Here is a 230,686-nt window from a genome sequence, read left to right as displayed (position 1 = left end):
TTGAAGGCGAGGAAACGCAGTCAAACGGAACTAAAAAATTAATCTTGTATTATCCGTATTACAGAAGTACAAATGCGAGCAGTTTAAAAGTAAGACATTTCTATGAGCCAAAATGGTTTACTGCAAGAGACAGAACGGCTTGGAATACAGCAAATGCTTCTAGAAAAGCATCAACTTTTGTGTATCATCCTTGGGGAGAATATTCTGCAGAACATACTTTGATTAAAAACTTAGATTGTTATACGATCCCAGTAAAAAAGTTTGATGATCCAGAATTAACGACGCCATCAAGTACTGGTCCGGTAAGTACAAGAGATATTATTCTTTCTAGACTGGGAGAAACCTATTTAGTAGCGGCTGAAGCTTATCTTAAAGCTGGAAATCCAGGAACAGGTTTAGATCGTTTAAACGAAGTTAGAAGAAGAGCCGGAGTAGCAAATGCAACTTTAGCACAATTTAATATCGATTACATATTAGACGAAAGAGGCAGAGAATTACTTGGTGAATACCACCGCTGGTTCGACTTAAAGCGTACAGGAACACTTGTAGCAAGAGCTTCGGCTTATAATTATAAAATTAAAGAAGCAAATTTTGTTGGTATAGATGGCAAGCTTAAAATCTTAAGACCTATTCCACAAACGGTTTTAGATTTAAACCAAAATAAAGATTTTCCTCAAAATCCTGGTTATTAGTAATTTGATAGTTTTTTGAGTTTTTTGAAGCGGTTAAAAAGGAGTTTAACGAATGTTGAACTCCTTTCTTAACTGAAAAGTTATAAGGTAAATGAAAAAAAGTAAATTAATTGTAGCATTGTTCTTTTATGTTATTGCTAGCGCATTGCCAGCAGTATAAGGTAGATACGTCTTATACCATTAAAACTACTTACGAAAAATTAATTAAGAAGTTTCCCTTTATAACAATTCCAGAAATTAAACCAAACGCAGACGTTCAAGAAAAGTTTGATCTGGTTTACCATCAGGAAAAAGAAAGAATTTTGCATTTCGATGCATTTATTAATACAAAAAAGAAAAAGAATCCAGCCGTAATTATGATTCACGGCGGCGGATGGAGATCTGGAAACAAAGGGCAGATGCAGTTTTTAGGAAAAGAAATTGCGACAAAAGGTTATTCTTGTTTTGCTATTGAATACAGATTATCATTAGAAGCAAAATATCCGACAGGCGTTGTTGATGTCAAAAATGCAATCAAATTTATAAAAGACAATGCGGTTAAATTAAATGTAGATCCAAACAAAATTGCTGTTTTAGGCTGTTCTTCGGGAGGGCAAATGGCGACTTTGATTGGTACAACAAATAAGAATCCGTTGTTTGAAGATCCATTATTTAAAAGTAAATCTTCTTCAAAAGTAAATGCGATAATTGATGTAGATGGGGTTTTAGCATTCAAGCATCCAGAATCATCAGAGGGAGATATGGTCGCGTTTTGGTTGGGCGGGAAATCAGATGAAATTCCAGAAAACTGGAAAAATGCTTCTGCTTTAACCCATACCGATAAAAATACACCGCCAACTTTGTACATCTGCGAGCAGTATTCCAAGATTCCACGCAGGACGCGACGATATGATTAAAATTTTGGATGAGAATAAAATCTATAATGAGGTACATACAATTTCAGATTCACCTCATTCATTTTGGTTTTACGAGCCTTGGTTTGGACAGACGATTTCGTACACAGTGCGATTTTTAGATAAAATTTTTAAGTAATTTAGAATAAAAATGAAACCAATATAACCTATGCGTATATCTCTTTCTAAAAAGATTAATCTTAAAACCGTAATTATTTTACTGCTTGTTTTCGGCGGAAAAAGTATTGCTCAGAATCAAAACGATTCAGAAAAAGCTGTAATTCCATACGAATTAAAATGGTCGGAAAGAACAGCACTTACCATTTTAAATAAATATCCGCAGGCTTGGCAACTGGACGGAAATGATAAACCGAAATGGGATTATAAAATGGGATTTGTATTGTCTGGTTTTGAAAAATTATATCAAAAAACCAACGATAAAAAATACCTGAATTATATAAAAGATTATGTCGATGGAATGATTGACAGCACCGGAAATATTAAGAAATATGATATCAAAGAATACAATATCGATTATTTAAATCCAGGAAAACTGCTGTTCAATTTGTATGATATTACAAAAGATTCACGCTATTTTCAAATCATAGGAAAATTGAGAAATCAGCTGGAAAGTCAGCCTCGAACGCCGAGCTGCGGCTTTTGGCACAAACAGATTTATCCCAATCAAATGTGGATTGACGGTTTGTATATGGCAGAACCTTTTTACACACAATTTACAGTGAAGTACGAAAAAGGAAAAAGCTTAGACGATATTGCAAAGCAGTTTGAATTGGTTCAAAATCATTTTGTAGACAAAAAAACAGGTTTAGTTTATCAGGCTTGGGACGAAAGTAAAGAAATTGGCTGGGCAGATAAACAAATGGGCACTTCGCCAACTATTTGGGGACGCGGCATTGGCTGGTACATGGTGGCGCTGGTGGAAACTTTAGATTATTTTCCGAAATCACATCCAAAATATAAAGTTTTGGTGGGGTATTTGAATCAGATTTCAAAAAATGTAAATCAGTACAAAAGTGAATCTGGACTGTGGTATCAAGTAGCAGATAAATCAGAAATATATGGGAATTATGTTGAGCCATCTGCTTCGGGAATGATTATTTATGCTTTTGCAAAAGGAGCTAATAAAGGCTATTTAGCAGGAAGTTATAAATCGGCGACCAAAAAATCTTTTGACAGTTTTGTAAAAGAATTTGTAAAAGTAGATAAAAAAGGAGAAGTAAATATTTTGAATGTTTCGTCGAATGTTGGTTTAGGAGGAAAACCTTTTCGCGACGGAACCAACCAATATTACCTTATGGCAAAACCAAAAGAAAATGGCGCAATAGGCATTGGAGCATTTTTATTGGTCGCAATAGAATTAGAAAAATAAAAGAATTTAAATATATTTTGAAATGAAAAACACTAGAAAGCACAGTTATTTGATGTCAGTTTTGATGATCTGCGTTATGACCATTACAAGTTGTAAAGTAACCTCTCAAGAACCGGCAAAAAAAGATATTGTAATTGCAAAGAACGCGAAGTGGTCTGATAAAATGGCTTTAACCTTGATGAAACGCCATACAGAAGGATATATGCTGGATGATGCTAAAAAACCAAAATGGGATTATGTACACGCTCTAGTTCTTCATTCTATCGAAGAATTATACAAAAAAAATCCAGATCCAAGATATAAAGCTTACGTAAGAGGTTATGTAGACGAGTTGGTTCAGGCTGATGGAAGTATTAAAACATACGAATTCGACAAATTCAATATCGATTTAGTACTGCCGGGACGTTTGCTTTTTGATGTTTATGCTCAATCAAAAGAAGATAAATACTTAAAAGCAATGCAGTTAATCCGTAAGCAAATTGCAGAACAGCCAAGAACAGCAAGCGGCGGATTCTGGCACAAACAAATCTATCCAAATCAAATGTGGTTAGACGGTTTGTATATGGGAGAACCATTTTACGCGCAGTATACAATGACATTTGAAAACGGAAAAAGCTTTGATGATATCGCAAAACAATTTGAGTTGATTCAGCTTCACGCTACAGATCCAAAAACAGGATTATTGTACCACGGATGGGACGAAAGCAAACAAATGCCTTGGGCAGATAAAGAAACAGGAAATTCTCCAAACTTTTGGTCTAGATCTTTAGGATGGTACGCAATGGCTTTGGTTGATGTTTTAGATTATATGCCGAAAGATCATCCAAAACAAAAAGAATTGGTAAAATATTTAAACAATGTATCTGAGGCTTTACTTAAATTTCAAGATAAATCGGGCTTGTGGTATCAGGTTACAGACAAAGTTGATGGAAAAGGAAATTATTTAGAAGCTTCAGGTTCGGCTATGTTTGCTTATTCTTTTGCGAAAGGAGCGAACAAAGGATATTTACCAGCTAAATTTAAAAAAGCCGCCAACAAAGCTTTTGACGGATTAACGAAAGTTTTAATCAAAAAAGTAGACGAAGACGGCAGCATTACCCTGACAAATTGTCGCCAGGTTGCTGGTTTAGGCGGCAATCCATATCGTGATGGTTCTTATGACTATTATGTAAACGAAAGAAAAAAAGACAACGATCCTAAAGCAACTGGTCCTTTTATTTTGGCGACTTTGGAGTTGAATAGATAATTTTTAATGGTTAATGGTTAATTGTTAATTGTTAATTGTTAATTGTTAATGGTTAATTGTGAATGGTTGATTGTCAATTGTTAATGGTTGGTTGTTGAAGGTTGATTGTTAATGATTGATTGTTAATGGTTGATTGTTAATGGTTGATTGTTAATGGTTGAAGGTTGAAGGTTGATTGTTAATGGTTATTTATTAATTATTAATTGTTTAAATTGAATGTTGCACTGGTCTTCCTGAGCGAAGTCGAAGGATGGTAACTTAATTTACTCGCTATAGAAACCCGACAGGTTTTTAAAAACCTGTCAGGTTTAACGAAACGAAGAACGAGACGAAAATTATTTCTCGGAAGTGAGAAAAAACTAAAACGTGTTAGGTCTTTAAAAAGAAATTTACTTGCTATACAAACCTGACAGGTTTTAAAAACCTGTCAGGTTTAACGAAACGAAGAACGAGACGAAAATTATTTTTCGGAAGTTAGAAAAAACTAAAACTTGTTAGGTCTTTAAAAAGAAATTTACTCGCTATAGAAACCCGACAGGTTTTAAAAACCTGTCGGGTTTAATTAAATAAGAAATTGTTATTAAAATGAAAAATATAAAAATTATTCTTTTTCTTCTTTCCATTTTTTCTTTTGAGAAGAATACTGCACAAGTCTGGGTGCCTGATAATGGAGATGGAACGTATACAAATCCTATTATTCATGCCGATTATTCAGATCCGGATGTTGTTCGCGCAGGCGATGATTATTATATGACAGCTTCCTCTTTTAATTGTATTCCGGGATTACCTATTTTACATTCTAAAGATTTAATAAACTGGAAAATTATTGGCCACGCACTTGTGAAACAGTCGCCGTTTGAAACGTACAATAAAGTACAACACGGAAATGGAGTTTGGGCGCCGAGCATTAATTATCATAACAACGAATTTTATATTTATTACCCAGATCCAGATTTCGGAATTTATATGATCAAAGCCAAAAAAGCAGAAGGACCGTGGTCTGAACCGCTTTTGGTAAAAGCAGGAGTTGGTTTAATAGATCCGAGTCCGCTTTGGGATACTGATGGTAAAGCGTACTTGGTTCATGCTTTTGCAGGAAGTCGTGCTCAGATTAAGAGTTTATTAGTCGTTTGTACTATGAATTCAGAAGGTACTGTGGTGAATAATGACGAAGTAATGGTAATTGACGGACATGATGGCGAGGGAACAATCGAGGGACCAAAATTTTACAAACGCAATAATTATTACTACATCTTTGCGCCAGCGGGCGGAGTACCAACGGGATGGCAGACAATCATGCGATCTAAAAATGTTTTTGGCCCTTATGAAAAGAAAAAGGTCTTAGAACAAGGATCAACTGCTGTCAACGGGCCGCACCAAGGTTCGTGGGTACAGACGCAGACGGGTGAAGATTGGTTTTTCCATTTTCAGGATAAAGGAGCATACGGACGAATTGTGCATTTACAGCCCATGAAGTGGGAAAATGACTGGCCGGTTATGGGGCAGGATTTTGATAAAAACGGAATTGGCGAACCTGTTACAACTTATAAAAAGCCAAATGTTGGAAAAAAATATCCAATAGAAACTCCCGCAGAATCAGATGAATTTAATTCACCAAAATTAGGTTTACAATGGCAGTGGCAGGCAAACAAACAAATCAACTTTGGTTTTCCAACAAGTTTGGGTTATCTCAATTTGTTTTGCAATACAACCACTAAAAATATTTTTAATGCTCCAAATTTACTGCTTCAAAAATTCCCGGCTGAAGAATTTACAGCAACAACAAAACTTACTTTTAATCCCAGATTAAACGGGGAATCAACTGGTCTCATTATTATGGGATTGGATTATAGTTACTTGTGTTTTAAAAATGAAAACGGGAAATTATATCTGAATCAGAAAACGGGAACTTTTGACAAAACCATTTCAGAAACAGAAACGAAACCAATAGTAATTGAAAATAATACGATTTATTTAAGAGTACAAATTAAAAAAGGAGGAATCTGCAGTTTCTTCTACAGTTTAGACGATAAAAATTACCAAGCGATAGGAAAAGATTTTACAGCAAAGGAAGGAAGATGGATTGGAGCAAAAGTTGGACTTTTTGCTTTAGGGGAAGAAGTGAAAAACGATTCTGGAAATGCGACTTTTGATTGGTTTAGAATAACAAAATAAAAGAGCAGAAAAACGACTTTTATTGATTTTTTGAAAAAAAAGGCTTTCATAAATCGCGTGTATTAAATGAATTTTAAAAAATAATAGTAAGATACATTTTCAATAGAGAAAGTGATTAAAAATACATTGCAAATGATTTTTCTTACAAATTATGCTTTTAAATTTTTGAATACACGGTTTTAGACAAGTTTCAAATTATACCTTACGAATTAAAACACATTAAAATGATTCGATTAAAAAATACAGCTTTAGTTTTTTTGTTCTTTCTGAGTGTCGGACTTACAGCTCAAAACACTTATAAAAGCTGGTCTGAAATTATTCGAAAGAGTGATGCCTCTTGGTTTGCTTCGGCGGAAGCCAAAAGAATTGCCGAAAATGTTTTGTTGTACCAAAGAGATATTGGAGGGTGGCCAAAAAATATTCAGATGCAAGCAAGAGTTAACAGATAAGCAAAAGAAAGATTTAACGGCGCTTAAAAAAACGGCTGAAGAAACCACTACAGATAATGGAGCAACTTGTCAGGAAATGCTTTTCATGTCAAAAATGTATGCTCAGGTAAAAGACGAGCGCTATAAGGACTCTTTTTTAAAAGGATTAAATTATTTACTTGAAGCACAATATGCAAACGGCGGCTGGCCTCAGTTTTATCCCTTAAAAAAAGGATATTACACGCATATAACGTACAATGACGATTCGATGGTTAATATTCTAAATGTAATAAAAGCCGTGGCAGATGAAACGGATTATTACAGCATTAAACCTTCAAAAGAAATTGTAGAAAAATCTAAAAAAGCATTTTATAAAGGAATTGACTGTATTTTAAAAACGCAATACAAACAAAATGGTGTTTTAACAGTCTGGTGCGCGCTGACATGACGAAGTTACACTCGCGCCGGCAAATGCAAGAGCTTTTGAACTGGCTTCTTTAAGCGGTTATGAATCTGCCAAAATTGTATTGCTTTTAATGTCTCTTGAAAAGCCTTCACCAGAAATTGTTACTGCTGTAAAGAGTGCTGTGGCTTGGTTTGAAAAAACAAAAATTACCAATTTAGAAGAAAAAAGAGTGCAGAATGATGCGGGGAAAATTATAGATAAAAAGATGATTCCTGCCACAAATGCGACGACCACTTTGGGCTAGATTTATGGACTTGGAAACCAACGAACCATTCTTTTGCGATCGTGACGGAATCAAGAAAAAATCATTGGATCAAATTGGTTCAGAAAGACGAAACGGCTATTCTTGGTATACTGAAGCACCAAAAGAAGTTTTAAAAAAATTTCCAGACTGGGCAGTAAAAAACGGTACAAAAGCAGGTGCCACAGAAAAGAAAAATGTTACTTTAATTACGGTTGCACAAGACGGATCTGGAGACTTTACCAAAATTCAGGATGCCGTTTATGCTTGTCCGGCGTTTCCGTATGAGAAAGTTACTATAATGGTAAAAAACGGAACTTACAACGAAAAAGTCCGAATTCCAGAATGGAACACCAATGTTATTTTGAAAGGCGAAAGCAAAGAAAATACCATAATTACTTTTGATGATAACTTCTCCAAAATTGCTTTAGGACGAAACAGCACCTTTTTATACCTATACACTTTTGGTAGAAGGAGATGATTTCGCAAGCATCTAACCTAACGATTAAAAATACTTCAGGCGAACGCGGTCAGGCAATTGCATTATCCGTTGTGGCAAATCGCGCTAAAATTTCAAATTGTAATCTTTTAGGAAATCAGGACACTTTGTATATTTCTGGAAAAGACGCCAAACAGTATTTTAAAGACTGTTATATTGAAGGAACAACCGATTTCATTTTCGGAAGTGCGACAGCATTGCTTGAAAATTGTGTCATTCACAGCATTAAAAGTTCTTACATTACTGTCGCTTCGACACCAGAAGGAACTCCTTTTGGGTTTGTTTTTAAAAACTGTAAACTCACTGCAAACCCTGAAGCAAAAGATGTTTATCTGGGCAGACCTTGGCGTATTTATGCTAAAACAGTTTACATTAATTGCGAAATGGGCAGTCAGATTAAACCTGAAGGCTGGGAAAATTGGTCAAAACCAGAAGCAGAAAAAAACGCTTTTTATGCAGAGTACAATTGTACAGGTGCTGGTTTTCAACCTACAAAAAGAGTAAGCTGGTCCCATCAGCTTTCTAAGAAAGAAGCGGGAAAATATACAATAGAAAATATTCTTAAAGATAAGACAGCAAATTGGTATTCAAATTAGTTCAGCAAAAAACAGTATTCATGAAATTAAAATATATCTTTTTTTTATTGCTTTCGTGGGCATCATTTTCGCAGAACAATGATTTCCCTTCAAGCAGATTAGATTCGATTGTAAAAAGAATTCAGTCGCCGGTAATTCCTGCCTATCAGATAAATGTAGCGAAACTGGGTGCCAAAGGCGACTCTGTTACCGATAACAAAAAGGTTTTTGATAAAGCGATGGCATTGTGCAAAAAAAATAACGGCGGAACCATTATCGTACCCAAAGGAATTTATAAAATTAATGGACCAATTCACTTTGTCAGCAATGTCAATTTGAAAATAGAGAAAGGCGCAAAAATTAAATTCAGCGATAATCCAAAAGACTATCTGCCTTTGGTTTTAACAAGCTGGGAAGGAACAATGCTCTACAATTACAGTCCGTTAATTTATGCCAATAACTGCACCAATATTGCCCTTACCGGAGAAGGAACAATTGATGGAGAAGGCGGTAAAATTTGGAAAACATTTAAGGCAAAAGAAGGAGAAGGCAAAAATCGCACGTACGAAATGAATCATAACAATACTCCAATTGCAGAAAGAAAATTTGGAGAAGGTTATTTCTTAAGACCGCAGATGATCCAGTTTTTTAATTGCAAGAATGTTTTAGTAGAAAATGTTCGAATTGAAAACTCTCCATTTTGGTGTCTGCATCTTTTAAAATCTCAAAGTATTACAGTGCGAGGAATCAGTTACAAATCCTTAAATCATAACAATGACGGAATTGACCCTGAGTATGCAAAAGATGTTTTAATAGAAAATGTAACCTTTAATAATGGCGATGACAATGTTGCCATAAAAGCAGGAAGAGATCACGAAGGAAGAGCAAACACAGCTACTCCGAGCGAAAATATAGTAATTAGAAATTGCAATTTTAAAGGACTTCACGGTGTCGTAATTGGCAGTGAAATGTCTGCAGGAGTTCAGAATGTTTTTGTTGAAAATTGTAAAACAGCGGGTTATTTAAAAAGGGGAATTTATTTAAAAACCAATGCCGATAGGGGAGGGTATATCAAAAATATATTTGTAAACAATATTCAATTAGACGAAGTAGAAGACTGTATTTACATTACGGCAAATTATCACGGAGAAGGCAAAGGTTTTCAATCGGATATATCAAATGTATATTTTTCGAATATTACCTGCAGACAAAGCATCAGAATCTGGAATTGTAATTCAGGGATTCCCAGATAAAAAAATCAGAAACATAACTTTAAAAAATATCGAAATCAAATCGGCAAAAAACGCATTATCCAATGAAAATGCAGAAAACGTTTTAATGACAGATGTATTTATAGGTCAGAGAGCGACAGTGCCTTCTGCGGTTTCGAAAAAATAGGTTTTTTTTGGAGGTGCAGAGGTTCAGAGGGGCAAAGGTTCAAAGTGCAGAGGTTCAGAGGGACAAAGGTTTAAAGGTTCAGATTGTACTGTAGAGACGCACAGCAGTGCGTCTCCGCAAAGAGAATCCACAAAAATTTGTTCCTGTAGACTCTCAAAGGTTCAAAGGTGCAGAGGTGCAGAGGAACAGAGGTTCCTAGTAACAAAGGTTTAAAGGTTTAAAGGTTCAGATTGTACTGTAGAGACGCACAGCAGTGCGTCTCCGCAAAGAGAATCCACAAAACAATTAAAAATTAAAAATTAAAAATTAACAATTTATAATTGACAATTAACAATTATCACAATCAACCAGAAATGAAAAAATATATCGTTCTAACGTTTCTAATCTCCTCCATTTGTTTCGCACAAAAAACTACCCTATACACTATAGGCGATTCTACAATGGCAAGTAAAAAAGATCCGGAGCGTAATCCAGAACATGGGTGGGCACAGGTATTGCGTACCATTTTTTAAAGATAATATTGTAGTGGTCAACAAAGCCGTAAATGGCAGGAGCACCAAAAGTTTTATCAATGAAAAACGCTGGGATTCAATTTACAATAAACTAAAAAAAGGAGATTACGTATTTATCGAATTCGGACATAACGATGAAAAAATAGAAGATTCTACCCGATATACAAATCCGCATACCGCTTATAGGTATAATTTAATTCGATTTGTAAAAGAAAGCAGAGCAAAAGGAGCTGTTCCAGTTTTATTGACTTCGATTGCCAGACGTAATTTTAATGAAAAGGGAGTTTTAGTTCCTACACATGGTGATTATCCTTTAGAAACCAGATTAGTCGCGCATGAATATAATGTCCCATTTATCGATTTAGAATATTATACAGAGCTTTTAGAGCAGTCATACGGACCAGAAAAATCGAAACAGTCGCATTTACATTTTAAAGCAGGTGAAAATGCTTTTTACGATAAAGAAAAAGCAGATGATACCCATTTGTCACTATTGGGAGCCAAAAGCATTGCCCAAATAGTTATCGAGCAGTTAAAAACTTCCAATGATACAGCTTTGGAAAATCTTAAAAAAGGAATTAAATAAAAAAACAAAAATAAAATCCCTCAAACATAAACTTTAAAATCATAAGATAATTTTCAATTTAATCAGTGAATTATCATTTGAATATTGCATTGCTGTTGGATTTCCTAATTTTTAGGTTTTTAATATTTTAACAATTTTAAAAGTGAGAAATCTTATTCTCACTTTTTTTTACAATAGTTTTTTTTACCTCCATTTATAAAAAAAAGAATATTTATTGATCAAGGTAATTAAATCTTTACATGTAAGCTTTAGTGAATTAATGAGGATTATATTTTTTGATTTACTTAAAAAAATACCTTAAAATGTAAGTAATAAAACTTTTACCGGCACTTCTAGAATCAATTTCGGTAGAACTTTGTACACTCAAATAAAGTATAGAATATATTGTATTTTGCTGATTGCTAGTGTTTTGTTTTGTGGCTTTGAAGTAAAAAATTTATTGATGCTCTATTTTGAAATAACGAAAAAAGAAATTGATAATTAAAATGCTATGAAAAATAAATTACTTCCTTTACTATTCGTCTTAGGTAGTTATTCGGCTTATTCTCAAGCGGTAATAGGCAAGGTAGAGGTAAATCCTTCTGCTCAATTAGAGGTTTATGCAAATGACAAAGGAATTTTGATTCCTCAAGTCCCATTAACGGGAAGTACAGATCGTACAACTATTAAAAATAGAAATACAAACAGTTTATTGGTTTTTAATACGGCGACTGTTTCAGATGTAACACCAGGTTACTATTATTGGTATATTGACAGATGGTGTAGAATTGCAATTTCCAGTGATATAGGTACTGGAAACGGTATTACTAGTACAAATGTTAATCCTGCTGGAGATTTGATTATTACATATACAGATGGAACTACTATTAATGCTGGTCATGTAAAAGGAGATAAGGGAGAACCAGGTTTGTCTGGAAAGGATGGAAAAGGTATTGCTTCTTCTATTGTTGATGCTTCTGGACATCTTATTATTACCTATACAGACAATACTACTTCAGATTTGGGAGTAATAAAAGGTATTGACGGTACTAATGGAAAAGATGGAAGAGGTGTAACCAGTATGACTATTGATGGGGACAGCCACCTTATAATCAAATACACTGACGGTACTACTGCAGATCTTGGAAAAATAAAAGGTATCGATGGGAACCAAGGACCACAAGGTTTAATTGGAGCACAAGGACCAACAGGAGCACAGGGAGCAACGGGAGCTGTTAATATCGGGCATATTAAGATCGCTTATTAACAGATCGATGTCACTATTTTTTAAAACTTCTATTGCCTCATTTACAGATGAAGCTTTATAAGTACGATAATTAAAAGTCTTCAATTGTCTTTGAACCAAATCCAGCATATCATTATTGTCATCTACAACAAGTATATTTTCTTTTTTTAAAATTCATTTTGTTTTACAGTAAAGGGATTCTAATTATAAAAATAGTCCCGTTCGGAATGTTATTTTCTATTTGTATTTCGCCATTATGATTCTTGATTATTCCGTGAACGACACTCAGGCCTAATCCGCAACCGTAACTTACAGGTTTAGTCGAGAAAAAAGGCTCAAATATTTTTTTCTTTTATATTTTCTGGAATACCAGTTCCCTGATCCTCAATTCTTAGAAATAAATTAAAACCATCATGATCCACTATGATCCTAATTGTGCTCTTTTCTGGAGAAGCATATATAGCATTTATAAGTAAATTAAATAAAACTTGAGTGATTTGAACAGAGTCAAGTTTAACTGCTATATTTTCATTTGTAAAAACCAATTCATGTTTGATTCCCTTTTTTTGAAAGTTTGATTTTAGAAATGACAAAGCAAAAAGAATAATCGGTTTTATTTCCTGTAATTCTAGTTTGTGCAGCATTTCACAAGAAAAAAAACATTAATTTTTTGACAATCTCCCTCGAGTAAATAACAGAATTTATTACAATTGAAATATCTGAATCGATATCAGGATCCTTATTTTGTTCCTTAATCAATTCTGCAAAACCCAATATATTGCCCAATGGCGTATTCAGTTCATGAGCAATTCCGGCTGTCATTTCACCAAGAAGCGTAAGGCGCTCCATGCGTTCTATTGTTCTTCTCAGTGCGGCTTTCTTTTCTAATGTCTGGTACTTTTCAATATAATTTCCAATTTCTATTGCAATAGTATCAAGGAGTTTCTGTTCGTCTTCTTGAAAATCGTCCTGTATATATTTTCTGGAAGGATAATTAACCTTAATATGACCACAATCTTGATCCTTAATTTTTATAACGCTAGATTGAAAAACGCTGGGCTCGCTTTTTTCTGAGGTAGAAAGATGATAATTTAGAATATGAATTTCTACAACCGCATCTAAATTATAACACCAGGCATTTTTTGTGCTTACAATAATTTCATAAAGGGTTTGAATATGTATAGAATTGGATTTAGAAATGATTTTAGAGATTTCATAAAGACAACTAAGCTCCTTAATTTTTTCTTTCAGTTTTTCTTCCGTTAACTGCCTGTTCATTGTAAGAAAATATTTGTTTATATTTTAAATTAAATTCAAAAGTAAATAAATATTTCAGACTTAATAATAAAAGAACGTTAATTGTTAACTATTTGAAAATAAAATAAATACATTAAGTTTTAAAGTCTTATAGTGTTATTTTTTTGTCTTTTTGAGGCAGATTTTATAAGTTGTTTGTTTAAAAAAATCAGTAAAAAAGCGAGATAATTTTTATAATTTATTTTTAACGATTTTTAGCAGTAATAAAGTCTTATTTTGATAGTTTAAAAACTTTTAAGTCTATCAAATGAAATGATGTTGGAATACTTTTGCTCTTGAGTAATACCCAAGAAAACAAAAATAATTATGACATCTGCTAATTTTCTATTAGAGTTTCAATTAAATATCTCCGAAATAAAACAACTCAACAAAATGTATTTTAAGCACTTGTTTAAAGAGCGAATTGTATTTTGCATGCTTACGCTTTTGACATTTGTAGTTTGTATTGATTTTATTCTAGAAACAGATTTCTTGCAGTGGTTAATAAGCAGTCTTGTTTTAGTTGTAGCTTTTATAATACTTCAATTCTTTTGTATTAATACTATTTCGGATATGGTTTTTCAATTGTCGAAAAGGTTATTAAAGTTTGATAAATTTCACCGTAAATACAAATTAACATTTACGTATTCTGATATTTGTGTTCACTCGCCATTGGGAGCATTAACTCATAAATGGACAAAAATTGAAAAGGTAATTTCGACAAAAGACGGCTTGTTTCTCTATGTAAAAGAAAGAAACAATTATATTATTTCTATTTCTAAAAAAAGAATACCATTGCCGTAAAATAGAAGAACTGCTCGCATTTATTGAGAGTAATATCACTACAGTTACTAAGATTTGATTAGAAAAAAAAACCTTATTCTGTTTATTTTCTGGCATTTTGGGGCTAATAATAATTTTTTAGCAATCTAATTTTGTTATAGCTTTTAAAACTAAGGAAATGCAGAAAGAACGAGTGTTGGTGCGGGATAATAAAGGAGTCTTCTTAAAAATGTTTAAAAGAAAGCTTAAAGATGAATTTGAATTTCATGAAAAACTTTTTTTGATCATAGCGAAAAGGAGGTAAAACCTTATGACCGAATTGTGTATGTAGTTTACAGTAAAGAGGAACTGCTTGGTTTTTTACAGGAAAATAAGAGACCTAATGTTCTAGTTTGTTTATTTAATAAACAGTTTTATGCAAGTTTGGCATTCTTGGACGTAATTAACAACTTGATTTTGTTTGATGAGTCAAAAACAAGCCGTGAAATTTTTAAAGAATTGAAAACATTTTTTAAAAAGAAACTGGATTTTACAAATGAGAAAGTTTCGCTATCAGAATTGCAAATGCCTAATGTAAAATCTCAGGAATATTACAAGGCGATGTATTTTTTAATGTAATTTATTTATTTTTTTATATTTTTTCGTGCATATACTTTTTAATTAAAGACTTGGTTAAAGAGTTATGCCTTTTGATGCAGGATAAAAGTTGTTCGTTATCCTGCATTTTTTTTTTGATAATACTGAAGTTATCCAGCTAAAGTTTTTATATAATTAAGTGTTGTATTAACAATTAAAAAAACTTAAATTGTTCTTTTTAAATAAAGAATAAGAAAGAATGAAAAAAACAGTGTTATTTTATCTTCCGATTACTTTAATAACAGCTTTTTTTACAAGTTGTAAAGTTTCTCAAAATGTTTCAGAAAAAGCTATTGTTCTGAAAAACACTAGTTCTCTGGCTTTATCTCAAAAAGCAATTGCAATAAAAAGAGAAAATATCGGTAATAGGACTAAAGGAACTTTTCCAATATTACTTTTTAAAACAGATACAATTCCAGCACAAACAAATGATCTTAATGGTGATGGAAAATGGGATGAAATCTTTTTTACAACTGATTTTTCGCCAAAGGAAGAAAAGAATGTTCAGTTAAAATGGTCAGAAACAGATCCGAAATTTACAGTTAAAACAAGTGTGCGATTCGGAAAAAGAGAAGCCGAAAACCTGCCTGTTCATCCAGATACAATAGAGGTTTTAATGGCCGATCAAGTATATAAAAAATTAGGCTATCAAAAATACCAGACAGATGGGCCGACTTGGGAAAATGATAAAGTAGGTTTTAGACATTATCTCGATGGAAGAAATTCTAAAGATGTTTTTGGAAAAAAACTTCCAGGCATAACGCCGGAAAATGTAGGTATAAACAGTAAAGGCGCCGTTGAAGATAATTACCATGTAATGTACGATTGGGGAAGAGATATTTTTCCTGTTGGAAACTCCGCTGGTCTGGGAGCTTATGCTTTATTGATCGACAACAAAATTAACAGACTCGGAATTTTATTAAATGATACCATTAATAATGTTGAAAAAACAACTTTCAAAATTGTATCTGAAGGACCTGTAAATTCTGTTTTGAGTTATCATTATGAAAACTGGAAAGCCTCAGGAAATTTATATCAGGTGCAGGAAACAGCTTCTATCTGGCCGGGAATGTACGGTTATAAAAACACAGTTTCCATAAACGGTATTAAAGGAAAAGAAACTTTTCTGGCGACTATTTCTAATTTGAATAATAAAAATCCGCTTCAGGTAATCGAATCTGGAGACTGGGTATGTTTGATCCAGCACGATTATTTAACCTATGAGCGCCAATGGATCTTGGGAACCGCGATATTAGTTCCAAAAAATTTATATCAAGGGTATATCGAAGCACCAAAAACGGGACAATTGACAGATTCCTATTTAGCAAAATTAACGGTTGAAAATAATAAGGAAATTAGTTATTATTCCGTCGCGACTTGGGAGTTGAGCGCCGATAAAGGTTTTAATGATTCGAAATTTTTTACCAATTATGTAACGAATCTGGCCAAACAGCTTTCGGCTAAAATAGAAGTTCAAGTTAGATAAATTACACATTAACAGCTGTTGCGGAATGAAAAAGATCCTTATCATTTTATGTTTTATTGGAAATACGCATTTTTCTTTTTCACAACAGCAGACAAATACATTTCCTGACGGAACTCCTATTGAAAAATGGTTTAAAAACGATACAAAACTAAAATTAAAAGATTTAGGAAACCAATATACAATTACCAATTTTGGAGTTAAAAACGATAGTACTATAGTCCAGACCCAAGCTCTACAAGCCGTTATTGATAAAGCAGGGGCGGGCGGAGGCGGCGTAATCGTGATTCCGAAAGGCGTTTTTTTGAGCGGGGCTTTATTTTTTAAACCAAAGACGGTTTTATATTTAGAAAAAGGCGCTGTTTTAAAAGGATCTGATGATATTGCTGATTATCCAATACTGCCTTCGCGAATGGAAGGGCAGAATTTAGATTATTTTCCCGCTTTGATAAATGCATACGGCGTAGATTATTTTTCTATTTCCGGCCACGGCACAATTAACGGAAACGGAAAAAAGTTTTGGGAAGCTTTCTGGAAAAGACGAAGTGAAAATCCAGAATGTACCAATCTAGAAGTTTCAAGGCCAAGATTAATTTTTGTATGGAACTCGAACAACGTTCAATTTCAAGATGTGAAATTGATAAATTCTGGTTTTTGGACGAATCATTTTTATAAATGTACTAATATTAAACTTTTAGGACTTTATGTTTTTTCACCGCATATCGAAATCAAAGCTCCAAGCACCGATGCAGTCGATCTTGATGTCTGCGAAAATGTTTTAATAAAAGACTGTTATATGTCTGTAAATGATGATGCGGTTGCTTTAAAAGGCGGAAAAGGTCCGTATGCAGATCAGGATAAAAATAACGGTCCAAACAAAAATATTATAATTGAAGGGTGCACTTTTGGCTTTTGTCATTCGGCTTTGACGAATGGAAGCGAAGCCATTCACAATCGAAATGTTATATTTCGAAATAGTAAAATTGAAGGCGCTTCTCGTTTACTTTGGTTAAAAATGCGACCAGACACACCGCGCCGATATGAATATATTTTGGTTGAGAATATAAAAGGAGAAGCCGAAACTTGTCTGGCGGTTTTTGCGTGGAGGCAGTTTTATGATTTAAAAGGACGTCCAGATATTCCTTTGTCTTACGGAGATCATATTACTTTAAGGAATATTAAGCTTAAATGCACTAATTTTTACGGCGTAGAAAAAGATCCAAATGTTCGTTTGAGTAATTTCAAATTTGAAAACTTGACCATAGAAACATCCAAAACAAAGATCGATAAAACGATTATAGACGGCCTGATTTTAAAAAATGTCTACATGAATAAGAGTCTAATTGAGTAATTTTTTCCGTTGTTGAGTAATTTTCCCACTGTTTAACGCATAGAATAGAGCATACTCAGTCGCGTTTTGTATTATTTTTTTTTATGTCTTGAATAGTTTGCAGAAAGCTCAAAAATGATCTTTGTAAATTTGTTTTTAAAATAAGTATTTGATTGTTAATGGTTTGTGTTTGTTGGTTTTTTTGAAAAAGAATAAGTCAATTTATTGTAAAGAAAATGAATGAAAAACTGCATTAAATTTAACAGCAATTTTGTTGTAACTATCACACAAACTTTTATTTTTGTGGCTTAATTTAACAATATATAAGCATGAAAGATTTATTAGTAAAAATCAACGCCGAAATTGACGCATTTAAAGCAGAAGCTGAATCTTTAACTGAAAAAGGAATTAAAGCAAGCAGGTCCAAGAGCACGTAAAGCTACTTTAGAAATTGAAAAACTTTTAAAAGAGTTCAGAAAAGTTTCTATCGAAGAATCAAAAAAATAATACAATTAAAACCTCGTCAATTGACGAGGTTTTTTTTGGTTTTTAACCGCAGTTCAAAAAGAATTGCGCGATGATCGCGCCGTTTTTTTTGTTCTCTTATTATTGATTATAAAAATAAGTTTGAATCTACTATATCGAAGTGAAGTTGCGTATAGTTTGTCATCCTGAGGAACGAAGACACGAGCGATAGCGAACTGGCGAAGCAATCACACTAGAAGCTCCGCAATCTAAGCCGCCAATCTTTGTAGAGTTCCGCGTGTGATCCTTCGTTCCTCAGGATGACAAAAATAAGTTTGAATCTACTATATCGAAGTGAAGTTGCGTATAGTCTGTCGTTCCTCCTTTAGGATGACAAAAATAAGTTTGAATCTACTATATCGAAGTGAAGTTGCGTATAGTTTGTCGTTCCTCCTTTAGGATGACAAAAATAAGTGTGAATCTACTGTATCGAAGTGAAGTGTGTATAGTTTGTCATCCTGAGGAACGAAGGATCACACTAGAAGCTCCGCAATCTAAGCCGCTAATCTTTGTAGAGTTCCGAGTGTGATCCTTCGTTCCTCAGGATGACAAAAATAAGTTTGAATCTACTATATCGAAGTGAAGTTGCGTATAGTTTGTCGTTCCTCCTTTAGGATGACAAAAATAAGTGTGAATCTACTATAACGACGTGAAGTTGCATCTGGTTTGTCATCCTGAGGAAAGAAGACACGAGCGATAGCGAACTGGCGAAGCAATCACACTAGAAGCTCCGCAATCTAAGCCGCCAATCGTTGTAGATTTCCGCGTGTGATCCTTCTTTCCTCAGGATGACAAAAATAAGTGATCCTTCGTTCCTTAGGATGACAAGATTGCGCTAAAGAAATGCAGACTTTGGCCCTTTGATCCTCTGAACCTTTGTACCTCTATATAGAATTTCTATCAATAAAATTAAAAGGAACTTTTACCTGACCTTTTTCTTTCTGTAAAATCATTCTGGCGACCGTTTCTCCCATAATATTAAAATCGGTAGACATTACCGTAATGCCTAATAATTCCTTTAGAGGAGTATCGTTATAAGAAATCACGCCGATATCTTTTCCTAAAACAAATTCCTCATCTCGAATCTGTTTCATTAAATTCACCAAATCCGATTCTTCGATCGTGATAAAGAGATCCCCTTTTTTAAGGATCATATCATCGTAAACCTCGCTTAGAATTTCAAAATTAATTTCGTGCTCGACGCAGAATTTTCTAAATCCGTGTAAAATTCTTCTGGGATATGGATAAACCGCTTTATCAGGATAAACCAAAATAAGTCGTTTGTATTTCGATATTTTCGAAAGGCCTTCTTTTAAAGCGTTGTAAATATCATTTTCAAAATCTTGATAAATCTTAATGACATCTTCGCCGGTTCCTAATTTAATATTATCCAAAACCACCAGTTTTTCCTGTGGAATATTTTTAATCGCATTTACGACTTCATCCGTAAAACTTAAATGTTTTAGTTCTTCAGTTTTAAAATGGGTTGTAATAACGTAATAATCATAAGCACCATCATACTTATCTAAGATGTTCAAAAACAAAGTTTCGTCGCAATGATAAATTTGCAGATCAACATGTGCATTGGCGCCGAGCGTATTGATGAAAGAACTGTAGGTCTTCATTTTATACGAACTCAATTTATTGGTTAGAAACAAGATATTTACTTTAGATTCCAGTTTCGTTCTGGTAATATAGTAGCCCTTGCCTCTGATAGAAGAAATAATTTTTCGCTCTTTTAAAATATTATAAGCCTTTTCGACAGTGTCTCGGGACATATAAAATTCTTCACTAAAACTATTTATTGAGGGAATCTTTTGATTGATTTTTAAATTTCCGTTGGCGATGTTTTGTAGAATAGAGTCAACAATTTGTTTGTATTTTGGAACCCTTGAATCTTCGTCTATTTTAATTAGTTTAATCATGATTGTGTCTGGAAATTTGTTTCATATTTCAACGAAACCAATTTTTAATTCTAATTTTTCTTCAATTTCTCTTCTAAAAAGTGAACTAAACTATTGTTCCACACTTTACGTGCCAAAAAGAGAATTTGTTAAGGCTTGTAATACTTTTTTTATAATTTTTGAATTTTGTTCCGATTGAGGATTCAATAATTACGAAATCGATTGCTAAAATAGCCATTTTAAATTTATTTATCCAATAATTACAAAGCCTTATTTATAATTATCCTTAGTTTTAACATAAAAACACTAGAACCATAAAGGATAGTACAGGATAGTTTTGTTTTTTACATTCTATTATTTTACAAAACCAAACTTACTATCAAAAACTAACCTTAAACTAAAAATTATTAAATGGAATCATTATTAGGAATCATTTTTCATTCTATCGGAGGATTTTCTTCGGGTAGTTTTTATATGCCTTTTAAGAAAGTAAAAGACTGGGCTTGGGAAAGCTATTGGCTGGTAGGAGGATTTTTCTCTTGGCTGATTGTGCCGCCAATTGCAGCAGTACTTGACGATTCCAAATTTTGCCGAAATTATCGCATCAGCTTCTCCATCAATAAAAGCATTCACTTATTCAATGGGATTAATCTGGGGAATTGGTGGTTTGACTTATGGTTTGGGAGTTCGTTACTTAGGAATGTCTTTAGGGAATTCAATTACTTTAGGATTTTGTTCTGCATTTGGAGCTTTAGTTCCGTCCATTTATTATGATTTTGTTCCAACAGAAGGTAAAATTTCATTTTCTGATATGCTTACTAATACTGGCGGTCAGATCGTTTTATTAGGAGTTGTGGTATATCTTATAGGAATTGCTATTTCTGGAAAAGCGGGAATGCTTAAGGAGCAGGATTTTGCTACAGGTCATGAAGATAAGGATAAAGACTTCAATTTAGTTAAAGGTTTAATTGTAGCTGTGATTTCAGGAATTTTAAGCTCTTTTTTCAATTACGGAATCGAAGCTGGAAAACCTATGGCAGAGCAAGCTGTAATAACGGGATCTAATCCGTTATTTCAAAACAATGTGACTTATGTTGTTTTGCTTTGGGGAGGTCTTACAACGAACTTTATCTGGTGTCTTTATTTGAATTTTAAAAATAAAACAATTAAAAATTACACCGACAAATCTACTCCAATAACAAAGAATGTTTTGTTTTCTGCACTGGCTGGAACCATGTGGTTTTTACAGTTTTTCTTTTACGGAATGGGAGAAAGCAAACTAGGAAATGGTGCCAGCTCATGGATTTTACACATGGCAACCATTATTTTAACAGCAAACTTTTGGGGATTTTATTTGAAGGAATGGAAAGGAGTTTCTAAAAAAACATTAAGAACTTTTTTCTGGGGAATCGGGCTGATAATGCTTGCAATCGTTTTGGTAGGAATTGGTAACTCACTATAAATAAATACAAGAAATAATACAAATAGTATATGTCGAATACAAACACAATTAATATGAATTTTAAGCATGTAAGCTACCTTTGGGATGATGCTAAAGCGAAGCATTAGCAGGAGATGAAGTGGCGCTTTTTATTTATCGTTCTAACTTGTTAGGAGCTGATTTAAGATTGACCAACTACGGAGGTGGAAATACTTCTGTAAAAATTACTGATAAAGATCCTTTAACGGGAGAATCTTCTGAAGTAATGTGGATTAAAGGTTCTGGCGGTGATATTGGAACATTGACAAAATCAGGTTGTGCGACTTTGTATTTAGACAGACTTCGTAACTTGGAAAATGTGTACAGAGGAATTGAATTTGAAGACGAAATGGTAGAATTATTCAACCACTGTATCTTTGATTTGGCTTCAAAAGCACCTTCTATCGATACGCCTCTGCACGGTTTTCTTCCGTTCAAACATATCGATCACTTGCATCCGGATGCTCGCTATTGCGATCGCCGCGGCAAAAGATGGAAAAAAAATTACAGAAGAGTTATTTAACGGAGAAATTGGCTGGGTGGGCTGGCGGCGTCCAGGTTTCGATCTTGGTCTTCAGTTAAGAACTTGTTTAGAAGAAGCGACAAAAAACGGTAAAAAATTACGCGGAATCATGTTAGGTTCTCACGGATTGTTTACTTGGGGTGATACTGCATTCGAAAGTTATATCAATACCTTAGAAGTAATTGAAAAATGCGCTTCTTATTTAGAAGATAATTACGGAAAAAAACGTCCAGTATTTGGAGGTCAAAAAATAGAAAGTCTTCCAGAAGCAGACCGTAAATTGAAAGCGGCAAAAGTGGCTCCGATTTTAAGAGGTTTCTGTTCTTCAGAGCGTCAGATGATTGGACATTATACAGATGATGCAAGAGTTTTAGAGTTCATTAATTCTAATGATCTTTCAAAATTAGCACCATTAGGAACATCTTGTCCAGATCACTTTTTAAGAACTAAGATCAGCCCGCTGGTTTTAGAATTAGATCCAAACGAAGATTTATCAGACGTTGATGCGATCAAAGCAAAATTAAAACCTGCTTTTGAAGCATACCGTGCCATGTACAAAGAATATTACAATGCATGTAAAAAATCAAATTCACCAGCAATGCGTGATCCAAATCCAGTAGTAATTTTATATCCTGGAGTTGGTATGTTCACTTTTGCTAAAGATAAAACAATGGCGCGTTTAGCATCTGAATATTATGTGAATGCAGTAAACGTAATGAAAGGTGCTGAAGCCGTTTCAGAATACACTTCATTGCCGCACCAAGAAGCTTTTGATATTGAATATTGGTTATTGGAAGAAGCTAAATTACAGCGTATGCCAAAACCAAAAGCATTGTCTGGAAGAGTGGCTTTAATCACAGGTTCTGCAGGAGGAATTGGTAAAGCTATTGCTAAAAAATTCGCTCAAGAAGGTGCCTGCGTTGTAATTAATGATATTAACGAAGAGCGTTTAGAAGGCGCCGCTGAATTTACTAAGGCTTTTGGTAAGGATGCAGTTTCCAGCACTTTATTAAATGTAACTGATGAAGTTAGTACAGAAAAAGCATTAGACGAAGCTTCTCTGGCTTTTGGCGGAGTTGATATTATTGTAAATAATGCCGGAATTAGTATCTCAAAATCTATTGCAGAACATACTTTAGATGAGTGGGATAGATTATACGATATCTTGGTTAAAGGACAATTTATTGTTTCTAAAGCGGGAATCGAAGTAATGCGCAAACAAGGTTTTGGCGGAGATATTGTAAATATCGTTTCTAAAAATGCTGTTGTTGCAGGTCCGAATAATCCTGGTTATGGTTCGGCTAAAGCCGCACAGGCGCATTTAACACGTTTAATGGTCGCCGAATTAGGAGCTGATAAAATTCGTGTAAATACAGTAAACCCTGATGCCGTAATTTCAGACTCAAATATTTGGTCTGGAGGATGGGCAGAAGGTCGTGCAAAAGCATACGGAATTACAGTTGAAGAACTTCCGGCTTACTATGCAAAACGTACGTTATTAAATGAAATCATATTACCTGATGATATCGCTAACGCTTGTTATGCTTTTGTTGGAGGTTTACTTGGTAAATCTACAGGAAATGCCTTAAACGTAGACGGCGACGTTGCCATGGGCTTTTATAGATAAAGATTGTTTAAGTTTTTTATATAAGTTTGTTTAAGCAAAAGTGGTTTTTTGTGGTCTAGCGTTCGATTCTTTCGAACGTTAGATTTTTTTAGCATATAACAGTTTGTTTTAAATAAAGAAAACTTAACAAAAAAGTGAAGTAAAACAAGAGTTTAAACGATGTTAAATTTATAAGTTGAAAGAAATTAAACACATAGAATCATAGATTTTTTATTAAGATTAAAAGTTTAAAAAAAATCACTTGTGATTAACACATAGCTATGTGTGTTAATGCAAGTGAAACGCCTTTGAAGATTAAGATGAGCCTATGATTCTATGTGTTAAAAAAATATATTGACCATATAAAATTTATATATTGTAACTCTATTAAAATACCAATAACTATGCTAATCGGATCAAACCACATTGAATCTCATAACGAGGATTTATTAAAAAAACACCAAAATAAATTAGTTTTTACAGCATCGGAAATAAATGATACAGAAGCAATTATTCAAAAATTAATCGATTTTCAAATTGCAATTCCGTCTTGGGCTTTAGGAACAGGAGGAACAAGATTCGGGCGTTTTGCTGGCGATGGAGAACCTCGTTCAATAGAAGAAAAAATTGAAGATGTAGGGTTGCTTCATGCTTTAAACAATGCTTCGGGAGCTATTTCACTTCATATTCCGTGGGATATTCCAACAAATTACAATTCTATAAAAGCACTTGCGAGACAGCACGGATTAAAATTTGATGCCATGAACTCGAATACGTTTCAAGATCAGGCAGATGCTTCAAATTCATACAGATACGGTTCTTTACAAAACGTAAATAAAGCAGTTCGCAAACAGGCAATTGCACACAACATAGAAGTTATCCAACACGGAATCGAATTAGGATCTGAATCGCTTACAATTTGGTTAGCAGATGGTTCTAATTTTCCTGGACAATTGAACTTCAGAAAAGCATATCAAAATACATTAGAAAGTTTAGAAGAAATCTACGATGCATTACCTTCAAACTGGAAATTATTTTTAGAGTATAAATGTGCTGAGCCTAACTTTTATTCTACGACTGTAGCAGATTGGGGGCAGTCTTATTCGTATGTTAAAAAGTTAGGCGACAAAGCGCAGACTTTGGTCGATTTAGGACATCATTTACCAAATGCAAATATTGAGCAGATTGTTTCTTTATTATTGATGGAAAACAAATTAGGCGGATTCCACTTTAATGATTCCAAATACGGTGATGACGATTTAACGGCTGGAGCATTAAAACCATATCAATTGTTCTTGATTTTTAATGAATTGGTTGAAGGAATGGATGCAAGAGGAATGAATCACGCCAAAGATTTAGGCTGGATGATTGATGCTTCTCATAACATTAAAGATCCTTTAGAAGATTTATTGCAGTCTGTTGAAGCAATTATGATTGCTTATGCACAGGCACTTTCTGTTGACAGAAAAGCATTAGAAAAAGTGCAGGAAGAGAATGATGTTGTAAAAGCACAGGAAATTTTGCAAAATGCATTCCGTACAGACGTACGTGCGTTAGTAGCAGAAGCTCGTCTTCGTTCTGGTGCGACATTGAATCCGGCGACATTATATCGTTCGCTTCAGGTTAGAGAAAATCTAATTGGTGAGAGAGGTCTAAAAACAATGGCAACGGGATTATAATTATAAATTATTAATTGTTAATTATAAATTAGGAGTGATAAGTTAATGCCAATGTTGTTTATATATTGGTTGTTTAAAAAAGACTTAACATAATCATGATTCTGCAATCCAAAATTAACAATTGATAATTAACAATTTACAATTAAAAAAATGAATGTAGTTGCGATTTTTGATATTGGTAAAACAAACAAGAAGGTTTTTTTATTTAACGAAAATTATAAAATTGTCTGGGAGAAATCAGTAAATCTGGAAGAGACCAAAGACGAGGACGGTTTTCCGTGTGAAGATATCGAAGTACTGAAAAAATGGATTTTAGATCGATTATCTGAAATAAAAGAGCTGACAGATTATGTTTTAAAAGCAATCAATTTTAGCACTTACGGAGCCAGTTTTGTTTACATTGACGAAAACGGAAAAGTTTTAACTCCTCTGTATAATTATCTTAAAGATTATCCAGAGGAATTAAAATCCGATTTTTATACCAAATACAAAGGAGAAAAAAAGTTTGCTGTTAAAACAGCTTCTCCAGTTTTAGGCAGTTTGAATTCGGGAATGCAGATTTACCGATTGAAAGAAGAACAGCCTGAATTATTCGAAAAAGTAAAATACTGCCTGCATTTACCGCAGTTTTTAAGTTTTCTTTTAACGAATGAAGCTTACGCCGATATTACAAGTATTGGCTGTCATACCAATTTGTGGAATTTCAAAAAAATGAAATACCATAAATGGCTCAAACAAGAAAATATTTCGGATAAAATTCCGCCAATCCACTTTGGTAAAGATGTAATCCTAAATGGCGATAAACTTGCTGTTGGTGTTGGTCTTCATGATAGTTCATCTGCCATTATTCCATACACAATTAATTTTACAGAACCTTTTGTCTTATTGTCGACAGGGACTTGGAGTATTTCCTTAAATCCGTTCAACAATAAAGCTTTAACTTTTGAAGAACTGCAAAACGATTGCCTTTGTTATATGCAATACACAGAGAAACCTGTAAAAGCCGCACGTCTTTTTGCTGGAAACGAACATGAAGTACAGACAAAACGTTTAGCGCAAGCATTTTAATGTTCCGGTAGATTCATACAAGGAAGTCTATTTTGATAAAAAAATTGTAGCCAATTTAAGGGCGCTTAATTTTCAGATTATATATCCTAAAAAGTATGATTTCGATATTCTAAAAGAATGTCCTTTTCAGAAAAAGAGATTTATCTTATTATAAAGATTACGAAACAGCTTATCATCAATTAATGCTGGATTTGGTAGAACAGCAGGTATTTTCGACCAATCTGGTAATTCATAACAGCCCTGTAAAAAAGATTTTTGTGGACGGCGGTTTTAGTAAAAATTCCATTTACATGAATTTGCTTGCAGAAGCTTTTCCAGATGTAGAAGTGTATGCGGCTCGATGGCGCAGGCAAGTGCATTGGGCGCAGCATTGGCAATTCATCAAAACTGGAATCCAAAACCAATTCAGAACGATTTAATTGACTTGAAATTCTATAAACATTAGGTAAAAACGGTCTGTATGTTGTAAATTTGCTGAGAAACGTAATTTTTACATTTTACAGTACACGCCTAATGAACAACACACTAAATACTACAATATGAAAATTGGACTTTTTATACCTTGTTATGTCGACCAATTTTACCCAAAAGTAGGAATCGCAACCTACGAATTACTTCAAAAATTAGGCTGTGACGTGCAGTTCCCAATGGGACAAACCTGTCGCGGACAACCAATGGCAAACAGCGGTTATGCACATTTAACAAAAGGATGTGATGCCAATTTTATTGCCAATTTTTCTGGATTTGATTATATCGTTTGTCCTTCTGGAAGCTGTGTTTTACATGTGAAAGACCATTTGCACGACGAAAAACAAGAAGATAAAGCAACAGCTATTCGAAATACGGTTTATGAACTTACCGAGTTTATAACCGACATTTTAAAGATCGACCATATTGACGGAAGATTTCCTTTTAAAGTAGGAATGCACGTTAGTTGCCACGGACAGCGCGACTTAAAGCTTTCGCAGATGTCTGAATTGAACGCACCTTTTTTCTCTAAACCAGAACAATTACTGCACGGTATTAAAGATCTTGATTTGGTTGCTTTGACTAGAAAAGATGAATGTCGCGGTTTTGGCGGAACGTTCTGCGTGACAGAAGAAGCTATTTCTGTAAAAATGGGGCAAGATCGTATTAAAGATCACGAAAGCCATGACGTGGATTATATTACAGGCGGCATGATATGTCTTGTTTAATGCATTTAGAAGGTATTTTAAAAGACAAAAAAGCCGAATCAAGACGATCCATATTGCTGAAATATTAAATTCACTCGAAAACTAATAATAAATGTTGAGTATAAAATTTAACCGCAAAGTGCGCAAAGTTTTATGCAATGTTTGCAAAGCTAATTTTTATCCTTGCGCACTTTGCGTTTTTTCTTTGCGCACTTTGCGGTTAAATAGATCATTATAAACATTTCAAAATTGACTTTTAAATAATTAAAAATGTCATCAGAAAAAATAATACCGCACAGCGAAGCCGCAACAAAGTTTAACAAAGATGTAGAACGTGTCAATTGGCACGATGAAACTCTTTGGTTTGTTCGTGCGAAAAGAGATAAATCGGCACACCAGATTGAAGATTGGGAACTGCTTCGTGAAACCGCTTCACAAATCAAACAAAATGTATTATCTAATATTCACGATTATTTAGTTGAATTTGAAGCTAATGCTGAAAGAAACGGCATAATTGTGCATTGGGCGACTCGATGCCAAAGAGCATAACGAAATAGTGCATTCGATCATGGCAAAACATGATGTAAAGCAGATGGTAAAATCTAAGTCGATGCTTACAGAGGAATGTCATTTAAATGATTATTTAGCCGAAAAAGGAATAGAAGTAATCGATTCTGATTTAGGAGAATATATTGTACAGCTTCGTAAAGAACCGCCAAGTCATATTGTACTTCCGGCAATTCACCTAAAAAAAGAAGATGTAAGTGAAACATTTCACGAACATTTAGGTACAGAAAAAGGAAATTTCAATCCGCAGTATTTAACAGAATCTGCACGTCATAGTTTGAGAAATACCTTCCTAACTAGAAAAGTAGCTTTAACTGGAGTTAATTTTGCTGTTGCAGAAACGGGAGAATTTGTGGTTTGTACCAACGAGGGAAATGCTGATATGGGTGCGCATTTAGCCGACGTTCACATTGCGTGTATGGGATTCGAAAAATTGATTCCGAAAAGAGAACATTTAGGTGTTTTCTTAAGATTATTAGCCAGAAGTGCAACAGGACAACCTATAACAACTTTTTCAAGCCATTTCAAGAAACCAAGAGAGGGACAAGAAATGCACATCGTAATTGTAGACAATGGAAGAAGTACACAATTAGGAAGAGAGGATTTTAGAAACTCTTTAAAATGCATTCAGTCGCGGTGCCTGCATGAATACCTGCCCAGTTTACAGACGTAGCGGCTACCATAGTTATCATAATGCGGTTGCGGGGCCAATTGGTTCTATTTTGGCACCAAATTTAGACATGAGCAAAAATGCCGATCTGCCTTTTGCCAGTACGCTCTGCGGATCTTGTACCAATGTTTGTCCTGTAAAAATTGACATTCACGATCAATTGTACAAATGGCGTCAGGTTTTGGTTAAAGAAGGACATACGCCAGCGGCAAAAACAGTGGCAATGAAAACAATGTCCACAGTTTTGGCAAATCCAACCGTTTTTAACATTGCTGGAAAATCAGGAAGATTTGTGATGAAGAATATTCCAGGAATGGTCAACAATAAGATGAATAAATGGTATGATCAGCGTGAAATGCCAGAAGTTCCGGAAGAATCTTTTAGAGAATGGTATAAGAAAAATTCAAAGGAATCTAAAGACAAAAAGAATGAGTAGTAAAGCCGAAATTTTAAAAAAATAAAACTGAATCAGCCTGATTTGGTTTCAGAACTGCCAGATTTAAAACTTTTAGGTTCAGAACAATTTGATGTGTTAGAAACTTATAAAACGGTATTAAAAGGAATTGGAGGCGATTCAGTTGAGGTTGCTGATTATACCGAAATCATCAATTATATAAAATCCAATTACAATCTAGATAAAAGATTGATTACAACTCTTCCGGAACTTTCAGAAATTGCTTCGTTAGATTGGAAAACCGTTGACCCGCATTCACTGCAAGATGTGGAATTAACGGTTATAAAAGCATATTTTGGAGTAGCAGAAAACAGCGGTCTCTGGGTAACGGATGCTATTTTAGGACAGCGAGTTGCTCCTTTTATTGCGCAGTATTTAGCGATTATTGTTCATAAAAATGACATAGTTCCAACAATGCGACAAGCTTATGACAGAATTGGAAATCAGGAATATGGTTTCGGAACTTTTATTGCTGGTCCGTCAAAAACAGCAGATATTGAACAATCTTTGGTTTTGGGAGCCCACGGCGCAAGAGGATTGATTGTATTTTTATTGGATTAAAAGTGTTTTTCTAAAAATAAAAAAATAGAATTAAATTACATACTTAGAGACTATTTCTTTTAAAAGAAAATAGTCTCTTTTTTTTATTTAAAATTGCGCTTAAAAAAAACATAAAATTCTTCTTGATAAATTTATGTGAAAAAAAAATATAAATATTTGATTGTTAGTATTTTAAATTTTATTATTTTTACATCTCATAATTAAAGATATTATTTTTTGACATTTCTTTAATTTTTAAAGCCTTTAATTACAATTGTTTATCAGAAGTACAAGGTACCCGATTTACATGCCCAAAAAATTGTATACCCCAATTTCACTTTTTTATCTAGCCCTTTCTTAATTCTCAGCCTTTAAAATTTTAGTACTGAATGTTGACACTATTTTTATTCAAAAATAGCGCCGTCGCTTTACTATGTATTTTATTTCCCTTTTTCTCTTAAAATTGTTTTACGAACTTAATAGTTAAATTTTATGAAGAATAAATTACTCTTTTTAGTTTTATTGATCGTTAATTGTAAAGCTTATTCTCAGGTTGGTATTGGAACTCCTATGCCAAACTCCTCTTCACAGTTAGAAGTAACCGCATCGAATAAAGGTGTGCTGATTCCAAGAATAAGTTTAACCAGCTCTACGGATGCGGTCACAATTGCAAGCGGTAATGTAAATAGCTTATTAGTATTTAATACTGCGACTATTTCGGATATTAAACCAGGTTATTATTACTGGTATGATAACAAATGGAACAGAATTGTTGTTTCGAATGAAATAACGGCGACTCCCGGTACGGTTATTTATAATCCCACGACACAGCAATTTACTTATGTTGATGGGACTGGAACAACACAAATAATTGATTTTAGCCAAATTGTAAAATCAAATGAAACTATAACTACATTAAATAAAAATGCGTCAAATAATGGGCAGTACATCTATACAAGTGAAAATGCAACAACCACAACTATAGATGTTGTTGGAGATGTAATCAACAACGCTTCTACGGTACTAAATAATCCTGCTTTTGTTACGGAGCTGACCAATATTATTAAATCGAATGAGACACTTACGAGTTTAGTTTATGATGGAGTGGCAAATACATTAACTTATACAGATGAAAAGGCAGTTTCAACAACGGTTAATTTATTAGATTTAGTAGGAAATGCCGAAACTCAAACCACATTAGTTTATGATCCGACAGCCAAAACCTTAACTTATAACGGTGAAAGTGGTACTCCTACAATAATTAATTTACTTGATCTGGTGGGAGATGCAGAGACCATTACAACAATATCACCAGTTGTAATTACAGGAAATACCATTGCCACTTATACTAATGAATCAGGAGGAACTCCCACAGAAATTAAAGAAACTGCTACCACATTGACACAAAATGTTGCGACAGGTGCAATAACGTATAATAATGAAACAGGAATTGGCACTATTGCCCAAGTGAGAAGTGTAGATTCGGGAAATATCTTAACTATAGGAACAGATGGAGGCGCATTATTAACTCCATCTTCCATAACAAATGCTACTACTGTTTCAAATGCTTCAGCAGTAAATACGGCAACGGTTACAGTAAATGGAATTACCAGTACAGGAGCTCCAATTATAAACAGCAATGAAATTTCACTCACAGGATCAAGTTTAACTTCAACCGTAAACGGAGTTGCAAGTACGGCTTTGGATTTAGCGCCTGTGATTTCTGCGAGCAACGACAAATACATTAAGCCTTTCAGGTAATACTTTAACTTCTGATGTAAATGGGGTCTCGTCAACTTCAGATGCAGTTGGAAGTGTATCTAATGCTTCAGCAGTAAATACGGCAACGGTTACAGTAAATGGAATTACCAGTACAGGAGCTCCAATTATAAACAGCAATGAAATTTCACTCACAGGATCAAGCTTAACTTCTACCGTAAACGGGGTGGCAAGTACCGCTTTGGACTTAGCACCAGTTATTTCTGCAACGAACTACAAATACGTTAAGCCTTTCAGGCAATACTTTAACTTCTGATGTAAATGGGGTCTCGTCAACTTCAGATGCAGTTGGAAGTGTATCTAATGCTTCAGTAGTAAATACTGCAACGGTGACTGTAAATGGAATTACCAGTACAGGAGCTCCAATTATAAACAGCAATGAAATTTCACTCACAGGATCGAGCTTAACTTCAACCGTAAACGGAGTGGCAAGTACCGCTTTGGACTTAGCACCAGTTATTTCTGCGAGCAACTACAAATACATTAAGCCTTTCAGGTAATACTTTAACTTCTGATGTAAATGGGGTATCTTCAACTTCAGATGCAGTTGGTAGTGTTTCTAACGCATCAGTAGTAAATACTGCAACGGTTACTGTAAATGGAATTACCAGTACAGGAGCTCCAATTATAAATAGCAATGAAATTTCACTCACAGGATCAAGTTTAACTTCAACAGTAAACGGAGTGGCAAGTACAGCTTTGGATTTAACGTCTGCCATTTCTGCGGCGACTACAAATGATTTAACAGCAGTAAACGGAAATCTAATATCAACAGTAAACGGAGTCGGGTCGACTCCTGCTGTTCCAATTTTAGTAACAGCAGATAATGGATTAACAGCGACAAACGGAAATGTGCAATTGGGAGGAGCGCTGACAAGTCCGACAACAATTATAACTGATCCAACAAATACTTTATCTATTCAAGGATTGACGTTTGGAAATCCTCTTGATGATGTTATTGTTATAGATCAATTTGGACTATTAAGATCACTTCCTTCAAAAGAATTTAATATGAATAATTGGAGTATAAATGGAAACATGAACATTCAGTCTTCGTTTCAATTTTTAGGAACACTAGACGATGCTGATTTAGTTTTTAGAAGAAATAATATTGTGTCTGGAAAATTAGAAATCAATAATACTTCTTTCGGAGTTAATTCGTTAAATGGACCTTCTCCCGGATTTAATAATGTAGCCATTGGAACATCTGCACTTGTCGCCAATAATGGTGGTGCCCACAATACTGTAATGGGTTTTTCAGCTATGGAAGCTAATACAAATGGTTCCGAAAATACGGCAGTAGGTTTTAATTCTTTATATTCTAATACCATTGGAGGTCAAAATACCGGTTTTGGTGATTGGTCACTTTATAATAATTTAGATGGAAATAGAAATACAGCTCTTGGTTATTATGCTGGTGCTCTTGTGACAGGCGGAGATAATATTACTTTAGTTGGAGCTTTTGCAGAAAGTGCAAGTGGTTTAAGTTATGCTACTGCTATAGGATCAGGAGCATATGTAGCGACTAGTAACAGTTTGGTCTTGGGAAATATTGAAGATATAAAGGTAGGAATTGGGACTGATTCACCAACAAACGCTTTTCATGTAAAACTGCCTGTACAGCAAGTTGGTTTAGATCCTATTCGTTTTGAAGGTTTACAGCCAAGCACCTCAAGCAGTGATTTAACGGTTGTTATAGATGCAACAGGAGTTTTAAAAACTAAAGCTGTGGTTACTGGAATTAGATCAATTTCTGGAGATTACGCATTTACTCCAGATGATTACACAATTATAGCCAGAAATCTAACAAATGATATTACCATTACACTTCCTGATCCTGCGCTGAATACTGGCAGAATTTTAATAATCAACCAATTTAATTTAGTAAAACCAGATACCTCGCCTCTTGTTATTAATTTTAATGTACCTGTAATTTATTCAGATACGGAAGCATTTCCATACATCTCTACAAGTATTTTTGGAGGTCCTAGAGGACAAAGTGTGAAAATTACATTGCAGTCTGATGGAGTTGATTGGTATGTAGTGAGTTATACTATATGATTGGATAAGCGCAGATCAATTTTAAAAAAATAATTTAAAAGATTATGAAGAAGATCTATATAAAAATAAGTATAACATCAATGTTTTTTATTGGTGATCTCACGGCACAAACAGTCAATGTTGGAGATCTATCTATCTTAAATAATACTGATTTTTCAACGCTGTTCAATTTTGAGAATACAGCAGATGGAGATGTGATAAATGACGGAAGATTCTATGCGTATGCTAACTTTAAAAATGATGGTCTGGTTACTTTTACAAATACAGACAATGGAACGACTTTTTTTACAGGAACACAAATTCAGTTAATAGAAGGTTCCCAAAATGCGCACTTTCAAAATATTGTTTTTGATAATACATCGGCAATTGCCCCTTTTCATTTAAATACGATAATTAATGTGGGTAAAAATGCATCATTTAAAAACGGAATTGTAGATGCCGAAAGTTTTAATGGTAAAATGATTTTTGAAGAAAATGCATTTCATTCTGATGCCAGTAATCTTAGTTTTGTTGATGGAAAAGTAGAGAATCTGGGGAATTTAAAATTTGAATTTCCTATTGGAGACGATGTTTATTTCAGACCCTCAATACACGACAAAGCAGACGATTCTCAAAACATTTATACCACGCAGTATCAGTTTAAAAATGCTGGATCTGCTCATCCGTATACGAGTAAGGAAGAAGGAATTATTTCAATTGATGAAATGGAATATTGGAACTTAACTCAGGATCAGGGAACCGAAAAAATTGTATTAAGCCTTACTTTAGATGCCAATACAACTCCAGCCTTGTTTTTTCAGGAAGATGCAGATACAGAACTTGCTATAGTTCGCTGGGACAATACAACATCAAAATGGATTAACGAAAAAGGGGTAACGACAGATTTATTAACTGGCGCAGACTATACAAAAATGGTCACAACCCAAGTAAGCGGTTACGGAATTTTTACCATTGCAATAGTGGAAAAAGCCAATCCAGAACCACCCGGAGATTTGGAAATTTTCAATGCCCTTTCTCCAAATGGAGACGGTATAAACGATAGTTTTCATATAAAGGGAATAGTTAATTATCCAGATAACAGAGTAGAAATTTACAACCGCTGGGGTATAAAAGTTTATGACGCGCAGTCTTATAATGAAAGCGATGTTATGTTTAAAGGATATTCTGATGGACGTGGAACTGTAAAAAGAAGCGAAGGTCTTCCAGCAGGAACTTATTTTTATATTTTAAAATATGTAAAAGATTCGAAAACAATAGAGAAAACAGGATATCTCTATATTAGTAATGATAATTAAAGAAAGCTTTATCACTTTGCATAAAAAAAACGAGACTATTTAAGTCTCGTTTTTTACTTTTTATTTTGAATTTATGTTGTCTGATCGTCTGTTGTGGCATCCGGAGCATTTGATTTTACAGATGCAATTCCGTTGTCTCTTGCAGAAGTGCTTTCATACATTTCACTTGAACCAATGATTTGGCCGTTTCCAGCTTTTAAAGTAAAATAAGGTTTTCCGCTTTTAGATTCCTCTTTGCTGTAACGACTGTCATCCTGCGAGTTTGTTTTTACAGAATCAATTCCGTTTTTACATCCATCTTTTGAAGCATAACCTTCACTTGTTAAAATTGTCTGGCCATTACCAGCTTTTAAATTGAATTGAAATTCCCCGTTGGTTCTTTTAGTAATTACAAATTTTCCCATGTAGTTTTTTATTAAAGTTAGGTAATAATTTATTTTTGATAATTATAAAAATACAAAACTTAGTAATACAAATCATACATCAATTTGAAAAAATCATTACCTAAACAATAAAAAAAATAGCATAAGTATTTATAAAAGAGTCTTTTCTGAAAACTAATTATATCCCTAAACGAAAATCAGAAACACTTTTTTCTTCCAGACTAATTTCTTCAAAAATACTTTGAGTTCCTTTATCTACGGGACATTGCGTACTGATTCCCGTCCAGATTTCTTGTGGATAATTGTTTTTATATAAACGCACCATCTGCCAGTTTTTCTTATCAAGAGAATAATAACTCGCAACAGTTTTAGTATCAGATGAAATTTTCATATAAACAGAAGGCTCTTTTACAACATCATGATTGTTATCATCAGAAGTTCCCATCGTGCGTACCGTTACCATTCTGTGATTACCTCTTTCGTCTTGTTCAAAACAAAACTTCTGGTATAAATTATCATTCGCATAAATATATAATACACCAGCATTATACAATCCTTTGGCTGTAAATTCAGGAGTAACTTTCGCTGTAAGCGTAAAAGGTTTTGTATTGTCTATTTTAGATAAAAGCATTGGCGCAGTAGTATTAGATAATTTTCCGTCTGGGTCTGAGAAATAATCTGATTTTTCGCCTGCTTTAAAGACAATTTTTTCACCTGCCTCAGTTTTTATAAGTGTGTCGGCACCATTAACCGCTTTTGTAAAGTGAATTCCCGATAATTTAATATCGCAAGGCGAACCATTTACAAATGCTGAATCTGTTTTAGTATTTAGTGCACTCGTCGTTTTTGCTGTTTCATTTTTAGAATTACAGCTGATCAATAAAGATAGGCTTAGGATAACAATTGATTTGTCAAAAAATGTTTTCATAAATTATTTTTTTGGGATAGAAAGTGATATTTTTAGTTTTCCAAAAATAGAATTGCTTTTAAAAATGGGCAATACGTAAAATTAACCAATTACATTTTCTAAATGCCACAGAATCTCTCCATCGAAAATCAATTAATGACTACGTTTTTAGAACAAAAATTTGAAATAGGAGAATCGAATGATATAGAAATGTACAAGCAGTTTGTAAGTAATTATGTAAAGATTGAACAATGTGTGGCTGTTTTGTCTGATTTTCGATCGGACTGCAGTTATATTTATGCAGGAAGTTTTGGTTCTGTTTTTGGACTTCCAAACGAAAATTCGGAAATTGATTCTGCTTTTGAAGATTGCATTTTTACCAAAATCAATCCAGATGATTTGGTCGAACGTCATGCATTAGAACTTCATTTTTATCAATTCTTAAAAGAAATTTCTCAAGAAGAATATAGTAATTACAGTACTTTCAGTCGTCTTAGAATGAGAGATTCAATCGAAAAAAGTACTTATATTAATCATCGTACCATTTATCTCAAAACCTTTAACAACGGGAGTATTTCTCTGGCGTTATGCCTGTATCTGCCATCTACAGATTTACAGCCTCGAACTGGTATCGATGGCAAAATTATCAATATCCAAACAGGTGAAGTAATTGAATCCGATAAATATAAAAAGCATGCAGAAAATATACTTTCAAAAAGAGAACTGGAAGTACTAAATAGCGTAGCAAAAGGAAACAAAAGCGAACAAATTGCCGGCGAAATGAATATTTCAGTTTATACCGTTAGACGCCACAGACAGAATATTATAGAAAAACTAAAAGTTACCAATACAGCAGAAGCAGTTCAAACTGCTTTTGTCATTGGAATTATATCCATTTAAATACGTGATCTCTTTTTATTAATTTGTATTTTTATAATAGATTACACAAAATACATCAACGCCAATTTTGTTGATGCAAATTATTTATGAAAGAAATCAGCCAAATACTTAAAGCATATTCAAAGGCAAAATTATCAGGAAAGAAAACAGCTTTGGCCACAGTCGTTAAAGTTGAAGGATCATCTTATCGGCGACCCGGCGCACGCATGCTTGTAACTGAAGATGGTGAACTTACAGGCGCTATCAGCGGAGGCTGTCTGGAAGGAGATGCACTTCGAAAAGCACTTCTTTCTATTCATCAAAAGCAAAATAAACTGATTACTTACAATACCAGTAATGAAGATGATGCTGAAGTCGGTTTACAGCTTGGATGCAACGGAATTGTACATATTCTGTTTGAATTTATTGAAGATGCCGTTGAGAATAATCCAATTCAGCTTTTACAGCAATTAGAATTAGAAAGAAAAGAAGCCGTAATAGTTACCGTTTTTTTCCCTAAAAAGAAATGCTTTTCAGATGGGAACAACATTGTTTTTTAGAAAAGACAGTCCGATTTTAAATCATAATAATGAAGTTTTGAGTTTAATTTCAGATGTAAAAGAAGTTTTGGAAACCAAAATATCTGTCGTAAAAAAACTGCGAGCAGGAAAATGATAATGAAGCTTTAATCGAATATATAAAACCGCCAATTTCGCTCGTTATTGCAGGTGCAGGAAATGATGTACAGCCTTTAGTACAAATGGCATCCATTTTAGGGTGGAAAATTACTGTTGGTGAAGGCCGAATTGCCCATGCATCAACAAAGCGCTTTCCTAAAGCAGATCAGGTGTTTACTGCAAAATCCGAACAATTTTTAGAAAATATTACAGTAGATAATCAAACCTATTTTGTTTTGATGACGCACAATTACAAATACGATTTGGGAGTTCTAAAATTACTATTAGAAACAAATTGTCAATATATTGGAATTTTAGGTCCAAAATCAAAACTAAATCGAATGCTGGATGATCTGGAAAAGGAAGGGATTTACGTAAATGAAGAACAGCTGAAAAGAATTTACAGCCCAGTAGGATTAGATGTTGGTGCCGAAACAGCAGAAGAAATAGCACTTTCAATTGTGTCTGAAATTAAAGCATTTTCTACCGAAAGATTTGGTACTTCTTTAAAATATAAAGCGGGAAAAATTCACGACGAAATCGAGTATGAAAAATAAATTTCAAGATAAAACAGGAATTGTCATTTTAGTCGCAGGAAATTCATCACGACTTGGCAGACCAAAACAGTTGTTAGAATATAAAGAATCAACACTTTTAAAAAATACGATTTCAGAAGCTCTAAATGTTCCAAATTCATTTGTAATAGTCGTAACAGGCGCAAACAATCAAAAGATCGAAAAAGAGCTTGATTCTCTCGCAATTACATTATGTTACAATGAAGATTGGGAAATTGGAATGTCATCTTCAATCGTAAAAGGATTAAGAGAAATATTGCATTTAAACCCAGATTCTGAAAAATGTATTTTTGCAGTTTGTGACCAGCCTTTTGTTACGAGTTCAATATTTGAAAATCTTATAACCGAATATCATAAAACCCAAAAAGGAATTGTCGCTTCAGCTTATTCTGAAACCTTAGGAACTCCGGTTTTATTTCATAAAAAATATTTCAATGAATTGTTGGATTTGAAAGGGCAGGAAGGAGCGAAAAAAATCATTAAAAAATATTTAGAAGATACAGTTTCAGTTCCTTTTGCAAAAGGCAATATTGATATTGATACGGAAGAAGATTATACTAAGTTGATTTCTTGATTTTAAGGTTTTAAGGTTTTAAGGTTTAAAGGGACAAAGGGACAGAGGGACAAAGGTGTGCAGAGGTTCAAATATTTTTATATTTCGCTCCGCTGGAGCTATTTAACTTTGGCTATTTTTGTTTCTATAAATATAACGCCCTCCTAGGGCTTGGTTAAACTCTTTTTTGAATTATTAAATAAAGCTTTTCCAAGCTTTGGTTGTAAATTCCTTTAGGAGTGATATATTTATAGTTTCTATAAATATCACCCTTCTAGTGCTTGGCTAAAACTTTTTTTAAATTTATTAAATAAAGCTTTTTCAAGCTTTGGTTGTAAACTCCTTTAGGAATGATATATATTTATAGTTTCTATAAATATATCACTCTTCTAGGCTTGGCTAAAACTCTTTTTAAATCATTAAATAAAGCTTTTTCAAACTTTGGTCGTAAACTCCTTTAGAGTGTAATATTTATAGTTTCTATAATATAATACCCTTCTAGGGCTTGGCTAAAACTCTTTTTTAAATTATTAAATAAAGCTTTTTCAAGCTTTGGTTGTAAACTCCTTTAGGAGTGTAATATTTATAGTTTCTATAATATAATACCCTTCTAGGGCTTGGCTAAAACTCTTTTTTAAATTATTAAATAAAGCTTTTTCAAGCTTTGGTTGTAAATTCCTTTAGGAGTGATATATTTATAGTTTTTATAATATAATACCCTTCTAGGGCTTAGCTAAAACTCTTTTTAAATTTATTAAATAAAGCTTTTTCAAGCTTTGGTAGCAAACTCCTTTAGGAGTGTAATATTTATAGAATAGGTTAAGATTTTTATTTCTAAGCCCCATCGGGGCGATATCTTACTACGGATTAAAGTTTTATACCATAATTGCAAAAAATAAAAAAATTGCTCCCGAAGCATCGGGACGGTGTCTTTGCGAGATTATTTCGTAAAAACAAAACAAATAAAACTTAGTGCCCTAGCGCCTTTGCCGCAAATTCACCAGCCAAAGCCAAAACCCGCTCAACAGCAATCTCAATTTCCTCCAAAGTTGTAAAACGCCCCAGACTAAAACGAATCGAACTCAAAGCCTCTTCATCAGATAATCCCATCGCTTTTAAAACATGAGATGGTTCAGAAGTTACCGCCGAGCACGAAGCCCCATTTGAAACCGAAATATTCCCCAAACCCATAATTAAATGCTCTGAATTTACATTTGGAAAACAGATATTTGTAGTATTATAAATTCGGTTTTCTGTATTTCCGTTTAAAAAAGAACCCTCAAATTGAAGTAAACCAACTTCTAATGTATTGCGTAATAGTTCGACTCTATTTTTATCTTCTTCTAATTGATTTAAAGCAATTTCAGATGCTTTACCTAAACCAATAATTCCAGTCACGTTCAATGTACCAGTCGCGTAATTTACGCTGCTGTCCGTCGCCTGTAATTTGTGGAAGAAGTTTTAATTTGGCTTTCGCCGAAATATACAAAGCCCCAATTCCTTTTGGACCGTAAAATTTATGTGCAGAAAGGGCTAAAAGGTCAATTCCCAAAGTTTTAACGTCAATTGGAATTTTTCCAGCGAACTTGCGTAGCATCACATAAAAAAAGTACATTTTGGGCTTTAAGTATTTTAGAAATCTCACTGATATTTTGTAAGACGCCAGTTTCATTATTAGAAAACATTCCGATGAAAACCAGTGTTTTATCTGTTATTGCTTCATTTAAAAGATTAAGGTCTAAAAGTCCGTCTTTAGCGACTGGTAAATACGTTATTTCAAAACCAATGCGCTCCATAAACTGGCAGGTTTCGAGTACAGCTTTGTGTTCAGTAGCAACAGTTACAATATGTTTTCGATCCTGATCAGCCAGACCTTTAATTGCTAAATTAATTGCTTCTGTCGCACCCGATGTAAAGGTTATTTCTTCTGCATCAGCATTAATTAAATTAGCGGTTTGCCAGGATGCATTTTCCACAGCTTCATTTACGGTTAATCCGGCAATGTGCTGACTTGTAGAATTGGCATAAAGATCAGAAAAATAAGGAAGCATAGCTTCAAGAACCCGCTCATCAATACGAGTTGTTGCATTATTATCCAGATAAATATTTTGATTTTGAAACATAATTTTGACTTGATTTAGTAAAAATACAAATAAAAAAATAAGAACTCAATCCGATTTACTTAACCGCAAAGCACGCAAGTTTTTTATATTTTGAAATTTATATAAAGGCAAAGTTCACAAAGCTGTACTTGACAAAGCTTTGCGAATTTTGTGTTTTTAATCACGACTAAAGATTAAAAACTTTAGCGCCTTTTCGGTAAAAACTCAACGAAATCATAATAATTCTAAATAACGATGATGTTTGAATTTTATAACTTTTTGTGAATTAAGATGGTTAAATTTGTTAGAATCCCCAAGTGATTTTGCTAATTTAAAAGATAGACTGAATGGCTTCTAAGAAAACAAATCCGAATAAAGTAACTCCGGAAGACTCAAATTCCCGCCGTGACTTTATAAAAAAATCAGGACTTTTTACCGCTCTCGCCTTGACACCGCCGTCACTGGTAATGGCATCCGAGAATAAATGGGACGAAAAAATAGCGGAATATTTAGAGACAGTACCGCTTTCTATTGAAGTAAATGGTAAAAAGCACAATCTTAACATCGAACCCAGAACAACTTTGCTGGATCTGTTAAGAGAGCAATTGCAACTTACTGGAACTAAAAAAGGCTGTGACCACGGTCAGTGCGGTGCTTGTACAGTTCATGTAAATGGAACTAGAATTTTATCTTGCTTGTCTTTGGCATCCATGCGGCAAAATGCGCAGGTTACCACAATTGAAGGACTTTCAAATGGAAAAAAACTTCACCCAATGCAGGAAGCTTTTATCAAACATGATGGTTTCCAGTGCGGCTATTGTACTCCAGGACAAATCATGTCTGGGATTGCCTGCATAAAAGAAGGGCATGCTAACAGCAGAGAAGAAATAAGTGAATATATGAGCGGTAATATTTGCAGATGCGGTGCGTATCACAATATTGTTGATGCTATAACTGAAGTTAAGGAAGGAGGAAAGGAATTATGAAAAACTTTCAGATAATTAGAGCTTTATCAGCATCTTCTGCTGTTTCAAATATAAAAAAAGAAAGTGATGCCATGTTTATTGCCGGCGGCACAAACTTGGTCGATTTAATGAAAAAGAATGTGGTCGCTCCAGATAAACTGGTCGATATTACGGCTTTGGATTTAAAACAAATTGAATTTTTAAAAGGAAAAGTTTCAATAGGTGCATTGGCAAAAAATAGTCAGGTTGCCGAAGATGCTTCCATCAAAGAAAAACATCCTTTGCTGGCTTTGGCTTTAGCGACCGGAGCGTCGCAACAAATACGACATATGGCAACGGTTGGAGGTAATATCGTTGCAGCCGAACACGTTGTTCTTATTTCTACAACACCGATATGCCCTGCAATAAACGCGTTCCGAAAAGTGGGCGCGGAGCTATTGGAGGAGCAAATAGAATGCACGCTGTTTTTGGAGCTTCAGAAAGTCGCATTGCAGTTCACCCAAGTGATATGTGTGTGGCGCTTGTCGCATTAGATGCCACTGTTTTGGTGGAAGGACCAAAAGGAAAACGACAAATTAAATTCACAGATTTTCATACTCTTCCAGGGAATACACCAGAAAAAGACAATACCCTAGAAAATAAAGAATTAATTACTTCAGTTGAAATTCCGGATAATAATTTTACTAAAAATGTCCATTATCTAAAAGTCCGAGATAGAAGCAGTTATGCATTTGCATTGGTTTCTGTTGCTGTGGCTTTAGATTTGAAAAATAATAAGATCAATGATGTCAGACTCGCTATGGGCGGTGTGGCACATAAACCATGGCGATTAACTGAGGCTGAAGAATTTCTGAAAGGAAAAACAATTTCAGAAGAATTATTCAAACAAGCGACACATTTATCGATGAGAGACGCAAGAGGATACGGTGACAATGATTTTAAATTGACACTTGGAGCCAATGCCATAACAGAAGCACTTACAATAGCGAGCATCAAAATAATTAGAATTATGAGCAAGACAAGTAATATTAATAGAGTTGACGGATTTGCTAAAGTAACAGGTTCTGCAACATATTCTGCCGAATACAAAACGCCTGGAGTTGTATATGCCTGTTTGGTTGGAAGTACAATTGCCAAAGGAAGAATCAAAACCATTGATACTAAAAAAGCAGAATGGGCGCCGGGAGTTTTGGCTGTCATTACGCATTTAAATGTAGATAAACCTTCTGGGTATCAAAAAGCAAAAGACAAAAATAATTTTGGTCAGTCGCGCAGATTTTTAAAGATGATTCGGTATTGTATTACGATCAGCCAATTGCGTTGGTTATTGCCGATACTTTCGAGAGAATGCAGTACGCAGACAAGTTTAATTAAAGCCGATTATTTAAAAGAAGAACATTCGACTGAACTTAAAAAAGCGGCAGATAAAGAGAAAAAAGTCGAGACCGATAAAGGAAATGATTACCATCGCGGGGAACATGACGGTTATAAAAATGCAGAAGTAGTTTTAGAAGCCGAATATACTATTCCAACTGAAGTTCATAACCCAATGGAACTAGCAAATATTATAGCAAAATGGGACGGAAATAAACCGACTTTATATACCAAAAGTCAAGGTGTTGAAGGAACGCGTAAAAGTGTTGCCGGAGTTTTTGGAGTGCCAATTGAAGATGTTGAGGTTCACTCCGAATATCTTGGTGGTGCATTTGGAATGGGATTGCACACTTGGCCGTATGAAATTGCCGCTTTAATTGGTGCAAAGAAATTGAATAAACCTGTAAAATTAGTTTTGCATCGCGAGCAGATGTTTACAAACGTTGGCTTTAGACCTTACACGATTCAGAAAATGGGTCTGGGCGCTACAAAAGCTGGAAAATTAACGGGTTTAACGCATGAAGCCGTTGCAATGACTTCTAGCTATGAGGATTTCATGGAAGGAACTGTAAACATGTCACGATTTATTTATGATTGTGCCAATGTTTCAACACGTTACAGAATTGTTCCTCTAGATACTTGTACACCAATTTGGATGCGTGGCCCGGGAGAAGCGACAGGTTCTTTTGCCTTAGAATCGGCTATGGATGAATTGGCGCATAAATTAAATATGGATCCGATTGAGTTTCGAAAATTAAATTATGCCGAAAAAGATCTGGAACAAAATAAACCGTGGAGCAGTAAATATCTTTTAGAATGTTACGAAGGCGGCATGGAACGCATTGGCTGGAAAAACCGTAAAAATAAACCAGGATCAGTTAAAGAAGGCGAGTGGCTTGTGGGCTACGGAATGGGAACAGGAACTTTTGGTTCTTATAGAAATCCAACTTCTGTAAAAGCTAAATTTTTGCCCGATGGGAATTTAGTACTGCAATGCAGTGTAAATGACATGGGGCCTGGAACAGCAACTATGATGACAGCAATTGGTGCCGAAATAACCGGAATTCCATCAGAAAATGTTATTATCGAAATGGGAAAAAGTGGCTTACCAAAAGGGCCAACACAGGGAGGATCGGCAACGACTTCATCTGTAGGTTCTGCGGTTCATGATTCTTGTAATTTGCTAATAAGTAAACTATTAGGTTTAGCTGTAGAAAATCCTGCATTTAAAGGAACTGCGATTACAGATTTATCTTTTTCGAATGGGTTGATATCTTCTAAAAAAGACAAATCCAAAACCCTAACTTTGACTTCTTTATTGAGCACAAATAAATTAGACGGATTAGAAGTAGAAAATTTATCAAAAGGAACTGAAGAGGCTAAGAAATATTCGATTTATTCGTTTTCAGTTCATTTTGTAAAAGTATTAGTGAATCCGAATTTGGGAAAAATAAGACTGGCGCATGTGGTCTCCTGTGCAGATATTGGAACGGTTATCAACCAAAAAACATCTGCTGGACAAATGTACGGCGGTGCTGTAGGCGGAATGGGAATGGGACTAATGGAAGCTTTAGAAATCGATCATCGTTTCGGCCGTCCGATAAACAACAATTTTGCTGATTATCATGTTCCCGTAAATGCGGATATTGAAAAACAAGAAGTTTTCTTCGTTAATAAAAAAGATCCAATCAGCAACCCAATGGGAACAAAGGGATTAGGAGAAACAGCTTTGGTTGGAATGGCACCTGCAATTGCAAATGCGGTTTTCAATGCAACCGGAAAACGTGTACGAGATTTACCAATTACGCTGGATAAAATTATAGAAACCGTTAAGGCTTAGGCTTAAAAACAATTACAAAAATCCCTTTGAAAATAAGATTTTAAAGGGATTTTTTTGTTATAAAGATATCTTGCAAAGTTATAAAGATATCTTGCAAAAGAGACGAGAGATAAAGTTTTTTTGCGTGATAAAGCTTTGAGATCTTGCGTAAATCTCCTCTTTGCTGTTAAATAAAAAAAATCGCAAAGCTTAAAAAACTTTGCGACTTTGTGCCTTCGTGGCATATATCATTAAAACTTATTTAATCGTAATTGGCAATTCAACTGTCGTTTTATCCCATCCAATAACAAGATTTGTTACAGAACCTTGAGTTGTAAAAGCAATTGATAAAGCTTCTATAGGAGTAGAAACTGCTTTAACAGGAACAGAAACTCTTACAACATCTTTACTTTCATCGTAAGCATATCCACCCCATAAATCCAATTCCTTATTGATAATGATCGTCCATTTATCTTTTTCAGGAATAGCAAATAAACTATAGTATCCAGCAGGAATATTTTTACCGCCAATTGTTACTGCTTTGTAGAATTTGATTTCTGTATTTTCGTTAGCACCAACTCTCCACACTTCTCCAAACTTTACGATGTCACCAAAAATCGTACGTCCCTTTGCAGAAGGTCTTGCGTAAGTAACTTTTACAACTGGATTTGGATTATCTGTTTTTTTGAATTTAACAGCTTTGTTTGGGAAATAAGAAATATCAACCGGACTTGCATCAAGCGGAGCAAATTTTACTACGTCCTGTGCTTGAACGGTAAAAGCGACCGAACAAAGTAACTGCCAATAAACTAAATTTTTTCATAGGATTACAATTTTTAGAATTACTACAAAGTAAGTTAATAATGAAGAAAAATCATATAATTACAGTTTGTTTTTTGTTAATGAATTGATAATGGTCTGCTCAATCTGCCACCTGAATGATAGCGAGCAGGCGAAGCAAATCTGTAAAAAAAACTTTCCGCCTTAGCGTCTTCGTGGCAAAACAACTTATAAAGATCGCTTAATCCCTAATTCAAGCCCGCGCAGTTCTGCTAAACCTCTTAAACGGCCAATGGCAGAATACCCTGGATTTGTTTTTTTCTTTAAATCGTCTAACATTTGGTGTCCGTGATCTGGGCGCATTGGCAGTTTGGTATTGTTTCTTTTCTCCACTTCCAAAATCGCTTTTACGACTTCATACATATCAACATCGCCTTCCAAATGATTGGCTTCGTAGAAACTTCCTTCTTCATCCCTCTGCGTACTTCTTAAATGAATAAAATTCATTTTATCCCCGTGACGTCTTACAATGCCGGGCAAATCGTTATCAGCACGAACGCCGTAAGAACCTGTACACATTGTAAATCCGTTTGATTTTGAAGGCGCCGCATTCATTAATTCGATTAAATCTTCTTCGGTGCTTACAACTCTTGGTAAACCTAAAATAGGGTAGGGTGGATCGTCAGGATGAATAGCCATCAAAACACCTTTACTTTCGGCAACTGGAATAATTTCCTTTAAAAAGAAGAAAAGATTATCTTTTAAAGTTTGTCTGTCAATATGATTGTAAGCACTTAATGTAACTAAGAAATCTTCAACTGTGTATGCTTCTTCTGCACCCGGAAGTCCTGCCAGAATATTTCGTCGCAATTTTATTTTATCTTCATCATTCAAAGCTTCAAAATAGCTTTTTGCTTTTTGAGTCTGTTCAGCAGAATATTCTTTGTCAGCGCCAGGTCTTTTTAAAATAAACAATTCAAACGCCGCAAATGCATTGATGTCAAAACGAAGTGCTTTTGAACCGTCTTCAACCGTGTACGACAAATCGGTTCTTGACCAGTCTAAAACCGGCATAAAATTGTAACACACACATTTGATACCGCATAAAGCCAGATTACGAATGCTTTCTTTATAATTTTCAATGTATTGAAGATAATTTCCAGTTTGCTTTTTAATGTCTTCATGAACTGGAATACTTTCTACAACCGACCAAGTTAAACCTGAAGCACCTTTTTTAGGATCGCCGTCTTCGTGTTCAATTTCTACTTTTCGTTTAATAATTTCGTCAATGCTCCAAACTTCTCCATTTGGAATATGATGTAATGCTGTTACAATTCCAGTTGCGCCGGTTTGCTTAATATCTTGTAAAGAAACGGGGTCATTTGGTCCGAACCATCTTAATGTTTGTTCCATTTTATTTGTTTTTGTTTTGATTTCCTGCAAGGTTTTCAAAACCTTGTAGGTTTAAATTACACATCTAGATAACTAAAAATAATACCTACAAGGTTTTGAAAACCTTGCAGGAGAGATCGTAACTAAAAAATTAAATGCTAGTTGCGGCAAATCCGCCGTCAACTTTTAAGATTGTTCCCGTAACGAATTTCGACATGTCGCCGCATAAAAATAAAAGAGCGCCGTCGATATCTTCTGGTGTTCCAAATCTTCCCATTGGCGTGTGGTCGATAATTTTTTCACCTCTTGGAGTCAGTTTTCCTTCTGGAGTTAATAATAAAGCTCTGTTTTGTTCTCCAATAAAGAAACCTGGGGAAATAGCATTTACACGAATTCCTTCGCCATATTTTTGTGCTAATTCAACTGCCATCCATTGTGTAAAGTTGTCAATAGCCGCTTTTGAAGCAGAATAACCTACAACTCTCGTTAAAGGTCTTTGCGCCGATGCAGATGAAATATTAATGATGTTTCCTGATTTTTGTTTTGCAAAAAGTGCTTGCAAAAACCTGTGTAGGAAGCATGGTTCCAATGATATTCAAATCGACAACTTTTTGCAAATCATCTGTTTTCATATCATAAACTGCTTGATCCGGCTGAATTGTCGCCCCCGGCATATTTCCGCCTGTCGCATTAATTAAGATATCCAGTCGGCCATATTTTTCAGCGATGAAATCTTTTGCTTTTTCTAATTCTTCTTTGTTTAAAACATTGGCTTGAATAGCAAATGCCTGTCCGCCGTTAGCTTCTATGTTTTTTACTGTTTTCTCTGCTTTCTCAAGTGATTGTGAAACGATTCCGACAATAACGCCTTGTTTTGCCAAAACGTTTGCAAAGTTGCTCCCTAATACTCCTGCACCACCTGTAATAAGTGCAATCTTTCCTTTTAAATTGAATATTGAATCCATTTATTAATTTATTTTAAAATTCAATACTTTAAATTCCAAATTCCAATTTGAAAAATAAGGTATTTATACTATTTGTTTTTTGAAATTCCAATATTTGAAATTCCAAATTCCAATATTTGAAATTCCAATTTAGAAATAAAAATCCATATGTGTTTGATTCTTCGCTTTTGGAATTTGGAATTTAAAATTTGGACTTTCACTTTCTGATGTTATCAATTAATTCTAAAACTCTTACGGTTTCTTTTTCGATTGTGTCGTAAGCTTCATAATCCATTACTTTTTTACTGATTAATTTGCTTCCCATTCCAACTGCAGAAACCCCAGCATTAAACCAAGTTTCAATACTTTGACGAGTAGTGTCTACACCTCCGGTTGGCATAAAAATTAGGTTTGGAAAAATATCTTTGATACCGCTCATAAAATCAGGTCCTAAAATATTTCCAGGGAAAAGCTTAATAAATTTTACTCCGGCGTTTTCAGCAGTAATAATTTCTGTTGGAGTCATACATCCTGGAGCGTACAAAACTTCTTTACCAATTAGGAATGAAGCAACTTCAGGAACGAAACCCGGACTTATAAAAAAATCAGCTCCAGCTAAAAAATAAGTTTCTGCCTGAGCTAAGTTTTTGATGGTGCCAATTCCTAATAACATTCCCGGCATTTCAGCATTTCTAATTTCAATTAATTTCTTAAAGTTGGAAAGCGCTTCTGGACCTCTGCTGGTATATTCGACAGCTCGTATGCCGCTATTATAAAGTGTTTTTAAAACAGCAATACTTTTCGATTCATCTGCATTAAAATATAAAGGAAGCATTCCTTGTTTTAGAATCACTTCTATCGAATTTTGAATAGTACTCATGACTTATATTTTTACTTTAATTACAATCTTTTTCAATTCTCCTTCACCAATCATTGCTGTGTGTACATCCTCTGGAAATAATATGGCAAATTGTTTTTCCTGCATTTGAAAAAACGTATCTGGTGCATCATGAAAAAAGCGAACATCTCGTTCGTCGCTGTAATCGCCATTTGGATTTACACATTTTTCCCTTGGTTTCCAGGCAAAAGTTTCTGGTCCTTTGATTGAAATCTGAATGTCAATATTTTTATCATGGCATTCAAATCCTTTAACGGCTTCTTCTTTTGTATTTCCCTGTCCGACAATTACAATTAGTTTTAAACCTTCACCAATTTCAAATGTGCCTTCTTCAAGGTTTGCAATATCAGTTTGATTTACATATTCGAATGCTTTTTTAAAGTTCGGATGCAGGCCGTAGTATTTTGTCGCATTATGGAGTGAATCTAGTATCATCTCGTTAGATAGTATTTTGGTTTTTAATAGTGTTTTTTAGTTGATTAACAGAAAAAAAGAATTGTTTTTTTACTGTTATGTGTATATTTGCGTGTGCGTACACGGTACTTTACAAATGTATGTAAAATGAAGTGTAAAACAACTTATTTTTGATAAAATAAATTAATTTTACAGCACTGCTTTTATTTTTTTAACTTAAAAACAATCAATATCATAACAATTAAAAAAATTGCCGAATTAGCGAATGTTTCGCCGGGAACAGTTGATAGAATTATACACAAGCGCGGGCAGGTGGCGCAGGAAACTGTGGATAAGGTCAATGCAATAATTGAAGAGTTTGGTTATAAACGAAATATACTGGCAAGTAATCTGGCTTTAAATAAGAAATTTCATTTTGCTGTTTTTCTTCCAAAATCAGAAACTTTAGAATATTGGAAAAGTCAGGTTGATGGAATCGAAAAAGCGACTGTTGAGTTTAGTAAATTCGGAATAGTCTTAGATTATTTTTTCTACGATTATAATCTTACATCTTTTAAAGAATCTTCGCAAAAAGTATTAGAATTTGATTGCGACGGACTTTTATTTGCACCCATTTTTTATGAAGATTCTATTCGTTTTTTGAATGAATATCAAAAGAAAAATATTCCAGTTGTCATGATCGACTCCAATATTGCCGAAGGGAATGATCACGCGTATGTGGGACAGGATGCTTTTCAAAGCGGTTATTTGGCTGGAAGGTTAATTAGTTTTGCAGTAAAAAATGAAAGACAGGTTTTGATTTTTAAAATTACAAGAGAAATTGAAAGTACATCGGTTTATTTACAGCGTATCGACGGATTTTATTCTTATTTTAAAGATCATAACGAACTGACTAATTTTAAATTTTCTGAAGTTACTTTAAAAGATTCTAGAATCGATCAGTTGAGTTTGGAAATGTTTTCTGGCGTAAGCGACATTTTTGTTCCAAATTCAAGAGCTTATATAGTTGCTGAATTTTTAGAAAAAAATAATATAAAAGGCGTTCGAATCATTGGTTTTGATTTGCTGAAAGAAAATATTGAATATTTAAACAAAGGCATAATCGATTTTTTAATTAACCAAAGACCCGAAGACCAAGGTTATATGGGGATTAATTATTTATATAAAAAGCTGGTTTTACAAGAAGATGTTGAAAGCACCAATTATATTCCGCTTGAAATTATTTTAAAGGAGAACTATTTTCCTGTGAGGAGATAAAATTTTTTACGCAGTTTTTTTGATTATAAATTACGATCTCAATATTTTTACATAGCCCGCGGTTTCAACCGTGGGAGACGAAAGAGCAATGATGCATTGTGTTCTCACGTTTGAAACCACGGGAGACGAATCTGCGATGATGCATTGGGTTCCCACGGTTGAAACCGCGGGAGACGAAAGAGCAATGATGCATTGTGTTCTAGCGGTTGAAACCACGGGAAACAAATCTACGATGATGCATTGCGTTCCCGCGGTTGAAACCACGGGAGACGAACAAGCGATGATGCATTGCGTTCCCATGGTTGAAACCGCGAGAGACGAATCTGCGATGATGCATTGCGTTCCCACGGTTGAAACCGCGAGAGACGAATCTGCGATGATGCATTGCGTTCCCACGGTTGAAACCGCGGGCTATATTTTATAATCAATTCTTAATTTTTACAATCAACGGATTATTAATTTTCTCAGCAAAAGAGGTTAAATAATTTTCCCATTCTTGTTTGGTTTGGAACGGACTTCCTTTTTTCCATCCAAAACCAACATAATAAACAGCCTTATTGTTTTTAACAGAGATGTTTCCATAAAGATTACTTAAATCTTTTTCATCGGTTACATAATTGTCAAAACTAATTAATGAACCTTTTGGAGCCACTAGGCCTAAACCAATTTCAGAATCATCAATTGGTTCCCAATAACTTAGCCATCCTTTTTTAAGATTTGTACCAATCGTGCCTTTTTTGTCGTGAAGTGTCAATCCCGCGACAATAGTTTTAGTTCCTGTTATATTGATTTCGAAACGTGAAAGCTGACTTCCATAATCCAGACTAATTAATTTCGATTCGGTTATTTTATTGCCTTGAGCATCCCAGTCGGCGTAGGTTAAAATACAACTGGTTCTAATTGGTCCATTTGTTATGGTTTTCCAACTGATAAAATTTTTAGAAAAATAATATTTTCCATCAACATTTACAGCAATTCCGCCCACTCCGCGACTGTCGCCTACGTGAAAATTATCCAAACCTTCTCCCGTATCTTTATGATACGTTCCAGTTCCGTTTGTAGCTTTTTCGTACCATTTATTAATAATTGGATAATCGACTCTTTTTAGCCATGCGTCAATACCACTGGTTAAAGTGCCGCCTGGAATATTGTCTTCTACCATTTTTTGTGCGACAGGGCCGTATGTTCTAAAAGCTACCTTATTATTTTCCCACGTATAATCATCCGTTCTTTCAGGAACAAATCTCGAATAGCAATTGATTGTTTTTGATGCCGAAGTATTTGTTCCACCTATAACTTGAAAATCCTGTTTGGAAGAAGCTTTTATTTTTGGCTGAAACAAAAGAACATCCATAATTCCGTCACCATCATTGTCTACTGTTTGTGTTTCTAAATAGGAGTTTGAACTTAAATCTTTTACAGCATAATCTTCCAGTTTTGCATTAGAATTTAAGCCGAGCGTTTTTTTAGTTAATTCAATAGTTTCAAATTCTCTGTCAATCGACAAATTATTAGAAATCGTAATGATTTTATTTTGCGAAATAGCGACTAAATTACCTGCAAGAATGGCGAGGAATAAAATATGTTTTTTCAAAATGTAGTGTTTTAATATTTTATATGTGGGTTTGATAGTATTCCATAAAAGTACAAATCGAAAATTAAATGAAAATACAAATAAGGTGTAATTCTGTACGGAAGCTTGTAAATCAGAAAGAAAACTTTAGAAAAAGAATAGATTATTTTTTCGTAAATTTCAATACTTGGCTTTTGTGCAAGTAAGAATTGTAATTAAATGAAAATCAACAAAAATGGTTAAATGTATTATTTTCGATTGTGATGGAGTTTTAGTCGATACAGAAAAAATAGGCAACGGAATATTGCTTGAAATGGCATCGGAGCACGGATTCAAAATGGAAATTGAAGATGCTTATCGCAGTTTTAACGGCCGTAATTTAAAAGATTGTTTTAGACATATTGAAGAAGCAATTGATCAAAAACTTCCTGAAAATTTTGAAACAGAATACCGTCAAAAAAGTTTTGAAGCTTTCAAAACGCAGGTTAAACCTATGGAAGGCGTGGTTGAATTTATAGAAAAATTAAAAATCCCATATTGCGTAGCTTCCAGCGGCCCCGAAGATAAAATTAGATTGAATCTCGAGGTTGCGGGATTGTTAGATAAATTTGAAAATAAAATATTTAGTTCCTATCAAATCAAGAGCTGGAAACCAGATCCAGGAATATTTCTGCATGCCGCAAAAGAAATGGGTTTTGATGTAAAAGATTGTGTCGTTTTAGAAGACAGTAAAGCTGGAGTAATAGCAGGCGTTAGCGGTGGCTTTAAAGTGTATGGTTTTGCAAATGGTTTCAATAACGAAGATTTAGAAGAAGAAGGCGCGGTACTTTTTCATACCTATGAGGAATTATACGCTTTACTTAATTTTTAGCGTACACAAATATTATCTTTCGATAACAATAGGATAAACACAAGTTGTATTAGAATCGATAAAATTGCATTTCTATTTTTAGAATATAAAATTATAAATCGCCCATTTCTATACCTTAAACTATTTATGCGAACGAGAGTTATTTTATTATTGAATATATGTACCGTTTTTCTTTTTTCTATTTCTTCGATTAGCGCGCAGAAAAAACAAAATTTAAACGGAACACAAGTTGCTTTTTTATCCGATGTTCATTTGCAGGATTTGTTTGGAGAATTCTCAGATTCAGATTATCGAGGCGTTCTAAACCCTAAGACAGGACAATATACATTAGTGCGAACAATGTCGTCGCGACTTCATTCTACCCGAATTTTTAACGAAAATTATTTTGCTTTTTTAGCAGAGCATTAGAAGATATCGCAAAGCGAAAAATCAAATACGTGGCACTTCCGGGTGATTATACAGATGATGGTCAGCCCATTCACGTTCGCGGATTAGCCAGAATTTTAGAACAATACAGTAAAAAGTACGGAATAGAATTTTTTATTACGACAGGAAATCACGATCCAGTCGGCCCTTTTGCACAGGAATCGGGTAAAGAAGATTTTTTAGGAAAAGAAGGTAAAAGTCAGCCCATTTATAGCAAAGAAGGCATGTATAGGCCAAATTTAAACATAGAACAGCCTGTTGTTGTAACGGCCGATATTGCTAAAATGGGTTATTTGGGAATAACGGACAATCTTAAAGATTATGGTTTTTATCCGAATAAGAAATATAAATTCTGGGCAACTCCTTTTTCAAAATATACCAATGAAAATTACAGTTTTGATAAAGCTTCAGAAAGCGCTTTATTAACTAATCGTATTTATGAAGTGGCACCAGGTTATCAAGTTCCAGATGTAAGCTATGTCGTAGAACCAATTGACGGACTTTGGTTAATGGCTATTGACGGGAATGTTTACATCCCAAAGAAAAATGATGGAGATCCAAAAGATTCCAAAAGTTATTCTGAAGCAAGTACGGGCTATAATAATGTGCTTTCAAACAAAAAACATTTAATTAAATGGGTCGAAGAGATTTCGGCTCAAGCCAAAAAACAAGGAAAAACTTTAGTTGCCTTCAGCCATTTTCCTATGATTGATTTTAATGATGACGCTTCCGCAGAAATAAAAGAACTATTAGGCCCTAATAAATGGCAGTTAAACAGAGTTCCAGTTGAGGAAGTGGCGCAGGTTTTTGCAGATGCTGGATTGCAGATTCATTTTGGCGGACACATGCATATTAACGATACAGGAGTGCGTACGACAGAAAAAGGAAACACTTTAGTAAACATTCAAACGCCGTCGCTTGCCGCTTACATTCCTGCCTATAAATTACTTACGCTAAAAAAAGATAATGTAGTCGATATTCAAACTATTACAATCGACGAAGTTCCAAGATACGATGAACTTTTCGATTTGTATAAAATGGAATATCAATTTTTAGAAAGTCAGAACTCCAAAGATATTTGGAATATCGACATTTTGAAAACGAAAAATTACCACGATTTTACCGATTTTCATTTGAAAGAATTAGTCCGTCTTAGATTTTTAAAAGACGATTGGCCTTCTGCTTTCAAGGATTTTATTCTAAACGTTTCTGCTCAGGATTTATTGGTTTTAGCAAACATACAATCTAGCCAAGATTTTGATTTTATCTTAAAACACAAAAGTCAATTTGAAAAAGAATGGAAAATAGCAGAAGAAAAAGCGACAGCGATTTTAAAGAAAAGCAATCTCAAAAAAGAAGATCTTAATTGGACAGGAAATGATCTTTTAATTGACTTTTATCGTTTTAGAAGTGCTGATGAACTGGCTCTTGCCGATGTTTCAGAAAAGAGAGTGAAGACTTATCAAGTTTTATCAAAATTGATTTTAGATTTAAAAGAGGAGACTTCTAAACCTTTGCAAAAACAAATGAAATTGTTCTTTATTATCTTCAATAAATTCATGCACGAAGTTCCTGCAGATCATTTTACTGTTGATTTGAAGACTGGAAAGGTCAACCGAAAATAAGGCTGATCAATTGGGCGTGCCACCACCCTATAAGAGGGCAAAAATATTTTGCGCTTATACGCCCTCTTATCGTGATGCTGTCGGGCTATTCGCACCACGGCGGCGGTTTGTCGCTATCCCTCACGCAAGCAAGAATCACAAGAAAATTTCGAAATTTATTTTTCAAAAAAATAAAGAAGTAAAAATTGAATGATAATCAATGAATTATATAAAAATGAATTTTATCGGACTTAAAAAACTATAAGAAACAAATGATAAAATATAATATCTAACTGCTGTATAATCAGTATATTTGAGTTGGATTTTTAAGTTTTACGTTAAGATTTTTCTTAAAATAAAAATAAAATCGAAACAAATATTAAAATAACTCAAATAAGTATTACACATTATGATACATCAAATAGATACTACAGATAATATTGTTGCCTTTAGAGCATTGGCAGAAGTAACAAAAGAAGATTTCTTAACAGCAGTTGTTCCCGCTGTTGAGCATTTGGTTAAGCAGATAAACGAAATTAATTTTTTATTGGTTTTGGACACAGATATTAAAAACTTTACGGCAGGAGCTTGGCTTGAAGATGCACTTCTCGGATTAAAACATTTGGGAAAATGGAATCGAGCGACAATAGTTACAGATACAGAAGAAATTATATCTTTTACAAACGGATTTAGTTATATCGTTCCAGGAGAATTTCGCGGTTACAAAAAAATAGAATTTAATAAAGCTTTAAATTGGGTAGAAGGTAATATTTCTTAATTTGAGCAAATTCAGGACATAAAAAAAGAGCACTACTAGTGCTCTTTTTTTATGATATGAGATTGATTTTTAGTGATTGTATTCAATCCCACTGCTAGATTTAGCATCAATTTTATCTTTACTAACCTGATTGAACTTTTTATAGCAAGCTGATACTATTATAGGCAGTGCAATACTTCCTACAACTGCACTAGCTTTTGTATGACCTGTTTTTTTTAGAACTGCAGAAGCTAAAAGTGCACCAACTCCTGCGCATAACATTTGTTTAACCGAAATATTAGGAGATTGACTCTCTGGTGTAATTCCGTGCAATAATGGATCTATGAAATTTAAATTCTCCATGATAATAATTTGTTTAGTTATACTTTTTAATTTTATTCTTTTTCGATTTCAGTTTCACTTTCGATTTTCTCGATTTCAACTTTTTCCTTTTTAATTGCCTGACGTAATAAAGCAAAAAGGCTCATATAGACGTTTGCCATAAAAACCAGAGAAAACCCTGCCAAAATATAGCCCCGCCAATCATTTAACAAAAGTTTATAATCACAAAGAATCAAAAATGCGATTGTGACATAATGGCTAAAACAATACTCACAGGTAAAGAGATAGAAGAACTTTCTAGTTACTAAAAATCTGTCATTTTTAGAACGTCTGACACACCATTCGTGCGGTTCTCTAAAAATCTCTTCGTGTGTTACAGTCCAGCTGATGCATGCAATTGGAATTGCTAAAACAAAAAGCCAGACAATTTGAGTTGCTATAGTCATAAATGATTCTTTTTATAAACCTCTATAAGCCAATTATCTTTTATTCTCTAGGATGATTTTCTGGATAATGCTCTGCATCAAAATCATCAAGTTCTTCTTCGTTGTCTAGATCACCGTCCTTTTCGACATCATTTTCCAAATCTAATTCAGGATCGTATTCATCGTTCAAATCACTTTCCGTGTCATCATTAGTAATGGCATCATCTTCATTGATAATTCTTTCCTCATTCGGAATATTTTCAGCCTTTACAGTTTCCTGATCAGTAACGTCTTCGATGAAGTCGTTGTTACCAATATATTCTTCTTGATATTTATACGGATCTTCTGCAAGCGCATAGTTATCATTGTCAACTGGTGTATTTTGTTCGTAAACGTCGGGATCACTTTGTCCAAACTCTACATTATCTCTTTTAAGCTCTTGTTTGTATTCATCTTCAACTGAATAAGTTCCATCTACAAGAGTATTTTGATCTATATAATCAGGGTCAAATTGACCATAATCATGGTTTTTTTGCTTTTCCATAATACTATTTTTTAGATTATTATTTTTTGCCTCGGAGTTCATAATATCAATATCTGCCCTTAATTTAATTCTTGCTTAGCATTAAAGGCTTTGACATTTTTACATGTTTTACAAATTTAACGAGGACATACAAAAAACTCCTTACAAGAAAATTAATTATAGTCGCATAATTAACAGTTACTTATAATATAATAATTATAAGAAATCATGTAAGATCAGCATTCAGCAAACAGTTTATTTTTGATCTATAAAGGTTTAATCAAAATCTAAATCATATGGCATCTGAGAAAGTTACCGCCTGCTGTCAAGCTCTAATAACAAATAATTTGACTATTTCATTTGCAGAAAGTGCTTCTGCTGGAAAAATGTGTTATGAGTTTTCGACCGTTTTTAATTCCGGACGAATATTAATAGGAGGGATGGTCTGCTATCATTCTTCAATGAAAGAAGACTTACTGCATATTCCTTGGGGAACTATAGAAAAGTACAGCGCAGAATCTGCAGAAGTTACACAACTAATGGCACAGAATTTTTATCGATATATCAATTCAGATATTTGTGTCGGTTTAACGGGACTTACCACGCCCGGCGGAAGCGAGACTGAAGAAAAACCCGTAGGAACTATTTTTATCCATATTATATTTTCAGATAAAGAAATAGCAAGACGTTTCGAATTTGATGGAAATCAAGAAAGTATAATAAATCAGGCAATTGATGCCGTCGCTGAATTGATTTTAGAAGAGATTTAAAATTTTGTAATTATACACACAAAGCCACAATGTTTATTCATTATGGCTTTTTTTTTGGATAAAACGATTTGACTTAAAATGATATTTTAATGGCTTTTATGAGATATGTGAATTATTCAGTTAATAGAAATTTGCTGTAATTCAATTATGTTCTATCGGAAAATTTTATTAATGGAAATTATTTTTTATCGTTCTATAAAAAGCGTTTGATATATTATGGCCAACACCTATACACAAATACACGTACAATTTGTTTTTGCAGTAAAGTACAGAAAAGCATTAATTGCAAATGAATGGAAAGATAGATTGCATAAATACATAACTGGTATTGTTCAATCAAATCATCATAAAATGATTTGTATAAATAGTATGCCAGATCACATTCATATTTTTATAGGTATGCGTCCAACACAATCTATTTCGTCTCTAATTCAAAATATTAAAACAGAGACTAGTAAATGGATTAAAGAAGAGAAATTGTCCAAAGGATTTGCCTGGCAAGAAGGATATGGCGCTTTTTCGTATTCCAGAAGCCATGTTCCGAATGTAATTCGATATATCCAAAATCAAGAAGAACATCATAAAAAAGAAACATTTTTGGAAGAATATCAAAAACAGTTAAAAGCATTTGAAATAGAATATGATCTTCAATATATTTTTAAAGAGCCAATTTTATAATCCCAAACGTCCCTACGGGACGAAACGAAAAAAAACATTTTTTTTTCTACCAATGAGATGTTCCTATGGAACATGTTTTTGGTTTAATTGTTTTTTAGAAGAACAGGAAATTAATACGAGGATTCTATTTTAAGCAATATTAATAATTGTTCCGTAGGAACATCTCATTGGTAGAAAATTGAATATTTATCCGTTTTTTCGTTCCGTTGGAACGTTTGAATTATTAATTATTTAAATGTCAATAAATTAAAAACAATCAATTTTGTAAACCAAACGTCCCTACGGGACGAAACGAAAAAAAACATTTTTTTTTCTACCAATGAGATGTTCCTATGGAACATGTTTTTGGTTTAATTTTTTTTTAGAAGAAGAGGAAATTAATACGATGATTCTATTTTAAGCAATATTAATAATTGTTCCGTAGGAACATTTCATTGGTAGAAAATTGAATATTTATCCGTTTTTTCGTTCCGTAGGAACGTTTGAATTATTAATTATTTAATGTAATAAATTAAAAACAATCAATTTTGTAAACCAAACGCCCTGCGGGACGACAAAAAAAAACGTTGTTTTTTTTCTACCGACAAAATGTTCCTATGAAACATATTTTTATTTTTTAATTGTTGTTAAATAAATAGAATAACAGGAAATTAATACGAGGATTCTATTTTAAGCAATATTAATAATTGTTCCTTAGGAACATTTAATTGGTAGAAAATTGAATATTTATCCGTTTTTGTCGTTCCGTAGGAACGTTTGAATTATTTAAATGACAATAATTAAAAACAATCATTTTGTTAACCAAACGACCTTATGAGACGAAACAAAACCTATGAGATGTTCCTATCTAACAGAAATTACTATCTAAAATCACTTTTTAATATAAAGCGTTCCGTTTTTTATAGACGTTTTATTTAGTTTCCCCTTTTCGTATAATTCTTCTAGAATAATTTTTGCATCATTAACAGAAATATCGTGGATTACAGCATACTCTTTTGGCGCCAGCGTAGGATATATTTCGAACACGGCTAAGGTATTTGTATTTGAAATGTTTTTCTTTTTAGCTTCTGGAAATAAAGCTAACAAAGCATTTTCATAAGAAGCATAAGGCTTAGATCCGTAAACGGTTAATTTGTTATTGTGTGCATCAGCGAAAAACAAAGTTGGAAAACCTCTTACTGCAAGAGTTTTTCCATAATTTAAATCTTCTTGAAAGAGTTTTTTGGCATCACCATCATAGTCAGCTTTTACCTTTTCTATATCAAGTTTAGCAATTTTCGCGACTTCGGCGATGTTTTCCCATTTTGCTATGTTTTTCTTTTCGAGATATAATTTTTCGCGAAGGATTCTCATGAATTTTACCGCCTTTTCTTCACTCTGGATTTGTGTCGCTTTGAAAGCTATACATGACGGATAAGAAGAATCTAACGGATCTTCAAGCCAGACATCTCCATCAATCGGCATTTCATAATGTAAACTAGCTTCATTCCAATGATGTGCGACGTCAGAGGGTTTACTAATGCCGCCGCTGTTGTAACTCCAATCTGGAAGCAGACCGCCCATTCTGTACTCAATGTCAAAATAATCGCCATATTCCAGTTTTAGTTTTCTAAGCTGTGGTTCAATTCCCCAACAAGAGGAACAAATAGGATCTGTGTAATAAATAATTTTTATTGGTTTATTTTCGGCTAAAATAGTGGACGTTTCAATAGATTTTTCACTTATAGGCATTTCACACGTCCCAGTTACAGGATGGCACAATAATGGATTTGTTTGATTTTTACTCATTTTTGAATTCGTTTGCGATTGACAGCTTGTGCTGTAAATCAAGATTAACAACAGCGACAGTATTTTCATAGACGTTTTATGCACTCTCGAAATTTAAATTTCTTACAAATTTCCTTTGAATTTTGTAACGAGTCAATTAGTCAAGAAAACATGACTAGAAAATAATTCAAACTTTAATGAATTATTATTTTTATAAAAAGTTAGAAATCGATTTATAAAGTAATTGCAATCTTACAATTAATTATGTATTTTCACATTTGATAAAAATTTAAAAGCCTCAAATGAATTATATCCAAAAGATTAAACGCCTTTACGATCTTTCTGAAAACAAAAACTACGGATTTTCAGAAAATCAAATTCTTACTCTTGAGAAAAAACTCGACATAGAACTTCCCATAAAATTTAAAGAATATTATTTAGAATTAGGTATAGAAGAAAATCTTAATTATAGCTTTAATAGACTTTTAAAGCCTGAAAATGAAGTCGGATTTTCAGATGATGGCTTTCTTGTTTTTTATGAAGAACATCAAAACGCGGCTTTCTGGGGAATTAAAAAAAGAAGATTTACTACAGGATAATCCGCCAATCTATGGCAATTATGATACTATTGAAAAATCGCATTGGGAAATTGAAACTTTATCAATTGAAAACTTCTTTTTATTGATGGCTGTTTTTAATGGGACTTTGGGTGGACTTCCATATAATGGAAACTATTTTGGAGAAGTAGAGCCAGAAATTGTAAATTTTATTGCAAAGCAAATTATACTCTAATTCCTGAAATCAGTAAAGAAAATCAAAAAGTTTATACCGATCAATTTTACGATGTAATTAGTCTTTCTTTCGATAAAGATACTAATTGCAGTGGTGCTTTTATCGGAACCAGTAATCAAGAACGTTTTGATTCTATTCTGGAGCAGTTGGATATCGATTGGTCCTATCTTTCCTATGATGATGATGAAGATCATAATGAAGAGCGACTCTAATAAACTTTTTTTGAGTTGAAGAAAAAAATAAATAAAGTTGACTATAAAATTAAACCAAATGATACAACAGACATTTGATATTATTGAACTTCGTCCTGGAACAAAACATTACTATGGAGACAGTTTAGAAATGCCGGATATATTATTAGAAGATGGTTTGCTGGTGAAAGCGGGCACGATTGATATTCCTATAGGACATTCCCGTTACGGCGGACCAATTGCAGATCTTCCAAAAGATTTTGAATATCCAAAAGATTTACGTTTTGCGACTCAGTTGGATTTGAAGAAAATTGCACCGCATGATCCATCTGGACTTTTACCTAAAACGGGACATCTATTCTTTTTTGCCGATATAATAAAAGATAAAGGTATGGTTGTATATGCCGATGTTGAAAACGATGAATTGGTAAGAGTAGTAAAAGATCATGAAGATCATTTTTTTGAGGGAGTTTTGATAAAAGAAGTTTTTGTCGCAACAGAAAAACTTTCTAGTCGTTACCGACAGCCTGAAGATGATTACGAGGAAGATGATGCCAATGAAGATGGAGTATTATGGGACTATTTTCAGGGAAGTGAAACTTCCAAGATTTTCGGAATTTTTACACATTGCCAGTTACACGAAGAAGAAATATTAGAAATTGTTAATTCTAATAAAGTAGTATTACTGCAAATTGGAGAAAACGGATTTAATGAAGAAGGTGTATTTAGTGTATTAATTGACGAGGAGGATCTTAAGGAACTAAATTTTAATAATTGTAGTTTTTACTGGGGACAATCTTAAATACGAAAAGCTAACGTTATGATTAAAGATTTAGGTTACGGTTATAAGATCATCGATAATAGTTTTATACTTTTTTATGAGAGTGAAGTCTTTAAGAAATTTTATAAAATTATCGACTTCGAGAATTTTAAGATTATTGCAAATAATGCTGAAACAGTTGATGATTATGCTTCTACGATTTATTTCGCAGATAAAAATCATATTTATTTACAGAGTGCATTTTGTAGTTTCTGTATTTTAGAAAATGCAGATCCAAAAGATTTTAAGGTTATTGATATTGATAAGGGATATGTTTTTTCAAATGGAAATTATTACCGCCATAATGATCAAATGCCTTTTGATTGGAGTAAAGCCAAGTACTTAAATGATTATTATGCTGAGGTTGATAACAAATTATATTTTGCAGATGTAAATTTGGTTGAGAATGTTAAGATCGACTCATTTACTATTCCTTATCCAGAACGTATTGGAAATCTAGGAATGGATAAAAATTATGTATTCTTTAAAGGGAAAATAATTCCCGACGCAAATCCAAAAACTTTTAAGATTTTGGAAGGTTGTCTGAATGGAACATATTATTTGGAATGTGATAATGCTTTTTATGCTAAAGATGATAAACTTGCTTATTTTGTGAGAACCATCAGCAATGAGGTAAAGGTTATCAAAAGCAAAAGTCTGAATGATTTTCATTTTAAAGTGATAGACGAAAGAGGTTATGCATTCGATAACGAATACAGCTATTATATGGGGAAAAGAAGCAAACTCTAATTAAAACTAAATTGCATGGCTTTATACAAATTTGAAGAAGTATTAAACGATTTGATGGATTATTTCATTTTAGGAGATCCCGATTATCTATTGCAGTATAAGATAGAAAATAATTTACCCGATGATTTGTTAACAGAATTCACTACAGAGGAAACAGGAGAGGAGGTTGTGGAAGAAGGTGTAATTGTACCAATTATAGGAGTTGAAAATCATCCCTATACAGTTTATTTTAATTTGTCTGATGAAATACCTGAATTATTAAAACCAGAAAATCAAGTACGGCATCAACGTGACGGATATTGTTTAAAAGTAGTAAATAACAGAATTTATCTATTTACAATGCCGTATTTAAGAGATTTTACAGAAGCTAAAGTTGAAGCTTTAAAGAAATTTAAACAGACAGAAATTAATTTGGCAAACGGCTGGTATTCAGTTGTCATTTTAGCAGGTTTAACCAAACAAAAGGTAGAAATAGAAACAGTTTCAGGAGAAATTAAAGAATTTGAAAGTATGGAACCAACTTTTGAATTTATATTAAAACCTGCTGTAGAAAAACCATCTTATAATGCCGATTTTACCTATCCTTTTAAAGTTGAAATATAGATAAAGATTAATATGAAAATGTATATTTTAATTAAACAGGACACTCCAGATAAACTGGTGCCTGTAATAACAGCGCATGCTTCATTAGCGTGTTTCAGAAAATTTGAACACAATGACAATATGCAGATCTGGATAAATGGAATATTTAAGAAAGTGGTCTGTATTGTTTCTGAAAAAGAATTTATAAATGCACAGAAAGAAATGGATAATATTGTATTAACAGAATCTTCATTAGAAAACAGAGAAGTTTGTATTGCATTTGTGCCTCGGGAAGAATATCCTAAAATGTTTAAGTTTTTTAAGATGTGGACACCACAGGATAATTTGTAATTGTAAACTTTTTGTGTCTCAAAAAACTCCATTAAACTTTTATTAACAAAAAGTAAGATTTCATTATTTTATATTTGTAAGGCACAAATTAATCCTAAAGCGTTGTAGCTCATGAAAATCAAGTCTTTTCTTTATATATTTCTATTTAGTATTTTTTTCCGTTTCAGGGTTTAGCCAGAATGTAAAGCTTTTAACTATCGATCAGTTAAATGAGAGAATTCAAAACGGAAAAGACAGTACTTATGTGGTCAATTTTTGGGCAACTTGGTGCGCTCCATGTATAAAAGAGTTACCTCATTTTGAAAAACTAAGTGCAGAAAATAAATCAGATAAACTGGCTGTTTTATTGGTAAGCCTTGATTTTAAATCAAAACTGACTTCAAACGTAATTCCATTTGTGAAAAAGAAAAATTTAAAAAACCAAGTTTTTCTATTAAACGAAAGCAGTCCGCAAGAATTTATTGACCGAATAGATCCAAGCTGGTCAGGAAGTATTCCAGCCACGCTTTTCATTAAGGGCGACAAGCGAAAATTTGTTGAAAGTGAATTTACATACGAACAATTAGTAACTGAATATAAAAAACTATAAATCCGTAAACCATGAAAAAAATAATCTTATTAGTAGCATTGGCATTTTCTGCCTTTCTTTCTCAGGCGCAAAATGCAGTAACCTTAAAAGCAGGGGATAAAGCACCAGATTTTAAACTAAAAAATGTAGACAACAAAGAAGTTTCTTTTGGAACTTTCAAAGATGCGAAAGGTTTTATTGTTGTTTTCACTTGTAATACATGTCCGTATGCAATTGGTTACGAACAAAGAATTATTGATTTAGATAAAAAATTCAGACCGCAGGGATATCCTGTAATTGCAATTAATCCAAACGATCCTGAAGCTTCTACAGCAGATACTTTTGCTAAAATGCAGGATTTGGCAAAAGATAAAAAATATCCTTTCCCATATTTATTTGACCCAGGACAAAAAATTACAGACGAGTATGGAGCAAAACGCACACCGCATGTATTTATCGTTTCTAAAACGGCAAAAGGAAATGTTGTAGAGTACGTTGGAGCAATCGACAATGATCCAGAAGGAAATAAAGCAGACAAAGTAAAATATGCTGAGGAGGTTATTGCTTCTCTAAAAAGTGGCCAAAAACCAGCAGTTACACAAACTAAAGAAATTGGCTGTACTGTAAAAAGAAAAGCAAAAGCTTAAAAAATATGTTTTTAAAGTTTCAGGTTTAAAGTTTCAAGTTGCTCACTTAACGTCTAAACTGAAACTTGAAACCAGAAACAAAATAATTCATTAAAATACGAAACGCCCCAATTGGGGCGTTTTTTGGCATGTATAATGAACAAGTTTACTTAATTCTGTTTTTTATCAATCTTGTAAAGTCTTCCTTGATCGGTTACGGCGTATAATGCTTCATCTTTTCCTTGTGTAATATCTCTAAATCTTTGACCTTCTCCGGCCAATAATCTTTCTTCTCCAGCCACTTTATTGTCTTTAATTGCTAAACGAACAATATGTGACCCGCTTAAAGAACCTATAAAAAGATTATTCTGCCATTCAGGAACACGGTTTCCTGCATAAAATGTCATACCACTTGGCGAAACAACTGGATCCCAATAATAAACTGGCTGTTCCATTCCAGTCTGTTGTGTAATACCATCGCCAATTTTGGCTCCTCCATATTCAATTCCGTACGTAATAGTTGGCCATCCGTAGTTTGCTCCAGCAGTAATTCTGTTAAGTTCGTCACCGCCTCTTGGTCCATGTTCACTCTGCCATAATTCTCCAGTTGTTGGATGAATAGCCAATCCCTGCGGATTTCTATGTCCAATAGTGTATAATTCTGGTAAAGATCCCGTTTGTGTAAATGCTGGATTTCCAGAAGCGACTTGACCTCCAGTTGTAATACGTACAATTTTACCCAAACTGCTGGTTACAGCCTGCGCAAGCGGACGTGTTTGCAAAACAGATCTTTCGCCAATACTTACAAATAAATTTCCACTTTTGTCAAATAAAACACGGCTTCCGTAGTGAAGTGTACTGCTGTTTGGCGTGTTAGAACGATAAATTACGGTTACATTTTCAATTGCGGCATCGTTATTTGCCAGTCTTCCTTTAGCGACAGCGGTAATATTACCACCAGCAACAGCTTCAGAAAATGTCCAATAAATCATTCGGTTTGTTTCAAAAGCAGGATCGAGGCAAATACCAAGTAAACCACCTTGATCTGCTGGATTTACTGCTGGTACTCCTGTTAAGGCAGTACTAATTACTCCAGCTTGGGTGACAATTTTTATGTTACCTGCTTTTTCTGTTACTAAAAGACGACCGTCAGGAAGATAGGCAACTCCCCAAGGAGCGCTTAAACCGTTGGTGATAACTTTAGATTCAATTTCTGTTGTAGTTTGAATGCTTCCTGCGCGTGTTTGTCCAGAAAATGCGGGAGTGTAAGTTGTATTTGCTGTACCAGTTTCTACAGGCGGACCAGTTGGTCCAACGTTGGTATCATCATCATTATCATTGTTGGAACAGTCGCTTAAAGCTAAAATTCCAGCAAGAAGAAAAATACTTTTTTTGATTATCATAATGCTTCATTTTAATGGTTAGAAAATAATTTTTGCATTATCCCAAACACATCAAAAGAGAATATTTTTTAAAGAGAATTACTAAATAAAGAGGTTTGCTTTAAGAGTAATTCTCCAGTTTTATTTTCAATTAAGATTGCCTAAATGCTAACGCCATTTTTATGAAGCAAAATAATTTCAGAATAGAAATTAAACTTCTTTTGGAAAAGCATCTAGTGGGACATGCACTATTTTTAACGGAAAAACGCTTGCAAAATATTGCTGGTAAGAATTAGATTGTTTTTTATTTGTAGAAAATTTAACAATCTAATTGTAAAATTTAGTAAGTGGGAAGTCCCGCTTTTAAAGGAATTTTTATAGACTTTTTAGTTTCTTCATGAAAATTGGAAAAACTTCATTTAATTCGTCAAAAAGAGGATTTTTTCGATTTTTTAATTTGATTTCGCTGAATAATTTTAATCCCAAAGCAAATTGAACAGCCTCTGATTGATCGGCAAAAATGTTCTTTTCTTTGATTTTTTCAATGATATTAAAAATTTCATCGTGATTGTCAAATTCGATTCCTAGTTCTTTTGCAGGCTCAGTTTCGCCATTTGCATATTGCTTAAGACTTAATGTCAAGTAATATTTGTTTGATCTTTTTTCCATTTTTTTTATAATTATAATTTTATTTAAGCCATTTATCTACAACTATTTTAAAGGCTTCTTTGTATTGCTCGCCAACGGTAATTTCTATTTTATCTATAAAAATTGAATTTTTACTAATAGCGCTGATCTTATCGAGAGAAACGATAAAAGAACGGTGAACGCGCATGAATTTTGAAGACGGAAGTTTTTCCTCCAAAGCTTTAAGTGAAATAAGGGATAATAGAGCTTTTTGAGAATCTTCAAGATGTACTTTTACATAATCTTTCAAACTTTCGATATAGCAAATATCTTTTAGTGAAATTCGCACCCATTGATATTCCACTTTTAAGAAGATAAATTCATCATCGGTCGCGATGTTTTGAAACTGATTATTAGCTTCTTCAGATAATTGTAGAACCTTGCTGGATGCACGCAGAAATTCTTCGTAGCTAAAAGGTTTTAAAAGATAATCAACTGCATTTACTTTGTAACCTTCAATTGCGTAATGATTGTAAGCAGTTGTAAAAATGATTTTTGGTAATGGCCCAGCTTGATCTTGTATAAGTCTGGCAAGTTCCATTCCCGTTAAATTGGGCATATTAATGTCTAAAAAGACGATATCTGGTTTCGTTTCCCGAATGACGCCCATAGCTTCTACAGCATTGTCACAGGAAGAAATTAATTCTAAAAAAGGAGTCTGTTGTATAAACGTTTCTACGAGTTTTAAAGCCAGCGGTTCATCATCTACTGCTATACATTTTAATATGGTCATTGCTCTAAAGTTATTTTCAATTTAATTTTATATGTTCCGTGATCGGTAACTCCAAACGTAATAATATGATGATTTGGATAAATCAAATGCAATCTTCGTTTGGTATTTGTTAAACCAATTCCGCCTTCATCAGAAACTTTTGTTTTTTCGAAGAAAGTATTTTCTACTTCAAATTCAAGCTCAGTATCTTTTTGTGAAAGTTTAATGTGTATTTCGCTTTTATCAGTGGCATGAACCCCATGTTTAAAAGCATTTTCTACTAAAGGTAATAATAACATTGGAACAATTGGGTAGTCGTGCAGTTTTTCAGGGATTTCTGTAGTAATAGTCAATTTCCTGTTGGCGCGAAGTTTCATTAAAGCAATAAAATCTTTTAGAAATTCTACTTCTTTTAATAAAGTTGTTCTTTCTCCTTCGGTACTGTACAGTAAGTATCGCATCATACGGCTTAAAGTATGCAGTGCATTTCTAGAATCTTCTATATCAGTATAAGTAAGCGAATAAATACTATTAAGTGAATTGAAGAAAAAATGCGGATTAATCTGTGCTTTCAGCATCGCTAATTCTGCCACTGTTTTATCTTGTTCCAATTTTTGTTTGTGCTGTGCGGCTTTCTGCCAATATTGCAAGCATTGCCCAGCTGGTACTTATTCCTAAAACCAAAAGCGTAAGGGTAAAAACGTAATTATCGAAATAAGGATTTCTGTATTTTGTAAAACCAATTGCCTTACTAATTTGATTGTGAAGATCTGTTTGAGAAGTATAAAAATAGGCAATTATCTGCATGCTGAAAATCGCTGAAAATGCCCAAAATAAAAATAGCGATGTATTGTCTTTAATGATGGTTTTAGGGACAATGATTTTTGCTGTGGAATAAAAAACAACAATCAGTAAAAATAGTATAATGCTCTGCCAAAGCCAAAATGCTGACGGAAGCACTACATTCCAAGTTAGGGGAATATAAAACAGCATAAGATACCCTAGTAAAAACCATCCCAGTATGTGTAATCCGGTAAATAAATAGGGTCTAAAGAAGGTTGGTGTCATTGCAATTTGTGATTTTAATGGCAATATTACAGTTTATTTGAACGTAAATTTTGAGCAATCGCCCAATGCGGATTCAGAGTCTCTAAAAAGCATTTTAGAGCCGATAAGTCAAAAATTAAACACTTGTTTAATATTTTAAAAAAACCATCGGTTGTGAACGTACCTTTATCGATTATTTTTTACTCTTCGTCTATTTGAAATTTTTTGCTTGTTATATTTTACTTATTTTGTATTCATATAATCGATAATTACACATTTTTCACAATGAATAAGCAATCATTTTTAAGTATTCTCGCAAGCATCAATTATTATCGCTTCATGCGGTAAAAATGATAAATCGGCTCAGGCCAGCGGCGCACCACAGATAAAAGAGTATAAGACTGTGACATTACAGCCGGAATCAGCTACATTAAACAGCGATTTTCCAGCTAGTATTCAAGGACAGCAAAATATAGAAATCCGTCCAAGAGTTGAAGGATACATTGATAAAATTTTTGTAGATGAAGGAGCAGTTGTAAAAGCTGGACAGCCTTTATTTAAAATCAGTGCTCCAGAATATGAGCGACAAGTAAGAACGGCTACAGCTAGTATTAAAAGTGCTCAAGCAGATTTAAGCGCCGCTAAATTGGCTGTAAATAAAGTAAAACCTTTGGTTGAAAAAGGAATCATCAGTAAATACGATTTAGAATCGGCACAATATACTTATGAGTCGGCTCAGGCAAATTTAGCACAAGCAAATGTCGCTTTAGTAAATGCTAAAACCAATTTAGGATATACAACCGTTACAAGTCCAGTAAACGGAGTTGTAGGTTCAATTCCATTTCGTTTAGGAAGTTTGGTAAGTTCTAATACAGCAGATCCTTTAACAACAGTTTCAAGTATTGGAAATGTTTATGCTTACTTCGCAATGAACGAAAAAATGCTTTTGAACTTTACTCAAAACAATACTACAGGAGCATCTCTAGCACAAAAAATCAAAAGTATGCCGGCAGTTTCTTTATTGCTTTCTGATGGATCAACTTATGATGAAAAAGGGCATATCGAAACCGTAAACGGATTGATTAATACAGAGACAGGTTCTGTTAATATTAGAGCTCGTTTTCCAAATTCAAAAGGAATTATCAGAAGCGGAAGCGACACAACAGTTCGTATCCCAACTGATGTGAAAGATGCTATAATTGTACCGCAAAGTGCCACTTTTGAACTTCAGGATAAAATTTTCGCTGTAGTTTTAGGAAAAGACGGAAAAACAAGAAATGCTAATATTACGATCCTTGACAATTCAGCAGGAAATTATTACGTAGTAACAGAAGGCTTAAAAGCAGGAGACGAAATTGTATTAGAAGGAGTAGCTTCTTTAAAAGAAGGAAGTGAGATTAAAGCTCAAAATCAAAAACCAGAAACGGTTTATGCTGACTTAAAATAAAAAAAATGTTTAAAAAATTTATACAAAGACCTGTACTCTCGACGGTAATATCTGTTATTATTGTCATTTTAGGTGTTTTAGGCCTAATTGAGTTACCTATTTCTCAATATCCAGATATTGCACCGCCAACCGTAAACGTGGCGGCAAGTTATACAGGAGCCAATGCAGATGTGGTACTAAAAAGTATTGTAATTCCGTTGGAAGAGCAGATTAATGGTGTAGAAAACATGACTTACATGACTTCTACAGCAACTAATGATGGTAACGCTTCTATCAAAATTTTCTTTAAAGTAGGAACAAATCCAGATTTAGCGGCTGGTAAACGTTCAAAACAGGGTTTCTAGAGCAACAAGTTTATTGCCGGTTGAGGTAACTCAGGCGGGTGTTACAGTAACCAAGAGTCAGAGTAGTAACTTGTTGATTTTCTCTTTATACAGTGATGACAAAGCTTACGATCAGACGTTTCTTCAAAATTATGCTAAAATCAACCTTGTACCGCAGATTCAGCGTGTAGTTGGGGTGGGAGACGTAACCGTATTTGGTGCAAAAGATTACTCTATGAGAATTTGGCTGAAACCAGACATAATGCGACAATACAAATTGATTCCAAGCGATATTTCGGTCGCTTTGGCAGAGCAGAATATCGAAGCGACACCAGGTAAATTTGGTGAAAACGGAGATCAAGCTTTTCAATATGTAATTAAATACAAAGGTCGTTTAACAAGTGCACAGGAATTTGAGGATATTGTTATCAAATCTGTTGGAAATGGGCAAATGCTTCGTCTTAAAGATGTTGCTAAAGTTGAGTTAGGATCTTTGAGTTATTCATCAACGATTAAAACAAATGGAGTAGAATCGGCGACGATGGCAATCAGCCAGACTCCTGGATCTAATGCACGTGACGTAATTATCAATTCTAAAAAGTTGATTGAAGAAGCGACAAAGAGTTTTCCAAAAGGAATGAAATATACCATTATGGTGGATGTCAACGAAAATTTGGATGCCTCTATTGAAAAAGTAATTCACACCTTGATCGAAGCCTTTATATTAGTTTTCATCGTGGTATTTATTTTCCTTCAGGATTTTAGATCAACATTAATTCCAGCTATTGCGGTTCCAGTTGCGATTGTAGGAACATTTTTCTTCCTGAATTTATTCGGATTTACCATTAACTTATTGACACTTTTTGCGATGGTTCTAGCCATTGGTATTGTGGTCGATGATGCAATTGTCGTCGTCGAGGCCGTTCACGCGAAACTCGATACTGGTTATAAATCGGCTAAAAAAGCGACTATTCATGCAATGGACGAAATTTCAGGAGCAATTATTTCGATTACATTAGTAATGGTCGCGGTATTTATTCCAGTAACTTTTATTACAGGTTCAACAGGGGTTTTCTATAAACAGTTTGGTATTACACTGGCAGTTGCGATTATTCTTTCGGCAGTAAATGCCTTGACGCTGAGTCCAGCTTTGTGTGCGCTTTTACTAAAACCGCATGCAGACGATCATAAACATAAAAGTTATTTACAGCGTTTTTATACCTCATTTAACGTTGCATTTGATAATGTAACCGAAAGATACAAACGTTCAGTAAGTTTCCTTTCTGTAAAAAAATGGATTGTATTAGCTTCGATTTTGATCGCTGGTTTGGCCTTATTTTATATGATGAAAACTACGCCGTCTGCTTTCGTTCCTTCGGAAGATCAGGGAACTGTCTTTGCTAACATTAGTTTACCGCCATCAGCTTCTATGGAACGTTCTGATATAATGGCTAAAAAAGTAGACAGTATTGCGAAGACTATTCCAGGAGTTAGAAATACACTTCGTATTGTGGGGCAGAACTTTACAGCAGGTGCGGGTAGTGCCTACAGTATGGTTATTGTGAAGTTATACCCTTGGGATCAGCGTGATTTAAGTGTTGATGACGTAATTGGACAGCTTTTCGCTAAAACAAGCGGTATTCGTGAGGCTAGTATATTCTTTATTTCGCCTCCAACCATTCAAGGTTTTGGTCAAAGTGGTGGATTTGAATTTCAATTACAGGATAAAGGAGGACATAGTACAGCTGAGTTCTTTAAAGTAAATAACGAATTCCTTGCAAAACTGGCAGAACGTCCAGAAATACAATACGCGACAACGCCATTTAATCCTGGATTCCCTCAGTATATGATGGATATTAATTTAGCGAAAGCGAAAGATGCAGGAGTTTCTGTAAACACGATTTTGTCAACCATGCAGGGTTATTATGGTGGATTGTATGCTTCGAATTTCAACAAATTCGGAAAGCAATACCGTGTAATGATTCAGGCGACACCAGAGTTTAGAACAAATACACAAGGATTAAATAAAATATTTGTTCGTAATAGTGCAGGAAATATGGCGCCAATTACCGAGTTTGTAAAAATGACGAGAGTTTTTGGACCAGAATCTATTTCGAGATTTAACTTATTTACGTCTATTGCAATTACAGGAGCACCAAAACCAGGTTACAGTTCTGGAGATGCTATTAAAGCTATTCAGGAAGTTGCCGCAGAAAATCTGCCGGCAGGTTATGGTTATGAATTCTCTGGATTAACACGTGAGGAATTAGCTTCTGGAAGTGAAACGATTTTCATTTTTATTTTGTGTTTGGTTTTCGTTTACTTCTTATTAAGTGCTCAATACGAAAGTTATATTCTTCCGTTTGCGGTATTATTCTCCATTCCGTTTGGATTGGCTGGAGCGTATTTGTTCTCGATTATTTTCAAATTGAATAGTAATATCTATTTACAGATTTCCTTAATCATGTTGATTGGACTTCTTGCCAAGAACGGTATTTTGATTGTCGAATTTGCTTTGGACAGAAGACGTAAAGGTCTGCCCGTTGTACAAGCAAGCAATCGAAGGAGCCGTAGCACGTTTACGTCCAATTTTGATGACCTCTTTTGCCTTTATTTTAGGACTTGTTCCGTTGATGTTTGCTTCTGGAGCAGGTGCAGTTGGAAACAAATCGATTGGTACTGGAGCCGTAGGAGGTATGTTAATTGGAACCATTTTAGGAGTATTCGTTATTCCGGTTCTATTTATCATATTCCAAAATTTACAGGAAAAAATAAGCGGTCCCGCAAAGGATGGTTATGACGACGACGATGATGATGACGAGGAAATTCATTTATTAGAAGCTCATAAAGAGTAAAATTTAATTAAAAACAGAGATGACGAATAGTTCAAATAAATATATTCTTATGGTAATCACAGCCGCACTTTTAAGTGCGTGCTCGATTACCAAAAAGTACGAACGCCCAACTACACTCTCGACAGATAAGCTTTATCGTGATGAGGTTTCTACCGATTCAACTACGATTGCTAATATGCCGTGGCAGAGTGTTTTTAAAGATCAAAAACTAAATGCATTAATTCAGAAAGGTTTAGATCAAAATCTTAACCTGAAAAATGCCATTGAGAATATTGTGCAGGCACGAGCTTCTTTACGTCAAAGTAAATTAGCCTATTATCCAACATTACAATTGGATGCAAATGCAACACATACGAAGCAATCTGAAGCTGGACTTAACTTTCCTCCGGGAATTAATATCAATACCTTAACGACAACGTATAAGTTAGGTTTAAGTACTTCTTGGGAAGCTGATATTTGGGGAAAACTAAGCAGTTCTAAAAGAGCGGCTTTGGCATCTTATTTAGCAACAGATGCGGCAAAACAGGCAGTTCAAACACAATTAATTTCAGATATTGCTAACAATTATTTTTTATTGTTGTCGTACGATGAATCATTAAAAATCACGAAAGAAACATTAGAAAGCCGTATCAAAAACGTGGAAACAATTAAAGCTTTAAAAGAAGGCGCAATTGTTACAGGTGCTCGCGGTTGTTCAAAGTGAAGCAAACCAACATGCAACTGAAGTTTTAATTCCAGATTTGAAGCAAAGCATTCGTGAAACGGAAAATGCTCTAAATATTTTATTAGGACAAGCTCCAGGACCAATTGACAGAGGTGAAATTGGAACACAGGTTATTCCAGAAACTCTTGCTGTTGGAGTACCTTCTCAACTGTTGGAAAATCGTCCAGATGTCCGTCAAGCGGAATTTAATTTCAGAGTGGCTTTTGAATCAACAAATTTGGCAAAAACTTATTTTTATCCAAGTTTAACTCTTACTGCAAGCGACGGATTCTCGAATTTAGAGTTGAAAGACTTTTTTACCAATTCGATTTTTTACTCTATAATTGGAGGTTTAACGCGACCCATTTTTAATCAGGGGTTGAATAAAATGAGATTGACAACGGCACAGTCACAACAATTACAGGCTTATAATAATTTCCAGCAAAGTCTTTTAATCGCTGGTCAGGAAGTTTCAAACGCCTTGTATTCGTATCAAATGGCAGTTGAAAAAGAAGACTCAAGACAAAAACAAATTGATGCTTTAGAAAAAGCGGTTGATTTTACACAACAGCTTTTGGAATATAGCTCGGCTACGAATTATACAGATGTATTGACTTCAGAGCAAAATCTTTTGACAGCACAATTAAACGGAATCAATGATAATCTTCAAAAACTGCAAGCTTTAGTTAATTTATACAGAGCTTTAGGTGGAGGATGGAAATAAAATGATCTGATTTTTTGAAAAAATGGCCGTTTGTCGTTATAATTGTGTCTTTGGTCTAAATAATATTTAGTATCCATAAATTATATATAATTTTGGACAATAAGATAAATAATCGAATTCACATTTATAGGCGATAAAGTTCCACAACATCAAATTAGATGATCGCTTGATTTTTAATAAAAACATGACTAAAAAAGCCTCAGAAATGAGGCTTTTTTTTATATAATGTATATCGGTTGAAAAGTACTATTCGTCGATTAGTTTTACCATTCTGTATAATGAATGCGCTAACCTTAAATATTGGCATTACTTTAGATTCATATATACTAAATTAATATTTAAGATCTAAAAACATGAAAAAGTTAGTATTTGCCTCAGTGCTCTTTATGAGTGTATTTTTCGCCCATGCGCAAGTGTCCGTTAATGTAAATATTGGAACTCCGCCAAACTGGGGACCACAAGGTTACGATGACAGCAGATATTATTACCTGCCAGATATCGATGTGTATTATGACGTAAATCAAAGTTCCTTTATCTACGATAATGGAGGAAAATGGATCAGAGAAAAAAGACTTCCTTCACGATACAGACAATATGATTTGTATTCAGGTTACAAAGTTGTTTTGACTGATTATAGAGGAGATTCTCCATACTCCTATCATACCAAACACAGAGCAAGTTATCCAAAAGGTTATCATGGAAAACCTCAAAAAAACAGAGGAGAAAAACCAGTAAAAAATGCTAAACCAAAAGGACAGCAAAAGCAGGATAATAAAAATAATAACAAAGGAAATAAAAACTCCAAACAACAGTCAGACAAAAACTACGATCATTCTAATGGCAAACACCGTTAGTCCTTAAACATGACTAAAAAAAAACGCCTCCAATTTTGAGGCGTTTTTGATTTTATCAAGGATTTCCAGCGGGACGTTATATTTAAAGAAGCGCATTTTTCACAACATAAATGCCTCAGCGAGGCGAAATATATCAAGTGTATACAAATAATATATTCAAATATAGCCCACGGTTTTAACCGTGGGAATCGTGTGGGGATAATGATTCATCTTATAAGAGCATTATATCGCTCCTCTGGAGCTTTGTTTCATTGTGTGTATTTTGTTTCTAGAAATATCACGCTCCTCTGGAGCTTTATTTCATTGTGTGTAATTTTATTGGCTATAAACATTACGTTCTGCTGGAGCTTTAAAATAAAGTCCCAGAGGGATGTTATATTTATAGAAGCGCATTTCTCGCAACATAAAAGCCTCAGAGAGGCGAAATATATTATGTGTATTTTGTTGTCTACAAATATTACGCTCCTATGGAGCTTTATTTCATTGTGTCTTATTTTATTGGCTATAAACATTACGCTCTGCTGGAGCTTTAAAAGAAAGTCCCCGAGGGACGTTATATTTATAGAAGAGCATTTTCTCACAACATAAAGCCTGTGAAAGGCGAAATATATCAAGTGTATACAAAATAATATATTCAAAACATAGCCCGCGGTTTCAACCGTTGGAAACGTAGCGAAATGTTTATAGAAATGCATTTTCTCGCAAAATAAAAACCTCAGAGAGGCGAAATATATCTAACGCACACAAAGTAATATATTCAAATATAGCCCACGGTTTTAACCGTAGGAAGCGTGTGGGGATAATAATTCATCTTATAAGAGCATTATATCGCTCCTCTGGAGCTTTATTTCGTAGTGTATATTTTGTTGGCTACAAATATCACGCTCCTATGAAGCTTTATTTCATTGTGTCCTATTTTTGGCTATAAACATTACGCTCTGCTGGAGCTTTAAAATAAAGTCCTAGAGGGACGTTATATTTATAGAAGCGCATTTTCTCAAAACATAAAAGCCTCAGAGAGGCGAAATATATCTAACATATACAAAATAATATATTTGAATAGCCCACGTTTAAAACCGTGGGAAACGTTTAGCGATACTATTTTTATGACATCAAATCCCAATAAAAAAAGGAGGTTATCTCATTTTGAGAAAACCTCCTTTTAACTATAAAACTGAATTTCTTATTCAGAAACTGCTTTTACTTTGTGACCAAAAGCCCCGAAAGAAAGAATAATCAAAAAGCAAACGAGCGGAATAATATATCCTGATTGAATATCATCATGATTCATATCGATTAAAGTTCCCATTCCATAAGGAATAATTGCTCCTCCAACAATCGACATTACCAGCCACGAAGAGCCTGTTTCCGTATTCGATTTTAAGCCTTTAATACCCAATGAAAAAATAGTTGGAAACATAATAGACATAAAAAATCCGATTCCTCCAAGCGCATAAATAACAACGATTCCAGAGCCATAAATAGCAACTAAACAAAGTATAGCACTCATTACGCAATAGATAGAAAGGAGTACATAATCTTTTACAAAACGTAAAAAGAATGTACCAATAAAACGTCCCGCCATAAAAAGGAAACCATAGATTCCTAAGTAGTATCCAGCCGTTTTTTCGTCTAATCCGGCACCTTGCTGTGCTATACGAATAAAGAAACTAGTAATACAAACCTGTGCACCAACATAAAAAAATTGAGCAACAACGCCCCAGCTTAAATGTCTGAATTTTAAAACAGAGAAAAAACCAGGTTTAATTTCCGCTTCTGTATGAGTTGTTTTCATGGAAGGCAATTGCACAAAGTAGAAAACAATAGCAACAAGAACCAATATACTTCCTAATACGATGTAAGGCATTTTTACAGATGCTCGCCTCACCTAATAAATAAGTCGCTTTTTCTGCCTCAGGCATTGCCGCCATTTGCTCTGGTGTATGATTTGTTCCAGAAAGAATAAAAAGCGAACCAACAATAGGAGCAACCATTGCGACTAATCCGTTGAAAGATGCTCGCTAAATTCAGTCGTTTTGAAGAAGATTCTGCTGGCCCTAATATCGCCGCGTACGGATTCGCACTGGTTTCTAAAATAGTCAAACCACATCCAATTACAAATAAAGCAAATAAGAATAATTCGTACGTTCTGGTGTTAGCCGCAGGCACAAATAAAAAGGCTCCAACAGCAAATACTAAAAGTCCCGTAATAATACTGTTTTTATAGCCAAATCTTTTAATCAGCATCCCCGCAGGAATTGCCATTATAAAATAAGCAAAGAAAACAGAGGTATCAATTAAAGTAGATTGGCGATTGTTTAATTCGCAAGCTTTTTTTAAGTGCGGAATCAAAACAGAATCTAAATTATGGGCCATTCCCCAAAGAAAAAATAGGCAGGTAACGAGAATAAAAGGCAAAAGATATTGATTTCCCTTTCCGCCTTCTGTCGGCACTTCATGTTGATCGCCGGCTTGGTTTGTAATTTGCATTGTTTAGATAGTTTTTTGAGTTATTTTTTTAGGTTCAGAGGTACAAAGGGACAAAGGCTCAAAGTGAAGAAACCTCTGTCCCTTTGCACCTTTGAACCTTTGTCCCTTGAAGAAAAATCATTTTTTCTTTACCAAAAGTAAATGGTCACATACCAAAACGACTTCACCGCGTTGGTTAATGATTTCTACATGTTCAGTTACGGTTCCCATTTCAGGGTTTTTAGCTTCTCCTTTTTCGGAGATAGTTATTTCAGAGTGAATAGTATCGCCAATATGAACTGGTTTTACAAAACGCATTTTGTCGTATCCTCTAGAAAAAGCTTCAGGATTTATTTCTGATGCAGTCAAGCCGATTCCGATGCTGAAAACCATGGTTCCGTGTGCAATTCTTTGTCCAAATGGCTGTGTTTTACACCATTCTTCATCCATGTGGTGCGGAAAGAAATCGCCAGTATGTCCGGCATGAACCACAAAGTCAGTTTCTGTGATTGTTCTTCCTAAAGTTACTCGTTTGTCGTAGATTTTATAATCTTCGAAAAAAGTCGATTTAAAATACATATTCTTGATATTTTTTTACCGGCCTTACTCTTAAATAAATGTCAAAATTACGTTTGTTTGAAGAAGGCTTAAATTTATTTTTTTTGGTTTTGAAATATAGTGTTTTAATTACACTTCATCAAAAGAAATACCTCCATTTTTACTGCTGATGTAGCAGGCCTCTACAACTTTCATTGTTCCTAAAACATCTTGGACGCTGGCAGATAATGTGGAGTCAGAACCTTCCTTGTAGCGCATCAGATTTGACATTGCCCCAATAAATGCTTCTGGAAACCAAGAACCTTCCAGTTTAACTTCGGTCCATTCGTATTCCTTTTCGTTATCTTTTTTTGCCAAAGCATATTCAAAAACGTCCGGAAGACCGTCAGGATAGTTCATTAATAAGCCCATTTTTGCTCGAATTGCGCCTTTTGTTCCTTCCCATTTGATATAACTTTCTTCATGTTTTGGTCCAAAATGATGATCGTGATTCGTATTGATAACAACATGCAGATCTTCCGCATAATCTAGTATAATTGTCGATCTGCTTGAAGATAATTTTTTAAGCGGATGTTTAGCCGTTTTCGCCATTACACCTTTCGGGTTTCCTAAGAAAGAACGAATACAATCGATATAATGTACACTATGAAAAAGAATTTCCAATCTTGGATGTTCTTTAATTAAAGGAAATAATTCCCAAGGTGTATTTACGGTAACTTTGAATTCTAAATCATAGAGTTGACCAATAATTCCCTCGTTTATTAAATAACGGGCGAGCACTTACAAATGAAGCAAATCGCAGTTGAAAGTTGATTGCGGCAACCAGATTTTTTCTTTCGCAAACTTCTACAATCTCGCGTGCTTGAGTCAAATCATTTCCCATTGGTTTCTGAATCAAAACCGCGACACCGTCAGGCAATTGTTCTAAAATTTCAATGTATTGATCAGGTAAAACGGTAATATCGTAAACTGCATTCGAAGGCGCATTTTTAACGGCATCTGCAACACTTTCAAAAACATGATCAATTTTGAATTGTTTCTGTAAATCGTATGCTTTTGAGATCGTTCTGTTGGTAATACCAAAAACTTTAAAACCAGCCATTTCATAAGCAGGAAGGTGCGCATCTTTTACAATACCACTTGCTCCAATAATTACAATTGGCTGTTCTGTTTGGGGAAGTAAAGGTTTATATTGAATATTCATTTGTTGTATATTTATAAATTAAGCCTGCCAAGTTTAATTTTTGACAGAGCCATGTAATGTTGTTCCTTGACTTAATTTTCTTATTTTTTTCTGAGTTTCTTCTAAAAGTGTTTCAGACGAAATATCAGTTTCAATGGCTTTTAAAACTACGCCGTCAATAAGTTCAGCTACTTTTGGCCAGATTGGGGTTTGGGGTAATGTAAATGCATTTTCATGAAGCATTTCCAGTTTATGATAAAATGGAATTAAAGTATTGATTTCTTCGTCTTTCCAAGTCGATTTCCTGCATCCAATACCGCCTTCCTTGGTTAATAATTTATCACTTTCGGGAGTAGTTGCAAAACGTAAAAAATCATAAGCCAGTTTTTTGTGTTTGCTTCCTGAACCAATGGTGTAAAGCCAATATACATTCAAAGAAGCTGTTTTATGACCAGGATCAGATGGGAGGGAAGTGATGTCAATTTTTCCTTTCACTTTCGATTCTTCAATTACTTCTGCCATCGAAGCAAATCCAAACCAATTTATGGCCATTGCCGCTTGTCCTTCGGCGAAAGCCAGACCCGCTTCAACGGAACCAAATTCTCTCGATTTTGGATGAACAGCAGTTGCATCATTGACCATTTTTCTGTAAAAATCCAATGCTTTTATTGTCGCTTCATTATGAATGTCAATCTGATTTTTTTTGTTTAACAAAGAACCGCCTCTTGTCCATAATTGCAGACAAAAGTCAAAAACCATATTATGTCCGTCTGGATAATTGGCAAAGACAGAACCGTATAAATTTTGTTCGGGACGATTAAAAAATGTGGCAATTTCTGCGAATTCCTGCCACGTTTTTGGTGTAGAAAGTTCGTAACCAAACTGTTTTTTAAAATTCTCTTTTTCCGTTTCGTTTTCGAATAAATCTTTTCGATAAATCAGACATTCTGGGCCGTCATGAAATGGAAGTCCGAAAATGCCATTACTTAGTTTTTGTAAATGCAAAAGCGATTTATGCCATCCGAAAGGATAGTTTTCGGGTGGATTTTCTCCAATTAAGGAAAATAAATTAAGAACCGCATTTTCGTTTACAGCATCAAAAATCCAATCGGTGTTGATATGGGCAATGTCCCATTTTCCTTCTTTTAAACCTTTTTCGGAAATTGTAGTTTCGTATAAATCATGAAGTTCCAACGGAATCATTTCTGCTTCAATTTTTATATTGTTTTGAAGAGAAAATGCATCCCACAATTTTTGAAGTGTACTTTCGAACGGATCGAATTTTCGAACGGCGATTCTAATTTTTTCCATCAGTTAATAAATTCTTTAATAATTTTTTCGTTGTCCTGACCTAATTTTGGAGAGCCTTTTTCAGAAGTCAGATATTCACCGTCAATTTTTATCGGACAGCGTGTTGTTTTATAAGTGTAACCGTCAAGCATTTCAACTTGCTTGCGTAAAATTCAAAACCTTAAAACCATCTTCTTCAAATAATTGCTGATAGTTTAAAACTCCCGCACACCAAATATCTGCTGGTTCTAAAATATCCAGCCAGAATTGGGTTTCCTGCGTTTGTAAATGATCGGCAAGAATATTTTTTATTTCGTCTCTAAGTGTAAATTTATTTTCAGGAAATTGTAATAAAGCATCACATTTTAGTAGAGAAGCCAAAACAGGAATAGAGCCCATCGCTAGCGCTAAATAACCATTTTGCGTTTTGTAAATTCCGTATGGTGCACCCAGATAAGCGTGTGCGTTGTTGGTTTTGGTTCGAACAGGAAGTTCTCCGCCGTCATTAAAATAGGTTGTAATAGTCTCAAATTGAAAATCAAAAGCCGATTCGAGCATACTAACCTGAATTTGTGCGCCAATATTATGAGTTGCTTTTCTGTACAATGCGACCAAAATTCCTTGCGCTAAATGTGCTCCGGCAAGCATGTCTACAATCGATAATCCCATTGGTACGGGACCGTCTTCCTGATTACCGCTTAACCACGTTAATGCTGTTAAAGACTGCAAAAGCAAATCCTGCCCCGGTAAATCTTTTAAATCTGGATGTTCTCCAAAACCTGAAATCGAAGCGTAAATCACATTTGGATTTATACTTTTAACTTCATCATAACTCAAACCGATGCGTTCCATGACGCCGGGTCTGAAATTGTGCATGACAACATCAGCTTTGGCTAATAATTTTTTTAGTTTTTGAAGTTCCTCTGGCTGTTTAAAATCAATAGCAAAAGATTCTTTGTTTCTGTTGATGGTATGAAAAACAGAGGATTCGCCATTCATAATCAAATCAGAAGTATATAAAGTACGGCAGATATCTCCCGTTCCTGGTTTTTCTATTTTTATCACACGCGCTCCCAAGTCTGCCAGACGCAAACTCGCCGACGGACCCGAAAGAAACTGACTGAAATCTACAATTAAATAATCTTCTAATGGTTTCATGTTGTGTTTAACCGTTTTATCGTTTATTTGTTTAACCGTTAATTCGTCGATTTGTTTAATACGATTAAACGATTAAACAAATAAACGATTCAACAATCTAGCTAATAAACTCTTTATGTATATTCAAATTGTCTTGTCCAACTTTTGGCGCCGCTTTTTCACTTAACAGAATTTCTCCATCCAATTGAATCGGACTTCTTGTGGTAACCAAAGTTTCGCCTTCGCTATTTTTTACAGTTTGTTTCAGCTGTAATTCATTTACAAAAGGCTGATTATCTAAATCTTCGTAATTAAAAACTTTACCGCACCAAATGCCTTCTTTTTGCAATACTTCAATCCAATAATCAGAAGATTGGGTTTTTATTTTTTCGCTCAAAATCGTTCTGATTTCATCTCGTTTTTCAAACCAAAGATGTTTATCTGCATATTGATTTAAGTTTAAACCTAATGCTTTTCCGATAAAAATCAAATCGCCCATCGCAAGAGACAAATAGCCGTCTTGTGTTTGGTAAACGCCATAAGGAGCACTCAAAAAAGCATGTGCACTTCCGTTAATATCTCCTCTTTCAGGAAGCTGTCCCCCGTCATTTAGAAAAGAAGTAATCGCTTCAAATTGTACATCGAGTATAGATTCTAACAAGCTGACTTCTACCAAAACTCCTTTTTTAGTTTTAGCTCTTTTTAAAAGTGCTTGCTAAAATTCCCTGTACAAAATGATTCCCGCACATTAAATCGGCAACAGCCAAACCAAAAGGAACTGGGCCTTGGCTTTTGCGTCCACTCAGCCAGCTTAATCCAGAAAGCGATTGTAATAACAAATCTTGTCCCGGTTTTTTGGCCCACGGACCTTCATTACCGTAACCTGTTATGGTTCCGTATATAATCTGCGGATTAATAGAAAGTGAATTTTCAAAATCTAATCCGATTTTTTCCATCACTCCAGGTCTGAAATTATGTGTCATAATATCCGCCTTTTCGATTAGTTTTTTAATCAAAACTAAATCGTCAGGATTTTTTAAATCGGTCTGCAAAAGACTCTTTATTTCTGTTTATGGTATGAAAAAGTAAACTGCTGTCATCGACAAATAAATCTTTAATACTCAATTGTCTGCAGGCTTCACCTTTAACTGGACGTTCGATTTTGATAACGCGCGCTCCCAAATCGGCTAGTTTTAAACCAGCCGAAGGTCCTGCTAAAAACTGGCAGAATTCCAGAACAATTAATCCTTCTAAAGGTCTCATATCGTTTGAATTTTTAGAGATTCCGCATAAAGCGAATTCATTTCTTCCAATACTTTTAATTCGTCTCCGCCTTTCATCAAATAATTACGAACCACATCACCTGCGTGATCTTGAAAGTACATATGTCCGTAATATCTCGGACGAAGGAAAGCGCGTTCTAGAGCTGGCAAAGTATTTTTGAAGTAATCATGCGTTACGCCATTGATTCTCTCACTTTTCCAAGCTTGTAAATGTCCAGGCTGACCGCCATTATCGGTATAAATATTTTGTTGTACTTGAGATGAACCTGTAAATTCGGCATATTTTATCGCTTCTTCAATATGCTCGCTGAATGAAGAAACAGCTAATCCAGTTCCTCCCAAAGAAGAAATCATTGGATTGTTATTCAATTTTACTAAGTCATAAAAATGTAAAAGGTTCTGGCTGTAGCCGATGCGAGAATAATTTGAATAACCGTAAGCAAAAGGGCAATAGGCAATTTCGTCTGAATTGACCATTGCTTCATAAACTTGAATAGGATTTCTGTTAAAGTTTGTAGGATCAATCAACTGCGCCAGTTCTCTAAACATTTGAAGTGCTTTGATTCCTGTCGTTTCAGAAATCACTTTTTCTTCAGAAAGAAAAGGAGCTTCGCCTAAACTACAGCAAAACATATAAAAACTCATCAAAACATCCACCGGAATTCCAGCAAAAGCTACTAAGCCTTTTTTAGCTAATGCTAATAAATCATCGTAGGTTTTTGGAACTTCTAAATTATTTTTTTCCAAAAGATCCAAGCGTGCAGACGCAACCGGAGTTGCGAGCATCGATAGGAAGCGCCCATAATTTGTCGTGAAAAACATAACTTCCGTACGATTTTCCAACAGTATTTATTTCTTGATCTTTAATATATTCGGTTGATAAATAATCAGATAACGGAAGAATCGCTTTAGTCTGCGCTCCAAATCCTGTCCAAGGATGATCAATTACCAATAAATCAAATCTTTTGGCTAAGTCTTCGATAGAAGCATCTGCAAATTCTTGTAAACTTCTTTTCTCCCAAGAAATTTCAACATCAGGATGTAATTCAGTAAAGCGTCGCGATGTGGCAACCATAGGAAGCAGACCTCTTGTGTGGTTCCAAGTTATGCCTTTTAATTTTATCATTTTGTATAGGAATTTTGGGTAGTGAAATCGTTTGAAATAATAAATGTAAAATTTACAATTACAAAAGTAGAAATAAGATTTAAATGCACAAGAAATCCTTTCTTTTTAAGAAATCTTTTTTACATAAATCGATAATTAGTGATATAATTTTTACAAACCGTCTAAAAAATGTTATAAAATTTAAAGTTTAGTCATTTTAAGAACAGGAAAACGAAATATATCTCGAATATTAATTTTTAAAAAGTATTTTTGTAATTGTATTTTTTACATTTATTAATTTTGCTTTGGTATTTTGATGAATTTCGAAATTAAAAAAAGCAGAATTGCAAGCAATGATATACAGTTGATGAACTGATTTCATTATAAAAAATAAACTAACAACTAAAAATATACGATATGAAATTAATACGTTTTGGAGAAATCGGAAAAGAAAAACCTGGAGTTTTAATTGGAGAAAAGAGATTTGACGTTTCTTCGATTGTAACCGATTTTAACGAAAGTTTTTTTGAAAATAACGGATTAGAGAAATTACAAAAAGCATTGGAAAGCAATCCAGTTTTACCAGAAGTAGATGCTTCTGTACGTTTAGGATCTCCAGTGTCAAGACCTTCAAAAATAATCTGCATTGGTTTAAATTACATTGACCATTGCAAAGAAACAAATGCTCCGATTCCGACTGAACCTATAATTTTCTTTAAATCGACAACTTCTTTATGCGGACCCGATGACGATTTGATTATTCCAAAAAACAGTGAAAAAACAGACTGGGAAGTGGAGTTGGCTTTTGTTGTTGGAAAAAAAGCAAGTTATGTAGAAGAAGGTGAAGCTTTGGATTATGTAGCGGGTTATGCTTTGTTAAACGATTACAGCGAAAGAGCTTTTCAGTTAGAGCGCGACGGGCAATGGGCAAAAGGAAAAGGAAGTGATACGTTTGCACCTCTTGGACCATTTTTGGCTACAAAAGACGAAATCGAAGATGTTGATAATTTAAAGATGTGGCTGACTGTAAATGGTAAAAAATACCAAGACAGTAATACTTTAAATTTAGTTTTCAAAATTCCTTATTTGGTGCATTATTTAAGTCAGTTTATGACTTTGCTTCCTGGCGATATTATCAGCACAGGAACGCCTCCGGGAGTTGGATTAGGCATAAAACCAGATCCTATTTATATTAAAGCCGGCGATGTTGTGGAACTTGGAATCGAAGGTTTAGGAACAAGTAAACAAAAGGCTGTAACATATCAAAAAGTAATATAACGATCTGTTATTGTACTAACGAATGGTGACGCGGATAAAAGGATTATTTCGTAAAAACGCGGATTAGAACGGATTTTATATTTAAGAAAATTAATGAAAAATCCGTTCTAATCCGTGTCTTCGCGATAGCCAATCTGTATCATCTGCGTCTAATTAGAAATTTAAACGAAACGAAAAATGAAATATATTGTTTGCGAAAAGCCTCAGGAATTTCTATTGAAAGAAACTAGTATTCCAGAACCAAAAGAAGGCGAAGTTTTATTAAAAATTAAAAGAATCGGAATCTGCGGAACTGATATTCACGCTTTCGGTGGTACACAGCCGTATTTTGAATATCCAAGAATTTTGGGGCACGAATTGGCGGCAGAATATGTAAAAGGAAATGCGACAGGTTTTAAACCGGGAGATAAAGTGACTTTTATTCCGTATTTCAACTGCGGAAAATGTGTTGCCTGCAGAAACGGATTGACAAACTGCTGTGTAAATATTAAAGTTTTCGGAGTTCACATTGACGGCGGAATGGCAGAATATGTCTCAATTCCTGAACAATATTTACTGCACGGTCAAGGTTTGGATTATGATGAATTGGCTTTGGTAGAGCCTTTGGCAATTGCAAGCGCACGGAGTTAGAAGAGCGGCTGTAAAGCCAACTGATACGGTTTTGGTAATGGGTGCTGGACCAATCGGAATTGGTCTGATTCAGTTTGCTAAAATCGCTGGAGCAAAAGTAATCGTAATGGATATTAACGATTACAGATTGAATTTCTGTAAAACAGAACTAAAGGCGGACGAAACGATTAATCCGCTAAACGATGATGTTGCTCAAAAATTAGCCGAACTGACAAATGGCGATATGGCAAACGTAGTAATTGATGCGACTGGAAATCAGAAAGTAATGAACAGCGCTTTTAACTATATTTCGCATGGCGGAAGATTTGTTTTGGTTGGACTTCAAAAAGGAGAATTGAGTTTTAGTCATCCTGATTTCCACAAAAGAGAATCGACTTTAATGAGCAGTAGAAATGCGACAATCGAGGATTTTGAATATGTAATGAAATGTTTGAAAGAAGGTAAAATCGATCCGAAGAAGTATATCACGCACAGAACAAGTTTTTCTGAAATGATAACTGATTTTGGAAAACTAATTGATCCTAAAAACAATGTGATTAAAGCGTTAATTGAAATAGACTAAAAGTATTATAATAAAGTTTGTCATCCTTGACAAAAATGCTGAATAAATATTAAACACATAGAAACATAGATTTTAATGTGTGTAAAAGAGAATAAAAAAGAAACTAGTTTCTTAACACATAGCTATGTGTGTTAATGCAAGTGAAACGTCTTTTAAACGGTTTTAAAATCTAGGATTCTATGTGTTTAAAAGATCTAACTACTACTAAACTTTAATACCCACAAAAAATGGATTTAAACTTAAAAAATAAAATAGTTGTTGTTTCTGGTTCGGCTGGAAAAGAAGGCAGTATTGGAGAAACAATCGTTAACAGATTGGCAGATGAAGGTGCCATTCCGGTTTTAGTTGACAGAAATGCAAGAGGTTTCGAATATGTGGAAAGACTTCAAAAAAGAGGCGTTAATTCCTTATTTGTACAGTCTGATGTAACCGATCCTACTGCAATAGAAAATGCTGTAAAAGTAATCGCGACTAAATACGGTAGAATCGACGCTATAATTAATAATGTTGGTGTAAATGACGGCGCAGGTTTAGAATCAAGCTACGAGGATTTTATGAACTCACTGAAATTGAATGTTGTTAGTTACTTTTTAATGGCTAAGTATACACTGCCATATTTAAAAGAATCAAAAGGAAATATTTTAAATATCGGTTCGAAAGTGGCGTTAACAGGGCAGGGCGGAACTTCAGGTTACGCGTACTGCGAAAGGCGGCGTTTTGGGTTTAACTAGAGAATGGGCAGTAGATTTGATTCAGTACGGAATTCGTTCCAACGCGATTATTATTGCCGAAAGTTATACTCCCGCATACGAAGATTGGATTAAAACACTGCCAGACGGCGAAACTGTGTTGAATAAAATCAACAAAAGTATTCCGCTGGAAAGCCGAATGACTAAAACAGAGGAAATTGCAGATACAGCACTTTTTATTATTTCCGAAAAATCATCGCATACTACAGGACAATTTGTTTTTGTGGATGGAGGTTACGTACATTTAGACCGCGCTTTAATCAGCGATGTTAATTAAAAAGATATGAGTAAAAGAATTGATTCCCATCAGCATTTTTGGAAGTTTGATCCCGTTCGAGACAGCTGGATTGACGAAACGATGCAGAATATTCAAAGAGATTTTCTTCCAGAAGATTTAGAGCCTTTATTAAATGTCAATGGATTTGACGGATGTGTGGCAGTGCAGGCAAGCCAGACTGAAGAAGAAACACATTTTTTATTGGATTTAGCTTCAAAAAATGACTTTATCAAAGGCGTTGTAGGCTGGGTTGATTTGAGAAGTGAAAATATTGAAGAACGTTTGATTTTTTTTTCAAGTCAGAAAAAACTGAAAGGTTTTAGACATGTTGTTCAAGGTGAGCCAGATGATTTTATGTACGATGAGGCTTTCCGAAGAGGAATTAAAGCTTTAAAAGCATTTAATTATACTTATGATATATTAATTTTTGAACGTCAATTGCCAGCGACAATAAGTTTAGTTGAAGATTTTCCAGACCAAAAATTTGTGATTGATCATATCGCAAAACCAGACATCAAATCAGAAACTATTTTTTCTTGGAAAAGCGGCATTGAAGAAATTGCAAAACACGACAACGTTTGGTGTAAAATCTCAGGAATGGTTACAGAAGCCGATTGGAAAAACTGGAAGCCAGAAGATTTAAAACCGTACTTAGATGTCATTTTTGAAAATTTCTCTGTTGATAAATTAATGTACGGTTCAGATTGGCCAGTTCTTAATGTTGCTTCTGATTATAACGAGGTTGTAAAAACTTTAGAAGATTATATTTCGAAATTTTCAAAAGAAGATCAAGATAAAATTTGGTTTGAAAATGCGAATCACTTTTATAATTTAAATAAATAACATTTAATTTTGGAACATAAAAAAAAGCGTGAATTTAATGATTCACGCTTTTTTTATTCCCGCTCTTTGTCAAAGTTCAAAACTTTGACAAAGATTTTTTCTCACAAAGTTGTCAAACATAGCCCGTGGTTTCAACCACGGGAACACAAACGAAACGTGACAATATTGCGTCCCCGTGGTTGAAACCAACTATGTTTTTAAATTTGGGATTAAAACTTAACTGCTTTCTTAGAAACACTTTTATCAATAATCGTCGTCTTAGCAAAATTTACAGAAGAACCGCTTAAATCAATATTTTTACTCGCCTGACCGTTGATTGTAATTGTGTTAGAAGAACCTGAATTGAACTCGATATTTTTCAAAGAAAGGTTTTGTGTATTATAAATTTCAAAAGCATTTTTAGCCTCAATATCCAATTGAGCATTGCTGATTTTAATTCCGTTAGCATCAATTATAGAAAAGCCTTTTTGAGCTTTTGCTATCAAGTTGGAAATTTCAATATTTTCTAAATTCATTTCAGGAAGACCTTGTAAGAATACTGCTTGCTGCGCGCCTTTAATCGTAATGTTTTTGATTGAAATGTTTTTAAATTGAGGTGTTTCTTCATTCACAGGAACCAATTTTGTGGTTACTGTATTACCGCCTTCAGCAAGGGTTTCAGCAATAGATTTTCCGCCATAATACAAATCAAAAGAAATAGCTTGCGACGGAATATCAGTCATAAAAATATCCGAGATATAAATGTTTTCTACAACGCCACCGCGTCCGCGCGTGCTTTTAAAACGAAGTCCAACATCAGTTCCCATAAAAGTACAGTTGGAAACATGCAGGTTTTTTACACCGCCAGACATTTCGCTTCCCACCGTTACGCCACCATGACCGTGATACACGATATTGTTTTTTACAATGATATTTTCGCAGGGAACACCTCTGTCGCGACCGTCTTTGTCTTTTCCGGATTTAATACAAATTGCATCGTCACCCACATCAAAACTAGAATTTTCGATAATCACATTTTTGCAGGATTCCACATCAAGACCATCGCCGTTTTGAGAAAACCAAGGATTGCGAACCGTTATATTTCGAACAATTAAATCCTCAATCATCAATGGATGAATATTCCAAGCAGGTGAATTTTGAAAAACAGGGCCGTCAAATAAAACTCTTTTACTATTTTGAATGCTCACCAAAACCGGACGAAGGAAATCATGAATAGCTTCAAAATCTTCTTTCGTTTTTAAATCAGGACGAACGTTTTGATCTGCACCTTTAGAGCCTTTTAAATATTGTTCAGAAGGATACCAACTGTCTTTTTTCTCATTTAAAACTCCACCAGAAGCTACAAATTTCTTCCATTGTTCATCGGTCAGTTTACTTTTTTTAACCTGTCTCCAAGCTTCACCTGAACCATCCCAAACACCATTTCCGGTAAAAGCTACATTCTCCAAATTTTTACCATAAATAGGAGAGATACAGCGCCAAGTATTCAAACCTTCAAAACTGGTTTCAATAATTGGGTATAAAGTTTTATCTGTAGAAAACTTAATTAACGCTCCAGTTTGAGCATGAAGTTCAATATTGCTTTTTAGAATGATTGGTCCTGTTAACCAGATTCCCGGCGGAATAATTAATTTTCCACCTCCTTTTTTAGAAAGAGCATCTAGGGCATCTGCAAAAGCTTTTGTATTCAAAACATAACCGCCATTTACAGCGCCAAAGTCTTTTAAATTTACGCTGTTCTGTGGAATAGCAGGTTCTTTGACTTCAGCCATTTTAAATTCAATATTCTTGTACGTATCATTAGATTTTTGAGCAGAAGTTGTATGGAAAAAGCTAAACGCGAGACACGTAAGAGCAATAAATAAAAGGTTAATTCGGTTAGTTTTCATTCTAATTGTATTATAGTTAAGTAATTTTTGGAATTCGCTATTTGATGCTAAGTCGATTTTTTATATGTTAATTTTTTATTTGATGAGTAAAAAATATTCCTATTAAATTTTAATTCAATAATGTAATCGATTACACAAATCTATTAAAAAAATAGTATTGAACATCAATTTTAATTGGTTTATCACAGATTTTTTATGAATTTAACTTTTTCAGCTTTTCAAAAAACGCATTGTTATCAGGGAATTTTCGTTGCAAAAGGAATCTTTAGTAGCGATAGCAGGAGGGTACAGGATGCCTGAGATTTTATATTCTTTTAAATTGTCCCAATTATTTGTAAAAAGTGTTAAAAATACATTTATTTGTAAATTTAATACTGTTTTAAATTAATCCCTCGTAATTTTATCCTAAGAAAAAAATCAATACTATAAATAATGCGTTTAATTCCTTTCAACAAATTACTAGTTGTTTTTCTAATGGCATTCACAGTATTTTCAGCAGATCTTTGCTGAAATTTGGGTGTCGCCGTCTGGAAACGATTCCAACCTCGGAACAAAATCAAATCCGCTGGCAACGGTTCAAATGGCAATGCGAAAAGCCAGAGAACTTCGCCGATTAAAAGATGCATCTATAAAAGACGGAATCCGAATTATGGTAATGAACGGAACGTATTATTTAAACGAACCTTTATTTGTTAGGCCAGAGGATTCTGGAACTGCCGACAGCCCGACAACAATTGAAGCCGATGTAAATGCAAAACCAATTATAAGCGGTGGAATTGAAATCAAAAACTGGAAAAAGGTTGGTGTTTTAAATGGCAAAAAAGGAACTTTTTGGGTTGCCGATGCACCTCAAAAAGCAGGTTCGCTGATCAATTACAGACAATTGTGGGTAAACGGAAAGAAAGCCGTGAGAGCTAAAAATACAGCAGGAAATACAATGGACAGGATTTTATCATGGGATCATCAATCGCAGACCTGCTGGATTCCTTTTAAAGATAAGTCGGTTAAGTTTGAGCCTGGAATGGAAATGTTTATCGTACAATGGTGGTCGATTGCCAATCTTCGAATTAAAAATATCGAAGTACAAAAAGACAGCGCCCGACTTTCGTTTGAAGAACCAGAAAGCCGGATTCAAAGTGAACATCCTTGGCCTGCTCCGTGGATTTCTAAAAACAATGGAAATTCTGCTTTTCATTTAAACAATGCTATTTCATTATTGAACGAACCTGGAGAATGGTTTTTGGATAAAAAAAATGCTAAAATCTATTATATTCCGAGAACTGGAGAAGATATTAATTCGGTAAAAATTACAGCTCCGGTTTTAGAAAATCTGGTTGAAGTAAAAGGAACGATAGATTCGCCTGTAAGTCATTTTAGATTTAAAGGAATTTCGTTTCAGTACAGCAACTGGCTTCGTCCTTCAGAGCAAGGGCATGTGCCTTTACAATCGGGTATGTATTTATTAGACGCTTACAAATTAAAGCGACCGGGAACGCCAAATCAGGCGAGTTTAGAAAATCAGGCTTGGGTTGGGAGACCTCGTCTCAGCGGTCGAAGTAAATTATTCTAATAATATTCAGTTTGAATCGTGTCGTTTTGAGCATTTGTCTTCGACAGGTTTAGACTTAAATAAAGGAACGAATCACAATACCGTAAAAGGAAATTTATTTAAAGACATAGGCGGAAGTGCCATCAATGTCGGCATTTTCTCTGAAGAAGCTTTTGAAGCGCATTTGCCTTTGATTATAAAAGACGAAAGAGAAATGTGTTCGGATGAAGTAATTGCTGATAATTTAATTACCAATGTAACCAATGAAGATTGGGGAACTTTAGGAATCAGCGCTGGCTTTGTTCGAAATATTACCATTGAACACAACGAAATTTCGGATGTATCGTATTCTGGAATGGCAATGGGATGGGGATGGACGCACACGCCAAACGTGATGCAGAACAATAAAATTCTAGCGAATAAAATTCATCATTATGCGAAACATTTACATGATGTTGCCGGAATTTATACGCTTTCGGCACAACCCAACAGCCGAATCGAAGAAAATTACATTGATAAAGTTTACAATAGTCCGTATGCACACGATCCGTTTTTATGGTTGTACTTGTATACAGATGAAGGAAGTGAAGGTTTTACCATTAAAAACAATTGGATTGCCGAAAAAGAAAATCCTAAAAAATCATAATGGTCCAAAAGGAAATATCTGGGAACATAACGATCCATATGTAAGCACGAAAATTAAAGATGCAGCCGGAATTCGAGCGCCTTATGCTGCTTTAGAAAAAGAAGTTGTAATTGATGAAAAATGGGGATTGCAGGAAATGCCAAAACCGTATGCAATTGAACTGATAGGTTCTGATTTTGATCTCGAAAAAATAAAGTCGACGTTAACGGGTTTTAGAATTGTTGGGCAGGAATTGTACCAATGGAAAAATCATTTGGTGATTTACGGAAAAATGAATCAGCCGGAAAGAACAAAGCGAAAACTAGCGGGAGCTTTTCCTTCTTTAGAAATAAAAATTTACGATAATCTGGTTTACGATTTCCAAAACTTCGAAAGATGTAAAGATTCTAAACCAGCCTCAGATTGGGAAAATGTAGTTTTGACTGCCAATTTACCTGCTGATGAAAAACTGCAAAAAGAATATGTAGATTATCATACGACACAATTTGAAAAATGGCCTGAAGTAGCAAAAGGTTTCTGTAATGCCGATTTTCAACAATTGCAGGTTTTCAAAAAAGACAGACAATTAATCTTGGTTATCAGTATTCCGAAAGGAGAAAATCTGGATAAGCTAAATCCGAAAACAACACAAAACAATCCGCGTGTAGACGAATGGAACGCTTTAATGAAAAAATACCAAACCGGAATTGAAGGCGCAAAACCAGATGAAACCTGGATTTTCTTGAATAAAGTGAGTGTAGAGGAGAAAAAATAGAACAAAGAAAAAAGAGCAAAGAAAAAAGAGCAAAGAAAAAATCTAAATCTGCTCAATCTGCCTAATCTGCGTGAGAAAAAACAAAACTAATCTCAAAGAAGATTTCGGAATAATCTAAAATCTAAAATCAACAATCTAAAATAACCACACCAATGTTAAAAATAGCCATTCTGGGACTTGGAGAAGGACGAAGCACAATGTCGGTCGCCATAGAAAGTTCAAAATTAGAGCTTGTGAAAATATGCGACAGAAACGAAGATTTGTGTAAACAGAGAGCAAAAGAGTTCGATTTTCATTCGTATACAACCAATTACGAAGATCTATTAAACGATAGTTCAATTGATATTATTGCCATCTATACACCGGATCACCTGCACGCGCGACGATGTTAAACAAGCTTTGTTGCACGGAAAACACGTTGTTTGTACAAAACCTTTTATTGATGATCTTTCTGATGCCAAAGAACTACTAGAATTAAGTGCTAAAACGGGTAAGAAAGTTTTCATTGGTCAAAGTTCTCGTTTTTTCGAACCTGCAAAAAGACAAAGAGCTGATTTTGAAGCCGGTTTAATTGGAGATTTAATTACCATTGAAGCGCAATATCATGCCGATCACAGATGGTTTTTAAAGAAAGAATGGTCGCTTTTGCAATCATTTAAATGGCTGTACGGAGGTTTGAGTCATCCTGTGGATTTCATTAGATGGTATCTTCCAAATATTCAGGAAGTAATGGGGTACGGAATGATCAGCAGTAACGGACAAAATGCGGGATTGAAAAACGAAGACACCATGCATTTTATCTTTAAAGCTACCGACGGCAGAATTGCCAGAGTAAGCGGTGTATACACTTCGCCGACTCAGCCGGCGCAAAGAGACAGCGGCATGAGCACGATTCTAAGAGCAACAGAAGGTGCAAGTCAGGCAGATTATCACGAATTGCGTTACGCCGTTACAGATAAAACGGGTGAAGAAAAAGTGATTACTTGGGGTGACAGCACTTTAAAATATTATTTCCGTTTTGAAGGACAAAGTCATCACGGCGGTGAATATCAGAATTATTTAGAATATTTTGTGGATAGCATTGAGCAAGGTTTCGAGGCTTACCCAAACATGGAAGAAGGAATTGGAACTGTGGCTTTATTGCAGGCAATGGACAAATCACTGCAAACTGGAATGCCGGTTAAAATCGCCGATATTCTTAACGAATACGGACTATGAACAGCATCTACGATAAATTAACGACGCTCGATTTTATAATTGTAGCGGTTTATTTGGTGACTTTATTAGTCATTGGTTATGTGGTAAGCGTGAAGCAGAGCAAAAAAAACGAAACATTATTTTTAGCTTCTAACTCCTTGAGCTGGTACAGTATCGGATTTAATATGTGGGGAACCAATGTTGGTCCTTCATCATTATTGGCCTTTGCAAGTATTGGTTACGCAACCGGAATTGTGGCTGGAAATTTTGAGTGGTATGCTTTTGTGTTTTTACTGCTTTTGGCGATGGTTTTTGCACCCAAATATATTGCGAGTAAAGTAAGTACAATGCCCGAATATATGGGGAAACGCTACGGCGACAGTACGCAGAATATTCTGGCTTGGTATGCTATGGTAAAAATTTTGGTAAGCTGGTTGTCTTTGGGATTATTCAGTGGGGGCGTTTTAGTGCGTCAGATTTTGGGAATTCCGATGTGGCAGAGCGTTACGGTTTTAGTAATTTTTTCAGGAATATTTACCTTTGCCGGAGGATTAAAAGCGATTGCAAAAGTCAATGTTTTTCAGATGATTCTGCTGATTGTAGTTTCGCTGACGCTTTCTTATTTAGGTTTGCAAAAACTGGGCGGAATAGATGTTTTAATTGCGAAAACACCTTCTAATTTTTGGAATTTAGTTCGTCCTTCAGACGATGCCCATTATCCGTGGCCTGCTATTTTATTAGGATATCCGGTTGTCGCAGTTGCATTTTTCTGTACCGATCAATCGATGGTGCAGAGTGTTTTGGGAGCTAAAAATCTGGAACAGGGACAATTGGGCGTGAACTTTATTGGTTGGTTAAAAGTAATGGCTCTGCCGTTGTTTATTCTTCCTGGAATTTTATGTTATGCATTATATCCAGAATTAGGAAGCAATTCAGACTTAGCTTATATGACAATGGTTACCAACTTATTTCCAAGTGGAATGAATGGTTTAGTAATCTGTGTAATGATTGCAGTTTTGGTAGGAACAATTGGTTCTTCTCTTAATGCTTTAAGCACCGTTTTTACGAATGATATTTACGTAAAGAAAATCAACCCAAATGCGACTATTAAAGATCAAATTAAAATTGGGCGTTTAACAATTGCTTGCTGGATGTGTTTTTGCGATTCTGATTGCTGTTGCAATTGACAATATTAAAGGGCAAAATCTATTTAATATTTTTCAGGCTGTTTTAGGATTCTTAGCGCCATCTTTATCGGTTGTGTTTTTGCTGAGTGTTTTTTGGAAACGCACTACCAAAAAAAGCTGTAAACGCTACGCTTTCTTGGGGTTCTGCGTTTAGTTTATTCGTTGGAGTTCTGTATTTATGGATTTTTCCTGCCGATAAATATCCGGTTTGGCCTCACTTTTTGTTAATCTCATTTTACATTTTTGCTGTGCTTTTAATTGCAGCAGTTATTATTTCTTTAACTGATAAAAATCCTGAAGTTAATTTTTCAGATGAAACGGATATTCCTAAAACTAGTAAAAAGGTAAAGCTTTTGTTTGGTTTGTTGGGATTGACGATTTTGGTTTTGTATTTGGTTTTCAATGGAAATTAATTAGAAACATAAAAATATTCAAACATAGCCCGTGGTTTCAACCACGGGACGCAATATATGTAATATTCCGTTTATCAAAATTCGTTTCCCGTGGTTGAAACCACGGGCTATGTTTTTAAAAAGATTGCAAATAAAGCAAGGCTATTTTATTAGTTGCCTCCAGTTTTAACTGGAGGTATATGTAAAAAGAATAGAAAAAGGCTTTAGCCAAATTGTAGATATTTGGCTAAAGCCTTTTGAGCTTTACATTATATTTCATCCAGCTAAAGCTTGACGCAATTATTTAATAAATCTTTGCGTCTTAGCGACTTTGTGGCATTAAAAATTACTCAACCTTCTTTTTCTTCTCCAAATTAGGCAAGAACCCAGTAATAATCCCAATTAAAGGCAGAAAAGCACAAATCTTAAATACATACTCAATACTCGTTTCGTCAGCAATTTTCCCTAAAATAGCAGACCCTAAACCACCCATTCCAAAAGCAAATCCGAAGAAAAGACCCGCTACAAGTCCGACTTTTCCGGGCATTAATTCAGTTGCATAAACCAGAATCGCTGAGAATGCCGAAGAAAGAATCAATCCGATTACTACAGACAAAGTTCCAACCCAAAATAAAGAAACATACGGAAGTAACATAGTGAAAGGAGCAACCCCAAGAATCGAAACCCAGATTACATATTTTCTTCCGTATCGGTCTCCAATTGGTCCTCCAATCAAAGTTCCTGCGACAACAGCACCCGAGAATAAGAATAAATATACTTGTGATTGTTGAATCGTAATATGAAATTTATCTATAAGAAAGAAAGTATAATAACTGGTAATGCTACTCATATAGAAATACTTAGAGAAAATCAAAACTAATAAAATGATCAACGAAGCAATTACCCTGTTTTTAGACAAATGATGCGTTTCGATTTGGTGAGAAGCTTTATTGGCATTTCTTTCAGATAAATGTGCAGTGTACCAAATTGCAATTTTATACAAAGCAAAAACTCCGACTAGCGCAATAATACAAAACCAAGCGATATAAGATTGTCCGTGCGGAATAACGATAAATGCCGCTAATAAAGGCCCGACAGCACTTCCTGCATTTCCTCCTAATTGGAAGATAGACTGCGCCAAACCTTTTTTTCCACCTGAGGCTAAATGTGCTACTCTAGATGATTCTGGATGAAAAATCGAAGATCCAATTCCGATTAAACTTACTGATAATAATAGATAAGTAAAGCTTGAAGCAATCGAAACCAAGAAAAGTCCAGTCATTGTAAAACACATACCGACAATCAGCGAATATGGTTTTGAATTTTTGTCTGTATACATTCCTACAAACGGCTGTAAAATTGAAGCTACGATTTGGTACGTAAAAGTGATGATTCCGATTTGAGAAAAACTCAAGTTAAAATTTTCTTTTAACAGCGGATAAATTGATGGTACAACAGCTTGTAAAAGATCATTAATTAAATGAGAAAAACTTATGATAAATAAGATCGAATAAGTGGTTTTTTTAAGTATGTCAGGATTTGCTTTAATAGTGTCCATGAAATATTTTTTGATTTTAAAATTAGGTTTAAAAACAACAGCTGTATTATTTTTTGCAAAGATTAAAAGAATAGTAATGTCAGAATTGCTATATTTGGACAATGAATAACCAGATTCGGACATATCGAATAGCACAGGAGCACGGATACAAAATAGATCCATCAATACCTATTATTGGATATACCGAAATGGTAACCAATGAAATGTGTATCTCGCATTCACATCCCAGAGGTCAGCTTATTTATGCGACGCGTGGTGTAATGAATGTCGTAGTAGGAAATCATATTTGGGTGGTTAATCCGTTACAGGGCCTTTGGCTTCCGGGCGGAGTAGAGCATCAGGTCACTTTTCAGAAAGACGTTAATTATTACAGCGTGTTTATCGATCCCTCTGCAATGGGAGGATTACCTATAAACAGCTTTTCTTTTGATATTCCGATGTTCTTAAAACAGCTGATTTTTAAAATTATTTCTTTCGGGACAGAAGGAAATCTTACAGCTTCGCAAGGCAGAATTATTGAAGTTTTTCTGGACGAATTGGCCCTAATTGAACCAAGTGCAACTTTTCTTCCAACAACCAATCACGAAAGATTACAAAAAGTAGTGGAACTTTTAATGAGCGATGTTGCCAGTAAAAACACGATAGATCATTACGCAGAAATATCTTTTATGAGTACCCGAACTTTATCCCGATTATTCATTAAAGAACTCGGAATGAATTTCAGCGACTGGCGTACGCGATTAAAATTATTAGAAGCCATAAAACGTCTTGGCGAAAAACAATCAATCAAAGAAATTGCCTTTAATCTAGGCTACGAAACTACAAGCGCTTTTATCTATATGTTTAAGAAGCATTTAGGCAAAACACCTTCTAATTATATTTTAGAAGATGAAAATGATTCGGAAAAGATGATTGCATAAATCACAAAAAAAAATTAGAACGCTGATAAAACAGATTTACTTCGTAAAGACACGGATTGACACGGATTTTTTGTTTTGATTCTTCTATAGCTTTGTCAAAGTTTTGAACTTTGACAAAGCTTGTTGCGTTAATATAATTATAATAAGTGTAAATCAGCGTCTTTACAAAGTAAATCCGTTTCATAAGCGTCCATAAAATTCAAACATCATTTTTTTTAGTACTAAAAAAATGATAAGCCATAATTTTTCCCTTAAAAAATTATCAAAAAATACTATTTTTTATGAAATAGCAGGATAGTGCAGGTTGTGAAATGTAAAGATAACACTTATCTTTAGTCCCAAAATAAATTAACTATGCTAAACCGCTTTTCAATTTTTAAGATTTTCCTTGTCTGTTGTACTTTATTTTTTTCTGCCTGCCTATTTGCTCAGGAAAAGCCAAAAGAAGGGACATGGATCTGGTATCCAGGTGATTTTGAAGTTTGGTTGAGCAATAAAATGCAGGTAAGACGCACAGAACGCGAAGCAGTATTTCCACCGCTTTGGCAATATTACAGTCCGTATGCCTTGGTAACTTTTCAAACAGAAGTAGATATTCCGGAACCAGACGACGTAAAAATCTACTCAGAAGGACCTTTTCAATTACTTTTAGATGGTGTTCAAATTTACGGACAGCCTAAATCAATAAAAATTCCTTCTGGAAAACACAAAATTTCATTTAAAGTATACAATCAAGAAGTACTGCCTGCGATTTATATTAATGGAAAATATGTAAAATCTGATGCATACTGGAAAGTAACCAATGAAGATAAACTTTGGATCGATGAAACTGGAAAAGCACAACAATCTGGTACACCTTGGGTTCCCGTGGGTTCTTGGAATTTTAATTCACCAGAAAATAAACCTTCTGAGTTTAAACTGACAACCAAACCTTTGAGTGCCAAAAAAACAGAAAAAATAGGAAATGGAGAGCTGGTAGATTTTGGTAAAGAAACTTTTGGTTATATTAAAATTCACGGTTTAAAAGGAAAAGGTAAAGTAGCACTTTATTATGGCGAATCTCGTGAAGAAGCTTTGGATTCTGCCAGATGCGAAACTTTAGATCATTTATCTTTTGATGGAAACCAGTCTCAAACCTATACACACGACGGATCGAAAGCATTTCGCTATGTTCAGGTACAAACTGATGCAACAGTAAAATACGATTCGATTTCGATGCTTTATGAATATTTACCATTAGATTATCGTGGAGCTTTCAAATCTTCGGATGAACAATTGAATAAAATTTGGGATGTGTCGGCATATACGATGCATTTAACAACTCGCGAATTTTTTATAGACGGAATAAAACGCGACCGTTGGGTTTGGTCTGGCGATGCTTATCAAAGTTATTTAATGAATTATTATTTATTCTTTGATTCGGCTTCTGTAGAACGAACGCTTTTAGCCCTTCGCGGAAAAGATCCTGTAACGGCTCACGTAAACATTATAATGGATTATTCGCTCTATTGGTTTGTAGGAGTTTACGATTACTACTTACATACAGGCGATACCAAATTCATCAAAACTTTTTATCCAAGAATGAAATCACTTATGGATTTCTGTTTAGAAAGAAGAAACAAAAACGGATTCCTTGAACCTTTAGAAGGCGATTGGGTTTTTATTGATTGGGCAGACGGATTACCAAAAACCGGCGAGGTTAGTTTTGAGCAAATGCTTTTAGCGAGAAGTTTAGAAGCTATGGAGGTTAGTGCTAAAATTGCAGGTGAAAGTGAGGATCAAAAACAATATCAAAAATTAGGGGATGATTTAAAAGCGAAATTATTTGAGGTGTTTTGGGATAAAAAAGAAAACGTCATGAAACACCAGCGCATCGACGGTAAAATGCAAAATATTGTAACCAGATATGCTAATATGTTCGGTATTTTTTTTAATTATTTTACTGAAGAACAAAAACAAAGTGTAAAAAATAAAGTGTTACTGAATAAAGATGTTCTTCAAATCACAACACCTTACATGCGTTTTTACGAGTTGGAAGCCTTGTGTGCTATGGGCGAACAGAATTATGTTTTAAAAGAAATGAAAGATTATTGGGGCGGAATGCTGAATGAGGGCGCTACATCTTTCTGGGAAGAATACAATCCAAACAAAAAAGGAACAGAGCATTTAACTATGTACGGACGCCCTTACGGGAAAAGTCTCTGCCACGCTTGGGGAGCCAGTCCGATTTATTTATTAGGAAAATATTATTTGGGTGTAAAACCAACCGCACCAGGATATACTGAATATGAAATCAAACCGAATCTTGGAGGTTTAAAATGGATGGAAGGAAAAGTACCAACTCCAAACGGTGAAGTTTCATTGTACTGCAGTACCAAAGAAATTAAGGTAAAAGCAGGTGAAGGAGAAGGAAAATTGATTATTGAAAGTGCCAGCAAACCAAAAACAAACTCAGGAACGATTACGGAGTTATCGAAGAATAAATATCAGCTGATTGTAAAACCGAATGTGGAATATAAAGTGAGTTATAGGGCTTTTTAGTAATTAGTTCTTAGTTCTTAGTGATTAGCCCTTAGTCCTTAGTGATTAGTCGTTAGTGATTAGTTTAGTTCTTAGTGATTAATTTAGTTCTTAGTGATTAGCAGTTAATTTATAAACGTCTAGTTTTTCATTCCTGACTGAAAGGAGGAATCACACGCGTAACCACAAAGATTGTCACGTGAGTTTTGTCATTTCTACGAAGGAGAAATCTCCACAAGTAGCTCCACACAGAATGTCGCCAATCTTTGTAGAGTTTCTAATGAAGATTTCTCCTTCGTAGAAATGACAAGATTGAAGAAATTCTGAAGTCAATAAAAAATAAAAAACCAATGTTATCAAAAAATAAAAAATACAATTTTAAATTAAAAACTGCTTTCGTAATGCTGTTGATTTTCTGCATTCAAGTATCAGCACAAACTACCGCTTGGAAACCAGCATCTTTTGAAGTTGTAAAATCAAATTACAAAACATTCAAAACCACGCAATACGCTCATGTTTTTTCAGGAAGCAAACATAATATTGTTCGGTTAGCTCCCGAATTAGAAGGTTTACAAGGAATCGAACTTCCTTTGGATAAATATAAAAACGGAACAAATTCACCTTTACAGTTAAAGTTTAAAGATAATGTTCAGGTATTAATTGGCGTTTTTCAGGAAAAAGGAAATCCCGAATATCTTCAATTTAATAATTCGGCGAAAGCCAAATTAATATTAGAAAATGGGATAACAATTACAGGTTTGCCTCCCGTGAATGTGTATGCGATTTCCTATTCAAAAGGAACTCAAACTATAAATCCTGGAAAAGGTTTATTTACAGTTTTAGGAGTTGGAAAAGAAAATCAGCAATTAACTTTTAGAAACGCAGAACTTCCAGACGGAAAACTGTGGAACCCAACTTTTATTGTTGAAGGATTTTCAGATGAAAAACCTCTTTTTGAAATTATTGGTGGCGAAAATAAACCGGTTATTGATGAAGGAATGTCTGGAACAGAAGGAATTCAGGGAGGATTTGAAGGTGGACGCGTGGTAAAAGTAGGTGATACGTATCATATGTTTCCAACGGAGAGAGCGGGCGAAATTGGTGTAGATTATTATTACGATCGTGTGAAGACAAAAATTGGACACTGGACAAGTAAAGATGCCATTACTTGGAAAAGAGAATCCACAATTTATCAGGCAAGCGGAACTTATGCCGTAACTGAAGATGATAACCCGATGAATGACCGCCGTGCCGCAATTTGGTCGTATATGCCGGTTTTTAACGAAAAGGCAAACAAATGGTACGGCTATTATTTGGCTTATACGGTGAGTAAAGAAATAGAACCAAATCATTCTTTTGGAAGAATCTGGAGATGTGAATCTACCGTAGAAGGAATTAACGGAATTGGTGGCCCTTATAAAGATATGGGAATTATTATGGAGCCAGGATTAGATTCTCAGCCTTGGGAAGGACGTCAGGGTGTAGCTTCATTTTTTCCATATAAAGTCGGCGATAAATATTTCGGATTCTACAGCGGAGCATATCCGTTTAATTCCTGGGCAGATTATCCGAAGAAATCAGGAAAAGGCTGGTTTGTAGCTCTAGCCGAATCCAAAAGTTTAGAAGGTCCATGGCAAAGAATGAACAAAGGTTTAGAACCAATTAAGACAATGCATCCGCAGTTTGTAGAAAATCCAATTGTAAGTCAATTACCAAACGGAATGTATATCGCGATTTTCGACGGAGGACCAGACGGCTGGGGACATCATTTACCCAATATGATTGCGTATTCATTATCTGCAGACGGCGTTAAATGGTCAGAAGCAAGATATTTACCGATAGAAACCAAAGTTAATAAATGGTGGGATATTATGAGAACGCCATTGTGCTTAATCCCAGAAGGAAACGATGTTTACACAATTGTGTATAACGCCATCGACTTGAAGAGAAGATTTCATCCAACAGGAATGGTAAAAGTAAAACTGAATAAAGATGTAATGGAAACAAGATTATCAGAATTGAAAAAATAAATTAAAGTTTCCCGCAGATTTTGCAGATTTTAGCTGATTCACGCAGATAAAAATCAATTAATAATCTGCTTAAATCTGCAAAATCTGCGTGAAATAAAAAAACTTAGAGCCTTAGCGCCTTCGTGGCAAAAAACATAAAAATGAAAATTAAATACCTAATCCTAAGCATTTCAGCACTTGCCATAACCAGCTGTGCAACCAAATACAAGAAAAGAGAAATTACGGAAACCGTAATGCAGGAGATTTACGAAGAAATCAAAACACCTTATAAATACGGTTTAGTAATGGTTCCGACAGACAACTCCTATAAAATGGATTGCCCAAGTGTGTTTAGAAAAGACGGAAAATGGTATATGACGTATTTAATTTACGATGGAAGAGGTTATGAAACTTGGTTAGCAGAAAGTGACAACCTTTTAGATTGGAAATATTTAGGAAAAGTAATGTCTTTCTCAGAAAACGAAAAACATTGGGATGTTAATCAAAAAGCGGGATACATTTCGTTACAAGACCCAACTTGGGGCGGAAGCTACGAATGGGCAAAATACGAAGATAAATATTGGATGAGTTATTTTGGAGGAGATAGTAAAGGTTACGAAGCAGGAGTTTTATCAATCGGAATGGCGTATACAAAAGAAGCACCAACAAAACCACACGAATTTCAAAGATTAGAAAATCCAGTTTTAACACCAAAAGACAAAGACGCTAAATGGTGGGACAATAGTACGATGTACAAAAACAGTGTGATTCGTGATAAAGATAAGTTGACAGGACACAATTTTATCATGTACTACAATGCTCGTGGAGATAGCATAAATCCTGCTAAAGGTGCAGAGCGTATTGCTATGGCGGTATCGAATGATATGAAAAAATGGGAGCGTTATGGCGATAAACCTTTAATAAATCATCATAAAGGAATTTCTGGAGATGCCTATATTCAGCGAATTAATGATACTTGGGTAATGTTTTATTTTGGAGCTTTTTGGACGGGTTGGAATCAAGGTGCGTTTAACCGTTTTGCAGTTTCGAATGATTTAGTAAACTGGACAGATTGGAAAGGCGACGATTTGATTAAATCATCTGAACCTTATGATGATATGTTTGCGCATAAATCATTTGTCGTAAAACATGATGGCGTTGTATATCATTTTTACTGCGCTGTAAACAAAGCCGAACAAAGAGGAATTGCCGTTGCAACTTCGAAAGACATAGGAACAAGTAAATTGAATTTTGTGGCACCGCCGGAGAAGGTTATGAAGTAGTTATGAGTTATGAGATACACTTAAGACTCTTTATAAAAATGATAATATTTGACAAAAGAGACTCCGTTAGGAGGCACTGGTCGGTAGAAGAAGCGAAATTAATACGCATTTATGTTCCGTAGGAACATCTGAAACAACAACAATGAAATACAATATAAAATCAATGTTTAAGTCAAATCACATTCAGCAATTTTTCAACTTTCGACTTTCGACTTTCGACTTTTTGACTGTAATTTTACTATTTACAACTTACACGAACGCCCAATCCGTAACAGGAGAACCAGCTGGTATTCCAGAATTACACAAAAAATACCAATTTGCACCATGGGAAGACCCAACGGTTACAAGCATCAACAGACAGCCTTCAAGGGCGACCGCATATTCATATACAAGTATTGAAGACGCCTTAAAAGGCGACAGAACCAAAAGCCGAATCCAAATGCTCAACGGCGATTGGGATTTTAAATATGCCATAAATTTAAAAGAAGCGAATAAAGATTTTTACAAGTCAAAAGTGTCGGCTTGGGATAAAATAGAAGTTCCGTCAAACTGGGAAATGAAAGGTTATGACAATCCAATTTACAAAAGTGCCGTTTATCCGTTCCGACCAATAAATCCGCCTTATATCCCAAAAGATTACAACGGAGTAGGTTCTTATCAGCGTAGTTTTACCGTTCCTGCAAACTGGAAAGATATGACCGTTACGCTTCATTTTGGAGCCGTAAGCTCAGGATTTCAGGTTTGGTTAAACGGAGAATTTTTAGGTTATGGCGAAGACAGTTTTCTGCCGTCAGAATTTGATATTACACCCTATTTAAAAGAAGGCGAAAATGTAGTTTCGGTTCAGGTAATCCGCTGGGCAGATGGTTCTTATTTAGAAGATCAGGATCACTGGCGTGTAAGCGGTATCCAGCGTGAAGTTTTTATTATGGCAGAGCCAAAATTACGCATTCAGGATTTCTTTGTTCAAACCAAATTAGACAAACAATACACAGATGCGATTTTCAAACTACGTCCGAAAGTGGAGAATTTGACTGGAGAAAAAATCAAAGATTATACAATGAATGTTCAGTTGTACGATGCCAATAATACGGCAATGTTCAAAGAACCGCTTCAGAGACCAGTAATCGATTTAATCAACGAAAGTTATCCTCGTTTGGATAATGTACGTTTTGGGTTTTTTCAGGAAACTATCAAAAATCCGAAGAAATGGAGTTCAGAAGAGCCGAATTTATACACAATGGTTCTTTCCATAAAAGATAAAAATGGCAACGTTACCGATGCAAAAAGCTGTAAAGTAGGTTTCCGCTCGATTGAATTCTCAAAAGAAAACGGAAAAATGCTCATCAACGGAAAAGAAACTTATGTATATGGAGTCAATCGTCACGATCATCATCCAACAAGAGGAAAAGCCGTTACGAGAGAAGACATCAAACAAGATATAACAACGATTAAGAAGTTCAATTTCAACTTTATACGTACAAGCCACTATCCAAACGATCCTTACTTCTATGAATTATGCGATCAATACGGAATCATGGTTATGGACGAAGCCAATCAGGAAACACACGGAATTGGCGGTAAATTAAGCAACGATCCGCTTTGGACAAATGCTTACATGGAGCGCATGACCCGAATGGTCGAAAGAGATAAAAACCATCCGTCGGTCGTGATGTGGAGTTTAGGAAACGAAGGCGGAAAAGGACCCAATCACGCGGCAATGTCGGGCTGGGTTCACGATTTCGATATTACACGTCCCGTACATTACGAACCGGCGCAGGGAAATGCAAAATTAGATGGATATATCGATCCGCTTGATCCGGGATATCCAAAAACAATCGATCACGCTTACAGATTTGAAAATCCGCAGGATGATTCTTATGTAGATATGGTCAGCCGTTTTTATCCGGGTGTTTTCACACCTAAATTTTTAGTCGATCAAAAGAAAGATACACGACCAATTATTTTTGTGGAATATTCTCATGCGATGGGAAATTCAGTTGGAAATTTAAAAGAATTATGGGATGAATTCCGTTCACTTCCACGAGTTATCGGAGGCTGTATTTGGGAATTTAAAGATCAGGGATTAGTTAAATTTGACTCAAGATCAGGTCAGGAATATTTCGCACACGGAGGAGATTTTGGCGAAAAATACCATGATGGAAACTTCAATACAAAAGGAATTGTAGATTCTAACGGAAAACCAAAAGGATCAATTTTTGAGAATAAATGGGTGTATCAGCCCGCGATTTCGACTTTAAACGGAAATCAGTTAGAAATTAAAAATCGCCAGTCGGTTAAATCATTAGAAGATTATATTCCGGTTTTAAAAGTTTTGGAAAACGGAAACGTGATTAAAACACAGATTTTAAAACCCTTAAAAGTAGAAGCAGGACAATCAACAACATTAGATATCAGTTCTTATCTTCCAAAAATGAAAGCTGATGCCGAATATATTTTAAATATAGAATTTCAGCTTTCAAAAGAGGAACTTTGGGCTTCAAAGGGTTACGCTGTCGCGGAAGATCAGTTTCTGCTGAAAAAGAAAGAAACGGTTTCTCCTGAATCCAAAAAAGAAATTGTAAACGTTTCAGAATCAGATTCAGATTTTAAAATCAAAGGAAAAACTTTCGATGTTACTATCAGCAAAACAAACGGAGCTTTGAGTTCTTATATTTTTAACGGAGAAGAACAAGTTTTTGCTCCGTTGCTTCCAAACTTCGTAAGACCGCTTACGGATAACGATAAAAGAGGATGGAAATCACAAAAAGTACTGAAACAATGGTACAAAGCAAAACCAAAATTGGTCAACATTAAAATAGACAAATCAGCTTCGGAAATTAAAATTACAAGCGATTACGAAATTATAAAAGACAGCGCGAGCGTAAACGTAGTGTACAAGATTTTACCAAACGGATTGATAAAAGTAGATTACAGTTTAAAAGCTTCAAACAAACTGCCAAACATTCCAAAAATCGGAATGCAGATGGGCGTTCAAAGAAAATTCGACCAGATTTCGTGGTACGGAAAAGGAGAATTAGAAAATTACAATGACAGAAGTTTCGGCTCGTTTGTGGGGAAATATTCGCTTCCAATTAATGATTTTATCGAGCATTACGTAAAGCCGCAGGAAAACGGAAATCGCTGTGATGTAAGATGGATGGCACTGACAACACCACAAAAAAACAACGGAATTTTGGTTGTAAACGATTCAAAAGTTCTAAGCATGAGCGCATGGCCATACACACAGGAAAACCTAAGCGCGACAACACATACATACGAGTTAAAAGATCCTGGATTTTTAACCGTAAATATTGATTTAGTTCAAATGGGAGTGGGAGGGAACGACAGTTGGACATCAGTCGCACAGCCATTAGAGCAATATCAAATTAAATCGGGAGATTATGAATATAGTTTTTATTTAGTGCCTTTCAGCGGTTCAAAAAATGAATTAGAAAATAACTTGAAGAAATTCAAATATTAAGTTACGATCTATCCTAACAGGTTTCCAAAACCTGTTAGGTATTTTTCGTTTAAGAGAATCAAAAATCAAAAATTAGAAATTAAAAATAAAAGAAACTCGACAAAATTAAAGATTCAATATCAAACATAGCCCGAGGTTTCAACCTCGGGAAACGTATTGTAATAATTGAAATGACAGGGAAATTTCCTAAGTCAGCAAAATCTGCGTGAAAATTTACTCTCGCAGATTTGGCAGATCAGGCAGAATATCAAACATAGCCCAAGGTTTCAACCTCGGGGAACGTATCGAATAATCGCGCTACGTCCAAATGGTTGAAAGCATTGGCTATGTTTTAGAATGAAAAATTAACCTACAGGTCTTTAAAACCTGTTAGATTTTTGTGTTAAAAGTATAGTATAAGTATAGTTTGTCAATTTCGACAAAGGAAGAATCACCCACAAAACTCCGCACAGATAATCGCCAATCTTTGTCGAGTTGCTAGTGTGATCCTTCCTTCGTCAGGATGACAGAAAGAAGAAAACAAACAAAAATAAAATGTTTAACAAACAACACCTTTTCCTTTTTAAAATGGACTTTCGACTTTTGTCTTTAAGACTTTCGACTGTCTTGTTTTTCCTCTTTGCAGGATTCGTTTCCGCACAGGAAATCCATAAAAAAGAAAATGCCTTTTTTCAGCCAACCAAAGAATCCTCAAAACCGTGGACATATTGGTATTGGATGAAAAGTGCCTATTCTAAAGAAGGCATTACCGCCGATTTAGAAGCGATGAAAAGAGTTGGGATCGAAGGTGCGTATTTAATGACGATAAAAGGTCCAGATAACCCGCCATTGATAAATCCGCCGATTTTACAGTTGAGCAAAGAATTTTGGGATTTGGTGCGTTGGGCTTTAGTGGAAGCAGATCGAGTAGGCGTAAAAATTGGTTTTCATCCCGCCGATGGTTTTGCCGTTGCCGGAGGACCTTGGATTAGCCCTGAAATGTCAATGCAAAAAGTAGTTTGGAAAGATACAATCGTAAGCGGAAATAGTTTTAAAAACTTAAAATTAGCCATTCCAAATCATTATAAAGATTATTATAAAGACATTGCGACGTTTGCCATTCCTGTAAAAGAAAGTTTTATAACTTCGGATAAAAAACGTCCAAAAATTATATCAACAAATCCGGAATCTGATGCGACTATTTTAAGTTCAGCAGAGAAAGATGGACAATTTAGAATGCCGAAAAAAGGCTGGATTCAATATGAATTTGAGGAACCATTTTTGTGTAAATCCATTCAAATAGAAACCAAAGGAAATAACTATCAGGCGCATCGTTTACTAATTGAAGTGAGTGACGATGGAAAAAATTTCAAAAGTTTAGGACGATTAACAACGCCACGTCACGGCTGGCAGGATGTCGATGCTTTTTATACCCACAGCATTGTTCCCACAAAAGCGAAATATTTCCGTTTTGTTTATGATCCCGAAGGAACAGAACCAGGCGCAGAAGATCTTGATCCTGCAAAATGGAATCAGGGCTTAAAAGTAGCCAAAATCTATTTGTCAAACGAACCTTTGATCGACAATTATCAGGGAAAATCGGGAGCGATATGGCGTTTAAGTCCGCAAGTAACCGAAAAGGAAATCAGTTCTGCAGATTGTATCGATCCTTCAAAAATGGTTAATGTTTCAAAGTTTGTTGATGCAGACGGCGTTTTAAACTGGAAAGCCTCCGCGAAAGCGAATTGGAGAATTATCCGTTTTGGTCATACTTCTACAGGTCACGAGAATGCTACAGCAGGTGCGGGAAGAGGTTTAGAAGTAGACAAATTCAATAAAGAGGCGATTCGCTTTCAACTCGATCATTGGTTTGGCGAAATGCTTCGTGTTGCTGGTCCGGAATTGGCTTCAAAAGTGGTTAAAATACTGCATATGGACAGTTGGGAATGCGGCGACCAAAACTGGTCGCCTGTTTTTAGAAACGAATTCAAAACCAGAAGAGGTTACGATATTGTAGATTATCTGCCGGTTATGGCGGGAATTCCGGTAAAAGATATTCAGACTTCTGAGAAAGTTTTATACGATGTTAGAAAGACGATTTCAGAATTGGTGGCCGATAATTTCTTCGGAACGCTGAGACAAATTGCGGATGATGCGAATGTAAAATTCAGTTCAGAAAATGTGGCTCCAACGATGATGAGCGACGGACTTTTGCATTTTAAATATATTGATTATCCAAGCGGTGAATTTTGGCTGAAAAGCCCAACACACGACAAACCTAACGATATGTTAGACGCCATTTCTGGCGGACATATTTATGGAAAAGATATTATTCAGGCAGAAGCTTTTACGGCTTTAAAAATGGATTGGGACGAACATCCGGGAAATCTAAAAGTGATTGCCGATAGAAATTATGCTCTTGGAATTAACCGTTTTTTCTATCACGTTTTTGTACATAATCCGTGGCTGGACAGAAAACCCGGAATGACTTTAGACGGAATTGGAACGTATTTTCAAAGGGACCAGACTTGGTGGGATCCTGGAAAAGCGTGGTTTGAATATTGTCAAAGAGTGCAGTTTCAGTTACAAAAAGGAAAACCGGTTATAGATTTGGCTGTTTTTATTGGCGAAGATTTGCCTTCTCGTTCAGTGCTACCGGATCGTTTGGTGCCTTTTATTCCGAATGTTTTTGGAAAAGAAAGAATTGAAAGCGAAGCGATTCGTTTAAAAAACGAAGGACAGCCAAGTGCTAAAATGCCAAAAGAAGTATCGTATTCTAAAAATTTAACCGATTTATCAGAATGGATTAATGCGATGAATGGTTATCAGTACGATTCCTTTAATTCAGATGTTTTGATTAACCGTGCGAAATTCGAAAACGGAAAAATATCTTTTGGAGGCGGAATCGAATACGGCACTTTATTGTTTCCGGGCAGTAATAAAATGGCACCAAATAAGTTGCTTTCTTTGGCTTCCGCCGAAAAAATACTGCGACTAGTAAAAGATGGAGCAACAATTTTTGTGGATGAAAAACCAAATTTACAGCCCGGTTTACAATCAAATGAAGATTTCAAAAAATGGCAGAATGTTGTCGATGAAATTTGGAAAAATTCAAATGCATCAACTTGGAAAATAGGAAAAGGAACGGTTATTAAATTACCTTATTTAGAGAATGATTTTGCTTCAATTGGAATCACGCAGGATGTTTATTTTCCAAATTTAAACAGAGCAGATTCTGAAACAATTGCATGGACACACCGCAAATCGGAAACAGAAGATCTTTACTTTATTTCGAATCAAAAAGGAGAAAAAAGATCGTTCGAAGCTTCGTTTAGAATGGCTGGAAAAATTCCGGTTTGGTATAATCCCGTAACCGATAAAACTTCGGATTTGTCCAATTGGAAAATGCAAAATGGCAGGACAATTGTTTCGATTAATTTAGAGGAAAACGAATCTGGTTTTGTAATTTTTAAGGATAAAACTGAAATGATTACTGTGGAAGTAAATCTGAATAAAACGGAATTTGAAACCGTGCAGACTTTAGATGAAAACTGGGAAGTGCAATTTAATCCTGAATATAAAGGTCCAAAAGAAATGGTGAAAATCAATAAATTGTTTGATTGGAGCACTTCTGAAAATGAACAAATTAAATACTATTCGGGAACTGCAGTTTATAAAAAAGAGTTTGTGTGGAAAGGAAAAAATAGCGATAAAATCTGGCTTGATTTAGGTGAAATCGCCAATATTGCCGAAATCAAAATCAACGGAAAAGATTGCGGTTCGCTCTGGACTTTCCCTTATAAAAGCGATATTTCTCAAGCCTTGAAAAAAGGGAAAAACACAATCGAAATCAAGATCACAAATACATGGAGAAATCGTTTAATGGGCGATCAAAAACTGCCGAAAGAAGAAAGATCAACTTGGACAAATGCGAGCTATAGATTAGAAGGAGAACCGTTGTTGACAGCGGGATTATTGGGGCCGGTTGTACTAGTGAAAGAAAAGAACAAATAATTTTTTTGCCACAGATTATAGGATTACGAAGATTATTAATAATGTGACAAAATAAAGAAAACCATTGCTTCCACCTTCAGCTGGAGATTTCAAAAGATAACAAGATATTGGCTTAAGCCTAAAAGTTAGTTTGGCTAAAGCCTGAGAAATTGAAAAATTATAACCTCCAGCTTTAGCTGGAGATTTCAAAAGATAACAAGATATGGGCTTAAGTCTAAAAGTTAGTTTGGCTAAAGCCTAAGAAATTGAAAAATTATAACCTTCGGCTAAAGCTGGAGGCAATTAAAATAAAAATTGCCACAGATTAAAGGATTCTTGTGACAAAGTAGACAAATCAATTGCCTCCAGCTTTAGTTGGAGGTTTAGAAAGTAGATAAGTATTGGGCTTTAGCCAAACTATTTTTTTTGCTAAAGTATTATGAGTGGAAAAATTTTATGAACTCCAGTTAAAACTGGAGGCAATTAAAAAAATATATCGCTCCGCTGGAGCTTTTGTATATTGTTATTCTATAAATATCTCGTCCCTCTGGGACTTGCATAAAAGTTCTAGAAGAGCAGAATATTTATTAAAAAGAAATTTAAAAACATGTATTTTTTTTAAAGAATATATGTCATTAGACAAGATAAAAAAGCTCTGTAAGAGCGAAATGTTTATAGAAAATAATAGTACGAGAGCAGTTAAGCTCCAGAGGAGCGACACATCTTTTGAGAATTTAAAGAATAAAAAAAATGAAGAATTTTAAACACATTTTAGTTATTGTAATTACATTTTTAGCAAGCCTTCAAATCAATGCCAAAATCAAACTGCCCGCATTGTTTACAGACAATATGATGTTACAGCAAAAATCAAACGCACCAATTTGGGGCTGGGCAGAGAAGAACGCAAATATTGCCATAAAAACGTCTTGGGATGCTAAAACCTATAAGGTAAAAGCAGACAATTCCGGTAAATGGAAAACAGAATTGCAGACCCCATCATTTGGCGGACCATTTACAATTGAAGTTTCAGAAGGAAACGAAAAAGTTACTATTAAAAATGTTTTAATTGGCGAAGTCTGGCTTTGTTCCGGACAATCGAATATGGAAATGCCTTTAAAAGGATTTCAGGGTCAGCCCGTTAAAGACGGAAACGAAATCATTATAAAATCAACCAATAAAAACATTCGATTAATTACAATTCCGCGTGCGACGGTTTTGGAACCTTTACAAGATTTTGAAGGAAAGTGGGAAGTTGCGTCTCCAAAATCTACGGCTAATTTTAGCGCAACAGCTTGGTATTTTGGTTCGCTTTTGCAGGAAGTTTTAGATGTTCCGATTGGTTTGATTCATGTTTCTTACGGCGGTTCAAGCATGGAAGCGTGGATGAATCAGGAAATGCTAAAAGATTTTGCAAGCGCTAAAATTCCGACTACAAAAGAAGAATTAGCTAAAGATCCAAATCGTGTGCCAACGACTTTGTTTAACGGAATGCTTTCGCCTGTAATTGGTTACGGAATCAAAGGCTGTATTTGGTATCAGGGAGAATCCAATTATGAAAGGGCTTCTGAATATACCACTTTGATGAAAAAAATGGTATCAAGCTGGAGAGCTTTATGGAAACAAGGAGATTTTCCATTTTACTATGCGCAGATTGCACCGTTTAATTATGCTTCTTTTCATCCAAAAGACTATTTGGAGAAATACAATTCTGCTTATTTGAGAGAGGCGCAGTTTAAGGCCTCGACAGCAATTCCGAATTCAGGAATGGCTGTTTTAATGGATGTTGGCGAAGAAAACAATATTCATCCAATGGATAAAGAAAAAGGTGGAAATAGATTGGCATTTCAGGCTTTGGCCAAAACATACGGAATTGAAGGTTTCGAATTCGAAAGTCCGAAATACAAATCGATGGAAATAAAAGACGGTTCGGTTACGGTTTCTTTTGATGATGTCGCTAACGGAATTACCTCTTATGATAAAGAAGTTATGGGCTTTGAATTGGCTGGAGAAGATAAAGTTTTTTATCCGGCGAAAACGGTTGTAAGAAGAAAATCAGTGGTTTTGACTTCGGATAAAGTAAAGAATCCAGTTGCTATTCGTTATTTATGGAAAGATTTCGCAAAAGCGGAATTATTTAGTGCAGGAGGATTGCCGGTTTCTTCATTTAGAACGGATGAGTGGTAGGAGTACAAAAGAATACGATGTTTTGTCATTCTGAGGAACGAAGAATCACACAAGTTGATCGACAAAGTTTGGTGTCTTCGATTGCGGAGTTTCTAGTGTGATTCTTCGTTCCTCAGAATGACAAACAACACTAAAAATAAATAAAATTGAAATACATAAAATACATATTGCTCTTCACGACGCTTTGCCTTAAAGCCCAAATTCCCGCGCTTGATAATTACAATCAGGTTTGGAAAACGCAAAGCCAAAATTCATCAGAATCTATGCCTTTGGGCGGTGGTGATATTGGTATGAATGTGTGGGTAGAAAATGGAGATTTATATTTTTATTTTTCGAGAAGCGGTACTTTTGATGAACATAATACTTTATTGAAATTAGGTCGGGTAAAAGTGACTTTGAGTCCGAATCCTTTTGCCAGAAAAGAAGGTTTTCATCAGGAATTAAAATTGAAAGACGGGTACCTTTTAGTTGGGCAAAATGATACTAAAATCAAACTTTGGGTTGATATTTATAAACCGATAATCCATTTAGATTTAGAAAGTAAAACTTCACTTAAAATGACTGCTTCTTATGAAAGCTGGCGTTATAAAAACCGCGATTCAAAAGGAAAAGCCAATAATGCCAATTCTTATAAATGGGCACCTCAAGGAGAGATTATTACGTATAAAGATTCGATTTCATTTGAAAACAACGGCATAAAATTCTATCACAGAAACAGAGAAAATACCGTTTTTGACGTCGCTGTAAAACAACAAAAAATGGAATCGGTTAAGGAACAAATGCTGAACCCGATCGCGAATCTAACTTTCGGCGGATTTATGACGGGAGATAATCTAAAAGCAGACGGAACGTATTTAGGAAAATACCAGTCGACCGATTTTAAAGGCTTTACTTTATCTAGTATAAAACCATCCAAAAAACATTCATTACAGCTTTATTTAAATACCAGTCAATCGGATTTAAATACTTGGAATAATGATTTGAAAAAACAAATTTTATCTAATAAGAACACTTCAAAACAAGCAGAAAAAAACGCTATAAAGTGGTGGAATAGTTTCTGGGAACGCAGTTTTATTTTTACGCATAAAAATCAATCGGTCGCCAAAGATTCGGTGTATCAAATTGGGCAGAATTACCAATTATTCCGTTATATATTAGGTTGTAATGCATACGGGAAATATCCAACGAAATTCAATGGCGGACTTTTTACCTTTGATCCCGTTTTTACCAATCCTGATTTAGATTTTACGCCTGATTTCAGAAATTGGGGCGGAGGGACCATGACGGCTCAAAACCAGCGATTGGTTTATTTTCCGATGGTAAAAAGCGGTGATTTTGATATGATGAAATCGCAATTGGATTATTATTTGAGTTTACAGAAAAATGCTGAATTAAGAAGCAAAGTTTATTGGAATCATAACGGTGCCTCTTTTACAGAACAATTAGAAAATTTCGCCCTGCCTAATCCTGCAGAATACGAATGGAAACGTCCCGCAGATTACGATCCTGGAATGGAATACAATGCTTGGCTGGAATACGAATGGGACACGGTTTTGGAATTCTGCCAAATGATGCTTGCAACAGAAAGAATATGCGGGAGAAGATATTCAGAAATACAATTCGTTTATCGTTAGGCGCCTTCGTTTTTTTGATGAACATTATCAATATCTAGCAAAACAGCGAGGAAGAAAAGCGTTAGACGGAAATGGAAAATTAGTTTTATATCCGGGTTCTGGTGCAGAGACTTATAAAATGGCGAATAATGCAAATAGTACGGTTTCGGCTTTACAAGTTATTACAGAAGACCTTTTAAACCTTTCTAATAATCAATTGTCAAAAGAAGACATTGAATATTTAAAAGCATTTCAAACTAGAATTCCGCCTTTAAACTTCGGACAGATTGAAAATCATAAAGTTTTGGTTCCAGCTAAAACTTGGGAAAGAGTTAATAATTCGGAATTGCCGCAATTGTATCCCGTTTATCCATGGGGTATTTACGGCATTGGAAAACCAGATCTTGAAACGGCTTTAAATACTTGGAAATACGATCCAGATGCTTTAAAATTTAGAAGTCATATTGGCTGGAAACAGGATAATATTTTCGCCGCTCGTTTGGGTTTAACAGAGGAAGCGACGAAATACAATACATTAAAAATGGCAAATTCAGAACGTCGTTTCCCTGCCTTTTGGGGACCAGGATTTGACTGGGTTCCAGATCACAATTGGGGCGGATCCGGAATGATTGGCATGCAGGAAATGCTTTTGCAGGAAAGTGATGGGAAAATTTATCTTTTTCCAGCTTGGCCAAAAGACTGGAACGTTCATTTTAAATTACACGCAAAACAAAATACGACCGTTGAAGGAGAATTGGTAAACGGTGAATTGAAAGTTTTAAAAGTAATTCCGGAAGAAAGAAAAAAAGACATTATAAATCTGTTAGGAAAATCTGAAACAGAAAAAACGAAATTAAATTAAACCAAAATGGTAAAGAAATTAATGGGTTCTTTGGCTCTTGCAATGCTTTTAAATGCAAATGCACAAGCTCAGAATACTGAAAAACAAGTAGTAAAAGTGGACTTTGACTTTTTTCAAAGAAGACTGGAAGAAGTTCATGATCCGAGTTATGATTCATGGGTGATTAACGAAGGAAAAGAAGATTCTAAATCTTTCAATAACGTGTCGTTTAAGCTGAAAGGAAACTTCACTTCAAAATGGTATAAAGTCGGAATGAGCGCACCTCATTATAACAGATTAGGAAGCGATGGTTTAGTTACGGCTGAAAATTTAGAATTAAAAATAAGCGGATTAAAAGCGGGAAAACATACGCTTTTGACTTTTCATAATGCTTTTGATGTGATTACGGGAAAAACCTATTCTCCAATCAAAATCTTTGTCAACGGAAAGCTTCAGGAAACGGTAAATGCCAGCCAGAGAGCCAATGCTAAAATTGATGCAACAATGGCGTACATTACTTTTAATGCTGAAAAAGGCAAAGATGTAATCGTTCGTTTTGAGATTGACCCAACTTCAAATCCTGATGTAATTAAACAAATTGTGGTTAACGGTTTTGAAATCGATACACCAAATTTAATGAATCAGGCGCGTACTCCTGAACCAGGAAATCGTAATGAACATGTTGAAGTAAATAAAACTTTGACTTTAAAGTGGGACGCTCCAAAGAGTGTTGCCGCACATAATTTGTATTTTGGAGAAGACGCGCGACTGTAGAAAAAGCAACCGAATCTTCTAAAGAATTTAAAGGAAAACTAATTGATAAAAACTTCAATGTTTCCGATTTATACAGTGGAACCACTTATTATTGGAGAGTGGATGAAGTTGATAGCAAAGGCGAAATAACTTCAGGAAATGTCTGGTCGTTTAAACCAGCGCAATTGGCTTTTCCGGGAGCAGAAGGTTACGGCCGTTATGCTGTTGGAGGACGCGACGGGAAGGTAATTGAAGTTACGAATTTGAATGATGACGGACCAGGAAGTCTACGAGATGCGATTAATCAGGAAATAGGGCCAAGAACGATTGTTTTTACTGTTTCGGGAAATATAAAACTGGCTTCGAGATTGGTGGCAAATCAGCCTTATATAACTATTGCGGGACAAACGGCTCCTGGTGAAGGAATTACAATTACGAGAGCGCCAATTGGTTTGACTGGAAATGATGGAGTTGTTCGATTTTTAAAAGTTAGAATTGGAGGCGGAAGAACATTTGACGGAATGGGATTAACTGGTGCAGATTACAGCATTATTGATCACTGCTCGATCAGCTGGACAATCGATGAATCGTTTAGTTCACGCGGCGCTCATCACATTACATTACAGCGAACTTTAATTTCAGAAGCCTTAAATGTCGCTGGACACGGTAAGTACGAAGCTGGAAAAATGCACGGTTATCTCTGCGACAATTGGCGGCGATATCGGAAGTTTTCATCATAACTTATTGGCTCACAATTACGGACGTAACTGGAGTATTGGCGGTGGTTTAAGCGGTGACGGATTCTATACTGGAAGATTGGATATCACTAATAATGTGGTGTACAATTGGGGTAAAAGAACTACAGACGGTGGTGCAAACGAGGTGAATTTTGTAAATAATTTCTATAAACCAGGTGCTTCAACAGCGATTTTCGTGGCTTTAAATGCTCAGCATGAAGGTGTTGGAAAAGGAATGCGGCGCTATTATTTTGATGGAAATGTTATGCCGGGTTATTTTGATGAAAAATCTCAGGATAAAGGAAGAAAATTTACTACCACAAATAAAGAGAAAGTAGAGTATGAAACTTTTGTTGATAAACCATTTTTTCCATCATATGTAGCAACGCAATCAGCGAAAGCGGCTTATAAAAGTGTACTTTCAGATGTTGGGGCAAATCAGCCGTTTTTTGACAAACACGATAACCGAATTATCGGCGAAACTTTAAAAGGAACTTTTACTTATAAAGGAAGCAAAAGCGGTTTGGGCGGTATGATTGATAATGAAGAAGATGCAGGAGGATGGCCAAACTTTGCTTCGGAAACTCGTCCGGCTGATTGGGATACAGATCATGACGGACTGCCAAACTGGTGGGAGATAGCTGTCGGTTTAAACGAAAATTCAGCGAGCAGGAGATTTTTCAGATGCGAATCAGGATATAGATAAAGACGGATTTACGCGACTGGATAATTACTTAGACTGGCTGGCACAGCCTCATTATTTTGTGAATTCAGGAGATAAAAAAGTTTTAAATGTAGGAGATTTTTTCAAAGGATATGAAAACAAACCCGTTTATACTTTCTCTGATCTTAAAAATGGAAAAGCAGTTTTAAAAGGTAAAGAAATTCAGTTTACAACGGTTGAAAAAGGTTTCGCTTCTTTCGTACTAACAGTAAAAGATGCGGAAGGAGATTCAATGAGTAGAACCATTAATTTCTTTATTAAATAAAAATAAGGTTTCACGCAGATTTGTGCTGATTTAGGCAGATCTGCGCAGATTTTAAAGAATAAAAATCAATAAAACATCTGCCAAAATCTGCTCAATCTGCGTGAAAAAAATAGACTGCAGATTAGGAGATTATAATAGATTAAAGAAAAAAAATAAATCAGCGCAATCTGCTAAATCTGCGAGAAAAATTTAAACTCTCGCAGATTTGGCAGATCAGGCAGATAAAATTAATTCAAAATGAAAAAGAGCATAATCATATCATCTTTATTGCTGTCAACTGTAATCTTTGCTCAGAACAAAGGTTTAGTTGCCAATTCAGAAAGCCCGTATGCGAAATTGCAAAGCGTAGGACTGCAAGATGTAAAATGGACAAACGGTTTTTGGAAAGAACAATTTGATGTAGAAACCAAAAATACACTGCCGTATATGTGGGATTTGTATCATAACGATAAGATCTCACATGCATATAAAAACTTCGAAATCGCCGCAGGTATAAGCAAAGGCGTTTTCAAAGGACCTTCTTTTCATGATGGTGATTTCTACAAGATTTTTGAAGGAATGGCGACAACTTACGCCGTTACGAAGGATAAAAAACTAGATCAGGAAATGGATAAAGCCATTGCGCTTTTCGCGAAAGTACAGCGTAAAGACGGTTATATTCATACACCAGTTTTAATTGATGAGCGCTGGGGAACTTTAGGTCCTGAAGAAGTAAAAAAGCAATTGGGTTTTGAGAAATACAATATGGGACATTTAATGACTGTCGCCTGTATTCATTATCGCGCAACCGGAAAAACGAATTTCCTAAATATAGCAAAAGGAGTTGCTGATTTCTTATATGATTTCTACAAAAAAGCCTCACCAGAATTGGCACGAAATGCCATTTGTCCGTCGCATTATATGGGAATTGTCGAAATGTACAGAACGACCAAAAATCCAAAATACCTGGAATTAGCCAATAATTTAATTGATATTCGCGGGACTACAAATGATGGAACTGATGACAATCAGGATAGAATTCCGTTTAGACAACAGACTACCGCAATGGGTCACGCCGTAAGAGCAAATTACTTATATGCTGGAGTTGCCGATTTATACGCAGAAACAGGAGAAAAGAAATTATTGGACAATTTAGAATCCATTTGGGATGATGTAACGTATCGTAAAATGTATATTACTGGAGCATGCGGTTCTTTATATGATGGAGTTTCACCAGACGGAACTTCTTATGATCCAGCAGTTGTGCAGAAAATTCATCAGGCATACGGAAGACCATTTCAATTGCCAAATGCAACGGCGCATACAGAAACGTGTGCAAATATTGGAAATGTTTTATGGAATTGGAGAATGCTTCAAATTACAGGCGATGCCAAATATGCTGATATTGTGGAGCTGGCTCTTTACAATAGTGTTCTTTCGGGAATGGATTTAGAAGGAGAAAAATTCCTTTATAACAATCCGCTGAATGTTTCTAACGATCTGCCGTTTCACCAACGTTGGGGAAATGAGCGTGAAGGCTACATTGCTTTATCAAATTGCTGTGCGCCAAACGTAACCAGAACCGTTGCCGAAGTTGGAAATTATGCTTACAATCTTTCAAAGGAAGGTTTGTATGTGAATTTATACGGAAGCAATCAATTGAAAACAAAATCTTTAAACGGAGAAGAAATCGAAATCGAACAGCAGACGAACTATCCTTGGGATGGAAAAATAACGTTGAAAATTGTAAAAGCGCCAAAAGATTTACAAAATTTCTTTTTAAGAATTCCGGGCTGGAGTCAGAATGCTTCGGTTTCAATTAATAATACCAGTATTAATGATAAGATTGTTTCTGGTTCTTATTTAACAGTAAACCGTAAATGGAAAAAAGGAGATGTGATTGAATTAAATCTCCCAATGCCGGTTGAGTTGATGCAGGCAAATCCATTGGTTGAAGAAGTTAAAAATCAGGTTGCTGTAAAAAGAGGACCGTTAGTGTATTGCTTAGAATCCGATCAGCTTCCTGCAAATACAAGTGTAAACGATGTCATTTTAAATCTAAATTCAAACTTTAAAACTGATTTTACAGAATTAAAAAACAGAAAATTTGTAACGATTGAAGCGAGTTCAACAATTGCAGGTGATAATTCTTGGAACAAAACACTTTACAAACCAATTTCTGTAAAAGATGGAAAATCGATAAACGTAAAATTGATTCCGTATTTTGCATGGGGAAATAAAGGAAAAGGAGAGATGACAGTTTGGTTGTCGCATTAAATTTTGCACGCGGATGAGACGGATTGCCCTTGGCAAAACGCGGATTAAAGCGGATTTTTAAATTTTGAAAAAGCGACCAACCAGCTAGTTTGTCATTCTGGAACGAAGAATCGCACACGTAACTCGACAAAGATTGGCGATTTAGATTGCGGAGTTTCTAGTGTGATCTTTCCTTCGTCAAGATGACAAAACAAGATGAACAAATAAATTGAAAAACACATGAAATATATCCTAACCTTATTTTTAATAACAACAATTTCCCTTTCAGCCCAAACGCTCGATAACAAATTAGCTTTAACCGTTGCACAAGATGGTTCGGGAGATTTCAAAACCATTCAGGAAGCGATAAACAACGTGAAAGACAATGCAGAAAAACGAGTTGTAATCACTATAAAGCCAGGGAAATATGTTGAAAAATTAGAGATTCCGTCTTCTAAAACCTTTATCACTTTAAAAGGATTAGACAGAAATAAAACCATTATTTCGTTTGATGATTATTCCGGAAGCCACTTCGGGAAGCTGATCCATCTGGCAAAAAAGCATTCGGAACTGGAACTTCTTATTCTTTTTTAATTAAAGGAAATGACTGTACGCTCGAAAATCTTACTGTCGAAAATACCGCAGGAAGAGTAGGACAAGCCGTTGCTCTGCATATTAAGAGTGATAGAGTTGTAGTTAAAAATTGCAATATATTAGGAAATCAGGATACGCTTTATTTATCAGGAAATACCCGTACTTATTTTGAAAACTGTTTCATCAACGGTACAACCGATTTTATATTTGGTGCTCGCGACCGCTTATTTCAATAAATGTACTATCGAGAGTTTAAGCAATTCTTATATTACGGCGACTTCAACGCCGCAAGGTCAGGCTTATGGTTTTGTTTTTACAGATTGTAAACTTACTGCAAAAGATAAAACGGTTGACAAAGTATTTTTGGGAAGACCTTGGCGACCTTATGCACAAACGGTTTTCATCAATACAGATATTGGTTCGCATATTATTCCGGAAGGCTGGAACGCATGGATCGATACCAGATTTCCTGATAAAGATAAAACTGCATATTACGCAGAATTTGGCGACAAAGGTTTGAGTTCGAAAGATCTATCTCAACGAGTTTCATGGTCGCATCAATTAAAAAAAGATGATATAAAAAAATACGATAAAGATTTAGTTTTGAACGGATGGAATCCAAATAAATAAAATCAAAGGCTATGAATAAGTTTAGAATTTTCGGAATCGGATTGTGCTCCATTTTAGTATTGGGCGCCTTTAGTTTTAAATCAAAAGTGACGACTATTTATTTAATTGGAGACTCAACAGTTGCCGATTATTCGTTAGAAGAAAATTATCAAACTAAAAAATTTCCGCAAGTGGGCTGGGGACAGGTTTTTCAGCCTTTCTTTCAAAAGGATAGTTTGAAGCTGGTTAAGAATATTTTGGGTAATGCTAAAGAAGTCAAAATCGATGACCGCGCAAAAGGCGGCAGAAGTACCAGAACATTTTTTCAGGAAGGACGATGGTCTTCTGTTTACAACTCTCTTCAAAAAGGTGATGTTGTAATGATGCAGTTTGGGCACAATGATGCTTCTGTGGAAAAAACAGAACGTTATGTAAATATTGAAGGTTACAAAGAGTTTCTGCGTCTTTTTATAAATCAAACTAAAGAAAAAGGTGCGGTGCCAATTGTTTTAACTCCAGTTGCAAGGAATTATCCATGGAAAGACGGAAAACTTACGAACGTACATGGCGACTATCCTCAGGCGACAATTGCTGTTGCAAAAGAATTGCATGTAAAGTATATTGATTTGAATGAACTTTCAATGACCTTCTTTTCTTCCAAAGGACAAGATTATGTAACTACGAACTATTTTATGAATTTTGAACCCGGAAAGTTTCCTGCATTTCCTGACGGGCAAAAAGATAATACCCATTTTCAAAAAGAAGGTGGAGTTGAAGTGGCAAGCTTAGTTTTTGATGCAATGAAAAAATTGTAGCTTAAACAAAACTATATATAAATTAACAAAAAGTCCGCTAATTGGTCCCTTGGTCTAACATTAGCGGGCTTTTTTTAGTGTCTGCTATTTCTTGAATTGAAGTTAAAAATAACTTTTGAATTTTTGTTAATCAGAATTTACTTTTAAAAATATTTTTTTTCAAAAAAAATATTCAGAATTTTTTAAAATCTGTCCTGCTTTCATTTTGTAAGTTTTTTAGTTGAAAAACCACACTCTTTTTGCTGTTTTACTCTAACGTTTTCGTTAAATTTTGGATTTTATAAAAACTTCTTTATCAGATACCATAGTTAGAAGTTTTGCAGAATAAATAATAGATATTTATTTTTGATAAATATCCTGTAGTTTTTTTGTGAAAATGGGAATGTAAATTTTGTTTTAAGCAAACAATTCTCTAAAATATTTAGTTACTTATATTTTTTCCATTCATTTTTTATTAATATTGTTTTTTTAGTGTCTTTTTTTTAAGAATATACGATTAAAACAGGATAGAGCAGGACGGTTGTAATGCAAGCATCGTTATATTTTTTGGAATACAAAAAATAAATGTGTTTTAAACATTTAATAAAATAGTTTAAGAATTATTTAAATAAAATTTTATTATAATTAAGACATGTTTAAAACATGACTAACTAACATTAATAACCTAACCAAAAAAACATTTATGAAACAAGCACTTATAAAAAGATGTAGTTTTCTTTTGTTTACATTGATGAGTGTTCTGAGTTATGCTCAAAACTCAAGTAATCAAGTTACAGTAACGGGAACTGTTACCGATAATGTATCAGGTCTTCTTCCTGGTGTTAATGTAACTGAGAAATCTACAAAGAATACAGTTACAACAGATTTTAATGGTAAGTATCAAATTTCGGTAAAACCAGGTGCAACTTTGGTGTTTTCATTTATCGGAATGAAAAAATCAGAGATTCCTGTAAATGGCCGTACTACGGTTGATGCTAAATTAGCGGAAGATTCTAATGTATTAGATGACATTGTAGTTGTAGCATACGGTACTCAGAAAAAAAATAATGTTACAGGAGCGATTGTTACTTTAAAACCAGAAGAGTTTCAAGATTTACCAGTATCAAATTTATCTGAAGCATTGAGAGGTTTGACTCCAGGTGTAAGCGTATCAGGAGGTGCAGGTCGTCCAGGTGATGCGGCAACTCTTCAAATACGTCAAACATTTGGGTTTTCAAAGGATGGAAATTCAAATATTCCTTTGGTAGTTATTGATGATATGGTGCAAATTGATCCTCAAAATGGAAAACCTACTTTGGAAACATTTAATCAATTAGATCCTTCAGAAATTGAAAGCATGACAATCTTAAAAGATGGTTCTGCAAGCAATTTATGGTTCAAGAGCTTCACAAGGTGCAATTATAGTAAAAACTAAAAGAGGGAAATCTGGGAAACCAAAGTTTACTTACTATAGTCAATTTTCAATTAATGATGCTGTAAGTCATAGTAAAACAATGAATGCTTATGAGCATGGAATTTGGAAAAATAGATTTTTGAATTCAAACTTAGAGGCTGATCAATCTAAATATTTTTCTGTCGCAGAGCTTGAACAAATGAAAGGTTTAAATTATGATTGGCTTAAAGAAGCTTGGAAACCTGCTACGCAGCAAAGACAGTCTCTTTCTGCAAGTGGAGGAACTGAAAAAGCAACTTATTTTGCAGGTATCACATACTTTGATCAAGGACCTAACTTAGGAGAACAAGATTATAAAAAATGGAATTTCAGAACAGGAACAAATATCAAGATCTCTCAGGATTTAGAATTTTCTGCTTCCGTTTCGGCTATTACAACTGATGTAAATAAATCATTTTCAAAGGCTTCGGCAAACTTAAACGATAGTAGTTTTGGTTCATTAGCAGGTGGAGAGCAGGCAGATTATGCTTATTTATTACATATGCCAAAATACATTCCATGGCAAACTACTGTAAATGGAAAAGACTATTGGATGTCTCCTTTTCCGCGTACAGATCGTAACTTAGGAAGTGCAAACTCTAATACTACTATTGCAGGATGGAACTATTTTGCAGGTTTAGATGCTGGAAAACAAATAGAAGAGCAATTTTCATATAATGTGAATTTGTCTTTGGAATATAAGTCGCCATTTGTAAAAGGTTTAAGCGTAAAAGGAAGTTTTGCAAGAAGCCAATCTAGCAGTTACACAGAGCAGTATCAATTGCCTTATGATTTAGCTAGAATTACAAATCATCATTTAGCCGATAATCACTTAGAGAATCCAAATTCAATATATGCTATCGATACCAATATCCGTGGTTCTAGAGTTTACTACACGACAGATATGGATAAATTGATTCAGGCTAACTTTTTTGCAACATACGCTAGAACTTTTGGAAATCATAATGTATCTGCTATGTTTGGTTATGAGCAATCAGAAGCATGGAACAAAAATGTTCGTTTAGCTTACGAAGGAACTTCAAAAGATTATTTAGGAAACAGTACTACTGCTGGACCAATAAGTACAAATTCACAAGCTGTAAAAGTAGAGTCGGGAACACAGTCTTATTTAGGACGTTTAAACTATAGCTTTAAAGACAAATATCTTGTTGAGTTTATATTTAGAAGTGATGCTTCTACTAAATTTGCGCCACAAAATTACTGGGGCTTTTTCCCAGGTGCTCAATTAGGATGGGTTGTAACCAAAGAAGATTGGTTTACTGAGAATGTTTCTTGGATCAATAATTTGAAATTACGTTATTCAATTGGAAAAACAGGTAAGGACAATATTGACTATTGGAGATGGCTTCAGTTCTATGAGCCATTGCCAGACAAAGGAGCTCAATTTGGATCGAATGGAGGTCTTCTAGGAGGCGGAATTACACCACGTCCAAATCCAAATGAAAATGTACATTGGGATACTACTATCAAAAATAACGTTGGTATAGATATTGGAGTCCTAAAAAACAGATTACAGCTTACTGCTGATTTTTATTACGATAAATCTACAGAGATGTTGATTGGACTGGCTGGTGAAGCAGGTACTCCAATTACTGTTGGTGGAGGTTTTGCAGAGGTGAACTATGCGACTATTGATGCGTGGGGAACTGAATTTAGTTTAAATTGGAATGATAAAATAAAAGATAATTTTAGCTACAATGTAGGAGTCAATTTTGGATTCTCAAATAATGAAGTTAAAAAATACCCTGATCTTGCAAGAACTGATGCAAATACTAATATTACAACGGTTGGAGCTTCTACATTTTTCCCAGTATGGGGATTCAATACTTGGAAACAAACTTCAACAGGTGACGGTATTTTAAGAACAGATGAAGATGTAGCGAATTACTGGAACTATTTAACAGAAAGAGCTACAGGCGCAGGAGGTGTTCCTTCTTACATGGGTATCAATAACGTAACGGCTATGCGTAAAGGAATGCTGGCTTATGAAGATACGGCAGGTGTTTATAATGCTTCAACAGGAACTCAAGCAGGAGCTGATGGTAGAATTATGAGAAATGAAGATTATGTTAAGATGGCCAACAATAATAGAACTTATGGTTTTACAACTAACATGGGTTTCAAATATAAATCAGTTTATTTCAAAACACAGATTCAAACTTCATGGGGAGGTTACAATGCACTTGATTTAGTAAAACAAGGTACTGCATCTGCTCATAATGACTGGGCTCACGAATCTTTCTGGACAGACATGTATGATGCTACTGATAATCCTAACGGTAAATATCCTAATATGGCACAACAAGATTATATTTTTGCTCCATCTGATTTTTGGCAAATGAATACTTTTAGATGTGTAATTAGAAATATGACTTTCGGATTTGAACTTCCAAAAGAGGCGATGAAACAACTAAATATTCAAAAAGCTACTTTAGGAATAACAGGTAATAACCTTTGGGATTTATATAATCCTTATCCAGATCATTATAGAAATATGTATGATGATTCAGCTTCTAGATATCCAACTCTTAGAACTTGGTCAATTAATTTGAATGTATCATTCTAATTTTAATTAAAAACAATTATGAAAGCAAAATTTTGTACATATATAACAATGATTCTTCTAATGGTATTAGGAGTTTCATGCAGTGATGACTTTTTAGAAGACAAAAAACAGTATAAATATTACGATGAAGAATTCTTTAAAAGTGAAGAACGAGTTAATTGGTATGTAAACAATTTATATTACGATTTTTTTGATGCCTATAAAACACCAACTGCAATAGTTGTAGGCTCTTATACAACTACTCAGACTTCTTACACAGAAGAAATAGGAGGTATTTCTACCATGATTAATCCAAATATAACTTTGGAAAATGCGGTGGATGGATCAGGTTATTTCGGAAAAACATTAGTTGAAAACCCTTCTAATGATCCTTATAACAGAATTAGAGATATTAATGTGATGTTGGAAAGAATTGATGTAGATGGAGCTAATTTGAGTCAGACATTTCGTGATCAGATTAAAGGGCAGATGTATTATTTACGCGCTCTTCAATATTTCGATTTAATGCGTACTTATGGAGGTGTTCCAATCATTACAACTGTTCAGACTCCTTCTAAAGATGATCCAGCAATTAAAATACCAAGAGCAACAGTAACGGAACTAGTTACTCAAATTACAGCTGATTTTGATTTAGCGACAAGTTTATTACCAAGCAGATGGCCGGCAACAGATTATGGTCGTTTTACGAAAGGCGCGACTTTAGCTCAAAAATCACGTGTTTTATTAACCTATGCAAGCCCATTATTTAATAAAGGCTGGGATTCATCAACTGCGCGTTGGGATGCGACATTAGCGGCTGGGATTAGCGGCTGAAGCAGAATTAACTTCAGCAGGACATGGTTTATACGGAGCTAATGCAAGAGATTGGGAAAGAATGTTTTATATTAATGATAACTCATTCAATTCAGAAGCTATTGCGATTAAACTTTTAGCAAGTAGCACTACTGTAGCAACTTCTTTACAGTCAAATAGCTCTTGGGAGAGATCAATTCGTTTGGCAAGCCAAGGCGGACAAGGAAGTGGTGGAGTTAAAGCTCCTAAAAGTATGATTGACTTATTTCCTATGGCAAATGGAAAACGACCAACAGTCGCGAATAATTATAATTCATTCTTATTTTTTAGAGATCGCGATCCACGTTTTTACAGAACTTTTGGTTTTTCAGGAAGCTACTGGCCTTACAATAATAGTTTAACTTCAGTCGCAGACGACCTACTGTTTGGGCATATCGTTGGTCAACGAATGCTACTACTGGTGTAGCTTTTAGTACAGGTAATGATGTATCGAGCCCTGCTTTTATTCGTAAAATGTCAAGTCCTACAGTAAGTAATGCATCGAACTTTCAAATTTCAGGAACAGATATTATGGAATATCGTTTTGCTGAGTTACTATTGAACATTGCAGAATGTTATGCCTGCAAAAGGAGATATTGGTAATACGGTTAATTATTTAGGACAAATTCGTAGACGTGTCGGAATTCCAGCGAGCAGATAATTACGGAATAGGTTTATTGGCAGACAAATATGCGGCTCTAGAAGCATGTTTATACGAGCGTAGAGTTGAGTTAGCTTATGAAGGAAAACGTTTTTGGGATGTTCAAAGATGGATGCTTTACAGTGACGATTCTTCACTTAATGATGCAACAAATACTAAACTTGGTATTCCGCAATTAAACGGAACACAGCGTATTGGGAATTATTTACATTATAAAAACGGAACTAGTCCTGCAGGTACAGATCCTTTAGCAGCAGACTCGTGCTTCTATATCTGTAGATCCAGATGCAGACAAACTTTCAAACTCAAATTACTGCTTTAGCAACTTTTTATACTAATAATTTTGAATTGCGTTCTCCTCCAACACCTATGGATAATGTTAGTAATGTAGCTACTCCAATTTCATGGAGATCAAATTATTACATTATGGGACTTAATCAGAGTGCTTTGGTTAACAATCCTTGGTTAACACAAACTATCGGTTGGAAAGATGGGAATGGAGCGGCAGGAAGTTACATTTATCAAGAATAGAATAATCATATAAGAAGAATAATTATAGAACTTTTCACCTGTATTCGTCAAAAGATACAGGTGATTTGTTTAAACAGAATTACCAAAATCAAGAATTAACATGAAAAATTCCGCATTATTTATCACAGCTCTGGTTTTTTTAGGAAGTGCAAAATGTTTTGCCCAATATCCAAAGATAAGTCCAGAAGTTCAAGCGCAGGAAAAAGCAATTAAAGAAGAAGCCCAAAAACTTTCTGATGAAGCTTGGGAAAAAGCTTTAGTAATTATTGAAGAAGAAGCAAAACATGGTAAGCCTTATATTCCATGGGCATCAAGGCCAAATGATTTACCACAGGCAGATATTCCTGCTTTTCCAGGAGCTGAAGGAGGAGGAATGTTTACTTATGGAGGTCGTGGCGGAAATGTCTACACTGTAACAAGCTTAGAAGACCGCGGGCCTGGAACTTTACGTGAAGCATGCGAAAAAGGAGGAGCAAGAATTGTTGTGTTTAATATTGCTGGAATTATCAGACTTAAAAGCCCATTAATTATTCGTGCACCATATATTACAATCGCAGGACAAACTGCTCCTGGAGATGGTATTTGTATTGCAGGAGAATCAACTTGGATCGATACGCATGATGTAATTATCAGACACGTACGTTTTCGCCGTGGAGAAACTTTCGTAGGCCGTCGCGATGATGCCATTGGAGGAAATCCTGTTGGAAACATTATGATCGACCACGTTTCTGCAACTTGGGGATTAGACGAAAACATGTCAATTTACAGACATATGTACAGCCCGGGTGCTGGATATCCAGACGAAAAGAAACCTACAGTAAATATTACAATCCAAAATAGTTTATTTGGAGAAGCTCTCGATACTTACAACCACGCTTTCGGAAGTACTTTAGGAGGAGAAAATTGCGCTTTTGTTAGAAATATGTGGGCAAATAATGCTGGTAGAAATCCCTCTATTGGATGGAATGGTATTTTCAATTTTGTGAATAATGTTGTTTTCAACTGGTACAACAGATCTACAGATGGAGGTGATTATACTGCAAACTACAACATCATCAATAACTTTTACAAACCAGGTCCAGTAACCGATTTAACACAGCCAATTAGCTACAGAATCTTAAAACCAGAATCAGGAAGAAGTAAATTATCTTATATGGTTTTTGGTAGAGCTTATGTAAACGGAAACGTCGTAAACAATAACGAAAAAGTTACAAAAGACAACTGGGACGGTGGTATTCAAATCGAAAACAAAAAAGGCGAGTTAATGACTTATGATGAAGCCAGTACTTATTTTGCTAAAATGAAAGCCGACAGACCTTTCCCAATGCCATGGTTTAATAAAATTATGACAGCACAGGATTCTTACGAATTCGTACTTAAAAATGTTGGAGCAACATTACCAATTAGAGATAAAGTTGACGAAAGAATCGTAAGAACAGTAAAAACTGGAGTTCCAGAATATGCAAAAGGATTGGAGAAAAAAGAATTCTATCAATTTGAACACAGACGTTTACCGATGGATTCTTATAAAAAAGGAATTATTACCGATATTTCTCAAGTGGGAGGATATCCGGAATACAAAGGAAAACCTTATGTAGATACAGATAAAGATGGTATGCCAGATGCATGGGAGAAAAAATATGGTTTAAACCCGAACGATCCATCAGATGCAAAAGGAGATTTAAACGGAGATGGATATACAAATATTGAAGATTATATTAATGGAGTAAATCCTGCAATAAAAGTTGACTGGAAAGATTTGACTAATAATAAAGAGACATTAGTTAGACCTTTATTAGATTTAAAATAAGAAACATCAGAATAAAAATCTGCAAATCTGCTAAATCTGCGAGAAAAAATTAGCCCGCAGATTTAGCAGATCAAGCTGATTAGTTAGCAAGATTAAAAAAAATAAGCCTTTGAGAGAAATCTCCAAGATTTTTTTCAATTAATTTAAAAATAAAAATCATGGCACTAAGTAAAATAAATGCTGGTTTATTATCGCTGGTTTTTGCATTTTCAACTTTAAATGCCCAACAGCATTTAGATCCAGAATACATCAAAGTTACCAACGAAAGAGCAGACAAAAATCGTTGTAAAATTAGATTTGAAAAATGAAGCAAAAGAAAAAGCTGTTTCAAATGTTATTGCACAACAATTTAGAGATTTAAGCGAAATTCAGGATGGAAGAGACGCTGAAATCAAAAAAGTTAAAGAAGATAACAGTTTAGCAAAAGAAAAGCAAAACGAAAAAATTGATAAACTGAAATCAAAAGCAGACGAATCAATTGCAAAATTGCATAAATCTTACCTAAAAAAATTAGGTAAAGAATTATCAGAAGACAAAATTACTGAAGTTAAAGACGGAATGACATATGGTGTATTGCCAATAACTGTTGCAGGTTATAACGATATGCTTCCAAACTTAACTGCAGAACAAAAAGATTACATCTACAAAGCGTTAGTCGAAGCGAGAGAACATGCAATGGACGGAGGCTCTTCTAAAGAAAAACACGGCTGGTTTGGTAAATATAAAGGAAGAATCAACAATTATTTATCAAAGCAAGGTTACGACTTAAACAAAGAAAGTAAAGATTGGCACGAACGTGTTGAGCAAAGAGAGAAAGCCAAAGCGGATAATAAATAGTACTTAGTTAATTAGTCCTTAGTTTATTAGTTCTTAGTCCTTAGTGATTAGTTCTTAGTCAATAGTAAATTGAAGAGAAAAGACTTAGTGCTATCTAGTAATAGCTAATAACTAACGACTAAAAACTAAAAACTAATAAACTAATAACTAACGACTAAGAACTAAGAACTAAGAACTAAGAACTAACGACTAAGTACTAAGAACTAACCACTAAGAACTAAACTAAAAAATGCAAAATATTTTCCCAAACCGTACTTTAAAAAGAACATTTTTGGCATTGTCATTTTGTTCACTTGTATCCTCGGCATATGCGCAATATCCCGTAATTCCAAAACCTGTTCAGGAAAAAGCTGATGCTCTTTTAGCTGATGAAGAAAAAAGACTAAACGAAATTTGGACGAGTAATTATCATATTATTCAGGAAGAAGCAAAACAAGGAAAACCTTATTTACCTTGGGCTTCTTATCCAAAAGATTTTGTTTTGGCAGATATTCCTGCTTTCCCCGGAGCTGAAGGCGGCGGTGCCTATACACAAGGAGGACGTGGCGGAAAAGTATTCGTAGTAACAAGTTTAGAAGACAGCGGAAAAGGAACTTTTCGTGAAGCCTGTGAAGCTGTTGGAGCCAGAACAATCGTTTTTAATGTTTCTGGAATCATTCAATTGAAAAAGAGAATCAGCATGCGCGCGCCTTACGTGACAATCGCCGGACAAACCGCTCCAGGTGATGGAATTTGCATTGCCGGAGAAACTTTAGAAATTGACACACACGACGTAATTATCAGACATATGCGTTTCAGACGTGGAGCAACAGAGGTTACAAGAAGAGATGACGCATTGGGCGGAAATCCGATGGGAAATATTATCGTAGATCACTGTTCTGTAAGCTGGGGATTAGACGAAAATATTTCTTTATACAGACATCAATTTGCGACTAATGCTAAATCAAAACTGGAAAAATTACCTGCTTGTAATATTACCATTCAAAATACCATTTCATCAGAAGGCTTAGATACTTACAATCACGCTTTTGGAAGTACAATTGGTGGATTAAACAGCACATTTATGCGCAATTTATGGGCCGATAATATCTCAAGAAATGCTTCTATCGGAATGTATGGTGATTTTAATTTTGTGAATAACGTAATCTTCAACTGGTGGAATCGTACGCTGGACGGCGGTGATTATCGTTCGATGTTGAATATAATCAATAATTACTTCAAACCAGGACCAATTACCCCTGCAGATCAGCCAATTCGATACAGAATTGTAAAACCAGAATCAGGTTATATTGAACCAAAACAATACGGAAGAGCTTATGTTTCAGGGAATTTCATTGTTGGTTCTCCAGAAGTTACAGCAGATAACTGGAACGGTGGTGTACAATTAGAAGATCTTCCCGAAGCAGAAAAGAAATCATTTTTAGAAGCGATCAAACAGCCAAAACCATTCTCAATGCCAAAATTCAATATTATGTCGGCAGAAGAAGCGTATGATTTTGTTTTGACGAATGTTGGAGCGACAATTCCAAAAAGAGATGCAGTTGACGAAAGAATCATCAAACAAGTTCGCACCGGAAAAATTGAAGTAAAAGACGGTTTAGAAAATGCAATTGGAAAAGAATATATTAAAAGAAGATTACCTGCAGATTCTTATAAAAAAGGAATTATAACACATCCTGACCAAGTGGGAGGTTATCCTGCATATAAAGGAAAAGCCTATAAAGATTCTGACAATGACGGAATTCCAGATGCATGGGAGAAAAAAATTTGGATTGAATCCGAATGATGCTTCAGATGCGAACAAAGACTCAAACGGAGACGGTTATACCAATATCGAAAAATATATCAACGGAATTGATCCAAACAGTAAAACAGACTGGACAAAAACCGAAAATAATACAGATACATTGGCGAAATTAAAGGGATTGTTGCAATAAAGTTTTATATTTAGTCACCAGAATATTTTCAACGTATCCTAACAGGTTTCAAAAACCTGTTACGTATTTCAAGAATCAAGAATATAGATTAGAATTAATTTCGAAACAATACCGCACAATTAATACCTAACAGGTTTTCAAAACCTGTTAGGATAAATCACAACAAAAAATATTTTTAAAGTGAATTTTAATCAACTAAAAAATATAATTTCTACTCAAAAAGATAAAATCATTTTATCAGCTTTCGTGATGCTTTTCAGCATTAGCATTACAACAGCACAAACCAATTTCCCAGACATTATCAAAACCAAAGAAGGAAAACTTTCTTTCACAACAGATAATAAAGGAAACCAAATTCCTGATTTTTCTTATGCCGGATACATGGCATCTGAAAAAGCAATTCCGAATGTGGAGAATAAAATTTTTGTTCCGAAACAAGAACAAGATGCAACCCAGAGAATTCAGGCGACGATTGATTATGTAAGTAATTTGAAGCCAAACAAATCTGGTTTTCGTGGAGCAGTACTTTTAGACAAAGGAACTTTCAAAATCAGCGGAACATTATTTATTAAAAAAATCAGGAGTTATTTTACGCGGAAGCGGAAATAATGAAAACGGAACTGTTCTTTTAGGAACCGGATTAAACAGAGAAGCTGTAATTAGAATTTTAGGTGTGGATGATAAAGAACTCGGAGAAACTTTCCAATTCAATACAACTTATACACCACTCGGAACAAAAACAATTCAGTTAAAAAACATCTCAAAACTAAAAGTATCTGACGAAATCATCATCACAAAACCTTTAACTGATAATTGGATTAAAGAATTAAAAATGGATGATTTTGGTGCAGAAACAGGCTGGGTTGGCTGGAAGAAAAACGATTGGGATATTACTTGGAACAGAGTGGTAACCAAAATCAGTGGCAATGAAGTAACCTTAAATGCTCCGTTAACCATGACCTTAGATGATGTTTACGGAACTGCAAAAGTTACTGCATATACTTGGTCGGGAAGAATCGAGCAAATCGGAATTGAAAATATTTTATTGAAATCAGCTTACGATACTTCAAAATCAAAAGACGAAGAACACAGATGGTTAGGAATCAGTATTGAAAACACAAAAAATGCGTGGGTAAAACAAGTTAGTTTCAAGCATTTTGCTGGTGGTGCCGTTTCGGTATTAAAATCGGCACAACAAATTACGGTTGAAGATTGTATTGCAACAGAACCAGTTTCAGAAATCGCAGGTTTTAGACGCCACACTTTTTATACAGAAGGCCAACAGACTTTATTTCAGCGTTGTTATTCTGAATACGGTTACCACGATTTTGCGGTGGGCGGTTTCGGAACAACGGGTCCAAATGTGTTTATTCAATGCGAATCATTTTTACCTTTTAATAATAGCGGCGCTATTGGAAGCTGGGCTACAGGGATATTATTTGAAATTTCTTATGTTGATGGGCACGCTTTAAGCTACAATAACAGAGAACAAAACGGAAGAGGAGCAGGATGGACGGCGACAAATAGTGTTATTTGGGAAACAGCGACATCTAAAATAGAATGCTACAATCCGCCAACAGCGCAAAATTGGGCATTTGGAACTTGGGGCGGCATCATGGCTGGCGACGGACATTGGAAAGACGTAAACAATCACATTTCTCCAAGAAGTTTATTTTATGCACAATTGGAAAGCAGATTAGAAAAACTTCCTGTAAACCCATTTATCTATGATTTAGGTTCAGAACCTTCTTCAAGTCCAACAATGGAAGTCGCGGAAGAATTAACTAAAAACTCTCTTGCTCCAAAGCAAAGTTTAGTAGAATGGATTGCAGAAGTTTCGAAATCAAATCCAATTGACACGAAGAATTCAGGTTTAAAAAATGCGAATGATTTAAAGTTAAATTCGGTACAAAATACAATTTCAGATAAAAAAGTAACCACAAAAAACGGCTGGCTTACTTATGACAATAAAGTAATTGCAGGAAACAGATTAAGCGTGCCGTGGTGGCGCGGAAGTTTGAGAGACAGTGATATTTCTAAATCAGTTCCGGATGTTACCAGATTCGTTCCAGGAAGAACAGGAACCGGATTTACAGATAATATCAATGAAGTATCAGATTATTTGAGTACCAATAATATGGTCGTTTTAGAACACAATTACGGTTTGTGGTACGAAAGAAGAATGGACGATCACGAACGTGTTCGCCGTTTTGATGCCGATGTTTGGCCTCCGTTTTACGAACAGCCATTTGCCAGAAGCGGTCAGGATTTGGCTTGGGATCAATTGAGCAAATACGATTTAACAAAATTCAATGATTGGTATTGGGATCGTCTGGCACTTTTTGCTAATGTGGCCGAAACCAAAGGACAAATATTAGTCAATCAACAATATTTTCAGCATAATATTATAGAAGCCGGAGCACATTGGTCAAGTTCGCCTTGGCGTTCCGCAAACAATATAAACAGTACAGGTTTTCCGGAACCTCCGCCATATGCTGGAGACAAGCGTATTTTCATGGCAGAACAATTTTATGATGTTACTAATCCTGCAAGAAGAAAATTACACCAAGGATTCATCAGAAAATCTTTGAAGAATTTTCAAGAAAACAGCAACGTAATTCAGTTAACAAGTGCCGAATATACAGGTCCAGCCGCACTTTATGGAATTTTGGCTGGACGAAGTTCAAAAATGGAAAAACGAAACGGGTAAAAAAGCAATCATAGGTTTAAGTGCGACAAAAGATGTTCAGGATGCGATTTTAAATGATGCCAAAAGAGCCAAAACAGTAGATGCAATTGACATTCGTTATTGGTATTACAAAGAAGACGGATCAGCTTACGCGCCAGAAGGCGGAAAAAATCTAGCACCAAGACAACACGCCAGAAAATTAAAAACCGGAAAAGAAACAGACAATCAGGTTTACAGAGCCGTTCGTGAATACAGAGAAAAGTACCCTGAAAAAGTAATTCTATACTCAACAGATGGTTCACCAAGATTTGGATGGCCGGCTTTAATGGCGGGAGCTTCAATAGCAAACATTCCAAAAATCGAATTGCCTGAGTTTTATGCCGCTTTAAGCGAAATGAAATTAGTCGACGGAAATACGTTCTCAGACAACCTGTGGAAACTAGAAAATAAAGGTACAAGTTATCTTTTCTATTTGAAAAATGATCAGGAAATTTCAATTGATTTATCCAATACAAAAGGAACTTTCGAAGTATACGCCATAAACGCGAGCAACAGGAAAAATCACTAAAAAAGCAAATATAAGCGGAGGAAAAACAGTAGTAATTCCTCAATCAGAAATCAAAGAAAAAGTGCTTTTTGTAGTGAAGAAATAAAAGAAAAGGTTCGCCGCAAATTACACGAATTAGCACGAATTTAATTTAGATTTTAAAAAATTAAATCTGCTCGATCTGCCAAATCTGCGAGAGTAAAAAATTTCATGCTCCCGATAGTTATCGGGATAAAGAGATAAAAGCATATTCAGCAGATTTAAAATTTTGATCTGTGGAAATCAGCCAAAATCAGCAAAATCTGCGTGAAATAAAAACACATAGATTATAAAAAATAATTAGTGCAATTGCTTCGCCTGTTCACTATCGTTCGAGTTGTGGCAAAAAAATAAAAATATAATTTCAAAATAAAACCAAAATGAATCTGAAAATTAAATATTTATACGCCCTAAGTATAAGCTTTTTGTTGACAGCACAAAGCGGATTTTCCCAAGCTGGAAAACAACTGCCTCAAATCAAAGTCTCTAAAAATCAGCATTATTTTGTAACCGAAAATGAAAAACCATTTTTCTGGTTAGGTGATACAGGCTGGCTGACATTCGGAAAACTGGACAGAGCAGGAGTTGATAAATACTTTAAAGACAGAAAAGAAAAAGGATTCAACGTAGTTCAGGTAATGGTTTTGCACAACATAAATGCTGTAAATGTGTATGGAAGTGCCACTTTGATTAACGAGGATGTTTCAAAACCTTTAATCACGGCCGGAAATAATTTCAATAACAAACAAGAATACGATTATTGGGATCATGTAGATTACACTTTAGATGTGGCTCGCAAAAACGGAATCTACCTTGCAATGGTGCCAGTTTGGGGAACAAATGTTTCTAAAGGAAATAAAGTCAGCAAAGAACAGGCAATAGAATATGCGACGTTTTTAGCAAACCGTTACAAAAGCAAAACCAATGTAATTTGGTTAAACGGAGGTGATACACATGGAAACGAGTTTATGGATATCTGGAACGCCATCGGAAATACTTTAAAAACCAATAATCCAGAACAATTAGTTACGTTTCATCCATTTGGAAGAACAGATTCTTCAGAGAATTATCATAATGCAAAATGGTTAGATTTCAATATGTTCCAATCCGGACACAGAAGATACGATCAGGATTCAATACAAACGAATTTCAAAGAAGACAATTACAAATTTGTTCTAAGAGATTTCGAATTAAAACCAACAAAACCTACGCTTGACGGAGAACCATCTTACGAAGCAATTCCACACGGTTTGCACGATACCTTACAACCAAAATGGACAGACAATGACGTTCGCCGTTACGGATATTGGTCGGTTTTATCAGGCGCGACAGGTTACACATACGGACATAACGCAGTAATGCAGATGTTCAGAAAAGGCGATAAACCAGCCTACGGAAACAAAGAATTATGGACAAACGCCATCAATGCGCCAGGAGCAAAACAAATGGTTTACATTAAAAAGCTGATGTTGCAATTTCCGTTTTTAGAAGGTATTCCAGATGAAACTTTAATCGCAAACCAAGGATCCAGATACGATTATCTACCTGCAATAAGAGGACAAAATTACGCTTTGATTTATACCTATAACGGAAAAAAAATCGAAGTCAATATGGCAAAAATTTCTGGAGATAAAGTAACTGCAAGCTGGTACAACCCAAGAAACGGAAAAGAAACCAAAATTGGAACTATAGACAATGCAGGAACTAAAGAATTTCAGCCTTTAGGAATTAAAAAAGATGGTAATGACTGGGTTTTGATTTTACGCTCTAAATAAATAATAACAGACCTAACAGGTTTTTAAAACCTGTTAGGTCTAATCACAGTACCACCAATCTTTGTCATCCTGACGAAGGAAGGATCGCACTAGAAATTCCGTAAAGTAAGTCCGCAATCTTTGTCGAGTTACGAGTGTGATCCTTCGTTCCTCAGGATGACATAAATGAGAAAAAAAATAACAACTATGAAAATCAAAAACATTCTAATAATTCTCTGCTTCATCACCAGTTTAAACACCGCTTTCGCAAACGACGGCTGGCTGAATATCCTAAATGAAGGAGGAAACAACAAAGGAATAAAATGCACTCAAGCCATTCAAAATGCAATTGAAAAAGCATCTAAAAACGGCGGAGGAACTATCTTTTTCCCTGCAGGAGAATATCTTACGGGAGCATTAACACTAAAAAGCAACATCACAATTCATTTAGATTCAGGAGCACTTTTAAAATTTTCAGAAAATTTCGATGATTTTCTTCCATACGTTGAAATGCGTTACGAAGGAATTGTAATGAAAAGTTTTCAGCCCTTATTTTATGCAAAAGATGTCGAAAATATTACCATTAAAGGAAGAGGCGTAATAGACGGACAAGGAAAAGCATGGTGGAATGAAGTGTACCGAATTGAAACTGCCAAAGAACCACTTCCTCCAACCAAATACCAAACCATGTGGGAAGAGCAAAACAAAGGACTTTACACAGAACCATACTACAAAAGAACGGTTGATAAAAAGTTTTTCAGACCTTCTTTCTTTCAGGCTTACAATTGTAAAAATATTTTAATTGAAGGAGTTACGTTTCAAAATTCACCTTTTTGGACAATCAACCCTGAATTTTGTGATAATGTGACCGTTACCGGAATTTCAATTTTTAATCCGCATTCGCCAAATACAGACGGAATTAACCCTTCTTCTTGTACCAATGTGCATATCTCAAACTGTCATATTAGCGTTGGAGACGATTGTATTACGATTAAATCAGGAAGAGATGGCGACGGTCGCAAATACGGAAAAGCTACAGAAAATGTTACCATTACCAATTGCACGATGTTGAGCGGTCACGGCGGTGTAGTTATAGGAAGCGAAATGTCAGGCGGAATCAAGAAAATCACGATTTCAAATTGTGTTTTCGACGGAACAGATCGTGGAATTCGTATTAAATCGGCTCGCGGTCGTGGCGGAGTTGTAGAAGATATTCGAGTAGATAATATTGTAATGAAAAACATCAAAGAAGAAGCCATTATTTTGGATTTATTCTATGATAAAGATAATAAGGCAGAGCCTGTTACAGAACGTACGCCTATTTTTAGAAACATTCACATTAGTAACGTTACGGGTGGAAATGTAAACAAAGCGGGTTTTATTCGCGGAATTTCTGAAATGCCAATTCAAAACATCTCATTCTCTAATATTAACATGGACGGAAAAGAAGGCTTTACCGTTAATACAGCCACAGATATTGAGTTCCATGATGTAAAAGTAAATGCAACGGTGGGTTCTTCTTTCAAAATATCAAATTCTAAAAATCTTATTTTAGATAATGTCGGTTCATCAACGCCAATAAAAGGAATTCCGGTTATCAAAATAGAGAATGCATCAAACATTATGATCAATAATAATTTTCCATTTAATGCAACCGATGTTTTCATCGAGGCAAATGGAAAAGAAACAAAAAATATTTTCCTGAAAAACAATGTTTTTAACAACGTAACAACAGCAGTTAAAAAAGGAAAAGATCTGGATAAAAAAGCGATTACGGAATAGCAAGTTCGACTTCCTGCAATCCCGAAGCTTCGGGACAAAACCTTGTAGGTATTTAGATTAGTAAATTTAGAAGCAGAAAAAATAGGCATTTTAGGAAACATCGTCCCGCTTTTCGTTACAATCTTGTAAACCGAACCCCGGTTTACAAGGATTTCCACTGCAATCGGGGCTAAAGAGAAAAAATTGGCTTTTTTAGAATTAATAGGTTTTTGGATTAAACATAAAATATACCTACAAGGTTTTAAAAACCTTGCAGGAAAAAAAATAAGACATGAAAAAAATATGTATTATCATAACCCTTTTTCTTTTTGCGATAAGTTATTCGCAGAAAAAAAAGGAATTATATCTTTTTACGTCGTTTAGAGAACCCGCAACCGAAGGTTTGTATCTGGCTTACAGCGAAGACGGTTACAACTGGAAAGGTCTCGAAGGATCATTCTTAAAACCAGAAATTGGCGCAAGCAAAATCATGCGCGATCCATCCATCACAAAAGGAGCAGACGGAACGTATCACATGGTTTGGACAACCGATTGGAAAGGTGGAAACGGTTTTGGATATGCCAGTTCTAAAGATTTAATGCATTGGTCAGAACAGCAATATATTCCGGTTATGAAAAATGAACCAGAAGTTGTAAACGTTTGGGCACCAGAAATTTTTTATGATGATGTCAAAAAAGAATACATTATTATCTGGGCATCGACAATTCCATTCCGATTTGAAAAAGGAGTGGAAGAAGAGAAAAACAACCACAGAATGTATTATGTAACAACCAAAGATTTTAAAACATTCTCAGATACAAAACTATATTACGATCCAGGTTTCAGCGTAATCGACTGCGTGATTGTAAAGAAAGGCAAGAAAGATTATGTTTTGGTTTTGAAAGACAATACAAGACCCATGCGTAATATAAAAGTAGCTTTCGGAAAATCGCCTTTAGGCCCGTTCAAGAAAAGTTCAGAGCCCTTGACGGAATATTTATCAGAAGGACCAACGGTAGTGAAAGTCGGTAAAAAATGGCTGTTGTATTATGACAATTACGGCTCAAAAAATTATAAAGCTTTGAGCACTTCAGATTTTGTTCATTTTGAAGATGTTTCCTCAAAAATAAGCCTTCCCGAAGGACACAAACACGGAACGATTACAACAATTTCCGAAGAGGTTTTAAAAGGATTAATTGATAAAAAATAAACACAAATTTTCACAGATTAAATTAATTAAAAATTGAGAATTAAAAATTAAAAAACTACTACATCTGCCAAATCTGCGGGAGTAAAATTTTTCCCGCAGATTTAGCAGATCAAGCAGATAAAAAGAAATAGTTAGAAAAATTTCACACAGATTTAAAAATGATTTAAGCAGATTTTATTTTAAATAGTAGCAGAAAAAGAATCTGCACTAATCAGCTAAAATCTGCCAAATCTGCGAGAGTGAAATTTTTCCCACAGATTTAGCAGATCAAGCAGATAAAAAGAAATAGTTAGAAAAAATTCACGCAGATTTAAAAATGATTTAAGCAGATTTTATTTTAAATAGTAGCAGAAAAAGAATCTGCGCTAATCAGCTAAAATCTGCCAAATCTGCGAGAGTAAAATTTTTCCCGCAGATTTAGCAGATAAAAAGAAATAGTTAGAAAAAATTCACGCAGATTTAAAAATGATTTAAGCAGATTTTATTTTAAATAGTAGCAGAAAAAGAATCTGCGCTAATCAGCTAAAATCTGCCAAATCTGCGAGAGTAAAATTTTTCCCGCAGATTTAGCAGATAAAAAGAAATAGTTAGAAAAAATTCACGCAGATTTAAAAAAGATTTAAGCAGATTTTATTTTAAATAGTAGCAGAAAAAAAATCTGCGCTAATCAGCTAAAATCTGCCAAATCTGCGAGAGTAAAATTTTTCTCGCAGATTTAGCAGATCAAGCAGATAAAAAAGAAATAGTTAGAAAAATTTCACGCAGATTTAAAAATGATTTAACAGATTTTATTTTAAATAGTAGCAGAAAAAGAATCTGCACTAATCAGCTAAAATCTGCCAAATCTGCGAGAGTAAAATTTTTCCCGCAGATTTAGCAGGTCAAGCAGATAAAAAGAAATAGTTAGAAAAATTTCACGCAGATTTAAAAATGATTTAACAGATTTTATTTTAAATAGTAGCAGAAAAAAATCTGCGCTAATCAGCTAAAATCTGCCAAATCTGCGTGAAACAAAAAACATAAAAAATGATTGCTTTACAAAAAATAAAAACCAATATACTGACCACAGCCACAATTCTGTTGATTGGTACAGCTGTAAATGCCCAAAACGACACCGTGCGTTATGTTGGTAAAACACTTTCAAATGTCGATTACCATCACGGACAGTTAAGTCCGGCAGTTGGAGTTCACGCTACGCAGATTATGCGTGCCAGCCGTGAACATCCGGAAAAAGCAGATGGTTTTGGATGGACATACAACCACCAGCCAACAATGGCGTATTGGAATGATACTTTTTATTTGCAATACCTGAGTGATCCTGCAGGAGAACATATTCCGCCGAGCCAGACTTTAATAATGACTTCAAAAGATGGTGTAAGCTGGAAAATGCCAAAAGTAATTTTTCCTATTTATCATATTCCAGACGGATGGAAAAAAGAAGGAGTAGAAGGCGTTGCCAAAAATCTGGATGCGATTATGCACCAGAGAATGGGATTTTATACCTCAAAAGACAAACGACTTTTTGCTTTGGCGTATTATGGAATTGCAATGGATGAAAAAGACGATCCAAACGATGGAAAAGGAATTGGACGCGTGATTCGCGAAATTAAAAAAGACGGAAGTTTTGGCGAAATCTATTTCATCAGATACAATAAATCATGGGATAAATCGAAATCTGCTTTTCCATTTTATACGCAGGCAAAAGACAAAGGTTTGAAAAAAGCCTGCGAAGAAATTCTTTCAGATCCTTTGGTTTTACAGCAATGGGTTGAAGAAGCCGATCGTGACGACGAACTAATTCCATTGAAAAAGCCATATAAAGCGCTTAGTTCGTATCATTTGCCAAATGGAGATGTTGTAGGTTTATGGAAACACGCTTTAACTTCGATTAGTAAAGACGGCGGAAAATCTTGGGAATATATGCCGCTTCGTGCACCAGGTTTTGTAAACAGCAACGCCAAAATCTGGGGACAAAGAACCTCTGATAATCGTTATGCAACCGTTTATAACCCGTCAGAATATCGTTGGCCATTGGCGATTTCAACAAGTGATGACGGATTAAATTACAAAGATTTATTGTTGGTTCATGGCGAGATCAGTCCGATGCGTTATGGCGGAAACTACAAATCAGCTGGCCCGCAATACGTTCGTGGAATTTCAGAAGGGGACGGTATTCCGCCTGACGGAAAACTTTGGGTAAGCTACAGCGTAAACAAAGAAGATATTTGGGTCGCGTCGATTCCTGTTCCGGTTACAAGTGTTGTTACTGAAAATGCAAATGACATTTTTAACGAACTTCCAGACGGACAAGAATTAAAGTTTTGGAATACCTATGATTTAGCTTGGGCTTCGACAAAAATTGAAAAGAAAGACGGCAAAAAATGGCTGACTTTAAGAGATCAGGATTATTTTGATTACGCTCGTGCAGAACGCGTTATTCCGTTTGCAGAGAAAATGGAAGTAACTTTTACCGTTAAACCAGAACAAAATAATCACGGTTTATTGCAGGTGGAATTCCAAAACAAACAAGGTTTACCAGCCGTAAGATTAACGTTTGATGCCGATGGACAATTGAAAACAAAAACCGGAGCGCGTTTCAATACCATTGCCAAATATGAAGCTGGAAAAGAATATAAAGTAAACGTGAAACTGAACGTTAAAACCCGTTCATACACTATAAAAATAAACGACGAAAAAGAATCAACAAGAATATTTTATGCTCCGGTTGATGGTTTTGAAAGAATTATGTTCCGCACAGGCGAGCAAAGATATTCTCCAAATCCGGACACAGCGCCAGATACAGACGATTATGATGATCTGCCTCAAACCGGAAAATTAATCCCGGAAGCAGTTTTTAATATTCAGTCGTTGATAACAAAGAGAAATTAAAAATTGAGAATTAAAAATTAAAAATCTGCAGAAATGTTTTGCTCTGTAGAAAAAATAGAACGCGGATAACACTGATTCGCTATCGCGAAGACGCAGATTTACACGGATTTTTATTCTAAATAGTACAATGAAAAAATCCGTTTTTATCCGCGTTTTTACGAAGTAAATCCGTTTCATCAGCGTTCAAATCTCAACAATAAAAAAATGAAGAATTTCAAAAATATAGTATTTGCAATTTGTCTTTTAGTAACCTTAGTTGCTAAAGGACAAATTTTGCCTGTACATCTCACTACAGAAATGGCCGAAAATCCATTAGTTGTGGTTCAAAATCAGCCGAGATTAAGCTGGCAGTTGGTTTCAAAAGAATCGAATGCGTCACAGATTGCCTACATTATTTTGGTTGCTTCATCTGAAGAAAAACTAAAAAATGACGAAGGCGATATTTGGAACAGCGGAAGAGTAAATTCTAATAAAAATCTTCACATTTCGTATGGCGGAAATCCGTTAAAAAATGAAACTAAATATTTCTGGAAAGTTAAAGTATGGAATCAAACAGGCAAAATTTCGAAATGGAGTAAAACGGCTTCGTTCAGAACGGCTTCATTAGAATCAGATTTAAATCCGGTTTGGATTGGTGCGATTACAAAAGCCGACAGTCATCTGCCAGAAGGCCGAAATTATCACACAGCTACTTTCAACAGAGAAAAAAAGAATTCGTTTATCAATGCTTCCGATTCTTTGTCGCGCAGAAGTATTATGCTTCGTAAACCTTTCGAAGTAAAAAAAGAAATCAAAGAAGCCGTTGTTTATATTTCAGGTTTAGGACATTACGAATTAACGATTAACAGTAAGAAGGTTGGAAACAGTCAATTTGCACCTTTGTGGACAGATTACGATAAAACGGTTTATTATAATATTTATGAGTTAAGCGCAAAAGAATTACAGAAAGGCGAAAATGTAATTGGCGTGCTTTTAGGAAACGGAATGTACAATACGCTGGCTGAAAGATATACCAAATTCTTCGTGAGTTTTGGTCCGCCAACGTTGTTCTTCAAAATGAAAATTACCTATAAAGACGGCTCAGAAGAAATCATAAAATCAGATGAAACCTGGAAATACAGCAAAAGCCCAATTACGTATAACAGTATTTTTGGAGGAGAAGATTACAATGCCAATTTAGTTCAAAAAGGATGGAATAAAAAAGGTTTCAAAGATTCAGATTGGAAAAAAGTTGTCATTCAGGAAGCACCAAAAGGAGTTTTAAGACCGCAGACCGCACCGCCGGTTACAATTCAGAAACAATATGAAATTAAAACAGTTAAAGAGCTGAAACCGAATTTTTATGTTTTTGATATGGGGCAGAATCTTTCTGGTTTTCCTACGATTAAAGTGAAAGGGAAAAAAGGGCAGACTGTTCGCATTTGGGTAGCCGAAGGTTTAAATGAAGACGGAACCATTGCGCAGGGAAGATCTGGAAAACCCTATTATTACGATTTTACTTTAAAAGGAGACGGAACAGAAGAATGGACGCCAAAATTCAGCTTTTACGGATTTCAATACATTCAAATTGAGAATGTAAATTACAAAGAAGCTAAAAACAAAGAACTTCCAACGGTTGTAGATTTACAATCGAATTTCATTTACAACTCGGCGGGAGAAGCAGGAAGTTTTGCATGTTCTAACGAGATTTTCAATAAAACACACGAACTGATTAACAATTCGATAAAAAGTAATTTCCAAAGCGTTTTTACTGATTGTCCGCAACGTGAAAAATTAGGCTGGCTAGAAGAAATTCATTTGAATGGCCCGGGTTTAATGTTCAATTATAATCTTGAAACTTTTATTCCTGCAACGATGCAGAATATTTTTGATTCACAACGCGATAACGGTTTAATCCCGACCATCGTTCCGGAATACGTAATTTTTGGAGGCGATTTTACCGATTCACCGGAATGGGGCGTAACAGGCGTAATTTTACCTTGGATGTACTATGAATATTACGGAGACGCTTCTTTATTGGAAAAGTATTTTCCTGTAATGAAAAAATACATGGATTATTTAGGAACAAAAGCTGAAAATCACATCGTTTCTCACGGATTAGGCGATTGGTACGATTACGGAACGCACGCAAGCAGGATATTCAAAAAACAGTCCGATTGCACTTTCGGCCACTTCGCACTATTATTACGGAGCTTATTTGGTGGCAAAAGCGGCGAAATTATTAGGTAAAACAGAAGATGTAGAGAAATACGAAACTTTGGCTTCTGAGATTAAAACTGCTTTTAACAAAGAATTTTTCAATGCTGAAACCAAACAATATGGTACGAGTAGTCAGTTTAGTAATGCTGTTCCGATTTTTATGGATATTGTAGAACCGCAATATAAAGACGCCGTAATGCAGAATTTAATAGCCGATATTAAAGCAAAAGGCGACCGTTTGACAACGGGAGATGTTGGAAATCGTTATTTGTTTCAGGCTTTGGCACAAAATGGCGAAAACGAAACCATGTACAAAATGCACAATCATTATGATGCGCCGGGTTATGGTTTTCAGATTAAATTTGGCTTGACCACTTTAACAGAACAATGGGATCCAAGAAAAGGAAATTCGTGGAATCACTTTATGCTGGGGCAGATTGAAGAATGGTTTTATCAAAGTCTGGCCGGAATTAAATCCGATCCGAAAACCCCAGGTTTTAAACATTTCTTTATTCAGCCAGAAGTGGTGGGCGATATGACTTTCGCGAAAGCGGATTATCAATCGGTTTACGGAAAGATTACTTCTTCTTGGGAAAAGAAAGATGGGAAGTTTATTTTGAATATTGAAATTCCGGTAAATACAACAGCGACGATAAAATTGCCTGTTGCTAAAAATTCGGAAATTAAGATTGATAATAAGAAAGTTAGGGCAGGTTTTGATGGAACGAAACCAACTTTAGAATTAGGTTCAGGAAAATATACAATCGAATGCAAATTATAAAACGCGGATGAAACGGATTCGCTATCGCGAAGACGCAGATTTGCGCGGATTTTTTATTGAGCTAGTGATGAATAGCCTCCAATTTTAACTGGAGGTTTAAAAATAGTTAGTTACAGGGCTTTAGCCAAATGAATAAGTTAGGCTAAAGCCTACTTAAAATCAAATTATTTACCTCCAGTTAAAACTGGAGGCAATTCAAAAAGTAAAAAACAAAGATAAAAAATCTGTTGTAATCCGAGTCTTTACGAAGTAAATCCGTTTCATCAGCGTTCAAAAATCTCAATAATATAAAATGAAGAATATCAAAAAAATAATATTTACAATTGCAGTTTCCATTTTTGCTTTGACATTTACCAATGCGCAAAGCACATCTGATACTAATTTTAGAAAACCCGTGTCAGAAACTTTAAAGAAAATAGAAACCGTTTTTAATGTTACGATAAACGACGACCGAGGCTTACTAAAAGGAAAAGAACTCGATTATGCCGATTGGAGAATTGAACCCGGAAATCTCACTATTTCGTTAACTAATATTCTGGCTCCGTTTGAATTGATGTATTTCAAACAGCCGGACGGAACTTACATTATAAGAAAATATGAAAACCATAAAGTTTCAGTAGATAAAGGAAAAGAACGTTTGTTCTATTTAGAAAGCCTTTATTCGACTAAAGAAGAATGGGAAAAACGTAAAACGGAGTTAAAAGCTTGTATGATTACGTCATTTGGTTTAGACAAGGCGCCCCCAACACCAAAATCTAAACCACTTTTAACTCCAAAGAGAATTTATAAAGATTACAGTGTTGAGAATATTGCGTTGGAAATTCTGCCAGGCGTTTATGTAACGGGATCGATTTACAAACCGTATCCATTAAACAAAAAAGCGGCGATTATTTTAACACCAGACGGACATTTCGGTGACGGAAGATATAGAAAAGACGAGCAGTACCGCTGTGCTATGATGGCAAAAATGGGCGCCATTGTAGTAGGATATGATTTATTTGCGTGGGGAGAATCATTATTGCAGTTTCCAGAAGAAACGCACAGAAACAGTATCGCATCGACGGTTCAGGTTTTAAGCGGGATTCGATTATTGGATTATTTAGCAACAACAAAAAATGCCGATGTGACAAGAGTCGGGGTTACAGGAGGTTCTGGCGGAGGTTCGCATACGATGTTTTTAGCGGCTTTAGATGACAGAATCAAAGTTTCAGCTCCAGTTGTAATGGTTTCGTCCCACTTTTCAGGCGGATGTCCGTGCGAAAGCGGTCGTGGGATTCACCTTTGCGGCAACGGAACAAACAATGCTGAAATCTCAGCTATGATGGCGCCAAAACCTCAGTTAATTGTTTCTGATGGAAAAGACTGGACATTGGCAGTTCCGGAATTAGAATTTCCTTTTATCCAAAGAACGTATGAATTGTACGGAAAGAAAGATTTAGTCGAAAATGCTCATTTTGCAAAAGAAGGACATGATTTTGGAGTTTCAAAACGTATGGCTTTGTATCCGTTTATGGCGAAATATCTAAATTTAGATTTGAATAAAATTAAGAATGATAAAGGCGAAATCGACGAATCAACTTGTGTGATTGAACCTTATGATAAATTGTATGTTTTTGGTAATAAAGCTGAAAATTTACCAAAAAATGCATTGAAAGACATTAACAAATTATATGAAATGTTCGGAGAAAAAAATCTAAAGGTTTACGAGGTTAAGAAATAAAACAAGTTGCCATGAATTTCACTAATTGGCACGAATTTTTTTGCCACAGATTAATAGGATTTTCACAGATTACAAATCTGCCCGATCTGCTAAATCTGCGGGAAAAAAAATTACTCTCGGAGATTTGGTAGATTATGCAGATAAAAAATCATTTTAACTTTTTAATCTGTGGAAAAAAAAATGAAATAAAAATTTAAAAAAGAAATTAGTGCCAATTCGTGTAATTCGTGGCAAAAAATATATCAATATGAAGTTAAGAAATAAAATTACAGCAATCTGTTTCGGAATTTTTTCGCTTACGGCAACAGCACAAAGCGATCTGAAATTATGGTATGATAAACCAGCGAAGCAATCTGGAACGAAGCACTGCCTTTGGGTAACGGACGTTTGGGTGCAATGGTTTTTGGCGATCCTGCTGTGGAACGTTTGCAATTGAACGAAGAAACCATTTGGGCAGGTTCTCCAAACAGCAATGCACATTCAAAATCTATAAAAGCACTGCCAATTGTTCGCCAGTTAATTTTTGATGGAAAATTTGATGAAGCGCAGGATTTGGCAACGCAGGATATTATGTCGCAAACCAATGACGGAATGCCGTATCAAACTTTTGGAAGCGTTTATATTTCTTTTGCCGGACATCAAAAATATACCGATTATTACAGAGATTTAGATATTAGCAACGCGACAGCAAAAGTAAAATACAAAGTTAACGGCGTCGAATTTACAAGAGAAATTCTAACGGCATTTTCAGATCAGGTTATTGTGGTAAAACTTTCGGCAAGTCAGCCGGGGCAGATTACCTGCAATGTTTTTATGAATAGTCCGATTGATAAAACGGTTGCTTCGACAGAAGGAAAACAGATTATGCTTTCGGGTTTAGGAACTAATTTTGAAAATGTAAAAGGAAAAGTAAAATTTCAGGGAAGACTTACTGCTAAAAGTAAAGGCGGCGAAATAAATGCCAGCAACGGAATTTTAAGCATTAACAAAGCCGATGAAGTAACTTTATACATCTCGATTGCCACTAATTTTAAAGATTACAAAGATATTTCGGGCGATGAAATTGCCAAAAGCAAAGACTATTTGGCTAAAGCCGAAGTGAAAGATTTCGAAACGATTAAAAAAGCCCATGTTGATTATTACCAAAAGTTTTTCAATAGAGTTGCTTTAAATTTAGGTTCGAATGATTTGGTGCGACAACCAACAAACGAAAGAATCAGGGATTTCTCTAAACAATTTGATCCGCAATTGGCGGCTTTATATTTCCAATTTGGACGTTATCTTTTAATTTCAAGTTCACAGCCAGGCGGTCAGCCAGCGAATTTACAGGGAATTTGGAATGACATGGTAACACCGCCTTGGGATAGTAAATACACGACAAACATTAATGCCGAAATGAATTATTGGCCTGCACAGGTTACGAATCTTCAGGAAATGCACGAACCTTTTGTGCAGATGGCAAAAGAGTTAAGTGTTACGGGTGCAGAAACAGCCAGAATGATGTACAATGCCAGCGGTTGGGTTTTACACCACAATACTGATATTTGGCGCGTTACCGCTCCGGTAGATTCTGTCGCATCTGGAATGTGGCCAACGGGCGGTGCCTGGGTTTGTCAGGATTTATGGGAAAGATATTTGTATACAGGAGATAAAAAGTATTTAGAAGAAATTTATCCGATAATGAAAGGTGCGACAGATTTCTTCCTTGACTTTATGGTTATCGATCCCAATACAAAATATTTGGTAGTGGTGCCGTCAAGTTCGCCTGAAAACACACACGCAGGAGGAACTGGGAAATCGACAATTGCTTCTGGAACGACAATGGATAATCAGTTGATTTTTGATTTGTTTACACATGTTATTGAAGCTTCCAAATTGGTTGCACCAGATGTTGCTTATGTGAAAAAGGTAAATGACGCGTTGGTAAAAATGCCTCCAATGAAAGTGGGTAAACATAATCAGTTACAGGAATGGCAGGACGATTGGGACAATCCGAAAGACAATCACCGACATGTTTCGCATTTATACGGATTGTATCCGAGTAATCAGATTTCGGCAGTGAAAACTCCTGAACTATTTGAAGCCGCCAAACAATCTTTGATTTACAGAACAGACGAATCTACAGGCTGGTCAATGGGCTGGAAAGTGAATTTATGGGCTAGATTATTAGACGGAAATCACGCTTATAAACTGATTCAGGATCAATTGCATTTGGTAACGGCCGACCAAAGAAAAGGCGGTGGAACGTACCCAAATATGTTAGATGCGCATCAGCCATTTCAAATTGATGGTAATTTTGGATGCACGGCAGGTTTTGCCGAAATGTTAATGCAGAGTCAGGAAGACGCGATTCACTTATTACCCGCTTTACCAAGCGTTTGGAAAGACGGAAGCATTAAAGGTTTAGTGGCCAGAGGCGGATTTATAATCGATATGACGTGGAAAAACAATAAAGTTTCGGAGTTGAAAATCTATTCTAAAATAGGAGGAAACTGTAGATTAAAAGTAGAGAATACTTTAAAAGGATCTTCGCTTAAAAAAGCAAAAGGGAAAAATCCGAATCCGTTGTTTTATGATGTTGAAGTGAAGAAACCTATTATTTCGGATCAGGCGAATTTGAAAAAAGTACAATTGCCAGCTTATACTATTTACGATGTGAATATGAAAGCAGGGCAGACGTATACTTTTACGGGGAATTAATATTGACATGGTTAGTTAGACCTGACAGGTTTTAAAAACCTGTCAGGTCTGGTTACGTTTCCTGCAAGGTTTTCAAAACCTTGCAGGAGAGGAAAACCGAAAAGTTCTCTCGCGTGAGTGATGGAAGTGGAGCTCTTTTTTTGTGAGGCTTTTTCTGCCGAACAAAAAAAAGCGGGAACGGACAGCACGACCCGGAGGGACACGCCCAAAAAATTTTAAAAATAATAATTTGAATATGTTACATCATTTTAAATACAAAATAGTCGTTTTAGTAATTTTGGTTACAACTTTAAATGGCTGTAAACCTAGCGCAGACTATTCTCAAAAAGGAAAAGCAATTATTTTAAAAGAAAAAAACTTCAAACATTATGTTGATTATTTCAACACAATGGAAGATGAAAACTTAAAATTTGCTATTCCGAATGACAGTGCGTGGACTTGGATGGAAAAAAATATTCCGTTGTTTGAATGCCCGCGACAGAATTTTGAGGAGATTTACTATTTCCGATGGTGGAGTGCGAGAAAGCACATAAAGAAAACACCGCAGGGATTTGCGATTACAGAGTTTTTGGTAGATCGTTCGTATGCCGATAAATACAATATGATTAGTTGTGCGTTGGGACATCATATTAATGAATTTCGATGGGTTCATGATCCACAATATTTGGAGCAGGATGTTAAAATTTGGTATCGAGGAAACGATGGAAAACCGATGAACAAATTGTATAAATTTAGCAGTTGGACAGCAGATGCTTTGTACAATCGCTATTTAGTGAATAAGGATGAAAAATTCTTATTGGATTTGTATCCAGACATGGTTACTGATTATGCGGTTTGGGAAAAAGACCGTCAGCGCAAGGATGGTTTGTTTTGGCAGCATGATGTAAAAGATGGAATGGAAGAATCCTTAGCGACGGACGTAAAGTACAAAACGCAAGACCAACGATAAATAGTTATATGTATGGGAACGCTGTAGCGATTTCTAAAATGGCGACCATGAAAGGCGATAAGGAAACAGAAGCAAAATTCAAAACTAAAGTCGCTAGTTTGCAAAAATTGGTTGAAACCAAATTATGGAATGCTAAAAGCGAATTTTTTGAGACCTTTACAGAAAAAGATACATTAGCGCAAGTTAGAGAAGCGATCGGATTTATTCCGTGGTATTTTAATCTTCCTGAAAAGGGAAAAGGTTTTGAAAAAGCGTGGGAACAGATTAAAGATGAAAAAGGATTTTCGGCTCCGTTTGGTTTGACAACAGCAGAGCGTAGAAGTCCGCGTTTTAGAACACACGGAACCGGAACCTGCGAGTGGGACGGGGCAATCTGGCCATTTGCAAGTTCGCAGACGTTAACGGCTTTAGCGAATGTTTTAAATAATTACGATCAGAATTTTGTTGCGAAAACCGACTATTTCAAACAAATGGATTTGTATGTGCAATCGCAATATTACAGAGGAAAACCGTATGTTGGGGAATATCTGGACGAAACAACAGGATATTGGCTGATGGGCGACAGAGAAAGAAGCCGTTACTATAATCATTCGACTTTTAATGATTTGATGATTACAGGTTTGGTTGGTTTACGCCCAAGAGCAGATGAAAAGATAGAAGTGAATCCGTTAATTCCGCAGGAAAAATGGGATTGGTTTTGCCTGGATAATGTTTTGTATCATGGCAATATTATTACGATTCTTTGGGACAAAACAGGAGAAAAATATAAAAAAGGAAAAGGTTTCAGGATCTTTAAAAACGGGAAGGAAATTGCGGTTTCTGAGAGATTGGAGAAATTGGTTTCTGAGTAAAGTTTTAGATGCTTCAGAGAAGCATAATATTTGTAGCAAGATATACACCCAAATGATAGAAAGCTCCAGCGGAGCGTTACCTGTAGAAAAATATGTCGCCCCGCTGGGGCTTGATGACCTTACAATTATACAATCTATAAATATATCGTCCCTCTGGGACTTTATTGTTAAAATAAAATTATGAAAAAGTTTTTTTTACATCTTACAATACTCATTTCACTTTTCACAATTTCGGCGAAAGCCCAAAACAAAATCAGTATTAGTGAATTGAAATGCGAAATGCTGAGTAATCCGGAAGGAATTGATGTTTTACAGCCGAGATTGAGTTGGAAAATAAAAGCAAACATAAATGATGTAAAACAAACTCACTACCAAATTTTGGCTTCTTCGTCTTTAGAAAAACTAAATGCCGGAAACGGTGATTTATGGGACAGCGGAAGAGTACAAAGTGACGAATCTGTTAATATAATCTATAACGGAAAGAAGCTAAAAGACCGACAAGATGTTTACTGGAAAGTAATTGTTTCTACAAATAAAGGCGAAGTAAAATCTACAGAAAATGCACATTTCAGTATTGGTATTTTAACCTATGCCGATTGGAAATCGACTCGTTGGATTGGCTATGAAAAAGCTTCTCCGGGTGATAGTATTTCGCAGTATTCGAGATTGTCAGCCCGATATTTAAGAAAAGAAATCGATCTTAAGAAAAAAGTTAAAAGTGCCAAAGTTTATATTATTGGTATGGGTTTGTACGAGTTATACATTAATGGAAATAAAATTGGCGATCAGGTTTTGGCGCCCGTTCCTACGGATTATACAAAGAATATAAAATACAATGTTTTTGATGTGACTTTGCAATTGAAAGAAGGTAAAAATACATTGGGGACTATTTTAGGAAACGGACGTTTTTTCACCATGCGTCAGGATTATAAACCCTATAAAATCAAAACATTTGGTTATCCGAAAATGGCTTTACAATTATTTGTAGAATATACAGACGAAAGCAAAGAGGTAATTCGAACAGATGATACATGGAAAATTACAACCGACGGACCAATCTTATCAAACAACGAATACGACGGAGAAGAATACGACGCCCGAAAGGAAATGAAAGGTTGGAATACCACAAATTTTGATGATAAAAAATGGCTTTCGGCAGAATATGTTCAGGAACCGGGCGGATTTTATGAAGGACAAATGTCGGCGAATATGAAAGTAAAAGGCGAAGTAAAACCTATTTCGATCAAACAGACTTCAAAAGGGACTTATATTTTGGATATGGGACAAAATATGGTGGGCTGGTTACAATTGAAAGTGAAAGGAAATGCGGGCGATAAAATCACGATGAAATTTGCAGAATCTTTACAGCCGGATGGTTCGTTATATATTGCGAATCTACGCGATGCTAAAACGACGGATATTTACACTTTAAAAGGCGAAGGCGAAGAAGTTTGGGAACCGAGATTTATTTTTCACGGTTTTAGATTTGTTGAAATTTCAGGTTTTAAAACAAAACCAACTTTAGAAAATTTTGTTGGAAAAATCGTTTATGATGATATTGCCACAACGGGAACTTTTGATTCATCGAACCCAATTATGAATCAGATTTTTAAGAATGCTTGGTGGGGAATCAGCGGGAATTATAAAGGAATGCCAATTGATTGTCCGCAACGAAATGAGCGCCAGCCTTGGTTGGGAGACAGAACAACGGGCGCTTATGGCGAAAGTTTTTTATTCGACAATCAGGCTTTGTATGCAAAATGGCTGGATGATATTAAAAACGCACAAACTATAGATGGTGGAATTCCAGATGTGGCACCTGCTTTCTGGCGTTATTACGGCGATAATGTAACCTGGCCGGGTACTTATATTACGGTTGCGGATATGCTGTACCAACAATTTGGTGATAAAAAAGTAGTCGAAAAACAATATCCGTCTATGAAAAAATGGATGGATTATATGGAAGAAAACTATTTGGTTGACGATATTATGACCAAAGATAAATATGGTGATTGGTGCGTTCCGCCAGAATCTTTAGAATTAATCCGTTCCAAAGATCCTTCTCGTTTAACAGACGGCGAATTGATTTCGAGTGCTTTTTTCTATCAGCTTTTAAATACAATGAAAAAGTTTGCGGTAATTGCCAATGCAGATAAAGATATTGCGCATTATGACGAATTGGCCTTAAGAATTAAAAAAGCATTCAATACTAAATATTTCAATAAGGCAAAAAAAAATTACGCTAATAATACCGTGACAGCCAATTTACTGCCTTTGACTTTCGGTATGGTTCCTGAAGCATTACAGCAAAAAGTGTTTGAAAATTTAGTGCATGAAGTAGAAGTGACCAAAAACGGTCATGTAAGTACAGGCGTTATCGGAACTCAGTTTTTAATGCGAACGTTAACCAACTTTGGGCGAGGTGATTTAGCTTTCAAACTGGCTTCAAACAAAACCTATCCAAGCTGGGGTTATATGGTCGAAAACGGTGCAACCACCATTTGGGAACTTTGGAACGGAAACACAGCCGATCCTGCAATGAATTCGCAAAATCACGTCATGCTTTTAGGCGATTTATTGATTTGGTATTATGAAAATATGGCCGGAATAAAAAGCAATCCAGAAACTCCGGGTTTCAAACAAATCACTATGAAACCAGATTTTAATGCGGGCTTAACGTATGTAAACGCTTCTTACGAATCGGTTTACGGCTTGATTAAAAGTGACTGGAAAAAAGATAAAAAAGCTTTGGTTTGGAAGATTACCATTCCTGCAAATAGTTCAGCAATAGTTTATCTTCCAACAACTGATATTTCGGCTGTTTCAATTAACAAACAGAAATTAGATAAAACGTCACATTCTTATAAAACAGAAAAAAGTAATCTTGCTATTACACTTCCTTCAGGAACCTATATTCTAAACGTTAAATAAGTCGCATTTTTAATAATTCGGGACAGTACAGGATACATTGTTAATTTTTTAGTGTTATTTTTACACTTAATAAATATTTTTACCTAAAAAAATAGTAGGAATGTATTTATAGTTGAAAATTTTAATTCATAATTAAATTAAGAATGAAGATAACAAAATTAGCATTTGTCTTGTTTGGACTATTCCTTTTAGGAAGTTGTAAATCGGCTTTAGAAAAAAAGACTTGGAAAGAAGGTATTCTGGTTGATGAATTTATTTATGATAAAGCACCTTATCCGTCTTGCCACGCGGTTACAATTGTCGAAGCCACAAATGGTGATTTAGTTTCATCTTGGTTTGGAGGAACTCATGAAAGACATCCTGATGTTTGTATTTATGTAAGCATCAAACCGAAAGGAAGTGATAAATGGGGCGAAGGCGTTAAAGTAGCCGATGGCGTGATGAAAGAAGGTCCGAGATTGCCAACATGGAATCCGGTTTTATATCAAATTCCAGGCGACGATTTAATGCTTTTCTACAAAATAGGACCAAAACCATCAGAATGGTGGGGCGTAATCAGAACTTCATCTGATGGCGGAAAAACGTGGTCTGATGCTAAAAAAATGCCAGATGGTTTCTTAGGGCCAATTAAAAATAAACCAGTTTTATTAAGCAACGGAACTTTATTATGTCCGTCAAGTATCGAAGGCGACGGCTGGAGACTGCGTATGGAATCTACTCCTGATTTCGGAAAAACATGGATAATGGGCGACACGCTTGCAAGAGGAAAACAAAAAATAAATGCGATTCAGCCAAGTATATTATTCCACAAAGACGGCAGTATTCAAGCCATTGGAAGAACCAGAAACAGAGCTATTTTCAGCACATTCTCTAAAGATAACGGAAAAACATGGTCAGATGTAGAATTAATCGGACTTCCAAATAACAACTCCGGAACAGATGCCGTAACGCTTAAAAATGGAAAACACTTATTAGTTTACAATCACGTTTTACCTCCTGGAAAAGAAGCAAAAGGTCCAAGAACACCTTTAAATGTTTCGATTTCAGATGACGGAATTAATTGGAAAGCGACTTTGGTTTTAGAAGATTCAAAAATCAGTCAGTATTCGTATCCGTCTATGATTCAGAGTTCAGACGGAATGGTGCATATTGTTTACACTTGGAGAAGAGAAAAACTGAAGTATGTAAAAGTAGATCCAAGTAAATTAAAAGCACTTCCAATCAAAAACGGAATATGGCCGGGCGAAGAAGGAAAAGTAGTAACGGCTGTTAAGGCTGAAGAAGAGTAAAGAAAAAGTTCGCCACGAATTTCACGAATTTTCACGAATTATATTTTAAAAATTAGTGAAAATTGGTGGAATTCGTGGCAAAAAAATAATAATTATGAAGTCAATTTCTATTCAAAAAAACTTAATTATTGCATTACTTGTTGTCTTGTCTACAACATTCAACAGTTGTGCAACAGCGCAGTCTTCTAATAAAAAACAGCAATACAGAGTAGCAGTTTGCGACTGGATGATTCTAAAAAGACAAAAGTTAGGCTCTTTTGGCTTAGCCGCAGAAATAAAAGCTGACGGAATCGAACTAGATATGGGAGGTTTAGGAACCCGCCCCACTTTTGACAGTAAATTAGGCGATCCGGTAGAAAGACAAAAGTTTTTAGATAAATCAAAAGAAACAGGAATTGGAATCAGTTCAATTGCCATGTCTGGATTTTACGCGCAGTCTTTTGCGACCAGAGAGATTACGCCAATGATCGACGACTGCATCAAAACGATGAAAGATATGAACGTAAAAGTAGCTTATCTTCCGTTGGGAACGCAAAGTGATTTGGTGAAGAATCCAGAATTACGTCCAGAAGTGATAAAAAGATTACAATGGGCAGGAAAACAAGTGGGCAAAATAGGCGGTGTTATTGCGATTGAAACCTCATTGAGCGCCACAGAAGAGAAAAAACTTTTAGAAGAAGTGGGTTCAAAATACATTAAGAGTTCTTTTAATTTTGCCAACGCAGTTGATAACGGCAGAGACATTTCATCAGAATTAAAAATCTTAGGAAAGAAACATTTAGCTCAGATTCATGCTTCAAATACAGATCAATTTTGGTTAGAAAATGATAAAGCGATCGATATGCCAAAAATCAAACAAACACTTGATGAAATGAAATGGAGCGACTGGCTTATTGTAGAACGCTCGCGTGACGTAACACAGGTGCACAATGTAAAAGCCAATTATGGTGCAAATGTGGCCTATTTGAAAAAGATTTTTCAGAATTAAAAATATTCAGCCACAGATTAAAAGTATTAAAAGGATTTTTTTAATCTGTGGAAATCTTTTAATCCGTGGCAAAAATATCAAAAGAAATATCTGCTAGATCTGCCAAATCTGCGAGAGTAAATTTTTTCACGCAGATTTTGCAGATTGAGCAGATTTATTCTCTCAGTTTTGTCATCTCGAGGGACAAGAAATCACACGCGTAAATCGGCACAGATTGGTAATTATCTGTGAGGAATTTCTAATGTGATTCTCTCCCGATGCCTCGGGATCGAAATAACAAACAGAATACGATTTCAAGAATAAAATCATAATACAATGAAATATTTAAGCTTACTTTTTTTAGGTTTCTACGTCTCTTTCGCGACAGCGCAAAATGTAACTATCGTTAGCGATGCCAACTCGCCGAGAGCAAAATTCGGAGCCGAAAAACTATCCGAAACATTAGCCGCGAAAGGTTTCAAAACTACTTCTTCCAATAAAATTACAAAGTCAAAAGATCAGGTAATTGTTATTGGAGAAAAGGGAACCGATTTTTGGAAACAAAACGCAAAAAGCGCCAAAATCGATGATAGCAAACTGACTAAAAAAGAAGGCTTTCAAATTCGCACTCAAAAAAATATCATTTACCTCGAAGGAACAGATGCTTCTGGAGCTTTATATGGCGCACTAGAAATAGCAGACCGTATTAAAGATTCAGGAAAACTTCCGTCAGAAATTAATATTGACGACAGTCCGGAAATGGTTTTAAGAGGAGCTTGTATCGGAATGCAGAAACCCGTTTATCTTCCCGGACGTGATGTTTACGAGTATCCGTACACGCCTGAAACTTTTCCTTGGTTTTACGATAAAAAACTATGGGTAAAGTATTTGGACATGCTGGTAGAAAACAGAATGAATTCCTTGTATTTATGGAACGGACATCCGTTTGCCTCTTTAGTAAAATTGAAAGAATATCCGTTTGCTGTAGAAGTAAGTGATGAAGATTTCAAAAAGAACGAAGAAATCTATAAATTCTTAACGGTAGAAGCCAATAAAAGAGGAATCTGGGTTATTCAGATGTTCTACAATATTATTGTTTCTAAGCCTTTTGCAGAGCATTACAACATAAAAACTCAGGATCGTTCGCGTCCAATTACGCCTTTACTTTCAGATTATACTAGAAAATCTATTGCCGCTTTTATCGAAAAATATCCAAATGTTGGATTAATGGTTTGCTTGGGAGAAGCCATAAATACAGTTGATGACGATGTAGAATGGTTTACCAAAACCATTATTCCAGGCGTTCGCGATGGTTTACAAGCATTAGGTAAGACAGAAGAACCGCCAATTATCCTTCGTTCTCACGATACAGATGGGCCTTTGGTGATGGAAAAATCGCTTCCGTTATACAAAAATTTATATACAGAAAGCAAATATACCGGAGAGTCTCTAACGACTTATACGCCGGGCGGACCTTGGGGAGAAACACACAAACAATTAAGTGCTTTACAATCAATTCATATAGAAAACGTTCATATTCTGGCAAATTTGGAACCATTTAGATACGGTTCGCCAGACTTTATCCAGAAAACCGTAAAAGCAATGCACAGCGTTCACGGGGCAAATGCACTGCATTTATATCCGCAAGCTTCGTATTGGGATTGGCCTTATTCGGCAGATAAAACCAAAACAGGCGAAAGATTACTGGAAATGGATCGTGACTGGATTTGGTACAAGGCCTGGGCAAGATATGCGTGGGATAGTAAAAGAGACCGAAAAGAAGAAGTTAAATATTGGAATAATGACCTAGTCGCGAAATACGGAACCGATTTAGAAGCGGCAAATAACATCCAAAAAGCGTATGATGAAACAGGAGAAATTGCGCCAAAAACATTAAGACGTTTCGGAATTACAGAGGGAAACCGTCAGACTTTATTATTAGGAATGTTTGAAAGTCAATTGGTTAATCCATCAAAATGGCGTGTTTATCCAGGTTTCCACGAATCATGCGGACCGGCGGGAGAATTGCTTTTAGAATATGCTAAAAAAGAGTGGAATAAAGAACCACATTCTGGAGAACTACCAACGCAGATTATTGCAGAAATTACAGAGCACGGAAGATTAGCCGTTGAAGCGATTGACAAAGCCGAAAAAAGCGTAACCAAAGACAAAGAAGAATTTCTACGTCTTAAAAACGATATGCATGCTTATAAAGCCTTCGCCGATTTCTTTTCAGAAAAAGTAAAAGCCGCTTTATTGGTGTTGAGATACAGTTATTCCAACGAAATTACCGATTTAGATAAAGCGATGCCTCATCTGGAAAAAAGCTTGGAGCATTACGAATTATTGGTAAACCTGACAAAAGACACATATTATTATGCCAATAGTATGCAGACCGCTCAACGTAGAATTCCAATTGGGGGCGATGACGGAAACAACAAAACGTGGGCAGAATTATTACCGCATTACGAACGAGAATTGGCAAATTTTAAAAGAAATCTGGACAAGTTAAAATCTTCAAAAGATGGTAAAATTGAAACCAAAGAAGGAAAGCCTTGGAAAACGGCAGAAGTAACTTTTATTGATGAAAAACCGGCGACTTATTTAGTTAAAACAGGAACAAAAGTTTATGGAACAGACATTTCTGAATTGACGAAGATAGCTCCGGAACTTCAAAATCTAAAAGGCTTTACATATGTCGAAAACGATCAAAACGAAAAAGGAACGCATTTGAAGTTTAAAAACACAAAAGCAGTTAAATTAGTAGTGGGTTATTTCAATTCAGATCAGAAAAGATTTTTATTGCCGCCAAGTTTAGAAACAGATGCTTGCAGGAAACGCCCACGGTCAAGCCGAAGTTATTCTGGCAAGTGCCATGAATTTAAAAGAGCTTCCGCGCGTAAACATTCACACGTATACGTTTCAGCCTGGCGAAAATAAGTTAGATTTAGGAAAAGGAAAAGTATTAATTTTAGGTTTTATCGATGCAGATCAAACCGTAACACCGCGCGATGTTGGGTATATCGATGCAGGAGAAAAAGCGACGATAGACTGGCTGTTTTATTAATAAGAATAAGTTGGGCGTGTCCCTCCGGGTCGGGCTTTCGGCTATATCTTTTATTCCGCTGAAGCTTCATAAAAGGATACCGCCTCAATCCCTCACGCAAATTCGCAGTTAATTTAGACCTGACATTCCCGAAGCCTCGGGATAAAATCTGTCAGGTCTGTTAAGAAATATAAACACAATTTTGTCATCCTGAGGAACGAAGGATCACACTAGAAACTCTGCATAGTACATTAACAATCTTTGTAGAATTGCAAGTGTGATTTCTCCTCTGTCGAAATGACAAAACAAATGAGATCAGCTTATGAATTTCCTGCAAGGTTTCCAAAACTTTGTAGGTATTCTAGTCATCGTTAAAAAATCAAACCTACAAGGTTTTGTAAACCTTGCAGGAACGTAGAAAATATGAAGAAAATAGTTTTTTTTATTTTTTGTTTTTTTTCAAGTCTTTGCTTTGTTTGGAGTCAGAGCAAAGATTCGGGGAAATTTCGTAAAGAAATTTCACTGAATTCGTCTTGGGAAACCGTAATCTTGGAAAATCTTCCTGCACAAGAAGAGAGGTTTGTAGACCATCCAGAAACTGATTCCAATTGGCGACAGGTTAGTGTGCCTCACAATTGGGATCAGTATTATGGTTTCAGAAGAACAAAACACGGAAATTTACATGGTACTGCCTGGTACAAAAGATCTTTAAAACTGGATAAAAAAGACGTTTCAAAAAAACTTTTTTATACTTCGAAGGTGTAAGTTCGTACGCAGATGTTTGGGTAAACGGCAAAAAGGTCGGACAACATAAAGGAGGCAGAACTACTTTTACTTTAGACATTACAACAGCAGTTCATTTCGACAAGGAAAATACAATTTTAGTTAAAGCTTCGCATCCTTCCTTGATAGCAGATCTTCCTTGGGTTTGCGGTGGCTGTTCTGGCGAATGGGGATTTTCAGAAGGTTCTCAGCCTATGGGGATTTTCAGACCGGTTTCTTTAGTTGTAACAAATGATGTTCGAATCGAACCTTTTGGCGTTCATATCTGGAATGACAAATCGGTTTCAAAACAAAAAGCGATTCTTCATACTACTACAGAAATCAAGAATTACGGTACTTCAGAACGAAATCTAACGGTTGAAAATGTTCTTTACGATGCTTCGGGAAAGAAAACTGTTAGTACAAAAAGCGATATCAAATACGCTTCTGGAGAAACAAAAGAAATAGCACAGACACTTCCAGAGATTTTAAATCCGCAGTTATGGTCACCATCCAATCCTTATTTATATAAACTGGTCACTTCTGTTTATGAAAACGGAAAAATGATAGATCAGTTAACAACGCCTTACGGAATTCGCTGGGTCAGCTGGCCGGTTAGTCGAGATGGAAAAGACAATCGTTTTTTTATTAACGACGAACCGTTATTCATAAACGGAACCTGCGAATACGAGCATTTAATTGGAAACAGCCATTCGTTTTCAGACGAAATGATTCATTCCAGAATCGAGCAGATAAAAGCAGGTGGATTTAATGCTTTTAGAGAAGCGCATCAGCCTCATAATTTATTGTACCAAAAAGAATTAGACGAAAACGGAATCCTTTTTTGGAGTCAGTTTTCCGCACATATCTGGTACGACACGCCTGAATTCAAAGAAAATTTTAAAACACTTTTACGCGAATGGATTAAAGAACGCAGAAACAGCCCTTCAGTTGTCATGTGGGGATTGCAGAATGAAAGTACAATTCCAAAGGAATTTGCAGAAGAATGCACGCAGATCATCCGCGAAATGGATCCGTTATCAGCTTCACAAAGAATCGTAACGACTTGTAACGGCGGAGAAGGAACAGACTGGAATGTAGTGCAGAACTGGTCAGGAACCTATGGCGGTGATCCTCTAAAGTATCATGTCGAAATGAGCACACAATTGCTAAACGGCGAGTACGGTGCATGGCGTTCAGCCGATTTACATACCGAAGGCGAGTTTGACCAAAAAGGAACTTTAAGCGAAAACCGTTTTTCTCAATTAATGGAAATTAAAGTCCGTGAAGCAGAATCGGTTAAAGATAAAATTGCAGGGCAGTTCAACTGGCTTTTTGCTTCGCACGAAAATCCGGGAAGAGTTCAAAACGGAGAAGGATTTAGGGATATCGACAAAGTCGGACCTGTAAATTACAAAGGACTTTTTACGATTTGGGGCGAACCTTTGGATGCATTTTATATGTACCGCGCCAATTACGTTTCGAACAAAACCAATCCGATGGTTTATATTGTTTCGCATACTTGGCCAAGCCGTTGGGATTCGGCAGGAATTAAAAGTGGAATCGATATTTACTCGAATTGCGATGAAGTAGAATTGTTCAACGACGTCAATACATCATCTTTAGGAAAACTAAAAAATCCGGGAATCGGAAAGCATTTTCAATTCAATAATGTCAATATTAAGTACAATGTTTTATATGCCGTTGGTTATGTAAATGGTGTGGCAGTTGCCAAAGATTATATTGTTTTAAATACGCTTCCGAAAGCGCCAAATTTAAATGCTTTGACTGCTGATAAAGCCGATATTACAAAAGCTAAAAAAGGTTACAATTATATTTATAGAGTAAATTGTGGTGGTTCTGAAATGACCGACAGTTCAGGAAATACTTGGTTTACGGATGTACATAAAAGCGGACAGTATACGTATGGTTCTTTGTCGTGGACGGATAATTTTGAAAAACTTCCCGATTTCTTCGCGAGTCAAAGAACGACTTTCGATCCAATAAACGGAACAAAAGATCCAGAATTATTTCAAAGTTTTAGATACGGAGTAGATAAATTGCGTTATGAATTTCCTGTAAGCGACGGAGAATATTTAGTAGAATTATATTTTACAGAACCGTGGTACGGAACCGGAGGCGGAATGGATTGTAAAGGCTGGCGTTTGTTTGATGTTGCCATAAACGATAATATTGTTTTAAAAGATCTTGATATTTGGGCAGAAGCCGGACATGATCAGGCATTAAAGAAAACATTTGTTGTAAAAAGCAAAAATGGAAAAATTGTAATTTCGTTTCCAAACGTAAAAGCGGGACAGGCGATTATTTCGGCAATTGCGATTGGAACCAAAAAGAGGTTTGAAAAACCTGCAGATCAGTCTCCAAAGAACATTGAGAATCTGGTTTTAGATTCGTATGATAAAACAAACAGAATAGCTTCGTGGCTGGATAATAATTCAAAACAGTATTCAGATTCTGATGTTGTTTTTACCGAATTGCCAGCTGAACTATTTGGTGCAGATTATGTACAGTTTTCATCAAATTCTAAAAATAAAGGTTCTTTTACGGCCAAAGAAGAATCTACAATTTTTGTTTTAGTTGACAGTAAAATCAAAGAATTACCTTCATTATCAGATTATAAAAAAATAGAAGAAAAAGCTAAAAATAGTAATCGTACTGAATTCTCCGTTTTCACTAAAAAGGTAAAAAAAGGAGAAAAAGTTCTTTTTGATAATTCCCAATCTATAAGTTCGATCGCGGTTGTGCCAACTTACGATATGGGCGAAAAGGACGATTCAAGACCCGTTGTAATTATCGAAGCCGAAAAAGCAAAAAGCACCGGAAGCGGAATCGAAAAAGGAAATTTCAAAAAAGCAGATTATATTGAGTTTACCAAAAAGACAGCAAACAGTATTCAGTTTGAGGTAAAACCCGGCGTGGCTGGAATATATTTGATGCGTTTTAAATTTATGAACCGAAATGAAACGCCGTTAAAAGTCAAATTCAAAATGGAAGATGCCTACGGAATTTTAATGCGAAACGATACTATTGAATTTTTTCCTTCGCCAGAAAAATGGAAGATTTTAAATACCACTTCGGGAGGTTATATTAATGCAGGAACGTATAAAATTACGTTGGAAGGAGATGATTTGAAAGGATTGATGCTGGATAATTTTGAGTTTCAATAGGTTTTTTTTGAGGTGCAAAGGGGTAAATGTTCAATGGTTCAGAGGTTTTTATCGTAGAGACGCACTGCAGTGCGTCTACGTTCCAATTGTCGTAGAGCTTTTAGCCACGAAGTCCACGCTACGATTACCACGTTCAGTTTGTCATCCTGAGGAACGAAGGATCACACACGAAACTCGACAAAGATTGGCGACAATTAGGAGCGGATTATCTAGTGTGATCCTTCGTTTCTCAGGATGACAAAACGATGTTAAAAAGAATACTAGAATAAAAAACATATTTATGATTAAACATAAAAACATATTTCAAAAAATTACAATAGCCTTATTGTTTTCGGTTTCGATTTTTGCACAAAAACAAGCCAGAATAGTAGAAGATTTTAATAAAAACTGGAACTTCAAATTAGGAGATCATCCAACTGCAATTCAATCTAATTTCGATTCCAAAGATTGGAGAACTTTACAATTACCGCACGATTGGAGTATTGAGGGCGCTTTTGACAAAGAAAGTAAAACCAAACAAGCGCAGGGATTTTTGCCTGCTGGAAAAGGCTGGTATCGCAAAGTGTTTACTGTTCCTGCAAATTGGAAAAACAAAACAGTTTCAATAGAATTTGACGGTGTTTTTAAAAACAGCGAAGTTTTCATAAATGGGAAATCAGTAGGAATTCGTCCGAATGGTTATATTTCGTTTGGTTATGAATTGTCGCAATATTTGAATTTCGGAAAAGACAATATCATTGCGGTTAAAGTCGATAATGATGCTCAGCCAAATTCAAGATGGTATACAGGTTCCGGGATTTATAGAAATGTACGTTTGGTTGCGACTGAAAAATTGCACGTAGGGAAGTGGGGAACTTTTGTAACGACTCCTGAAGTTTCTGCTGAAAAAATGGAAGATACGTGTAGAAGTTACGATTGATAATGATAATTCTGTTTCTAAAGAATTTAAATTGGTTACTTCTGTTTTAAATGCTGAGGATAAAGAAATAGTCAATTTTACTTCAACAGAAAAAATTGGTACCAAAACATCAGAAAAAAAGATTCATGATTTAGTTCTGAATAACCCGAAATTATGGAGTACAGAAAATCCATATTTGTATAAAGTGGTGACTAAAATTTATGAGAAATCAAAATTGGTTGACAATTATGAGACACCGCTTGGATTTCGATTTTTTAGTTTTGATTCGGAGAAAGGATTCTCTTTAAATGGAAAACCAACTAAAATATTAGGCGTTTGTCTGCATCACGATAACGGTGCTTTGGGTGCGGTTGAAAACATTCATGCTGTTCGAAGAAAACTGACATTGTTGAAAGAAATGGGAGCAAACGCAATTAGAATGTCACATAATCCGCATTCTTTAGAAATGATGCAATTGTGCGACGAAATGGGATTTATCGTTCAGGACGAAGCTTTTGACGTTTGGAAAAAGAAAAAAGTAACCAATGATTACCACAAAGACTGGGACGCGTGGCACAAACAAGATTTAGAAGATTTTATTAAAAGAGACCGCAATCACCCATCGGTTATGATGTGGAGTATTGGTAACGAAATCAGGGAACAATTTGACAGTACGGGAATTGCGATTACGAGAGAATTGGCTAAGATTGTAAAATCTTTAGACACAACTCGTCCCGTAACTTCGGCTTTGACCGAAAATATAATTGAGAAGAACTTTATTTACCAATCGGGAGCTTTAGATCTTTTAGGATTCAATTACAAACATGAAGATTATAAAGATTTTCCAGAGCGTTTTAAAGGGCAAAAGATATTGGCATCTGAAAGTGTTTCGGCATTGGAAACACGCGGGCATTATGATTTTCCTGACGGAATTAAAGCATGGCCGACAAAACACGGTGCTCCGTTTGACGGAAATGCAGATTGGACCGTTTCGGCTTACGATCAGGTAAAATCGTATTGGGGCGCAACGCACGAAGAGAACTGGAAAACGATCAAGAAACAAGATTTCATGGCAGGAACTTTTATCTGGACAGGTTTCGATTATATCGGAGAACCTGATCCGTATCCGTATCCGGCAAGAAGTTCGTATTTCGGAATCATCGATTTGGCGGGACTTCCAAAAGATGTGTATTATATGTACCAAAGTGAATGGTCGAACAAACCTGTACTGCATATTTTTCCGCATTGGAACTGGAAAAAAGATCAGGAAGTTGAAGTTTGGGCGTATTACAATAATGCCGATGAAGTGGAATTATTTTTAAACGGAAAATCGCTCGGAAAAAAAGCAAAACAAAATGATGATCTTCATATTTCATGGCGCGTTAAGTTTGAGCAGGGAGCGATAAAAGCCATTTCAAGAAAGAACGGAAAAGTAGTTTTAGAAAAGGAAATTCACACGGCTGGCGAAGTCGCTAAAATTGATTTAAAAGCAGATAAAAATACCATTAAAAATGACACTTACGATTTGGTTTATGTTACGGTTTCATTAGTTGATAAAGACGGAAACTTGTTGGCAAATGCCACAGATTTAATCAATTTTGAAGTTTCTGGAGGAGGAAAATTGGTTGGGGTTGATAATGGGTATCAGGCCAATTTAGATTCTTTTAAAGCGAATTCATGCAAGCTTTTCAGCGGAAAATGTGTTGCCATTATCCAGTCAAATGGGAAGAAAGAAAATATTCAGTTGAAGGCAACGACAGGAAATGGAATTCCGGTTTCTTCTCTTGATATAAAGGTAAATTGATAATTTGAATTTATATTTCGCCCCGCTGGAGCTTTAATTCGAATCCGTAATATTTTCTACAAATATTACGCTCCTATGGAGCTCTTTCTATGGAATTAAATATTTTCAGCTCTGGAAGAGCAAAATATTTATAGATAAAAAATTACCCGTTTATACAAGCTCCATCGGAGCTGAGCATATTAAAATATTAAAATAAAATTCAAAAACTCCATTAGTAATAATGGAGTTTTTTTGTAAATAATAAAGTTGATTTTGTACTAAAATTAATTTTATATTAGCCATTTTTTATACAAAATGAAACACTATGATATTAGCCTTTGATACTTATTATTACGACGGAAAAGCCAAAACTGTTTGTCTGGAATTTGAAGATTGGACTGAAAGTAAAAACTTCAAAATTCACACCGAAATAATAGAAAACGTAGAAGAATATATTGCAGGCGAATTTTATAGAAGAGAATTACCTTGTATTTTAAGTTTATTAAATCAGATTGATTTGAAAACAGTTGACGTCATAATAGTAGACAGTCTTGTTTATTTAGATGATGATAAGAAATACGGTTTAGGCGGTCATTTGTATGAAAAATTAAATAATGAAATTCCGATTATTGGTGTTGCAAAAACAAATTTTGCATCGATTGAAAAAGATAAAGTTGGCATAATAAGAGGTGATAGTATCAAACCATTATATGTCACAGCTATTGGTATTGAATTGGGAGATGCTGTTCAAAAAGTAAAAAGTATGGCAGGCGAATTTAGAATTCCGACATTATTGAAGGAATTGGATCGATTGACAAAAGAGAATGTATAATGTAAACTCCGTTAGAAATAATGGAGTTTTTTTACATCCGTCATTTTGGCTAACATATCCTCCAAAACGACTAATTCTAACCTTAAACTTCGGCTGATCTTTGCATTATAATTTTAAACAATTCAAAATGCAAAAGACAATTTTTATTACAGGAGCTTCATCAGGATTAGGAAAATCTACGGCAAAATTATTTCAAAGCAAAGGATGGCAGGTAATCGCGACTATGCGTAATCCGGAAAAGGAAACAGAATTAAATCATTTGAAAAATGTGATTGTACTTCCGTTAGATGTTACGAATTCGGGACAAATTGATGCTGTGATCAAAAATATTACAGAACAATATTCTGTTGATGTTGTTTTAAATAATGCCGGTTATGGCTTAATTGGCGCTTTAGAATCTTTAGAAAATCATCAAATCGAACGCCAGATTGTTACTAATTTATTTGGAGTTATTCGAGTTTCAAAGGCATTTGTTCCTCACTTTCGTGAAAAGAAAAGAGGTACTTTTATCAATATTACTTCGACTTTTGGATTAATGGGTTTTCCAACTTGTTCGATTTATAGTGCTACAAAATTTGCTGTTGACGGATTTTCTGAAAGTCTGGCATCAGAATTAATCCAATTTGGAATACAGGTAAAAGTGGTCGCTCCTGGCGGAATGCAGACTGATTTTACGGCAAGATCTATGGACATTGGACAGCACGAGGCATATGAAAAACTAACTCAGGAAGTTATTAAAGGGTATAGCGAGGAGCAAATTAGCAATTATACAAAAGCAGAAGATGTTGCAAAAATTATTTATGAAGCCGCAACAGATAATAAAAGTCAGTTGAGATATGTTGCCGGAAATGATGCCAATGCATTGTACGAGGAACGTTTGAAATTGGGTGCAGAAACTCAGGTGCAAAATTTTAAAACAATGTTTACTTTTTAATTTAAATCAAATGAAAAATCAAGCTATAGAATTGACTACTTTTAAACTAAAAGGTTTGACAATACAACAATTTATTGATGCCAATACAGCAATCGATGCTTTTTTGAAACGCCAAAAGGGATTTCGTTCCCGAACTATTTTGAACTGAAAAAAGATGTTGTTTATGATCTTTTGGTTTGGGACAGCGTTGCAGAAGGTACAGACGCAATGCATAAATTAATGACTGAATTGAGCGAATCGCCTGTACATGATATGATTGATCAAAGTACGGTAAGCTGGAACATTACGCCAGTAGAACATTTCGTAAATTTGTAAAAATGCAAGCATGTTTTAAGTGCGGCTCTAATCCACTAAAATGAAAAATCAACCCAAAATATTTAATTCTATTTCAGAATTGCACAAAGCAATGGGACAACCAAAACCCATGCATCCGCTAATCAGTATTCTGAATTACGGTGAAGCAATATTTGATCCGAAAGATTTTGAAAACGGAATTGTTTTGGATTTTTATAAAATATCTTTCAAAACAAATTTCACAGGAAAACTGAAATACGGACACGGTTTCTATGATTTTGAAGAGGGCGGCATGTCATTTGTTTCTCCTGGACAAATTTTGAAAATGCAGGAAGAAGAAGCAGATTACAGCGGCATGTCGCTTAATATTCATCCTGATTTTTTTCGTCCTTATTCTTTAAACGAGAACATCAAAAAGTATGGATTTTTCTCGTATTCCATCGCTTGAAGCTTTGTATTTATCTGAGAAAGAAAAAGAAACTATTTTGGGCGTTTTCAGTAATATTCAAAATGAACTTAACGAACGTATTGATCATTTTAGTCAGGACGTAATTATTTCGCAAATAGAGCTTTTACTCAATTATAGTAATAGGTTTTATAATCGCCAGTTTATAACACGGAAAGCCGTTAATAATGATGTGCTTTCTAAACTGGAAAATGTGATAAACGATTATTTTAATAGCGAAAAACCACTAGAAAACGGCTTGCCAACCGTGCAATATGTTGCTGACGAATTGCAGTTGTCATCCAGATATTTAAGTGATTTACTGCGAAGTACTTCTGGACAAAATACACAGCAGTTTATTCATGATAAATTAATCGAAAAAGCCAAAGAATATATTGCTAAAGGAATTTTATCGGTTTCTGAAATTGCTTATAAATTAGGTTTTGAGCATCCGCAGTCTTTCAATAAACTTTTCAAGAAGAAAACAAACAGTAGTCCGATTGCTTTTAAAAAATCATTTACTAAAAATTAAAATATGGCATCATTAAATTTTGAAGAGTTAAAAAAACGTTCCGTTGAAATTAGAAAGCGTTATCACGAATTAGAATTGGCACATCATGGAAGTGAATGGACTATTGAAGAAGATGCGCTGGCCTTTTTAACAGATGCTGGTTTGGTAGCTAGAAACGTAATGTCGCAGACAAGGCAGATGGCCAAAAAGCAAATACTGAAGAAGAATTAAATCACAAAATTGGTGAATCGATTTGGTGGCTTACCGTTTTGGCGGAAAGAATGAATATCAATATCGAATCGGTCGCGGAAGATTTCTTAGCCAAAACAGAAAAGTTATTGTAATAGTAATTTATGAATTCAATTTATTTCAATTTATAAAATAATAAGAATAAAAATGGAACCAACTTTTTTTGCAGTATCGGCTGAGTTTAGAAAATGGTTGGAGAAAAACCATAAAAATCAAAACGAACTTTTGGTTGGTTTTTACAAAGTCAACAGCGGGAAAGCTTCTATGAGCTGGTCAGAATCTGTTGATCAGGCACTTTGTTTTGGCTGGATTGATGGCGTGAGAAAATCGATTGATAAGGATAGTTATACCATTCGATTTACTCCTCGAAAAACTTCGAGTATTTGGAGCGCGATTAATATTCAAAAGATGGAGGATTTGGCCAAAGCAGGACTAATGACTGACGCAGGATTAAAAGCGTTTAGTTTTAGAACTGAGAGTAAATCTAAAATTTATTCGCACGAAAAAGAACCAGTTCCGCTTGATAAAGCTTACGAAAATGAGTTTAAGGCTAATAAAACGGCATGGAAATTTTTTGAAAAGCAGGCGCCGTCTTATAAAAAAGTAATGATTCACTGGATTATGAGTGCAAAGCAAGAAAAAACAAGACAGTCGCGACTTGAAAAAACTATTTTAGAAAGCGAAAAGCAAAAGAGAATGACCTAAAAACTTTGCAATAAATTTTCTATTTTAGTTTACTGACATAAAGTGAATTATGGAAAATGAAAATACTGCTGAAATAGAAAACAAAGTGTCGCTGGGTATTATAGCACTCCTTGAGCTTTACGCTTTACCAACACAGTTTTATCTTTTATTAGAAAATCCTGATTTTACATTTTTTAGCGCATTAGTCCGCTTCTTCAGTTTTTTTACAATTCTTACCAATTGCATTGTTTTTGTATGCACTTTGATGCTTTTATTTGGAAGCAGATTTAAGATTAGTGCCTTTTTTCGTAAAGCAACAACTATAACTGCTGTCACGGTTTATATAATCATTGTTGGGCTCGTTTTTAATCTTTTGTCGCGTTCGGTTGTTGATTTAAAAGGGCTTCATCAGGTTGTGAGTGAAATCTTTCATACTATTGTTCCCATATTATTTTTCCTTTATTGGTTGTTTTATACTCAGTTGGAAAAAGTTTCCTTTAAAATTATTGGTTTTTGGCTTATTTACCCTATTGTTTACGTAATCTATACATTACTTCATGGTATTTATACCAATTTTTATCCATATCCTTTTATAGATGCGACCAAATTAGGTTTTCCAACTGCTGTTCTAAACGGATTATTTGTATTGCTCGCATTTGTGGTTTTAGCTTTTGTTTTGACTTTTATTTCAAGATTGAAAATTAAAATCCGTTAATAGCACTTATTAGCTTCTCTCTAAAAGATCAATTAATTTTTCGGGAAGTTTAATTGTTTTTTCGTTTGAGTTTATTTCAGATGGAAAAATGTAAAATTCATTTTCATACAACCAATAATAATTTAGTGTAATATTTCCTGGATCTTCATGATAAAATTTTTCATTGTTAGGATTAATAATCTCAATTAATTCTAAGATATTTCCATTTTCAATAGGGCAAGCTAAAGCAGTACCTTTTGTTGGAATTGAAATTAATGTTCCAAATTTTCCTTTAATATAATCTGAATCTTTTTTAAAATTTAATAAATATGATGCACTAAAGTCGCCGCTAAAGAATGTATAGATTTTAAATTTTTCTTGTAAATCATATATTTTTGTTTCAATTTCATCAGTCGGAATATTACCTATGGCAATCTCAAAAAGGTCATCTTCAGTTTTCTCCCATTCTGAAATTTCATCTTTTCTCACATAATGAAATTTCCCTTCAAATTCTAATATCAAAAAGGTATTTGTTGTTGGAAAATCAATTCTAGATACATAATCATTTATATCATTTGGAATAATAAATAATTCACCTTTAATTAAAACTCTTAAGAATTGTGAGGCATAATCAAAATCTTTATACAGATAATCAAAAGCGACCGAATTGTATTTAAGTTTCTTGAAATGTTCGTAAATCAAATTTCTCCAATTTGCCTGCTTGTCACCAGATAATACACGTACTAAATTATCTAAATATCGATGTTGAAGTTCTCCATTGACTTCTGTAACAATTTCTCCTTCATCTATTTTGCTAATTACAAACCCATTTTCCTCGTGATATTGTATAGATGTTTCCATGATAAAATTGTATTCATCTCTTGTTAAAATATCTTTATACATATCAGGTAAATTATAACCAGTTTTCTTTTTAAAAATATCTAAAAATCCCATTTTGTTTTATTTAAAGTCTGCAAATATAATTATTGTAAATTAATTCCTATGAAAAAATAATTTTCTTTCTAAAATTCAGATGGTGATTAAAGTGTAGAATCAATCATTCAAAACCAAAACGCTGTCAAACCTGCTGTTGGTCGAAATTCTATATGTCAGAAAATCAATTTATAGTACATTTATGCTTTATAGACTATTTTAAAGCAAATCAGCAATGAAAAAAATATTCCTTTCTTTATGTCTTTTGGGTGTAATTTCTAATGTTTCGAGTCAGGAATTGGCGAATGCTCCAAAGCCTTTTGGACCGCTTCCAACGCAGAAACAAATCGATTGGCAGGAAATGGAGTTTTACGCTTTTGTGCATTTTTCATTAAACACTTTTACCAATAAAGAATGGGGATTTGGAGACGAATCTCCGGAACTTTTTAATCCGTCGCAATTAGATGTCTGTCAATGGGCGCGCGTGGTGAAAGAGGCGGGAATGAAGGGGATTATTCTGGTTGCAAAACACCACGACGGCTTTTGTTTATGGCCATCGGCATATACAGAACGCTCTGTTAAGAATTCGCCTTGGGAAAACGGAAAAGGTGATTTGGTTAAAGAATTGGCGGCGACCTGCAAAGAATATGATTTAAAGTTAGGATTATATCTTTCGCCTTGGGACAGAAACCATCCGCAATATGGTAAACCAGAATATGTTACATATTTCAGAAATCAGTTAAAAGAATTATTGACCAATTACGGAGATGTTTTCGAAATGTGGTTTGACGGTGCAAATGGCGGCGACGGATATTATGGAGGGGCAAATGAAACCCGTAAAATCAATTCGCTTACGTATTATAATTGGGATGAAACGTATAAATTAATTTACGATATCGCGCCAAAAACATTAGTTTGGGGCGTTGGACCATCTGAAGCAAGGTGGATAGGAAATGAAGAAGGACGTGCAGGAAAAACCAATTGGTCATTACTTCGTCAGAAAGATGAATTAGCTGGGAAAGTACATTACAGCGAATTTATGTCTGGACATGAAGACGGCGAAAAATGGGTTCCGGGAGAAGCTGATGTTTCCATAAGACCAGGGTGGTTTTATCACGCTGCTGAAGATGATAAAGTGCGTTCGCTTGACGAAATGGTTGATATTTATTATGAATCAATTGGACGAAATGCGACTTTGTTATTGAATCTTCCAGTAGACAGACGCGGATTGGTTCATGAAAATGACGAAGCGAGATTAAAGGAATTAGTGGCTACTATTAAAGCAGACTTCAAAAAAGAATTACTAGCCGGATCTAAAGTTCAAGCATCAAATACAAGAGGAACAGATTCTAATTTTGGGCCTCAAAATGTTATAGACGGAAATAAAAATACGTATTGGGCAACCGATGATAAAGTTAAACAAGCTTCAGTCGAATTTACTTTTAAAAAACCTACTGCAATAAATAGAATTTTACTTCAGGAATATATAAAGCTTGGGCAGCGTGTAAAAGCGTTTTCTGTTGAAGCCAATGTAAACGGACAATGGAAAACAATTGCCAATGAAACTACTATTGGTTACAAAAGAATTCTGCGTTTAGACCGCGTAACGGCTTCAGCAATTAGAATTAATATTTTAGATGCAAAAGCTGGTTTTGTAATTAGTACAATTGAGGCTTACAATGCACCAACTTTTGTAAAAGAACCACACATTGTTCGTGATAAAAATGGTTTGGTTACGATTAAATCGGAAGAAGGCAATGCTGTTTATTATACTTTGGATGGAAAAACACCTTCTGAAAAAAGCACTTTATACAAAACTCCTTTTACTTATAATAAAGCGGTAGAAATTAAAGCAATTTCTAGAAACACAAAAGAGAAAATCAATAGTGCAGTTAAAATGGCTAAATATGGTGTTTCTAAAGAAAAATGGAAAGTACTTTCTGTTTCAAGCGGTGACATTAAAACGGTTGAAAAAATTATTGACGGCGATGCTAATACGGATTGGGGCTTTGGAAATGATGAAAATAAATTACCGCAAGCCGTAATTATAGATATGGGAGAAGTAGTCGATATTAAAGGTTTTACTTATATACCACAGCAGGTTGGAAATAATTTGAATTTGATTTCGAATTATGAATTCTATACCAGCGAAGACAATATTACGTGGACGAAACAATCTGAAGGAGAATTCTCCAATATCAAACATAACCCAATTGAACAATTTAAGAGTTTCTGTTGCAGTAAAAGCAAGATTTTTAAGATTTGTTGCAACAGCTGCCGTAGGAAAAGGGCAAAGTGTTTCGATTGCCGAAATTAATGTTATCGAATAAATGCTTTTTTTGAAAGTTTAAAATTGCTTTAAGTTTCCTATTTTGTTTTCTGACGAACGGTAGTCGTTATTAGTCGAAATTTTAGTTACAGCAGATTATTAAATTCTACTTTTATCTTACATTAATTAAATGAGCGACAGCGATATGATTAAAGAAGATATAGGTTTTACAGAAGCAGGAAAGTTTGAAGAAACTCGTTTCGAGAAAATTCATAATGTTATTTTCGAATCGTCGCAGGAGGCTTCTTTATTAGTCGCGCAGGAAATTGCCAATTTGATTCAGAGAAAAAATGAGCTAAATGAACCTTGTGTTTTAGGTTTGGCAACAGGATCTTCTCCAATCAAAGTTTATGAAGAACTTGTAAGAAAACATAAAGAAGAAGGGCTGAGTTTTGCAAACGTAGTGACCTTCAATTTAGATGAATATTATCCGATGGATAAAAATGATATTCAGAGTTATTATCATTTTATGCACGAGCATTTGTTCAATCACGTTAATATTCTTTCAGAAAATATCAATATTCCAGACGGGCAGGTGAGTGCCGAGGAATTACAACAATACTGCATTGATTACGAGATGAAGATCAAATCTTATGGAGGATTGGATTTTCAGCTTTTAGGAATCGGCAGAACAGGACATATTGGTTTTAATGAACCAGGTTCGCACGTGAACTCGGGAACCAGAAGTATTACTTTGGATCATTTGACTCGTGTCGATGCGGCTTCTTCTTTTTTAGGAATTGACAATGTTCCGAGAAAAGCCATTACAATGGGAATTGGAACTGTTAGAAATGCAAAAAGAATTGTTTTACTAGGATGGGGAATCAGTAAAGCAGGAATTATAAAAGATACAATCGAGGGCGAGGTTTCTTCGCAAGTGCCGGCTACGTATTTACAAGAGCATAACAACACAACATTTGTTCTAGATACAGAAGCTTCATCTGAACTCACAAGAGTAAAAACGCCATGGCTTGTAAAGTCTTGTGTTTGGACAGATGAATTAAAATTGAAAGCGGTGGCTTGGCTAAGTGAATTAACGAAGAAACCTTTCCTTAAACTTACCGATAAAGATTATAATGACAACGGAATGTCGAGTCTTTTAACCGAAGAAGGAACTGCATACGATTTAAATATTAAGATGTTTAATAAAATGCGACAAACCATTACGGGATGGCCTGGAGGAAAACCAAATGCAGATGATACGTACAGACCAGAGCGTTCTACTCCAGAGAAGAAAAGGATTGTTATTTTCAGTCCGCATCCAGATGATGATGTGATTTCGATGGGAGGAACATTTGATCGTTTGGTAGAGCAGGGACATGAAGTTCATATCGCGTATCAGACTTCAGGAAATATTGCTGTTTCTAACGAAGAAGCTTTGAAATTTGCAGAAATTTCGAAAGCGTTGAATCTGAATTCTTCTGTTTCAGATGAAATTATCGATTTCTTGCAAAACAGAACAGGAAATGAAATTGATTCGCCAGAAGTTAGAAAACTAAAAGGATTAATTAGAAGAAGTGAATCTTTTGGGGCAACTCGTTACATTGGTTTGCCAGATTCAAATGTAAATTTCTTAGATCTTCCTTTTTATGAAACAGGTACAGTTAAGAAAAATAATCTTTCGGATGCAGATATCGAGATTATGTGCGATATCATTGAAAGAATAAAACCGCATCAAATTTATGCCGCTGGAGATTTAGCAGATCCGCACGGAACTCATAAAGTTTGTTTAGACAGTTTGTTTGAAGCTTTGAAAAGATTAAAACATAAAAACTTTATGGACGAATGCTGGGTTTGGCTTTATAGAGGAGCGTGGCATGAATGGGAATCGTACCAAATTGACATGGCAGTACCAATGAGTCCTGACCAAGTTTTGAAGAAACGACATGCAATTTTTTATCACCAGTCTCAAAAAGACGGCGTAATGTTTCAAGGTGATGACAGCAGGGAGTTTTGGGTGCGAGTTGAAGACAGAAATAGATTGACTGCAGAAAAATATCACAACTTAGGATTAGCAGATTATTCGGCTATCGAAGCGTTTAAACGTTATCACTTCTAAGTAATTTTTGCGACAATAAAGATAATAGACTATTTCATGGTTTATTTTGGTTAGTTACCTATAATTGAGAGAAAATGCGGTCGTGGTTGGTCGCATTTTCGTTTTTTATACGTTTTGTGTTTTTTTAACCACAAAGTTTTTTACCGCAAAGCGCGCAAAGATTACGCAAAGTTCACAAAGGGTTGTTTTATTCTAAATGAAAATATATTAAAAAGTTCGCAAAGCTTAAAGAATAAGCTTTGCGAACTTTTTTATAATCCTTTTTTAAAATATAAACTAAAAAAAACTTAGCGAACTTTGCGTAAATCTTTGCGCCTTTGCGGTAAAACCCTAAATCGAAGAATTCAAAATTTTCTGTTTTACTTCGTCAATATAAGATCTTCCTATAACGTATCTAAGTCCTTCAATTTCTATGCTGTTTCCTTCTACGGCGTCAATCTTATCAATTGCGATGGTGTAAGATCTGTGAATTCTGATAAAATCTCTTTCTGGAAGTAAGCCTGTGAAATCAGATAAAGTACTGTGTATAATGAATTTTCCAGAAGTGGTGCTTATTTTTAAATAATCTTTTAAGCTTTCGATAACCAAAATTTCGTTCAAGAAAATTTTCTTCATTTTTTTCTTGTCGATTTTTACAAAAATAAAAGCGTTTTCCTTACTGTTTTCCTGCGGAATTTTACTGGTGTTATTAAGGCGTTTATTGATTTTATTGACGGCTTTCATTAATCTCGGAAACTCAATTGGTTTTACCAGATAATCTAAAACGTCAAGTTCATACGTCTCGATTGCAAATTGATCATAAGCGCTCGTGATAATAAGCAGAGGAGGGTTTTCTAAACTTTTAATAAAGTTTATTCCATCTAAAACAGGCATGTTAATGTCTAAAAAAATTACATCAATGGTATTGTTTTTTAAGAAATTTAAACCTTCAATAGAATTACTGAAAGTGTTTATTAATTCTAAATCTTCAATCTGTTCAATATAACTTTTAATAACGTTTATTGCCAATGGCTCATCATCGATAATTAAACACTTTATTTTCATTTGTAAATATTATTTAAGGCCGATAAGTTGTTTTTGTAGGTATAGTTTTCGAAATAGCTAAAAGCGGGGCTACGTGACTTTTATGACTAGTTTGACGACAAAAATATTCTTTTTATTTTTAAATGAAAGCTTATAGTCACTTTTATTGTATCCTAGCTCAAGTCTTTTTTTGACGTTTTCAATACCTATACCACTTGACTTGTTAAAATTATCTTTATGTACGGTAATTTCGGGCATTGGGTTTGAAATAATAAAATAAAGGAAATCGTCTTTTATCTTAAAATTGATGTCAATAATAACATTTCCAGTGTTTTTGTTAACGCCGTGTTTAAAAGCATTTTCGACGAAAGTCAATAATAAAACAGGCGAAATTTCTTTATCATGAATATCTCCAGAAATGTACATATTAACTTCTAAGCGGTCTCCGTTTCTAATTCTTTCCAAATCAAGATAATTCTGAATGCAGAGAATTTCGTTTTCTAAAGACTGTTTCTTTTCTTTTGTTTCATAAAGCATATAACGCATTAACTCGGAAAGCTTTAAAACTATTTTAGGAGTTTTGTTTGATTTTTCGACAGAAAGCGAATAGATATTATTCAAGGTATTAAAAAAGAAGTGCGGCGAAATCTGCGACTTTAAAAACAATAATTCTGTTTCTAGCTGTGATTTCTCCAGATCGGTTACACGTTTTTGCTCTTGCAATAAATCGAGGGTAATTTTAATTGCCGTCACAAAAGTCATTACATATAATTCGCCCATCATCATATCAATTGTATAATTTAGCGTAAGATTATTAATGGTTTCAGGTCCTTCTGGCCATACATTGTGTGTAATCAACAAATAAGTCAAATTAAATTTTAAGACCACCATGACAAAAATCGCCGAAAGTACTGTTATTATATATAGGACATATTTTTTGCGATAAACCAAATGAGGCATCAAAACTAAAATATTCAGATAGCATAATGCCATGTGAATTGGAAAACCTAGTAAAGTAGTTTTAAGGGAATATACATAATCGTTAAAATAGCTTCCCCAGCGCAGTGTATTAAATAAAAAATACGTGAGCCAAAAGTAAACATGATAGCGTATAGGTAAACTGTAAAGCTTGCTTGAGTTAAAAATCATAATGGTATTTTAGAATGTCGTTTATTACTATTTTTTGATGTTTAGAGCTGTTTAAATGTCGTCCGTCTAAATTTATTTTGGTAAAAGTTGAATTTATCTAAATTTAAAGTTAAATTAATATTGTTTTGATATGAGGAAAATTACTCTGCTTTCTCTGACGGTAATTTTTATTGCAAGTTGCAAAATAAATGTAGATAAAAATAAACATCAGCAAAATTTTGCAACAAATTATGTAGATCCTTTTATAGGTACTGGTGGCCACGGACATACTTATCCTGGCGCAACAGTTCCGTTTGGGATGCTTGCAGGTGAGTCCAGATAATGGAATTTCAAGCTGGGACTGGTGTTCCGGTTATCATTATTCTGACTCCATAGTTTCTGGATTTAGTCACTTACATTTAAGCGGAACAGGAATCGGTGATTTGGCAGATATTTTATTTATGCCGACAAACAAAAAGTTAGACTTAACCGCCAAAGCCGCTTCACGCGATTTCCTTCCGTATAAATCAAAATATAATCATGTTAACGAAAAAGCAGTACCGGGTTATTACCAAGTTTTTCTTGAAGATCCTAAAATCAATGTAGAATTAACGTCTACGCAAAGAACCGCATACCATAAATATACTTTTAATGATACCAATACACAATCTGTAGTTGTAGATCTTGGTTTCGCGATTAACTGGGACAAAGCGCTAAAAACGTCAATTAAAATTGAAGACAAAAATACTATCAGCGGTTACCGTTACAGTACAGGCTGGGCAAAAAATCAGAAAGTGTTTTTTGTAGCTAAGTTTTCAAAACCTATAACAGAATCTATTATTACTGCTGATAAAAAAGTAGTTTCTGGCCAAGATGCCGAAGGTGAAAATACGGCATTACAATTGTTCTTCGACGGCCGCAAACTCTAAAGAACTTGACGTTAAAGTAGCACTTTCTTCTGTTAGTGTAGCAAATGCTAAAGATAATCTAGACACAGAAAATCAGGATTTTGAAAAAGTAAAATCAAAAGTCGCAACGGTTTGGAATACTGCTTTAGGTAAAATTAAGGTAGAAACGCCTGTTGATTCGCTAAAAACTATTTTTTATTCGGCATTATATCACACACAAGTTGCGCCTGTAAGCTACAGTGATAAAAATGGACAATTTAGAAGAGAAGACGATAAAATTATTACAGCTTCAAATTATACCGCATATTCAACTTTATCGCTTTGGGATACTTTTAGAGCCGAAAATCCATTATTGACATTATTAGAACCAGCAAAAGTTTCAGATTTAGTTAACTCGATGTTGGCCTATTACGAAACAAAAAAAATACTTCCTGTTTGGACATTATATGCTAACGAAACCAATACCATGACGGGTTATCATTCAATCCCGGTTATTGCAGATGCTTATTTAAAAGGCATTAAAGGTTTTGATGCCGAAAAAGTTTTTGAAGCGATGAAAGCAACGATGATGCAGGACGAACGCGGTTTGAATTTCTACAAAAAATACGGATACATTCCATATAACTTATTAGACGAATCGGTTACGATTACTTTAGAATATGCTTATGACGATTGGTGTATAGCGCAAATGGCGAAAGCACTAGGAAAACAAGCTGATTATGAGTTTTTCTCCAAACGTTCAAAAGCTTACGAATATTTATTTGATGCAAAAACAGGTTTCATGAGAGGAAAATCGGAAGATGGAAAATCTTGGAACGAGCCTTTCGACCCGAAACACTCTAACCACAGAGAACACACAGATTATACAGAAGGAAATGCTTGGCGACGACAGCTGGTTTGTACCTCATAATGTTGACGAATTTATTAAGCTTCATGGAGGAAATTCAAACTTTACAAAACGTCTAGAACAATTATTTACAGAGAGTTCTGAAATTACAGGAAACAATGTTTCAGCAGATATTTCTGGTTTGATCGGGCAATATGCACACGGAAACGAGCCTAGCCACCATATTGCTTATATGTTTAATCACGCAGGTCAGCCTTGGAGAACACAATATTGGGTGCGTCATATTTTAGATACGCAGTACAATACTACAGCAAACGGTCTAAGCGGAAACGAAGACTGCGACCAAATGTCGGCTTGGTATGTATTCAGTTCAATGGGATTGTATCCAATGAACCCAGCTTCTGGAGAATATGAAATTGGAAGTCCGATTTTTGAGAAATCAACTTTAAATCTTCCAAACGGAAAAACTTTTGTGATTGAAGCAACAAATGTTTCAGACAAGAATTTCTACATCCAATCGGCGACTTTAAACGGAAAAGCATTTAATAAAACAGCGATTTCTCACCAAGAATTGTCGCAAGGCGGTGTGCTTCATTTTACAATGGGCGCAGAACCAAATAAAAACTGGGGTTTGACTAACTAATTCAAAATAAATATTTAATGAACATTATAGACGTATCAATCATTTTAATCTATATCGTCATGTCGGTCGGTATAGGAATCTGGATTTCAAGAAAAGCATCAAAAGGACTTGATGATTATTTCCTTGGAGGAAAAACAATCAAATGGTATTTTTTAGGATTGAGCAATGGCTCTGGAATGTTTGATGTTTCAGGAACTTCCTGGATGATTGGGGTTTTATTTTTATATGGTGTAAAAAGTTTCATGTTTATGTGGCTTTGGCCGATATGGAACCAGATTTTCGTAATGATGTTCCTTGCGGTCTGGATTAGAAGATCAAAAGTAATGACGGGATCTGAGTGGATTTTAACTCGTTTTGGAAGTGATAAAGCTGGAAAAGCTTCTCATATTATTGTAGCTATTTTTGCTATTATTTCTACTATTGGTTTCATCGCTTATTTCTTCGTTGGAATCGGAAAATTTGTAACCATTATTCTTCCTTGGGATTTAACAGTTCATATGAATGGAGCTGTTTTCTTAACATCAGAACAAGCTTATGCTTTGTTAATCATTTTTTTAACGACAATTTATACCGTAAAAGGGGGAATGTTTTCTGTAGTTGCAACAGAGGTAGTGCAGTATGTAATTATGATTATTGCAGGGGTTTTAATCGCAGGTTATGCTTTCATTAATTATACAGATATTCAAATCAACTCGGTTATTACTCCAGAATGGAAAAATGTTTTCTTCGGATGGGAGTTTGAAACACAATGGAGTGATAAATTCGATAATTTCAACAGATTAATTGATACGGAAGGTTACAAAATGTTTGGTGCATTTATCGGAATGACGCTTTTCAAAGGTTTTTTTGCAAGTGTGGCAGGTCCAACACCAAGTTACGATTTACAGCGTGTTCTTTCTACAAAATCGGTAAAAGAAGCGACTTATATGAGTGGTTTTACTAACTTGATTTTATTTATTCCGAGATATTTATTAATTACTGGAATTGTAGTTATTGCATTGGTAAACCTAGCGCCAGAATTAAATGCAAATGTTAATCTAACAGGAGCAGATTTAGAATTACTAATGCCAAAAGTGGTAAATCTTTATATTCCGGTTGGAATTAAAGGAATCCTTCTTGCAGGTTTATTGGCGACTTTTATGTCTGGATTCTCCGCTTTTGTAAATGCTGGTCCTGCTTATATTGTAAATGATATTTATAAAAAATACTTCAAACCAGTTGCATCAAATGCACATTATATTAAAGTAAGTCAGATTTCATCATTTATGGTGGTTGGTCTTGGAGTTTTCATGGGATTCTTTGCAGATTCGATCAACTCATTAACCCTTTGGATTACGAGTGCTTTGTACGGTGGTTACGTTGCGACCAACTTCTTAAAATGGATTTGGTGGCGTTTTAACGGATGGGGTTATTTCTGGGGAATGGTAGGCGGATTAGTCGCGACTTCTCTTCAGTTTGTTTTAGATCAGAATAAAGGAAATCTAGAAGTGGGATCATTTTTACATGAACTTTCAGAAGTACGTGCGATTTACTTATTCCCATTAATTTTCGGATTCTCAATTCTAGGGTGTCTTTTAGGAACTTACTTAAGTAAGCCTACAGATATGGAAGTGCTTAAATCTTTCTACAGCAATGTAAGACCTTGGGGATTCTGGAATCCAGTTTACAAACAATTAAAAGCAGAAGATCAAGCTTTCAAAAAGAATAATGATTTCTATTTAGATATGATGAATTGTTTAATTGGTATTGTATGGCAGTCAAGCATGATCCTGCTTCCAATTTATTTCATTATCAGAGATTATCCAAAAGCGGCGGTTGCTTTAGTAGTGTTCTTAGTGACAACTACAGTATTAAAGTTTACTTGGCTGGATAGAGTTAGAAAGATTGAAGATTAGAGAGAGCAAAGAAGCAAGATTATAGAGGCAAGATTTTCTTGTTGTAAATATTTAAACACATAGAAACATAGATTTTTTTTGACTTTAAAAAAGGTAAATGAAAGAAACTAGTTTCTCACACATAGATTTTAAACATAGCCCGTAGTTTCAACTACGGGACTATAGATTTTAAAAATAGCCCGTAATTTCAACTACGGGAACGCAAAAATTGGTCGTCTCGCTTTGTACAGCAACTTTGTCAAAGTTCAAAACTTTGACAAAGTTTTTTAACCATACAGTTTGTCATCCTTGAGGAACGAAGGATCACACTAGTTGGTGGACAAAGATTGACGATTTTGGATTGTAGAGTATTGAGTGTGATCCTTCGTTCCTCAGGATGACAAAAATGCGACAACTTAAGCGTGCACTATGTACGGTAATACAAGTGAAACGCCTTTTTGCAGACAAAGAACATCTATGTCACTATGTGTTTGAAAGATTAAAAGAATAAAAAACTAATAAATAAAAAAAAACAAAAAATGAGTACTATTCCTTGGCAAGACAGACCCGAAAACAGTAAAGATGTAATGTGGAGATATTCTGAGAATCCAATTATCGACAGATATTCGATTCCTTCTTCAAACAGTATATTCAATAGTGCAGTTGTACCTTTTGGAGACGGATATGCTGGGGTTTTTAGATGTGATAATAAAGCAGTTCAGATGAATATTTTTGCTGGTTTCAGTAAAGATGGTATCAATTGGGACATTAACCACGAACCAATTGAGATGAAATCTGGAAATACAGAAATGATTGAATCTGCTTATAAATACGATCCGCGAGTGGTTTGGATCGAAGATCGTTACTGGATTACTTGGTGTAATGGTTATAACGGACCAACAATTGGTATTGGTTATACTTTTGACTTTAAAGAATTTTTCCAATGCGAAAATGCCTTTTTACCATTCAACAGAAACGGAGTCTTATTCCCGCAAAAAATTAATGGAAAATATGCGATGTTAAGTCGCCCAAGTGATAACGGACACACGCCTTTTGGAGACATCTGGATCAGCTACAGCCCGGACATGAAATATTGGGGAGAACACAGACTAGTAATGAAACCAAGTCAGTTTGAGAAAAGTGCTTGGCAGTGTACAAAAGTTGGTGCAGGACCAATTCCTATTTTAACTGACGAAGGCTGGTTAATGATCTACCACGGAGTTATTAATACTTGCAACGGTTTCCGTTATGCAATGGGAACTGCCATTTTAGATGTTGATTCGCCAGACCAAGTGAAATACAGAACACAGCCGTATTTATTAGGGCCGGCAGAAACGTATGAAATGGTTGGAGATGTACCAAACGTAGTTTTCCCTTGTGCGACTTTACATGATTTTGAAGAAGATAAATTAGCCGTTTATTATGGTGCCTGCAGATACACATGTAGCAATCGCTTTCGGAAAATTAAGTGAAGTAATTCAATTTACAAAAGATAATAGTTTATAATATAATGATGCATAGTAGAGGTAAATTATTGTCCCTAGCCGTTACTTTTTTTCGCCGCTGGGTTATGCGCAATCTGAAAAAGAGGTTACACCAAAAAGTTATATTGCATATAAAACTGCAAGCGAAATTACTATCGACGGCGATGGAGCAGACAAAGCTTGGGAAAAAGCATCTTGGACAACACCTTTTGTCGACATAGAAGGAGTTGAAAAGCCAAAATACAGTACTCAGGTCAAAATGCTTTGGGACGATAATTACTACTATATACTCGCTAAAATGGAAGAACCCCACGTTTGGGCAAATCTAAAACAGCGCGATACGATTATTTTTTATAATAATGATTTTGAAGTTTTTATTGATCCAGATAATGACACTCATAATTATTATGAATTAGAAATAAATGCATTGAATACCGCTTGGGATTTATTTATCAATAAACCCTACCGCGAAAAAAATACAGTTTTAAACGATTGGAATATTACAGGTTTAAAATCGGCTGTAAAAGTAGACGGAACTTTAAATAATGCTTCAGATATTGATAAAGGCTGGACATTAGAAATTGCAATTCCGTGGTCGGTTTATAAAACATCTTATCACGATAATATTGTTCCGAAAGATAAATTCTGGAAAGTTAATTTCTCGCGAGTAAATTGGCAGCATTCAGTCGTTGACGGAAAATACGAACGTAAAAAAGATTCAGAAGGAAAGTTTCTCCCAGAATACAATTGGGTTTGGTCGCCTATGGGAGTCATCAATATGCATGAGCCCGAAAAATGGGCTTATGTATACTTTTCTTCAAAAGAAATAGGAGCTCAGGACACTTTTACAATTCCGCAGGAAGAAAAAGTAAAATGGGAACTGTATACTTTATACCGCGCTCAAAAGAGATATTTTGATAAAAATAAATCTTGGGCAAAATCACTGCAAAGTATCAGTAAAAAAAATATAGTTGTTGACGGAAAGACTTTAAAACCAGTTTTAGAAAATCATTTATCAGGATTTAATATTTCGGTAAAAAGTCCCTTCACAAACAAAACCTTAATAATAAAAGAAGATGGTAAAATTATTACGAACGAATAAGTTACAAAAACTATCAAAAGTTATAGTTCTTGCGCTTTCGCTGAGTTTATTCTCTTGCGGACAAAAGGATGCTAAAGAGCAGGAAAACGGAACATTTAATTTTGGTGTTTGGATTACTGCCGATGCCAAAAGAGCCGATGCAGATTATTCTAAAGAATTCAAAAAATACAAAGACGGCGGAATCGACGAAGTATTAATCAACACACAAACAGATCCAAAATTGTTGTCAAGATTAGTGCCGCTGGCTAAAAAAGAAGGTTTAAAAGTTCATGCTTGGATTATGGCCATGAATCGCCCAAATGATTCTGTAGCTTTACAGCACCCAGATTGGTACCAAGTAAGTAAAGAAGGAAAATCTTGTTTTGATAACCGTCCTTATGTAGATTATTACCAATGGCTTTGTCCAACAAAAGAAGAATCTAGAAATCACGTTTTAGGTTTGGTTGAAGGTTTGGCAAAAGTAGAAGGAATCGAAAGTGTACATTTAGATTATATTCGTTTCCCAGACATTTTCCTTCCAATTAGTTTATTGCCAAAATACAACTTAGTTCAAGATGTAGAATTACCACAATTCGATTTCTGCTATTGTGATGCCTGTGTAAGCAAATTTGAAAAAGAACACCACAAAAATCCAAAGAACAGCCACAATACTTCGATTGATATGGAATGGAAAAATTTCAGATTAAATGCAGTAAAAGCAGTTGTAGATGATGCTTATAAAATTGCTCATAAACACAATAAAAAATTAACAGCCGCAGTATTTCCTTATCCAGAAATGGCAGATCATATGGTTCGCCAGCGTTGGGACAAATGGAATATTGATGAAGTATATCCAATGATTTACCACAGTTTTTACGATGAAGAAATTGACTGGGTAGGTTATGCAACAAAACAAGGTGTTGCCGATTTAGAAGGAAAACAAACGAAAGTAAATACAGGAATTTATATTCCAGGTTTAAAGTCGGATGAAGAATTGAAAGAAGCGATTTTACAAGCTAAGAAAAATGGCGCGACAGGAGTTTCATTTTTTGACGGAAATGCTTTATCAGACAGTAATTTAAAAACTATAAAAGAAGTAAAAGCAGGTTTATAAGCGATTTTACTCGGATTAAAAATTATAACTGATTAAATTAGCAACATTAAGAACATTTTTCTCAACGTTGAATTAAAACAAAGTACATGTCAAATAGAAGAGATTTTATCAAGAAAACAACTTTAGGCACATTAGCCATTAGTTCTGTTTTGGGTGTAAGCGGATTTGTCGCCAATCATGAAAATGAAGAAAAAGCAGTACCTAAAGAAAAAAACAGCAGAAACCTATAATTATTTCGACATGGAATCATGGTCTGCCTGCTAACCAAGAATCTTGGAAACAATTAAAAGACGGAAAACCAGCTTTAGATGCAATCGAAGCAGGAATGAAAATACCTGAAGCAGATCCAAATGTCCGCAGTGTTGGTTATGGAGGATATCCTGACCGCGAGGGAAAAGTAACTCTTGATGCCTGTATCATGGATCACAACAGTAATTGTGGTTCGGTTTGCTTTCTGCAAGGAATCAAACATCCAATTTCTGTAGCGAAAAAAGTGTTGCAAAATACACCTCACGTTATGCTGGCTGGACAAGGAGCATTGCAATTTGCTTTGTCTGAAGGTTTTAAAGAAGAAAATTTATTGACTCCAGAATCTGAAAAAGACTGGAAAAAATGGCTGGAAGATTCCAAATACAAACCAGTCATTAATATAGAAAATCACGATACCATAAGTATGCTAATGTTAGACCAAGAAGGCAATCTTTCTGGCGGATGTACCACGAGCGGTGTCGCTTGGAAAATGCATGGACGCGTCGGTGACTCCCCAATAATCGGCGCGGGTCTTTTCTTGGATAACGAAGTAGGAGCGAGCAGCAGCAACAGGTTTAGGCGAAGCTGTAATTAGAACTGCTGGAAGCGCAATGGTTGTTGAATTAATGCGTCAGGGAAAATCTCCTTTTGAAGCATGTAAAGAAATCACAGAGCGTATTTACAACAAACATAAAAACCACAAAGACATGGAGTACCTGCAAGTTGGTTTTATTGCTTTGAATAAAAACGGAGAATACGCAGGTTACAGCCTAAGATCAGGATTTAATTTCGCCGTTTCTGATGACGTAAAAGGTCACAGAATGGAAGACGCAAAATTTAAAATGTCTTGGGATAAATAATTATAACGTTTAGAACTTTGTCAAAGTTTCAAACTTTGACAAAGTTTAATGATACAGTTTTGTCAATCCTGAGGAACGAAGGATCACACTAGTTGATCGACAAAGATTGACGAATTTCTTTGAGGAATTCCTAGTGTGATCCTTCGTTCCTCAGGATGACAAACAAAAACTAAAAAACTATATCTCTAAAAGTAGCTTTATAAGTAACTGTTAGAGAAACCAAAAAACAAAGAATGAAAAAAATTACTATTCCTATTAACTCTATTCACTTCAGTTTTCTCGGTTCAGGCTCAAGAAGTTTACACAGAAAGTGATATACATATCATTCCGAAACCGAGTCAGACTTTTATTAAAACAGGTGTTTTTGAATTTACAAAAGATACAAAGTTCGTAGTAAATGGTGATTTTCAGAAAGATGTGGCTGATGCTTTGGCTTCTAAATTTGAAGTGGTCGCAGGATGGAAACCAGAAACGACAGCAAAAGCTCCAATAAGCAATTTTGTTCAGTTTAAAGTAGATCCTAATTTAAAAAATGAAGCTTACGTTTTAGATGTAAATCCGACAAGCATTGTGATTGCTGCAAAAGGAAATATTGGTTTTCTATATGGTTTAGAAAGTGTTAGACAATTACTTCCTGAAGCGATTGAAAGCAAATATGCAATCACTTCTGCAAAATGGAAGATTCCGAGTTTAACGATTAACGATGAACCCCGTTTTAAATGGAGAGGTTTAATGTTGGATTTATCTCGTCATTTCTTCGATAAAAATTATATTTTGGCAACAATCGATCGTTTGGCGATGCACAAAATGAACGTTTTACATTTGCATTTGGTTGACGATCAAGGTTGGAGGATTGAAATTAAAAAATATCCAAAACTAACTGAAGTTGGAGCTTGGAGAGTCGATCAAGAAAACACTAGTTGGAATGCTAGATTAACTACAAGTCCTGACGAAAAAGGAACTTATGGTGGCTTCTTTACGCAAGATGAATTAAGAGAAATCGTAAAATATGCATCTTCTAAAGGAATCGAAATTATTCCTGAAATTGAAATGCCGGCTCACGTAAGTTCTGCAATTGCGACTTATCCAGAATTAGCCTGTTTCAATCAGAGAATTGGTGTTCCTTCAGGTGGAGTTTGGCCTTTGACTGATATTTACTGTGCAGGAAAAGAATCGACTTTTGAATTTTTACAAAATGTAATTGACGAAGTAATTACGATTTTCCCTTCAAAATACATTCATATTGGAGGCGACGAAGCGACGAAAACGAATTGGGCAAAATGTCCGCATTGCCAAAAAAGAATCAAAGATGAACATTTAAAAAGTGTTGACGAATTACAAAGCTATTTTGTAAAACGTATGGAAAAATACATCAACTCAAAAGGTAAAAGAGTTATCGGTTGGGATGAAATTTTAGAAGGCGGTTTGGCTCCAGATGCAACGGTAATGAGCTGGAGAGGAATGAAAGGTGGAATCGAAGTCGCAGATCAAGGTCATGACGTAATTATGACACCTGAAACTCCTTGTTATTTCAACTTTTATCAAGGTCCGCAAAACGAAGAACCATTAGCTTTTGATGCTTATAATCCGTTAAGTGAAGTGTACAAATTTGATCCTGTTGTTTCAACAATGACGCCTCAGGAAGCAGGACACGTTTTAGGGGGACAAGCGAATTTGTGGGCAGAACATTTGGCGTTGCCAAAAGATTTTGAATACATGATTTTTCCAAGATTGGCGAGCATTATCAGAAACTTTATGGAGTCCGAAAGAGAAGCGCAATTGGAATGACTTTACAACAAGATTGTTTTCATTGTTGAAACGTTACGATTATTTGGGAATCAATTATGCGAAAAGTGCTTATTTGGTTACCGCTTCTTCTACAGCAGATTTGGCTAATAAACAAATCAAAGTAGAATTGAAAAATGAGTTTCCAAACCCAGACATAAGATATGTTTTAGGAAATCAAAACATTGATCATCATGCAGTAAAATATACAAGTCCAATTGAAATCAAAGAAACAACAGTTTTAAAAGCTTCTTTATTTCAGGATGAAAAACCAGTTGGGAAAACATTCACAGATACTATTGTTTTCCATAAGGGATTTTCGAAAAAAGTGAAATACCTAACGCCTTTTAATTCTAATTATAAAGGCGATGCCAATACAATGGTAAACAGTATTAGAGGAAGTAAAAATTTCCATGACGGACAATGGCAAGCTTGGCTGGTTAATGATATGGAATTGGTAATTGATCTTGAAAAAGTAGAAAGCATTGAACAAGTTACAGTTGGGGCTTTAGAAAGCCAAGGCGCAGGAGTTAATTTCCCAATTCAAGTGAAAGTGCTGATTTCTACAGACGGAATTAAATACACTCAAGTGGGAAAAATTACTCGCCCTTATGCAGTAAATGCAGTTCCAGAATTGAAAGATTTCAAAATCAATTTCCAAAAACAAAATGCACGTTTTGTGAAAGTAATTGGCGGTAACCTGAAGAAAAGCCCAAAAGGAGAAAGCTCTTGGTTGTTTGTAGATGAAATTTTGGTGAATTAAATATTTTAAACACATAGAAACATAGTTTTTTTGAAACTTGGTAAAAGAGTTTAGAAAGAAAATAGTTTCTCACACATAGCTTAACGTGAAATGCTTGTGACAGCTCTGTCAAAGTTTCAAACTTTGACAAAGCTTTAAAGTCAAGTTTGTGACTTCGATAAAGTAGAATTATTAAAGAATAACTCTCTGTAGTATTTGATTACCTAAGTCGTTTACTACTTTAAGATTGCAATTTTTTAAGTTTATAAATGTATAATCTGAAAAAAAATGAATAAGATATTATTTAAGCTCGGAGTATTATTGATTTGCTTGATGCCGATTTTTACTACGGCGCAAACCAAAGGATTTTCTATATCTAACGGAGAATTTCAAAAAGATGGGAAAATTGTAAAAATACATTCAGGAGAAATGCACTATGCACGTATTCCTAAAGAGTATTGGAGGCATAGGTCGCAAATGCTTAAAGCTATGGGATTGAATACCGTAGCTACTTATGTGTTTTGGAATTATCACGAAGTAGCACCAGGTGTATGGGATTTTAAAACAGAAAATAGAGATTTAGGAGAGTTTTTACGTATTGCTAAAAGTGAAGGATTATATGTAATTCTTAGACCAGGTCCGTATGCATGTGGTGAATGGGAATTTGGCGGATATCCTTGGTGGTCGCAAAATAATCCAGATTTAGTAATTCGTACCAATAACAAAGCATTTTTAGAAGCTTGCAAAACGTATCTGGAACATTTGTATGCAGTGGTAAAAGGAAATTTTGCTAACCAGGGAGGACCAATTATTATGGTTCAGGCTGAAAATGAATTTGGTTCTTATGTTTCTCAAAGAACCGATATTAGTGCTGAGGATCATAAAGCATACAAAACTGCAATTTACAATATGCTTAAAGAAACGGGGTTTCCAGAACCTTTTTTTACTTCTGACGGTACTTGGTTGTTTGAAGGCGGTGCTGTTGAAGGCGTGTTGCCAACTGCAAATGGGGAATCAAATATTGAGAATTTAAAGAAGCAAGTTGATAAATACCATAAAGGACAAGGGCCATACATGGTAGCAGAGTTTTATTCTGGCTGGTTGGATCACTGGGCAGAACCATTTATTAAAATTGGATCTGAGGAGATTGCAAGTCAAACCAAAAAGTACCTTGATGCAGGTGTTTCTTTTAATTATTATATGGTACACGGTGGTACTAATTTTGGATTTACCTCTGGAGCTAATTACAATGAAGAAAGTGATATTCAGCCGGATATTACAAGCTATGATTATGATGCGCCAATTAGTGAAGCAGGTTGGGCTACACCAAAATTCATGGCTATTCGTGAAGTAATGCAAAAGTATTCTAAAACAAAATTAGCACCGATTCCAGAGAAAATACCAGTTACAAAATATCCTAATCAGCCTGTCAAATCCACTATGGATGTTTTAAGCTGGATAAAAAAAGAAAAAGCTGTTGTAAATGACCAGCCCTTAACATTTGAAAAGTTAGGTCAGGGAAATGGATATGTTTTGTATCGAAAAAGATTTACGCGACCAATTTCTTCTGGTAAATTAAAGATTGAGGGATTGAGAGACTTTGCTACAGTTTATGTGAATGGAGTTAAGGTGGGTGAATTAAATAGAGTTTTCAAGAATTACGAGCTGACAATTTCTATTCCTTTTAACGGTATTTTAGAAATTCTGGTTGAAAATATGGGACGTATTAATTACGGAGCCGAAATAGTGCATAATACAAAAGGAATTATTTCTCCAGTATTCATTAATGAATATGAAATTAGTGGTGGATGGGAAATGTATAAAATGCCGATGAATGAAGTGCCAGTTATTAAAAATGAAACGATAAAACCTGGACGACCAGTTTTGTATGAATCTACAGTAAACATAGATAAACCAGCCGACACTTTTCTTGATATGACAAATTGGGGAAAAGGAATTGTATTTGTTAACGGCCACAATCTTGGTCGCTACTGGAAAGTGGGACCGCAACAAACACTTTATGTACCAGGCTGTTGGTTGAAAGCGGGCGAGAATAAGTTTGTTGTTTTGGAGCGACTTAATGAAAACACCCAAAAAGAATTGACTTTTACAGATCAGCCGATACTTGAAAAATTAAACTAAAAACAAAGAATAATAAATTATAAATTAGATTAAAGATGAAAAAAGGAATATTCATAATCGCCCTTTTATTTTCAGCTCAGATATTCGCTCAGGCGATATATGAAGATGAAAGATATGTACCAGAAACAGATCCGGCAGTATTAAAAAACTTAGACGAATGGCAAGGCAAAAAATTTGGACTGCTAATGCACTGGGGAACTTACAGCCAATGGGGAATTGTAGAATCTTGGTCTATCTGCCCTGAAGATTATGGCTGGTGTGAACGTAAAAAAGGAAGTAATCCATCTAATTATAATGATTATATTAAAGATTACGAAGGTTTGAGAAAAACGTTCAATCCTGTAAAATTTGATCCAGAAAAATGGGCAAAAGTCGCTAAATATGCGGGAATGAAATACATGGTTTTCACTACAAAACACCATGATGGATTCAATATGTATGATACTAAATATTCTGATTATAAAATTACTAGTAAAGATGTGCCTTTTCATACGAACCCAAAAGCAGATGTTTTAAAAGAGATCTTTAACTCTTTTAGAGGTGAAGGTATTTCAACTGGAGCTTACTTCTCTAAACCAGACTGGCATAATGAAAATTACTGGGATCCTTACTTTCCACCATTTGACAGAAACGTAAACTACGATCCGTCATTATATCCAGAAAAATGGCAGAAATATGTTGATTTCACACACAACCAAATCTTAGAAATCCTTTCTAATTATGGTAAAGTAGACATCTTATGGTTAGATGGAGGATGGGTTAGAAAAAGAGATCAAGTAAATATCAAAGAAAACTACGATGAGAAATTTGCTGAGAACGAATCTAAAAACGGTTTCATCAAACACAGAGTTGTAGATCAAGATCCTAAAATGGATGAATTGGTTGCAAAAGCACGTGCCAAACAACCAGGATTGATCGTTGTAGATAGAGCAGTTCACGGTAAAAACCAAAACTATTTAACACCAGAAGGCGCGTTCCTGAAAAAACACTTCCTTATCCTTGGGAATCTTGTATTCCAGCAGGCGGTGGATGGTCTTATTCTCCAGGTGCTACTTACATGACTGGAAGACAAGGTATTCATATGTTAGTTGATATTGTGGCTAAAGGTGGAAACTTATTATTAAATGTTGCTCCAAGTCCAGAAGGAGAATGGGATAAAGGGGCTTACGATTTATTGCAGGCTTACGGAGATTGGATGAAAGTAAACAGCACAGCAATTTACAACACAAAACCAATCGAGCCTTACAAAGAAGAAAACATTTGTTTTACACAAAATAAAGCTGGAAATGTATTTGCATTTTACTTAGCGAAAGACGGAGAAGATAAAATTCCTGCAGCAGTTACGGTAAAATCTATCAGTCCTAAAAAAGGAACAAAAATTACCATGTTAGGTTCTAAAACTTCTTTAAAATGGACAAAAGAAGGAAACGGATTTAAAGTAATTATTCCAGAAAGCTTAAGAAATAACCTTCCTGCAAAAGAAGCTTGGACTTTAAAAATTGAAGCTATTAACAGATAACAATATGTTTTCAATACAAAAAATAATATCACAAACAGCATGTAGCTTTTACATGCTGTTTTTTAGCATTACCATTTTTGCGCGACAACCTGCTGATTTTGTTAATCCGTTTATTGGAACTTCCAATTTTGGAGCAGAGCATTTCCAGGTCCGATTGCACCGCGCGGTATGGCGAGTATTAGTCCGTTTAATGTGGCTGGAGTAAAAAACACTCCAATGGAAAAAGACAGTCAATGGCTTTCGAATCCGTATGTACATGAAAACACATTTTTAACAGGATTCAGTCAGGTAAATATAAGCGGAGTTGGTTGTCCAGAATTAGGCGTTATTTTATTGATGCCAACGACTGGAGCAGTAGAAATCGATCATTTAAAATACGGTTCAACGTATTCAAATGAAGTGGCAAAAGCCGCATATTACAGCGTAGACATCGACAAGTATAAAGTTAAAGGCGAATTTACAGCTTCAAAACGAGTTGGGATCAGCAGATTCACTTTCCCGAAAGGGCAGTCAAATGTTTTATTAAATCTTGGAGTTGGATTAACGAATGAAGAAGGCGCGATGATAAAAGTCGTTTCTTCAACAGAAATTGAAGGAATGCGTTCAGTTGGTTCATTTTGTTACAACAGTCCAGAAGATGCCTACCCAGTTTATTTTGTGGCTCAATTTTCTAAACCTGCCGATAAATTCGGAGTTTGGAAAAAACCTGCGAAATACAACGGTGTCGAAGCACAATGGATGGGCTACAACGGAAAAGCCAGAATGATGGAAAATACAATCAAAACCGTTGTGGGGGATAGTATTGGAAGTTATTTTACCTATAAATTCGACAAACAAGAAACGGTTGAAGTGAAGATCGGAATTTCGTACGTAAGTATCGAAAATGCCCGTGAAAACTTAGCAAAAGAAGTGGGTAACAGATCTTTTGACGCAATTTACAAAGAAACGTATAACGAATGGAACGAAGAACTTTCTAAAATTTTGGTTGAAGGCGGTTCAAAAGATGACAATACGATTTTCTACACGGCTTTGTATCATACTTTAATTCACCCAAATACCTTAAATGATATTAACGGAGAATATCCAGTAATCAAAAGAAGTAAAATTGCTAAAACCAAAGATACTCGTTATACCGTATTTTCTTTGTGGGACACGTATAGAAATGTCCATCCGTTAATGTCTTTGGTTTATCCAAAACAGCAATCGGATATGGTAAAAAGTATGTTGGATATGTTCGATGAAAACGGCTGGTTACCAAAATGGGAATTGAATTCGACTGAAACTTTTACCATGGTTGGAGATCCTGCAAGTATAGTAATTACAGATACTTATATGAGAGGAATTCGTGATTATGATGTTAATAAAGCCTATTATGCCATGTTGAAAGGCGCAGATAATATTGAAAATAATCCGCTTCGTCCGGGATTGAAAGATTATATCAAAAAAGGATATTTGACAACCGACAACAAAGGTCCAGTTTCGACGACTCAGGAATACAATATTTCAGATTATTCTATTTCGCTTATGGCCAACGAATTCGGTGACAAAGACAATGTAAAACGTTTTAAAGAACGCTCTTTATCATACAGAAAATTATTTGATAAAAACTTAAATCTGCTTCGACCAAGAACGGCTGACGGAAAATGGTACGAACCATTTGATCCTGCTTCTGGAGCTAATTTTGAAGAAAATGTTGGTTTTATTGAAGGAAATGCTTGGCAGTACGCTTTTATGGTGCCTCACGACATTAACGGATTGAAAAAATTAATGGGCGGAGATCAAGCATTTTCGGCACAATTGCAGAAAATATTCGACATCAAACAATTTGATATGGCAAACGAGCCGGACATTGCTAATCCATATTTATTTAATTATGTGAAAGGCGAAGAATATAAAGCTCAGGAAAATGTAAAAAGACTGGTTCGCGAATATTTCAAAAATGAACCGAAAGGATTGCCAGGAAATGATGATACTGGAACCATGTCGGCTTGGTTAGTATATTCGATGATGGGGATTTACCCAATTTCTCCGGGAGATCCAATTTACACCATTACAGCGCCAATGTTTCATAGAGTGACGATCAAATTAGATCCAAGATATTATAAAAAAGAAAGCATTGTAATTGAGAGACAAATCAATAATGATGGAAAAATCAATTCGATTGAGCTAAACGGAAAATCACTTAACAGCTTTTTTATTTCGCACGATGATTTTGTGAATGGAACTAAGCTTAAAGTGATTCAAAACTAAACACACACAACTATGTTACAATTAAGAATGAGGAAAACGGCCATTATTTTTGTAATGGCTGTTGGTTTTTTTAACCAGACCAACGCCCAGAAAAAGTATCCGTATCAGGATGCTAAATTACCTGTAGAAGAGAGAGTTCAAGATTTGCTAAGTCGCATGACACTTGAAGAAAAAGTGCGTCAGATGGATATGTATAGAGGGGATTTTTTTAAAGATAAAGAAGATTTTGCTAAAGCTAAATCGGCAGAAAAAATAGGGAAATTAGGAATTGGAGCTATTCATGATCTTTATCCGCGTTCGGCTAAAATGATCAATGATCTTCAAACCAATGTAATCAAAGGAAACCGCTGGGGAATTCCGGCGCTGATTATGTGTGAAATGCTTCACGGATATTTAGATGAAGGAAGTACTGCTTTCCCAATGAACATTGGTCTTGGAGCAACTTGGGATGTTGCTGTAATGGACAAAGTGGGAAAAGTTATTGGTATGGAAGCCAGAGCACATGGAGTACATTTTGGTTTTGGACCAAATTTAGATTTAGGACGCGAACCAAGATGGGGGCGTGTTGCTGAAACTTTTGGTGAAGATGCGTTCTTGAATAGTGAAATTGGTTTGGCTTTTATTAAAGGATTACAGGGAGACGATTTAAAATCGGATCGTTCTATTATTGCAGAACCTAAACACTTTGCAGTTCATGGTATTCCGCAGGCGGGAGGAAATTCTTCGCCTATTTTAGTTGGAGAACGTTCAGCGCGTGAAGATCATCTTCCATCTTTTCAAAAAGCATTTACAAAAGGCGGTGCATTGGGAACAATGTGTGCGTATTCTGAGTTAGACGGAATTCCATGTGCGACGAATCATTGGCTGTTAACAGATGTTTTGAGAAAAGAATGGGGTTTTAAAGGAATTGTTGTTTCCGATTTAGGAGCTATTAAATACATTCAAACGACTCACAAAGTTGCTGATTCTCCGAAAGATGCTATTAGAGAAGCAGTTTCTGCTGGTGTTGATATGCAGTTTTATGATTTTAGTAATGAATTCTGGCAGAATACCATTATTGAATTAGTAAATGAAAAGAAATTGACAACAGAAAATATCGACCGTCTTTGCGGGAGGAATTTTACGTTTGAAATTCTTATTGGGATTATTTGAAAATCCGTACACAGAAAAAAATCTGATTAAAGAACGTTTTCATACCAAAGAAAATCAGCAAGTTGCTCTAGAAGCGACTCAAAAATCTATGGTTTTATTGAAAAATGAAAACAACATTTTGCCTTTAAGTAAAAATCTTAAAAACATTGCGGTTATAGGACCAAATGCAAATGCTTCAAGATTGGGTGGTTACGCTCCTAAAAATAGTGTCGGAATGACAGTTTATGAAGGAGTTAAGGAATTAATGGGAAAAACTGCGAATGTGGTTTATGAAGAAGGAGTTCCGTTAATTGTAAAAGGACAGATTATTCCATCTAAATATTTATTTACTCCAGACGAATCTCAAAACGGATTAAAAGGCGAATATTTTAATAACAGAAATCTGGAAGGAACTCCAGCTTTAACACGTATCGACAGTCAGTTAGAATTTGACTGGCCTTGGGCGCCTGGAGATGGTGTTAATGTAGATGACTTCTCTATCAGATGGACAGGATTCTTAAAATCAGATCAAGCACTTGACGGATGGTTAGGTTTAAGTTCTGATGACGGAATTAGAATGTATATCGATGACCAATTGGTAATCGACAACTGGACAAAAGGAGCAACAAGCATGGTGACGGTTCCAAAAAACATTGAAAAAGGTAAAAAATACAAAGTCCGCATTGAAATGTGGGAAGGAGGCTGGGGTGCCAGAGCTCATTTCCGTTGGAATTTAGAAAAAGTAAACTTACAGCCGGCAATCGAAGTCTGCTAAAAAAGCTGATGTTGCGATTGTTGTTTTAGGAGAATCTAACGAATTGGTAGAAGAAAACAGAGATGTGGCTTCTTTAGACTTATTTGGAATACAGCAACAATTGATCGAAGAGATCCAAAAAACAGGAACTCCTGTAGTTTGTGTATTATTAAATGGTCGTCCGCTTTCTACAAATTGGATTGCAGAAAACATTCCTGCACTTTTGGAAGGATGGTTCCCTGGAGAATTAGGAGGAAGAGCAGTGGCTGATGTTTTGTTTGGAGATTACAATCCAGGGGGAAGATTACCGATTACAGTTCCAAAGTCAGTTGGACAGTTACCTATATATTATAACCAAAAACCATCTGCAATACATAAATATGTAGCAGAAAGCGAACATCCATTATATACGTTTGGTTATGGATTGAGTTATACAAATTTTGAGTATTCAAATTTAAAAATCAGTTCAAAAGAAATTAAACCTAATGGTGAATTGAAAGTTTCTGTTGATGTTAAAAATGTTGGAAATCTGGATGGAGACGAAGTAGTACAATTGTATGTAAATGATGTTTACAGTTCTGTAACTACTCCAGAAAAAACTTTAAGAGGTTTTAAACGATTAAATATTAAAAAAGGAGAAACTGCAAATGTTGAATTTACACTTACTAAGGACGAGCTAGGCCTGTATAACAGGGAGATGAAGTATGTTGTAGAGCCCGGAGACTTCGAAGTTATGGTGGGTGGCAATTCGACAGATTTGCAAAAAATAGCATTTAAGGTTTCTAACTAAAATCGCTTAAACGCCGCATAGTTTTAAACGTTTTTTAGATAAAAAAAAGAATACAATTAAAAAAGGCCTAAATCTATTAGATTAATAGATTTAGGCCTTTAAAATAAGGAAGAGTTGGATTACAAATGAAAACGTTTTCTTTCAATAATACACCAAACTTTCACCAACACCTTTGCAAAATTGTCATTTGTCGAAATTATACATTGTTAACAAAACGTATTCTTAAATTTAACATGTTATTAACTCTAAAAAAACAACTAATATGATTAAAAACGTACTAAAATTACTGTTTGTCATATGCCTTTTCGGGTTCCAAAGCCTAGAAGCGCAGACTACAGTAAAAGGAACGATAACAGATGCTTCTACTGGAATCCCAATCCCTGGAGCAAATATTATTGTTAAAGGAACTAAAACGAGTGCTTCATCAGATTTTGATGGTAAATACAGCATTACAGTTCCAAATCAAGCGAGCAGTTTTAGTTTTTACTTATGTAGGGTCTGCTACAAAAGAAATTGCTGTTGGTACTCAAACTACACTTAATGTAGCTTTAGGTGCAGACACGCAAGCAGTTAGGTGAAGTGGTAGTTACAGCTCTTGGTATTAAGAGAGAGAAAAAAGCTATTACTTATTCTGCACAAAACGTTTCAGTAGACGAACTTTCTGAAGCAAGATCATTAAACGTTGCCAACTCTCTTTCTGGTAAAGTTGCAGGTCTTAACTTCTCTACTACTTCAAATGGTGTTGGTTCTTCTTCTAGAATTACTTTAAGAGGTAACAGATCTCTTAATGGTAACAACCAGCCTCTTTATGTTGTAGATGGTGTGCCAATTAGTAACGGAACAACAAATTCTAATCCTGATATTGATACAGGAGGAACAACACAGCCAGATGGTATTTCTAACATTAACCCAGAAGATATTGCTTCGATGACTGTTCTTAAAGGACCGTCTGCGAGACGACTTTATGGATCTAGAGCATCAAATGGTGTAATCGTTATTACAACTAAATCTGGAAAAGCTGGAAAAACTTCAGTTTCGTTATCATCTAACTTTATGGCTTCTTCTGCTTATAACTTGATGAACTTACAAAACGAGTACGGACAAGGAACAAACGGAGCTTATGTTGCTAACTCTTCTTCAAGTTGGGGAGGTAGATTAGACGGAAGCCAAGTTTCAAACTGGCAGTTAGTTCGTAACCCAAATTATGCTGGACCAGCTACACAAAGCTATTCTCCACAGCCTAATAACGTTATCGATTTTTACAAAACGGGTTATAACTTAGCTAACACTTTAACTGTTACATCTGGTAACGAAAAAGCACAAGGATATTTCTCTTATACTAACACACGTGCTGAAGGTATTGTTGGAGGAAACCAAATGGACAGACACAATCTTAACTTAAGATTGACTAGTAAAATCTCTGATAAATTAACTTTAGATGTGAAAACAAACTACATCGTTCAAGATATCGATAATTTATTGAGAACTGGTGAAGAGTCTATTGGTACATCTGCTTATTTATTGCCTCGTAGTATTGCGTATAACGATTACAAAAACTTCGAATATTTTGATGCTTGCAGGACAAAGACAAGTAAACTATTTCCTTGACGAAACAGGAGCTCCAGGTGGAAACCCATTTTGGTCTGCTTTAAGAGATGACGCTCGTACAGATAAAAGAAACAGATTTATTGGTTTAGCTTCTCTTAAATATGAGTTTACAAAAACTTTAAGCTTACAAGGTAGAGCAGGTTTGGATCAAATGACAAACAAAAACGTAAGAAACAGATATGCAACTAACGCATTCAACAGTAACATGGGTTCATACAGTGAATCTTACGAAACTGTAAGTGAATTAAACGTAGATGCTTTACTTTCTTACAATGAAAAATTTGGAGATTGGGCTGTTGGACTTAATGCTGGTGCAAATGCATTACAACAAAATAGTTCAGCTTTAAACTCTGGTGGTGTTTTAAGTAAAAGAAACTTCTTTGCTTTATCAAATGTTCAGACAGTTCAGTCTCAATCTACAGCTTCAGATAAAAGAATCAATTCAGTTTACGCATTTGGTCAACTTGGATTTAGAAACTACTTATTCTTAGATGTTACTGCTAGAAATGACTGGTCTTCTACAATTCCTAATGATTATTTCTACCCATCTTTCGGTCTTTCTGCTGTTCTTTCTGATATGTTTACATTACCAGAAGTAATCAGCTTTGCGAAAATTAGAGGTTCATATGCACAAGTTGGTAACGATACAGATCCTTATCAAACTCAACAAAGATTCTCATACATTGGAGGAAATGGTGGTATGTTATACGGACAAAGCACAAAAGCTAATCCAAACCTAAAACCAGAGATTTCTTCTTCTACAGAGTTTGGTGCTGATGTTAGATTCTTCAATAACCGTTTAGGTTTAGATTTCACATACTTTACATCATTAACAAATAACCAAATTTTCTACATCAACACTCCTGAGTCTTCTGGATATTCTAGAGCTATTGTAAATGGTGGAGATATTGAAAATAAAGGTATCGAGTTAACGCTTACTGCAACTCCAATCCAAACTGAAAATTTTACATGGGATATTACAGCAAATTATGCTTCTTATAAATCAAAAGTAAAGTCTATCTTTGAAGGAAGAGATGAGTTAGTTTTAGGTGAAGGACGTTTAGTTAGAAGTAAAGTTGTTGCTGGTGGAGAATATGGTGATTTATACATCAAAGGTTTCCAAAGAGATCCAAACGGAAGTATTATTGTAAACAGTGCAGGTCTTCCTTTGGCAACAAATGGTTTTGATGTTCGTGCTGGTAACTTTAACCCAGACTGGACAGCAGGTTTCAAAAATAATTTCAAATACAAAAACTTCTCTTTAAGCTTCCTTGTTGATTTTAGAATTGGTGGTGAAGTTATTTCATACACTCAAGCAAGACAAGCTGGTTTAGGGGTAAGTGATATTACTCTAGCAGGAAGAGAAGGCGGAATTGTTGTTGATGGTGTTGTTGCGACTGGTAACGGAACTTACACTCCAAATACTACAAGCATCACTGCAGAACAATACTGGACTTCTATCGGACAAAGAACTCCTATCGCTGAGCCATTTGTTTATGATGCTACAAACATCAGATTAAGAGAGCTTGTTTTTGGTTATTCATTACCAAAACGTATATTAGGTGATTCAGGATTCTCAAGTATTGACTTCTCTTTAGTAGGTAGAAACTTGTTCTTCTTCTTAAACAAAGCAGAACACTTTGATCCAGAAGCAGGAGCAGGTACAGGAAACTTACAAGGGATAGAATCTTTCAACATTCCTTCAACTAGAGATTATGGAGTTAATGTTAAATTTGGATTTTAATTAAAAAAGAGATATCATGAAATATAGTTTTAAAATAAAAACACTAGGAGTTGCTGTAGCAATGCTATCTACTTTTGCTAGCTGTACACAGGATTTTGAGGAAATAAACACTGACCCTAATTCACTTACGGAAAGTCAATTAGATCCTACTCTTGCTGGTCCTGCATTTGCATCTGCATTGTATGCTGGTATCCACAACGGATCTTACTCTTCTCCTGTAGATGATCAAGGTACTTGGGGTATTGCAACAGGTATTTTATCGTCAACTTTTATCCACTATTTAAACTGTGGATATGGTACGGAAAGAAATGCTTTCGTTAACGGATACGAAGGAAGAGGATGGACAAGATTTTACACAGTTGTCGCACCAGCTTTATCCAATGCTGTGAAAGCATCTGAAGGAAACGCTGAAGCTTTAGCAGTACTTAAAATCTGGAAAGTTTTCATGTACAACCAAATGGTTGATGCTTACGGACCAATTCCTTACACACAAGCAGGTAATGGTTCTGAGAAAGTTCCTTACGACAGCGTTGAATTTATCTATGATGATTTCTTTAAATTATTAGATGAAGCAAACGCAGTATTATCTTCTTCTTCAACTGCTTCAGTTGCATCTCTTGCCCCAAATGATAGAGTTTATGCAGGAAGTGTTGATAAATGGAGAATTTTTGGAAACAGTATGAGATTGCGTTTAGCTTTAAGAATATCTGATAAAGATGGTGCAAGAGCTAAAACACAAGCTGAAGCTGCTGTAGTCGCAGGCGTTATGCAGACAAATGATCAAAGCGCATTTTTCAAAGCAAGTAATATAACTCCAAACAATTTAAACATGATCGTAAATAGCTGGGGGTATGTAATGACCGCTTCTATGGAAAGTATCTTAGTAGGATACAATGATCCACGTTTATCAAAATGGTTTGCCCCAATCGATACTGGAGTTTATAGAGGAAATCCTGTTGGTGGATTAGAAGACCAATTTGGAACTACTAAATTCTCTGCTTTTAATAATGACGTTATGGGTAATGGTGCTTGCTAATAACCTAAGCGAAAGTAAAAACATCGAAATCTTCATGGCTTCTGAAAACTACTTAAGCAGAGCTGAAGGTGCATTAAACGGATGGAACATGGGCGGAGACGCTAAAACTTTGTATGAAACAGGTATTAGATTGTCTCTTGCACAATGGGGAATTACAGATGTTGCTTGCAGTAAATGCATACATCAGTGGTTCTACATTACCAACATTGCCAAACATTTTAACAGTATATCCAACTCTTGACCTACAAGATATCCCTGTTAAATTGCCTGTTGCTTGGTCTGCATCTACTGCTGATCAACGTACACAGATTGCAGTTCAAAAATACTTAGCAATTTTCCCAGAATCTTGGGAAGCTTGGGCAGATTTACGTAGAAGCGATGCTAAAGTAATCTATCCAGTTTTAAATACAGACAACCCTGATGCAGGTGTTGGTAAGTCTCTAATGAAGAGAATCATTTATACTACAAATGAGTACTCTTCTAACAAAGCGACAGTTGAAGACGGTGTCGTAAAATTAGGCGGTGCAGATTCAGGTGGAACTAGACTTTGGTGGGACACAAAATAATTAATTTGGTGAGTAATGATCGACACAATCCTTACTTAAAATTCAAAAGGAGAGGTAACTCTCCTTTTGTTTTATACGCAAGTCAGTAATTTTGACAAGCGCAATTTCTCTTAACTACAGATGATTTTCTCCAATTTAACAAATCATCAAACCACAAAAACATAAATAAAATGGTTGACACAAATACCACAAAAACTTCACAAAACAAACCAACCACATTAGTTCCAATTTTAATAATAGCAAGTCTGTTTTTTATTTTTGGATTCGTTACCTGGATCAACGGCGCTTTGATTCCATTTATGAAAACAATTAACGAATTAACGTCAGCGCAGTCATTATTGGTTGCATCGGCATCTTATATTTCGTTTGTTGTTATGGCGCTTCCTGCATCTTATATTTTAGCTAAAATTGGCTATAAAAAAGGGATGTCTTTAGGATTATTCATCATGGGATTTGGAGCTTTAATTTTTATTCCAGCGACCGAAGCCAGAACCTATTGGATGTTTCTAACAGGAATTTTTATTCAAGGAGCCGGAATGACTTTATTACAAACCGCTTCAAACCCTTACATTACAATTTTAGGCCCCATAGAAAGTGCTTGCGAAGCGTATTTCTATTATGGGAATCTGTAATAAAATTGCTGGTGCATTGGGTTCACTTATTTTCGGATCAATTTTGTTATCCGGAATTGACGAAATTCAAGAAAAACTAGCAGTTGTAAGTATTTCCGAAAAAAATATATTATTAGATAATATGGCAGACAGCGTTGTGGTTCCATATATCTCAATGGCAGTTGTTTTATTTATTCTTGGATTGTTAATTCGTAAAGCACCGCTTCCAAATGTTGAAGCTGCGCCAATCGAAGAAGCAGTAGAAGGACAAACAGTAAAAACAAGTATTTTTCAGTTTCCGCATCTTTGGCTTGGCGTACTAACTTTGTTTATGTATGTTGGAGTAGAAGTAATTGCAGGAGATACGATCATTGCGTACGGAATCGCTCTTGGCTTTCCTGCAGCAGATGCTAAATTCTTTACAACATTTACTTTATTAGCAATGGTAGCAACCTATGCTTTGGGAGCATTTTTGATTCCGAAATATATTACGCAGGCCCTGGCTCTAAAAGTGAGTGCCGTTTTAGGAATTATATTGTCTTTTTGTATTGTATTTTCTACCGGATTTACCTCTGTTTTATTCGTTGCTCGCATTAGGAATTGCAAATGCTTTAGTTTGGCCTGCAGTCTGGCCTTTAACCCTAAACGGATTAGGAAAATTTACTAAAACAGGAGCCGCATTATTAGTAATGGCAATTTCAGGTGGTGCAGTTATTCCTCCTTTATATGGAAAATTTGTAGACGGCACAAAAGCCGATCTTATTGCGCAGGGAATTAATGAAGTAAATGCAACCGCAACAGCATCAACAAAAGGATATTGGATCTTACTTCCCTGTTATATTATTATCCTTTATTACGCGATTTCTGGACATAAATTAGGATTGAAAAAAGAGTTAGATTTAAGATTTTTTAGAAGCAAGATTGAAAAGTCAAGAGATAAGAAGCAAGATGTACGAATTAGTATTTAAGCCTAACATCTTGTTTCTAATATCTCGCTTCTTCCATCTTAAAAAACAAAAAAAAGAATAAAATGATTTTAAAAATGAAATATACTACAGCAAGCATTATTGGTAATTGCTCTTTTTTCTAATTCGATTAAAGCGCAGACCAAAGCTGTAAATATTGAAAGCAGTTATATCGCAGATCCGCCTGTAACTGCTAACAGCCACGCATCGACATTGGTTGAACACAAACCAAACGAAATTCTGGTCGCGTGGTTTGGAGGAAAATATGAAGGAGCAAAAGATGTTGGAATTTACATTTCAGCTTATAAGGATAAAAAATGGACAGCGCCTAAAGAACTGATTCAGCCCTTAATTAAAAATGGAGATACACTTCCATGCTGGAATCCAGTTTTGTTTAAAGCCAAAAGCCAGAATCTATATTTGTTTTATAAAGTTGGGAAGAACCCAAGAGAATGGTTTGGCGCTATGATTGTTTCAAAAGACAACGGAACAACTTGGGGCGAACCAAAATATCTTCCAGAAGGATTTTATGGTCCAATTCGAAACAAGCCAATCGAAACTATACCAGGCTTAATTATCTGCGGAAGCAGTACAGAAAGTGTTGACAAAGACGAATGGAGAGTGCATGTAGAAACGTACACAGAAACTGATGATTCTTGGAAAAAGATTGAAGTTAAAAACACTAAAAATTATAATATCATTCAGCCGACTTTTTTAATTCATAGTGCGAGCGATATCCAAATGCTATCCCGAAGCAAACACAATAGAATAGTTTCAAGCTGGTCTGGAGATAACGGAAAAAGCTGGATTAGAACCAACACGATCAATGTGGTTAATTCAAATTCAGGAATTGATGCTTTGACCGTAAATAAGAATCTTTTTTTATTGGTAAATAACCCGCTTCCACAAGGAAAAGACTGGTTTAACGGACGTAATATTCTGGATGTGGAATATTCTAAAGATGGATTAAACTGGCAGAAATTATTTGATTTGGAAAAGCAGGAAAAGGGAGAATTTAGTTACCCGGCAATAATTCAGACAACAGATAAAAAAGTACACGTTTTATACACTTACGACAGAAAGTATATTAAGCATACCTCTTTCGATCTGCAATAAAATTTAGCTTGTAATACACTATGAAATCAGTAATATATTCAAAATACAATTTCTTAAAAATAGGAATATTATTTTTCTGTTTACATCTTAATGCTCAAAATGTCGCGACCTTTTATCAGCATGATAAGTATTTGTCATCCGATAAATTACAAGGCCGTTTTCCTGGAACAAAAGGAAACAATAAAGCGACTTCTTACATTCAAAAACATTTTAAAAAGTACGGATTAAAAGAATTCAATAAATCATATTATCAGCCTTTTAAAGTTTTTGTAAAAGAAGGCATTAATAAAATGAAATCTGATAGTGTTTCCACCCAAAATGTTTTTGGTTATATCGAAGGATCAGATCCGAATTTGAAGAACGAATACATTGTAATCGGAGCACATTACGATCATTGGGGCTGGGGCGGACAAGGTTCTGGAAGTAAGAAGAAAGAAGCCTTTGCTATTCATAACGGCGCCGACGACAATGCATCTGGAGTTTCGGCTTTGCTGTGTATTTTAGAAGAAGTTTCAAAACAAAAAAACAAACCAAAAAGAAGCATCATTTTTGTTTCTTTCAGTGGAGAAGAAGAGGGATTATTAGGTTCCACATACTTCGTCAGTCATCTGCCAGTTCCAAAAGAGTCTGTAAAAGTAATGCTGAATATGGACATGGTTGGAAGATTGAACGAGAAAAAAGAACTCTATATGGGAGGCGCAGGAACTTTTCCAAATGGAGTAGAACTAATGCAAAAACTGCAGGAAAACAGCAGTTTAAATCCAGTCATACATTCAGGAGATGTGGGAGGATCAGATCATGTTTCCTTTTACAAAGAATCAATTGCTTGCAGTTGGTTTTCATACCGGCGGGCATCCACAATATCACACACCAGAAGATGATATCGATTTGATTAATTCTGACGGAGGTGCATTGGTTTCAAAATACATTTACAATGCTCTTATTGAAATAGCCAATTACAAAGAAAATTTAGTTTTTATCAAACAGAACTAAAATAAAGAGAGTTTCATTGCCAAATAAGTTAATTAGTTTTTTGTTGTTTGAAAAGGCGGTATCTATTAAACGCTATAGATGCCGTCTTTTACTTTAAATGCCCATGCCGCCATGGCATCGATAACCGGTAACAAACCAGTTCCGGCATTGCTGAGTTTATACGTAACAAAAGGCGGTACAACAGGTTTTGCTTCGCGAATAACCAAACCATCTGCTTCTAACTGCTTCAAATGCTGAATCAGCATTTTTTCTGTCACAGCCGGAATTGCTCTTTTCAATTCGCTGTAACGCTTATCTCCAGTCGATAAATGATATAAAATAATGGGTTTCCAGTAGCCTCCAATTTTTTCCATAACAAAAGTTACGGGACATTTTTCTAATGCATACTGCTTGTTTTCCTGAATTGTAGACGATTCTTTAATTGCTGTCATGATACATACTTTAGGGTAAGTACTTGTATAAAAGTAAGTGCAAATATACCTTTGTCTTGTTAAATAAAAAAACATTTAAAGATGAAAATTATAATTTCAGGTTCATTAGGAAATATAGGAAAGCCTTTAACGGCTCAATTAGTAAAATCGGGACACGATGTAACAGTTATCAGCAGTAGTGAAGATCGAAAAACTGCAATTGAAGAACTAGGTTCAAAAGCGACAATCGGATCTGTCAGCGATGCCGATTTTCTTCGTCGCGACTTTTGCCGGTGCAGACGCCGTTTTTGCCATGACACCTCCAAACATGGGCGGTATAAATATTATTAAAAACACTACAGATGCTGGTGCCGCATTCGCGAAAGCGATCCAGAAAGCCAACATTAAAAGAGTCGTAATGTTAAGCAGTATTGGTGCTGATTTACCGACAGGAAACGGACCAATTGCAGGTTTGTACAATATCGAGAAGATTTATGAAAAACTAGACACTTCTATTACGTTTTTACGTGCGGGATATTTCTACATTAATTTCTTAAATGATATTCCGATGATAAAAGGAGCTGGAATTATGGGCGCTAATTTTCCGTCGGCAAATCGTATTCCGTTAGTACATCCAGAAGATATTGCTTGGGCCGCAGACCGAAGAACTGCTAAAATCCTCAGAAGGAAAAAATGTAAGATATATTATCAGCGATGTCCGCACGCCTGCAGACCTAGTAAAAACATTCGGATCTGCCATTGAAAAACCCGAATTACCTTGGGTTGAATTTACAGATGAACAATATTTAGGAGGAATGACTCAAGCGGGAGTTCCGGAGGAAATGGCTGGTTTGTATACCGAAATGGGAAGCGGACTTCGCAATGAAACAATCGCAACGAGATTTTTTAAACAACGATGGAAAAGTGGAAGGAAAAATCAAATTGGAAGATTTTGCTAAAGAATTTGCTTCAAAATTCTAATCCTAAAAAAAACATTCCGCTGACTATAAATAGAAGCGGAATGTTAAATAAAAAAAGTCAAGTAATGAATTACATACAGTTAGTAATCATAACTGTATATTTTTAGAATACCCCAATGTAGTGGTTTCCTGGTTTGTTAACCAATTTTGCACCTTTAGTAACTCTTCCAGAAGGAATATCAATTACATAAATGTTACCATCTTTTCCAACTGGAGTAACAGCGATATAGAAGTTGTTTCCATCAACTACAAAACCTTGGTATTGTCCAAAATTCAAGTCAGTATCATAAGCAATACCTTCTACTTTTTGAGCAGTTCTTGCATTTAAATCCAATCTAGCAAGATAACCTTGGTCATTAGCACCTTCGTAAGTGTAAACAGCATAAGCAATTCCGTTTCCAGCATATCTCCAAGCATCGATATAACTTCCTTTAACTCCTAATGCAGTATCTAAACTAAATACATAAGAGTTGTCATATTCATTGCTTTGATCGATTTTTAAGATGTAAGAACCTTTTTGAGTATCTCTTTGTGTAGCTTGGTAAATATTTCCGTCAGTACCAACAAAACTGTTGAAACTTCTGTAACCGCTTGTGTCACCAAATCCAACTGTAGAAGTTATCACTTTAGGATTTTCTAATGAAGGGTAATCAACCACAACAGATTTAGAACCTAAACGTGTAAAGCTTGCGGCGTTTTGTCCTGTTGCAGGATCAGTTTTACGCATCCAAGTTCCAATAATTAATTTGTTTCCTGCTTTGTTCAATGTAGGGGCATCTAAACGGAAAATGTGGTGTCCTAATGCTTCTTCTTCAGCAGTTAACGGAATTGGATATTGTTTGTAAGCAGAAATTAAAGTTTGCTTGCATATCTAAAGACAATACAGTAGCAATTCCTCTTGTGTTTTTGTACGTTTTATCTTCATTTACACTAACAACTGGAGCAGTAACGTTTACCGCAACACCAGTTTTATCACCGTCAAAAAGTTTTACCCATCTTGGAGATGTTCCAGCATATTGAGAAATATTAACTTTTGCCTGAGACTCTGCAAAATTGCTTCCACCGTTAACTTTGTAAGTCATAAACTCACCACCATTAGCACCAGTGTATGTAATGTTGAAAAGCGTGCTTCCATCTACAGAAGATTGCAAACGCGCTGTTCTGCTAGATTGAACTGGAGTTCCGTTATCATAAACATTTACAGAAAAGTTTGGATCAATAGCGTTTTCTTTGCTAATAGCGAAAACTTTTGTCCCTCCGTTTCCATCACCCGCTTCAGTCTGCATTAAAGCTCCTGCTACAGTGATCCAGCGACCGTCAGTTACGGGATTTACTGGTTCAGTAGTATTATTATCATCGTTGTTGCTTGCAAGCAGTAGTTAGTGCTAATGCACCTAGTAACAAACCAGATGTCAATAGTTTAAATGTGTTCTTTTTCATCTTTATTGAATTTAAAAATTAGTTATTTATTGAGTAATTAAAATTTACTTATGGTATAGTTGAGTTTGATATAAAAAGCTCTTCCGGGTTTTTGTGCGGCGAAATTGTCGTAAACCTGCTCATCAAAAATATTTTTAGCATCGAAGCTTACTATAAATTGTTTGTTTGGAAACGCATAGCTTAAACCTAAATCCTGTGGAAACTGAGCTGTTGTTCTATCAATTTCCAGCCAAGAAGTATAAAATGGAGCTACGTAACCGCAATAGTAATACAGATTAAGCTCTGATTTGCTTTGAATTACATTCCTGAAATTGTACTGAAGATTTCCATTTACATTAAAATACGGCTCATTTGGCGGCTGTTTATCGTAGTATGGATTGACATTTCCATTCTTATCGTATTTGTCTTTAAAAAGAGAATTGAATTTAGAAAAATTCACACCTGCAAATAATCTGTCTTTAAACGAATACTGTACCGATGCCTCAAAACCTACAGATTGTGCTGTTCCTAAATTGACAAAAGGAGTAGCCTGAACAGCCTCATTAACTCGGATACTTATTTGCTGAACAATTTTATCTTCGGTATTTCTCCAAAAAGCATTTCCGTAGATTGAAAATTTATGGTTGTTAATTAAATAAGGACCAAATCGTGCACCAGCATTAAAATTGTTACTTTGTTCAGGACCTAAATTAGGATTGGCTAGTACATTTTGACCTGGTGCTCCAAATATTTCATTTTCAGATGGTAATCGAATTGCTTTTTCGGCAGAAACCATTATTAATGCTTTTGAAACAACCGCATAAGAAGCGACGAAACCGTATCCTGTAAAATCGGTATTCCTAATATTGCTGTCCATTACAACTGTATTCTGTCCATTTTGATTCACTATTCTAGGAGTAGTTTGTTCTGTTTTTAAGTGATAATTTTTTAGGAAAAAATTGCCTTTTAGACGGGATTCAAAAGCCTGCAATTCGTACGCGAAAGAAGTAACCGTTTTATCTAAATCACGGGTTGCCATAAAATTACGAACCAATTCGAGTCGCATTTCATCAAATTCATTTCTGTCCACGGTATAAAACATTCCGTTAACAAAAAATTTATGGTTGTCATTAATACTATAAGTAAAACCAGCTCTCGTATTAAAAATGTCTACTTTTTGATGATTTATTGTAGGCGCTCCCTGCTGTGCACCACTTACAGATAAAATAGGCTGGCCGTACAAGCCTAATGCTTTTTCTCCATTCCAGTTATAATTCCATTTTACAGTATCATTGACCATATCATTTCTATGACTATAAACAGAAATTACCGAGAAGTCAAGCTTTTTTATTAAGAAGTCTTTTTTGTTGTAATTCACGCTAAAGACATTCGCCGCAGATTCGCTAAAACGTCCCTTATAAGGCTTCGTCATATATTGGCCATGCTGAATCTGATTGTAATCCTCAGAACCATTGTAGCTTATAGAAAAGTTATCTGCCCATTTTACATCCGTATAGCCAGCTTCCAATCTTCCGCCATAAGATCTGTACATACTTTCAAAACGTTTCGCTCTGATGTATTCATAACGTCCGTTTGGCGCGATGTTATAAACAAATCTTCCCCAAACTTCATAATCATTATCAGAATAATTTTGGAATGCATTTGCTTTAATAGTAAAACCTGTTTTATCTCGATAAGTAGTACTGAAATTCGATTGAACAGTATTAAAAGAACCGTAAGAAGCCGAAGCGACGATTAGATTTTTTGAACCTTTTTTTAGAATTACATTTATAGCGCCTCCAAGTGAATCATCTGCTAAGTATGCAGGAACAACACCTTTGTAAACTTCGATTCTTTCAATTAATGCTGGCGGAATACTATTTAAGCTGAATGAAGCTCCATAAGTCTGAATCGGAATTCCGTCAATAAAAATACGGATAGCATTTCCAGACATTCCATTAATATTATAAGTTACACTCGAACCCAAACCTCCGTTTTGTCTGATTCGTACACCGCCTGAACGATCTAATAAATCATTGGTCTGAAGATTTCTTTTGCCGCTTCCTGTGTTTCAATTACATTAACAGCAAATCCTTTCTCCATTATTTCTTTTCTAATAGAGGCTTTTTTGATTACAACTTCTTCTAAATCTTTTGGGCCATTTCTGTCCAATGAAATATTAAGTTCTGTATTTGGTTTGTTGATAGTTATTTTTGAAGTTCTAGTCTGACCTTCCATTGAAGAAGTCTCCAAAACGTACTCACCGTATTTTAAATCTTTAAATTCATAACGGCCAAAATCATTAACAATGGCATATTTTTGAGTTCCTTTAATAATTACTGTAGAACCATACGCTAATTCGTTAGTTCCAAAAGTCACTTTTCCTGTAAGATTTCCGGTTTGTGACCAAGCGGAAAAAGATAGCATTAAAATCAGAGAGTAAAAAATTCTCATAGGGTAGTTTACTGGTTATTGGACCGCAAACTTACATCACAATTTAAATTTAATCTAAATAAAGCAATTAGAAAATTATTAGATTTGTATTAGAAATTTTAATCTAGAGGATTTTAATTGTTAATTGTTAATGGTTGATGGTTCCAATAGTTGAAGATTATTTTTAATTTTTAATTCCCAATTTTTAATTTAATTATTGTCTTCCTGAGCGAAGTCGAAGGATATTCTTAAAGGCGCTAATTCACAAATAAAATTAGTTGAATTACCTCCAGCTTTAGCTGTAGGTAAGCAGATAAATTAAAAAAGGCTTTAGCCAAAAATAAAGATTTGGCTAAAGCCCTTAGCGACTTTATATAATAATCTCCAGCTAAAGCTGGAGGCAATTCATTTTTGCATAAACATCTTTGCGACTTAGTGCCTTTGCGAGATAAAAAAAAGAAATTGAATAATTGCGCATATCCTTTGACTTCGCTCAGGAAGACAATCGGGATTAAACAATTAAAAATTGAGAATTAAAAATTAAAAATAAGTACTATCAACAATCAACAATTAACAATTAACAATTAACCATTCACCATTAACCATTCACCATTAACAATTAGCCTAAAGTTTATATCCAAAATTCTTAGACTTTATCACTTTTCCTTTATCAGTAATCATTACACAGCTGTAATCAGGGAATTTTTGAAGTAAAAGCAGACCTTCGGTCTGGCCTAAAACCATCATAGAAGTACTTAATCCGTTAGCAGTTTCGGCGTTTGGGCCAAAAATGGTAACACTGCACAAACCCGTTGCAGGATAACCCGTTGCTGGATTTATGATATGAGAATAGCGTTTTCCGTTGAAAACTACAAATTTTTCATAACTGCCAGAAGTAGTAACAGCACCTTCTTTTAAAGGAACAGCGACCAAGATTTTTTCGGGTTTAAATGGATTTGTAATGCCGATTTTCCAATCGTTTCCGTTAGGTTGTTTTCCCCAAGTACTCATGTCGCCTGAACCGTTTATAATTCCAGCTTTTATGCCTTTTCCGATCATTATGGCACGGCATTTATCAGTTGCGTAGCCTTCGCCTAAAGCACCAAAACCAATTTTCATTCCTTTTAATTTCAAGAAAATAGTCGATTCTGTGCTGTCCAGAATAATATTTTTGTAACCGACTTTTTCTACCGACTTTTTTATGGCTTCCGACGAAGGCATTTCGGTCATTGAGCCGTCAAATTTCCAAATTCTGTCCATTGCGACAAAACTTACGTCAAATCCGCCATTGGTAATTTCAGAAAATTGAATAGCTCTCTGTGCCAATTCAAAAACTTCTCGATCTACTTTTACCGGCTTTATTCCCGCATTCTGATTCACTTCAGAAACTTGCGAATCTGATTTCCAATCTGAAATTAAATTTTCAATTCGAGTAATTTCGGCAATTACAAGATCAATATTTTGTTCAGCCGAAAGAGAATCTTTATCAACAATACTAATATCAAATCTGCCGCCCATTAAGAGCGTCGTTCTTTTTCGTAAAACTTGTGCATTGCTTGAGAAGCTTTGCAGAAGTATAAAAAGAAGTAAGTATTTATATATAATTGATTTTGACATCAAATCCGTTTTAATATTAATTCAAGCCCAAATGACCGATATTTATATCCAATTGATCGGTTTAAAAACAATAATAAAGCTCCAGCGGAGCAAAATATTTATAGTTTATTTAAACGTGCGAAATCAAAAGCTCCATAGGAGCGATATCTCTAGATTGTGTATGTCACCCCGCTGGGGTTCTTGTTTTGGGTGATTTAATTAAATCTATAAATATGGCATCCCGCTGGGATTTTTTTTATTCATATTCTAAAATTCAAATTCCAAACTTTCAAATTCTAAATTCTAAATTCCAAATTCCAAATTCCAAATTCCAAATTCCAAATTCCAAACTTTCAAATTCTAAATTCTAAATTCCAAATTCCAAAATCTAAAACCCACAATCTAAAATCTAAAACCCACAATCTAAAATCCACCATCTAAATTCCACAATCTAAATTCCAAAATCTAAATTCCAAAATCTAAATTCCAAAATCCAAAATCCAAAATCTAAAATCTAAATTCCAAAATCTACAATCTACAATCTAAAATCTAAAATGGCTCCTAATAACAATCCGTTAATAATTGTCCATTTTCCTTGTATTCAGAAAGCGCTTTGATTCCATTTGTCAGGCATAAATCATTCAAAATAGATTCAACATCTTTCTGCATGTCAAGTGAACCGCAGATCATAATTACACCGCCTTCTTTTAGTAAATTCATAAAAAATGAAGCGTCATTTTGAATCAAATCCATAACATAAATATTGGCTCCTTCACGAGATAATGCCACATGAAAACGGTCCAAATGCTGTTTTTGAATCATAACTTTTGCAAACTTTTTATAAGCCAGAAGCGTTGGAGTTACCATTCTAAATCCGCTGTATAAATGTAATTCTTTCTTAGATTTATTCTGTTCAATCATTCCCAAGAAAGGAGCAATTCCAGTTCCGTTCGAGATTAAAGCGACTTTTGACGCTTTCTTTGGAAGATGAAAAGCAGGATTTTTAAGAATTCTGGCTTTAATTGTATTTCCTGGTTCTAAATTGTTCAGAAATCCAGAACCCAATCCGTTCTCGTGTAATTTTACCACCAATTGTATATTCCCAGAATGATTTCCGATAGAGTAAAGACGTTCCCTAGAATCATTAGCAGGATAAATTGCCAATAAATCTCCAGAAGCAAATTTGGCTCTTGAATTGGCGCGGAGTGTTAAAATAAAAGTATGTTCAGTATCTGAAATAGGAGTTTTATCTAAAACCATTAATTTCTGCAGTCCTTTTGGAACATGATTGTATAAAGATGGAGTAGTGGCTAGTGGAATTCCTGTTTTTGCACTCCATAATTTTACCCAATTTACAAACTCAGTTGCCGATTTATCGTTTACTGTCTGCAAATCTAAATAACGATCTGCCCAGTTTTGTTTCGCTAAAAGCTGGTCGATTTCAACTGCAAATCGGCAAAAATCTGGATATGCTTTCGAACCAAAACCTACAACAGAATAATTAATTTTCTGTTCTTGATTTTGTTTTTCTAAAACGGCTTTAAATTTTTTACCGTTAGAAGGAGGATCACCTAAGCCGTGCGTAGAAGAAAGTACCAAAATATGTTCTGCTTTTGGATACGCTGAGAAACGGTTTAATTCGGTAATATATGCCTTGTAACCTTGATCAATTAATTGTTTCAGAATAGCATTTGCAAATCGGAACGAACTTCCGTTTTCAGAACCAACTAAAAGAATGAAAGTACTTTCGTGAGCTTTAAATTTATTTTTAATTCGGCTTGACCTTCTTTTCAAAGTAATGGCAAAACCAGAATAAATAAAGAATAGAATATTGATACAAGCAATAGCTAGAATTACAGCCCAGATCCCGTTAATTCTTCCCGTATGAAGATCAAGACTCAAAGCGGCAAATTGTTTTGTCATTGGCGAAAGTTTTTCTGTAACTATTGCGCCCGTAACCTGATTCACTTCAACTTCGCGGTCTTTTAATTCTATAATATAATATTCCTCTGGATCATCTGTAAAAGGAAATTCGATTTTCTTTACATCAGATAATAAAGTCGTATTGAAAATTGATGTTGTTTTTTCTTTCTCAGAAAGTTCTGTTTTTACAGGTTTCGCTTTTTCTTCACCCATAAAAAAGTTAAACCTTTCTAGAGACAAATAAGTTCCCGTAAGTGCGATAATCAGAATCGGAATCAAAGCCAGTCTTCCCAAAACAACATGATAATATTGTGCAAAATATTCTTTGATTACTTTTGAAAAGAAATTTCGAATACCGCGCTGTCTCTTTAAAACCAATACAAAACCGGAAAGCGAAATCAATACTAAACAAAAAGAAATTACACCCACAAAAAAGCGACCTGCTTCATGAAGAAACAGCGAACGGTGGAAACTTGTAACCCACTGAATAAATTCATTTTTCTTTACGGGAGTTCCTAAAGCTTTTCCAGTTTTGGGATCGATGTAAGCATTAACATCATTTCCGTTATCATCAATTGCCTGAAGCGTAACAAACTGATTGTAATCGACACTTAATTCTGTAATTTCTGGGTATGCTTTTTTAAGAATAGGAAGAGTTTCTCCTAAAGTTATTGCATTAAAATCTGCAGTTTTATAGGGAAGTGTTTTTTCCTGTACCGCATCGACCGCCAGAATAATTCCGGTCACCGAAGCCAAAAGCAAAAATATAGAAGAAAATAAGGCCAGAGCCAAGTGTGCGTAACGCCAGAAAGAAAGAGTCATTGAATGTCTTAATGTAATAAATGTTTAAAGCTTTGTCAAAGTGTAAAACTTGGACAAAGCTCAGATTTCAATTTTAAGCAGAAAAAAATATAATTCACGCTTATAGAGGTTAAAAAATAATATGCTAAATATTAAATTTTGTTTAGCCTTACATATTTGATGTAACCTTTTCCGTCTGTTTTCTCTGCCAGACCTTCTGTAGTAAGCGGAATTTCAAGATCACTTACATAGTATTTTTGATCTTCAACAGCCGTTTCAAAACGTAATTTGTAGCCTTTATTTATTTTAGAATTTTCAATTTCTATAGTGGTAACACTGCGGTCTCCGCCCGTAACAGAAGCACCCGTTTTTGCACTGATATCGTCATTTTTTTGAGTATGGAATTTGTTCCATTCTTTTAATGATTTGTACCATTTTTTATCATCGCCCATTACATAAAGCGTTTTTTCGTACTCACCGCCGGCATTAACAAGTGAAACTACGATATACGCACCTTCTCCCATATAATTGTTCATCTGCAGCATACATTTGTATTTGCTTGATTGTGCATTAGACTGAAAAGAAAGTAAAAAGATAAAAGCGCTTGTAAAGGCAATTTTTAGTATTGATTTCATAAAAATTTATTTGTTTTGATTGGTATTGAAATTCCAAAATTTAAATTCCAAATATTAAGCTTGGAATTTGGAATTTTGAATTTGGAATTTGGAATTTCATTTTTGAGTTTTGAGATTTAATCATTTATTTTAAAAACTCAACTGAAATATTATTTTTTGTAAGTAAGTCATTTTCTTTCGCTAGAGCGTAAGCCGTTTCGTCAAATTCTGTATTAATATCTTTTTTAGCTCCAACAGAAACTAGATATTTTAGAATAGAATCATCTTTAGAAGTCATCAGTCGCTCTGTGCAAAGCCGTTAAACCGTCTTTATTTTTAGCATTCACATCAACTTTTAAATCGGTTATTTTTTTAAGAAGCGCAACATCATTTTTAGTGATTGCTCGCATGATATAAAGTATTGCCGTCTTTTTTGAGCCTGCTAAATTTAAACCTTTATCCTGAAGTAATTTTGCTTTTGCATCAAAAGGATCTTGTTTTGGAGTCTCTCTCTCTCTTCCCACCGGACGGTAAGATTGTACTAAATAAACGCCTAAATTATTTCCGTCTTTGTCTTTTACATTAACATCTGCACCTTTAGCTAAAAGTAAACTTACAGCTTCTGGAGTTCCAGATCGTACAGCGTTTGTCAAGGCAGATTCACCTTTTAAGTTTTGAGCATTTACATTTTTAGCTTTTGGAAGAAAAAGCTCTAAAGCGACAATTTCTCTCGCAGAAGCGATTGCCATAATTGGAGTATTTCCGTCTTTGTCAGCTTTATTTACATCAACACCTTTATCTAAAAAGTATTTAATAATTTCAGTTTGATTTGGTTTTCCAGCCAAAATATGCAATACATTTTGTCCCGCTTTGTTTTGAGCAATTGCTTTAATTTTTACTTCTTCAACTAAATATTTGTACGTTTCGATTGTATTAGTTTCTCTACGGCTTCCTTGTGCGACAATTAAAAGCGCAGTTTCAGTCGGTTTAATTCCTTTTTCTAGAAGTTTCTTTAAAAGCGGAATATTTCCAGATCTTGCGGCGTACGTAAAAGCAGTATTTCCATCATTATCAATATCTTTAAGAGACATTCCTTTAGTAGAAAAATATTCGGCGACTTTTAAATCTTTATCCGATGCAATTGCCAGCAGTAAAAGGTTTGCGCCGTTTGCATATTTTTTAGTCGGATTTACACCAGCTTTAAAAAATGCATCGTACATCGCTGGGTTAGATTGTCCGTTTGAGGTCGCAAAGTCTGCTGGAGCAGTTCCGTGGCTGTCTTCAAAATTCACATCAGAACCTTTCGTTATAAGGTATTGCACCAATTCTGTATTTCCTCTATACGCGGCCCAATGTAAGTAAATACGATTATCGTGCGTTAATTTTGTAATTGTATTTCCCAGTTGCTCAATTAAAAATTTGATAGTTCGTTGCGGGAGCATCATTATTGATTGCCAAAGTTGTAACATCAAAAGCATTTGCATTTGCTTCTGCAGGATTATTTCCTTTTGCTATTTCAGCTTTAACAGTTTCGACATCTGGAGAAGTTTTCCAAAAAGATTGCTCTAAAAGGGTATTTTTTTGCTGGGCACTCACAAAAAGAGTTGCGACAAATGCAAAAGAAGCGAAAAGATTCTTTTTCATGTTTCGATAATTTATGGTTATAGAATTGTTCAAGATTAATTTAATTTTTGGATATTTCTTCGCCTATTTAGAATAAATAAAAATAAAGCAAATGTAAAGATTAATATTTTTAAATCAATACTAATTTGCTGTTAAAAGGCATTTTTAGTACAGTTTATCTCAAATTTAAGAATGACTTAAGTCTGCTTTTAATCTTTTTTTAATCTTGAAAATCTTTTCCAGAACCCATCTACGAAGTTAACCTGTCAAAAAGAGTTTTATATTTTTCTCCAAGTTTTTTCCTAAGGCGCTGTTTTGATTTTTTTACAGCATCGCTTGTAATGCCCAATAATTCTGCAGTTTCATTGTTGGTAAAGTTGAGTTTTTGAAGCAGTAAAATTCTTTTATTAGAATCTGTAATCTCTGGAAAATCTTCCTGTAAAAGCGAATAAAACTCAGGATATTCTTTTTGAAATTGCTTTTTAAAAGCATTCCAATTACTTTCTGTCATTAAGTGAGACTCTAGAAGCGCATTAAGTTTTCCTTCTTCTTTTTCTATATAATAAGAGGAAGATTTTTTTATAGTTTCTATTGTAATTTTAAGATTCTGGATTTGTTTCTTTTTTCTCTTTTAAATAATCAATCTGAGAATCTAAATTATCTTGGACTTCGCTTAACTTTTGTTCCGTTTTTAATTTTTCCAATTCTAAAGACGCTACTTTTTGCTCGTATCTTAAATGTCTGTTTTTATATTTCTTTTTGAAATAAATAAAAACCAGCAAACCTATACAAGACAGCATTGTAAATATAATAATGTAGAAGTTTTTGAGAGTAGATTCGTATTTGATTTTCTCCCCGGCTTCTTTAATATTCTGCTGATATTTTGATTTTTCTATAATCCAGTTTGCCTTATTTATGGCGAGGTCACCATCTTCATTTTGCGACGAATCTTCCAAAACAATCATTCGTCTTCTTAAAATCAGTTCATTTTCAGTGGAATCTTGCAGTTTTAAAATTTCTAATTTCAGTTTAATAATCTCCAATTCCGATTTTTTGAAATAGGTTTTTGCGACAGCAATTTTTTCGGCTCTATTTAAAACTTCTTTTGCTTTGCATCTGGTTTGTTATTTTTTAAATATAATTTGGCCAGTAATATCGAAGCATACATTGTATTTTGGTCACTTTTATAGTGCTCAGAAATTTGAATGTCATTTTTTAATAATGCGTGCGCAGTTTTTAAATCGCCTTTTTTCTCACTGATCATTGCCAAATCTCCAAGCGCCTTGGCATATCGAATTTCATCATTAATTTCTTTAGCCAATTTTGCCGTTTTATTGAGATAAGAAGCGACGAGTTTATCATTTCCTAAATAAAAATAATTTAATCCTATTGCGTTAATGATTGCGACATATTCCGATGTGTTTTTAACGGCTGTTTTTTCGGCATTTTTAAAATATTGCAGTGATTTAGCATGATCGCCAAAAGTCTGCAGTATCCATCCAATTTTTTTATAGGATTCATCAGCGGCAATAATTTGATCTGCAGGTAAAGTTTCAATTTTATCAATTAATTCCAGAAGAATTGGTGTGAGCTTAATGTAATCTCTGTAATGATACAAATAACTAACATAGTTAAGTTTGCGTCCAGATTTGCAACGAACTATTTTTAGAGATTTTTGCTTTTTGAATAGATTTTAAATAATACTGATTAGAGACTGTATTGATGCTATTATAAAAATCGCTGTATCCATTAGCCAGTAAACCATCGTAAACAACTTGAAATTTTGGTGTAATTAGAGGCTGTAGAAATTGTTTTAATGCGGTAGTATCACTTCCAAACGATTTTTCTTGATGAAGTATAAATTCTACATCTTTAATATAGTTTTTTGAAGATGCAAGTTTGCAGTTTTTGTGCATTTGTAAGTAATGCGTAAAAGAATAAAACGATGCAGTATATTTTGTTTTTGGCAGACATTAAATTTGTTTAGGCAGGTGGATTTGGAACGGTAAAAATAATAAAAAAATAGGGATCATTTGATTTGGATCTCTTAATGAGCTGATTTTTTATGTTTTAGATAAAAAAATGTCCCCATTTGTCCCCCTTATGTTAAGAGTGTTTTTACGTGTTATAATTATTTTTGTTTTCTGATTTTTTGCGACAAGTTAAATTATTCTCTTAGTAGTTTTTCAAGTATTAATACCCGATTACACGAGTTTCAAATTGGAATTTTTTGTAAAGAATTGAAAAATCAAATCGTTGCAAAAGTGTATTGAAAATATATTTTGAGAATTGAAAGTTCGCGGTATAATTTAAAATTTTCTTTATTTAGTTTTTTATCAATTGTTTTTCTTGTTGATCAAAAATATAGTTTGCCCCTGAATTATATTTCGATGTTAAAAGGCCTGCTTTTGGGCAGGCTTTTTTTCTGAATTTCAGCATCACATTTTTCATCAAAACAGACCGTAATTTTTCTTTTTTAAGAAGTTTTAAGTTCAAATCTCTATTTTATTCTTCTTTCTCTTTAAACAACCTTATTTTTTTGCTTTTTCGAATAAACTCAATAATTACTCGAGAAAGAATTTACTTGTAAAGTTTTGTCAATAAAAACGTTAGGATATTTTAAATCTGCAATCAACGAGTTTACTATTTAGAATAATTATCAATAACTAGCGTTTTTTAATTTGGAAGAAGCGATTCAAATTTCCTTTTTTTGAAATCGGCTGTTGATAACTGTTTTGAAAACCGCTTAAAAAATCATGACTTTTTCATGTTGATAACTCAACATTAATTTTCAGGAAATGGCTAGTTCATTGCGAATTACAAGTGATCATTTTACTGTTGATAAAATTTAAAAAATCTCTAATTTTTGAAGTTTTCAAACTGTTGATAATTGATTTGATTTTTAACATCTAAAACTGGACTTACGAATAACTCTGAGCTAAATTTGTATTAATAGAAAATCACGCCGATACTACCCCCAAAAAAGCGCACGAATTTCTACATCAATTTTGTCACTTAAAATTCTATATATATGTCCATTTTCGATAAAAGAATCAATTATAAACCTTTTGAATATCCTGAGGTTCTCCAATTTACTGAAGCAATTAATAAAGCCTACTGGGTACACACCGAAGTAGATTTTACAGCAGATACACAAGATTTTCATGCACATTTAAATGGAGCTGAAAAAACAGCAATTAAAAACAGTTTACTGGCAATTGCGCAGATTGAAGTAGCTGTAAAAAGTTTTTGGGGAAATATTTACGAGCATTTTCCAAAACCAGAATTCAACGGATTAGGAACTACTTTTGCAGAATGTGAATTCAGACATTCTGAGGCATATTCTCGTTTGTTGGAAGTATTAGGTTACAATGATGAATTCGAAAAACTTTTGGATGTTCCTGTTGTCCGCAGACGTGTAGATTATCTTTCGAATGTACTTAAAGACACCAAATCTCAGGACAACAGAAAATATATGGTTTCGCTGATCTTATTCAGTATTTTGATCGAAAATGTTTCATTGTTCAGCCAGTTTGCCATTTTATTGTCTTTCACAAGATTCAAAGGATACATGAAAAATGTGAGTAACATTATTGCCTGGACATCTATCGACGAACAGATTCATGCCAACGGAGGAATTTTTATTATTAATAAAATCCGTGAAGAATTTCCAGAATATTTTGATGCGCCAACTATAGAATTGATCAGAGAAACTGTGAAAGAATCTATCAGCGTTGAAGCAGATATTTTAGATTGGATTTTTGAAGATGGAGCAATTGAAACCATTAATAAAGAAGATTTAGTAAACTTCATGAAATTTAGAATTGATGAAAGTTTGAAACAAATAAATGTGGAAACGATTTTTAATGTTTCTCCAGATGAATATTCAAAAATGACTTGGTTTGAAGAAGAAGTATTTGCCAACAGTTTAGACGATTTCTTTGCCAAACGTCCTGTTGAATATACCAAACACGATAAAAGCATTACAGCAAACGATCTTTTCTAATACAAGCCCAGAATACATATGAATACGATAGACACAAACCCAGTAAATAATTTTGAACCACAGAATGGTAGTAAAATGTGGTGGAAGAACTCTGAAAGTGAGCAAATTTTAAATCGCGGTTACCTTTTAAAAGGAGAAACGGTTGAAGGTGCAATCGATAGAATTTGTACTGCTTAAGCGCAAAAGACTTTACAAACCAGAATTAAAAGAATCATTTGTAGAAATGATCGAAAGAGGCTGGATGAGTATCAGTTCACCAGTTTGGGCAAATATGGGAACAGAAAGAGGTTTGCCAATTTCTTGTTTTAACGTGCACGTTCCAGATAAAATTGAAGGAATTACCCATAAATTAGGAGAAGTCATCATGCAGACTAAAATTGGAGGTGGAACTTCTGGTTATTTTGGTGAACTGCGTGAGCGTGGAAGTGCGGTTACAGACAACGGAAAGAGTAGTGGGGCAGTAAGCTTTATGAAACTTTTTGATACTGCAATGGATACGATTTCGCAAGGTGGCGTGCGCCGTGGTGCATTTGCGACTTATTTGGATGTTGATCACCCGGATATTGAAGAATTCTTAAAAATAAAAAGCATCGGAAACCCGATCCAGAATTTATTTACAGGAATCTGTGTTCCAGATTATTGGATGCAGGAAATGATTGATGGGGATAGTGAAAAAAGACAAGTTTGGGCAAAAGTTTTAGAAAGCCGTCAGCAAAAAGGATTACCTTATATCTTTTTTAGTGATAATGTAAATAAAAATAAACCTCAAGTATATAAAGACCAAAATTTACGCATTAATGCGAGTAATTTATGCGGCGAAATTATGCTTCCGTCTACTCAAGACGAATCATTTATCTGCTGTTTATCTTCAATGAATTTGGAGCTTTATGAAGAATGGAAAGATACTGAAGCTGTAAAATTGGCGATCTTTTTCTTAGATGCTGTTTTACAGGAATTCATCGAAAAAACAGAGGGTAATTACTATTTGGATCTGCGACTAATAAATTTGCGAAAAGACACCGTGCATTAGGTTTAGGAGTTTTAGGATGGCATTCTTATCTTCAAAAAAATATGATTCCGTTTGAAGGCATGGAAGCGAAAATGAAAACAACAGAAATTTTCAAACATATTAGCGACAAGGCTGATAAAGCAACGCAGGAATTGGCTAGAATTTACGGTGAACCAGAATTGTTAAAAGGTTACGGAAGACGTAATACAACAACAATGGCAATTGCGCCAACAACTTCTTCTTCTGCAATTTTAGGACAGACATCACCAGGAATTGAACCTTTCAGCAGTAATTATTACAAAGCTGGATTGAGTAAAGGTAATTTTATGCGTAAAAACAAATACCTTAAAATATTGCTGGAGAAAAAAGGTTTAGACAACGAAGAAGTTTGGAGAGGAATTATGCTGAATGGCGGAAGCGTACAACATATGGAACAACTAACTCAGGAAGAAAAAGATGTATTTAAAACATTTAAAGAAATCAGCCAGTTAGAAATTGTACAGCAAGCTGGAATCCGTCAGAAATTTGTTGACCAAGGACAAAGTTTAAATCTAAACATTCCAGCAGAATTACCAATTAAAGAAGTAAATCGCTTAATGATCGAAGCTTGGCGGCAAGGCGTTAAAAGTTTATACTACCAAAGAAGCCAAAGTGTTTCTAAGGAATTAGTTACAAGTCTTGTTTCTTGCGGCAGTTGTGAGTCATAAATAAAAAAAAAAGCCGGATCTTATAGATCCGGTTTTTTTATGTAGAAAATACTGCGACTTATAAATTCCCGTTTAAGATGTTAGAAAGTTTAGGTAAATATTTCTCGAGATTTATTGCTAAAATAATTAAAAAGATAAAAGCAATAATTGGAGAAAACATCATTATAAAATTAGAATAGTCAGGAATGATTTTAGTAAGACTTTGTAACATTATGAAATAAATTAACGGATGATACAAATAGATAAAAAGCGAATATTTTCTTCCCCATTCTGAAAATCTGTTTTGTGGCAGATTTATTTTTGAAGCTAAAATAAATAAAGAAATAGAATAAATTATTGTCCCGATTAAAAATTGATGTTTGATTTTGGGATAATCAAAAAGGTTTAAAAATAATTCTGTTTCAAAATATTGGATGATGAAGCCTAATAAAATCAATCCAATTAATATGGTATTGCTAATTTTAAAGTGTTGTTTTTTTGAAACCACAATTCCGATATACATAAATGGGATCGATAATAAAAACCTAATGGAAAAAAAACCCAAATTTTTATGAATGAATTGGTCGTAAGAATCCGTAAATAATGCCCCAATTAATATACCTGCAGAAAGGTACGGAAGTATCCAGCTTTTTTTTATAAAATACAAATGCCAAATAATAATATAACCAGTTAATAATGAACCTAAAAACCATAAATGGGGCTGAACGCCAATAAATATATCTACAATATTTTTAGGCATATTTTTAGTTTTAAAACATATTGGCAAATAAATTACAAAAGACACTAATATAATGGAAATCAGCAAGCTTATGTTCTTTTGTATTCTCTTAAAATCAAGAGTATTGTGTTCAATTTTTGGCCCTAAAAACAAACCTGATGCAAGGAAAAAAATGGAACAGCCCAGCGCGAAAACAATTTTAAAGTATAAATATATTCGTTACTTAAACTTCCAAATGAAGCATGAATGCACATTACAGCTAATGCTCCAATGAGTCTGAAGAAATCAATTCCGTTTTTTCTATCCATATTTTTTTATAATAATTGACGCGCTTTAAACTAAATTTCGTTTTTTATTTTGATCTAATTTTCGATGCAAATAAAGATTATTTTATTTAAACTTTAGACTTCAACTGACTCAAAGTTTTGCAGAAACTAGGAATAAAGGATGATTCTAGAAATTGTGGCAGAAAAGAATGAGTACTAATTCGAGGCAAAAAAATATTTCAAAAAAACACTAATTTAGCACCACATTTAATCAAAGATTCCAAAACCAAAATCATTTCTAGATGGAGAATATTTCCGTAATTATAATGTTGCTATTTGGCGTAGCATTTCTAAGCCTTATTAGTAAAAGATACAATTTTCCAATTCCAATTGTTTTGGTTTTATGCGGTGTAATTATCAGCGTAGTGCCAGGGCTTCCGGTTATTGCCTTAAGTCCTGAAGTTGTTTTTATCATTTTCCTGCCGCCTCTTTTGTATCACGCGGCATGGCATACAAGCTGGTCGGATTTTAAACAGACAATCCGTCCGATAGCTTTAGCGGCTGTTGGTCTCGTTTTTTTTACTACAGGATTAGTGGCAGTAGTAGCGCATTGGCTTATAGATGATATTTCTTGGCCGTTAGCATTTTTGCTTGGAGCTATTGTTTCGCCTCCAGATGCAGTTTCTGCAACAGCTATTACCAAAGGTTTAGGACTTCATCCAAGATTAATTGCAATTCTTGAAGGAGAAAGTCTCGTGAATGATGCCAGCGGTCTTGTGGCGTATAAATATGCTTTAACAGCAATAACAGCTGGGAATTTTGTTTTATGGCAGGCAGGGCTAAACTTTGTTTTAATGTCTATTTTGGGTATTGGAATAGGTTTAGGAGTTGGGTTTATAATGCACTATATTCACAAAAGATTTGTTTGTGATGATATTATTGAGGTAACACTTACCTTGTTAACACCATTTGCATCTTATTTAATCGCCGAACATTTTCATGGTTCGGGAGTTTTGGCTGTGGTGACTACTGGATTATTTTTGTCGGCAAGATCAGGAACTATTTTTTCTCATGAAAGCCGAATCATGACCAATACAATTTGGGATGTTTTGAGTAATATTTTGAACGGCTTAATCTTCATTTTAATTGGATTACAGTTAAGACAGATCATTGACGGAATCAGCAATTATTCAGGAACTTCCTTATTTATATGGGGAGCCGTGATTAGTACTGTGGTTATTGTAGTCCGATTTTTGTGGATTGTTCCAGCGACAATAATTCCTAGAATGATCAGCAAAAGAATCCGATTGAAAGAAGAATTTGATTATCGAA

The 230,686-nt window shown here is 34.9% G+C and carries 200 protein-coding genes and 23 pseudogenes (2 of these 223 cut by a window edge); 162 read left to right on the top strand and 61 right to left on the bottom strand.

Translation table 11 applies throughout. The features are described 5' to 3' along the window. From ACZZ95_RS23480 to ACZZ95_RS23420, 13 genes and pseudogenes are all read left to right on the top strand, one after another. Nucleotides 1–692 carry the 3' portion of a RagB/SusD family nutrient uptake outer membrane protein gene (locus ACZZ95_RS23480; RefSeq protein ID WP_463470925.1) on the top strand. Its footprint begins 412 nt before the window's first position, so 692 of the gene's 1,104 nt are visible here — the last part of the coding sequence; its start codon lies off the left edge, out of view; it ends in the stop codon at nt 690–692. A 128-nt stretch (nt 693–820) separates the two neighbouring features. Beyond that, a complete protein-coding gene (locus ACZZ95_RS23475; protein ID WP_463470924.1) occupies nt 821–1,588 on the top strand; it encodes an alpha/beta hydrolase fold domain-containing protein in 768 nt (255 codons plus the stop codon). A gap of 166 nt (nt 1,589–1,754) precedes the next feature. After that, nucleotides 1,755–2,975 (top strand): glycoside hydrolase family 88/105 protein, encoded by a 1,221-nt coding sequence (locus ACZZ95_RS23470; RefSeq protein WP_463470923.1) that lies wholly within the window; start codon nt 1,755–1,757, stop codon nt 2,973–2,975. A 22-nt stretch (nt 2,976–2,997) separates the two neighbouring features. After that, nucleotides 2,998–4,221, top strand: a complete 1,224-nt coding sequence (locus ACZZ95_RS23465; RefSeq protein WP_463470922.1) for a glycoside hydrolase family 88/105 protein — start codon at nt 2,998–3,000, stop codon at nt 4,219–4,221. Between the two features lie 585 nt (nt 4,222–4,806). Next, nucleotides 4,807–6,396 carry a glycoside hydrolase family 43 protein gene (locus ACZZ95_RS23460; protein ID WP_463470921.1) on the top strand — a complete coding sequence of 530 codons (1,590 nt, stop codon included), beginning with the start codon at nt 4,807–4,809 and terminating at the stop codon, nt 6,394–6,396. Nucleotides 6,397–6,620: 224 nt separating this feature from the next. Continuing rightward, nucleotides 6,621–6,845 carry a hypothetical protein gene (locus ACZZ95_RS23455; RefSeq protein ID WP_463470920.1) on the top strand — a complete coding sequence of 75 codons (225 nt, stop codon included), beginning with the start codon at nt 6,621–6,623 and terminating at the stop codon, nt 6,843–6,845. Then, nucleotides 6,796–7,272 carry a pectate lyase gene (locus ACZZ95_RS23450; RefSeq protein ID WP_463470919.1) on the top strand — a complete coding sequence of 159 codons (477 nt, stop codon included), beginning with the start codon at nt 6,796–6,798 and terminating at the stop codon, nt 7,270–7,272. Before ACZZ95_RS23455 ends, ACZZ95_RS23450 begins: the two co-directional genes overlap by 50 nt. 40 nt (nt 7,273–7,312) lie before the next feature. Further along, the gene (locus tag ACZZ95_RS23445; protein WP_463471759.1) at nt 7,313–7,534 is read left to right on the top strand and encodes a pectate lyase; all 222 of its coding nucleotides are present in this window, start codon (nt 7,313–7,315) and stop codon (nt 7,532–7,534) included. After that, nucleotides 7,512–8,012 carry a pectinesterase family protein gene (locus ACZZ95_RS23440; RefSeq protein ID WP_463470918.1) on the top strand — a complete coding sequence of 167 codons (501 nt, stop codon included), beginning with the start codon at nt 7,512–7,514 and terminating at the stop codon, nt 8,010–8,012. The genes ACZZ95_RS23445 and ACZZ95_RS23440 overlap by 23 nt, the downstream gene beginning before the upstream one ends. Then, nucleotides 8,009–8,626: a pectinesterase family protein gene (locus ACZZ95_RS23435; RefSeq protein WP_463470917.1), complete on the top strand. Its 618-nt coding sequence runs from the start codon at nt 8,009–8,011 to the stop codon at nt 8,624–8,626. The genes ACZZ95_RS23440 and ACZZ95_RS23435 overlap by 4 nt, the downstream gene beginning before the upstream one ends. Before the next feature lie 20 nt (nt 8,627–8,646). Next, nucleotides 8,647–9,858, top strand: coding sequence for a glycoside hydrolase family 28 protein (locus ACZZ95_RS23430; protein ID WP_463470916.1), 1,212 nt, complete (start codon nt 8,647–8,649; stop codon nt 9,856–9,858). A 498-nt stretch (nt 9,859–10,356) separates the two neighbouring features. Continuing rightward, nucleotides 10,357–11,101 (top strand): annotated as a pseudogene (locus tag ACZZ95_RS23425) (rhamnogalacturonan acetylesterase). A 490-nt stretch (nt 11,102–11,591) separates the two neighbouring features. Beyond that, nucleotides 11,592–12,347 carry a hypothetical protein gene (locus ACZZ95_RS23420; protein ID WP_463470915.1) on the top strand — a complete coding sequence of 252 codons (756 nt, stop codon included), beginning with the start codon at nt 11,592–11,594 and terminating at the stop codon, nt 12,345–12,347. On the opposite strand, the gene ACZZ95_RS23415 is transcribed toward ACZZ95_RS23420, so the two are convergent. The 4 genes from ACZZ95_RS23415 to ACZZ95_RS23400 are packed head-to-tail and all read right to left on the bottom strand — an operon-like array spanning nt 12,267 to nt 13,604. Continuing rightward, the gene (locus ACZZ95_RS23415) at nt 12,267–12,455 is read right to left on the bottom strand and encodes a response regulator (protein ID WP_463470914.1); all 189 of its coding nucleotides are present in this window, start codon (nt 12,453–12,455) and stop codon (nt 12,267–12,269) included. The genes ACZZ95_RS23420 and ACZZ95_RS23415 overlap by 81 nt on opposite strands. 55 nt (nt 12,456–12,510) lie before the next feature. After that, nucleotides 12,511–12,615, bottom strand: a complete 105-nt coding sequence (locus tag ACZZ95_RS23410; RefSeq protein WP_463471758.1) for a hypothetical protein — start codon at nt 12,613–12,615, stop codon at nt 12,511–12,513. Nucleotides 12,616–12,661: 46 nt separating this feature from the next. Continuing rightward, nucleotides 12,662–12,970 carry an ATP-binding protein gene (locus tag ACZZ95_RS23405; protein WP_463470913.1) on the bottom strand — a complete coding sequence of 103 codons (309 nt, stop codon included), beginning with the start codon at nt 12,968–12,970 and terminating at the stop codon, nt 12,662–12,664. A gap of 1 nt (nt 12,971) precedes the next feature. Further along, nucleotides 12,972–13,604, bottom strand: coding sequence for a histidine kinase dimerization/phospho-acceptor domain-containing protein (locus ACZZ95_RS23400; RefSeq protein WP_463470912.1), 633 nt, complete (start codon nt 13,602–13,604; stop codon nt 12,972–12,974). Nucleotides 13,605–14,057: 453 nt separating this feature from the next. Here ACZZ95_RS23400 and ACZZ95_RS23395 point away from each other — a divergent pair, with 453 nt between their 5' ends. From ACZZ95_RS23395 to ACZZ95_RS23380, 4 genes and pseudogenes are all read left to right on the top strand, one after another. Then, a complete protein-coding gene (locus tag ACZZ95_RS23395) occupies nt 14,058–14,426 on the top strand; it encodes a YcxB family protein (RefSeq protein WP_463470911.1) in 369 nt (122 codons plus the stop codon). 814 nt (nt 14,427–15,240) lie between these two features. Continuing rightward, nucleotides 15,241–16,527 carry a DUF4861 family protein gene (locus ACZZ95_RS23390; RefSeq protein ID WP_463470910.1) on the top strand — a complete coding sequence of 429 codons (1,287 nt, stop codon included), beginning with the start codon at nt 15,241–15,243 and terminating at the stop codon, nt 16,525–16,527. Between the two features lie 25 nt (nt 16,528–16,552). After that, on the top strand, nt 16,553–17,875 hold the full coding sequence (locus tag ACZZ95_RS23385) for a rhamnogalacturonidase (protein WP_463470909.1): 1,323 nt from the start codon (nt 16,553–16,555) through the stop codon (nt 17,873–17,875). Between the two features lie 308 nt (nt 17,876–18,183). Continuing rightward, nucleotides 18,184–18,361: pseudogene (locus ACZZ95_RS23380) on the top strand (histone H1). A gap of 902 nt (nt 18,362–19,263) precedes the next feature. On the opposite strand, the gene ACZZ95_RS23375 reads toward ACZZ95_RS23380, so the two are convergent. Then, on the bottom strand, nt 19,264–20,304 hold the full coding sequence (locus ACZZ95_RS23375) for a GntR family transcriptional regulator (RefSeq protein WP_463470908.1): 1,041 nt from the start codon (nt 20,302–20,304) through the stop codon (nt 19,264–19,266). A gap of 453 nt (nt 20,305–20,757) precedes the next feature. On the opposite strand from ACZZ95_RS23375, the pseudogene rhaT reads away from it, so the two are divergent. The 9 genes and pseudogenes from rhaT to ACZZ95_RS23330 all read left to right on the top strand — a co-directional run bounded on the left by rhaT (nt 20,758) and on the right by ACZZ95_RS23330 (nt 31,806). Then, nucleotides 20,758–21,745: pseudogene (rhaT, locus tag ACZZ95_RS23370) on the top strand (L-rhamnose/proton symporter RhaT). A 29-nt stretch (nt 21,746–21,774) separates the two neighbouring features. Beyond that, nucleotides 21,775–23,913 (top strand): annotated as a pseudogene (locus ACZZ95_RS23365) (bifunctional aldolase/short-chain dehydrogenase). A 383-nt stretch (nt 23,914–24,296) separates the two neighbouring features. Further along, on the top strand, nt 24,297–25,571 hold the full coding sequence (locus ACZZ95_RS23360) for a sugar isomerase (protein ID WP_463470907.1): 1,275 nt from the start codon (nt 24,297–24,299) through the stop codon (nt 25,569–25,571). Nucleotides 25,572–25,721: 150 nt separating this feature from the next. Further along, nucleotides 25,722–26,639, top strand: coding sequence for an FGGY family carbohydrate kinase (locus tag ACZZ95_RS23355; protein ID WP_463470906.1), 918 nt, complete (start codon nt 25,722–25,724; stop codon nt 26,637–26,639). 182 nt (nt 26,640–26,821) lie between these two features. Beyond that, nucleotides 26,822–27,058 (top strand): hypothetical protein, encoded by a 237-nt coding sequence (locus ACZZ95_RS23350; protein ID WP_463470905.1) that lies wholly within the window; start codon nt 26,822–26,824, stop codon nt 27,056–27,058. Nucleotides 27,059–27,178: 120 nt separating this feature from the next. Further along, a pseudogene (locus ACZZ95_RS23345) lies at nt 27,179–27,920 on the top strand ((Fe-S)-binding protein). Between the two features lie 164 nt (nt 27,921–28,084). After that, a pseudogene (locus ACZZ95_RS23340) lies at nt 28,085–29,487 on the top strand (lactate utilization protein B). A gap of 42 nt (nt 29,488–29,529) precedes the next feature. Then, nucleotides 29,530–30,066 carry a LutC/YkgG family protein gene (locus ACZZ95_RS23335; RefSeq protein WP_463470904.1) on the top strand — a complete coding sequence of 179 codons (537 nt, stop codon included), beginning with the start codon at nt 29,530–29,532 and terminating at the stop codon, nt 30,064–30,066. Nucleotides 30,067–30,537: 471 nt separating this feature from the next. Next, entirely contained in the window at nt 30,538–31,806 is a 1,269-nt protein-coding gene (locus ACZZ95_RS23330) for an autotransporter outer membrane beta-barrel domain-containing protein (RefSeq protein ID WP_463470903.1), read from the top strand. Here the strand turns inward: ACZZ95_RS23330 and ACZZ95_RS23325 are convergent. From ACZZ95_RS23325 to ACZZ95_RS23315, 3 genes are read right to left on the bottom strand one after another with little or no spacing between them, the layout of a single operon-like run. Further along, nucleotides 31,753–31,959 carry a hypothetical protein gene (locus ACZZ95_RS23325; protein ID WP_463470902.1) on the bottom strand — a complete coding sequence of 69 codons (207 nt, stop codon included), beginning with the start codon at nt 31,957–31,959 and terminating at the stop codon, nt 31,753–31,755. The two genes, ACZZ95_RS23330 and ACZZ95_RS23325, sit on opposite strands and share 54 nt — an antisense overlap. Nucleotides 31,960–32,011: 52 nt before the next feature. Continuing rightward, nucleotides 32,012–32,296 carry a hypothetical protein gene (locus ACZZ95_RS23320; protein ID WP_463470901.1) on the bottom strand — a complete coding sequence of 95 codons (285 nt, stop codon included), beginning with the start codon at nt 32,294–32,296 and terminating at the stop codon, nt 32,012–32,014. Beyond that, nucleotides 32,271–32,543, bottom strand: coding sequence for a hypothetical protein (locus ACZZ95_RS23315; RefSeq protein WP_463470900.1), 273 nt, complete (start codon nt 32,541–32,543; stop codon nt 32,271–32,273). Before ACZZ95_RS23315 ends, ACZZ95_RS23320 begins: the two co-directional genes overlap by 26 nt. Here ACZZ95_RS23315 and ACZZ95_RS23310 point away from each other — a divergent pair. Beyond that, on the top strand, nt 32,509–33,885 hold the full coding sequence (locus ACZZ95_RS23310) for a hypothetical protein (RefSeq protein ID WP_463470899.1): 1,377 nt from the start codon (nt 32,509–32,511) through the stop codon (nt 33,883–33,885). The two genes, ACZZ95_RS23315 and ACZZ95_RS23310, sit on opposite strands and share 35 nt — an antisense overlap. A 44-nt stretch (nt 33,886–33,929) precedes the next feature. Beyond that, complete coding sequence (locus ACZZ95_RS23305) at nt 33,930–35,180, top strand: gliding motility-associated C-terminal domain-containing protein (protein ID WP_463470898.1); 1,251 nt, start codon at nt 33,930–33,932, stop codon at nt 35,178–35,180. A 71-nt stretch (nt 35,181–35,251) separates the two neighbouring features. On the opposite strand, the gene ACZZ95_RS23300 is transcribed toward ACZZ95_RS23305, so the two are convergent. Beyond that, entirely contained in the window at nt 35,252–35,584 is a 333-nt protein-coding gene (locus tag ACZZ95_RS23300; RefSeq protein ID WP_463470897.1) for a YegP family protein, read from the bottom strand. A gap of 157 nt (nt 35,585–35,741) precedes the next feature. After that, nucleotides 35,742–36,491, bottom strand: coding sequence for a DUF1349 domain-containing protein (locus ACZZ95_RS23295; protein ID WP_463470896.1), 750 nt, complete (start codon nt 36,489–36,491; stop codon nt 35,742–35,744). A gap of 135 nt (nt 36,492–36,626) precedes the next feature. On the opposite strand from ACZZ95_RS23295, the gene ACZZ95_RS23290 reads away from it, so the two are divergent. From ACZZ95_RS23290 to ACZZ95_RS23270, 5 genes are all read left to right on the top strand, one after another. Further along, nucleotides 36,627–37,370 carry a response regulator transcription factor gene (locus ACZZ95_RS23290; protein ID WP_463470895.1) on the top strand — a complete coding sequence of 248 codons (744 nt, stop codon included), beginning with the start codon at nt 36,627–36,629 and terminating at the stop codon, nt 37,368–37,370. A gap of 86 nt (nt 37,371–37,456) precedes the next feature. Next, entirely contained in the window at nt 37,457–37,909 is a 453-nt protein-coding gene (locus ACZZ95_RS23285; protein WP_463470894.1) for an XdhC family protein, read from the top strand. Next, nucleotides 37,887–38,024, top strand: a complete 138-nt coding sequence (locus tag ACZZ95_RS23280) for a hypothetical protein (RefSeq protein WP_463470893.1) — start codon at nt 37,887–37,889, stop codon at nt 38,022–38,024. The genes ACZZ95_RS23285 and ACZZ95_RS23280 overlap by 23 nt, the downstream gene beginning before the upstream one ends. 85 nt (nt 38,025–38,109) lie before the next feature. Next, nucleotides 38,110–38,583: an XdhC family protein gene (locus ACZZ95_RS23275; protein WP_463470892.1), complete on the top strand. Its 474-nt coding sequence runs from the start codon at nt 38,110–38,112 to the stop codon at nt 38,581–38,583. Beyond that, a complete protein-coding gene (locus tag ACZZ95_RS23270) occupies nt 38,573–39,175 on the top strand; it encodes a nucleotidyltransferase family protein (protein ID WP_463470891.1) in 603 nt (200 codons plus the stop codon). The genes ACZZ95_RS23275 and ACZZ95_RS23270 overlap by 11 nt, the downstream gene beginning before the upstream one ends. A gap of 948 nt (nt 39,176–40,123) precedes the next feature. Here the strand turns inward: ACZZ95_RS23270 and ACZZ95_RS23265 are convergent. Both ACZZ95_RS23265 and ACZZ95_RS23260 read right to left on the bottom strand, forming a co-directional pair. Continuing rightward, nucleotides 40,124–40,751 (bottom strand): annotated as a pseudogene (locus tag ACZZ95_RS23265) (cysteine desulfurase family protein). Then, complete coding sequence (locus tag ACZZ95_RS23260; protein ID WP_463470890.1) at nt 40,717–41,277, bottom strand: cysteine desulfurase family protein; 561 nt, start codon at nt 41,275–41,277, stop codon at nt 40,717–40,719. The pseudogene ACZZ95_RS23265 and the gene ACZZ95_RS23260 overlap by 35 nt, the downstream one beginning before the upstream one ends. A gap of 326 nt (nt 41,278–41,603) precedes the next feature. On the opposite strand from ACZZ95_RS23260, the gene ACZZ95_RS23255 reads away from it, so the two are divergent. Genes ACZZ95_RS23255 through ACZZ95_RS23245 form a run of 3 tightly spaced genes read left to right on the top strand, consistent with a single transcriptional unit; the run spans nt 41,604 to nt 45,435 of the window. Then, complete coding sequence (locus ACZZ95_RS23255; protein ID WP_463470889.1) at nt 41,604–42,242, top strand: (2Fe-2S)-binding protein; 639 nt, start codon at nt 41,604–41,606, stop codon at nt 42,240–42,242. Next, nucleotides 42,239–42,754 (top strand): FAD binding domain-containing protein, encoded by a 516-nt coding sequence (locus ACZZ95_RS23250; RefSeq protein ID WP_463470888.1) that lies wholly within the window; start codon nt 42,239–42,241, stop codon nt 42,752–42,754. The genes ACZZ95_RS23255 and ACZZ95_RS23250 overlap by 4 nt, the downstream gene beginning before the upstream one ends. After that, nucleotides 42,676–45,435 carry a molybdopterin cofactor-binding domain-containing protein gene (locus tag ACZZ95_RS23245; RefSeq protein WP_463471757.1) on the top strand — a complete coding sequence of 920 codons (2,760 nt, stop codon included), beginning with the start codon at nt 42,676–42,678 and terminating at the stop codon, nt 45,433–45,435. The genes ACZZ95_RS23250 and ACZZ95_RS23245 overlap by 79 nt, the downstream gene beginning before the upstream one ends. A gap of 237 nt (nt 45,436–45,672) precedes the next feature. On the opposite strand, the gene ACZZ95_RS23240 is transcribed toward ACZZ95_RS23245, so the two are convergent. From ACZZ95_RS23240 to ACZZ95_RS23220, 5 genes and pseudogenes are all read right to left on the bottom strand, one after another. Continuing rightward, nucleotides 45,673–46,032 carry a DUF2911 domain-containing protein gene (locus ACZZ95_RS23240; RefSeq protein WP_463471756.1) on the bottom strand — a complete coding sequence of 120 codons (360 nt, stop codon included), beginning with the start codon at nt 46,030–46,032 and terminating at the stop codon, nt 45,673–45,675. A gap of 390 nt (nt 46,033–46,422) precedes the next feature. After that, the gene (gene uxuA / locus ACZZ95_RS23235) at nt 46,423–47,607 is read right to left on the bottom strand and encodes a mannonate dehydratase (RefSeq protein ID WP_463470887.1); all 1,185 of its coding nucleotides are present in this window, start codon (nt 47,605–47,607) and stop codon (nt 46,423–46,425) included. A 130-nt stretch (nt 47,608–47,737) separates the two neighbouring features. Further along, nucleotides 47,738–48,551 (bottom strand): annotated as a pseudogene (locus ACZZ95_RS23230) (SDR family oxidoreductase). A 196-nt stretch (nt 48,552–48,747) separates the two neighbouring features. Beyond that, nucleotides 48,748–49,410 carry a bifunctional 4-hydroxy-2-oxoglutarate aldolase/2-dehydro-3-deoxy-phosphogluconate aldolase gene (locus ACZZ95_RS23225; protein WP_463470886.1) on the bottom strand — a complete coding sequence of 221 codons (663 nt, stop codon included), beginning with the start codon at nt 49,408–49,410 and terminating at the stop codon, nt 48,748–48,750. Between the two features lie 3 nt (nt 49,411–49,413). Next, nucleotides 49,414–49,863 carry a NanQ anomerase/TabA/YiaL family protein gene (locus tag ACZZ95_RS23220; RefSeq protein ID WP_463470885.1) on the bottom strand — a complete coding sequence of 150 codons (450 nt, stop codon included), beginning with the start codon at nt 49,861–49,863 and terminating at the stop codon, nt 49,414–49,416. Between the two features lie 165 nt (nt 49,864–50,028). Here ACZZ95_RS23220 and ACZZ95_RS23215 point away from each other — a divergent pair, with 165 nt between their 5' ends. Beyond that, nucleotides 50,029–51,099 (top strand): substrate-binding domain-containing protein, encoded by a 1,071-nt coding sequence (locus ACZZ95_RS23215; protein WP_463471755.1) that lies wholly within the window; start codon nt 50,029–50,031, stop codon nt 51,097–51,099. Nucleotides 51,100–51,523: 424 nt separating this feature from the next. Here the strand turns inward: ACZZ95_RS23215 and ACZZ95_RS23210 are convergent, their stop codons facing one another. Continuing rightward, nucleotides 51,524–52,693, bottom strand: coding sequence for a DUF4861 family protein (locus ACZZ95_RS23210; protein ID WP_463470884.1), 1,170 nt, complete (start codon nt 52,691–52,693; stop codon nt 51,524–51,526). Between the two features lie 214 nt (nt 52,694–52,907). On the opposite strand from ACZZ95_RS23210, the gene ACZZ95_RS23205 reads away from it, so the two are divergent. From ACZZ95_RS23205 to ACZZ95_RS23190, 4 genes are all read left to right on the top strand, one after another. Continuing rightward, nucleotides 52,908–53,543: an HAD family hydrolase gene (locus ACZZ95_RS23205; protein ID WP_463470883.1), complete on the top strand. Its 636-nt coding sequence runs from the start codon at nt 52,908–52,910 to the stop codon at nt 53,541–53,543. 126 nt (nt 53,544–53,669) lie between these two features. Continuing rightward, nucleotides 53,670–53,951, top strand: coding sequence for a hypothetical protein (locus tag ACZZ95_RS23200; RefSeq protein WP_463470882.1), 282 nt, complete (start codon nt 53,670–53,672; stop codon nt 53,949–53,951). 29 nt (nt 53,952–53,980) lie between these two features. Next, the gene (locus ACZZ95_RS23195; protein ID WP_463470881.1) at nt 53,981–55,594 is read left to right on the top strand and encodes a metallophosphoesterase; all 1,614 of its coding nucleotides are present in this window, start codon (nt 53,981–53,983) and stop codon (nt 55,592–55,594) included. A gap of 388 nt (nt 55,595–55,982) precedes the next feature. Continuing rightward, complete coding sequence (locus ACZZ95_RS23190; protein WP_463470880.1) at nt 55,983–56,351, top strand: SpoIIAA family protein; 369 nt, start codon at nt 55,983–55,985, stop codon at nt 56,349–56,351. A 69-nt stretch (nt 56,352–56,420) separates the two neighbouring features. Here ACZZ95_RS23190 and ACZZ95_RS23185 read toward each other — a convergent pair whose 3' ends face one another. From ACZZ95_RS23185 to ACZZ95_RS23175, 3 genes are read right to left on the bottom strand one after another with little or no spacing between them, the layout of a single operon-like run. After that, nucleotides 56,421–56,693: a hypothetical protein gene (locus ACZZ95_RS23185; RefSeq protein ID WP_095954456.1), complete on the bottom strand. Its 273-nt coding sequence runs from the start codon at nt 56,691–56,693 to the stop codon at nt 56,421–56,423. Nucleotides 56,694–56,725: 32 nt separating this feature from the next. After that, nucleotides 56,726–57,118 carry a hypothetical protein gene (locus tag ACZZ95_RS23180; protein ID WP_095954457.1) on the bottom strand — a complete coding sequence of 131 codons (393 nt, stop codon included), beginning with the start codon at nt 57,116–57,118 and terminating at the stop codon, nt 56,726–56,728. A 40-nt stretch (nt 57,119–57,158) separates the two neighbouring features. Continuing rightward, nucleotides 57,159–57,641 carry a hypothetical protein gene (locus ACZZ95_RS23175; RefSeq protein ID WP_463470879.1) on the bottom strand — a complete coding sequence of 161 codons (483 nt, stop codon included), beginning with the start codon at nt 57,639–57,641 and terminating at the stop codon, nt 57,159–57,161. Between the two features lie 275 nt (nt 57,642–57,916). On the opposite strand from ACZZ95_RS23175, the gene ACZZ95_RS23170 reads away from it, so the two are divergent. Next, nucleotides 57,917–58,390 (top strand): CinA family protein, encoded by a 474-nt coding sequence (locus ACZZ95_RS23170; protein ID WP_095954458.1) that lies wholly within the window; start codon nt 57,917–57,919, stop codon nt 58,388–58,390. Between the two features lie 216 nt (nt 58,391–58,606). After that, on the top strand, nt 58,607–59,068 hold the full coding sequence (gene tnpA, locus ACZZ95_RS23165; RefSeq protein WP_095954459.1) for an IS200/IS605 family transposase: 462 nt from the start codon (nt 58,607–58,609) through the stop codon (nt 59,066–59,068). Nucleotides 59,069–59,938: 870 nt separating this feature from the next. Here the strand turns inward: tnpA and ACZZ95_RS23160 are convergent. Then, nucleotides 59,939–60,856 carry a DsbA family protein gene (locus ACZZ95_RS23160; RefSeq protein WP_463470878.1) on the bottom strand — a complete coding sequence of 306 codons (918 nt, stop codon included), beginning with the start codon at nt 60,854–60,856 and terminating at the stop codon, nt 59,939–59,941. A gap of 477 nt (nt 60,857–61,333) precedes the next feature. Between ACZZ95_RS23160 and ACZZ95_RS23155 the strand changes: the two genes are divergently transcribed. The 7 genes from ACZZ95_RS23155 to ACZZ95_RS23125 all read left to right on the top strand — a co-directional run bounded on the left by ACZZ95_RS23155 (nt 61,334) and on the right by ACZZ95_RS23125 (nt 65,536). Continuing rightward, the gene (locus ACZZ95_RS23155) at nt 61,334–61,627 is read left to right on the top strand and encodes a hypothetical protein (RefSeq protein ID WP_463470877.1); all 294 of its coding nucleotides are present in this window, start codon (nt 61,334–61,336) and stop codon (nt 61,625–61,627) included. Nucleotides 61,628–61,897: 270 nt separating this feature from the next. After that, a complete protein-coding gene (locus ACZZ95_RS23150; protein WP_463470876.1) occupies nt 61,898–62,620 on the top strand; it encodes a DUF1963 domain-containing protein in 723 nt (240 codons plus the stop codon). A gap of 18 nt (nt 62,621–62,638) precedes the next feature. Then, complete coding sequence (locus ACZZ95_RS23145; protein ID WP_463470875.1) at nt 62,639–63,388, top strand: DKNYY domain-containing protein; 750 nt, start codon at nt 62,639–62,641, stop codon at nt 63,386–63,388. A 15-nt stretch (nt 63,389–63,403) separates the two neighbouring features. Continuing rightward, nucleotides 63,404–63,991: a hypothetical protein gene (locus ACZZ95_RS23140; protein ID WP_463470874.1), complete on the top strand. Its 588-nt coding sequence runs from the start codon at nt 63,404–63,406 to the stop codon at nt 63,989–63,991. 18 nt (nt 63,992–64,009) lie between these two features. Further along, nucleotides 64,010–64,321 carry a hypothetical protein gene (locus ACZZ95_RS23135; RefSeq protein WP_463470873.1) on the top strand — a complete coding sequence of 104 codons (312 nt, stop codon included), beginning with the start codon at nt 64,010–64,012 and terminating at the stop codon, nt 64,319–64,321. Nucleotides 64,322–64,454: 133 nt separating this feature from the next. After that, entirely contained in the window at nt 64,455–64,910 is a 456-nt protein-coding gene (locus ACZZ95_RS23130; protein WP_463471754.1) for a TlpA family protein disulfide reductase, read from the top strand. A gap of 11 nt (nt 64,911–64,921) precedes the next feature. Next, a complete protein-coding gene (locus tag ACZZ95_RS23125) occupies nt 64,922–65,536 on the top strand; it encodes a thioredoxin family protein (RefSeq protein ID WP_095954463.1) in 615 nt (204 codons plus the stop codon). A 149-nt stretch (nt 65,537–65,685) separates the two neighbouring features. Here the strand turns inward: ACZZ95_RS23125 and ACZZ95_RS23120 are convergent, their stop codons facing one another. The 5 genes from ACZZ95_RS23120 to ACZZ95_RS23100 all read right to left on the bottom strand — a co-directional run bounded on the left by ACZZ95_RS23120 (nt 65,686) and on the right by ACZZ95_RS23100 (nt 69,364). Further along, the gene (locus tag ACZZ95_RS23120) at nt 65,686–66,918 is read right to left on the bottom strand and encodes a PQQ-dependent sugar dehydrogenase (protein WP_463470872.1); all 1,233 of its coding nucleotides are present in this window, start codon (nt 66,916–66,918) and stop codon (nt 65,686–65,688) included. A 354-nt stretch (nt 66,919–67,272) separates the two neighbouring features. Further along, the gene (locus ACZZ95_RS23115) at nt 67,273–67,566 is read right to left on the bottom strand and encodes a DUF3861 domain-containing protein (RefSeq protein ID WP_095954532.1); all 294 of its coding nucleotides are present in this window, start codon (nt 67,564–67,566) and stop codon (nt 67,273–67,275) included. A 19-nt stretch (nt 67,567–67,585) separates the two neighbouring features. Continuing rightward, a complete protein-coding gene (locus tag ACZZ95_RS23110; RefSeq protein ID WP_463470871.1) occupies nt 67,586–68,317 on the bottom strand; it encodes a LytR/AlgR family response regulator transcription factor in 732 nt (243 codons plus the stop codon). Further along, nucleotides 68,314–68,907: a sensor histidine kinase gene (locus tag ACZZ95_RS23105; protein ID WP_463470870.1), complete on the bottom strand. Its 594-nt coding sequence runs from the start codon at nt 68,905–68,907 to the stop codon at nt 68,314–68,316. Before ACZZ95_RS23105 ends, ACZZ95_RS23110 begins: the two co-directional genes overlap by 4 nt. Next, entirely contained in the window at nt 68,894–69,364 is a 471-nt protein-coding gene (locus tag ACZZ95_RS23100) for a hypothetical protein (protein WP_463470869.1), read from the bottom strand. Before ACZZ95_RS23100 ends, ACZZ95_RS23105 begins: the two co-directional genes overlap by 14 nt. Before the next feature lie 382 nt (nt 69,365–69,746). On the opposite strand from ACZZ95_RS23100, the gene ACZZ95_RS23095 reads away from it, so the two are divergent. The 5 genes and pseudogenes from ACZZ95_RS23095 (at nt 69,747) to ACZZ95_RS23075 (ending at nt 76,249) form a co-directional block, all read left to right on the top strand. After that, the gene (locus tag ACZZ95_RS23095) at nt 69,747–70,790 is read left to right on the top strand and encodes an efflux RND transporter periplasmic adaptor subunit (RefSeq protein WP_463470868.1); all 1,044 of its coding nucleotides are present in this window, start codon (nt 69,747–69,749) and stop codon (nt 70,788–70,790) included. Nucleotides 70,791–70,795: 5 nt separating this feature from the next. Next, nucleotides 70,796–73,968, top strand: a pseudogene (locus tag ACZZ95_RS23090) (efflux RND transporter permease subunit). Between the two features lie 19 nt (nt 73,969–73,987). After that, complete coding sequence (locus ACZZ95_RS23085) at nt 73,988–74,671, top strand: TolC family protein (protein WP_463470867.1); 684 nt, start codon at nt 73,988–73,990, stop codon at nt 74,669–74,671. Then, nucleotides 74,649–75,395 (top strand): TolC family protein, encoded by a 747-nt coding sequence (locus tag ACZZ95_RS23080; protein ID WP_463470866.1) that lies wholly within the window; start codon nt 74,649–74,651, stop codon nt 75,393–75,395. Before ACZZ95_RS23085 ends, ACZZ95_RS23080 begins: the two co-directional genes overlap by 23 nt. A gap of 353 nt (nt 75,396–75,748) precedes the next feature. Further along, entirely contained in the window at nt 75,749–76,249 is a 501-nt protein-coding gene (locus ACZZ95_RS23075) for a hypothetical protein (protein ID WP_463470865.1), read from the top strand. A gap of 1,183 nt (nt 76,250–77,432) precedes the next feature. On the opposite strand, the gene ACZZ95_RS23070 is transcribed toward ACZZ95_RS23075, so the two are convergent. From ACZZ95_RS23070 to ACZZ95_RS23010, 13 genes are all read right to left on the bottom strand, one after another. Then, the gene (locus ACZZ95_RS23070; RefSeq protein ID WP_463470864.1) at nt 77,433–78,116 is read right to left on the bottom strand and encodes an MFS transporter; all 684 of its coding nucleotides are present in this window, start codon (nt 78,114–78,116) and stop codon (nt 77,433–77,435) included. A gap of 47 nt (nt 78,117–78,163) precedes the next feature. Beyond that, nucleotides 78,164–78,739, bottom strand: coding sequence for an MFS transporter (locus ACZZ95_RS23065; protein ID WP_463470863.1), 576 nt, complete (start codon nt 78,737–78,739; stop codon nt 78,164–78,166). Nucleotides 78,740–78,856: 117 nt separating this feature from the next. Continuing rightward, nucleotides 78,857–79,297 carry a MaoC/PaaZ C-terminal domain-containing protein gene (locus ACZZ95_RS23060; protein WP_463470862.1) on the bottom strand — a complete coding sequence of 147 codons (441 nt, stop codon included), beginning with the start codon at nt 79,295–79,297 and terminating at the stop codon, nt 78,857–78,859. A gap of 108 nt (nt 79,298–79,405) precedes the next feature. Next, on the bottom strand, nt 79,406–80,056 hold the full coding sequence (locus ACZZ95_RS23055) for a Gfo/Idh/MocA family oxidoreductase (protein WP_463470861.1): 651 nt from the start codon (nt 80,054–80,056) through the stop codon (nt 79,406–79,408). Next, the gene (locus ACZZ95_RS23050; protein WP_463470860.1) at nt 80,007–80,480 is read right to left on the bottom strand and encodes a Gfo/Idh/MocA family protein; all 474 of its coding nucleotides are present in this window, start codon (nt 80,478–80,480) and stop codon (nt 80,007–80,009) included. The genes ACZZ95_RS23055 and ACZZ95_RS23050 overlap by 50 nt, the downstream gene beginning before the upstream one ends. Nucleotides 80,481–80,513: 33 nt before the next feature. Further along, entirely contained in the window at nt 80,514–81,770 is a 1,257-nt protein-coding gene (locus ACZZ95_RS23045) for an extracellular solute-binding protein (protein WP_463470859.1), read from the bottom strand. Then, the gene (locus ACZZ95_RS23040; protein WP_463470858.1) at nt 81,770–81,901 is read right to left on the bottom strand and encodes a hypothetical protein; all 132 of its coding nucleotides are present in this window, start codon (nt 81,899–81,901) and stop codon (nt 81,770–81,772) included. Before ACZZ95_RS23040 ends, ACZZ95_RS23045 begins: the two co-directional genes overlap by 1 nt. A gap of 1 nt (nt 81,902) precedes the next feature. Further along, nucleotides 81,903–82,907, bottom strand: a complete 1,005-nt coding sequence (locus ACZZ95_RS23035; protein ID WP_463470857.1) for a CaiB/BaiF CoA transferase family protein — start codon at nt 82,905–82,907, stop codon at nt 81,903–81,905. A 97-nt stretch (nt 82,908–83,004) separates the two neighbouring features. Further along, nucleotides 83,005–83,562, bottom strand: a complete 558-nt coding sequence (locus tag ACZZ95_RS23030; RefSeq protein ID WP_463470856.1) for a CoA transferase — start codon at nt 83,560–83,562, stop codon at nt 83,005–83,007. A gap of 16 nt (nt 83,563–83,578) precedes the next feature. Then, on the bottom strand, nt 83,579–83,938 hold the full coding sequence (locus ACZZ95_RS23025) for a CoA transferase (RefSeq protein ID WP_463470855.1): 360 nt from the start codon (nt 83,936–83,938) through the stop codon (nt 83,579–83,581). Beyond that, nucleotides 83,913–84,149 carry a CoA transferase gene (locus tag ACZZ95_RS23020; protein ID WP_463470854.1) on the bottom strand — a complete coding sequence of 79 codons (237 nt, stop codon included), beginning with the start codon at nt 84,147–84,149 and terminating at the stop codon, nt 83,913–83,915. Before ACZZ95_RS23020 ends, ACZZ95_RS23025 begins: the two co-directional genes overlap by 26 nt. Continuing rightward, complete coding sequence (locus tag ACZZ95_RS23015; protein ID WP_463470853.1) at nt 84,146–84,955, bottom strand: hypothetical protein; 810 nt, start codon at nt 84,953–84,955, stop codon at nt 84,146–84,148. Before ACZZ95_RS23015 ends, ACZZ95_RS23020 begins: the two co-directional genes overlap by 4 nt. Further along, nucleotides 84,903–85,295, bottom strand: a complete 393-nt coding sequence (locus tag ACZZ95_RS23010) for a hypothetical protein (protein ID WP_463470852.1) — start codon at nt 85,293–85,295, stop codon at nt 84,903–84,905. The genes ACZZ95_RS23015 and ACZZ95_RS23010 overlap by 53 nt, the downstream gene beginning before the upstream one ends. A gap of 396 nt (nt 85,296–85,691) precedes the next feature. Here ACZZ95_RS23010 and ACZZ95_RS23005 point away from each other — a divergent pair, with 396 nt between their 5' ends. The 4 genes and pseudogenes from ACZZ95_RS23005 to ACZZ95_RS22990 all read left to right on the top strand — a co-directional run bounded on the left by ACZZ95_RS23005 (nt 85,692) and on the right by ACZZ95_RS22990 (nt 89,613). Beyond that, complete coding sequence (locus ACZZ95_RS23005; RefSeq protein WP_463470851.1) at nt 85,692–86,552, top strand: fumarylacetoacetate hydrolase family protein; 861 nt, start codon at nt 85,692–85,694, stop codon at nt 86,550–86,552. A gap of 177 nt (nt 86,553–86,729) precedes the next feature. After that, nucleotides 86,730–87,744: pseudogene (locus ACZZ95_RS23000) on the top strand (zinc-binding alcohol dehydrogenase family protein). Nucleotides 87,745–87,971: 227 nt separating this feature from the next. Continuing rightward, a pseudogene (locus tag ACZZ95_RS22995) lies at nt 87,972–88,770 on the top strand (SDR family oxidoreductase). A gap of 6 nt (nt 88,771–88,776) precedes the next feature. Further along, nucleotides 88,777–89,613, top strand: a complete 837-nt coding sequence (locus tag ACZZ95_RS22990; protein WP_463470850.1) for an amidohydrolase family protein — start codon at nt 88,777–88,779, stop codon at nt 89,611–89,613. Between the two features lie 209 nt (nt 89,614–89,822). On the opposite strand, the gene ACZZ95_RS22985 is transcribed toward ACZZ95_RS22990, so the two are convergent. Further along, on the bottom strand, nt 89,823–91,502 hold the full coding sequence (locus ACZZ95_RS22985; protein WP_463470849.1) for a glycoside hydrolase family 28 protein: 1,680 nt from the start codon (nt 91,500–91,502) through the stop codon (nt 89,823–89,825). Nucleotides 91,503–92,019: 517 nt separating this feature from the next. On the opposite strand from ACZZ95_RS22985, the gene ACZZ95_RS22980 reads away from it, so the two are divergent. The 8 genes from ACZZ95_RS22980 (at nt 92,020) to ACZZ95_RS22945 (ending at nt 97,248) form a co-directional block, all read left to right on the top strand. Continuing rightward, the gene (locus ACZZ95_RS22980; protein WP_463470848.1) at nt 92,020–93,072 is read left to right on the top strand and encodes a hypothetical protein; all 1,053 of its coding nucleotides are present in this window, start codon (nt 92,020–92,022) and stop codon (nt 93,070–93,072) included. After that, complete coding sequence (locus ACZZ95_RS22975) at nt 93,032–93,697, top strand: right-handed parallel beta-helix repeat-containing protein (protein ID WP_463470847.1); 666 nt, start codon at nt 93,032–93,034, stop codon at nt 93,695–93,697. The genes ACZZ95_RS22980 and ACZZ95_RS22975 overlap by 41 nt, the downstream gene beginning before the upstream one ends. Next, nucleotides 93,666–94,451: an L-rhamnose mutarotase gene (locus tag ACZZ95_RS22970; protein WP_463470846.1), complete on the top strand. Its 786-nt coding sequence runs from the start codon at nt 93,666–93,668 to the stop codon at nt 94,449–94,451. Before ACZZ95_RS22975 ends, ACZZ95_RS22970 begins: the two co-directional genes overlap by 32 nt. A 152-nt stretch (nt 94,452–94,603) precedes the next feature. Continuing rightward, on the top strand, nt 94,604–94,843 hold the full coding sequence (locus ACZZ95_RS22965) for a Gfo/Idh/MocA family oxidoreductase (RefSeq protein ID WP_463470845.1): 240 nt from the start codon (nt 94,604–94,606) through the stop codon (nt 94,841–94,843). 10 nt (nt 94,844–94,853) lie between these two features. Further along, on the top strand, nt 94,854–95,669 hold the full coding sequence (locus ACZZ95_RS22960) for a Gfo/Idh/MocA family protein (protein ID WP_463470844.1): 816 nt from the start codon (nt 94,854–94,856) through the stop codon (nt 95,667–95,669). Then, on the top strand, nt 95,666–96,835 hold the full coding sequence (locus ACZZ95_RS22955) for a sodium:solute symporter family transporter (RefSeq protein ID WP_463470843.1): 1,170 nt from the start codon (nt 95,666–95,668) through the stop codon (nt 96,833–96,835). The genes ACZZ95_RS22960 and ACZZ95_RS22955 overlap by 4 nt, the downstream gene beginning before the upstream one ends. Beyond that, the gene (locus ACZZ95_RS22950) at nt 96,789–96,989 is read left to right on the top strand and encodes a sodium:solute symporter family transporter (protein WP_463470842.1); all 201 of its coding nucleotides are present in this window, start codon (nt 96,789–96,791) and stop codon (nt 96,987–96,989) included. The genes ACZZ95_RS22955 and ACZZ95_RS22950 overlap by 47 nt, the downstream gene beginning before the upstream one ends. Then, a complete protein-coding gene (locus tag ACZZ95_RS22945) occupies nt 96,922–97,248 on the top strand; it encodes a hypothetical protein (RefSeq protein ID WP_463471805.1) in 327 nt (108 codons plus the stop codon). The genes ACZZ95_RS22950 and ACZZ95_RS22945 overlap by 68 nt, the downstream gene beginning before the upstream one ends. Nucleotides 97,249–97,573: 325 nt before the next feature. Here the strand turns inward: ACZZ95_RS22945 and ACZZ95_RS22940 are convergent, their stop codons facing one another. After that, a complete protein-coding gene (locus ACZZ95_RS22940) occupies nt 97,574–98,785 on the bottom strand; it encodes an MFS transporter (RefSeq protein ID WP_463470841.1) in 1,212 nt (403 codons plus the stop codon). Between the two features lie 101 nt (nt 98,786–98,886). Between ACZZ95_RS22940 and ACZZ95_RS22935 the strand changes: the two genes are divergently transcribed. The 63 genes and pseudogenes from ACZZ95_RS22935 to ACZZ95_RS22625 all read left to right on the top strand — a co-directional run bounded on the left by ACZZ95_RS22935 (nt 98,887) and on the right by ACZZ95_RS22625 (nt 174,586). Continuing rightward, complete coding sequence (locus tag ACZZ95_RS22935) at nt 98,887–99,705, top strand: AraC family transcriptional regulator (protein ID WP_463470840.1); 819 nt, start codon at nt 98,887–98,889, stop codon at nt 99,703–99,705. 354 nt (nt 99,706–100,059) lie between these two features. Beyond that, nucleotides 100,060–102,246 carry an alpha-L-rhamnosidase-related protein gene (locus ACZZ95_RS22930; RefSeq protein ID WP_463470839.1) on the top strand — a complete coding sequence of 729 codons (2,187 nt, stop codon included), beginning with the start codon at nt 100,060–100,062 and terminating at the stop codon, nt 102,244–102,246. Nucleotides 102,247–102,575: 329 nt separating this feature from the next. Continuing rightward, nucleotides 102,576–104,255, top strand: coding sequence for a hypothetical protein (locus ACZZ95_RS22925; RefSeq protein WP_463470838.1), 1,680 nt, complete (start codon nt 102,576–102,578; stop codon nt 104,253–104,255). Nucleotides 104,256–104,395: 140 nt separating this feature from the next. Continuing rightward, on the top strand, nt 104,396–105,517 hold the full coding sequence (locus ACZZ95_RS22920; RefSeq protein ID WP_463470837.1) for a glycoside hydrolase family protein: 1,122 nt from the start codon (nt 104,396–104,398) through the stop codon (nt 105,515–105,517). 142 nt (nt 105,518–105,659) lie between these two features. Continuing rightward, a complete protein-coding gene (locus tag ACZZ95_RS22915) occupies nt 105,660–109,001 on the top strand; it encodes a glycoside hydrolase family 2 TIM barrel-domain containing protein (RefSeq protein WP_463470836.1) in 3,342 nt (1,113 codons plus the stop codon). Nucleotides 109,002–109,568: 567 nt separating this feature from the next. Continuing rightward, entirely contained in the window at nt 109,569–112,994 is a 3,426-nt protein-coding gene (locus ACZZ95_RS22910) for a glycosyl hydrolase (protein ID WP_463470835.1), read from the top strand. Between the two features lie 422 nt (nt 112,995–113,416). Continuing rightward, nucleotides 113,417–113,737, top strand: coding sequence for a hypothetical protein (locus ACZZ95_RS22905; protein WP_463470834.1), 321 nt, complete (start codon nt 113,417–113,419; stop codon nt 113,735–113,737). Further along, nucleotides 113,724–115,157, top strand: coding sequence for a sialate O-acetylesterase (locus tag ACZZ95_RS22900; protein WP_463470833.1), 1,434 nt, complete (start codon nt 113,724–113,726; stop codon nt 115,155–115,157). The genes ACZZ95_RS22905 and ACZZ95_RS22900 overlap by 14 nt, the downstream gene beginning before the upstream one ends. Nucleotides 115,158–115,303: 146 nt before the next feature. Beyond that, entirely contained in the window at nt 115,304–116,791 is a 1,488-nt protein-coding gene (locus ACZZ95_RS22895; protein WP_463470832.1) for a DUF5703 domain-containing protein, read from the top strand. Beyond that, a complete protein-coding gene (locus ACZZ95_RS22890; RefSeq protein WP_463470831.1) occupies nt 116,733–117,632 on the top strand; it encodes a hypothetical protein in 900 nt (299 codons plus the stop codon). The genes ACZZ95_RS22895 and ACZZ95_RS22890 overlap by 59 nt, the downstream gene beginning before the upstream one ends. A gap of 6 nt (nt 117,633–117,638) precedes the next feature. Then, the gene (locus ACZZ95_RS22885; RefSeq protein ID WP_463470830.1) at nt 117,639–118,385 is read left to right on the top strand and encodes a hypothetical protein; all 747 of its coding nucleotides are present in this window, start codon (nt 117,639–117,641) and stop codon (nt 118,383–118,385) included. Between the two features lie 98 nt (nt 118,386–118,483). Continuing rightward, nucleotides 118,484–119,104: a hypothetical protein gene (locus ACZZ95_RS22880; protein ID WP_463470829.1), complete on the top strand. Its 621-nt coding sequence runs from the start codon at nt 118,484–118,486 to the stop codon at nt 119,102–119,104. Continuing rightward, on the top strand, nt 119,016–119,807 hold the full coding sequence (locus ACZZ95_RS22875) for a hypothetical protein (protein WP_463470828.1): 792 nt from the start codon (nt 119,016–119,018) through the stop codon (nt 119,805–119,807). Before ACZZ95_RS22880 ends, ACZZ95_RS22875 begins: the two co-directional genes overlap by 89 nt. A gap of 58 nt (nt 119,808–119,865) precedes the next feature. After that, nucleotides 119,866–120,090: a hypothetical protein gene (locus tag ACZZ95_RS22870; RefSeq protein WP_463470827.1), complete on the top strand. Its 225-nt coding sequence runs from the start codon at nt 119,866–119,868 to the stop codon at nt 120,088–120,090. Nucleotides 120,091–120,327: 237 nt separating this feature from the next. Further along, nucleotides 120,328–122,346 carry an aceric acid hydrolase gene (locus ACZZ95_RS22865; RefSeq protein ID WP_463470826.1) on the top strand — a complete coding sequence of 673 codons (2,019 nt, stop codon included), beginning with the start codon at nt 120,328–120,330 and terminating at the stop codon, nt 122,344–122,346. Between the two features lie 219 nt (nt 122,347–122,565). Next, nucleotides 122,566–122,919, top strand: a complete 354-nt coding sequence (locus ACZZ95_RS22860; RefSeq protein WP_463470825.1) for a pectinesterase family protein — start codon at nt 122,566–122,568, stop codon at nt 122,917–122,919. Further along, complete coding sequence (locus tag ACZZ95_RS22855) at nt 122,919–123,155, top strand: pectinesterase family protein (RefSeq protein ID WP_463471753.1); 237 nt, start codon at nt 122,919–122,921, stop codon at nt 123,153–123,155. The genes ACZZ95_RS22860 and ACZZ95_RS22855 overlap by 1 nt, the downstream gene beginning before the upstream one ends. Next, the gene (locus ACZZ95_RS22850; protein ID WP_463470824.1) at nt 123,088–123,549 is read left to right on the top strand and encodes a pectinesterase family protein; all 462 of its coding nucleotides are present in this window, start codon (nt 123,088–123,090) and stop codon (nt 123,547–123,549) included. The genes ACZZ95_RS22855 and ACZZ95_RS22850 overlap by 68 nt, the downstream gene beginning before the upstream one ends. An 11-nt stretch (nt 123,550–123,560) precedes the next feature. Beyond that, the gene (locus ACZZ95_RS22845; RefSeq protein ID WP_463470823.1) at nt 123,561–124,343 is read left to right on the top strand and encodes a rhamnogalacturonan acetylesterase; all 783 of its coding nucleotides are present in this window, start codon (nt 123,561–123,563) and stop codon (nt 124,341–124,343) included. A gap of 682 nt (nt 124,344–125,025) precedes the next feature. Then, nucleotides 125,026–125,757 carry a carboxypeptidase-like regulatory domain-containing protein gene (locus tag ACZZ95_RS22840; RefSeq protein ID WP_463470822.1) on the top strand — a complete coding sequence of 244 codons (732 nt, stop codon included), beginning with the start codon at nt 125,026–125,028 and terminating at the stop codon, nt 125,755–125,757. Beyond that, nucleotides 125,696–128,362: a SusC/RagA family TonB-linked outer membrane protein gene (locus ACZZ95_RS22835; protein ID WP_463470821.1), complete on the top strand. Its 2,667-nt coding sequence runs from the start codon at nt 125,696–125,698 to the stop codon at nt 128,360–128,362. Before ACZZ95_RS22840 ends, ACZZ95_RS22835 begins: the two co-directional genes overlap by 62 nt. Before the next feature lie 18 nt (nt 128,363–128,380). Continuing rightward, entirely contained in the window at nt 128,381–129,175 is a 795-nt protein-coding gene (locus ACZZ95_RS22830) for a RagB/SusD family nutrient uptake outer membrane protein (RefSeq protein WP_463470820.1), read from the top strand. Between the two features lie 61 nt (nt 129,176–129,236). Beyond that, nucleotides 129,237–129,620: a RagB/SusD family nutrient uptake outer membrane protein gene (locus ACZZ95_RS22825; protein ID WP_463470819.1), complete on the top strand. Its 384-nt coding sequence runs from the start codon at nt 129,237–129,239 to the stop codon at nt 129,618–129,620. A 47-nt stretch (nt 129,621–129,667) separates the two neighbouring features. Next, complete coding sequence (locus tag ACZZ95_RS22820) at nt 129,668–129,796, top strand: hypothetical protein (RefSeq protein WP_463470818.1); 129 nt, start codon at nt 129,668–129,670, stop codon at nt 129,794–129,796. Nucleotides 129,797–129,828: 32 nt separating this feature from the next. Further along, nucleotides 129,829–130,176: a RagB/SusD family nutrient uptake outer membrane protein gene (locus ACZZ95_RS22815; RefSeq protein ID WP_463470817.1), complete on the top strand. Its 348-nt coding sequence runs from the start codon at nt 129,829–129,831 to the stop codon at nt 130,174–130,176. After that, on the top strand, nt 130,140–130,385 hold the full coding sequence (locus ACZZ95_RS22810; protein ID WP_463470816.1) for a hypothetical protein: 246 nt from the start codon (nt 130,140–130,142) through the stop codon (nt 130,383–130,385). Before ACZZ95_RS22815 ends, ACZZ95_RS22810 begins: the two co-directional genes overlap by 37 nt. Before the next feature lie 100 nt (nt 130,386–130,485). Next, on the top strand, nt 130,486–132,195 hold the full coding sequence (locus ACZZ95_RS22805; protein ID WP_463470815.1) for a polysaccharide lyase: 1,710 nt from the start codon (nt 130,486–130,488) through the stop codon (nt 132,193–132,195). 158 nt (nt 132,196–132,353) lie between these two features. Then, nucleotides 132,354–132,503: a hypothetical protein gene (locus tag ACZZ95_RS22800; RefSeq protein ID WP_463470814.1), complete on the top strand. Its 150-nt coding sequence runs from the start codon at nt 132,354–132,356 to the stop codon at nt 132,501–132,503. Beyond that, a complete protein-coding gene (locus ACZZ95_RS22795; protein WP_463470813.1) occupies nt 132,493–133,032 on the top strand; it encodes a DUF3826 domain-containing protein in 540 nt (179 codons plus the stop codon). Before ACZZ95_RS22800 ends, ACZZ95_RS22795 begins: the two co-directional genes overlap by 11 nt. Before the next feature lie 229 nt (nt 133,033–133,261). Then, the gene (locus ACZZ95_RS22790; protein ID WP_463470812.1) at nt 133,262–134,818 is read left to right on the top strand and encodes a pectate lyase family protein; all 1,557 of its coding nucleotides are present in this window, start codon (nt 133,262–133,264) and stop codon (nt 134,816–134,818) included. Next, entirely contained in the window at nt 134,805–134,969 is a 165-nt protein-coding gene (locus ACZZ95_RS22785; protein ID WP_463470811.1) for a hypothetical protein, read from the top strand. The genes ACZZ95_RS22790 and ACZZ95_RS22785 overlap by 14 nt, the downstream gene beginning before the upstream one ends. 180 nt (nt 134,970–135,149) lie before the next feature. After that, on the top strand, nt 135,150–135,578 hold the full coding sequence (locus ACZZ95_RS22780) for a hypothetical protein (protein WP_463470810.1): 429 nt from the start codon (nt 135,150–135,152) through the stop codon (nt 135,576–135,578). Between the two features lie 64 nt (nt 135,579–135,642). Then, entirely contained in the window at nt 135,643–137,679 is a 2,037-nt protein-coding gene (locus ACZZ95_RS22775) for a DUF6298 domain-containing protein (RefSeq protein WP_463470809.1), read from the top strand. Further along, the gene (locus ACZZ95_RS22770) at nt 137,630–138,226 is read left to right on the top strand and encodes a DUF6298 domain-containing protein (RefSeq protein ID WP_463470808.1); all 597 of its coding nucleotides are present in this window, start codon (nt 137,630–137,632) and stop codon (nt 138,224–138,226) included. The genes ACZZ95_RS22775 and ACZZ95_RS22770 overlap by 50 nt, the downstream gene beginning before the upstream one ends. A gap of 398 nt (nt 138,227–138,624) precedes the next feature. Next, on the top strand, nt 138,625–140,019 hold the full coding sequence (locus ACZZ95_RS22765; RefSeq protein ID WP_463470807.1) for a glycoside hydrolase family 140 protein: 1,395 nt from the start codon (nt 138,625–138,627) through the stop codon (nt 140,017–140,019). A 186-nt stretch (nt 140,020–140,205) separates the two neighbouring features. Further along, nucleotides 140,206–141,780, top strand: a complete 1,575-nt coding sequence (locus ACZZ95_RS22760) for a glycoside hydrolase family 28 protein (protein ID WP_463470806.1) — start codon at nt 140,206–140,208, stop codon at nt 141,778–141,780. 271 nt (nt 141,781–142,051) lie between these two features. Further along, nucleotides 142,052–142,969 (top strand): glycoside hydrolase family 43 protein, encoded by a 918-nt coding sequence (locus tag ACZZ95_RS22755; RefSeq protein WP_463470805.1) that lies wholly within the window; start codon nt 142,052–142,054, stop codon nt 142,967–142,969. 1,026 nt (nt 142,970–143,995) lie between these two features. Further along, nucleotides 143,996–145,858: a six-hairpin glycosidase gene (locus tag ACZZ95_RS22750; RefSeq protein WP_463470804.1), complete on the top strand. Its 1,863-nt coding sequence runs from the start codon at nt 143,996–143,998 to the stop codon at nt 145,856–145,858. A gap of 204 nt (nt 145,859–146,062) precedes the next feature. After that, the gene (locus ACZZ95_RS22745) at nt 146,063–148,087 is read left to right on the top strand and encodes a family 78 glycoside hydrolase catalytic domain (RefSeq protein ID WP_463470803.1); all 2,025 of its coding nucleotides are present in this window, start codon (nt 146,063–146,065) and stop codon (nt 148,085–148,087) included. Beyond that, entirely contained in the window at nt 147,972–148,838 is an 867-nt protein-coding gene (locus ACZZ95_RS22740) for an alpha-L-rhamnosidase-related protein (RefSeq protein WP_463471752.1), read from the top strand. The genes ACZZ95_RS22745 and ACZZ95_RS22740 overlap by 116 nt, the downstream gene beginning before the upstream one ends. A 292-nt stretch (nt 148,839–149,130) precedes the next feature. Further along, nucleotides 149,131–150,558 (top strand): alpha/beta hydrolase, encoded by a 1,428-nt coding sequence (locus tag ACZZ95_RS22735; RefSeq protein ID WP_463470802.1) that lies wholly within the window; start codon nt 149,131–149,133, stop codon nt 150,556–150,558. A 372-nt stretch (nt 150,559–150,930) separates the two neighbouring features. Continuing rightward, on the top strand, nt 150,931–153,258 hold the full coding sequence (locus tag ACZZ95_RS22730; RefSeq protein WP_463470801.1) for a glycoside hydrolase family 95 protein: 2,328 nt from the start codon (nt 150,931–150,933) through the stop codon (nt 153,256–153,258). Between the two features lie 235 nt (nt 153,259–153,493). Then, nucleotides 153,494–154,740 (top strand): annotated as a pseudogene (locus ACZZ95_RS22725) (MGH1-like glycoside hydrolase domain-containing protein); the annotation flags it as partial. 21 nt (nt 154,741–154,761) lie between these two features. After that, nucleotides 154,762–155,058 carry a glycosyl hydrolase family 65 domain-containing protein gene (locus ACZZ95_RS22720; RefSeq protein ID WP_463471751.1) on the top strand — a complete coding sequence of 99 codons (297 nt, stop codon included), beginning with the start codon at nt 154,762–154,764 and terminating at the stop codon, nt 155,056–155,058. Between the two features lie 180 nt (nt 155,059–155,238). Then, nucleotides 155,239–157,989: a glycoside hydrolase family 78 protein gene (locus tag ACZZ95_RS22715; protein WP_463470800.1), complete on the top strand. Its 2,751-nt coding sequence runs from the start codon at nt 155,239–155,241 to the stop codon at nt 157,987–157,989. Between the two features lie 143 nt (nt 157,990–158,132). Next, nucleotides 158,133–159,278: a sialidase family protein gene (locus ACZZ95_RS22710; protein WP_463470799.1), complete on the top strand. Its 1,146-nt coding sequence runs from the start codon at nt 158,133–158,135 to the stop codon at nt 159,276–159,278. Nucleotides 159,279–159,372: 94 nt separating this feature from the next. Then, nucleotides 159,373–160,266 (top strand): sugar phosphate isomerase/epimerase family protein, encoded by an 894-nt coding sequence (locus ACZZ95_RS22705; protein WP_463470798.1) that lies wholly within the window; start codon nt 159,373–159,375, stop codon nt 160,264–160,266. 315 nt (nt 160,267–160,581) lie between these two features. Continuing rightward, complete coding sequence (locus ACZZ95_RS22700; RefSeq protein ID WP_463470797.1) at nt 160,582–163,185, top strand: alpha-d-galacturonidase; 2,604 nt, start codon at nt 160,582–160,584, stop codon at nt 163,183–163,185. Beyond that, nucleotides 163,121–163,312: a hypothetical protein gene (locus ACZZ95_RS22695; RefSeq protein ID WP_463470796.1), complete on the top strand. Its 192-nt coding sequence runs from the start codon at nt 163,121–163,123 to the stop codon at nt 163,310–163,312. Before ACZZ95_RS22700 ends, ACZZ95_RS22695 begins: the two co-directional genes overlap by 65 nt. A 402-nt stretch (nt 163,313–163,714) precedes the next feature. After that, complete coding sequence (locus tag ACZZ95_RS22690; RefSeq protein ID WP_463470795.1) at nt 163,715–164,056, top strand: hypothetical protein; 342 nt, start codon at nt 163,715–163,717, stop codon at nt 164,054–164,056. A gap of 29 nt (nt 164,057–164,085) precedes the next feature. After that, nucleotides 164,086–164,238: pseudogene (locus ACZZ95_RS22685) on the top strand (hypothetical protein); the annotation flags it as partial. Nucleotides 164,239–164,268: 30 nt separating this feature from the next. Further along, nucleotides 164,269–167,241: a malectin domain-containing carbohydrate-binding protein gene (locus ACZZ95_RS22680; RefSeq protein WP_463471750.1), complete on the top strand. Its 2,973-nt coding sequence runs from the start codon at nt 164,269–164,271 to the stop codon at nt 167,239–167,241. A gap of 280 nt (nt 167,242–167,521) precedes the next feature. Continuing rightward, on the top strand, nt 167,522–168,160 hold the full coding sequence (locus tag ACZZ95_RS22675) for a sugar-binding domain-containing protein (protein WP_463470794.1): 639 nt from the start codon (nt 167,522–167,524) through the stop codon (nt 168,158–168,160). Continuing rightward, nucleotides 168,111–169,943: a glycoside hydrolase family 2 TIM barrel-domain containing protein gene (locus tag ACZZ95_RS22670; protein ID WP_463471749.1), complete on the top strand. Its 1,833-nt coding sequence runs from the start codon at nt 168,111–168,113 to the stop codon at nt 169,941–169,943. The genes ACZZ95_RS22675 and ACZZ95_RS22670 overlap by 50 nt, the downstream gene beginning before the upstream one ends. A gap of 304 nt (nt 169,944–170,247) precedes the next feature. Continuing rightward, nucleotides 170,248–170,754, top strand: coding sequence for an endonuclease V (locus tag ACZZ95_RS22665; protein ID WP_463470793.1), 507 nt, complete (start codon nt 170,248–170,250; stop codon nt 170,752–170,754). A 127-nt stretch (nt 170,755–170,881) separates the two neighbouring features. Next, on the top strand, nt 170,882–171,688 hold the full coding sequence (locus tag ACZZ95_RS22660) for an SDR family oxidoreductase (protein WP_463470792.1): 807 nt from the start codon (nt 170,882–170,884) through the stop codon (nt 171,686–171,688). A 10-nt stretch (nt 171,689–171,698) separates the two neighbouring features. Further along, a complete protein-coding gene (locus tag ACZZ95_RS22655; protein WP_463470791.1) occupies nt 171,699–171,836 on the top strand; it encodes a hypothetical protein in 138 nt (45 codons plus the stop codon). 23 nt (nt 171,837–171,859) lie between these two features. Next, a complete protein-coding gene (locus ACZZ95_RS22650) occupies nt 171,860–172,003 on the top strand; it encodes a hypothetical protein (RefSeq protein ID WP_463470790.1) in 144 nt (47 codons plus the stop codon). A gap of 40 nt (nt 172,004–172,043) precedes the next feature. Next, on the top strand, nt 172,044–172,430 hold the full coding sequence (locus tag ACZZ95_RS22645; RefSeq protein ID WP_463470789.1) for a hypothetical protein: 387 nt from the start codon (nt 172,044–172,046) through the stop codon (nt 172,428–172,430). Then, complete coding sequence (locus tag ACZZ95_RS22640) at nt 172,402–172,959, top strand: helix-turn-helix domain-containing protein (RefSeq protein WP_463470788.1); 558 nt, start codon at nt 172,402–172,404, stop codon at nt 172,957–172,959. The genes ACZZ95_RS22645 and ACZZ95_RS22640 overlap by 29 nt, the downstream gene beginning before the upstream one ends. Before the next feature lie 3 nt (nt 172,960–172,962). Beyond that, the gene (locus ACZZ95_RS22635; RefSeq protein ID WP_463470787.1) at nt 172,963–173,169 is read left to right on the top strand and encodes a nucleoside triphosphate pyrophosphohydrolase family protein; all 207 of its coding nucleotides are present in this window, start codon (nt 172,963–172,965) and stop codon (nt 173,167–173,169) included. A gap of 165 nt (nt 173,170–173,334) precedes the next feature. Beyond that, a complete protein-coding gene (locus ACZZ95_RS22630) occupies nt 173,335–173,892 on the top strand; it encodes a YdeI/OmpD-associated family protein (protein WP_463470786.1) in 558 nt (185 codons plus the stop codon). Nucleotides 173,893–173,941: 49 nt separating this feature from the next. Beyond that, a complete protein-coding gene (locus ACZZ95_RS22625) occupies nt 173,942–174,586 on the top strand; it encodes a Pr6Pr family membrane protein (protein ID WP_463470785.1) in 645 nt (214 codons plus the stop codon). 9 nt (nt 174,587–174,595) lie between these two features. Here ACZZ95_RS22625 and ACZZ95_RS22620 read toward each other — a convergent pair whose 3' ends face one another. Then, the gene (locus ACZZ95_RS22620) at nt 174,596–175,519 is read right to left on the bottom strand and encodes a hypothetical protein (RefSeq protein WP_463470784.1); all 924 of its coding nucleotides are present in this window, start codon (nt 175,517–175,519) and stop codon (nt 174,596–174,598) included. Between the two features lie 214 nt (nt 175,520–175,733). On the opposite strand from ACZZ95_RS22620, the pseudogene ACZZ95_RS22615 reads away from it, so the two are divergent. Together ACZZ95_RS22615 and nagB are read left to right on the top strand one after the other, a co-directional pair. Further along, a pseudogene (locus ACZZ95_RS22615) lies at nt 175,734–177,828 on the top strand (alpha-L-fucosidase). Nucleotides 177,829–177,957: 129 nt separating this feature from the next. Next, nucleotides 177,958–179,886: a glucosamine-6-phosphate deaminase gene (nagB, locus tag ACZZ95_RS22610; protein ID WP_463470783.1), complete on the top strand. Its 1,929-nt coding sequence runs from the start codon at nt 177,958–177,960 to the stop codon at nt 179,884–179,886. Nucleotides 179,887–180,216: 330 nt separating this feature from the next. Here nagB and ACZZ95_RS22605 read toward each other — a convergent pair whose 3' ends face one another. Continuing rightward, nucleotides 180,217–180,930 (bottom strand): LytR/AlgR family response regulator transcription factor, encoded by a 714-nt coding sequence (locus tag ACZZ95_RS22605; protein WP_095955222.1) that lies wholly within the window; start codon nt 180,928–180,930, stop codon nt 180,217–180,219. 69 nt (nt 180,931–180,999) lie between these two features. Next, a complete protein-coding gene (locus tag ACZZ95_RS22600; RefSeq protein ID WP_463470782.1) occupies nt 181,000–182,058 on the bottom strand; it encodes a sensor histidine kinase in 1,059 nt (352 codons plus the stop codon). 130 nt (nt 182,059–182,188) lie between these two features. On the opposite strand from ACZZ95_RS22600, the pseudogene ACZZ95_RS22595 reads away from it, so the two are divergent. The 24 genes and pseudogenes from ACZZ95_RS22595 (at nt 182,189) to ACZZ95_RS22480 (ending at nt 210,849) form a co-directional block, all read left to right on the top strand. Next, nucleotides 182,189–184,435 (top strand): annotated as a pseudogene (locus ACZZ95_RS22595) (GH92 family glycosyl hydrolase). Nucleotides 184,436–184,452: 17 nt separating this feature from the next. Then, entirely contained in the window at nt 184,453–186,330 is a 1,878-nt protein-coding gene (locus ACZZ95_RS22590) for a sodium:solute symporter family protein (RefSeq protein WP_463470781.1), read from the top strand. A 518-nt stretch (nt 186,331–186,848) separates the two neighbouring features. Beyond that, a pseudogene (locus ACZZ95_RS22585) lies at nt 186,849–187,815 on the top strand (glycoside hydrolase family 130 protein). A gap of 24 nt (nt 187,816–187,839) precedes the next feature. Beyond that, nucleotides 187,840–188,895 (top strand): carbohydrate-binding family 9-like protein, encoded by a 1,056-nt coding sequence (locus ACZZ95_RS22580; protein ID WP_463471748.1) that lies wholly within the window; start codon nt 187,840–187,842, stop codon nt 188,893–188,895. Further along, the gene (locus ACZZ95_RS22575) at nt 188,870–189,988 is read left to right on the top strand and encodes a putative glycoside hydrolase (RefSeq protein WP_463470780.1); all 1,119 of its coding nucleotides are present in this window, start codon (nt 188,870–188,872) and stop codon (nt 189,986–189,988) included. The genes ACZZ95_RS22580 and ACZZ95_RS22575 overlap by 26 nt, the downstream gene beginning before the upstream one ends. Nucleotides 189,989–190,074: 86 nt before the next feature. Next, nucleotides 190,075–191,097, top strand: a pseudogene (locus tag ACZZ95_RS22570) (isoaspartyl peptidase/L-asparaginase family protein). Nucleotides 191,098–191,412: 315 nt separating this feature from the next. After that, nucleotides 191,413–193,645: pseudogene (locus ACZZ95_RS22565) on the top strand (beta-N-acetylhexosaminidase). Between the two features lie 267 nt (nt 193,646–193,912). Continuing rightward, nucleotides 193,913–195,766, top strand: coding sequence for a beta-galactosidase (locus tag ACZZ95_RS22560; protein WP_463470779.1), 1,854 nt, complete (start codon nt 193,913–193,915; stop codon nt 195,764–195,766). A gap of 35 nt (nt 195,767–195,801) precedes the next feature. Further along, nucleotides 195,802–196,916, top strand: a pseudogene (locus ACZZ95_RS22555) (alpha-L-fucosidase); the annotation flags it as partial. A gap of 45 nt (nt 196,917–196,961) precedes the next feature. Next, the gene (locus ACZZ95_RS22550; RefSeq protein WP_463471747.1) at nt 196,962–197,285 is read left to right on the top strand and encodes an alpha-L-fucosidase C-terminal domain-containing protein; all 324 of its coding nucleotides are present in this window, start codon (nt 196,962–196,964) and stop codon (nt 197,283–197,285) included. 4 nt (nt 197,286–197,289) lie between these two features. Next, a pseudogene (locus tag ACZZ95_RS22545) lies at nt 197,290–199,535 on the top strand (GH92 family glycosyl hydrolase). 12 nt (nt 199,536–199,547) lie between these two features. Next, complete coding sequence (locus ACZZ95_RS22540; protein WP_463470778.1) at nt 199,548–200,687, top strand: glycoside hydrolase family 3 protein; 1,140 nt, start codon at nt 199,548–199,550, stop codon at nt 200,685–200,687. After that, a complete protein-coding gene (locus ACZZ95_RS22535; RefSeq protein ID WP_463470777.1) occupies nt 200,662–201,441 on the top strand; it encodes a PA14 domain-containing protein in 780 nt (259 codons plus the stop codon). Before ACZZ95_RS22540 ends, ACZZ95_RS22535 begins: the two co-directional genes overlap by 26 nt. A gap of 16 nt (nt 201,442–201,457) precedes the next feature. After that, complete coding sequence (locus ACZZ95_RS22530) at nt 201,458–202,210, top strand: glycoside hydrolase family 3 C-terminal domain-containing protein (RefSeq protein ID WP_463471746.1); 753 nt, start codon at nt 201,458–201,460, stop codon at nt 202,208–202,210. Between the two features lie 262 nt (nt 202,211–202,472). Further along, nucleotides 202,473–202,751, top strand: coding sequence for a carboxypeptidase-like regulatory domain-containing protein (locus tag ACZZ95_RS22525; protein ID WP_463470776.1), 279 nt, complete (start codon nt 202,473–202,475; stop codon nt 202,749–202,751). A gap of 11 nt (nt 202,752–202,762) precedes the next feature. Next, complete coding sequence (locus ACZZ95_RS22520; protein ID WP_463470775.1) at nt 202,763–203,818, top strand: TonB-dependent receptor plug domain-containing protein; 1,056 nt, start codon at nt 202,763–202,765, stop codon at nt 203,816–203,818. After that, nucleotides 203,781–205,562 carry a TonB-dependent receptor domain-containing protein gene (locus ACZZ95_RS22515; RefSeq protein WP_463470774.1) on the top strand — a complete coding sequence of 594 codons (1,782 nt, stop codon included), beginning with the start codon at nt 203,781–203,783 and terminating at the stop codon, nt 205,560–205,562. Before ACZZ95_RS22520 ends, ACZZ95_RS22515 begins: the two co-directional genes overlap by 38 nt. Nucleotides 205,563–205,578: 16 nt before the next feature. Further along, nucleotides 205,579–206,598, top strand: a complete 1,020-nt coding sequence (locus ACZZ95_RS22510) for a SusD/RagB family nutrient-binding outer membrane lipoprotein (RefSeq protein WP_463470773.1) — start codon at nt 205,579–205,581, stop codon at nt 206,596–206,598. Next, nucleotides 206,570–206,839 (top strand): SusD/RagB family nutrient-binding outer membrane lipoprotein, encoded by a 270-nt coding sequence (locus ACZZ95_RS22505; protein WP_463470772.1) that lies wholly within the window; start codon nt 206,570–206,572, stop codon nt 206,837–206,839. Before ACZZ95_RS22510 ends, ACZZ95_RS22505 begins: the two co-directional genes overlap by 29 nt. Further along, nucleotides 206,805–207,164 (top strand): SusD/RagB family nutrient-binding outer membrane lipoprotein, encoded by a 360-nt coding sequence (locus tag ACZZ95_RS22500; protein ID WP_463470771.1) that lies wholly within the window; start codon nt 206,805–206,807, stop codon nt 207,162–207,164. Before ACZZ95_RS22505 ends, ACZZ95_RS22500 begins: the two co-directional genes overlap by 35 nt. A 170-nt stretch (nt 207,165–207,334) precedes the next feature. Further along, a pseudogene (locus tag ACZZ95_RS22495) lies at nt 207,335–208,662 on the top strand (sugar MFS transporter); the annotation flags it as partial. A gap of 180 nt (nt 208,663–208,842) precedes the next feature. Then, the gene (locus ACZZ95_RS22490; protein WP_463470770.1) at nt 208,843–209,856 is read left to right on the top strand and encodes a sialidase family protein; all 1,014 of its coding nucleotides are present in this window, start codon (nt 208,843–208,845) and stop codon (nt 209,854–209,856) included. A gap of 20 nt (nt 209,857–209,876) precedes the next feature. Continuing rightward, the gene (locus ACZZ95_RS22485) at nt 209,877–210,737 is read left to right on the top strand and encodes a M20/M25/M40 family metallo-hydrolase (protein ID WP_463470769.1); all 861 of its coding nucleotides are present in this window, start codon (nt 209,877–209,879) and stop codon (nt 210,735–210,737) included. After that, complete coding sequence (locus ACZZ95_RS22480) at nt 210,679–210,849, top strand: hypothetical protein (RefSeq protein WP_463470768.1); 171 nt, start codon at nt 210,679–210,681, stop codon at nt 210,847–210,849. The genes ACZZ95_RS22485 and ACZZ95_RS22480 overlap by 59 nt, the downstream gene beginning before the upstream one ends. A gap of 65 nt (nt 210,850–210,914) precedes the next feature. Here the strand turns inward: ACZZ95_RS22480 and ACZZ95_RS22475 are convergent, their stop codons facing one another. Beyond that, the gene (locus tag ACZZ95_RS22475; RefSeq protein ID WP_095955248.1) at nt 210,915–211,280 is read right to left on the bottom strand and encodes a winged helix-turn-helix transcriptional regulator; all 366 of its coding nucleotides are present in this window, start codon (nt 211,278–211,280) and stop codon (nt 210,915–210,917) included. Between the two features lie 81 nt (nt 211,281–211,361). Between ACZZ95_RS22475 and ACZZ95_RS22470 the strand changes: the two genes are divergently transcribed. From ACZZ95_RS22470 to ACZZ95_RS22460, 3 genes are read left to right on the top strand one after another with little or no spacing between them, the layout of a single operon-like run. After that, nucleotides 211,362–211,610 carry an NAD-binding protein gene (locus tag ACZZ95_RS22470; protein WP_463470767.1) on the top strand — a complete coding sequence of 83 codons (249 nt, stop codon included), beginning with the start codon at nt 211,362–211,364 and terminating at the stop codon, nt 211,608–211,610. Further along, nucleotides 211,522–212,022, top strand: a complete 501-nt coding sequence (locus ACZZ95_RS22465) for an NmrA family NAD(P)-binding protein (protein ID WP_463470766.1) — start codon at nt 211,522–211,524, stop codon at nt 212,020–212,022. The genes ACZZ95_RS22470 and ACZZ95_RS22465 overlap by 89 nt, the downstream gene beginning before the upstream one ends. Beyond that, nucleotides 211,904–212,218: a hypothetical protein gene (locus tag ACZZ95_RS22460; protein WP_463471804.1), complete on the top strand. Its 315-nt coding sequence runs from the start codon at nt 211,904–211,906 to the stop codon at nt 212,216–212,218. The genes ACZZ95_RS22465 and ACZZ95_RS22460 overlap by 119 nt, the downstream gene beginning before the upstream one ends. Nucleotides 212,219–212,342: 124 nt before the next feature. Here ACZZ95_RS22460 and ACZZ95_RS22455 read toward each other — a convergent pair. From ACZZ95_RS22455 to ACZZ95_RS22395, 13 genes and pseudogenes are all read right to left on the bottom strand, one after another. After that, nucleotides 212,343–213,679 (bottom strand): annotated as a pseudogene (locus tag ACZZ95_RS22455) (hypothetical protein). 37 nt (nt 213,680–213,716) lie between these two features. Then, nucleotides 213,717–215,645, bottom strand: a complete 1,929-nt coding sequence (locus ACZZ95_RS22450) for a TonB-dependent receptor (RefSeq protein WP_463470765.1) — start codon at nt 215,643–215,645, stop codon at nt 213,717–213,719. A gap of 38 nt (nt 215,646–215,683) precedes the next feature. After that, entirely contained in the window at nt 215,684–216,085 is a 402-nt protein-coding gene (locus tag ACZZ95_RS22445; RefSeq protein WP_463470764.1) for a carboxypeptidase-like regulatory domain-containing protein, read from the bottom strand. Nucleotides 216,086–216,715: 630 nt separating this feature from the next. After that, entirely contained in the window at nt 216,716–217,708 is a 993-nt protein-coding gene (locus tag ACZZ95_RS22440; protein ID WP_463470763.1) for an FAD:protein FMN transferase, read from the bottom strand. Between the two features lie 540 nt (nt 217,709–218,248). Continuing rightward, on the bottom strand, nt 218,249–220,432 hold the full coding sequence (locus ACZZ95_RS22435; RefSeq protein WP_463470762.1) for a PepSY domain-containing protein: 2,184 nt from the start codon (nt 220,430–220,432) through the stop codon (nt 218,249–218,251). Between the two features lie 131 nt (nt 220,433–220,563). Continuing rightward, complete coding sequence (locus tag ACZZ95_RS22430; protein WP_095955045.1) at nt 220,564–221,046, bottom strand: DUF2271 domain-containing protein; 483 nt, start codon at nt 221,044–221,046, stop codon at nt 220,564–220,566. 124 nt (nt 221,047–221,170) lie between these two features. Then, entirely contained in the window at nt 221,171–221,323 is a 153-nt protein-coding gene (locus tag ACZZ95_RS22425; protein WP_463470761.1) for a hypothetical protein, read from the bottom strand. After that, entirely contained in the window at nt 221,313–222,470 is a 1,158-nt protein-coding gene (locus ACZZ95_RS22420; protein ID WP_463470760.1) for an ankyrin repeat domain-containing protein, read from the bottom strand. The genes ACZZ95_RS22425 and ACZZ95_RS22420 overlap by 11 nt, the downstream gene beginning before the upstream one ends. Further along, nucleotides 222,433–222,669, bottom strand: coding sequence for a hypothetical protein (locus ACZZ95_RS22415; RefSeq protein WP_463470759.1), 237 nt, complete (start codon nt 222,667–222,669; stop codon nt 222,433–222,435). Before ACZZ95_RS22415 ends, ACZZ95_RS22420 begins: the two co-directional genes overlap by 38 nt. A gap of 229 nt (nt 222,670–222,898) precedes the next feature. Further along, nucleotides 222,899–223,159 (bottom strand): helix-turn-helix transcriptional regulator, encoded by a 261-nt coding sequence (locus ACZZ95_RS22410; RefSeq protein WP_463470758.1) that lies wholly within the window; start codon nt 223,157–223,159, stop codon nt 222,899–222,901. A gap of 88 nt (nt 223,160–223,247) precedes the next feature. Beyond that, nucleotides 223,248–223,691: a hypothetical protein gene (locus ACZZ95_RS22405; protein WP_463470757.1), complete on the bottom strand. Its 444-nt coding sequence runs from the start codon at nt 223,689–223,691 to the stop codon at nt 223,248–223,250. Between the two features lie 50 nt (nt 223,692–223,741). Continuing rightward, the gene (locus ACZZ95_RS22400; protein WP_463470756.1) at nt 223,742–224,266 is read right to left on the bottom strand and encodes a hypothetical protein; all 525 of its coding nucleotides are present in this window, start codon (nt 224,264–224,266) and stop codon (nt 223,742–223,744) included. Between the two features lie 13 nt (nt 224,267–224,279). Next, a complete protein-coding gene (locus ACZZ95_RS22395; protein WP_463470755.1) occupies nt 224,280–224,564 on the bottom strand; it encodes a hypothetical protein in 285 nt (94 codons plus the stop codon). A gap of 1,115 nt (nt 224,565–225,679) precedes the next feature. Here ACZZ95_RS22395 and ACZZ95_RS22390 point away from each other — a divergent pair. Continuing rightward, on the top strand, nt 225,680–226,654 hold the full coding sequence (locus ACZZ95_RS22390) for a ribonucleotide-diphosphate reductase subunit beta (RefSeq protein WP_095955048.1): 975 nt from the start codon (nt 225,680–225,682) through the stop codon (nt 226,652–226,654). Nucleotides 226,655–226,672: 18 nt separating this feature from the next. Further along, nucleotides 226,673–228,370: pseudogene (locus tag ACZZ95_RS22385) on the top strand (ribonucleoside-diphosphate reductase subunit alpha). Between the two features lie 58 nt (nt 228,371–228,428). Here ACZZ95_RS22385 and ACZZ95_RS22380 read toward each other — a convergent pair. Together ACZZ95_RS22380 and ACZZ95_RS22375 are read right to left on the bottom strand one after the other, a co-directional pair. Beyond that, a complete protein-coding gene (locus ACZZ95_RS22380; RefSeq protein ID WP_463470754.1) occupies nt 228,429–229,241 on the bottom strand; it encodes an acyltransferase family protein in 813 nt (270 codons plus the stop codon). Beyond that, nucleotides 229,232–229,396, bottom strand: coding sequence for a hypothetical protein (locus ACZZ95_RS22375; RefSeq protein WP_463470753.1), 165 nt, complete (start codon nt 229,394–229,396; stop codon nt 229,232–229,234). The genes ACZZ95_RS22380 and ACZZ95_RS22375 overlap by 10 nt, the downstream gene beginning before the upstream one ends. 260 nt (nt 229,397–229,656) lie before the next feature. Between ACZZ95_RS22375 and ACZZ95_RS22370 the strand changes: the two genes are divergently transcribed. After that, nucleotides 229,657–230,686 carry the 5' portion of a cation:proton antiporter gene (locus tag ACZZ95_RS22370; protein WP_463470752.1) on the top strand. Its footprint extends 83 nt past the window's final position, so only the first 1,030 of its 1,113 coding nucleotides appear in the window; it begins with the start codon at nt 229,657–229,659; its stop codon lies beyond the right edge, outside the window.

The organism is Flavobacterium sp. AC267, from assembly GCF_979258715.1.
This window is presented reverse-complemented; position numbering and strand designations above follow the sequence as displayed.

Coding starts and splice junctions, on each gene's coding strand:
- ACZZ95_RS23475 (WP_463470924.1), top strand. CDS start 821: ATGTTATTGCTAGCGCATTGCCAGCAGTATAAGGTAGATACGTCTTAT.
- ACZZ95_RS23470 (WP_463470923.1), top strand. CDS start 1,755: ATGCGTATATCTCTTTCTAAAAAGATTAATCTTAAAACCGTAATTATT.
- ACZZ95_RS23465 (WP_463470922.1), top strand. CDS start 2,998: ATGAAAAACACTAGAAAGCACAGTTATTTGATGTCAGTTTTGATGATC.
- ACZZ95_RS23460 (WP_463470921.1), top strand. CDS start 4,807: ATGAAAAATATAAAAATTATTCTTTTTCTTCTTTCCATTTTTTCTTTT.
- ACZZ95_RS23455 (WP_463470920.1), top strand. CDS start 6,621: ATGATTCGATTAAAAAATACAGCTTTAGTTTTTTTGTTCTTTCTGAGT.
- ACZZ95_RS23440 (WP_463470918.1), top strand. CDS start 7,512: ATGCGACGACCACTTTGGGCTAGATTTATGGACTTGGAAACCAACGAA.
- ACZZ95_RS23435 (WP_463470917.1), top strand. CDS start 8,009: ATGATTTCGCAAGCATCTAACCTAACGATTAAAAATACTTCAGGCGAA.
- ACZZ95_RS23430 (WP_463470916.1), top strand. CDS start 8,647: ATGAAATTAAAATATATCTTTTTTTTATTGCTTTCGTGGGCATCATTT.
- ACZZ95_RS23420 (WP_463470915.1), top strand. CDS start 11,592: ATGAAAAATAAATTACTTCCTTTACTATTCGTCTTAGGTAGTTATTCG.
- ACZZ95_RS23415 (WP_463470914.1), bottom strand. CDS start 12,455: ATGCTGGATTTGGTTCAAAGACAATTGAAGACTTTTAATTATCGTACT.
- ACZZ95_RS23405 (WP_463470913.1), bottom strand. CDS start 12,970: ATGCTGCACAAACTAGAATTACAGGAAATAAAACCGATTATTCTTTTT.
- ACZZ95_RS23400 (WP_463470912.1), bottom strand. CDS start 13,604: ATGAACAGGCAGTTAACGGAAGAAAAACTGAAAGAAAAAATTAAGGAG.
- ACZZ95_RS23395 (WP_463470911.1), top strand. CDS start 14,058: ATGCTTACGCTTTTGACATTTGTAGTTTGTATTGATTTTATTCTAGAA.
- ACZZ95_RS23390 (WP_463470910.1), top strand. CDS start 15,241: ATGAAAAAAACAGTGTTATTTTATCTTCCGATTACTTTAATAACAGCT.
- ACZZ95_RS23385 (WP_463470909.1), top strand. CDS start 16,553: ATGAAAAAGATCCTTATCATTTTATGTTTTATTGGAAATACGCATTTT.
- ACZZ95_RS23375 (WP_463470908.1), bottom strand. CDS start 20,304: ATGATTAAACTAATTAAAATAGACGAAGATTCAAGGGTTCCAAAATAC.
- ACZZ95_RS23360 (WP_463470907.1), top strand. CDS start 24,297: ATGCTAATCGGATCAAACCACATTGAATCTCATAACGAGGATTTATTA.
- ACZZ95_RS23355 (WP_463470906.1), top strand. CDS start 25,722: ATGAATGTAGTTGCGATTTTTGATATTGGTAAAACAAACAAGAAGGTT.
- ACZZ95_RS23350 (WP_463470905.1), top strand. CDS start 26,822: ATGCTGGATTTGGTAGAACAGCAGGTATTTTCGACCAATCTGGTAATT.
- ACZZ95_RS23330 (WP_463470903.1), top strand. CDS start 30,538: ATGAAGAATAAATTACTCTTTTTAGTTTTATTGATCGTTAATTGTAAA.
- ACZZ95_RS23315 (WP_463470900.1), bottom strand. CDS start 32,543: ATGGCAGACGTTAAATCCAAAGCTGTACTTGCCACTCCGTTTACTGTT.
- ACZZ95_RS23305 (WP_463470898.1), top strand. CDS start 33,930: ATGAAGAAGATCTATATAAAAATAAGTATAACATCAATGTTTTTTATT.
- ACZZ95_RS23300 (WP_463470897.1), bottom strand. CDS start 35,584: ATGGGAAAATTTGTAATTACTAAAAGAACCAACGGGGAATTTCAATTC.
- ACZZ95_RS23295 (WP_463470896.1), bottom strand. CDS start 36,491: ATGAAAACATTTTTTGACAAATCAATTGTTATCCTAAGCCTATCTTTA.
- ACZZ95_RS23290 (WP_463470895.1), top strand. CDS start 36,627: ATGACTACGTTTTTAGAACAAAAATTTGAAATAGGAGAATCGAATGAT.
- ACZZ95_RS23285 (WP_463470894.1), top strand. CDS start 37,457: ATGAAAGAAATCAGCCAAATACTTAAAGCATATTCAAAGGCAAAATTA.
- ACZZ95_RS23280 (WP_463470893.1), top strand. CDS start 37,887: ATGGGAACAACATTGTTTTTTAGAAAAGACAGTCCGATTTTAAATCAT.
- ACZZ95_RS23275 (WP_463470892.1), top strand. CDS start 38,110: ATGGCATCCATTTTAGGGTGGAAAATTACTGTTGGTGAAGGCCGAATT.
- ACZZ95_RS23270 (WP_463470891.1), top strand. CDS start 38,573: ATGAAAAATAAATTTCAAGATAAAACAGGAATTGTCATTTTAGTCGCA.
- ACZZ95_RS23260 (WP_463470890.1), bottom strand. CDS start 41,277: ATGTTTCAAAATCAAAATATTTATCTGGATAATAATGCAACAACTCGT.
- ACZZ95_RS23255 (WP_463470889.1), top strand. CDS start 41,604: ATGGCTTCTAAGAAAACAAATCCGAATAAAGTAACTCCGGAAGACTCA.
- ACZZ95_RS23250 (WP_463470888.1), top strand. CDS start 42,239: ATGAAAAACTTTCAGATAATTAGAGCTTTATCAGCATCTTCTGCTGTT.
- ACZZ95_RS23245 (WP_463471757.1), top strand. CDS start 42,676: ATGCACGCTGTTTTTGGAGCTTCAGAAAGTCGCATTGCAGTTCACCCA.
- uxuA (WP_463470887.1), bottom strand. CDS start 47,607: ATGGAACAAACATTAAGATGGTTCGGACCAAATGACCCCGTTTCTTTA.
- ACZZ95_RS23225 (WP_463470886.1), bottom strand. CDS start 49,410: ATGAGTACTATTCAAAATTCGATAGAAGTGATTCTAAAACAAGGAATG.
- ACZZ95_RS23220 (WP_463470885.1), bottom strand. CDS start 49,863: ATGATACTAGATTCACTCCATAATGCGACAAAATACTACGGCCTGCAT.
- ACZZ95_RS23205 (WP_463470883.1), top strand. CDS start 52,908: ATGGTTAAATGTATTATTTTCGATTGTGATGGAGTTTTAGTCGATACA.
- ACZZ95_RS23200 (WP_463470882.1), top strand. CDS start 53,670: ATGCGAACGAGAGTTATTTTATTATTGAATATATGTACCGTTTTTCTT.
- ACZZ95_RS23190 (WP_463470880.1), top strand. CDS start 55,983: ATGATACATCAAATAGATACTACAGATAATATTGTTGCCTTTAGAGCA.
- ACZZ95_RS23185 (WP_095954456.1), bottom strand. CDS start 56,693: ATGGAGAATTTAAATTTCATAGATCCATTATTGCACGGAATTACACCA.
- ACZZ95_RS23180 (WP_095954457.1), bottom strand. CDS start 57,118: ATGACTATAGCAACTCAAATTGTCTGGCTTTTTGTTTTAGCAATTCCA.
- ACZZ95_RS23175 (WP_463470879.1), bottom strand. CDS start 57,641: ATGGAAAAGCAAAAAAACCATGATTATGGTCAATTTGACCCTGATTAT.
- ACZZ95_RS23170 (WP_095954458.1), top strand. CDS start 57,917: ATGGCATCTGAGAAAGTTACCGCCTGCTGTCAAGCTCTAATAACAAAT.
- tnpA (WP_095954459.1), top strand. CDS start 58,607: ATGGCCAACACCTATACACAAATACACGTACAATTTGTTTTTGCAGTA.
- ACZZ95_RS23160 (WP_463470878.1), bottom strand. CDS start 60,856: ATGAGTAAAAATCAAACAAATCCATTATTGTGCCATCCTGTAACTGGG.
- ACZZ95_RS23155 (WP_463470877.1), top strand. CDS start 61,334: ATGAAGTCGGATTTTCAGATGATGGCTTTCTTGTTTTTTATGAAGAAC.
- ACZZ95_RS23150 (WP_463470876.1), top strand. CDS start 61,898: ATGATACAACAGACATTTGATATTATTGAACTTCGTCCTGGAACAAAA.
- ACZZ95_RS23145 (WP_463470875.1), top strand. CDS start 62,639: ATGATTAAAGATTTAGGTTACGGTTATAAGATCATCGATAATAGTTTT.
- ACZZ95_RS23140 (WP_463470874.1), top strand. CDS start 63,404: ATGGCTTTATACAAATTTGAAGAAGTATTAAACGATTTGATGGATTAT.
- ACZZ95_RS23135 (WP_463470873.1), top strand. CDS start 64,010: ATGTATATTTTAATTAAACAGGACACTCCAGATAAACTGGTGCCTGTA.
- ACZZ95_RS23125 (WP_095954463.1), top strand. CDS start 64,922: ATGAAAAAAATAATCTTATTAGTAGCATTGGCATTTTCTGCCTTTCTT.
- ACZZ95_RS23120 (WP_463470872.1), bottom strand. CDS start 66,918: ATGATAATCAAAAAAAGTATTTTTCTTCTTGCTGGAATTTTAGCTTTA.
- ACZZ95_RS23115 (WP_095954532.1), bottom strand. CDS start 67,566: ATGGAAAAAAGATCAAACAAATATTACTTGACATTAAGTCTTAAGCAA.
- ACZZ95_RS23110 (WP_463470871.1), bottom strand. CDS start 68,317: ATGACCATATTAAAATGTATAGCAGTAGATGATGAACCGCTGGCTTTA.
- ACZZ95_RS23100 (WP_463470869.1), bottom strand. CDS start 69,364: ATGACACCAACCTTCTTTAGACCCTATTTATTTACCGGATTACACATA.
- ACZZ95_RS23085 (WP_463470867.1), top strand. CDS start 73,988: ATGACGAATAGTTCAAATAAATATATTCTTATGGTAATCACAGCCGCA.
- ACZZ95_RS23075 (WP_463470865.1), top strand. CDS start 75,749: ATGAAAAAGTTAGTATTTGCCTCAGTGCTCTTTATGAGTGTATTTTTC.
- ACZZ95_RS23070 (WP_463470864.1), bottom strand. CDS start 78,116: ATGCCTTACATCGTATTAGGAAGTATATTGGTTCTTGTTGCTATTGTT.
- ACZZ95_RS23065 (WP_463470863.1), bottom strand. CDS start 78,739: ATGCAAATTACAAACCAAGCCGGCGATCAACATGAAGTGCCGACAGAA.
- ACZZ95_RS23060 (WP_463470862.1), bottom strand. CDS start 79,297: ATGTATTTTAAATCGACTTTTTTCGAAGATTATAAAATCTACGACAAA.
- ACZZ95_RS23050 (WP_463470860.1), bottom strand. CDS start 80,480: ATGAATATTCAATATAAACCTTTACTTCCCCAAACAGAACAGCCAATT.
- ACZZ95_RS23045 (WP_463470859.1), bottom strand. CDS start 81,770: ATGGAAAAAATTAGAATCGCCGTTCGAAAATTCGATCCGTTCGAAAGT.
- ACZZ95_RS23040 (WP_463470858.1), bottom strand. CDS start 81,901: ATGCTTGACGGTTACACTTATAAAACAACACGCTGTCCGATAAAAATT.
- ACZZ95_RS23035 (WP_463470857.1), bottom strand. CDS start 82,907: ATGAAACCATTAGAAGATTATTTAATTGTAGATTTCAGTCAGTTTCTT.
- ACZZ95_RS23020 (WP_463470854.1), bottom strand. CDS start 84,149: ATGAGACCTTTAGAAGGATTAATTGTTCTGGAATTCTGCCAGTTTTTA.
- ACZZ95_RS23015 (WP_463470853.1), bottom strand. CDS start 84,955: ATGCTCGCAACTCCGGTTGCGTCTGCACGCTTGGATCTTTTGGAAAAA.
- ACZZ95_RS23010 (WP_463470852.1), bottom strand. CDS start 85,295: ATGATAAAATTAAAAGGCATAACTTGGAACCACACAAGAGGTCTGCTT.
- ACZZ95_RS23005 (WP_463470851.1), top strand. CDS start 85,692: ATGAAATTAATACGTTTTGGAGAAATCGGAAAAGAAAAACCTGGAGTT.
- ACZZ95_RS22990 (WP_463470850.1), top strand. CDS start 88,777: ATGAGTAAAAGAATTGATTCCCATCAGCATTTTTGGAAGTTTGATCCC.
- ACZZ95_RS22985 (WP_463470849.1), bottom strand. CDS start 91,502: ATGAAAACTAACCGAATTAACCTTTTATTTATTGCTCTTACGTGTCTC.
- ACZZ95_RS22965 (WP_463470845.1), top strand. CDS start 94,604: ATGTTAAAAATAGCCATTCTGGGACTTGGAGAAGGACGAAGCACAATG.
- ACZZ95_RS22955 (WP_463470843.1), top strand. CDS start 95,666: ATGAACAGCATCTACGATAAATTAACGACGCTCGATTTTATAATTGTA.
- ACZZ95_RS22940 (WP_463470841.1), bottom strand. CDS start 98,785: ATGGACACTATTAAAGCAAATCCTGACATACTTAAAAAAACCACTTAT.
- ACZZ95_RS22935 (WP_463470840.1), top strand. CDS start 98,887: ATGAATAACCAGATTCGGACATATCGAATAGCACAGGAGCACGGATAC.
- ACZZ95_RS22930 (WP_463470839.1), top strand. CDS start 100,060: ATGCTAAACCGCTTTTCAATTTTTAAGATTTTCCTTGTCTGTTGTACT.
- ACZZ95_RS22925 (WP_463470838.1), top strand. CDS start 102,576: ATGTTATCAAAAAATAAAAAATACAATTTTAAATTAAAAACTGCTTTC.
- ACZZ95_RS22920 (WP_463470837.1), top strand. CDS start 104,396: ATGAAAATTAAATACCTAATCCTAAGCATTTCAGCACTTGCCATAACC.
- ACZZ95_RS22915 (WP_463470836.1), top strand. CDS start 105,660: ATGAAATACAATATAAAATCAATGTTTAAGTCAAATCACATTCAGCAA.
- ACZZ95_RS22910 (WP_463470835.1), top strand. CDS start 109,569: ATGGACTTTCGACTTTTGTCTTTAAGACTTTCGACTGTCTTGTTTTTC.
- ACZZ95_RS22900 (WP_463470833.1), top strand. CDS start 113,724: ATGAAGAATTTTAAACACATTTTAGTTATTGTAATTACATTTTTAGCA.
- ACZZ95_RS22885 (WP_463470830.1), top strand. CDS start 117,639: ATGGTAAAGAAATTAATGGGTTCTTTGGCTCTTGCAATGCTTTTAAAT.
- ACZZ95_RS22875 (WP_463470828.1), top strand. CDS start 119,016: ATGTCGCTGGACACGGTAAGTACGAAGCTGGAAAAATGCACGGTTATC.
- ACZZ95_RS22865 (WP_463470826.1), top strand. CDS start 120,328: ATGAAAAAGAGCATAATCATATCATCTTTATTGCTGTCAACTGTAATC.
- ACZZ95_RS22860 (WP_463470825.1), top strand. CDS start 122,566: ATGAAATATATCCTAACCTTATTTTTAATAACAACAATTTCCCTTTCA.
- ACZZ95_RS22845 (WP_463470823.1), top strand. CDS start 123,561: ATGAATAAGTTTAGAATTTTCGGAATCGGATTGTGCTCCATTTTAGTA.
- ACZZ95_RS22840 (WP_463470822.1), top strand. CDS start 125,026: ATGAAACAAGCACTTATAAAAAGATGTAGTTTTCTTTTGTTTACATTG.
- ACZZ95_RS22835 (WP_463470821.1), top strand. CDS start 125,696: ATGGTTCTGCAAGCAATTTATGGTTCAAGAGCTTCACAAGGTGCAATT.
- ACZZ95_RS22830 (WP_463470820.1), top strand. CDS start 128,381: ATGAAAGCAAAATTTTGTACATATATAACAATGATTCTTCTAATGGTA.
- ACZZ95_RS22825 (WP_463470819.1), top strand. CDS start 129,237: ATGTTTTATATTAATGATAACTCATTCAATTCAGAAGCTATTGCGATT.
- ACZZ95_RS22820 (WP_463470818.1), top strand. CDS start 129,668: ATGTCAAGTCCTACAGTAAGTAATGCATCGAACTTTCAAATTTCAGGA.
- ACZZ95_RS22810 (WP_463470816.1), top strand. CDS start 130,140: ATGCAGACAAACTTTCAAACTCAAATTACTGCTTTAGCAACTTTTTAT.
- ACZZ95_RS22805 (WP_463470815.1), top strand. CDS start 130,486: ATGAAAAATTCCGCATTATTTATCACAGCTCTGGTTTTTTTAGGAAGT.
- ACZZ95_RS22800 (WP_463470814.1), top strand. CDS start 132,354: ATGGCACTAAGTAAAATAAATGCTGGTTTATTATCGCTGGTTTTTGCA.
- ACZZ95_RS22790 (WP_463470812.1), top strand. CDS start 133,262: ATGCAAAATATTTTCCCAAACCGTACTTTAAAAAGAACATTTTTGGCA.
- ACZZ95_RS22770 (WP_463470808.1), top strand. CDS start 137,630: ATGGAATTTTGGCTGGACGAAGTTCAAAAATGGAAAAACGAAACGGGT.
- ACZZ95_RS22765 (WP_463470807.1), top strand. CDS start 138,625: ATGAATCTGAAAATTAAATATTTATACGCCCTAAGTATAAGCTTTTTG.
- ACZZ95_RS22760 (WP_463470806.1), top strand. CDS start 140,206: ATGAAAATCAAAAACATTCTAATAATTCTCTGCTTCATCACCAGTTTA.
- ACZZ95_RS22755 (WP_463470805.1), top strand. CDS start 142,052: ATGAAAAAAATATGTATTATCATAACCCTTTTTCTTTTTGCGATAAGT.
- ACZZ95_RS22750 (WP_463470804.1), top strand. CDS start 143,996: ATGATTGCTTTACAAAAAATAAAAACCAATATACTGACCACAGCCACA.
- ACZZ95_RS22745 (WP_463470803.1), top strand. CDS start 146,063: ATGAAGAATTTCAAAAATATAGTATTTGCAATTTGTCTTTTAGTAACC.
- ACZZ95_RS22735 (WP_463470802.1), top strand. CDS start 149,131: ATGAAGAATATCAAAAAAATAATATTTACAATTGCAGTTTCCATTTTT.
- ACZZ95_RS22720 (WP_463471751.1), top strand. CDS start 154,762: ATGGGCGACAGAGAAAGAAGCCGTTACTATAATCATTCGACTTTTAAT.
- ACZZ95_RS22715 (WP_463470800.1), top strand. CDS start 155,239: ATGAAAAAGTTTTTTTTACATCTTACAATACTCATTTCACTTTTCACA.
- ACZZ95_RS22710 (WP_463470799.1), top strand. CDS start 158,133: ATGAAGATAACAAAATTAGCATTTGTCTTGTTTGGACTATTCCTTTTA.
- ACZZ95_RS22705 (WP_463470798.1), top strand. CDS start 159,373: ATGAAGTCAATTTCTATTCAAAAAAACTTAATTATTGCATTACTTGTT.
- ACZZ95_RS22700 (WP_463470797.1), top strand. CDS start 160,582: ATGAAATATTTAAGCTTACTTTTTTTAGGTTTCTACGTCTCTTTCGCG.
- ACZZ95_RS22695 (WP_463470796.1), top strand. CDS start 163,121: ATGAATTTAAAAGAGCTTCCGCGCGTAAACATTCACACGTATACGTTT.
- ACZZ95_RS22690 (WP_463470795.1), top strand. CDS start 163,715: ATGAAGAAAATAGTTTTTTTTATTTTTTGTTTTTTTTCAAGTCTTTGC.
- ACZZ95_RS22680 (WP_463471750.1), top strand. CDS start 164,269: ATGGGGATTTTCAGACCGGTTTCTTTAGTTGTAACAAATGATGTTCGA.
- ACZZ95_RS22675 (WP_463470794.1), top strand. CDS start 167,522: ATGATTAAACATAAAAACATATTTCAAAAAATTACAATAGCCTTATTG.
- ACZZ95_RS22665 (WP_463470793.1), top strand. CDS start 170,248: ATGATATTAGCCTTTGATACTTATTATTACGACGGAAAAGCCAAAACT.
- ACZZ95_RS22660 (WP_463470792.1), top strand. CDS start 170,882: ATGCAAAAGACAATTTTTATTACAGGAGCTTCATCAGGATTAGGAAAA.
- ACZZ95_RS22655 (WP_463470791.1), top strand. CDS start 171,699: ATGAAAAATCAAGCTATAGAATTGACTACTTTTAAACTAAAAGGTTTG.
- ACZZ95_RS22645 (WP_463470789.1), top strand. CDS start 172,044: ATGAAAAATCAACCCAAAATATTTAATTCTATTTCAGAATTGCACAAA.
- ACZZ95_RS22640 (WP_463470788.1), top strand. CDS start 172,402: ATGGATTTTTCTCGTATTCCATCGCTTGAAGCTTTGTATTTATCTGAG.
- ACZZ95_RS22635 (WP_463470787.1), top strand. CDS start 172,963: ATGGCATCATTAAATTTTGAAGAGTTAAAAAAACGTTCCGTTGAAATT.
- ACZZ95_RS22630 (WP_463470786.1), top strand. CDS start 173,335: ATGGAACCAACTTTTTTTGCAGTATCGGCTGAGTTTAGAAAATGGTTG.
- ACZZ95_RS22625 (WP_463470785.1), top strand. CDS start 173,942: ATGGAAAATGAAAATACTGCTGAAATAGAAAACAAAGTGTCGCTGGGT.
- ACZZ95_RS22620 (WP_463470784.1), bottom strand. CDS start 175,519: ATGGGATTTTTAGATATTTTTAAAAAGAAAACTGGTTATAATTTACCT.
- nagB (WP_463470783.1), top strand. CDS start 177,958: ATGAGCGACAGCGATATGATTAAAGAAGATATAGGTTTTACAGAAGCA.
- ACZZ95_RS22605 (WP_095955222.1), bottom strand. CDS start 180,930: ATGAAAATAAAGTGTTTAATTATCGATGATGAGCCATTGGCAATAAAC.
- ACZZ95_RS22600 (WP_463470782.1), bottom strand. CDS start 182,058: ATGATTTTTAACTCAAGCAAGCTTTACAGTTTACCTATACGCTATCAT.
- ACZZ95_RS22590 (WP_463470781.1), top strand. CDS start 184,453: ATGAACATTATAGACGTATCAATCATTTTAATCTATATCGTCATGTCG.
- ACZZ95_RS22575 (WP_463470780.1), top strand. CDS start 188,870: ATGGTAAAATTATTACGAACGAATAAGTTACAAAAACTATCAAAAGTT.
- ACZZ95_RS22560 (WP_463470779.1), top strand. CDS start 193,913: ATGAATAAGATATTATTTAAGCTCGGAGTATTATTGATTTGCTTGATG.
- ACZZ95_RS22550 (WP_463471747.1), top strand. CDS start 196,962: ATGAAAGTAAACAGCACAGCAATTTACAACACAAAACCAATCGAGCCT.
- ACZZ95_RS22540 (WP_463470778.1), top strand. CDS start 199,548: ATGTTACAATTAAGAATGAGGAAAACGGCCATTATTTTTGTAATGGCT.
- ACZZ95_RS22525 (WP_463470776.1), top strand. CDS start 202,473: ATGATTAAAAACGTACTAAAATTACTGTTTGTCATATGCCTTTTCGGG.
- ACZZ95_RS22515 (WP_463470774.1), top strand. CDS start 203,781: ATGCTTGCAGGACAAAGACAAGTAAACTATTTCCTTGACGAAACAGGA.
- ACZZ95_RS22510 (WP_463470773.1), top strand. CDS start 205,579: ATGAAATATAGTTTTAAAATAAAAACACTAGGAGTTGCTGTAGCAATG.
- ACZZ95_RS22505 (WP_463470772.1), top strand. CDS start 206,570: ATGACGTTATGGGTAATGGTGCTTGCTAATAACCTAAGCGAAAGTAAA.
- ACZZ95_RS22485 (WP_463470769.1), top strand. CDS start 209,877: ATGAAATCAGTAATATATTCAAAATACAATTTCTTAAAAATAGGAATA.
- ACZZ95_RS22475 (WP_095955248.1), bottom strand. CDS start 211,280: ATGACAGCAATTAAAGAATCGTCTACAATTCAGGAAAACAAGCAGTAT.
- ACZZ95_RS22470 (WP_463470767.1), top strand. CDS start 211,362: ATGAAAATTATAATTTCAGGTTCATTAGGAAATATAGGAAAGCCTTTA.
- ACZZ95_RS22465 (WP_463470766.1), top strand. CDS start 211,522: ATGCCGATTTTCTTCGTCGCGACTTTTGCCGGTGCAGACGCCGTTTTT.
- ACZZ95_RS22445 (WP_463470764.1), bottom strand. CDS start 216,085: ATGCTATCTTTTTCCGCTTGGTCACAAACCGGAAATCTTACAGGAAAA.
- ACZZ95_RS22440 (WP_463470763.1), bottom strand. CDS start 217,708: ATGTCAAAATCAATTATATATAAATACTTACTTCTTTTTATACTTCTG.
- ACZZ95_RS22435 (WP_463470762.1), bottom strand. CDS start 220,432: ATGACTCTTTCTTTCTGGCGTTACGCACACTTGGCTCTGGCCTTATTT.
- ACZZ95_RS22430 (WP_095955045.1), bottom strand. CDS start 221,046: ATGAAATCAATACTAAAAATTGCCTTTACAAGCGCTTTTATCTTTTTA.
- ACZZ95_RS22425 (WP_463470761.1), bottom strand. CDS start 221,323: ATGACTTCTAAAGATGATTCTATTCTAAAATATCTAGTTTCTGTTGGA.
- ACZZ95_RS22420 (WP_463470760.1), bottom strand. CDS start 222,470: ATGATGCTCCCGCAACGAACTATCAAATTTTTAATTGAGCAACTGGGA.
- ACZZ95_RS22415 (WP_463470759.1), bottom strand. CDS start 222,669: ATGAAAAAGAATCTTTTCGCTTCTTTTGCATTTGTCGCAACTCTTTTT.
- ACZZ95_RS22410 (WP_463470758.1), bottom strand. CDS start 223,159: ATGACAGAAAGTAATTGGAATGCTTTTAAAAAGCAATTTCAAAAAGAA.
- ACZZ95_RS22395 (WP_463470755.1), bottom strand. CDS start 224,564: ATGCACAAAAACTGCAAACTTGCATCTTCAAAAAACTATATTAAAGAT.
- ACZZ95_RS22390 (WP_095955048.1), top strand. CDS start 225,680: ATGTCCATTTTCGATAAAAGAATCAATTATAAACCTTTTGAATATCCT.
- ACZZ95_RS22375 (WP_463470753.1), bottom strand. CDS start 229,396: ATGGATAGAAAAAACGGAATTGATTTCTTCAGACTCATTGGAGCATTA.